The sequence below is a fragment of the Streptomyces sp. NBC_00620 genome, assembly GCF_026341825.1.
Taxonomy (GTDB): domain Bacteria; phylum Actinomycetota; class Actinomycetes; order Streptomycetales; family Streptomycetaceae; genus Streptomyces.
This window is the reverse complement of the sequence record NZ_JAPENY010000001.1, coordinates 57,066-287,751: the sequence shown is the minus strand read 5'-3', so window position 1 is coordinate 287,751 and position 230,686 is coordinate 57,066. Positions and strand designations below refer to the sequence as shown.

At 69.4% G+C, this 230,686-nt stretch carries 197 protein-coding genes, 1 tRNA gene, 4 pseudogenes and 1 riboswitch (2 of these 203 only partly in view); of the genes and pseudogenes, 111 read left to right on the top strand and 91 right to left on the bottom strand.

Annotation, left to right across the window (positions count from 1 at the left end; all coding sequences use genetic code 11):
* Together cyc1 and OG246_RS01260 are read left to right on the top strand one after the other, a co-directional pair.
* On the top strand, window positions 1-206 hold the 3' end of the coding sequence (gene cyc1 / locus OG246_RS01265; RefSeq protein WP_266454519.1) for an epi-isozizaene synthase. 880 nt of this gene lie to the left of the window's left edge; 206 of the gene's 1,086 nt are visible here — the last part of the coding sequence; its start codon lies off the left edge, out of view; the stop codon is at window positions 204-206.
* Window positions 203-1,573: a cytochrome P450 gene (locus OG246_RS01260; RefSeq protein WP_266454516.1), complete on the top strand. Its 1,371-nt coding sequence runs from the start codon at window positions 203-205 to the stop codon at window positions 1,571-1,573. Before cyc1 ends, OG246_RS01260 begins: the two co-directional genes overlap by 4 nt.
* 24 nt (window positions 1,574-1,597) lie before the next feature.
* Here OG246_RS01260 and OG246_RS01255 read toward each other — a convergent pair whose 3' ends face one another.
* Window positions 1,598-2,563: a GlxA family transcriptional regulator gene (locus OG246_RS01255; protein WP_266454513.1), complete on the bottom strand. Its 966-nt coding sequence runs from the start codon at window positions 2,561-2,563 to the stop codon at window positions 1,598-1,600.
* A 93-nt stretch (window positions 2,564-2,656) separates the two neighbouring features.
* Here OG246_RS01255 and OG246_RS01250 point away from each other — a divergent pair, with 93 nt between their 5' ends.
* Window positions 2,657-2,848: a hypothetical protein gene (locus OG246_RS01250; protein WP_266454512.1), complete on the top strand. Its 192-nt coding sequence runs from the start codon at window positions 2,657-2,659 to the stop codon at window positions 2,846-2,848.
* 52 nt (window positions 2,849-2,900) lie between these two features.
* Here the strand turns inward: OG246_RS01250 and OG246_RS01245 are convergent, their stop codons facing one another.
* The 8 genes from OG246_RS01245 to OG246_RS01210 all read right to left on the bottom strand — a co-directional run bounded on the left by OG246_RS01245 (window position 2,901) and on the right by OG246_RS01210 (window position 12,758).
* Entirely contained in the window at window positions 2,901-3,914 is a 1,014-nt protein-coding gene (locus tag OG246_RS01245; protein ID WP_266454510.1) for a ribonucleotide-diphosphate reductase subunit beta, read from the bottom strand.
* On the bottom strand, window positions 3,911-6,316 hold the full coding sequence (locus OG246_RS01240; RefSeq protein WP_266454508.1) for a ribonucleoside-diphosphate reductase subunit alpha: 2,406 nt from the start codon (window positions 6,314-6,316) through the stop codon (window positions 3,911-3,913). Before OG246_RS01240 ends, OG246_RS01245 begins: the two co-directional genes overlap by 4 nt.
* A 150-nt stretch (window positions 6,317-6,466) precedes the next feature.
* Window positions 6,467-6,559: riboswitch (cobalamin riboswitch) on the bottom strand.
* Window positions 6,560-6,646: 87 nt separating this feature from the next.
* Window positions 6,647-7,150 (bottom strand): GNAT family N-acetyltransferase, encoded by a 504-nt coding sequence (locus OG246_RS01235; RefSeq protein ID WP_266454506.1) that lies wholly within the window; start codon window positions 7,148-7,150, stop codon window positions 6,647-6,649.
* A gap of 427 nt (window positions 7,151-7,577) precedes the next feature.
* Window positions 7,578-9,188, bottom strand: coding sequence for a monocarboxylate uptake permease MctP (mctP, locus tag OG246_RS01230; RefSeq protein ID WP_266454505.1), 1,611 nt, complete (start codon window positions 9,186-9,188; stop codon window positions 7,578-7,580).
* Complete coding sequence (locus OG246_RS01225; protein ID WP_266454503.1) at window positions 9,185-9,439, bottom strand: DUF3311 domain-containing protein; 255 nt, start codon at window positions 9,437-9,439, stop codon at window positions 9,185-9,187. The genes mctP and OG246_RS01225 overlap by 4 nt, the downstream gene beginning before the upstream one ends.
* A 129-nt stretch (window positions 9,440-9,568) precedes the next feature.
* Window positions 9,569-9,769, bottom strand: a complete 201-nt coding sequence (locus OG246_RS01220; protein WP_266454501.1) for a YbdD/YjiX family protein — start codon at window positions 9,767-9,769, stop codon at window positions 9,569-9,571.
* On the bottom strand, window positions 9,741-11,879 hold the full coding sequence (locus tag OG246_RS01215) for a carbon starvation CstA family protein (protein WP_266454500.1): 2,139 nt from the start codon (window positions 11,877-11,879) through the stop codon (window positions 9,741-9,743). Before OG246_RS01215 ends, OG246_RS01220 begins: the two co-directional genes overlap by 29 nt.
* Window positions 11,880-11,993: 114 nt before the next feature.
* The gene (locus tag OG246_RS01210) at window positions 11,994-12,758 is read right to left on the bottom strand and encodes a GntR family transcriptional regulator (RefSeq protein WP_266454498.1); all 765 of its coding nucleotides are present in this window, start codon (window positions 12,756-12,758) and stop codon (window positions 11,994-11,996) included.
* Between the two features lie 405 nt (window positions 12,759-13,163).
* Between OG246_RS01210 and OG246_RS01205 the strand changes: the two genes are divergently transcribed.
* From OG246_RS01205 to OG246_RS01190, 4 genes are all read left to right on the top strand, one after another.
* Complete coding sequence (locus OG246_RS01205; RefSeq protein ID WP_266454496.1) at window positions 13,164-14,441, top strand: extracellular solute-binding protein; 1,278 nt, start codon at window positions 13,164-13,166, stop codon at window positions 14,439-14,441.
* Window positions 14,442-14,525: 84 nt separating this feature from the next.
* Window positions 14,526-15,515 carry a carbohydrate ABC transporter permease gene (locus OG246_RS01200; RefSeq protein WP_266454495.1) on the top strand — a complete coding sequence of 330 codons (990 nt, stop codon included), beginning with the start codon at window positions 14,526-14,528 and terminating at the stop codon, window positions 15,513-15,515.
* On the top strand, window positions 15,512-16,342 hold the full coding sequence (locus OG246_RS01195) for a carbohydrate ABC transporter permease (RefSeq protein ID WP_266454493.1): 831 nt from the start codon (window positions 15,512-15,514) through the stop codon (window positions 16,340-16,342). Before OG246_RS01200 ends, OG246_RS01195 begins: the two co-directional genes overlap by 4 nt.
* Before the next feature lie 9 nt (window positions 16,343-16,351).
* Window positions 16,352-17,887 (top strand): glycoside hydrolase family 3 protein, encoded by a 1,536-nt coding sequence (locus tag OG246_RS01190; protein ID WP_266454491.1) that lies wholly within the window; start codon window positions 16,352-16,354, stop codon window positions 17,885-17,887.
* A gap of 190 nt (window positions 17,888-18,077) precedes the next feature.
* Here OG246_RS01190 and nagB read toward each other — a convergent pair whose 3' ends face one another.
* Entirely contained in the window at window positions 18,078-18,863 is a 786-nt protein-coding gene (gene nagB / locus OG246_RS01185) for a glucosamine-6-phosphate deaminase (protein WP_266454489.1), read from the bottom strand.
* A gap of 137 nt (window positions 18,864-19,000) precedes the next feature.
* The gene (locus OG246_RS01180) at window positions 19,001-19,753 is read right to left on the bottom strand and encodes an SDR family oxidoreductase (protein WP_266454488.1); all 753 of its coding nucleotides are present in this window, start codon (window positions 19,751-19,753) and stop codon (window positions 19,001-19,003) included.
* A 98-nt stretch (window positions 19,754-19,851) separates the two neighbouring features.
* On the opposite strand from OG246_RS01180, the gene OG246_RS01175 reads away from it, so the two are divergent.
* Together OG246_RS01175 and OG246_RS01170 are read left to right on the top strand one after the other, a co-directional pair.
* Window positions 19,852-20,505 carry a TetR/AcrR family transcriptional regulator gene (locus OG246_RS01175; protein WP_266454485.1) on the top strand — a complete coding sequence of 218 codons (654 nt, stop codon included), beginning with the start codon at window positions 19,852-19,854 and terminating at the stop codon, window positions 20,503-20,505.
* Between the two features lie 480 nt (window positions 20,506-20,985).
* A complete protein-coding gene (locus tag OG246_RS01170; RefSeq protein WP_266463751.1) occupies window positions 20,986-22,452 on the top strand; it encodes a PAS domain-containing sensor histidine kinase in 1,467 nt (488 codons plus the stop codon).
* Between the two features lie 228 nt (window positions 22,453-22,680).
* Here OG246_RS01170 and OG246_RS01165 read toward each other — a convergent pair whose 3' ends face one another.
* Together OG246_RS01165 and OG246_RS01160 are read right to left on the bottom strand one after the other, a co-directional pair.
* On the bottom strand, window positions 22,681-22,938 hold the full coding sequence (locus OG246_RS01165; protein ID WP_006380970.1) for a WhiB family transcriptional regulator: 258 nt from the start codon (window positions 22,936-22,938) through the stop codon (window positions 22,681-22,683).
* Window positions 22,939-23,256: 318 nt separating this feature from the next.
* On the bottom strand, window positions 23,257-24,225 hold the full coding sequence (locus tag OG246_RS01160) for a diacylglycerol kinase family protein (RefSeq protein WP_266454483.1): 969 nt from the start codon (window positions 24,223-24,225) through the stop codon (window positions 23,257-23,259).
* 148 nt (window positions 24,226-24,373) lie between these two features.
* Here OG246_RS01160 and OG246_RS01155 point away from each other — a divergent pair, with 148 nt between their 5' ends.
* Window positions 24,374-24,823, top strand: a complete 450-nt coding sequence (locus OG246_RS01155) for a hypothetical protein (RefSeq protein WP_266454480.1) — start codon at window positions 24,374-24,376, stop codon at window positions 24,821-24,823.
* A gap of 44 nt (window positions 24,824-24,867) precedes the next feature.
* Here the strand turns inward: OG246_RS01155 and OG246_RS01150 are convergent, their stop codons facing one another.
* From OG246_RS01150 to OG246_RS01140, 3 genes are all read right to left on the bottom strand, one after another.
* A complete protein-coding gene (locus OG246_RS01150; RefSeq protein ID WP_266454477.1) occupies window positions 24,868-26,031 on the bottom strand; it encodes a SigB/SigF/SigG family RNA polymerase sigma factor in 1,164 nt (387 codons plus the stop codon).
* Window positions 26,028-26,441 carry an anti-sigma regulatory factor gene (locus tag OG246_RS01145; RefSeq protein WP_266454474.1) on the bottom strand — a complete coding sequence of 138 codons (414 nt, stop codon included), beginning with the start codon at window positions 26,439-26,441 and terminating at the stop codon, window positions 26,028-26,030. Before OG246_RS01145 ends, OG246_RS01150 begins: the two co-directional genes overlap by 4 nt.
* Window positions 26,442-26,752: 311 nt before the next feature.
* Window positions 26,753-27,013 (bottom strand): UBP-type zinc finger domain-containing protein, encoded by a 261-nt coding sequence (locus tag OG246_RS01140; protein WP_266454473.1) that lies wholly within the window; start codon window positions 27,011-27,013, stop codon window positions 26,753-26,755.
* A 62-nt stretch (window positions 27,014-27,075) separates the two neighbouring features.
* Here OG246_RS01140 and OG246_RS01135 point away from each other — a divergent pair, with 62 nt between their 5' ends.
* Window positions 27,076-28,671, top strand: coding sequence for a Na+/H+ antiporter (locus OG246_RS01135; RefSeq protein WP_266454471.1), 1,596 nt, complete (start codon window positions 27,076-27,078; stop codon window positions 28,669-28,671).
* A 48-nt stretch (window positions 28,672-28,719) separates the two neighbouring features.
* Here OG246_RS01135 and OG246_RS01130 read toward each other — a convergent pair whose 3' ends face one another.
* On the bottom strand, window positions 28,720-30,513 hold the full coding sequence (locus OG246_RS01130; RefSeq protein ID WP_266454468.1) for a cell wall metabolism sensor histidine kinase WalK: 1,794 nt from the start codon (window positions 30,511-30,513) through the stop codon (window positions 28,720-28,722).
* Complete coding sequence (locus OG246_RS01125) at window positions 30,510-31,199, bottom strand: response regulator transcription factor (protein WP_266454465.1); 690 nt, start codon at window positions 31,197-31,199, stop codon at window positions 30,510-30,512. The genes OG246_RS01130 and OG246_RS01125 overlap by 4 nt, the downstream gene beginning before the upstream one ends.
* A 204-nt stretch (window positions 31,200-31,403) precedes the next feature.
* Between OG246_RS01125 and OG246_RS01120 the strand changes: the two genes are divergently transcribed.
* Window positions 31,404-32,276 (top strand): L,D-transpeptidase family protein, encoded by an 873-nt coding sequence (locus OG246_RS01120; RefSeq protein WP_266454462.1) that lies wholly within the window; start codon window positions 31,404-31,406, stop codon window positions 32,274-32,276.
* A gap of 29 nt (window positions 32,277-32,305) precedes the next feature.
* Here the strand turns inward: OG246_RS01120 and OG246_RS01115 are convergent, their stop codons facing one another.
* The 3 genes from OG246_RS01115 to OG246_RS01105 form a co-directional block, all read right to left on the bottom strand.
* Window positions 32,306-33,268 (bottom strand): 1-aminocyclopropane-1-carboxylate deaminase/D-cysteine desulfhydrase, encoded by a 963-nt coding sequence (locus OG246_RS01115; protein WP_266454460.1) that lies wholly within the window; start codon window positions 33,266-33,268, stop codon window positions 32,306-32,308.
* 97 nt (window positions 33,269-33,365) lie between these two features.
* The gene (locus OG246_RS01110) at window positions 33,366-33,956 is read right to left on the bottom strand and encodes an N-acetylmuramoyl-L-alanine amidase (protein ID WP_266454458.1); all 591 of its coding nucleotides are present in this window, start codon (window positions 33,954-33,956) and stop codon (window positions 33,366-33,368) included.
* Window positions 33,957-34,118: 162 nt separating this feature from the next.
* Window positions 34,119-34,352 (bottom strand): hypothetical protein, encoded by a 234-nt coding sequence (locus OG246_RS01105; RefSeq protein ID WP_266454455.1) that lies wholly within the window; start codon window positions 34,350-34,352, stop codon window positions 34,119-34,121.
* Between the two features lie 255 nt (window positions 34,353-34,607).
* On the opposite strand from OG246_RS01105, the gene OG246_RS01100 reads away from it, so the two are divergent.
* The 3 genes from OG246_RS01100 (at window position 34,608) to OG246_RS01090 (ending at window position 38,171) form a co-directional block, all read left to right on the top strand.
* Window positions 34,608-36,014 carry a family 2B encapsulin nanocompartment shell protein gene (locus tag OG246_RS01100; RefSeq protein WP_266454453.1) on the top strand — a complete coding sequence of 469 codons (1,407 nt, stop codon included), beginning with the start codon at window positions 34,608-34,610 and terminating at the stop codon, window positions 36,012-36,014.
* Window positions 36,015-36,130: 116 nt separating this feature from the next.
* Complete coding sequence (locus OG246_RS01095) at window positions 36,131-37,213, top strand: family 2 encapsulin nanocompartment cargo protein polyprenyl transferase (RefSeq protein WP_266454451.1); 1,083 nt, start codon at window positions 36,131-36,133, stop codon at window positions 37,211-37,213.
* Between the two features lie 367 nt (window positions 37,214-37,580).
* Window positions 37,581-38,171, top strand: coding sequence for a GNAT family N-acetyltransferase (locus tag OG246_RS01090; protein WP_266454448.1), 591 nt, complete (start codon window positions 37,581-37,583; stop codon window positions 38,169-38,171).
* A gap of 7 nt (window positions 38,172-38,178) precedes the next feature.
* Here OG246_RS01090 and OG246_RS01085 read toward each other — a convergent pair whose 3' ends face one another.
* Complete coding sequence (locus tag OG246_RS01085) at window positions 38,179-38,784, bottom strand: TetR/AcrR family transcriptional regulator (RefSeq protein WP_266454446.1); 606 nt, start codon at window positions 38,782-38,784, stop codon at window positions 38,179-38,181.
* Between the two features lie 133 nt (window positions 38,785-38,917).
* On the opposite strand from OG246_RS01085, the gene OG246_RS01080 reads away from it, so the two are divergent.
* From OG246_RS01080 to OG246_RS01060, 5 genes are all read left to right on the top strand, one after another.
* Complete coding sequence (locus OG246_RS01080; RefSeq protein WP_266454444.1) at window positions 38,918-39,505, top strand: dihydrofolate reductase family protein; 588 nt, start codon at window positions 38,918-38,920, stop codon at window positions 39,503-39,505.
* Between the two features lie 26 nt (window positions 39,506-39,531).
* Entirely contained in the window at window positions 39,532-39,735 is a 204-nt protein-coding gene (locus OG246_RS01075) for a hypothetical protein (protein ID WP_266454443.1), read from the top strand.
* A 105-nt stretch (window positions 39,736-39,840) separates the two neighbouring features.
* Window positions 39,841-40,254, top strand: coding sequence for a YciI family protein (locus tag OG246_RS01070; protein ID WP_266454442.1), 414 nt, complete (start codon window positions 39,841-39,843; stop codon window positions 40,252-40,254).
* A gap of 5 nt (window positions 40,255-40,259) precedes the next feature.
* Complete coding sequence (locus OG246_RS01065; protein WP_266454440.1) at window positions 40,260-41,501, top strand: RNA polymerase sigma factor; 1,242 nt, start codon at window positions 40,260-40,262, stop codon at window positions 41,499-41,501.
* Window positions 41,502-41,709: 208 nt separating this feature from the next.
* Window positions 41,710-42,057: a DUF952 domain-containing protein gene (locus OG246_RS01060; protein WP_266454439.1), complete on the top strand. Its 348-nt coding sequence runs from the start codon at window positions 41,710-41,712 to the stop codon at window positions 42,055-42,057.
* Here the strand turns inward: OG246_RS01060 and OG246_RS01055 are convergent.
* From OG246_RS01055 to OG246_RS01040, 4 genes are all read right to left on the bottom strand, one after another.
* Window positions 42,054-42,824: a VOC family protein gene (locus OG246_RS01055; RefSeq protein WP_266454438.1), complete on the bottom strand. Its 771-nt coding sequence runs from the start codon at window positions 42,822-42,824 to the stop codon at window positions 42,054-42,056. The genes OG246_RS01060 and OG246_RS01055 overlap by 4 nt on opposite strands.
* Before the next feature lie 8 nt (window positions 42,825-42,832).
* Window positions 42,833-43,672, bottom strand: coding sequence for a hypothetical protein (locus OG246_RS01050; protein ID WP_266454436.1), 840 nt, complete (start codon window positions 43,670-43,672; stop codon window positions 42,833-42,835).
* Between the two features lie 79 nt (window positions 43,673-43,751).
* A complete protein-coding gene (locus OG246_RS01045) occupies window positions 43,752-44,174 on the bottom strand; it encodes a VOC family protein (RefSeq protein WP_266454434.1) in 423 nt (140 codons plus the stop codon).
* Window positions 44,175-44,230: 56 nt separating this feature from the next.
* Window positions 44,231-44,611 carry a helix-turn-helix transcriptional regulator gene (locus tag OG246_RS01040; protein WP_266463749.1) on the bottom strand — a complete coding sequence of 127 codons (381 nt, stop codon included), beginning with the start codon at window positions 44,609-44,611 and terminating at the stop codon, window positions 44,231-44,233.
* Window positions 44,612-44,721: 110 nt separating this feature from the next.
* On the opposite strand from OG246_RS01040, the gene OG246_RS01035 reads away from it, so the two are divergent.
* Window positions 44,722-47,907, top strand: a complete 3,186-nt coding sequence (locus OG246_RS01035) for a BTAD domain-containing putative transcriptional regulator (RefSeq protein ID WP_266454433.1) — start codon at window positions 44,722-44,724, stop codon at window positions 47,905-47,907.
* A gap of 5 nt (window positions 47,908-47,912) precedes the next feature.
* Here the strand turns inward: OG246_RS01035 and OG246_RS01030 are convergent, their stop codons facing one another.
* The 5 genes from OG246_RS01030 to sodN all read right to left on the bottom strand — a co-directional run bounded on the left by OG246_RS01030 (window position 47,913) and on the right by sodN (window position 53,103).
* Window positions 47,913-48,701 (bottom strand): ABC transporter permease, encoded by a 789-nt coding sequence (locus tag OG246_RS01030; protein ID WP_266454432.1) that lies wholly within the window; start codon window positions 48,699-48,701, stop codon window positions 47,913-47,915.
* On the bottom strand, window positions 48,698-49,702 hold the full coding sequence (locus OG246_RS01025; protein WP_266454431.1) for an ATP-binding cassette domain-containing protein: 1,005 nt from the start codon (window positions 49,700-49,702) through the stop codon (window positions 48,698-48,700). Before OG246_RS01025 ends, OG246_RS01030 begins: the two co-directional genes overlap by 4 nt.
* A 59-nt stretch (window positions 49,703-49,761) precedes the next feature.
* Window positions 49,762-50,190 carry a hypothetical protein gene (locus tag OG246_RS01020; RefSeq protein ID WP_266454430.1) on the bottom strand — a complete coding sequence of 143 codons (429 nt, stop codon included), beginning with the start codon at window positions 50,188-50,190 and terminating at the stop codon, window positions 49,762-49,764.
* Between the two features lie 13 nt (window positions 50,191-50,203).
* Window positions 50,204-52,474 (bottom strand): N-acetylmuramoyl-L-alanine amidase, encoded by a 2,271-nt coding sequence (locus OG246_RS01015; protein WP_266454429.1) that lies wholly within the window; start codon window positions 52,472-52,474, stop codon window positions 50,204-50,206.
* Window positions 52,475-52,707: 233 nt separating this feature from the next.
* Window positions 52,708-53,103, bottom strand: coding sequence for a superoxide dismutase, Ni (gene sodN / locus OG246_RS01010; protein WP_266454427.1), 396 nt, complete (start codon window positions 53,101-53,103; stop codon window positions 52,708-52,710).
* A 145-nt stretch (window positions 53,104-53,248) separates the two neighbouring features.
* On the opposite strand from sodN, the gene sodX reads away from it, so the two are divergent.
* Window positions 53,249-53,683: a nickel-type superoxide dismutase maturation protease gene (sodX, locus tag OG246_RS01005; protein ID WP_266463747.1), complete on the top strand. Its 435-nt coding sequence runs from the start codon at window positions 53,249-53,251 to the stop codon at window positions 53,681-53,683.
* Here the strand turns inward: sodX and OG246_RS01000 are convergent.
* On the bottom strand, window positions 53,587-54,216 hold the full coding sequence (locus tag OG246_RS01000; protein WP_266454424.1) for a CGNR zinc finger domain-containing protein: 630 nt from the start codon (window positions 54,214-54,216) through the stop codon (window positions 53,587-53,589). The genes sodX and OG246_RS01000 overlap by 97 nt on opposite strands.
* Window positions 54,217-54,331: 115 nt before the next feature.
* Between OG246_RS01000 and OG246_RS00995 the strand changes: the two genes are divergently transcribed.
* Entirely contained in the window at window positions 54,332-55,090 is a 759-nt protein-coding gene (locus OG246_RS00995) for a trans-aconitate 2-methyltransferase (protein ID WP_266454422.1), read from the top strand.
* A gap of 1,412 nt (window positions 55,091-56,502) precedes the next feature.
* Here the strand turns inward: OG246_RS00995 and OG246_RS00990 are convergent.
* From OG246_RS00990 to OG246_RS00975, 4 genes are all read right to left on the bottom strand, one after another.
* Window positions 56,503-56,898: a hypothetical protein gene (locus OG246_RS00990; protein WP_266454419.1), complete on the bottom strand. Its 396-nt coding sequence runs from the start codon at window positions 56,896-56,898 to the stop codon at window positions 56,503-56,505.
* A gap of 415 nt (window positions 56,899-57,313) precedes the next feature.
* Entirely contained in the window at window positions 57,314-58,117 is an 804-nt protein-coding gene (locus OG246_RS00985) for an amino acid ABC transporter ATP-binding protein (RefSeq protein WP_323178270.1), read from the bottom strand.
* Window positions 58,114-59,043 carry an amino acid ABC transporter permease gene (locus OG246_RS00980; protein WP_266454416.1) on the bottom strand — a complete coding sequence of 310 codons (930 nt, stop codon included), beginning with the start codon at window positions 59,041-59,043 and terminating at the stop codon, window positions 58,114-58,116. Before OG246_RS00980 ends, OG246_RS00985 begins: the two co-directional genes overlap by 4 nt.
* A 33-nt stretch (window positions 59,044-59,076) precedes the next feature.
* Window positions 59,077-60,039, bottom strand: a complete 963-nt coding sequence (locus OG246_RS00975; protein ID WP_266454414.1) for an ABC transporter substrate-binding protein — start codon at window positions 60,037-60,039, stop codon at window positions 59,077-59,079.
* Window positions 60,040-60,579: 540 nt separating this feature from the next.
* Here OG246_RS00975 and OG246_RS00970 point away from each other — a divergent pair.
* The 3 genes from OG246_RS00970 (at window position 60,580) to OG246_RS00960 (ending at window position 65,374) form a co-directional block, all read left to right on the top strand.
* Window positions 60,580-61,830: an NADP-dependent malic enzyme gene (locus tag OG246_RS00970; RefSeq protein WP_266454412.1), complete on the top strand. Its 1,251-nt coding sequence runs from the start codon at window positions 60,580-60,582 to the stop codon at window positions 61,828-61,830.
* A 287-nt stretch (window positions 61,831-62,117) separates the two neighbouring features.
* Window positions 62,118-63,083 (top strand): zinc-binding dehydrogenase, encoded by a 966-nt coding sequence (locus OG246_RS00965; RefSeq protein ID WP_266454409.1) that lies wholly within the window; start codon window positions 62,118-62,120, stop codon window positions 63,081-63,083.
* Between the two features lie 338 nt (window positions 63,084-63,421).
* Window positions 63,422-65,374, top strand: coding sequence for a zinc ribbon domain-containing protein (locus tag OG246_RS00960; RefSeq protein ID WP_266454406.1), 1,953 nt, complete (start codon window positions 63,422-63,424; stop codon window positions 65,372-65,374).
* 231 nt (window positions 65,375-65,605) lie between these two features.
* Here OG246_RS00960 and OG246_RS00955 read toward each other — a convergent pair whose 3' ends face one another.
* Complete coding sequence (locus OG246_RS00955; protein WP_266454403.1) at window positions 65,606-66,727, bottom strand: PadR family transcriptional regulator; 1,122 nt, start codon at window positions 66,725-66,727, stop codon at window positions 65,606-65,608.
* 1 nt (window position 66,728) lies between these two features.
* The gene (locus OG246_RS00950; RefSeq protein WP_266454401.1) at window positions 66,729-67,640 is read right to left on the bottom strand and encodes a DUF4097 family beta strand repeat-containing protein; all 912 of its coding nucleotides are present in this window, start codon (window positions 67,638-67,640) and stop codon (window positions 66,729-66,731) included.
* Between the two features lie 193 nt (window positions 67,641-67,833).
* Between OG246_RS00950 and OG246_RS00945 the strand changes: the two genes are divergently transcribed.
* On the top strand, window positions 67,834-68,661 hold the full coding sequence (locus OG246_RS00945; RefSeq protein WP_266454398.1) for a hypothetical protein: 828 nt from the start codon (window positions 67,834-67,836) through the stop codon (window positions 68,659-68,661).
* Window positions 68,662-68,809: 148 nt separating this feature from the next.
* On the opposite strand, the gene OG246_RS00940 is transcribed toward OG246_RS00945, so the two are convergent.
* Window positions 68,810-68,995, bottom strand: coding sequence for a DUF6104 family protein (locus OG246_RS00940; RefSeq protein ID WP_037674049.1), 186 nt, complete (start codon window positions 68,993-68,995; stop codon window positions 68,810-68,812).
* A gap of 184 nt (window positions 68,996-69,179) precedes the next feature.
* On the opposite strand from OG246_RS00940, the gene OG246_RS00935 reads away from it, so the two are divergent.
* From OG246_RS00935 to fxsT (OG246_RS00875), 13 genes are all read left to right on the top strand, one after another.
* A complete protein-coding gene (locus OG246_RS00935) occupies window positions 69,180-69,716 on the top strand; it encodes a CU044_2847 family protein (protein WP_266454392.1) in 537 nt (178 codons plus the stop codon).
* A 68-nt stretch (window positions 69,717-69,784) separates the two neighbouring features.
* Window positions 69,785-71,875 (top strand): trypsin-like peptidase domain-containing protein, encoded by a 2,091-nt coding sequence (locus OG246_RS00930; protein WP_266454389.1) that lies wholly within the window; start codon window positions 69,785-69,787, stop codon window positions 71,873-71,875.
* A gap of 227 nt (window positions 71,876-72,102) precedes the next feature.
* Window positions 72,103-73,137, top strand: coding sequence for a MoxR family ATPase (locus OG246_RS00925; RefSeq protein ID WP_266454386.1), 1,035 nt, complete (start codon window positions 72,103-72,105; stop codon window positions 73,135-73,137).
* 7 nt (window positions 73,138-73,144) lie between these two features.
* Window positions 73,145-76,567 (top strand): SAV_2336 N-terminal domain-related protein, encoded by a 3,423-nt coding sequence (locus OG246_RS00920; protein ID WP_266454383.1) that lies wholly within the window; start codon window positions 73,145-73,147, stop codon window positions 76,565-76,567.
* 27 nt (window positions 76,568-76,594) lie between these two features.
* Entirely contained in the window at window positions 76,595-76,780 is a 186-nt protein-coding gene (gene fxsA / locus OG246_RS00915; protein WP_266454380.1) for an FxSxx-COOH cyclophane-containing RiPP peptide, read from the top strand.
* Between the two features lie 430 nt (window positions 76,781-77,210).
* Window positions 77,211-78,377 carry an FxsB family cyclophane-forming radical SAM/SPASM peptide maturase gene (locus OG246_RS00910; RefSeq protein ID WP_323178269.1) on the top strand — a complete coding sequence of 389 codons (1,167 nt, stop codon included), beginning with the start codon at window positions 77,211-77,213 and terminating at the stop codon, window positions 78,375-78,377.
* Window positions 78,377-79,831 carry an HEXXH motif-containing putative peptide modification protein gene (locus tag OG246_RS00905; RefSeq protein WP_266463741.1) on the top strand — a complete coding sequence of 485 codons (1,455 nt, stop codon included), beginning with the start codon at window positions 78,377-78,379 and terminating at the stop codon, window positions 79,829-79,831. The genes OG246_RS00910 and OG246_RS00905 overlap by 1 nt, the downstream gene beginning before the upstream one ends.
* A gap of 170 nt (window positions 79,832-80,001) precedes the next feature.
* Entirely contained in the window at window positions 80,002-83,013 is a 3,012-nt protein-coding gene (fxsT, locus tag OG246_RS00900) for an FxSxx-COOH system tetratricopeptide repeat protein (protein ID WP_266454375.1), read from the top strand.
* Window positions 83,014-83,131: 118 nt separating this feature from the next.
* Window positions 83,132-83,524 carry a CU044_2847 family protein gene (locus OG246_RS00895; protein WP_266454374.1) on the top strand — a complete coding sequence of 131 codons (393 nt, stop codon included), beginning with the start codon at window positions 83,132-83,134 and terminating at the stop codon, window positions 83,522-83,524.
* Window positions 83,521-84,465: an AAA family ATPase gene (locus OG246_RS00890; RefSeq protein ID WP_266454370.1), complete on the top strand. Its 945-nt coding sequence runs from the start codon at window positions 83,521-83,523 to the stop codon at window positions 84,463-84,465. Before OG246_RS00895 ends, OG246_RS00890 begins: the two co-directional genes overlap by 4 nt.
* A gap of 9 nt (window positions 84,466-84,474) precedes the next feature.
* A complete protein-coding gene (locus OG246_RS00885; RefSeq protein ID WP_266454367.1) occupies window positions 84,475-86,253 on the top strand; it encodes a magnesium chelatase in 1,779 nt (592 codons plus the stop codon).
* On the top strand, window positions 86,243-87,541 hold the full coding sequence (locus OG246_RS00880; protein WP_266454364.1) for a CHAT domain-containing protein: 1,299 nt from the start codon (window positions 86,243-86,245) through the stop codon (window positions 87,539-87,541). The genes OG246_RS00885 and OG246_RS00880 overlap by 11 nt, the downstream gene beginning before the upstream one ends.
* 533 nt (window positions 87,542-88,074) lie before the next feature.
* Entirely contained in the window at window positions 88,075-90,984 is a 2,910-nt protein-coding gene (gene fxsT / locus OG246_RS00875) for an FxSxx-COOH system tetratricopeptide repeat protein (RefSeq protein WP_266463738.1), read from the top strand.
* A 75-nt stretch (window positions 90,985-91,059) separates the two neighbouring features.
* On the opposite strand, the gene OG246_RS00870 is transcribed toward fxsT (OG246_RS00875), so the two are convergent.
* From OG246_RS00870 to OG246_RS00845, 6 genes are all read right to left on the bottom strand, one after another.
* On the bottom strand, window positions 91,060-94,866 hold the full coding sequence (locus tag OG246_RS00870; RefSeq protein WP_266454361.1) for a multifunctional oxoglutarate decarboxylase/oxoglutarate dehydrogenase thiamine pyrophosphate-binding subunit/dihydrolipoyllysine-residue succinyltransferase subunit: 3,807 nt from the start codon (window positions 94,864-94,866) through the stop codon (window positions 91,060-91,062).
* A 294-nt stretch (window positions 94,867-95,160) separates the two neighbouring features.
* Window positions 95,161-96,321, bottom strand: a complete 1,161-nt coding sequence (locus tag OG246_RS00865; protein ID WP_266454358.1) for a HAMP domain-containing sensor histidine kinase — start codon at window positions 96,319-96,321, stop codon at window positions 95,161-95,163.
* Between the two features lie 40 nt (window positions 96,322-96,361).
* Complete coding sequence (locus OG246_RS00860; RefSeq protein ID WP_266454356.1) at window positions 96,362-97,099, bottom strand: response regulator transcription factor; 738 nt, start codon at window positions 97,097-97,099, stop codon at window positions 96,362-96,364.
* Window positions 97,100-97,212: 113 nt separating this feature from the next.
* Entirely contained in the window at window positions 97,213-97,890 is a 678-nt protein-coding gene (locus OG246_RS00855) for a spermidine synthase (protein WP_266454354.1), read from the bottom strand.
* A gap of 120 nt (window positions 97,891-98,010) precedes the next feature.
* Window positions 98,011-99,765 carry a glycoside hydrolase family 3 protein gene (locus OG246_RS00850; RefSeq protein ID WP_266454352.1) on the bottom strand — a complete coding sequence of 585 codons (1,755 nt, stop codon included), beginning with the start codon at window positions 99,763-99,765 and terminating at the stop codon, window positions 98,011-98,013.
* 44 nt (window positions 99,766-99,809) lie between these two features.
* Entirely contained in the window at window positions 99,810-101,114 is a 1,305-nt protein-coding gene (locus OG246_RS00845) for an MFS transporter (RefSeq protein ID WP_266454349.1), read from the bottom strand.
* A 260-nt stretch (window positions 101,115-101,374) separates the two neighbouring features.
* On the opposite strand from OG246_RS00845, the gene OG246_RS00840 reads away from it, so the two are divergent.
* On the top strand, window positions 101,375-102,118 hold the full coding sequence (locus OG246_RS00840) for a TetR/AcrR family transcriptional regulator (RefSeq protein ID WP_266454346.1): 744 nt from the start codon (window positions 101,375-101,377) through the stop codon (window positions 102,116-102,118).
* A 117-nt stretch (window positions 102,119-102,235) separates the two neighbouring features.
* A complete protein-coding gene (locus OG246_RS00835; protein WP_323178268.1) occupies window positions 102,236-103,111 on the top strand; it encodes a rhomboid-like protein in 876 nt (291 codons plus the stop codon).
* On the opposite strand, the gene OG246_RS00830 is transcribed toward OG246_RS00835, so the two are convergent.
* The 6 genes from OG246_RS00830 to OG246_RS00805 all read right to left on the bottom strand — a co-directional run bounded on the left by OG246_RS00830 (window position 103,078) and on the right by OG246_RS00805 (window position 107,720).
* The gene (locus OG246_RS00830; RefSeq protein WP_266454343.1) at window positions 103,078-103,782 is read right to left on the bottom strand and encodes an ATP-binding cassette domain-containing protein; all 705 of its coding nucleotides are present in this window, start codon (window positions 103,780-103,782) and stop codon (window positions 103,078-103,080) included. The genes OG246_RS00835 and OG246_RS00830 overlap by 34 nt on opposite strands.
* On the bottom strand, window positions 103,779-104,381 hold the full coding sequence (locus tag OG246_RS00825) for a hypothetical protein (RefSeq protein ID WP_266454341.1): 603 nt from the start codon (window positions 104,379-104,381) through the stop codon (window positions 103,779-103,781). Before OG246_RS00825 ends, OG246_RS00830 begins: the two co-directional genes overlap by 4 nt.
* Window positions 104,375-105,310, bottom strand: coding sequence for a zf-HC2 domain-containing protein (locus tag OG246_RS00820; protein ID WP_266454339.1), 936 nt, complete (start codon window positions 105,308-105,310; stop codon window positions 104,375-104,377). Before OG246_RS00820 ends, OG246_RS00825 begins: the two co-directional genes overlap by 7 nt.
* Entirely contained in the window at window positions 105,307-105,933 is a 627-nt protein-coding gene (locus OG246_RS00815; protein WP_266454337.1) for an RNA polymerase sigma factor, read from the bottom strand. The genes OG246_RS00820 and OG246_RS00815 overlap by 4 nt, the downstream gene beginning before the upstream one ends.
* Window positions 105,934-106,230: 297 nt before the next feature.
* Window positions 106,231-106,908 (bottom strand): GNAT family N-acetyltransferase, encoded by a 678-nt coding sequence (locus tag OG246_RS00810; protein WP_266454335.1) that lies wholly within the window; start codon window positions 106,906-106,908, stop codon window positions 106,231-106,233.
* A gap of 38 nt (window positions 106,909-106,946) precedes the next feature.
* Window positions 106,947-107,720, bottom strand: coding sequence for a GNAT family N-acetyltransferase (locus OG246_RS00805; RefSeq protein ID WP_266463732.1), 774 nt, complete (start codon window positions 107,718-107,720; stop codon window positions 106,947-106,949).
* 265 nt (window positions 107,721-107,985) lie between these two features.
* Here OG246_RS00805 and lon point away from each other — a divergent pair, with 265 nt between their 5' ends.
* Complete coding sequence (lon, locus tag OG246_RS00800; RefSeq protein ID WP_266454332.1) at window positions 107,986-110,406, top strand: endopeptidase La; 2,421 nt, start codon at window positions 107,986-107,988, stop codon at window positions 110,404-110,406.
* Window positions 110,407-110,498: 92 nt separating this feature from the next.
* On the opposite strand, the gene OG246_RS00795 is transcribed toward lon, so the two are convergent.
* Window positions 110,499-111,341, bottom strand: coding sequence for a lysozyme (locus OG246_RS00795; protein ID WP_266454329.1), 843 nt, complete (start codon window positions 111,339-111,341; stop codon window positions 110,499-110,501).
* A gap of 327 nt (window positions 111,342-111,668) precedes the next feature.
* Between OG246_RS00795 and OG246_RS00790 the strand changes: the two genes are divergently transcribed.
* Window positions 111,669-112,160: a MarR family winged helix-turn-helix transcriptional regulator gene (locus tag OG246_RS00790; protein WP_266454326.1), complete on the top strand. Its 492-nt coding sequence runs from the start codon at window positions 111,669-111,671 to the stop codon at window positions 112,158-112,160.
* A gap of 163 nt (window positions 112,161-112,323) precedes the next feature.
* On the opposite strand, the gene OG246_RS00785 is transcribed toward OG246_RS00790, so the two are convergent.
* Window positions 112,324-113,112 (bottom strand): protein phosphatase 2C domain-containing protein, encoded by a 789-nt coding sequence (locus OG246_RS00785; RefSeq protein ID WP_266454324.1) that lies wholly within the window; start codon window positions 113,110-113,112, stop codon window positions 112,324-112,326.
* A gap of 368 nt (window positions 113,113-113,480) precedes the next feature.
* Here OG246_RS00785 and OG246_RS00780 point away from each other — a divergent pair, with 368 nt between their 5' ends.
* Genes OG246_RS00780 through OG246_RS00760 form a run of 5 tightly spaced genes read left to right on the top strand, consistent with a single transcriptional unit; the run spans window position 113,481 to window position 119,514 of the window.
* Window positions 113,481-116,693 (top strand): nitrate- and nitrite sensing domain-containing protein, encoded by a 3,213-nt coding sequence (locus OG246_RS00780; protein WP_266454322.1) that lies wholly within the window; start codon window positions 113,481-113,483, stop codon window positions 116,691-116,693.
* Window positions 116,690-117,193, top strand: coding sequence for a roadblock/LC7 domain-containing protein (locus OG246_RS00775; protein ID WP_266454319.1), 504 nt, complete (start codon window positions 116,690-116,692; stop codon window positions 117,191-117,193). The genes OG246_RS00780 and OG246_RS00775 overlap by 4 nt, the downstream gene beginning before the upstream one ends.
* Entirely contained in the window at window positions 117,190-117,594 is a 405-nt protein-coding gene (locus tag OG246_RS00770; protein ID WP_266454316.1) for a DUF742 domain-containing protein, read from the top strand. Before OG246_RS00775 ends, OG246_RS00770 begins: the two co-directional genes overlap by 4 nt.
* Window positions 117,575-118,246 (top strand): ATP/GTP-binding protein, encoded by a 672-nt coding sequence (locus OG246_RS00765; protein WP_266454313.1) that lies wholly within the window; start codon window positions 117,575-117,577, stop codon window positions 118,244-118,246. The genes OG246_RS00770 and OG246_RS00765 overlap by 20 nt, the downstream gene beginning before the upstream one ends.
* Before the next feature lie 14 nt (window positions 118,247-118,260).
* The gene (locus OG246_RS00760) at window positions 118,261-119,514 is read left to right on the top strand and encodes a styrene monooxygenase/indole monooxygenase family protein (protein WP_266454310.1); all 1,254 of its coding nucleotides are present in this window, start codon (window positions 118,261-118,263) and stop codon (window positions 119,512-119,514) included.
* A 121-nt stretch (window positions 119,515-119,635) separates the two neighbouring features.
* On the opposite strand, the gene OG246_RS00755 is transcribed toward OG246_RS00760, so the two are convergent.
* From OG246_RS00755 to OG246_RS00735, 5 genes are all read right to left on the bottom strand, one after another.
* On the bottom strand, window positions 119,636-120,031 hold the full coding sequence (locus OG246_RS00755) for a hypothetical protein (RefSeq protein ID WP_266454307.1): 396 nt from the start codon (window positions 120,029-120,031) through the stop codon (window positions 119,636-119,638).
* A 282-nt stretch (window positions 120,032-120,313) separates the two neighbouring features.
* Entirely contained in the window at window positions 120,314-121,462 is a 1,149-nt protein-coding gene (locus OG246_RS00750) for an NlpC/P60 family protein (RefSeq protein WP_266454305.1), read from the bottom strand.
* A 102-nt stretch (window positions 121,463-121,564) separates the two neighbouring features.
* Window positions 121,565-121,870: a hypothetical protein gene (locus tag OG246_RS00745; protein WP_266454303.1), complete on the bottom strand. Its 306-nt coding sequence runs from the start codon at window positions 121,868-121,870 to the stop codon at window positions 121,565-121,567.
* Window positions 121,871-122,003: 133 nt separating this feature from the next.
* Window positions 122,004-122,729 carry a TetR/AcrR family transcriptional regulator gene (locus tag OG246_RS00740; protein WP_266454300.1) on the bottom strand — a complete coding sequence of 242 codons (726 nt, stop codon included), beginning with the start codon at window positions 122,727-122,729 and terminating at the stop codon, window positions 122,004-122,006.
* Window positions 122,730-122,960: 231 nt separating this feature from the next.
* Complete coding sequence (locus OG246_RS00735; protein ID WP_266454298.1) at window positions 122,961-123,881, bottom strand: diiron oxygenase; 921 nt, start codon at window positions 123,879-123,881, stop codon at window positions 122,961-122,963.
* A gap of 158 nt (window positions 123,882-124,039) precedes the next feature.
* Here OG246_RS00735 and OG246_RS00730 point away from each other — a divergent pair, with 158 nt between their 5' ends.
* A complete protein-coding gene (locus tag OG246_RS00730; RefSeq protein ID WP_266454296.1) occupies window positions 124,040-124,957 on the top strand; it encodes an ADP-ribosylglycohydrolase family protein in 918 nt (305 codons plus the stop codon).
* Here the strand turns inward: OG246_RS00730 and OG246_RS00725 are convergent.
* From OG246_RS00725 to OG246_RS00695, 7 genes are all read right to left on the bottom strand, one after another.
* Window positions 124,954-125,412: a DUF3291 domain-containing protein gene (locus tag OG246_RS00725; RefSeq protein WP_266454295.1), complete on the bottom strand. Its 459-nt coding sequence runs from the start codon at window positions 125,410-125,412 to the stop codon at window positions 124,954-124,956. The genes OG246_RS00730 and OG246_RS00725 overlap by 4 nt on opposite strands.
* A gap of 74 nt (window positions 125,413-125,486) precedes the next feature.
* Entirely contained in the window at window positions 125,487-126,944 is a 1,458-nt protein-coding gene (locus tag OG246_RS00720; RefSeq protein ID WP_266454294.1) for a penicillin-binding transpeptidase domain-containing protein, read from the bottom strand.
* A 22-nt stretch (window positions 126,945-126,966) separates the two neighbouring features.
* The gene (locus tag OG246_RS00715; protein WP_266454293.1) at window positions 126,967-128,343 is read right to left on the bottom strand and encodes an FtsW/RodA/SpoVE family cell cycle protein; all 1,377 of its coding nucleotides are present in this window, start codon (window positions 128,341-128,343) and stop codon (window positions 126,967-126,969) included.
* An 89-nt stretch (window positions 128,344-128,432) separates the two neighbouring features.
* Complete coding sequence (locus OG246_RS00710) at window positions 128,433-128,966, bottom strand: SH3 domain-containing protein (protein ID WP_266454291.1); 534 nt, start codon at window positions 128,964-128,966, stop codon at window positions 128,433-128,435.
* Between the two features lie 112 nt (window positions 128,967-129,078).
* Window positions 129,079-130,401 carry an ATP-binding protein gene (locus OG246_RS00705; protein WP_266454289.1) on the bottom strand — a complete coding sequence of 441 codons (1,323 nt, stop codon included), beginning with the start codon at window positions 130,399-130,401 and terminating at the stop codon, window positions 129,079-129,081.
* Complete coding sequence (locus OG246_RS00700) at window positions 130,398-131,141, bottom strand: hypothetical protein (RefSeq protein ID WP_266454287.1); 744 nt, start codon at window positions 131,139-131,141, stop codon at window positions 130,398-130,400. The genes OG246_RS00705 and OG246_RS00700 overlap by 4 nt, the downstream gene beginning before the upstream one ends.
* Before the next feature lie 118 nt (window positions 131,142-131,259).
* Window positions 131,260-131,769 carry a dual specificity protein phosphatase family protein gene (locus OG246_RS00695; protein WP_266454285.1) on the bottom strand — a complete coding sequence of 170 codons (510 nt, stop codon included), beginning with the start codon at window positions 131,767-131,769 and terminating at the stop codon, window positions 131,260-131,262.
* 98 nt (window positions 131,770-131,867) lie between these two features.
* Here OG246_RS00695 and OG246_RS00690 point away from each other — a divergent pair, with 98 nt between their 5' ends.
* A complete protein-coding gene (locus OG246_RS00690; RefSeq protein ID WP_266454283.1) occupies window positions 131,868-132,671 on the top strand; it encodes a nuclease-related domain-containing protein in 804 nt (267 codons plus the stop codon).
* 35 nt (window positions 132,672-132,706) lie between these two features.
* Here the strand turns inward: OG246_RS00690 and OG246_RS00685 are convergent, their stop codons facing one another.
* Complete coding sequence (locus OG246_RS00685) at window positions 132,707-134,005, bottom strand: vanadium-dependent haloperoxidase (protein WP_266454282.1); 1,299 nt, start codon at window positions 134,003-134,005, stop codon at window positions 132,707-132,709.
* Window positions 134,006-134,281: 276 nt separating this feature from the next.
* Window positions 134,282-135,169, bottom strand: a complete 888-nt coding sequence (gene ligD, locus OG246_RS00680) for a non-homologous end-joining DNA ligase (RefSeq protein ID WP_266454280.1) — start codon at window positions 135,167-135,169, stop codon at window positions 134,282-134,284.
* Between the two features lie 61 nt (window positions 135,170-135,230).
* Between ligD and OG246_RS00675 the strand changes: the two genes are divergently transcribed.
* Window positions 135,231-136,298, top strand: coding sequence for a Ku protein (locus OG246_RS00675; protein ID WP_266454278.1), 1,068 nt, complete (start codon window positions 135,231-135,233; stop codon window positions 136,296-136,298).
* A gap of 26 nt (window positions 136,299-136,324) precedes the next feature.
* Here OG246_RS00675 and OG246_RS00670 read toward each other — a convergent pair whose 3' ends face one another.
* Window positions 136,325-138,088, bottom strand: coding sequence for a beta-ketoacyl synthase (locus tag OG246_RS00670; RefSeq protein WP_266454276.1), 1,764 nt, complete (start codon window positions 138,086-138,088; stop codon window positions 136,325-136,327).
* Window positions 138,089-138,724: 636 nt separating this feature from the next.
* Here OG246_RS00670 and OG246_RS00665 point away from each other — a divergent pair.
* From OG246_RS00665 to OG246_RS00640, 6 genes and pseudogenes are all read left to right on the top strand, one after another.
* Window positions 138,725-139,441, top strand: coding sequence for an NPP1 family protein (locus OG246_RS00665; RefSeq protein ID WP_266463729.1), 717 nt, complete (start codon window positions 138,725-138,727; stop codon window positions 139,439-139,441).
* Window positions 139,442-139,774: 333 nt separating this feature from the next.
* Window positions 139,775-140,413: a TMEM175 family protein gene (locus OG246_RS00660; protein WP_266454275.1), complete on the top strand. Its 639-nt coding sequence runs from the start codon at window positions 139,775-139,777 to the stop codon at window positions 140,411-140,413.
* Window positions 140,414-140,710: 297 nt separating this feature from the next.
* On the top strand, window positions 140,711-141,889 hold the full coding sequence (locus tag OG246_RS00655) for an NAD(P)/FAD-dependent oxidoreductase (RefSeq protein WP_266454274.1): 1,179 nt from the start codon (window positions 140,711-140,713) through the stop codon (window positions 141,887-141,889).
* Window positions 141,890-141,961: 72 nt separating this feature from the next.
* Window positions 141,962-142,855, top strand: coding sequence for an RNA polymerase sigma-70 factor (locus OG246_RS00650; protein ID WP_266454273.1), 894 nt, complete (start codon window positions 141,962-141,964; stop codon window positions 142,853-142,855).
* A gap of 17 nt (window positions 142,856-142,872) precedes the next feature.
* Window positions 142,873-143,355, top strand: a pseudogene (locus tag OG246_RS00645) (tyrosine-type recombinase/integrase); the annotation flags it as partial.
* A 720-nt stretch (window positions 143,356-144,075) separates the two neighbouring features.
* Window positions 144,076-144,387, top strand: a complete 312-nt coding sequence (locus tag OG246_RS00640) for a hypothetical protein (protein WP_266454272.1) — start codon at window positions 144,076-144,078, stop codon at window positions 144,385-144,387.
* Window positions 144,388-144,508: 121 nt separating this feature from the next.
* On the opposite strand, the gene OG246_RS00635 is transcribed toward OG246_RS00640, so the two are convergent.
* A complete protein-coding gene (locus OG246_RS00635; protein WP_266454267.1) occupies window positions 144,509-144,697 on the bottom strand; it encodes a hypothetical protein in 189 nt (62 codons plus the stop codon).
* A 253-nt stretch (window positions 144,698-144,950) separates the two neighbouring features.
* Between OG246_RS00635 and OG246_RS00630 the strand changes: the two genes are divergently transcribed.
* The 4 genes from OG246_RS00630 (at window position 144,951) to OG246_RS00615 (ending at window position 149,491) form a co-directional block, all read left to right on the top strand.
* Entirely contained in the window at window positions 144,951-146,324 is a 1,374-nt protein-coding gene (locus OG246_RS00630; RefSeq protein ID WP_266454265.1) for a hypothetical protein, read from the top strand.
* Between the two features lie 33 nt (window positions 146,325-146,357).
* Window positions 146,358-147,314: a hypothetical protein gene (locus OG246_RS00625; RefSeq protein WP_266454264.1), complete on the top strand. Its 957-nt coding sequence runs from the start codon at window positions 146,358-146,360 to the stop codon at window positions 147,312-147,314.
* A 713-nt stretch (window positions 147,315-148,027) separates the two neighbouring features.
* Complete coding sequence (locus tag OG246_RS00620) at window positions 148,028-148,204, top strand: hypothetical protein (protein WP_266454263.1); 177 nt, start codon at window positions 148,028-148,030, stop codon at window positions 148,202-148,204.
* A 237-nt stretch (window positions 148,205-148,441) separates the two neighbouring features.
* Window positions 148,442-149,491: a hypothetical protein gene (locus OG246_RS00615; protein WP_266454262.1), complete on the top strand. Its 1,050-nt coding sequence runs from the start codon at window positions 148,442-148,444 to the stop codon at window positions 149,489-149,491.
* 493 nt (window positions 149,492-149,984) lie between these two features.
* On the opposite strand, the gene fxsT (OG246_RS00610) is transcribed toward OG246_RS00615, so the two are convergent.
* Complete coding sequence (gene fxsT, locus OG246_RS00610) at window positions 149,985-152,882, bottom strand: FxSxx-COOH system tetratricopeptide repeat protein (RefSeq protein ID WP_266454261.1); 2,898 nt, start codon at window positions 152,880-152,882, stop codon at window positions 149,985-149,987.
* A gap of 146 nt (window positions 152,883-153,028) precedes the next feature.
* Here fxsT (OG246_RS00610) and OG246_RS00605 point away from each other — a divergent pair, with 146 nt between their 5' ends.
* From OG246_RS00605 to OG246_RS00595, 3 genes and pseudogenes are all read left to right on the top strand, one after another.
* Window positions 153,029-153,535 carry a hypothetical protein gene (locus OG246_RS00605; RefSeq protein WP_266454259.1) on the top strand — a complete coding sequence of 169 codons (507 nt, stop codon included), beginning with the start codon at window positions 153,029-153,031 and terminating at the stop codon, window positions 153,533-153,535.
* Window positions 153,536-153,575: 40 nt separating this feature from the next.
* Window positions 153,576-153,833 (top strand): annotated as a pseudogene (locus tag OG246_RS00600) (site-specific integrase); the annotation flags it as partial.
* A 313-nt stretch (window positions 153,834-154,146) separates the two neighbouring features.
* The gene (locus OG246_RS00595; protein ID WP_266454257.1) at window positions 154,147-154,716 is read left to right on the top strand and encodes a dihydrofolate reductase family protein; all 570 of its coding nucleotides are present in this window, start codon (window positions 154,147-154,149) and stop codon (window positions 154,714-154,716) included.
* 166 nt (window positions 154,717-154,882) lie between these two features.
* Here OG246_RS00595 and OG246_RS00590 read toward each other — a convergent pair whose 3' ends face one another.
* Complete coding sequence (locus OG246_RS00590; RefSeq protein ID WP_266454255.1) at window positions 154,883-155,308, bottom strand: hypothetical protein; 426 nt, start codon at window positions 155,306-155,308, stop codon at window positions 154,883-154,885.
* 285 nt (window positions 155,309-155,593) lie between these two features.
* A tRNA-Arg gene (locus tag OG246_RS00585) sits at window positions 155,594-155,665 on the bottom strand.
* 199 nt (window positions 155,666-155,864) lie between these two features.
* Between OG246_RS00585 and OG246_RS00580 the strand changes: the two genes are divergently transcribed.
* The 25 genes from OG246_RS00580 to OG246_RS00460 all read left to right on the top strand — a co-directional run bounded on the left by OG246_RS00580 (window position 155,865) and on the right by OG246_RS00460 (window position 182,310).
* Entirely contained in the window at window positions 155,865-156,392 is a 528-nt protein-coding gene (locus OG246_RS00580) for a response regulator (protein ID WP_266454253.1), read from the top strand.
* Window positions 156,393-156,617: 225 nt separating this feature from the next.
* Complete coding sequence (nrtL, locus tag OG246_RS00575) at window positions 156,618-157,610, top strand: ArgS-related anticodon-binding protein NrtL (protein ID WP_266454251.1); 993 nt, start codon at window positions 156,618-156,620, stop codon at window positions 157,608-157,610.
* A 57-nt stretch (window positions 157,611-157,667) separates the two neighbouring features.
* Window positions 157,668-159,059, top strand: coding sequence for a diaminopimelate decarboxylase (lysA, locus tag OG246_RS00570; RefSeq protein WP_266454249.1), 1,392 nt, complete (start codon window positions 157,668-157,670; stop codon window positions 159,057-159,059).
* Between the two features lie 141 nt (window positions 159,060-159,200).
* Window positions 159,201-160,499 (top strand): homoserine dehydrogenase, encoded by a 1,299-nt coding sequence (locus OG246_RS00565; RefSeq protein ID WP_266463723.1) that lies wholly within the window; start codon window positions 159,201-159,203, stop codon window positions 160,497-160,499.
* A gap of 6 nt (window positions 160,500-160,505) precedes the next feature.
* Window positions 160,506-161,564, top strand: a complete 1,059-nt coding sequence (gene thrC, locus OG246_RS00560) for a threonine synthase (protein ID WP_266454247.1) — start codon at window positions 160,506-160,508, stop codon at window positions 161,562-161,564.
* A 325-nt stretch (window positions 161,565-161,889) separates the two neighbouring features.
* Window positions 161,890-162,819, top strand: a complete 930-nt coding sequence (thrB, locus tag OG246_RS00555; protein WP_266454245.1) for a homoserine kinase — start codon at window positions 161,890-161,892, stop codon at window positions 162,817-162,819.
* A gap of 388 nt (window positions 162,820-163,207) precedes the next feature.
* Entirely contained in the window at window positions 163,208-165,238 is a 2,031-nt protein-coding gene (gene rho / locus OG246_RS00550) for a transcription termination factor Rho (RefSeq protein ID WP_266454243.1), read from the top strand.
* A gap of 359 nt (window positions 165,239-165,597) precedes the next feature.
* Complete coding sequence (locus OG246_RS00545) at window positions 165,598-166,737, top strand: LCP family protein (protein ID WP_266454241.1); 1,140 nt, start codon at window positions 165,598-165,600, stop codon at window positions 166,735-166,737.
* A 148-nt stretch (window positions 166,738-166,885) separates the two neighbouring features.
* The gene (gene rpmE / locus OG246_RS00540) at window positions 166,886-167,107 is read left to right on the top strand and encodes a 50S ribosomal protein L31 (RefSeq protein ID WP_010984345.1); all 222 of its coding nucleotides are present in this window, start codon (window positions 166,886-166,888) and stop codon (window positions 167,105-167,107) included.
* Between the two features lie 175 nt (window positions 167,108-167,282).
* Window positions 167,283-168,359, top strand: coding sequence for a peptide chain release factor 1 (gene prfA, locus OG246_RS00535; RefSeq protein ID WP_266454239.1), 1,077 nt, complete (start codon window positions 167,283-167,285; stop codon window positions 168,357-168,359).
* Window positions 168,360-168,422: 63 nt separating this feature from the next.
* On the top strand, window positions 168,423-169,268 hold the full coding sequence (gene prmC / locus OG246_RS00530; protein WP_266454238.1) for a peptide chain release factor N(5)-glutamine methyltransferase: 846 nt from the start codon (window positions 168,423-168,425) through the stop codon (window positions 169,266-169,268).
* A 53-nt stretch (window positions 169,269-169,321) separates the two neighbouring features.
* Window positions 169,322-169,969 (top strand): L-threonylcarbamoyladenylate synthase, encoded by a 648-nt coding sequence (locus tag OG246_RS00525; protein WP_266454236.1) that lies wholly within the window; start codon window positions 169,322-169,324, stop codon window positions 169,967-169,969.
* Window positions 169,966-170,631, top strand: a complete 666-nt coding sequence (locus tag OG246_RS00520) for a protein-tyrosine-phosphatase (RefSeq protein WP_266454234.1) — start codon at window positions 169,966-169,968, stop codon at window positions 170,629-170,631. Before OG246_RS00525 ends, OG246_RS00520 begins: the two co-directional genes overlap by 4 nt.
* 234 nt (window positions 170,632-170,865) lie before the next feature.
* The gene (glyA, locus tag OG246_RS00515; RefSeq protein WP_266454232.1) at window positions 170,866-172,104 is read left to right on the top strand and encodes a serine hydroxymethyltransferase; all 1,239 of its coding nucleotides are present in this window, start codon (window positions 170,866-170,868) and stop codon (window positions 172,102-172,104) included.
* A gap of 129 nt (window positions 172,105-172,233) precedes the next feature.
* Complete coding sequence (locus OG246_RS00510; protein WP_266454229.1) at window positions 172,234-173,613, top strand: MraY family glycosyltransferase; 1,380 nt, start codon at window positions 172,234-172,236, stop codon at window positions 173,611-173,613.
* A 297-nt stretch (window positions 173,614-173,910) separates the two neighbouring features.
* Complete coding sequence (locus tag OG246_RS00505) at window positions 173,911-174,348, top strand: hypothetical protein (RefSeq protein WP_266454222.1); 438 nt, start codon at window positions 173,911-173,913, stop codon at window positions 174,346-174,348.
* A gap of 225 nt (window positions 174,349-174,573) precedes the next feature.
* Entirely contained in the window at window positions 174,574-175,395 is an 822-nt protein-coding gene (gene atpB / locus OG246_RS00500) for a F0F1 ATP synthase subunit A (protein WP_266454218.1), read from the top strand.
* 76 nt (window positions 175,396-175,471) lie between these two features.
* On the top strand, window positions 175,472-175,708 hold the full coding sequence (locus tag OG246_RS00495) for a F0F1 ATP synthase subunit C (RefSeq protein ID WP_067273352.1): 237 nt from the start codon (window positions 175,472-175,474) through the stop codon (window positions 175,706-175,708).
* A gap of 41 nt (window positions 175,709-175,749) precedes the next feature.
* Window positions 175,750-176,295, top strand: coding sequence for a F0F1 ATP synthase subunit B (locus OG246_RS00490; RefSeq protein ID WP_266454213.1), 546 nt, complete (start codon window positions 175,750-175,752; stop codon window positions 176,293-176,295).
* Window positions 176,292-177,113 carry a F0F1 ATP synthase subunit delta gene (locus OG246_RS00485; RefSeq protein WP_266454211.1) on the top strand — a complete coding sequence of 274 codons (822 nt, stop codon included), beginning with the start codon at window positions 176,292-176,294 and terminating at the stop codon, window positions 177,111-177,113. Before OG246_RS00490 ends, OG246_RS00485 begins: the two co-directional genes overlap by 4 nt.
* Window positions 177,114-177,243: 130 nt before the next feature.
* Window positions 177,244-178,836, top strand: a complete 1,593-nt coding sequence (atpA, locus tag OG246_RS00480; RefSeq protein WP_266454209.1) for a F0F1 ATP synthase subunit alpha — start codon at window positions 177,244-177,246, stop codon at window positions 178,834-178,836.
* 20 nt (window positions 178,837-178,856) lie between these two features.
* Window positions 178,857-179,771 carry a F0F1 ATP synthase subunit gamma gene (locus OG246_RS00475; RefSeq protein WP_266454207.1) on the top strand — a complete coding sequence of 305 codons (915 nt, stop codon included), beginning with the start codon at window positions 178,857-178,859 and terminating at the stop codon, window positions 179,769-179,771.
* Window positions 179,771-181,207, top strand: coding sequence for a F0F1 ATP synthase subunit beta (gene atpD / locus OG246_RS00470; protein WP_266454206.1), 1,437 nt, complete (start codon window positions 179,771-179,773; stop codon window positions 181,205-181,207). Before OG246_RS00475 ends, atpD begins: the two co-directional genes overlap by 1 nt.
* A 143-nt stretch (window positions 181,208-181,350) precedes the next feature.
* Window positions 181,351-181,725 carry a F0F1 ATP synthase subunit epsilon gene (locus tag OG246_RS00465; protein WP_266454205.1) on the top strand — a complete coding sequence of 125 codons (375 nt, stop codon included), beginning with the start codon at window positions 181,351-181,353 and terminating at the stop codon, window positions 181,723-181,725.
* Between the two features lie 138 nt (window positions 181,726-181,863).
* A complete protein-coding gene (locus OG246_RS00460; protein WP_266454203.1) occupies window positions 181,864-182,310 on the top strand; it encodes a DUF2550 domain-containing protein in 447 nt (148 codons plus the stop codon).
* An 18-nt stretch (window positions 182,311-182,328) separates the two neighbouring features.
* On the opposite strand, the gene OG246_RS00455 is transcribed toward OG246_RS00460, so the two are convergent.
* From OG246_RS00455 to OG246_RS00445, 3 genes and pseudogenes are all read right to left on the bottom strand, one after another.
* Entirely contained in the window at window positions 182,329-184,173 is a 1,845-nt protein-coding gene (locus OG246_RS00455) for a glycoside hydrolase family 18 chitinase (protein ID WP_266454201.1), read from the bottom strand.
* A gap of 104 nt (window positions 184,174-184,277) precedes the next feature.
* Window positions 184,278-184,675, bottom strand: a pseudogene (locus tag OG246_RS00450) (LuxR C-terminal-related transcriptional regulator); the annotation flags it as partial.
* A gap of 147 nt (window positions 184,676-184,822) precedes the next feature.
* Window positions 184,823-184,921 (bottom strand): annotated as a pseudogene (locus tag OG246_RS00445) (hypothetical protein); the annotation flags it as partial.
* A 728-nt stretch (window positions 184,922-185,649) separates the two neighbouring features.
* Here OG246_RS00445 and OG246_RS00440 point away from each other — a divergent pair.
* A complete protein-coding gene (locus OG246_RS00440) occupies window positions 185,650-185,925 on the top strand; it encodes a type II toxin-antitoxin system Phd/YefM family antitoxin (protein ID WP_266454199.1) in 276 nt (91 codons plus the stop codon).
* Window positions 185,922-186,191, top strand: a complete 270-nt coding sequence (locus tag OG246_RS00435; RefSeq protein WP_266454197.1) for a type II toxin-antitoxin system RelE/ParE family toxin — start codon at window positions 185,922-185,924, stop codon at window positions 186,189-186,191. Before OG246_RS00440 ends, OG246_RS00435 begins: the two co-directional genes overlap by 4 nt.
* 7 nt (window positions 186,192-186,198) lie before the next feature.
* Here OG246_RS00435 and OG246_RS00430 read toward each other — a convergent pair whose 3' ends face one another.
* Window positions 186,199-186,771: a cob(I)yrinic acid a,c-diamide adenosyltransferase gene (locus OG246_RS00430; protein ID WP_266454196.1), complete on the bottom strand. Its 573-nt coding sequence runs from the start codon at window positions 186,769-186,771 to the stop codon at window positions 186,199-186,201.
* A gap of 289 nt (window positions 186,772-187,060) precedes the next feature.
* Here OG246_RS00430 and OG246_RS00425 point away from each other — a divergent pair, with 289 nt between their 5' ends.
* The 3 genes from OG246_RS00425 (at window position 187,061) to OG246_RS00415 (ending at window position 191,183) form a co-directional block, all read left to right on the top strand.
* A complete protein-coding gene (locus OG246_RS00425; RefSeq protein WP_266454195.1) occupies window positions 187,061-187,909 on the top strand; it encodes a 3-hydroxyacyl-CoA dehydrogenase family protein in 849 nt (282 codons plus the stop codon).
* Window positions 187,910-188,085: 176 nt separating this feature from the next.
* The gene (locus OG246_RS00420; RefSeq protein ID WP_261707178.1) at window positions 188,086-188,409 is read left to right on the top strand and encodes an STAS domain-containing protein; all 324 of its coding nucleotides are present in this window, start codon (window positions 188,086-188,088) and stop codon (window positions 188,407-188,409) included.
* Window positions 188,410-188,678: 269 nt separating this feature from the next.
* Window positions 188,679-191,183, top strand: a complete 2,505-nt coding sequence (locus OG246_RS00415) for an ATP-binding protein (RefSeq protein WP_266454193.1) — start codon at window positions 188,679-188,681, stop codon at window positions 191,181-191,183.
* A gap of 63 nt (window positions 191,184-191,246) precedes the next feature.
* Here the strand turns inward: OG246_RS00415 and nucS are convergent, their stop codons facing one another.
* On the bottom strand, window positions 191,247-191,918 hold the full coding sequence (gene nucS, locus OG246_RS00410) for an endonuclease NucS (RefSeq protein ID WP_266454192.1): 672 nt from the start codon (window positions 191,916-191,918) through the stop codon (window positions 191,247-191,249).
* A 243-nt stretch (window positions 191,919-192,161) separates the two neighbouring features.
* Here nucS and OG246_RS00405 point away from each other — a divergent pair, with 243 nt between their 5' ends.
* A complete protein-coding gene (locus OG246_RS00405; protein ID WP_266454190.1) occupies window positions 192,162-192,554 on the top strand; it encodes an SCO5389 family protein in 393 nt (130 codons plus the stop codon).
* Between the two features lie 105 nt (window positions 192,555-192,659).
* Here the strand turns inward: OG246_RS00405 and OG246_RS00400 are convergent, their stop codons facing one another.
* Window positions 192,660-193,688: an LLM class flavin-dependent oxidoreductase gene (locus OG246_RS00400; RefSeq protein WP_266454188.1), complete on the bottom strand. Its 1,029-nt coding sequence runs from the start codon at window positions 193,686-193,688 to the stop codon at window positions 192,660-192,662.
* A 220-nt stretch (window positions 193,689-193,908) separates the two neighbouring features.
* Between OG246_RS00400 and OG246_RS00395 the strand changes: the two genes are divergently transcribed.
* Window positions 193,909-194,241, top strand: coding sequence for an ATP/GTP-binding protein (locus tag OG246_RS00395; protein WP_266454186.1), 333 nt, complete (start codon window positions 193,909-193,911; stop codon window positions 194,239-194,241).
* A 32-nt stretch (window positions 194,242-194,273) separates the two neighbouring features.
* Here the strand turns inward: OG246_RS00395 and OG246_RS00390 are convergent, their stop codons facing one another.
* From OG246_RS00390 to OG246_RS00380, 3 genes are all read right to left on the bottom strand, one after another.
* A complete protein-coding gene (locus OG246_RS00390; protein WP_266454184.1) occupies window positions 194,274-195,113 on the bottom strand; it encodes an ABC transporter permease in 840 nt (279 codons plus the stop codon).
* Window positions 195,110-196,339, bottom strand: a complete 1,230-nt coding sequence (locus OG246_RS00385; RefSeq protein WP_266454182.1) for an ATP-binding cassette domain-containing protein — start codon at window positions 196,337-196,339, stop codon at window positions 195,110-195,112. The genes OG246_RS00390 and OG246_RS00385 overlap by 4 nt, the downstream gene beginning before the upstream one ends.
* A gap of 198 nt (window positions 196,340-196,537) precedes the next feature.
* Window positions 196,538-197,428, bottom strand: a complete 891-nt coding sequence (locus OG246_RS00380; RefSeq protein ID WP_266454180.1) for a hypothetical protein — start codon at window positions 197,426-197,428, stop codon at window positions 196,538-196,540.
* Window positions 197,429-197,599: 171 nt separating this feature from the next.
* Between OG246_RS00380 and OG246_RS00375 the strand changes: the two genes are divergently transcribed.
* Window positions 197,600-198,637, top strand: a complete 1,038-nt coding sequence (locus OG246_RS00375) for a hypothetical protein (protein ID WP_266454178.1) — start codon at window positions 197,600-197,602, stop codon at window positions 198,635-198,637.
* Here the strand turns inward: OG246_RS00375 and OG246_RS00370 are convergent.
* The 5 genes from OG246_RS00370 to mce form a co-directional block, all read right to left on the bottom strand.
* Window positions 198,618-199,388, bottom strand: a complete 771-nt coding sequence (locus tag OG246_RS00370) for an ABC transporter permease (RefSeq protein ID WP_266454176.1) — start codon at window positions 199,386-199,388, stop codon at window positions 198,618-198,620. The two genes, OG246_RS00375 and OG246_RS00370, sit on opposite strands and share 20 nt — an antisense overlap.
* Window positions 199,389-199,390: 2 nt before the next feature.
* Window positions 199,391-200,377 carry an ABC transporter ATP-binding protein gene (locus OG246_RS00365; protein WP_266454174.1) on the bottom strand — a complete coding sequence of 329 codons (987 nt, stop codon included), beginning with the start codon at window positions 200,375-200,377 and terminating at the stop codon, window positions 199,391-199,393.
* Window positions 200,378-200,451: 74 nt separating this feature from the next.
* A complete protein-coding gene (locus OG246_RS00360) occupies window positions 200,452-201,387 on the bottom strand; it encodes a cellulose-binding protein (protein ID WP_266454173.1) in 936 nt (311 codons plus the stop codon).
* 183 nt (window positions 201,388-201,570) lie between these two features.
* The gene (gene scy, locus OG246_RS00355) at window positions 201,571-205,419 is read right to left on the bottom strand and encodes a polarized growth protein Scy (protein WP_266454171.1); all 3,849 of its coding nucleotides are present in this window, start codon (window positions 205,417-205,419) and stop codon (window positions 201,571-201,573) included.
* Window positions 205,420-205,660: 241 nt separating this feature from the next.
* Window positions 205,661-206,101 (bottom strand): methylmalonyl-CoA epimerase, encoded by a 441-nt coding sequence (mce, locus tag OG246_RS00350; protein WP_266454169.1) that lies wholly within the window; start codon window positions 206,099-206,101, stop codon window positions 205,661-205,663.
* A gap of 147 nt (window positions 206,102-206,248) precedes the next feature.
* Here mce and OG246_RS00345 point away from each other — a divergent pair, with 147 nt between their 5' ends.
* The 3 genes from OG246_RS00345 to OG246_RS00335 all read left to right on the top strand — a co-directional run bounded on the left by OG246_RS00345 (window position 206,249) and on the right by OG246_RS00335 (window position 210,008).
* Window positions 206,249-207,451, top strand: coding sequence for an acetyl-CoA C-acetyltransferase (locus OG246_RS00345; protein WP_266454167.1), 1,203 nt, complete (start codon window positions 206,249-206,251; stop codon window positions 207,449-207,451).
* Between the two features lie 50 nt (window positions 207,452-207,501).
* The gene (gene meaB / locus OG246_RS00340; RefSeq protein WP_266454166.1) at window positions 207,502-208,458 is read left to right on the top strand and encodes a methylmalonyl Co-A mutase-associated GTPase MeaB; all 957 of its coding nucleotides are present in this window, start codon (window positions 207,502-207,504) and stop codon (window positions 208,456-208,458) included.
* Between the two features lie 299 nt (window positions 208,459-208,757).
* Window positions 208,758-210,008 carry an MFS transporter gene (locus tag OG246_RS00335; RefSeq protein ID WP_266454165.1) on the top strand — a complete coding sequence of 417 codons (1,251 nt, stop codon included), beginning with the start codon at window positions 208,758-208,760 and terminating at the stop codon, window positions 210,006-210,008.
* 109 nt (window positions 210,009-210,117) lie between these two features.
* On the opposite strand, the gene OG246_RS00330 is transcribed toward OG246_RS00335, so the two are convergent.
* The 4 genes from OG246_RS00330 to OG246_RS00315 all read right to left on the bottom strand — a co-directional run bounded on the left by OG246_RS00330 (window position 210,118) and on the right by OG246_RS00315 (window position 212,765).
* Entirely contained in the window at window positions 210,118-210,594 is a 477-nt protein-coding gene (locus OG246_RS00330) for a MarR family winged helix-turn-helix transcriptional regulator (protein ID WP_266454163.1), read from the bottom strand.
* Between the two features lie 92 nt (window positions 210,595-210,686).
* On the bottom strand, window positions 210,687-211,484 hold the full coding sequence (locus OG246_RS00325; protein WP_266454161.1) for an AIM24 family protein: 798 nt from the start codon (window positions 211,482-211,484) through the stop codon (window positions 210,687-210,689).
* Window positions 211,481-212,131 (bottom strand): AIM24 family protein, encoded by a 651-nt coding sequence (locus OG246_RS00320; protein ID WP_266454160.1) that lies wholly within the window; start codon window positions 212,129-212,131, stop codon window positions 211,481-211,483. Before OG246_RS00320 ends, OG246_RS00325 begins: the two co-directional genes overlap by 4 nt.
* 1 nt (window position 212,132) lies before the next feature.
* A complete protein-coding gene (locus tag OG246_RS00315) occupies window positions 212,133-212,765 on the bottom strand; it encodes an AIM24 family protein (protein ID WP_266463721.1) in 633 nt (210 codons plus the stop codon).
* A gap of 196 nt (window positions 212,766-212,961) precedes the next feature.
* Here OG246_RS00315 and OG246_RS00310 point away from each other — a divergent pair, with 196 nt between their 5' ends.
* From OG246_RS00310 to OG246_RS00295, 4 genes are all read left to right on the top strand, one after another.
* The gene (locus OG246_RS00310) at window positions 212,962-213,315 is read left to right on the top strand and encodes a DUF3817 domain-containing protein (protein WP_266454159.1); all 354 of its coding nucleotides are present in this window, start codon (window positions 212,962-212,964) and stop codon (window positions 213,313-213,315) included.
* Window positions 213,312-213,605: an MTH1187 family thiamine-binding protein gene (locus OG246_RS00305; RefSeq protein ID WP_261707197.1), complete on the top strand. Its 294-nt coding sequence runs from the start codon at window positions 213,312-213,314 to the stop codon at window positions 213,603-213,605. Before OG246_RS00310 ends, OG246_RS00305 begins: the two co-directional genes overlap by 4 nt.
* A 171-nt stretch (window positions 213,606-213,776) precedes the next feature.
* The gene (locus tag OG246_RS00300) at window positions 213,777-215,564 is read left to right on the top strand and encodes a cellulose synthase catalytic subunit (protein ID WP_266454157.1); all 1,788 of its coding nucleotides are present in this window, start codon (window positions 213,777-213,779) and stop codon (window positions 215,562-215,564) included.
* 3 nt (window positions 215,565-215,567) lie between these two features.
* Window positions 215,568-217,523 (top strand): galactose oxidase-like domain-containing protein, encoded by a 1,956-nt coding sequence (locus tag OG246_RS00295; RefSeq protein WP_266454156.1) that lies wholly within the window; start codon window positions 215,568-215,570, stop codon window positions 217,521-217,523.
* 68 nt (window positions 217,524-217,591) lie between these two features.
* On the opposite strand, the gene OG246_RS00290 is transcribed toward OG246_RS00295, so the two are convergent.
* A complete protein-coding gene (locus tag OG246_RS00290; RefSeq protein ID WP_266454155.1) occupies window positions 217,592-218,605 on the bottom strand; it encodes a glycoside hydrolase family 6 protein in 1,014 nt (337 codons plus the stop codon).
* A gap of 190 nt (window positions 218,606-218,795) precedes the next feature.
* On the opposite strand from OG246_RS00290, the gene OG246_RS00285 reads away from it, so the two are divergent.
* The 6 genes from OG246_RS00285 to OG246_RS00260 form a co-directional block, all read left to right on the top strand.
* The gene (locus OG246_RS00285; RefSeq protein ID WP_266454154.1) at window positions 218,796-219,305 is read left to right on the top strand and encodes a MarR family winged helix-turn-helix transcriptional regulator; all 510 of its coding nucleotides are present in this window, start codon (window positions 218,796-218,798) and stop codon (window positions 219,303-219,305) included.
* A gap of 64 nt (window positions 219,306-219,369) precedes the next feature.
* Complete coding sequence (locus OG246_RS00280) at window positions 219,370-219,702, top strand: DUF3817 domain-containing protein (protein ID WP_266454153.1); 333 nt, start codon at window positions 219,370-219,372, stop codon at window positions 219,700-219,702.
* An 83-nt stretch (window positions 219,703-219,785) separates the two neighbouring features.
* Window positions 219,786-221,486 (top strand): methylmalonyl-CoA mutase, encoded by a 1,701-nt coding sequence (locus OG246_RS00275; RefSeq protein WP_266454151.1) that lies wholly within the window; start codon window positions 219,786-219,788, stop codon window positions 221,484-221,486.
* Between the two features lie 174 nt (window positions 221,487-221,660).
* Entirely contained in the window at window positions 221,661-222,434 is a 774-nt protein-coding gene (locus OG246_RS00270; protein ID WP_266454149.1) for a hypothetical protein, read from the top strand.
* 475 nt (window positions 222,435-222,909) lie between these two features.
* A complete protein-coding gene (locus tag OG246_RS00265; RefSeq protein WP_266454147.1) occupies window positions 222,910-230,598 on the top strand; it encodes a polymorphic toxin-type HINT domain-containing protein in 7,689 nt (2,562 codons plus the stop codon).
* A 25-nt stretch (window positions 230,599-230,623) separates the two neighbouring features.
* Window positions 230,624-230,686, top strand: the beginning of a protein-coding gene (locus OG246_RS00260) for a hypothetical protein (RefSeq protein ID WP_266454145.1). It continues 540 nt past the right edge of the window; the window shows 63 of its 603 coding nt (coding positions 1-63); it begins with the start codon at window positions 230,624-230,626; its stop codon lies off the right edge, out of view.

The following is a 230,686-nucleotide window of genomic DNA, read 5'->3' as shown; positions in this document are numbered from 1 at the left end:
CATTCCGGCTCGCGGACACTCTCGCGGACGGGACGGTGCAGGGAAAGGAAACGAGCGTCGCCCTGAAGGCGTGTCTGGGCAATATGCGGAACTGGTTCAGTTCCGTGTACTGGTTCCACCACGAGTCCGGCCGGTACATGGTCGACAGCTGGGACGACCGCTCCACACCCCCGTACGTCAACAACGAAGCGGCAGGTGAGAAATGACCGTCGAGTCCGTACGATCTGACGTTCCTCAGACGCTGGAGCTGCCCACCCCGCCCCTCGCGGGAGGCGGTGTGCCCGGCCTCGGACACGGCTGGAAACTGGTCCGCGACCCGCTGGGCTTCCTGGCCCAACTGCGCGACCACGGCGACGTCGTCCGCCTGAAGATGGGCCCCAAGACGGTGTACGCGGTCACCACCCCCGATCTCAGCGGGGCTGTGGCGCTGAGCCCCGACTTCGAGATCGGCGGCCCGTTGTGGGAGTCCCTCGAGGGGCTCCTCGGCAAGAAGGGGGTCGCGACCGCCACCGGGCCGCTGCACAGGCGCCAACGGCGGACGATCCAGCCCGCGTTCCGGCTCGACATCATCCCCGAGTACGGGCCGATCATGGAGGAGGAGGCGCGTGCGTTCGCGGCTCGCTGGGAGTCCGGAGGGGCGGTCGACTGCACATCGGAGTCGTTCCGCGTCGCCGTCCGGATCGCGGCCCGCTGCCTGCTGCGCGGCCAGTTCATGGACGAGCGGGCCGAGCGGCTGAGCACCGCGCTCGCCACCGTCTTCCGCGGCATGTACCGGCGCATGGTCATTCCGGCGGGGCCGCTCTATCGGCTGCCGCTTCCGGCCCACCGCAAATTCGATCGTGCATTGGCCGATTTGCATGCACTCGTCGACGAGATCATCGACGAGCGTCGCACATCTGGTCAAAAGCCGGACGATTTGCTGACGGCATTGCTGGAGGCGAAGGACGGCAACGGCGACCCCATCGACGAACAGGAGATCCACGACCAAGTCGTCGCGATACTCACCCCCGGCAGCGAAACCATCGCGTCAACGCTCATGTGGCTGCTGCAGGTGCTCGCCGCGTATCCGGATCAGGCACGGCGCATCAGTGAGGAGGTCGAATCCGTCACGGGCGGCCGACCGGTCGCATTCGGCGATGTCCGGAAGCTGTCGCACACGAACAATGTCGTCGTCGAGGCACTGCGCTTGCGCCCCGCCGTATGGATATTGACGCGGCGGGCGGTGACCGAAACCGAGCTGGGCGGCTATCGCATTCCGGCCGGGGCCGACATCGTCTACAGCCCGTACGCGATCCAGCGCGACCCGCGGTCGTACGAGCGGCACCTCGATTTCGACCCCGACCGCTGGCTTCCGGAAAGGTCCAAGGACCTGCCGAAGTACGCGATGCGCCCGTTCAGCGTGGGCAACCGGAAGTGTCCCAGTGACCACTTCTCGATGGCCCAGCTGACCCTCGTCACGGCCACGATCGCGTCCAGGTGGCGCTTCGAGCAGGTGTCCGGATCCAATGACGCGCCGCATGTCGGCATCACGCTGCGGCCGCACCGGCTGCGGCTGAAAGCTGTGCCGCGCTGACCCCGCGTCCGTACTGGTGCGCGTTCAGGCAGCCTGCGGGCCCCTGAACGTGCGCCGGTACGCCTGCGGGGTCGTGCCCAGACTCCGTACGAACTGATGGCGCAGCGCCGCCGCGTTCCCGAAGCCGGTGCGGCCCGCGATCGCGTCCATCGTCTCGTCCGAGGCCTCCAGCAACTCCTGCGCCAACAGCACCCGTTGGCGCAGGATCCAGCGGTACGGGGTGGTGCCCGTCTCCTGCTGGAAGCGGCGGGCGAAGGTGCGCGGGGACATGTGGGCGCGGGCCGCGAGCTGCTCGACGGTCACCTCCTCGTCGAGGTTGCGCTCCATCCAGACGAGCACCTCACCGACCGTGTCGCAGGGCGTGTTCGGCAGCGGCCGCTCTATGTACTGGGCCTGGCCGCCGTCGCGGTGCGGTGGCACCACCATGCGCCGCGCGATGGCGTTGGCGACCTCGGGACCCTGCTCCTTGCGGACGATGTGCAGGCAGGCGTCGATTCCGGAGGCGGTGCCGGCCGAGGTGATGACGGGGTCCTCGTCGACGTACAGCACATCCGGTTCGACGATCGCCCGCGGATGGCGCCGGGCGAGCTCGTCCACCTGCTTCCAGTGCGCCGCGCAGCGCCGTCCGTCCAGCAGCCCCGCCGCGCCGAGCACGAAGACCCCGGAGCAGACGCTGAGTACGCGGGCGCCGCGCTCGGTGGCCCGGCGCAGGGCGGCGAGCAGTTCGGGCGGGTAGTTGCGCCCGATGTAGTCGTTCCCGGCCGGTACGACGACCAGGTCGGCCTCGTCGAGCCGGTCCAGGCCGTAGGGGGTGGAGACCGTGAACCCGGGGACATGGGTGGTGAGCGTCGGGCCCTCCGCCGAGACGACCGCGAAGTCGTACACGGGCAGGCCCTCGTCGCTCCGGTCGAGGCCGAACACCTCGCAGACGACGCCGAGTTCGAAAGGATGTACGCCGTCGAGCAGGGCGACGGCCACGTTCTTCAGCATGTTTACCAGTGTGCCTCAGAAGTGGCAGTAATTCGAGGGTCTACGGCAGTCCTGCCACTGACCCCGGCGGCCGATCGGCGCGAAAGTGGGGACATGAACGCAATCACCGACACACTCGTCGTCCTCGGAATCCTCCTGATCCTGGCCCTCCCCGCGCTGGTCGGATACGCCCACGAGCTGCGCGTCGACCGGCAGCTCCGGGCGGCCGGCCACCGGTCCGGCCGGGCCTCGGCCGGCCGGAGCCGGCGCGGCCTCACCACGCACGATGTCGTGCGTGCGGCGTGAGAACCGTCGAGTTGACCGTCCCCGCCCTTGCGGCCGGGGACGGTCACTGCGACTAGAAGTCCTCGTCCAGGTCGACGGTGCCCTCCACCGCGACCTGGTAGGCGGACGGGCGGCGCTCGAAGAAGTTGGTCAGCTCCTGGACACCCTGCAACTCCATGAAGGAGAAGGGGTTCTCCGAGCCGTACACCGGAGCGAAGCCCAGGCGCTGGAGGCGCTGGTCGGCCACGCACTCCAGGTACTGGCGCATCGACTCGGTGTTCATGCCCGGCAGGCCCTCACCGCACAGATCGCGCCCGAACTGCAGCTCGGCCTCGACAGCCTCCCGCAGCATGTCCGTGACCTCCTGCTGAAGCAGGTCGTCGAAGAGCTCCGGCTCCTCCTTGCGGACGGTGTCGACCACCTCGAACGCGAAGGACATGTGCATCGTCTCGTCGCGGAACACCCAGTTGGTGCCGGTCGCCAGGCCGTGCAGCAGGCCCCGGCTGCGGAACCAGTAGACGTACGCGAAGGCGCCGTAGAAGAAGAGCCCCTCGATGCACGCGGCGAAGCAGATGAGGTTCAGCAGGAAACGGCGGCGGTCGGCCTTGGTCTCCAGGCGGTCCAGCTTCTCGACCTCGTTGATCCACTTGAAGCAGAACTCTGCCTTCTCGCGGATGGAGGGGATGTTCTCCACGGCATCGAAGGCGGCCGTACGGTCCTCCGGGTCGGGGAGATAGGTGTCGAGCAGCGTCAAGTAGAACTGGACGTGGACCGCTTCCTCGAAGAGCTGACGGCTCAAGTACAGCCGCGCCTCCGGGGAGTTGATGTGCTTGTACAGCGTCAGCACCAGGTTGTTCGCCACGATCGAGTCACCCGTCGCGAAGAACGCGACCAGGCGGCCGATCATGTGCTGCTCGCCCGCCGACAGCTTCGCGAGGTCGGCGACGTCCGAGTGGAGGTCGACCTCCTCGACGGTCCAGGTGTTCTTGATGGCGTCCCGGTAGCGCTCGTAGAAGTCGGGGTAGCGCATGGGGCGGAGAGTCAGCTCGAAGCCCGGGTCGAGGAGATTCTTCTGGGGGGTACTCACTGGCAGGCCTCGCAGGACTCGGGGTTCTCAAGGGAGCAGGCGACGGCGTCTTCGTCGGCGGTCGCCTGTACGGGGATGGTCTTTTCGGGCTGTGCCTGCGCCTGTGCCGCGCGGGCGATGCGGGTCGCCGGGCGGGAGCGCAGGTAGTACGTCGTCTTCAGGCCCGACTTCCAGGCGTAGGAGTACATCGAGGAGAGCTTGCCGATGGTCGGCGTCTCCAGGAAGAGGTTCAGGGACTGGGCCTGGTCGAGGAACGGGGTGCGGGCGGCTGCCATGTCGATCAGGCCGCGCTGCGGGATCTCCCATGCCGTGCGGTACAGGTCGCGGACATCCTGGGGAACCCAAGTGAAGCCCTGCACCGAGCCGTTGGACTCGCGCAGCGCCTCCCTCGTCTGCGCGTCCCACACACCGAGCGCCTTCAGCTCGGCCACCAGGTAGGAGTTGACCTGGAGGAACTCGCCCGAAAGCGTCTCGCGCTTGAAGAGGTTCGACACCTGCGGCTCGATGCACTCGTAGACGCCCGCGATCGACGCGATCGTGGCGGTGGGCGCGATGGCGAGGAGGAGCGAGTTGCGCATGCCGGTCGAGGCGATACGTTCCCGCAGGGCCGCCCAGCGCTCCGGCCAGGTGAGCTCGGTGTCGTAGTGGTCCGGGTGCAGTACACCGCGGGCCGTACGGGTCTTCTCCCAGGCGGGGAGCGGGCCGTTGCGCTCGGCGAGGTCCGCGGAGGCCTCGTACGCGGCGAGCATGACGCGCTCGGCGATGCGGGTCGAGAGCGCCTTCGCCTCCGGCGAGTCGAAGGGGACGCGCAGCTTGAAGAAGACGTCCTGGAGGCCCATCGCGCCCAGGCCCACCGGGCGCCACTTCGCGTTCGAGCGGCCCGCCTGCTCGGTCGGGTAGAAGTTGATGTCGACCACACGGTCCAGGAAAGTGACGGCGGTGCGGACGGTCTCGTCGAGGCGCTCCCAGTCGATGTCGCCGGCCGCCGTGTCGACGAACGCGCCGAGGTTCACCGAGCCCAGGTTGCAGACCGCCGTCTCGCCGTCGTCCGTGACCTCCAGGATCTCCGTGCAGAGGTTGGAGGAGTGGACGGTGTGGCCCGGCTCCGCCGTCTGGTTGGCGGTGCGGTTGGCGGCGTCCTTGAAGGTCATCCAGCCGTTGCCGGTCTGCGCGAGGGTGCGCATCATGCGGCCGTACAGGTCGCGGGCCGGGATGGTCTTCTTGGCGAGGCCCGCCTCCTCCGCCTTGCGGTACGCCGCGTCGAACTCGTCGCCCCACAGGTCGACCAGGTCGGGCACGTCCGACGGGGAGAACAGGGACCAGATGGCGTCCTCGTTCACCCGGCGCATGAACTCGTCCGGGATCCAGTGCGCGAGGTTCAGGTTGTGCGTACGGCGGGCGTCCTCACCGGTGTTGTCGCGCAGCTCCAGGAACTCCTCGATGTCGGAGTGCCAGGTCTCCAGGTAGACCGCGGCCGCGCCCTTGCGCCGGCCGCCCTGGTTCACCGCGGCGACCGAGGCGTCGAGGGTCTTCAGGAACGGGACGATGCCGTTGGAGTGCCCGTTCGTACCGCGGATCAGTGAACCGCGGGAGCGGATACGGGAGTACGACAGGCCGATGCCGCCCGCGTGCTTCGAGAGGCGCGCGACCTGGTGGTACCGGTCGTAGATGGAGTCCAGCTCGTCCAGCGGGGAGTCGAGGAGGTAGCAGGACGACATCTGGGGGTGGCGCGTACCGGAGTTGAAGAGGGTGGGGGAGGAGGGGAGGTAGTCGAGGCGGCTCATGAGCCGGTAGAGCGCCTCGACTTCGGTGAGGGCGCGCGTGGTGTCGTCCTCCGCCAGGCCGGACGCCACTCGGAGCATGAAGTGCTGGGGGGTCTCGATGACCCTGCGGGTGATCGGGTGGCGGAGGAGGTAGCGGCTGTGCAGGGTGCGCAGGCCGAAGTAGCCGAAGCGGTCGTCGTTCCCCTCGGCGGCCGAGGTTGCGATCAGTGCGTCCAGGCGGGGCGTGTGCAGGCGTACGAACTCCGCGGTGCGGTCCGCGATCAGGCCCTCGCGGTGGCCGACCGTGACCGACTCGGAGAAGGACCGCACGCCCTGTGAGGCCGCCTCCTCCGCGATGCTGATCGTCAGCAGGCGGGCGGCCAGCTTCGAGTAGGCCGGGTCCTCGGAGATCAGGCCCGCCGCGGCCTCGGTGGCCAGCTCGCGCAACTCCGCGTCGTCCGCGCGGGCGGAGCGGCCGCGGAGCGCGGCGGCGGCCACTCGGCCGGGGTCGGCGTCGGGGAGGTCGGCGGTGAGGTCGGTCAGGGTCCGCAGCAGCGCGGCACCGGCACCGGGGCCGGCCGTCGTGACCGGGTCCTGCTGCGTAAGGGCTGCGGCCGGATCGGCTGGCGCGATGGTCACGTGGGGGCTCTCCCTCGCTCGGCACGGGGCCTGTGGGAACGGGGGAGCGGGCGCACGCTTTTGGCAGCGGTGCGCCGCGTCCACCGGCCCATTCCGCGAGGCCCGGACGTCGTCGGCACCCGGGCCGGACGGCCGGGCGCGCTGTCGGCAGGTCCTCGGACTGGCCACGTGCGCGGTCGTGCGGGGCACGGGTGCGCATGAGTACACCGTTGCGGGACAGTTCCGGATTCGCACCGGATTCCCCTGCGGCGACAGCGAGCACGAGCATACATCTAGTGCCGGGTTGCGGTGGCACCCCCACATGTTGTGTCGTGTCGGCTTCTCAGGGTGTCAGAGGGGCAACTCGTAGGTGAGCAGCGTGATGTCGAGGTGGGGGATCGGGTTCCAGTCGCGGTGGGGGGTGCGGGTGAAGCCGAGACGTTCGTAGATGCGGTGGGCGGCGTGCATGGTTCGCTGGGTGGAGAGCACGATGCGGGCGCAGTTGTCGGTGGTGCGGGCGCGGTCCGTGCAGGCGCGGACGAGTGTCTCGCCGGCTCCTCGGCCGCGGGCGTCGGGGGCGACCGCGAGCATGCGGATCTCTGCCTCGCCGGGGCGGGCGATGTCGGCCATGGGGCCGCTGGCCGGTACGAAGGTGACACCGCCGAGTATCTGGTCGCCTTCTACGGCGACCAGAACTTCGGCCGCGGCGGCCCGCTTGGCGACGTCTCGCAGCTCGGTGAGGTATTCGTCGCTCTCCCCGAAGTCGAGCAGGCCGTCGCCGAGGTAGGCCTGTGCGGTGAGTTCGCCGACGGTCTCGTATTCGTGGGGCTGCGCCCGTCTGATGACGATGTCCATGGGAGCAGTGTGCCGCCGCCGGATATTCGTCGTGGGTCGGGGCCGTACCGGAGCATCCGTCCTCGGTCTGGCGCGGAATCGGTTGCTCACCAACGTGCCGGTGTTGACGCGCCAGCCGCTGCGGGCGGACGTTCCGGCACGTCCCCTTCGGTGATCTGGCGGGTGGGGGTGCGTGGGGGCTTGCGTCATCCTGTCGGGTCTTGGCCCGTCTGGCGTTTGAGGGTGGCGGTGGTGCCGTCCCGATCCCCCACCCACCCGTGGGGGCTGCGCTTTTCAGTCCGGGTCAGGTATCTCCAGCCCGTCCGGCGTTTGAGGACGAGCGCGTTAGCGCGATGCGGGGGTCTGGGGGCGGCAGCCCCCAGGAAGCAAGGGACGGGTAGGGGCGGAGGGGGCGAAAAAACCGCCTCCCCCCAGCCCCCACCGGTACCTAGTGAGTCGCCCCCGCCGTCGCCGGCGGGAGTTCTACCTGTACGCCCTTGTCGCCGGCGTCTGCCGTGTAGTCCTCGGGGGACGTTTCGTCGATGCCGTCGGGGGCGTTGACGGCTCGGAAGGCGAAGGTGAGGACGATGGTTACTACTGCGTTCAGGATGAACGCTGTGAGGCCGATGTAGCCGATCTCGCCGATGCCGGGGATTTCCTTGGCGCTGCCGCCGAAGTGTTTCTGGGTGGGGGAGGCTACGCCGTACGCGGCGAGGGTGCCGTAGAGCATGCCCACGGCCCAGCCGGTGAGGAGAGCCCAGCGGTGGAACCAGCGGGTGAAGAGGCCGCCGACCAGGGCCGGGAAGGTCTGGAGGATCCAGATGCCGCCCAGGAGCTGGAAGTTGATGGCGACCGTCTTGTCCATGGTGAGGACGAAGGCGAGGGCGCCGACCTTCACGAGGAGGGAGACCAGTTTGGAGATCTTCGTCTCCTGGGCGGGGGTCGCGTCCGGGTTGATGAAGTCCTTGTAGATGTTGCGGGTGAAGAGGTTCGCGGCCGCGATGGACATGATGGCGGCCGGGACCAGTGCGCCGATACCGATCGCCGCGAAGGCCACGCCGGCGAACCAGTCCGGGAACATGTTCTCGAAGAGCTGGGGGATGGCCAGTTGGCCGTTCTCCACCTTGACGCCGGCCGCGATCGCCATGAAGCCGAGCAGGGCCAGGAGGCCCAGCATGAGCGAGTACAGGGGGAGGATCGTGGTGTTGCGGCGGATCACCTCGCGGCTGCGGGAGGAGAGCGTCGCCGTGATCGAGTGCGGGTACATGAACAGGGCCAGGGCTGAGCCCAGGGCGAGGGTGGCGTACGTCCATTGGCCGGCTTCGGCCGGGACGATCCCGCCGGCGCCCGCCGCGGTGTACTTGTCGTTCGCCGCCTTGAAGATCTCGTCGAAACCGCCCAGCTTGATCGGGATGTAGATGATGGCCACCGCGATCACGATGTAGATCAGGGTGTCCTTCACGAACGCGATCAGGGCGGGCGCTCGCAGGCCCGAGGAGTAGGTGTACGCCGCCAGTACGCCGAAGGCGATGAGGAGGGGGAGGTCCTTGATGAACCAGTTGGTGTTCTCGCCGCCGCCTACGCCCATGACATCCAGGACCGCCTGAATGCCTACCAGTTGGAGTGCGATATAGGGCATCGTCGCGAGGATGCCGGTGACTGCTACTGCGAGGGAGAGGCCCTTCGAGCCGAAGCGGCCTCGTACGAAGTCCGAGGTCGTCACGTAGCCGTGCTTGTGCGAGACCGACCAGAGGCGGGGGAGGAACGTGAAGATCAGCGGGTAGACGAGGATCGTGTACGGCACGGCGAAGAAGCCGGCCGCGCCCGCCGCGTAGATCGCGGCCGGTACGGCTACGAAGGTGTACGCCGTGTACAGGTCGCCGCCCAGCAGGAACCAGGTGACCCAGGTGCCGAACGAACGGCCGCCCAGGCCCCATTCGTCGAGGCTCTGCTCGTCCGCCGCCCTGCGCCAGCGCGCGGCCAGGAAGCCCATGACCGTGACGGCCAGGAAGAAGAAGATGAAGACGGCGAGTGCCACGCCGTTCACGCCGTCGTTCATGCTCCGGCACCCCCCTTGCGGGCGCGCTGGTCACGCTGCCACAGCTTGTACGCGGTCATCGTGAGGGCGGTCGAGATGAGCACCCACAGCATCTGGTACCAGTAGAAGAACGGGATGCCGATGAAGGTCGGGTCCGTCTTCGCATACGAACCGACCCACAGCATCGTCACGAACGGCGCCAGCAGGCAGAGAGCGATCACCGCTCGGACCGGTGTGACCACCGGTGGCTTCACTTCAGGCACATCTGACATATGGCGACTCCGTCCCCTCACTGATCACCTGTGTAACGCGCAGGCAATCTAGGCGACGGAGTCACACAAGCGGAACCCCTGTCCGTATATCGGTCTGCAAACGGCTGCCGAATGTGTGTATTCGAGTCCTCAGCAGCAGCGGAAGCCTTGCCGGGGGTCCTTCTCCTGGCGGTTCGTTCGCATCCGCTCGAACTCGCGCCGGGAGGGTGTGGGGGTGTGGGGGTGGTTCGCTCCGGCGTGCGCGACATAGCGGTCGTACGCGGATTCGTCCGTCAACTCCCTTACGTACCAGCGCACTCCGTCAATGGCTTTGCGTAGCGCCGACCGCATCGAGTTCCTCTGCTTTCTCTTCCTTGGTCGGGATCAGTCCGGCCGGGGCGATGATCTTCGATTCCACGTACGGCGTCTCGGTCAAGGTGGAGAGCGCGGGACGGCGAATGTGACGGATGCAGACCCGGGTCGCGTCCGCGATCACTACGACGACGAGGATGGCGAGGACCGCTGTGAGGACGCCGTCCACCGTGGAGTTGGTGACGACCGTGTGCATGTCGTCCATGGTCTTGGCGGGCGCGAGGACCTCGCCCCTGTCGATGCCGTCCTGGTACACCGAGCGCTGCTTGAAGAAGCCCACTCGCGGGTTGCTGGAGAAGACCTTCTGCCAGCTGGCGGTGAGGGTGACGACCGCGTCCCAGATCAGCGGAATCCCGGTTACCCAGGCCCACTTGAGGCGTCCGGATTTCACCAGGAGTGTCGTGCAGACCGCCAGGGCCACCGCGGCCAGCAGCTGGTTGGAGATGCCGAAGATCGGGAACAGCTGGTTGATGCCGCCGAGTGGTTCGTGGACGCCGACCCAGAGGAAGTAGCCCCACAGGGCGCACACGATGGCGCTGGTGATGAGGAGCCCGGGCTTCCAACTCACCGTCTTGAAGGGCCGGTAGACATTGCCCAGCATGTCCTGGAGCATGAACCGGCCCACGCGCGTGCCGGCGTCCAGGGCGGTCAGGATGAACAGCGCCTCGAACATGATCGCGAAGTGGTACCAGAAGGCGCGCAGGCTCCCCCCGGTGACCTGGGAGAAGATCTCCGAGACGCCCAGGGCGAGGGTGGGTGCACCGCCGGTGCGGGAGAGGAGGGTTGCTTCTTCTACCTGTTCGGCCGCCTTCGCCAGGTCCGCGGGCGAGATGGTGTAGCCGAAGCTCGCGACTGCTTGGGACGCGGATTCGACTGTGGTGCCGATGACCCCGGACGGCGCGTTCATCGCGAAGTACAGGCCCGGGTCGATGATGCAGGCCGCGACCATCGCCATCACGGCGACCGACGACTCCATGAGCATGGAGCCGTAGCCGATCATCCGGATCTGGGTTTCCTTCTGGATCATTTTCGGCGTCGTGCCGCTCGAGATGAGCGAGTGGAAGCCGGAGAGGGCGCCGCAGGCAATCGTGATGAAGACGAACGGGAAGAGTGAGCCCGCGAAGACCGGGCCGTTGCCCTGGGAGGCGAAGTCCGTGACCGGGTCCATTTTGAGTGTCGGCAGCGCGATGACCACGCCCAGGGCGAGCAGCGCGATCGTGCCGATCTTCATGAAGGTGGAGAGGTAGTCGCGGGGTGCCAGGAGCATCCACACGGGCAGGATCGAGGCGATGAAGCCGTACGCCACCATCCAGATGACCAGGGTGGAGGGGGCGAGGGTGAAGGTGTCGGCCCAGGAGGATTCGGCGACCCAGCGGCCCGCGATCAGCGCGAGCAGCAGCAACGCGACGCCGATCAGCGACACTTCGGAGACCCGGCCCGGCCTCAGGACTCGCAGGTAGAAGCCCATCAGCAGCGCGATCGGGATGGTCATCGCGATGGAGAAGGTGCCCCACGGCGACTGCGCGAGCGCGTTGACGATGACCAGGGCGAGTACGCCGAGCAGGATGATCATGATGGCGAAGGTGGCGACCAGCGCGGCGGCCCCGCCGAACGGGCCGATCTCCTCGCGGGCCATCTGTCCGAGCGAACGGCCGTCGCGGCGCGTGGAGAAGAACAGGACGACCATGTCCTGGACCGCGCCCGCGAAGATCACGCCGACGATGATCCAGATGGTGCCGGGCAAGTAGCCCATCTGCGCGGCCAGTACGGGTCCGACGAGCGGGCCCGCGCCCGCGATCGCCGCGAAGTGGTGGCCGAGCAGCACGCGCCGGTCGGTCGGATGGAAGTCGATGCCGTCGTTCAGCCGCTCCGCCGGGGTCGCCCGGGTCTTGTCGAGCTTGAGCACCTTGTAGGCGATGAACTTCGAGTAGAAGCGATAGGCGATGGCGTACGAGCCGAGCGCGGCGGCGACCATCCAGGCGGCCGACACCTCCTCGCCCCGCGACAGCGCGAGTACGGACCAGCCCGCGGCGCTCACCAGCGCGACGAGGGTCCAGATGACGATGGATCGAGTGTTCGCGGTGCGCACCGGGTCGTCCTCCCGTCCATGCGATGACGGGAGGACCGTAGAACAGGAAGAGGAGCAGCGCTACACCTCTTGCACCACGCCAATTGGTTTATTTCCGGGGGTGGTTGATATCGGTTACTCCTGCGGGCGCTTCAGTCGCGCGACGAACTTGTACCGGTCTCCCCGGTACACCGACCGCACCCACTCGACGGGCTCGCCCTGCCGGTCGATCGAGTGGCGGGAGAGCATCAGCATGGGCAGGCCGACGTCGGTGCCGAGCAGGCCGGCCTCGCGCGGGGTGGCCAGCGAGGTCTCGATGGTCTCCTCGGCCTCGGCGAGGTGGACGTCGTACACCTCGGCGAGCGCGGTGTAGAGCGAGGTGTACTTGACGAGTGACCTGCGCAGGGCGGGGAACCTCTTCGCCGACAGGTGGGTCGTCTCGATCGCCATCGGTTCGCCGCTCGCGAGGCGCAGTCGCTCGATGCGCAGGATCCGGCCGCCGGCGGTGATGTCGAGCAGGCCGGCGAGGGTCTCATCGGCGGTGATGTAGCCGATGTCCAGGAGCTGCGAGGTGGGTTCGAGGCCCTGGGCCCGCATGTCCTCGGTGTACGAGGTTAGTTGGAGCGCCTGGGAGACCTTCGGCTTGGCGACGAAGGTGCCCTTGCCCTGGATGCGTTCGAGGCGGCCCTCGACGACCAGCTCCTGAAGGGCCTGGCGCACGGTCGTGCGGGAGGTGTCGAACTCGGCGGCCAGCGTGCGCTCGGGCGGCACCGGGGTGCCCGGCGGGAGCGTCTCCGTCATGTCGAGCAGGTGTTTCTTCAGGCGGTAGTACTTGGGCACGCGCGCGGTACGGATGGGGGCGCCACCCTCGTTCTCCGCACTGCTGACGTCGGTGCTCATGCTCTGCCTTCCCGGCTCCGGGTGCCGAAGCGACCGACATACCCGATCGGCCACGGCTCACATCGTGGCACGGCTTGCCGTGCGAGTGTCCCCCCGCACGCTCCGTGATCCCCTCTATATACCGTCGGCGTTCATGGTTGGTCTAGTCCACCGCGCGGGTACCGGCCGCGTGCGTACGCGAACGGGGCTGCCTGTTATGCCGCTTACCTACTTAAAGGTCTCTGCATATGTCGGTCCCATAACGTCCGACTGGGCGGGCTTACACACCCTTGACACCCCTCTAGGTCTAGGCCAAGCTCCCCGTACTGGTCTACACCATTGGTCCAGGTCCCAGCCCCACGGGCAGTACTCGGCGTGTGTCACGCGGTGGGCAGGGGGGATTGTGGCATCCCTGAGGAGGATGGCGTGAAGCGCAAGCTGATAGCCGCGATCGGTATCGCGGGCATGATGGTTTCCATCGTGGCGTGTGGGGGAGACGACGGCGACAGTGGCGACAAGGCCGCTGCCGACGGTTTCAAGGGCGAGACCCTGACTGTCTGGGCGATGGACGGCTCGACGCCTCCCGGCTGGACCAAGGACCTGACGGCGGCCTTCGAGAAGCAGACCGGCGCCACGCTGAAGTTCGAGACGCAGCAGTGGAACGGCATCCAGCAGAAGATCACCACGGCGCTCTCCGAGGAGAACCCGCCGGACGTCCTTGAGGTCGGCAACACCCAGACCCCCGCCTACGCGGCCACCGGCGGTCTCGCCGACCTGAGTGACCTCAAGTCGGAGATCGGCACCGACTGGACCGAGGCCCTCAACGCCTCCTCCGTCTTCGACGGCAAGCAGTACGCGGCCCCGTGGTACTTCGCCAACCGCGTCGTCATCTACAACAAGAAGGTCTGGGCCGACGCCGGCATCACGGACACCCCGAAGACCCGCGACGAGTTCTTCAAGGACCTCGAGGCGATCGAGAGCAAGACCGACGCCGAGCCGATCTACCTGCCCGGCCAGAACTGGTACTTCTTCGACGGCCTGACCATCGGTCAGGGTGCCGACCTGGTCAAGAAGGACGGCGACAAGTACGTCTCCAACCTTGCGGACCCGAAGGTCACCGCGGCCATGGAGCTCTACAAGAAGTACCAGGCCTTCTCCAAGGCCCCCAAGGACAAGGACGAGGCGACCCCGCAGCAGGCCGAGGTCTTCGCCAAGGGCAACGTCGGCGCCTTCATCGGCATGGGCTGGGAGGCCGGCACGGCCATCACCGCCAACAAGGCCATCGAGAAGGACATCGGCTACTTCACCATCCCGGGTGAGACGGCCGACAAGCCCGAGGGTGTTTTTCTCGGTGGCTCCAACTTCGCGGTCGCCGCGGGCAGCAAGAAGCAGGAGCTCGCCCAGGAGTTCCTGAAGCTGGCCCTGTCCGACAAGTTCGAGGGCGCGCTCGCCAAGGAGAACGGCGTCATCCCGAACAAGGAGTCGCTGCAGTCCAACCTCTCGGCCAACCCCGCCGCCGTGGCCGCCGCCCCGGCCGCGGCCTTCGGTGGCACCACGCCGCTGATCCCCGCGTGGGCCGCCGTGGAGAACGACCCGAACCCGATCAAGTCCTACATGACCGCCGTGCTGAACGGTAAGTCGCCCGCCGAGGCGGCCGCACAGGTCGAGGACGAGATCAACAAGCGTCTCTCGCAGACGAGCTGATCGCCCGCGCACCGGGGCGCCTCCCATCGGGGGCGCCCCGGCGCCGTGGTGCATGACCAGTAGGGCCACAGAGAGATGGCGAGCATGTCAGTGCAGACCGAACGCACGGACGCGGTCCCGGCGGCCGGGATCAGCAAGACCGATGCACCCCCTCCGGGAGAGGGACAGAACCGGACGGGTAAGCGAGGCGGCGCGTCCGCCCCCTATCTGCTCCTGCTGCCCGCGTTGGCGGCCACCGTGGTCTTCCTCGGCTGGCCCCTGGTGAAGAACGGCCTGCTGTCGTTCCAGAACCTCAACCCGCGGCAGTTGATCCTCCACCTGACCGAGTGGAACGGGATCGACAACTACCAAGAGGTCCTGTCCGGCTCCGAATTCTGGAAGGTCGTCGCACGGACGGTCGTCTTCACCGCCGTCAACGTCGTCCTCATCATGGTGCTCGGCACCCTCATCGGCCTGCTCCTGGCCCGGCTCGGCAAGCGCATGAGGCTGACGCTGCTGCTCGGTCTGGTCCTTGCCTGGGCGATGCCCATGCTCGCGGCCACCACCGTCTACCAGTGGCTCTTCGCCCAGCGCTTCGGCGTCGTCAACTGGATCCTGGACAAGCTCGGCTGGCACTCCATGGCCGACTACAACTGGTTCGGCACCCAGTTCTCCACCTTCTCCGTGGTCACCCTGCTGATCGTCTGGCAGTCCATCCCCTTCGTGGCGATCAACCTCTACGCCGCGACGACCACGATCCCCAAGGAGCTGTACGAGGCCGCCTCGCTGGACGGCGCCGGCGCCTGGACGTCCTTCACCTCGGTGACCTTCCCGTTCCTGCGGCCGTTCCTGTGGGCGACGACGTTCCTCGAGATCATCTGGGTCTTCAAGTCGTTCGCGCAGCTCTTCGCGATCAACAGGGGCGGCCCCGACCGGCTCACCGAGACCCTGCCGGTCTACGCCTTCGTCGAAGGCGTCGGCAACCAGCACTTCGGCATGGGTGCGGCGATCTCGTTCCTCACCATCCTGACCCTGCTGGCCCTGACCGCGTACTACCTGCGCACCGTCATCAAGCAGGAGGAGGACGAACTGTGAAGCGTTCCCTGATCAGTCGTGTGTGGCCCAACGCGACGGCGCTCGTCCTCTTCGCGATCTGCGCGTTCCCCGTGTACTGGATGTTCGCCACGGCCTTCAAGCCGACCGGCGACATCATCTCCGAGGACCCCGTCTTCTTCCCGACCGACGCGACCCTCGAGCACTTCAAGACGGCCATGGACGCGGACCACTTCTGGACCCTGGTCGGCAACTCCCTGACGGTCACGGTGCTTTCGGTGCTGATGTCGCTCGTCATCGCGCTGCTCGCGTCCTTCGCGCTCGCACGCATGCGGTTCAAGGGGCGGCGCGGCTTCATCCTCACCTTCATGATCGCGCAGATGGCGCCCTGGGAGGTCATGGTCATCGCGATCTACATGATCGTGCGCGACGCCGACCTGCTGAACAGCCTGGTCTCGCTGACCTTCTTCTACATGATCATGGTGCTGCCCTTCACCATCCTGACGCTGCGCGGGTACGTCGCCGCCGTGCCGAAGGAACTCGAGGAGTCGGCCATGGTCGACGGCTGCACCCGCACCCAGGCCTTCATAAAGGTGATCTTCCCGCTGCTCGCGCCCGGCCTGATGGCCACCTCGCTCTTCGGGTTCATCACCGCCTGGAACGAGTTCCCGCTGGTCCTCATTCTCAACAAGGACATCGAGTCCCAGACCCTCCCGCTGTGGCTGTCCAGCTTCCGGACGGTCTTCGGGGACGACTGGGGGGCCACGATGGCGGCGTCCTCGCTCTTCGCCATACCGATCCTGATCCTCTTCGTCTTCCTTCAGCGCAAGGCCGTCAGTGGTCTCACCTCAGGCGCTGTGAAGGGATAACGCCGCACGATGACGACAATCGCCAGTGGTACGGACACACTCACGCGCGACGCGCTGACCGTCCTCCAGCCCGGCTTCACAGGGACCACGGCCCCCGACTGGCTGCTCCGCCGCCTGGGGGAGGGCCTGGCCTCGGTCGGCCTGTTCGGCCGCAACATCGCCTCACCCGACCAACTCGCCGCCCTGACCGCCCAGTTGCGTGCCGAACGGGACGACGTGCTCGTCGCCATCGACGAGGAGGGCGGCGACGTCACCCGACTCGAGGTGCGCACCGGCTCCTCCTTCCCCGGCAATCACGCGCTGGGGGCGGTGGACGATGTCGTGTTGACACGTGACGTCGCCTTCGAGCTCGGCCGCCGCCTGGCCGCGTGCGGGGTGAACCTCAACTGGGCACCGTCGGCGGACGTGAACTCGAACCCGGACAACCCCGTGATCGGCGTACGCTCCTTCGGCGCCGACACCGACCTGGTGGCCCGGCACACGGCCGCCTACGTCACCGGCCTCCAGGCGGCGGGCGTCGCGGCCTGCACCAAGCACTTCCCCGGGCACGGCGACACCGCGGTCGACTCGCACCACGCGCTGCCGCGCATCGATGCCGACCTGTCGGTGCTCGACGCCCGCGAACTCGCCCCGTTCCGGGCCGCGATCGCCGCGGGCACACGTGCGGTGATGAGTGCGCACATCCTGGTCCCGGCGCTGGATCCCGACCTCCCTGCCACCCTTTCCCGGCGCATCCTCACCGGTCTGCTCCGCGAGGAACTCGGCTACGACGGGCTCATCGTCACCGACGGCATGGAGATGCAGGCCATCGCCGCGGTCTACGGCATCGAACGCGGTAGCGTCCTCGCCATCGCCGCCGGAGCCGACGCGATCTGCGTCGGCGGGGGCCTGGCGGACGACGACACCGTACGTCTCCTGCGCGACGCCCTCGTCTCGGCGGTCCGCACCGGCGAACTCCCCGAGGAACGCCTCGCGGACGCGGCGGCACGCGTACGGGCGCTTGCCCAATGGACCGCCTCCGCGGCTCGCGCGGCCTCGTCGGGTTCCGCCGAGTCGGGGGCGGCCGGTGACTCGGAGGTACAGCGCGAGGTCGGACTCGTCGCCGCCCGCCGCGCGTTGACGGTGACGTACGCCGAGGCGTACGTCCCGATCACCGACGCGCCGTACGTCGCCGCCCTCACCCCCGTTGCGAACATCGCCGTCGGCGAAGAAACCCCCTGGGGTGTGGCCGCGGAACTCACCCGCCTGCTCCCCGGCACGGAGACCGGCAGCTTCACGGGCGAGGACGCCGGCACGGTGGCCCTCTCCGTCGCGGGCGCCCGCCGCATCGTCGCCGTCGTCCGCGACGAACACCGCCACCCCTGGATGGCGACGGCCCTCGACGCTCTCCTCGCCGCCCGCCCCGACACGATCGTGGTCGAAATGGGCGTACCTCAGGCCCCGTCGCGAGGCGCCCTCCACATCGCCACGCACGGAGCCGCAAGCGTGTGCGGCCGGGCGGCGGCCGAGGTCATCGCGGGGGAGCAGCGGGAGCAGCAGGAGTAGCTGGAGCAGGCTGAGCAACTGGAGTCAGGGGACCAGCGGGGGGACGGGGTAGGGGAGTGACCTCCTACCCCGTATGCACGAAGAATGCCGGGCCGACCACAGGGGGGCGGCCCGGCATTCTTCGTGCAACTGCGTCCGTGCAACTGCGTTCGTGCGGCATGCGTTCGTGCGGCCTGCGGCCAGGCAGGTGCTAAATGCCCTGCCAGTCCGGCTTGTTGGCGAACGTGTGCCGGAAGTAGTCCGCGAGCTTCAGCTTGGACGCGGCCGCCTCGTCCACGACGACGGTGGCGTGCCGGTGGAGCTGGAGCGCCGAGGCCGGGCACACCGCGGCCACCGGCCCCTCCACGGTCGCCGCGACCGCGTCCGCCTTGCCCTCGCCCGTCGCGAGCAGCACCAGGTGCCGCGCCTCGAGAATCGTGCCGATGCCCTGCGTGATGACATGGTGCGGCACCTGCTCGATGTCGCCCTCGAAGAACCGCGCGTTGTCGACCCGGGTCTGCTCGGTCAGTGTCTTGATCCGGGTCCGTGAGGCGAGCGAGGAGCACGGCTCGTTGAACCCGATGTGCCCGTCGGTCCCGATCCCCAGCAGCTGGAGATCGACCCCGCCGGCCGAGGCCAGCGCCGCGTCGTACGCCTCGCACGCGGCCCGCACGTCCTTGGCGGTGCCGTCCGGTCCCAGGAACGCGTCCAGGCCCAGCCCGAGCGGTTCGAGCACCTCCCGGCGCAGCACCGACCGGTACGACTCGGGATGTTCGGCGGGCAGCCCCACGTACTCGTCGAGTTGTGCGATCCGCGCCCGCGAGACGTCCACCGCATTGGCGCCCGCCTTGGCCGCCAGCGCCTGGTAAATGGGCAGCGGGGTCGAGCCGGTCGCCACGCCGAGCAGGGCGTCGGGCTTGCGTCGGAGCAGCTCCGCCATGGCCTCGGCGATCAGCTCGCCGCCCGCCTTGGCGTCCGGGACGATGACAACTTCCACGCTGGGCCTGCCGATCTGGAGAGAAGAGAAGGGGACTCAACTGGGACCCGGAGGGGGCACGTATGGTTTAGACCAATCTAACAGAGTTGCCTCCGAGGAGCCCGTGGGGCCGCCTTCCTTCAGGGCGACGCGCAACCCTAGGTGAGCGAACCCCCGGTCGCGTCCACCCAGCTCCCCGTCACCCACCGCCCCGCGTCCGAGGCCAGGAACGCCACCACGTCCGCCACCGCCGCCGGTGTCCCCACCTGGCCCAGTGCCGATATCGCCGCGGCCTGCGCCCATGCCTCGTCGCTCGCGCGCAGGAACCCGGCGTTGCTTTCGGTGTCGATGATGCCCGGCGCCACCGAGTTCACCGTGATGCCCCGGGGGCCGAGGACCTTGGACAGGTCCCGGGTGAAGACATCCAGGGCGCCCTTCGTCATCGCGTACGCCATCTTGTCCGGCATCACCGCGGTCCGCGCGAGCCCCGAGGAGATGTTGATGACCCGCCCGCCGTCGCGCAGCCGGCCGAGGCCGTGCTTGACGATGAAGTGGGGCGCCTTCACGTTCACCGCGAAGACCCTGTCGTACTCCTGCTCGTCGATCTCGCCGAGCGCCCGTGACGTGCCTATCCCGGCGTTGTTCACCAGGATGTCCACCTCGTCCGCGTGCCGGTCGAAGGCCTCCCAGAGGGCCTCGGCGTCGCCCGGCCGCCCGAGCTCCACCCCGATCGTGAACGCCGATCCGCCGGCCGCCTCGATCGCGGCGACCGTCTGCTTCGCGGCCGTCTCATCGCTGCCGTAGTGCACGGCCACCCGCGCTCCGTCGCCGCCCAGCCGCTCGGCGATGGCCCGCCCGATGCCCCTGCTCCCGCCCGTGACCAGTGCCGTCCTGCCCGTGCGCACACTCATGCCGACGCCCCCTTCGCATTTCACTAGTGGTCGCTACAGAAAAAAACCGTACAACAGCCCGCCGACATTTCTCTAGTACCCGCTATAAAATCCATCCCATGGTGAGCAGGCAGGTGGACGCGCAGCAGACCGAGCGCGACGGCGGCACGGCCAAGGCGGCGATCAAGCAACGCGGCCGCCCCCGTTCCTTCGACCGCGAAACCGCGCTGGAGAAGGCGATCCTCGCCTTCTGGGAGCACGGGTACGAGGCGACCTCCGTCTCCGACCTCACCCGCGTCATGGGCATCGGAGCACCGAGTCTGTACGCGGCGTTCGGCGACAAGCGGTCGCTCTTCGACGAGGTCGTCCGTGTGTACGGCACGAGGTACGGCTCGTTCGGCGACCGCGCGCTCGCCGAGGAACCCACGGCGCGCGCCGCGGTGGAGCGGATGCTGCGCGAGGCCGCCGCCGAGTACACCGACCCGGACCACCCGCACGGCTGCCTGGTCGTCCACGCGGCCACCAACTGCACGTCGCCCGAGGTCGAGGCCTCCCTGCGTGAGCTGCGCAACGCCAACATCGCCGCGTTCGAGACTCGTGTGAAAGCGGGGATCGCCGCAGGCGAGCTGCCCCCGGAGACCGATGCGTCCGCCCTCGCCCGGCACACCGGCGCGATGATCCAGGGGATGTCCCAGCAGGCCCGGGACGGAGCCACCAGGGAGGACCTGGAAGCCCTCGCCGAACTCGCCATGGCGGTGTGGCCCCCGTCATGAACCTGGATGGCGCCAATCCGGCCCGTTCATGAACCGATGCGGGTTAGTCTGCGTGAGGGGCGATGTTGGATGTTGGACAGAAATACAACAAACATCGTCGACCCATGGACAGACGGCACCTGCACGCAGGACCATGGTCTAGTCCACAGTGCTCGGCCGTGGGTATCGTAGGCAGAGCATCGAACTGAACAAGCCTCCGTCTTCCCCGCACAGGAAGACGGACCGAGGAACCGGGCTCTCTGCCCTGACTGCTCCGGCTCCTCTCTTCGGCCGATCGGGACCGCACACCCCGTGGCCGTTGTTGCTCCGGGCTGCGGTGCCGGGAGGGCTGAGGGTCCCTCTCAGGCGCCGCGGCCCGCGGGTGTTTCCGGGCCCGGGCCGGCTCCCGGTGGTGCGTACTGGAGACGCTGGTCGCCCCCTGCGGGTGGCTGATTTCGGAGGCTGTCGTATACGCCGGGTACGCTCGCACATGTGCCCTCCATGAACGACCTCGTACGCCAGCACACCGCCCTCGGTGACTCCGACCTCGAGTGGCTGCATCTGCTGGTCTCGGAGTGGCAGTTGCTCTCCGACCTCTCCTTCGCCGACCTCGTCCTGTGGGTCCCCACGCGCGACGGCACCCGCTATGTCTCCGTGGCCCAGATGCGCCCCAACACCGGCCCGACCTCGTACCAGGACGACATGGTCGGCCACCTCGTCCCCCGTGGCCGCCGCCCCCTGCTGGACGTCGCGCTCGACGAGGGCCGGATCGTGCGCGAGGGCGACCCGGAGTGGCGTGAGGAGGTTCCCGTACGGGTCGAGTCCATTCCCGTACGACGGGAGGGGCGCGTCCTCGGTGTCATCGCCCGCAACACCAACCTCCTCACCGTGCGCACCCCGAGCCGACTGGAGCTGACGTACCTCCAGAGTGCCTCCGATCTCGCCCAGATGATCGCGGCGGGCTCCTTCCCCTTCCCCGACCAGCAGGTCGACATGGACGCCTCGCCGCGTGTCGGCGACGGACTGATCCGCCTCGACGCGGACGGGATCGTCCAGTACGCGTCCCCGAACGCGCTGTCGGCGTACCACCGCCTCGGCCTGGCCTCCGACCTGGTGGGGCACAACCTCGGCTCGACCACGGCCGAACTCGCCCCGTCCAGGGGGCCGGTGGACGAGGCGCTGGCCAAGGTCGCCAGTGGCTGGGCGCCCCGCGAGTTCGAGATCGAGAGCGAGGACGGGGTGATCCAGCTGCGGGCTATCCCGCTCAAGCCCAAGGGCACGCGCGTCGGTTCCCTGGTGCTGCTGCGTGATGTGACCGAACTGCGGCGCCGCGAGCGCGAGTTGATCACCAAGGACGCGACCATCCGGGAGATTCACCACCGGGTGAAGAACAACCTCCAGACGGTGGCGGCCCTGCTGCGGCTCCAGGCCAGGCGGATCGAGTCGGACCGGGGCCGGGAAGCCCTGGAGGAAGCCGTACGCCGGGTCGGATCGATCGCGATCGTGCACGAGACGCTGTCCCAGAACCTGGACGAGCGGGTGGAGTTCGACGAGATCGCCGACCGGGTGCTCGCCATGGTCGCCGAGATCTCGCCCGGCAAGGTGATCGGCCGGCGCACCGGCCGCTTCGGGATCCTGGACGCCGAGGTCGCGACCCCGCTCTCCATGGTCCTCACCGAAATCCTGCAGAACGCCCTGGAGCACGGCTTCCGCGAGGGCGACCGAGGCACGGTCGAGGTCTCGGCGGTCCGCGGCGGCTCCACCAAGGACGCCCGGCTCCTGGTCACCGTCCAGGACGACGGGGTCGGACTCCCCGAGGGCTTCGACCCGCACCGCTCGGGAAACCTGGGGCTTCAGATCGTACGGACACTGGTGGAGGGCGAGTTGGGCGGAACCTTCGACATGGTCGCGGCACCGGAACGCGGTACGCAGGTGATCCTGGACATCCCGGTACGGGCGAACAAGTAGCCGACAGCGACACACAACCGACCCACACCTGCACGCAATCCACGCACACGCAAACAGGTGCAACGGCCCAGCGGCGCAAGGGCACATGACAGTGGCCCCGGACCGAAGTCCGGGGCCACTGCTTACGCTGCTATGCGCATTGGGGGTCCTGCGCGCTGCGGCTCGGGGGCGGGAGATGCGTACTCGCTGTACGCGCCGCCAAGCTCAGGCTCGTTGCGGGGTGGAACGTCAGGCGGTGGCCTGACGGGCTCGGTTGCGGGCGGCGCGGCGCTTCATCGCGCGACGCTCGTCCTCGCTGAGGCCACCCCAGACGCCGGAGTCCTGGCCGGACTCGAGCGCCCACTGCAGGCACTGCTCCATGACGGGGCAGCGGCGGCAGACGGCCTTGGCTTCCTCGATCTGCAGCAGCGCAGGACCGGTGTTGCCGATGGGGAAGAAGAGCTCGGGGTCTTCCTCGCGGCAAACGGCGTTGTGACGCCAGTCCATGGCTGCTACCTCTCCTTGGTATTACATGCACGTTGCTTGTGAATGTGAACGCTTTCACGAATCCCTCAACAAGTGAAGGGCCGACTGTCAGATGACCTGACGTGGTCCTGAGTTTTGAGGAGGGGTTCTGGCTCTCTGTGGGGCCGATGTTGCGGGCCGTCCCGAGCGCCACGTAGAGACTCGCAAACCTCAGCGGCGGATACAACCCCTTCAGGAAAGTTTTTTTTGATTCCTCGGTGTCGACTAGGTCACAGCCGTACTTCCATGGGGTGGACCCTGGTCTAAACGTTCGAGTGAAAGGACTTTGGGCCCTTCCGCTCACACAATCACACGCAGTGCACGGCGTACGCCTGTGAACGTCACGCTCGTACGCAGTCCGAGGTGGTCGCCGTCCATCTGGAGGGGGAGCGGCACCTTCGAATGCAAGGTGAAGTCCGTCAGATCGTGCAGGGACACCGCATGCCTGCCATGGGGTCCGCGCTCGGGGGACGAAGTGAGCAACTGGGTGGCATACCGGGCAACCGCGGCGGTCGACATGCGGCTGAGGCCGAGTACGTCGAGCCCGGTATCGAACGAGGCCTTAGGTGAGGCGTACACCGGACGATTGCCGAGAAACGTCCACGGTGAGGTGTTGCAGATTATGGACAGGATCAGATCGGTGACCGGGTCCTGGCCGGGACGCTCCAGGGTGATCGTGCCGTGCCTGCGGTGAGGATCGTCCAAAAACTGCCGTAGTACTTGGCGCAAATAGAGGGCGTGCGTGGAGCGCTTGCCGCGCTCACGCTGCTGCTCGACCCTGCCGATCACACCCGCGTCGAACCCGAGCCCCGCGCAGAAGGTGAACCAGCGGGACGGCACGGACTCGTCCTCGGTGCCCGGGGTGCCGGCGGCGAGGCCCAGGCCGATCGTGCGCTCGCGCTCCTCGCGCAGCGCGTCCAGCAGGGCGCCGGTGGCTTCCACGGCGTCGTTGGGCAGGCCGAGGGCGCGGGCGAAGACGTTGGTGGAGCCGCCGGGGACCACCGCGAGACGGGGCAGGCTCTCCGGATCGGGGCCGTTGTGCAGCAGGCCGTTCACGACCTCGTTGACCGTTCCGTCGCCGCCGAGCGCGACGACCAGGTCTATGTCCTCGCTGTCGGCTGCCTGCCTGCCGAGGTCCCTGGCATGCCCGCGGTACTCGGTGGTGACCGCCTCCAGCTTCATCTCACTGGCCAGCGCGTGGATCAAGACGTCACGCGTGCGCGCGCTTGTGGTGGTTGCTGCCGGATTGACCACGAGAAGTGCACGCATGAGTTGCAGCGTACCTACTGGGGGGTACTCGGCCCAGCCCGAGGTAGGGATCAAGTAAGAGTCCAGGCCGTGAGGCCTGCCACGTGGAGCGGGGGCGGGTCCGGGACGGGGGCTGGGGTGCGCGGAGGCCGACGGCTACTCTTCAGGGGTGAGCCGTGAGCAGAATCCGACCCCCGACGTCCCCACCGCAGACCCCCGTCCCGGGCGGCTGACCGCAGCGGCGGCGCTGGCCGCGATCGAGGGGCTCGCCCTGGCCGCGGGCGGTCTCTATGTGCTCGTACTGGGCCTCACCGGCGAATCCGAAGACCGGCAGCAGGCCGTCACCGGCGGCGTGACACTGCTCGTACTCGCGCTGCTGCCCCTGCTGGCCGCGCGCGGACTGCTGCTGCGCCGCAGCTGGAGCCGGGGCCCCGCGGTGGTCACCCAGATCATGGCGCTGCCCGTCGCCTACAACCTGCTCCAGGCCGACAGCGTCGCGATCCCCGCCGGCATCGCCCTGGCGGTCGTCGCGATCGCGGCACTGGTGCTGCTGGTGAACCCCGCGACGACCCGGGCACTGGGCATCCAGGGCCCCGGCCGCGTCGAGGAACCGAAGTAACGGACCCGCAGAACCCCGTGCCGCGGCCATGGCCGCGGCCGCTCCTACTCCTCGACGAGCAGCTTCTCGCGGAGCTGGGCCAGGGTCCTGGCCAGCAGCCGGGAGACGTGCATCTGGGAGATGCCGACTTCCTGGGCGATCTGTGACTGGGTCATGTTTCCGAAGAAGCGCAGCAGCAGGATTCGCTTCTCGCGAGGCGGGAGGTCCTCGAGGAGGGGCTTGAGGGACTCGCGGTACTCGACGCCCTCCAGTGCCTCGTCCTCGGATCCCAGGGTGTCCGCGACCGCCGGGGACTCGTCGTCCGTGTCGGGGACGTCCAGGGACAGCGTGGAGTAGGCGTTGGCCGACTCCAGACCCTCCAGGACCTCCTCCTCGGAGATGCCCAGCTTCTCGGCCAGCTCGTGGACCGTGGGGGAGCGGCCGTGCAGCTGCGAGAGCTCCGCGGTCGCCGTGGTCAGCGCGAGCCGCAGCTCCTGGAGCCTGCGCGGGACGCGCACCGCCCAGCCCTTGTCACGGAAGTGCCGCTTGATCTCACCGACCACCGTCGGCGTCGCGTACGTCGAGAACTCGACGCCGCGCTCCGGGTCGAAGCGGTCCACCGACTTGATCAGGCCGATGGTGGCGACCTGGGTGAGGTCGTCCAGCGGCTCGCCGCGGTTGCGGAAGCGGCGTGCGAGGTGCTCGACGAGCGGGAGGTGCATGCGGACCAGCTGGTTGCGCAGCTCCGCGTACTCGGCGCTGCCGTCCTTCAGCTTGCGCAGCTCGATGAACATCGTCCGCGCCCCGCTGCGGTCCTGGGGGTCGTGCCGGATCTGCTGGGCACTCGGCCCGTGCTGCGCGCCCTGCACGCTCTGCGCCTCCGGCTTGTCGTGCCGCTCGTGCTCGTTCATAGTCCCGCCCGTCACCATTCCCCGAGCTCCCGGCTCCGATCGGGCAGGGGAGGCCCCAAGCCGTCCGTCCGAGGACGTGCTCGGCGCGGCACCCTCCGGATCCCGTTGCCCGTCGCCCTGGCCGGAGAGCTTCTCCCGTTCGTCCTCGTCGGCCGGCGCCGCCTCCGCGGACGCCGGGCCGTCCTCCGGGTGCGGCCGGGCCTGCTCGGGGATGCCGTCGACGGCGTCCGCGGCGCGCCGCGGCCCGCCGACACGCTCGGCGGGAAGCTCCCGTGTGCCGCGCTCTTCGTCCCGCACCGGCCCGTCCCCGTTCCTCACGCCGGCCCGGGTCCCGCGCCGCGCTGTTTGTAGAGGCTGATCGTCACGGTCTTGTCCTCGGCGACAGTGGATTCGACCTTGCCCGCGAGGGCGGAGAGGACGGTCCACGCGAAGGTGTCCCGCGCCGGGGCGTGACCGTCCGTAGTCGGCGCCGAGACAGTGACCTCCAGAGAGTCGTCGATGAGCCGGAAGACACAACTGAGCACCGAACCGGGGACGGCCTGTTGCAGCAGGATCGCGCAGGCCTCGTCCACCGCGATGCGCAAGTCCTCGATCTCGTCGAGGGTGAAGTCCAAACGGGCCGCGAGTCCGGCCGTGGCCGTACGCAGCACCGACAGGTAGGCGCCCGCGGCGGGCAGCCGGACTTCCACGAAGTCCTTGGTCGCGGGCTCGCCTGCGATCTGGGACACCCTCACCTCCATGGTGGTACAAGCTCTTTCAGGGGGCCGAGGGTCGCCCCCCGGGGTAACGCGCGATGTGGTTCAGCGGTGACGCTACCGCGCTCCCAAGTTTCCTGTCCCGGGGACCCCGCCCCTTGCTGTCACTCATAGTAAGCCTATGAGTACGGACAGTGGCTAGGGGTCTGCGGCCCCAATTAGGAAGAGCGCGCGCCGGGTTGACGTACCCAGGCGTCAGACGGTCGAACCGTCCGGATCGCGGGTCACACACGTATGTGATCCGCGAGCCCTGTCAGTATGCCGTCGACGCCGCAGTCGAGGGGTCATACGAGTACGTGGTCGACGAAGCACCAACGCCAGCTCTCACCGGGCTCGAACGTGCGCATGATCGGGTGCCCGGTGTCCTTGTAGTGCTCCGTCGCGTGCCGCAGTGGAGAGGAGTCGCAGCAGCCGAGGTGCCCGCACTCCAGACACAGGCGGAGCTGCACCGGGTGCGTGCCGGCGGCCAGGCACTCCACGCAGGTCTCGCTCAGGGGCTCGGGCTCGGGGTCCGGCAGCGCGTCGGCGTGCGTGCACTGTTTCATGATTGCCAGATTACGTCGGGTGTGCGGTAAGCCGCGCGGAAACGAGAGCGGGCGGAAAGACGATGCACATTTTGCCACTGCTTCTGCTGGTCGCCGGGAGCGCCGCGTGCGCCGCGGCAGCCCGCCGCACGCCGATCCCGGCACCACTGCTGCTCGTCACGGTGGGCCTGGTGATCTCGTACGTCCCCGGAGTGCCCGCGTACGAACTCGACCCCGACATCGTGCTCCCGCTGCTGCTGCCCCCGCTGCTGTACACGGCGGCCACCGACAGCTCGTACCTCGATCTGCGGGCGCAACTGCGCCCCGTCGCACTGCTGTCGGTCGGCTATGTCCTCTTCGCGACGCTGGCCGTCGGCTGGGCCATCTATCTGATCGTGCCGAGTCTGCCGCTGACCGCGGCGCTGGTCCTTGGAGCGGTGGTGGCGCCGCCGGACGCGGTCGCGGCCACGGCGGTGGCGCGCCGGGTGGGGCTGCCCTCGCGGATCACCACGATCCTGCAGGGTGAGTCCCTGGTGAACGACGCGACCGCGATCACCGCCTTCAAGGTGGCGCTCGCCGCGGCGGTCGGCGAGGGCGCGACCTGGGCAGAGGGAATCGGCGAGTTCCTGCTCGCGGCGGTCGGCGGCGTCGCCGTCGGGCTGCTCCTGATGGTGCCGCTCCACTGGCTGCGCACCCACCTGAAGGAAGCGCTTCTCCAGAACACCCTCTCCTTGTTGATCCCCTTCGTCGCGTACGGGGTCGCCGAGCAGGTGCACGCCTCCGGGGTGCTCGCCGTGGTCGTCGTCGCCCTCTACCTCGGACACCGTGCCTGGGAGGTCGATTTCGCCACCCGGCTCCAGGAGGAGGCGGTGTGGAAGATGGTCGCCTTCGTCCTGGAGTCGGCGGTGTTCGCGTTGATCGGCCTGCAACTCCCCGTCGTCCTCACGGGGCTTGGGGCGTACGAGGGTGTCGACGCCGCCTGGTACGCGGTGGCCCTCTTCCTCGTCGTGGTCGTGACCCGGTTCGTGTGGGTGTATCCCGCGACCTTCCTGCCACGTATTTTTTCAGCGCGAATCCGCAAGCGCGAGGACAACCCGACCTGGAAGGGCCCGTTCGTGATCGCCTGGGCCGGGATGCGGGGGGTGGTCTCGCTTGCCATCGCCTTCTCGATCCCGCTGACCATTGATGGCGGCGAAGACTTTCCCGATCGCAATCTGATCCTCTTCCTGACCTTCACGACGGTCATCGGGACCCTCGTCGTGCAGGGTCTGACGCTGCCCCCGCTGATCCGCCTCCTGAAGCTGCCGGGGCGCGACGTGCAGACCGAGACGCTCGCCGAGGCCAACGCCCAGGCGCAGGCCTCCAGGGCCGCAGAAAAGCGCCTCGACGAGCTCCTGGAAGACGAACGCAACGCCCTGCCCCCACCACTCGCCGACCGCCTCCGCACGGTCCTGGAACGCCGCCGAAACGCCGTCTGGGAGCGCCTCGGCGCGGTGAACCCGGTGACCGGCGAAACCGCCGACGACACCTACCGCCGGCTGTCCGGCGAGATGATCGACGCCGAGCGCGCTGTCTTCGTACGGCTGCGCGACCTCCGCTTCATCGACGACGAGATGCTGCGGACGCTGCTGCGCAGGCTGGACCTGGAGGAGGCGGCGGCGTACCGGGAGACGACGTGAGGGGCCCTCACGCCACCGTGAGCACGCGCCCCGCACATCCCGCGCATGTCATGGGGTCGGGTCGTCCGGTCGTCTGTCGCGGGGGAGCCGGATGGTGAAGACCGCCCCGTTGCCGGGCTTGCTGTCGGCGGTGATGGTTCCCCCGTGTGCCTCCACGAAGTGGCGGACGATGGACAGGCCGAGGCCGCTGCCGCCGGTGTGCCTGCTGCGGGACTTCTCGGCCCGCCAGAAGCGCTCGAAGACATGGGGCAGTTCTTCGGGTGCGATGCCGTTGCCCGTGTCCTCCACGGTGAGGACGGCCAGGTCGCCGCTCTGTCGGGCGGTGAGCGTGACCGTGCCGCCCGCGGGGGTGTGCCGGAGCGCGTTGGAGATGAGGTTGCCCAGGGCCTGGCGCATCCTCACCGGGTCGGCGTTCAGCCAGAGGCCGGGGTCGGTGTGCGTGCGCAGGTGGATGCCGGAGGTTTCGGCGCGGGTGCTGTGGGCCGAGACCGCCTGGGTGAGGAGTTCGTCCGCGGGCATGGGCCGGCGGTGCAGTTTCAGGGTGCCGGCGTCGGCCGCGGCGAGGTCGCTCAGGTCGTCGATGATGTGCTGCAGGAGCAGTGCCTCGTCGTGCAGGGAGGCGATGATCTCCGGGTCCGGGGCGAGCAGCCCGTCGCGGGTGACCTCCAGCCAGCCGCGGATGTTGGTCAGCGGGGTCCGCAACTCGTGGGCGATGTCGCTGACCATGGCCTTGCGCTCGGCTTCCAGCTGTTCGCGGCGCGCGGTGAGGTCGTTGAAGGCGGCGGCCAGATAGCCGGTCTCGTCCTTGGTGGTGACGGCGACGCGGGTGTGCTGGTGCGGCGGCTGCTGGGCCGCGGCCGTCAGGGCTCGCAGGGGACGGACGAGACGGGTCGCGACCACGGCGGTCATGGCGACGGTGACGGCCAGGACCAGCCCCGTGACCCCGATGATCTTGGTTTTGTTGGCGGGGGAGAGGTCGAAACCCGCGGGCTGCCCGCCCAGGTTGCCCAGGTAGAGCCTGGCCCTCGGGGCGACGTAGGGGTCGAGCTGGGTGCGGCGCGCGTTCTCGACACAGGTCGGCGCCTGCTGTCTGCCGCTGGAACGGCGGACCGCGTCACCCGCCGGCGAGCCGGGAACGAAGTCCATCCACGGTTGGAGGGCCTCGTCCCGCCCCTGGGCGAAGCAGGGCCCGGCCAGAGCGTTGAGTTCGCTCAGCGCCTTCTGCTCCGTGGGCGTGGGCGCGTCGAGCATGTCCCCGGGGCAGTCCCGCGTCGGGGATCCGTCGCCGGCGTCGGCGACGACCACCGTACGGCCGCTGGGAAGCTGTCGGAGGCTGCCTTGGAGCCCGTACATCCGCATGCATTTCTCGGCGACCGTTCTCACCTTCGCCCGTTCGATCGGGGAGAGCAGGTACGGTCCCACCACCCGCGGGTCGAGTCCGGCGAGTTGGGCCCCCGGCTCGGTGTACGTGTCGGTGGTCAGCGGGTCGATGGTGGCCGAGGCGCGGGCGGGCAGGGCGGTCTTGGGGGCGGCGGAGTCGGCGATGGTGCGGCCGGTCTCGGTCGTCAGGGCGATACGCCGTCCCGTGGTGCGGGAGAGCGAGCGCACCGAGGTCTGTACGCCCTTCCAGTCGGCGTGCGTCGCGGCGAAGCCGCTGAGCCGGCGGAGGATGTCGGTGTCGTCGGAGAGCACCTGGCCGCGTTCCTCCTGGATGGCCCGTGTGGTGGTCTGTACGGCCAGCCAGGCGGTGGCGCCCACGGAGAGTACGGCGATGGTCATGGAGGTGAGGAGGAGCCGTACCAACAGGCTTTTGCGCCAGGGGATGCGGGGACCGGGCGTCATGACGGCGGTCCGGTGAGTTTGTAGCCGACGCCGAAGACGGTCAGCAGCCGGACGGGTGTGCGGGGATCGGGCTCGATCTTCTTGCGCAGGTTCATGATGTGTACGTCGATGGCGCGCTCGGTGGACGCGCGGTCGTGGCCCCGCGTGTGCTGCAGCAGTTGACGGCGTGAGAAGACCCGGTCGGGTTCCGCGGTCATGGCGTGGAGGATGGCGAATTCGCCGGGAGTGCACAGGACGGGGCTGCCGTCGCAGGTCACCTCGTGGCGTTCGGGATCGACGGTGATGCCGCCTGCGCGGAGCACGGGGGAGAGGTCCGTGGGGCGCAGGGTGCGGCGCAGCACGGTGCGGATGCGGGCCAGCAGTTCCCGTGGGCTGTACGGCTTGGTCATGTAGTCGTCCGCGCCGAGTCCCAGGCCGAGCAGCACATCGTCCTCGGTGGAGCGGGCGGTGAGCATGAGAACGGGTATGTCCCCGTTCTCCCGCAGCACCCGGCACACGCCGAGACCGTCGATCTTGGGCAGCATCAGGTCCAGGACGACCAGGTCGGGTCTGCGCCGGGCGGCTTCGTCTATCGCGGCCCGCCCGTCGTGGACGACGACGGGGGTGTGACCCTCCTGAAGCAGCAGCCGTCGTATGAGCTCGGCCTGCATTTCGTCGTCTTCCGCGACCAGGATATGTGCGCACACGCGGCCGACTCTAAGCGCGGGCAAGCGGCATTCAGGACCTTGTGCGGGCTATCCCACACCCTGACAACTTCCTGATATCCGCGAGCCAGGCTGGGCTGATGCCCTTGGGCGTGTTCGGCCCCGGCGGCGTCACGCCGGGTGACGGCCCGACCTCGTGAGTCGGCGCTGACCAGTTCCTCATATGTCCCTTCCAGGCTGAGGAACATGACTTCATCAATGCGCCGCCTGCCTCGACGGCGGTTTCTCCGTGCCCCGTTCGGGGACCGCCAGGCGGCCACCTTCGGCATCCCGGGCCGGAACCGGCTGGGGATACCGGCCGCTGTGCTGGCCCTGTCCGTCACCGTCGCCGGATGCGCGGGCGCGGGGGCGGTGACGGGCGGCGAGGTGGCCGCCGCAGCGCCCGGTGCGTCGGCCGCCGCCCCCGGCACGACACAGGCCATGCCCGGGCGGACATCCGCGGACAGTGAAGCGTCGTCCGCCCCGGCCGCCCCCGCGGTGCTGCCGGGCCTCGGTGCGCGGACGCGGGCCGAGATCCCTGCGAACGCGCGCCAGGTCCTGCTGGTCACCGGGCAGGGCAAGGACTCCTCGACCTCGCGGGTGGTGCTGTACCGGCGCACCGGCGCGGGCTGGGAGCCGGGAGCCACCTGGCCCGCTCACAACGCCCGCCGGGGCTGGACGGACGACCACCATGCCGGTGATCTCCGGTCGCCCATCGGCGTGTTCTCCCTCACCGACGCCGGCGGACTGCTCGCCGATCCCGGCAGCAGGCTGCCGTACAACCACTCGCGGGGCTTCACCATCGGCGGCACGGGCTTCGAGGGTGAGCCGCTCGAGGGCTCCTTCGACTACGTCGTCGCGATCAACTACAACCGCGAGGCCGGGACCTCACCCCTCGACTGGACCCGCCCTCTCGGCGCGGACAAGGGCGGCGGCATCTGGCTGCACGTCGACCACGGAGGGCCCACACACGGCTGCGTGAGCCTGAAGAAGGAGCACATGAAGGAACTCCTGCGCACGCTCGACCCCGGCCGGCACCCGGTGATCGTCATGGGGGACGCCGAATCCCTCGAACGGTGAGGGTGGGCTTCCCAGGTGATCAGGGGTGATCAGGCGAGCGGTGCTCCTGTGATCACGGCCGCCACCGTCGCTCCGCGGGGAAACGCGCCCTCCTCGGCCAGGGTGACAAGTCCGTACAGCATCTTGGCGACATAGAGACGTTCGACGGGCAGGCCGTGGCGGTGTTCGAAGTCCTCGGCGAATGTGCCGAGTTCGGGGGTGGTGCGGGCGTAACCGCCGAAGTGGAAGCGTTCGTCGAGGGACCAGTGGCCTTGGCGGGCGCCGAAGGCGGTGACCTGGAGGGCCTGTATGTCGGCGCTCAGGAAGGCGCCCTTCAGGACGGGTACGCCCAGGGCGCGCTGATCGGGAGCGAGCCCGGCGGCCAGGCCCGCGAGTGTGCCGCCGGTGCCGCAGGCCAGGGCGACGACGTCGGCTTGGCCGCGCAGCTCCTCGCCGAGTGCCTGGCAGCCGCGTACGGCAAGGGAGTTGCTGCCTCCCTCGGGCACGACGTACGCGTCCTCGGCGTCCAGCGTGCGCAGGATCGCGGCGAGTGTCTCCGGCTCGGTCTTGTGCCGGTACGTCGATCTGTCGACGAAGTGCAGCCGCATGCCGTCCGCCGCACACCGGGCGAGCGAGGGGTTGAGGGGGCGCCCGGACAGCTCCTGGCCGCGGACCACGCCGATGGTGGGCAGCCCGAGGAGACGGCCCGCGGCGGCCGTGGCCCGCAGGTGGTTGGAGTACGCCCCGCCGAAGGTGAGCACCGCACGGCCCGCTGCCGCCGCCAGGTTCGGGGCCAGCTTGCGCCACTTGTTGCCGACCAGCTCGGGGTGGATCAGATCGTCCCGCTTGAGCACCAGCCGGACGCCGTGACGCCCGAAGCGCTCGTCCGCGACGTCCTGCAACGGCGACGGCAGCCGGGGCCGCAGGCCTGCGAGGTCGAGCGCTTCGGGGGCGCCGGTGATGCCGGTTCCCTCGGGGTCGTCTGTGCTGGTCACTCGGCCATTGTCGGACATACGTCCGGGACCCGGCCTCCGGAGGAGATGTCCGGAGTGGGGTGCCGCCGACCCCCGGGCGGGGCGGTCGCGGGCGTGGCTCTGCGGGGCACGCGTGTCACTTCAGCCGGTCGCGGACGCGCTCCCTCATGGAGTCCATCGTGAAGCCGCGGGGGTCGATCTTGCCCGGCTGCCATTCCAGGTGGCCGATCACCGAGCGCTCCGTCCAGCCGTGGTGGCGGCAGATCGCGGCGGCGACCTTCTCGATGGTGCTCAGCTGGACTTCGGGCCAGGGGTCCTCGCCGTTGCCGAGGTTCTCGCATTCGAAGCCGTAGAAGTGGCGGTTGCCGTCGGTGTTCGCCTCGTTGTCCGGAGGGAGTCTCTTCGCCGCGATCACGGCGCGCAGTACGTCGTCGTCACCGAGGCCCGCGTGGTTGACGCGGCCGTAGCCGACGAGATGGACGACACCGTCCTTGGTGATGACGCCGTGGCACAGCGGCCCGGGCAGCTCCGCGTAACCGTCCCGGCAGAGCTCGACGGTGGCCTTGCTGCCCGAGGTCACCGTGTGATGGATCATCACGCCGTACACCGGACCCCACGGGCCCTTGTGATTGCGGTTGTGACGTTCCCAGTCGCCGACCTCGACGACCGTGACGCCCGCCTCCCTGAGCCGGTCCAGGAAACCGCCCGCGGACATGGGTGGGGCCACGACCGCCTCCTTCACGCTGCACGCCGGCCGCCTGTCGCGGCCGTCTCGTACCGCCGCTTGTACCCGGAACCCGGTGGCAGGGCCCAGTCGTTCGCACGGTGTGCGAGCCGATTCGGTCAGTGGCTCGCGGCGGTGCGCCGTGGCGCGAGGAGGAGCCCGGGATCAGCTGTGGAGGAAGCTGTCTCCGTGCGTCGCGATGTGGTTCTCCAGCGCCTGCAAGGCCTGTTGCGTCGCCTGCGGAGAGCCGCTGCCGCGCCGCTCCGCCAAGTACGCGGCGCCCAGTTTCTTCAACAGGTCGCCGCCCGCGCGCTGTGCCTGCACGTCGTCGATCTTCTGCTTGCCCTGCGTGAGCCCTCGCTGCGCCTGTTCTTTGGCGCGGTCCAGAAAGCCTGCCATGACCGTCTCCCGTCCTCGTATGTCGAAGCATCAGCCGAAGCGTCGATCGAAGCATCGGTCACAGCGTCAAACGGTTGGCCGGATCTTGGAGTTCCCGACCGCAACAACCGCGCGCTGTTCGACGAATCGGCGATTTTCGGCTGTGTGCCCACTCCTTGGTGATCCATTCCCCCTCATTCGTGTAATAGCACTGGCACGCTCCGTGATGAAAGGCTTCCTCTCGCAGATCAGTGCACGAATGGGAGGGCAATTTTCATGTCGGTAGGCGAAGAGGTCCGCGCGGGTCAGGGCAAGCCGCAGCAGAGTCTCGGCACATCCGCCGCGCGGAACCTGGCCACCACCACCAAGTCCGCACCGCAGATGCAGGAGATCAGCTCGCGCTGGCTGCTGCGGATGCTTCCGTGGGTGAATGTGCAGGGTGGTACGTACCGCGTGAACCGGCGGCTCAGCTACTCCGTGGGCGACGGCCGTGTGACATTCGTGAAGACCGGTGACCGCGTCCAGGTCATTCCGGCGGAGCTCGGCGAGCTGTCGGTGCTGCGGTCGTACGAGGATCAGGAGGTGCTCGGCGAGCTCGCGCAGCGTTGCCAGCAGCGGGAGTTCGCACCGGGGGAGGTGCTCGTCTCCTTCGGCAGCCCGTCCGAGGAGGTGTTCCTCCTCGCCCACGGCAAGGTGGAGAAGATCGGCACGGGTCCCTACGGGGACGACGCGGTCCTCGGCGTCCTCGCCGACGGCGCGTACTTCGGTGAGCAGGCACTCATCGACCCGGACGCCATCTGGGAGTACACGGCCCGCGCCGTCACCGCGTGCACCGTGCTCACCCTGCCCCGCAACGACCTCGAACAGGTCGCGGAGCGCGCCGAGTCCCTGCGCGACCACCTCCAGGAGCTGCGCGCGATTCCGGAGCAGCGCGCCAACAAGTACGGCGAGAAGGAGATCGACCTCGCGGCCGGCCACACGGGAGAGCCGGACATCCCCGGCACCTTCGTGGACTACGAGGCCGCGCCGCGCGAGTACGAACTGAGCATCGCCCAGACCGTGCTGCGCCTCCACTCGCGCGTGGCCGATCTCTACAACCAGCCCATGAACCAGACCGAGCAGCAACTGCGGCTCACGGTCGAGGCGTTGAAGGAGCGCCAGGAGCACGAACTCATCAACAACCGGGAGTTCGGGCTGCTCAACAACTGCGAGTACGAACAGCGGCTGCAGCCGCACGACGGTGTGCCCGGACCCGACGACCTCGACGAACTGCTCAGCCGCAGGCGCGGCACCAAGCTGCTCCTCGCCCACCCGCGCGCGATCTCCGCGATCGGCCGCGAGCTGAACAAGCGCGGACTCGTCCCGGAGACCATCGAGATGGCCGGCAACCGCATCCCGACCTGGCGCGGGGTGCCGATCTACCCGTGCAACAAGATCCCGGTCAGTGACACCCGTACGACCTCGATCATCGCCCTGCGTACGGGCGAGGCCGAACAGGGCGTCATCGGGCTTCAGCAGGCGGGCATCCCGGACGAGATCGAGCCGAGCCTGTCGGTGCGCTTCATGGGCATCAACGAACAGGCGATCATCTCCTACCTGGTGACGGCGTACTACTCGGCCGCGGTGCTCGTGCCCGACGCCCTCGGCATCCTGGAGAACGTCGAGATCGGCCGCTGGCGGTGACGACCGGTACGCCGGAGGTTGTGTCCTCGCCCGACCGGGCGGGTAGACCCGGTAGACCGGTGTCGCCGCAGAGGCCGGCCGAGAGCCTCGAAAGGCGGAGCCCCATCGGGAGGGCCATGGATGAGCAGGTCCCGCCGAGCCCGCGGTGGGGGTCTCCCCGTTCGAGCGAGACCGAGAGTGGGGGAGGGCAGGAGGCGGCGGGGATCCTGGAGGGTGCCCGGGCGTCCGTCGACCCCGAGCTGCGCAGGGCCATCGATTCGCTGCCGGGCTCGATACGCCGGATCGCGCTCTACCACTTCGGCTGGGAGCACGCGGACGGTACGCCCGCGGCGGGCAACTCCGGCAAGGCGATCCGGCCCGCGCTCGTGCTCGCAGCGGTCCGCGCACTCGGCGGACAGCATGCGAACGCCGTACGGGCGGCCGCCGCCGTGGAGTTGATACACAACTTCACGCTGCTGCACGACGACGTGATGGACCGGGACACCACCCGCAGGCACCGGCCCACCGCGTGGACCGTGTTCGGCGACGCCGACGCGATCCTCGCCGGGGACGCCTTGCAGGCGCTGGCTCAGCGGCTGCTCGCCGAGGATCCGCATCCGGCGTCCTCGGCGGCCGCCGCACGGCTCGCGTCCTGTGTCGTCGAGCTGTGTGCGGGGCAGCATGCGGACACCGACATGGAGAAGCGCGGTCCCGACGAGGTCACCCTCGACGAGTGCCTTGCCATGGCGGAGGCCAAGACCGGTGCGTTGCTCGGGTGTGCCTGTGCGCTGGGTGCGTTGTACGCGGGGGCGGGGGATGAGGACGTCGAGGCGCTTGACGCGTTCGGTCGTGAGGCCGGGCTCGCCTTTCAGCTGATCGACGATGTGATCGGGATCTGGGGGGATCCGAGCCGTACCGGCAAGGCTGCCGGGGCGGACCTCATCGCCCGTAAGAAGTCGCTGCCCGTGGTGGCCGCGCTCGCCTCGGGTACGCCTGCGGCGGTCGAGCTGGCCTCGTTGTACGGGGTTCCTTATGAGGAGGGGGAGTTGGAGCGGACGGTGCTGGCCGTCGAGCGGGCGGGCGGTCGGGACTGGGCGCAGGTCCAGGCGGCCGACCGGATGGCTCGGGCGATGCATGAGCTGTCTCGGGCGGTGCCCGATCCGGAGGCGGCGGGTGGGCTGCTGGCGCTGGCGGAGTTCGTGACGCGGCGCAGTAACTGACTCCGTCGGTGGGGTGGTTGATGCCCCCGGTGTCTCCGGGGTCCTTGGTTCTGTACGGCACCTGACCTCCGTACGGTTACTGGGCTCCGGTTGGTCCCGCACATCCCCACGGTGTGCGGGGCCTGTTTTTTCGCCCCCTCCGCCCCTACCCGTCCCTTGTTCCTGGGGGCTCCGCCCCCAGACCCCCGTTCGCCCGAAGGGCTCGTCCTCAAACGCCGGACGGGCTGGAAGATCTCCCCCGGCCGGGCTGAAAGATCACCCCCGGCTGGGTTGAAAGATCTCCGGGCGGGCTGAAATCTCGTGGCCCGTCCGGCAAGATCTCAACCGCCGTACGATCAGCGGCGGTTGAGGCAAAGGGGCTGAGGGCGTGGGCGTGGTGATCCGGACCGCGGGTGATGGGGACCGGGAGTTTGTCATCCGGTTGTTGGACGAGGCGTTTCAGGATGATCCCGTGAGCGGTTGGGTTTTTCCGGACAGGGCGCATCGGCGGGCTACGCATCACAAGCTGATGGGTGCCTTTGCCGACGTCGTGCTTGCCGAGGGGCGCGTCGATGTCACCGAGGACGGGGCGGCGTGTGCGCTGTGGCTGTCCGTGCCTGCCGATGAGCATGGCGACGAGGACGGGCCCGGGCAGTTGCGTGAGGCCGTCGACCCGGAGAATGAGCGGGTGGAGCTCATCGGCCGGTTGACCGCGGGGATCCACCCGGCGGGCCGGGCCCACGAGTACCTGTGGATGATCGCCGTGGCGCCGGGACGCCAGGGTGAGGGGCTCGGCACCGCGCTCATCGAGTCGGTCCTCGACCGTTGCGACCGCGAGGGGACGCCCGCGTACCTGGAAGCGAGCAGTGCCCGCAGCCGCAAGCTGTACGAGCGGCTCGGCTTCGAGCTGACCGGCCGGCCCCTCGACCTGCCCGGCGGCCCGCAGATGTGGCCCATGTGGCGCGAGCCGCAGGCCTAGGGCAGCCCTAGTCCTTCTCGGGAGCGCCGTCCGGCACGATCGTCGCCACGATCCGTTCCACCAGGCCGTCCGGGACGGTGACCTCCGGCAGTACGCCGTCCAGGACGCCCGGGAGTGTCAGGTGTTCCAGGAGCAGGCCGAGCATGGCGAGGTAGAGGACGGTCACGGTCTCGTCGCTGCCGGGCAGGCCGGCGGTGCGGTGGAAGTCCATGCCGTCCACCAGGTCGCCGCGTACCGACTTGGTGTACGAGGCACGCAGGGCAGGGCGGCGGGTGGCCTCCAGGCGCATTTCGAAGAGGGCGAGATAGCCCGTGCGGTCGCGGATGGCGCGGGCCATTACGTCGCGCATGAACTCCAGGACCAGTGAGCGGTCCTTCGGGCCCTTCAGCAGCTCGGCGATCACCGACGGGTCGGGTGCGAGGCGCTGGTGGATGCGGGCGTCGACCTGGGCCAGCAGGTCGTCGCGGTCGGTGAAGTAGTTCGACGAGGTGCCCACCGGCACGCCCGCCCCGGCGTCCACCGCGCGGAACGTCAGTCCCCGCGCGCCCTCCCGTGCCAGCACCTCGACGGCCGCGTCGACGAGAGCCGCCCTGCGCTCCGGGTTCCTTGCCATCCGGGTTTCCTCCCAAAATCTCGCCGGTGCCACCAAAACGCTTGCAACCACTACAGGTGAAGTACTATAACTGCAGTGGTTCAAGGGTGGCCACCGGAGTCGCCATGAACGCTGACCACGAAAAGAGACCCGCTTGCGCAAGCTCACCTACTTCATCGCGTGTTCGATCGACGGCTTCATCGGAGCCCCGGACGGCGACGCGCAGTCGTTCATGCCGTTCGTCGACGCGGAGTACCTCGAGGACTTCCTGAAGGCGGAGTACCCGGAGACCCTGCCGACCCACGCCCGCCGCCCGCTCGGCATCGACGACCTGGAGAACCGCAACTTCGACACGATCATCCAGGGCCGCGCCAGCTACGACCTCGCACTGGACCTCGGCGTCACCAGCCCGTACGCGCATCTGCGTGAGTACGTCGCCTCGCGGAGCCTCAAGGAGTCGCCCGACCCGCACGTCGAGATCGTTGCGGACGACGTCGTCGGGAAGGTCCGTGAACTCAAGGCGGAGGACGGCGAGTTCGGCATCTATCTGTGCGGCGGCTCGCAGCTCGCGGGCGCGTTGATCGACGAAGTGGACGAACTGGTCATCAAGACGTACCCGGTGGTCCTCGGCTCCGGTATGCCGATGTTTGGCTCCGGTTTCGACGTCGCCGAGTTCGCGCTCGACCAAGTACGCGTGTTCAAGAACGGGGTGCTCGTGAGGACGTACAGCAGGAAGCGCTGAACGCCCTTCCGCAATACCCTGAAGGCATGGGCACCGATGAGTATGTTTGTTCCGCTTGCGGGCAGCCGGTCGCCACGGTCGTGAAGCGACACAAGACCTTGGGCGCATGGGTCCCCGTGTGGGTACCCGGACCCTGCCGGAACCCGGAGTGCAAGACGTATGCCGAGGAAGCCGAGGAGGAGCCCCGGGCCGCAGTTCGGCCCGAGGAGCCCGTCACGAAAAAAACCTAAGCGAGAGCGCGCGGCCGTGTAGAGAAACGCGGGCCGGCTCCGACGTCTCCTGCGAGAGCCGCCCGAAGAGGGCGGTCCGAACCGAGGAAACCAAGGAGCGGACTCATGAAGTACCTGGTGATGGTGCAGGGAACACAGGCCGACCACGAGGGCATGCGGGGCAACCCCTCCCCCGGCTCCCCGGTCTGGAGCGAGCAGGAGATTCAGGCCATGTACGCCTTCATGGGCGCGATCAACAATGACCTCTCCGAGTCCGGGGAACTGCTCGACGTGCAGGGGCTGGCCGAGTACGACCGGACCCGGCTGGTCACGGCCGACAAGGACGGCAAGCCCGTCATCACCGACGGGCCGTACGGCGAGACCAAGGAGCAGATGGCCGGCTTCTGGATCCTGGAGTGCGAGAGCCTGGAGCGGGTCACGGAGATCGCCGCGCGCGTCGCCCAGTGCCCCGTTCCCGAGGGATCCACCGAATACCCGGTGGTCATCCGGCCGATTCCGGACGGCTCCGGGGACATCTGAGGCGGATGAGCCGTCCGAGTCGTACGACCGAGGTCGAGGACCTGCTGCGCCTGCACGCGCCTCAGGTCCTCGGCGCGCTCGTACGCCGGTACGGGCACTTCGACGCCGCCGAGGACGCCGTACAGGAGGCGCTGCTCGCGGCTGCCGGGCAGTGGGCCGGCACAGGCGTGCCCGACAATCCGCGCGGCTGGCTGATCAAGGTCGCCTCGCGGCGGCTGACCGATGCCCTGCGCAGTGAGGAGGCGCGGCGGCTGCGGGAGGAGAAGGTGGCGGCGCTGACGCCCCGGGACGCGTTCGTGGCCCCGCCACCGGGCGCGGCCCGGGCGCCGAGCGAGGACGACACGCTCTCCCTGCTTTTCCTCTGCTGTCATCCGGAGCTGACCCCGTCCGGCCAGATCGCGCTCACCCTGCGGGCCGTCGGCGGTCTGACGACGGCGGAGATCGCCCGGGCGTATCTCGTGCCCGAGGCGACGATGGCGCAGCGGATCAGCCGGGCGAAGCAGCGGGTACGGGGGACGGCATTCGGGCGCCCGGAGGACTGGGAGGAACGGCTGCCCGCCGTCCTTCATACCCTCTACCTGATCTTCAACGAGGGGTACACGGCGACCTCGGGTGCGGCCCTCCAGCGGGCCGAACTCGCGGGCGAGGCCATCCGGTTGACCCGCTCGGTGCACCATCTCCTCCCCGAGGACCGCGAGGTGGCGGGGCTGCTGGCGCTGATGCTGCTGACCGACGCCCGGCGTCCCGCGCGCACCGGCCCGCACGGCGAACTGGTCCCGCTCGACGAGCAGGACCGCGGCCTGTGGGACAAGGCGGCGGTGGAGGAGGGCGTGGCGCTGGTGACGGAGGCTTTGTCGGTGTCTCGGGGTGGGGCGGGGCCGTATCAGCTGAGGGCGGCCATCGCCGCGGTGCATGACGAGTCGCCGTCGGCGGACGCCACGGACTGGCGCGAGATCCTCGGCCTCTACGACATCCTGGTCCGCCGGGTCCCAGGGCCCGTCGAGCGGCTCAACCGCGCGGTGGCGGTGGCCATGGTGCACGGGCCCCGGGCGGGCCTTGCCGAACTGGACCTGCTGGAGGGCGAGTCGGCGCTCGGGCATCGGCTCGACGCGGTACGCGGTCATCTGCTGGAGCGCGCGGGGGACGCGGCGGGAGCCCGTGCCGCCTACGAGTCGGCGGCCGGCAAGACCCTCAGCCTTCCCGAACAGCGGTATTTGCAGGCGCGCGCCGCCCGCCTCAGGCCTTAGGGCCTGTCCGGCGGATCATGTCGGAGACGCGGGGTGGCCGTAACATCAGCCGCTCCGCGGCGGGCGCCCATCTGCGGCGTTGTCGTCGGTCGCCATGGCTCCCTCCTCCGCCTTGCAGCTGCACGCACCACACCCCGCTCACCTGCGTCAGTGAGGCGCCGCCGATTTCCTCCGACCTGATCCGCCGGACAGGCACTAGCGTTCGGGTATGCCCGAACCTCTCCTTCACATCACCGAGCGCTCCCTGTGGGACGCGGCGCGCGCGTCCGGCGCCTACCAGATGTCCACCCGTGGCCGGACCCTCCAGGAGGAGGGCTTCATCCACTGCTCCCTGCGCCACCAACTCCCCAAGGTGGCCGCCTTCTTGTACGGCTCGTACGTCGGCCCCGACGAGCTGGTGGTCCTGGTGATCGACGCCGAACGGCTGGGCGTCCCCTTGCGGTACGAGGCCGTGGAGGCCGGGGGCGAGGAGTTCCCGCACATCTACGGACCGATTCCGGTGGAAGCTGTCGTGGACGTCGAGGTGTGGGACTCGGGCGAGGCGGCGATCGGCTAGCGCAGGAGGCCGCCAGTTTCGGGGTCGCGGGGCGTCAGGCAGTACGTGCCGCCCGACGGGTCCCGCATCACCGCCCAGCGGGCGCCCCGGCCGATGAGCGTGGCGCCGAGGAGCTCGTGGCGGATGCGGACCGCGTCGATGTCGGAGCAGGCGATGTCGAGGTGGGCGGAGGTGGGGCGCGCGGTACCGAGGCGTTGCAGGAGGATGCGGATCGGGAGCGCGGCCGGCGGCTTGACCACATGGAACTCCTCGAGCGCGCCGGGCTGGGACTCCCATCCGGTGAGGGCGCTCCAGAAGGCGATCTCCGCCTCGTACACGGCGGGCGCCAGGTCGATGCACACCTGGTCGAGGCGGCTGGTGACACCGGACGGCCCCTTGACCACCGGGGGCCGCGTCGACTCCCCGTGCCACGGCACCGCGCAGAACAACTGCCCACCGGGGGAACGCAGCACGGCCCACCCGGCGTGACCCGCGACGAGCTCGGCGCCCAGCAGCAGCGCCGACTCCACCGTTCCCTGTACGTCCTCGACGGCGAGGTCGAGATGCGCGCCCCCGGAGACCGCCCCCACGACGCCCTGAACCTTCACACAGGCGTCGGCGCCCCCGTCGGGCAGCAGGGTGACGAACTCGCCGCGTGCGCCGCGTCGTTCGGACAGCTTGGTGCGCGTGACCGCGGTCCAGAAGTCGCAGGCGGGCCCGAACTTCTTCATCGGCCGGTCGACAAAGGCGTAAGTCCACCGGATCGGCCCCGTCGGTGGGTCGCTCATGGGGGCTGTCATGGGGTCTTTTCTCCGATCAGGGCGTGCAGCGAGGTCTTCACGCGCGCGACGAACGCGTCCCGAGCGGTGGGGGAGAGGACGTCCAGGGACAGATACGGGTTGAGATCCTCCAGCTCGACGAGGAGGAGCTCACCGCCGGGCGCCCGGCAGGCGTCCACGCGCTGGATCCCGTACGCGATGTCGTTCCAGTCGACGAAGCGCTGCGCGAACTCCCGGTCCTGCTCGGTCGGTTCGTAGTGTTCCAGGGCCCACCGCTCGTCGGGGCGCGGCGCGTACAGGGCGTACTGGAAGGTGCGGTCCACGAAGTAGAAGGACACCTCGTAGCGGAAGTCGATGCGCGGCTGGACGAGGACGTCGCCGTACGCCGCCGGGTCGGTGAGCCGCTCACGGGGCACGAACTCGAGGCCTATGGAGTCCGCCCCCAGCTTCGGCTTCACCACGTACGTGTCGACGTCGGGGAGCTTGCCGAGGTCCTCCGCGCGGTCGATGGTGGGGATGACCGGATACCCCGCGGCCGTGAGCTCCAACAGGTACCCCTTCCCTGCCATGTCGCCCCTGCCCGACAGCTGGTTGTAGACGCGTACGCCGTCCGCGACCGCCTGCTCGCGGAAGGCGTCGTACCGCGCCTGGTAGTTCAGGACAGGGCCGCTGTTGCGTACGACCACCGCGTCGAAGGAGTGCATCAGCGCGGCCGCGTCCAGCGGGTGGCACACGGCGAGGTCGAACTCCTCGCGCAGCCGGGAGGTGAGGAAGATGTCCTCGTCGCAGTACCGGCGGCCCTTGGCGGGGTAGGCCAGGTCGCTGACGTACAGGATGCTGCGGCGCGTGGACGTCATGAGGTCTCCCGGTGATCGTGACCAGCCGATGGTAGGCCCGGTGCGTCCGGAGGGGCCGAGGGGCCGTCCGCGGGCGCGGTCAGGCGCGGGGGGACCGTTCGTTGAAGCGGAGGAGGTTGCCCGCCGGGTCGCGGAAGGCGCAGTCGCGGACGCCGTACGGCTGGTCCGTCGGTTCCTGGAGGACTTCGGCGCCGGCGGCCTCGACGCGGGCGAAGAGGGCGTCGCAGTCCGTCGTCGAGAAGATCACGCCGCGGAGCATTCCCTTGGCCAGCAGCTCGGCCATGGCCTGCCGGTCGGCCGGGGACGCGTTCGGGTCCGCCCCCGGGGGTTCCAGGACGATCTCCACATCCGGCTGGAGCGGCGAGCCGACGGTGACCCATCGCATGCCCTCGAAGCCGACGTCATTGCGGACTTCCAGCCCCAGGACGTCACGGTAGAAGGCGAGCGCCTTGTCGTGGTCGTCGACGGCGATGAAGCACTGGGACAGCTTTACGTCATCCATGGGTCCAATCATGGGTCCACGCTAGGGCCTGTCCGGCAGGATCCGCCCGACGGGCGTCAGAGGCGTGTGCCCGGTTCCGCTTCCGGGTTGCGGTGGCGGGACGGGCGGGTGAGGCGTTGGGCCACGCAGGACGGGATGGGGGCGCCGTGGTCGTGCGGCCGGGCGCGGTAGGCGCTGGGGGTCTCGCCGACCAGCTCCGTGAAGCGGGAGCTGAAGGAACCGAGCGATGTGCAGCCCACGGCGAAGCACACCTCCGTGACCGTCAGGTCGCCGCGGCGCAGGAGGGCCTTGGCGCGCTCGATCCTGCGGGTCATGAGATAGGTGTACGGGGTCTCGCCGAAGGCGGCCCGGAAGCTCCGCTGGAAATGGCCGGGCGACATCAGCGCGGTGCGCGCGAGCTCCGCCATCTCCAGCGGCTCGGCGTACTCACGGTCCATCCGGTCGCGGGCCCGGCGCAGCCGGACCAAGTCCTCCACCACAGTCACCCCACCAGGATGGCACGGGGCACTGACAGCCAGGCCGACGAACAGCTCGTTAACCTACTCGGATGACGGCCGAGCTGATCTTCCTCTCGCGGGTGTCCTATCGCGGCCGAGAGGTCGCAGGACCCCGGCTGCGCGGCCTGCTCGCGCTGCTGGCGGACGACCTGCGCACCGGATGCAGCACCGCCCGGCTCGTGGACGGGCTGTGGCCCGACGAGCAGCCGGAGAATCCGACGAAGGCGCTTCAGGTGCTCGTCTCACGGGCCCGTTCCCAGCTCGGCGCCGAGCTGATCGCCAGCACCGCCACCGGGTACCGGCTCACGCTCGGCGAGGACCAGGTCGACAGTTCCGCCGTCGTGCTCGCCGCCGGGGACAGCTCCCGGGCGGTCCAGGACGGCGACCACACCGCCGCCCTCGCACACGCCGAGGCCGGCCTCGCGCTGTGGGACGGCGCTGCCGACGACCTGGCGGCCGACCCGGTCTCCGCGTTACGGGCGGCGCGCGTCCCGGCGTACACGGCCCTGGTGCGCGCCCGCGCGCTGTCCCTGGCCCGCCTCGGACGCCGCGCCGAGGCCACCGAGGCCCTCACCGCCCTCGTACGAGAACACCCCCGCGACGAGGAGGTGCTCGCCGAGCTGCTGCGCTGCGAGGCCGCCACCGTCGGACCGGCCGCCGCCCTCGCCCGCTACGACACCTACCGCCGCACCCTGCGCGAAGACCTCGGCACCGAACCCGGCCCGGCCCTGCGCGCCCTGCACCAGGAGCTGCTGCGCGAAGAGGCCCCCGCCGTCCGGCGCGGTGTCCCGCACGAGCCCAACCCGCTGCTCGGGCGGGCCGAGGACATCGCGGCGGTCACGGACCTGCTCCGCACCTCCCGGGTCACCTCGATCGTCGGCGCGGGCGGCCTCGGCAAGACGCGCCTCGCGCATGTCGTGAGCCGTGCCGCCGAGCAGAAGTCCGTGCACTTCGTGGCGCTCGCCGGTGTCACCACCGACGCCGACGTGGCCGCCGAAGTCGCCTCCGCACTCGGCGTCAGCGAGCCCCGGCTCGCCTCCGCCGGCCACCTCGCCGTCTCCGCGGACGTCCTCGCCGGCATAGCCGGGGCCCTCGGCCCTGCCGCCCTGCTGGTCCTGGACAACTGCGAGCACGTCGTACGCGGCGCCGCCGACCTCGTACAGGCCCTCGTGTCCACCACCCGCGACCTGCGCGTCCTCACCACCAGCCGGGCCCCGCTCGGCCTCAGCTCCGAATCGGTGTACCTGCTCCCGGAGTTGAGCCTCGCGACGACCGTCGAGCTGTTCGGACAGCGGGCCCGGTCCGCGCGGCCCGGCGTCGAACTGCCGACGGCCACCGTCGAGGAACTCTGCCGTCACCTGGACGGGCTGCCGCTCGCGACGGAGCTGGCGGCCGCCCGCGTCCGCGTCATGTCGGTCACCGAGATCGCCCGCCGTCTCGACGACCGTTTCGCCCTGCTCAAGGGCGGTGCGCGCGACGCCCCGGAGCGGCACCGCACCCTGCTCGCCGTCGTCGACTGGAGCTGGAACCTGCTCGACACCGAAGGGCGGGCGGCGCTGCGCGGGTTGTCGGTCTTCCCGGACGGCTTCACGGCGGAGGCGGCGCGGCATCTCGTCGGTGAGGGCGACGTACTCGACGTACTCGACGTCTTGGAGAACCTCGTCGACCAGTCGCTGCTCAAGGTCACGGACACCGCGTCCGGCGTGCGCTTCCGAATGCTGGAGACCGTACGGGAGTTCAGTGCCGCCCGTCGGGAGGAGGCGTGCGGGACGGACCGTGCGACCGGCCAACTCCTGGAGTGGGCCCGCGACTTCGGGCGGACGCGGCACGAGGCGGTCCTCGACGCCGGCTCGGTCGCGGACCTGGACCGGATCCGCGCGGAGCAGGACAACCTCGTCCACGCGCTGCGGCTCGCGCAGGCCCGCGCCGACATGCCCACCGTCGCGGCGGTCACCGCGGTGCTCGCCGGTGCCTGGAACCTGGAGTCCAACTACGCCCGCACGGTCACGCTGTTCGAGGAGATCGGCCCGCTGCTGTCGCGTTTCCGGCCCGGGCCCGACGACGTCGAGGTCACCCGGACGGCGGCCGTGCTGTTCACCGCGAACCAGTTCATGCTGCACGGGCCGCGGACGCCCGCGGTGCGTTCCCTGGTCACCGTGCTCAGACTGCCCCCGGCCCCGCCGGACACCCTGGTCCGGGCCGCGGCGACGGTGCTGGGCGCCCTGCCGCAGGCGCTGCGCGGGGACCGCGTGGCGCTACGGGAGCTGTGCGACAGCCACGAGCCGCTGGTGGCCGGTGTCGCCAACGCCGTCGCGAGCTTCCTGGCGGAGAACGAGAACGACCCGCCGCAGGCCCTGGCGGCGGCCCGGCGGATGCTCGCCGCGCTCGACGGGCACGGCGGTCCCTGGACGCTGACCCAGGCGCACGCCCGGATCAGCGAACTCTGTCTCCAGCTGGAGCGGGGCGAGGAGGCGCTGAGCCATATCCAGGCGGCGGTGCGGCTCCAGGAACAGCTGCTCGGCCCCTCGGTCGACGCGCTGGGCGTCCGCTGGGCCATGGTCCTCGCCCATCTCCTGCTCGGCGCCTTCGACGAGGCGGAGCACTGGCTGGAGCAGACGGCGCTGAACCAGGCGGAGGACCCGTTCGGCATGCTGATGTTCGGCTACGGGGTGCGCGCGGAGATCCTGCTCGCGCGCGGGCGGACCGAGGAGGGGCTGCGGCTGTGGCGGCTGGCCGCCGATCCCGGGCACAGCCCGGAAGGGCCGCTCTTCGAGAAGGACCCGTCCGGCGTGGCCGGCGTGGACGACGTCGAGGCGTGGAACCTGGAGGCCCGGGCCGTCGCCGTGATCGCCCACGCCCAGCACGGCCGCCTCGACCTGGTGGAGCAGCTTGTACGTGAACTCCCGGGCAAACTCGGGGTGTTGCTCACCCACCCGACCGTCACGCAGCCGGCGTACGTGATGGATCTGCCGGTGTGCGGGGCGTTCCTGGTGGCGCTCGCGATGGTCGATCTGGAGCGGGGTTCGACGAAGACGGCGGCGCGGCTGTTCGCCCTGGCCGAGCGTTTCCGCTACCTCCGCGGCTTCCAGCCGACGATGTCCTCCGCCCGCGTACGGGAGGCGGCCGGACACGCCGACCGGGCGGCCTACGACGACGCGGTGTCGGCGTATGCCGCCCTGGGGCGTGTGGAGTTGCGGGGTGCGGCGCTGGAGGTGCTGCGCACCCGGGGTGACTGACCCGGTCACTTGCGGGCGCGGTCGTACGCCGACCGGGCCCAGAAGTAGCCCAGGACGCTGAGGCCGACGCACCAGGCGACCGCGATGAGCGCGCTGTTGCCGATCTCCGTGCCCATCAGCAGCCCTCGCAGCGTCTCGATGACCGGCGTGAAGGGCTGGTACTCGGCGAACCAGCGCACGCCGGTCGGCATCGAGTCGGTCGGCACGATCGCGCTGCCGAGGAAGGGCAGGAAGGTCAGCGGAGTCGGCGCGTTGCTCGCGGACTCGACGGTCCTGCTCACCAGGCCCATGGCCGCCGAGACCCAGGTGAGCGCGAGGACCACCATGGCGAGGACGCCGATGGTCGCGACCCACTCGACGGGCGTGGCGTTCGGCCGGAACCCGGTCAGCAGCGCGACACCGATGACCAGGACGACGCTCACCATCGTCTGGATCACGCCGCCGACGACATGGCCGTTCAGCACGGCGGCCCGGGAGATGGACATCGTGCGGAACCGGTTGACGATGCCCTCGGTCATGTCGACACAGACGGACACCGCGACGGCGATGGCTCCGGAGGTCGCGGCCATCAGGATGATGCCGGGGGCCACGTAGTCGACGTACTCGCCGCCGCCCTCCGAAGCCGGGCCGATGCCCGCACCGAGGGCGTTGCCGAAGACGTACACGAACAGCAGCAGCATGATGATGGGGATCGCGGCGCTGGTGAGCGTCATGGACGGGTAGCGCAGCGCGTGCCTCAGGTTGCGGCGGAGCATGGTCGCCGAGTCGGCGAGGGCGTAGGAGAGGGTGCTCATCGGACGGTCTCCTTGCGGGAGTCGGGGAGTTCGGCGGAGGCGCTCGTCGGGTTCGTGAGAGCGAAGAAGACGTCGTCGAGGTCGGGGGTGTGCACGGTGAGGCTCTCGGCCTCGATGGACTCGGCGTCCAACCAGTCGAGCAGGGCGCGCAGTTCGCGGCTGCTGCCGTCGCTGGGCACGTGGAGGGTGAGCGCGGTGTCGTCGCGGGACATCTCGCGCAGGGCGGCGGTGGCCCGCTGGTAGGCGGCCGGGTCGGCGAACCTGAGCCGTACGTGCCCGCCGGGGACGAGCCGCTTCAGCTCGTCGGGGGTTCCCTCGGCGACGACCTTCCCGCCGTTCAGTACGGCGATCCGGTCGGCCAACTGGTCGGCCTCTTCCAGGTATTGGGTCGTCAGGAACACCGTGACCCCGTCCGCGACGAGGTCCCGCACGATCTGCCACATGGAGTGCCGGCTGCGCGGGTCGAGACCGGTCGTCGGTTCGTCGAGGAAGAGGATGCGGGGGTCGCCGACCAGCGTCATCGCGATGTCGAGGCGCCGCCGCATCCCGCCGGAGTAGGCGGCGGGCAGCTTCTTCGCCGCGCCGGTCAGCTCGAACCGCTCGAGCAGCTCGGCGGCCCGCCGCCTGCCCTCCCGCCGGCCCAGATGGTGCAGGTCAGCCATCAGGACCAGGTTCTCCTCGCCGGTGAGCATGGCGTCCACGGCGGCGAACTGCCCGGTCACACCGATCTGTCCGCGCACCGCCTCCGCATCGCGTGACAGGTCGTGCCCGCCGACCCGCACCTCCCCGGCGTCCGCCTCGATGAGCGTCGAGAGAATCTGCACGGCCGTGGTCTTGCCCGCGCCGTTCGGCCCGAGCAGCGAGAAGACGGTCCCCGCGGGCACGGCCAGGTCGATCCCGTCGAGGACGACGTGATCGCCGTACGCCTTGCGCAGGCCGCTCGCGGTGATGGCCTGCCCCGCCTGCCCCGCTGTGGTTGTGGTGGTGCGTGTCGTGGTCATGGGAGGAGCGTGCGGGGCGGCGGCTTTACGGCGGTTTCACCGCGGTTTCACGGGTGGCTTCAGGCGAACCTCCGCCTCGCTTCCCAATGTTCCGTAAGGATCCCCACCTTCCGGTCGAACCGGCCGTCGATGAAGGACGTCGGGGCGCGCAGCACCGTGCGTCGGCCGTCCCTGGTGTGCACGACGACCTGACGTACGCCGAGGACGCGTCGGACCTCCAACCGGATGATGTCGGTCCAGGGGATCCGCCGACGCCGGTTGCCGCGCACGACGAGAGCCTCCTCGGTGAGGCTCACGCCGTGGTGCCTGTTCAGGAGGGCGATGCCGGCGGCGGCCACCACCGCCACCGACACGCATACTTTGACCTCGCTGAGCGGCATCGGATCGGCGGTGAACGCAAGGCCCGCGTAGACGAGCGCCGTGCCCCCGAGAATGCCGAGGAAGGCAGGAAGGGCCAGCTGGAGAGGCCCTTGCCTGAACGTGATCACCGCGTCCTCCGCCCTACTTGAGGTAGACCAGGCCGTCCGTGGTCACCGTCGGTCGGCCGCTGGTGCCGACGACCACGATCTTGACGGTGTGCTTCGCGCTGGAGGTCCAGGTCTTGGTCCAGATCGCGTCGCGGTACTTGGTGGTGGCCGACTTCAGGTCGACGGTGGTGACCTTGGTGCCGTCGACGTAGATGTTGGCCTGGCCGGAGGTGGCGGCGCGCGAGACCGTCCAGGCGACCGAGCGGCCGGTGAAGGTCCAGGTCAGGGAGGCGTTCTTGGCGGAGCTGGTGTACGACTTGCCGCCGAGGTAACTGGCGGAGGACTTGGCCGTCCAGGTGCCGGACTTGGTGGCGGACGTCTCCTGGAGGATCACCGGAGTGCCGGTGACCGCGGCCGTGCCGGTGTTGCCCGCCCGGTCGTAGGCGGTCAGCGACCAGGCAGTGGCGGCGCCGGACTTGGCGGTGTGGGCGGCGCTGGTGACGGTGGGGCCGTACGTCGCGGCGACCGGAGCGGTGAGCCGGACCTCCTTCAGCGCGGTCGTGTCCGTGGCCTTCCAGTTCAGCGTCAGCGGGACGGCGGTGGTGTTCACCGTGCCGGTGCGCAGGGCCAGGCCGGGCTTGGTGGAGAAGGTGGGCGGCGTGGTTTCGGCGACGACCGTGGCCGCTGCCGTGGTCGTCGTCCTCCCGGACTGATGGCGGGCCCGCACGGTCACCTTGTGCGTGCCCGCGCCCAGGGTGGCCTTCGCGGAGGTTGCCGTACCGGCCGTCGTGGCGACGACCTTGCCGTCCACCAGCACCTCGTACGTCGAGATCAGCGCGGCAGGCGTCGTGGCCGACCAGTTCACCGTGATGCCGGCCTTGGTGTAGTACGTCGAACCGGAGAGGCCGGCGCCGCCGATGGACTTCAGCGTGAGCCCGGCGACCGGACCGCCCGCCCAGCTGCGGATCGTGGCGAGCTGGTTGTAGAGGGCGTCCCCGGGACACTGGGTGTTGTAGCCGTCACGGTGTCCGTGGATGACCGGAAGGCTCAACTGCGCGCCCTTCACCCAGGACTTGTGGAAGTAGTTGGTGCCGTCCGCGCCCGCGGTCAGGGTGGTGGTGCCGGTCGGGTCGACGCCGTACTGGCCGAGCTTCCAGGCCGCGATCCGGGCGACCGAGGTCATCGCCGCCGTCGAAGGGGCGGTGTCGGTGTAGGTGCCCAGGACGGAGATGCCGGTGGTCTCGGAGTTGAAGCCGTAGGCGTGCGCGCCCATGACCGGCAGGTCCACGCCGCCCTTGCGGCCCTCATAGACGGTGCCGCACTTGTCGACCAGGAAGTTGTAGCCGATGTCCTTCCAGCCCAGTTCCTTCACGTGGTAGGCGTAGATGCCGCGCACGACCGCCGGGGCCTGCTCGCAGGTGTAGTCGTTGGACTCGGCGGTGTGGTGGACCACCACTGCCTTGATCTTCCCGTCGGGCAGATAGCCCGGCTCCTCCGGGCTGATCGACTCGTCCGCGCCCCAGCCGGCACGCGAGGTGATCGCGGGCTTGGGCGCGGTGGACGGCGGAGCCGAGGGGACGCTCGTGGAGGGGCTCGGCGAGACCGAGCCGGAGGCCGTCGGTGACCCGCTCGGTGTGGAACTGGAACTCTCCGATGCCGACGCCGACTCCGAGTCGGAGGGCTCGGACGTCACCGTCTCGGAGGTGGTCGCCTCCGGCGAGGTCGTCGCGGTGGCCGATTCCGTGGCGGTCTCGGTGGTGGACTCCCCGGGGGAGGGTGTGCCGCTCTCCTCCACCACGTACGCGGCCGGTTCCAGCCCCGAGACCGTCCCGCTCCCGGGGTCGACCATGTCGAGGCGCAGTCCCTCGGGCAGCCGCGCCGACCCCTTGCCGTCCACCCGGACTTCCACCCCGTCGGAGGGCCCCACCCAGGCCGGCTCGGTGCCGCCGCGGGCCGCGCCCGACTCGCCCTGGCCGCTGTTCCCGTCCAGCGCCAGCCAGTTCGACCACGTGCCGGTCTCCGTGCTCCGGGTCCGGATCTCGACAGCCCCCGCCACCGCCGCGGACGGATCCGTCCAGGTGACGCCCAGCATGCTGAACGGTTCGGTGTCCCGCTTGCCCAACTGGGCTGACGCACCGTCGTCGGCCACCGCCAGGCGGGCCGATCGTGTCTTGCTCTGGACGGGCCCGGACTTCCCGTCGTCCGCCGAGTCGTCACTCGACCCGCCTGTGAGCCCCTGTACGGCCAGAGCCCCGGAAACCGTCGCGGCCACCAAAGTGGCGGCACCCCACCAACGACGCCTCATGTCGACGCGCACTTCCTTCTCCCGCGAGCGGGCGGTCAAAAAAGATCGAAGAAGAGCCAGACCCTATGCCCTGTGGGGAGGCTGTGGATCAGTGTTGATCGGCTCAGGACAAGCGGAAGGGACCCGGCCGGTTTTCCGGCCGGGTCCCTTCCACATATGAAGGCCCGCTGACCTGCGAGGGTGCACCGCTCGCCGGTCTTGGCGAACTTGTACTACTGGTAATCGGCCCTGGATCAGGCCTTCTTGGTCTCCCAGAAGATCTTGTCGATCTGGGCGATGTAGTCCAGCGCCTTCTGGCCCGTCGCCGGGTCGGTGGACGCCTTGGCGGCCGAGAGGGCCTTCAGGGTGTCGTTGACCAGCTGGTGCAGCTCCGGGTACTTCTCGAAGTGCGGGGGCTTGAAGTAGTCGCTCCAGAGCACCGAGACGTGGTGCTTGGCGAGCTCGGCGCGCTGCTCCTTGATAACGGTGCCGCGGGCCTGGAAGTGCGGGTCGTCGTTGGCGGCCAGCTTTTCCTGGACGGCCTTTACCGACTCCGCCTCGATGCGGGCCTGGGCAGGGTCGTACACACCGCAGGGCAGGTCGCAGTGCGCGCTGACCTTGACCGTGGGGGCAAACAGGCGGGAAAGCATGCTGCTGTCCTTCCTCGTGATCGTCTTCTCAGGTGGGACATTACTCCGTAGGAGACGGGTTTTCGCGAGTGCCCCCATGGGCTTAGGACAAAAGTCCAGGGTGAGACTGGGACTCGTGGAGGATAGGACCGGGGAGGTGCCGGTGATGCCGGAGCTGTCGCAGGAGACCGAGCGTGGGAGGAACGCCCTGCCGTTTGGGGCGGCGGAGGTGACGGGGCCGTCGATGGTGCCCACGCTCGAGCACGGGGACCGGCTCGTCGTGCAGTACGGGACGCGGTTCAGGCCCGGTGACGTGGTCGTTCTGCGTCATCCGTTCCAACAGGACCTGCTGGTCGTGAAGCGGGTCGCGGAGCGGCGTGAGGGCGGGTGGTGGGTGCTCGGCGACAATGCGTTCGCCGGTGGGGACAGCACCGACTACGGCACCGTGCCCGAGGAGCTCGTCCTCGGGAAGGTGCGGTTCCGGTACCGCCCGCTGAAGAGCGGTCAGCGGTCGCCGTTCGCGCTGGTGCGCTGGGTGCTCGGTGCCGCCAGGCCCGTGCTGTCCGACCGGTCCGCCTCCAGGCGCTTGCGGGCGCGGTAGGCGGCCACGTTGGCGCGGGTCGCGCAGCGGTCCGAGCAGTAGCGCCGGGAGCGGTTGGTCGAGGTGTCCAGGAAGGCGTTGCGGCAGGGGGTCGCCTCGCACTGGCCGAGGCGGTCGACGCCGTACTCCGTCAGGTGGAACGCCAGCCCCATCGCGGCGATCGCGGCGTAGCCCGCCGTCGCGTTCGACGGGTGGTCCGCCAGGTGCATGTGCCACAGCGGGCGCCCGTTGTCGTCCCGGTAGTCGTGGCCGGAGATCTGCGGGCTGACCGGGAACTCAAGGAGGAGTGAGTTCAGCAGGTCAACGGCCAGGGTCTCGTTGCCGCCGTCGGCCGCCTCGAAGACCGCGCGCAGACGGGCCCGTACCGAGCGGAAGCGGGTGACGTCCGCATCCGTGGCCCGGCGGGCCGCCGAGGAGTTGCCCCCGAAGAGGTCACGGACGGCGTCCACCGAGGTGAGCGAGTCCTTGCCCCGGAGTGGTTCCTCGCTGTTCACGAGGCGTACCGCGTAATCCGAGTAATAGGCCAGTTCCACTTGTAGTCCTTACGGTGGCGCTCTATCGTCGTGGCTGCGGAGAAGTAACGGATGACTCTGCTTCAAGGGTATTACGGGCTGTGCCGGTATCACGCGGCCGAGTGAAGGGGCTTTCATGACCACCACCACCGGAACCGACTGGGGCGCCTGGCAGGAGAGCTGGGACCGGCAGCAGGAGTGGTACATGCCGGACCGCGAGGAGCGCTTCCGGGTGATGCTCGACATGGTCGAGGCCCTCGTCGGGCCCGAGCCGCGCGTCCTCGACCTCGCCTGCGGCACGGGCACCATCACGGCCCGGCTGCTCGACCGCTTCCCCGGGGCCACCAGCACCGGCGTCGACCTCGACCCCGCGCTGCTCACCATCGCCCGGGGCACCTTCGAGGGCGACGACCGGGTCTCCTTCGTCACGGCCGACCTCAAGGACCCCCAGTGGCCCTCGCTGCTGCCGTACGACTCGTACGACGCCGTACTGACCGCCACGGCCCTGCACTGGCTGCACAGCGAACCCCTCGCGGCTCTCTACGGCTCGATCGCGGAACTCGTCCGCGACGGCGGTGTCTTCATGAACGCCGACCACATGATCGACGAGACGACGCCCCGGATCAACGCGGCCGACCGCGCCCAGCGCCACGCCCGTATGGATCAGGCCAAGGCGAGCGGCGTCCTCGACTGGGCCGAATGGTGGCAGCTGGCCGCCCAGGACCCCGTCCTCGCCGCGCCGACCGCCCGCCGGTTCGAGATCTACGGCGAGCACGCGGAGGGCGACACCCCGTCCGCCGACTGGCACGCGCGCGTACTGCGCGAGCAGGGGTTCGGCGAGGCCAGGACCGTGTGGCGCTCGCCGTCCGACGCGCTGGTGCTCGCGGTCAGGTAGGCGCTCCGGTACGGAGATTCAGAGGTGGTACAGGAAAATTCGTACCGCCTCTTCCGTGTCCTGCGGTCCCCGCCGCACTGGAAGGGTGAGACCGCCCATGAACGCGGGCAGGGGAAGGGACGGGATGACGCGCGGTGAGAGAGCTGCTCTGTTTGCCTTCGTGGAGGGCAGGCGTGCGGCACTGTCCGTATCGACTACCTGGTGTGCGGCAACCGTGAAGAGGCGGAGGACCGAGACGGGTACGGCGAAGTGCCGGACGCGGCGGAGCGACCGTGGGCAGTGACACGTGGCTCATGGTGCGGGCTGCTCTCGTGGGGCTCCCGCTCAAGCAGCAGGCGGTGCTGGTGCCGTGTTTCCGGGCCGCGGCCGCCGCCGAACTGCTCGGGATGCGAGCGAGCAGGGTCAAGAGCCAGGCGGCCAGGGGACTCGCGGTGCTCAGGGCCGCAGCGCGGGAGGGACGCGTATGGACCACAAAGAGGTTGAGACCAGCCGGGTCAGGGATCTGCTCGGGCGCGCCCTTGCTGACGTCCGGGCGCCCGTCGGCCGCGGCAGCGAGGCCCTCTTCGCGCAGCCTCCCTGCTGCGGGCGGCGCGCGGGGCGGCAATCAGCGTCGCGCCGGTGGTGGTTGCCGCCGGGCTGGTTCTCGGCCCCGGCCTTCTGAACGGTGGTGAGAGCCGGGAGAGCGTCGCTGGTGAACTCGCCTCCGGCGCGTCCGGGTTCGGGAAACCGCTTCCCGCCGGAACCGGTGAGATCCGCGAGGTGTCCTTGACGCGCCTGATCATGCAGGTGCCCAAGGCGCCGCCGCCGAAGCCGGTCGGGCCCTACGGCGGGGACTGCGCGGTGAGCCGCGACGGCGGTACCGGAGGCATCACCGTGCGGGTGGGCCAACCCGAAGACCGACCCCACGGCCAGGACATGATCGGGGAGGGTCCCTGCGAGGCCTGTCCTCAGGAGGGCCAGCTGGCCTGCACGTCCGAGAAGCTCTCGGACGTGCAGGGAACTCCCCAGGGGCGAGGAGTGCGAAGTCGTCCTCAAGCATAAGAACGACACCATCCTCCACATCCGCGACAGGTTCCGGCTTCCTTGGTGCGGATGTCACCACTGCGCGAAGAAAGGGCGCCACGGAGTTCCCGAACTAATTGCTGGACGGAGCTCCACTGCCGGTCCGGGAGCGGAAAATCGAATCGGAGGTCGGCTGCAGTTGAAAGACGGCATGTTGCTGAAAGTAAATGACTCGACGGATTTCAGCGAGACGGGTGAAAAGGGCCCGATGCTAAATGAATTCTCGTTGACGCTGGAGCAATTGTGCGAGCCGGTGCTCAAGCCGGACCTGTTGCCGTAGCTTCCCGACACGAAGAGGGGGCGGTGTGGAAGCCCCGCGCCGCCCCCTCGGCGCGCTGTGTAAAACGACCTTATCGACCGGATATCCATGCCGTCATCAGATCGGATTCAAACTCATCTGCGCCATTGGCGCCGTTCCGTACCACCGTGGTGAACATCAGAGTGTGCCCTTCCGTAAAGTCGTAATCACACTTCGTGGGAGGGTTGTTGGCGCCATTTGCGTCATGGCACTCGCCACTGCGCCCGTAGTCCGTCGTCCATTTGAGGACGGCACGCTTTCCGTCGACGCGCATGTCCTGGACAGTGAAGTAGTCGCCTGTTGAGTAGAAACACCCAAGGGCAAAGGCGTAAGGGGGGCCACAGAATTTTGTGGTTGCGGCGTGAGCCGGTGTACCGATGGCAAGCAACGCCGCCACCGAAGCGGCCGCTGTTGTTGAAGCCGTAATGATCCTTCGTGTGGCTCGCATATAGGGTCCTTAGCCTTGAGGGATGGGGATGGCGGAGCCCCTAAGTGCTCCAACTCTCTTTGACCCTAAGTTGCTTGATGTATAAGTTGCAAGAGGATTCCGTTCCCTTCGCGTTTCACCGTGTTCGCGGAAGGCTGGCGTGGGGTAGATTGCGCCACTTTTCTGTCTGAATCAGGGGGAGCCCGCCTTGGTCTGTGATTTCCACCACCTCTCATCAGAGGGTGTGTCCGCTGCGGTGACAATTGCGGCCGGATACGCGACAGCAGTCCAAGGGCACCGTCGGGCTTCGAGCACCGCGAAAGTGCTTCCTTGTTCTCGTGAAGCTGCTGCGGTAACAGAGGCGTAGACGGCACCAGGGCGCGAAGGAGGGGCGGTACGGATTTCCCGTACCGCCCCTGCTCAGTTGCTCAGTCGGTCACAGCACCTTGGACAGGAACGACTGCGTCCGCTCGTGCTGCGGATTCGTCAGTACGTCGCGGGGGTTGCCGGACTCGACCACCACACCGTCGTCCATGAAGACCAGCGAGTCGCCGACCTCGCGGGCGAAGCCCATCTCGTGGGTGACGACGATCATCGTCATGCCGTCCGCCGCGAGGTCCCGCATGACGTCGAGGACTTCGCCGACCAACTCGGGGTCGAGGGCCGAGGTCGGCTCGTCGAAGAGCATCAGCTTGGGCTCCATCGCCAGCGCCCGCGCGATGGCCACGCGCTGCTGCTGGCCGCCGGAGAGCTGGGCCGGGTAGTGGCCCTTGCGGTCGCCGAGGCCCACCCGGTCCAGGAGCCGCTGCGCGCGCTCCCGGGCGACGGCCTTGGTCTCACCCTTGACCTGGAGCGGCGCCTCCATCACGTTCTCCAGCGCCGTCATGTGGGGGAAGAGGTTGAAGCGCTGGAACACCATGCCGATGTCCCGCCGCTGCGCGGCCACTTCCCTTTCCTTGAGCTCGTAGAGCTTGTCGCCCTTCTGCCGGTAGCCGACCAGCTGGCCGTCGACCGACAGCCGGCCCGCGCTGATCTTCTCCAGGTGGTTGATGCACCGCAGGAAGGTCGACTTGCCGGAGCCGGACGGGCCGATCAGGCAGAACACCTCGCGGGCGTTCACCTCCAGGTCGATGCCCTTGAGGATGTGCGAGAGCCCGAAGGACTTGTGCACGCCCTCGGCTTTGACCATGGGGTGGCCGCTGCTCGTGCTCGGGGCGATGTCCTTGCTGAGACCGCTCATCGGGTCACCTCCGGGCGGCGGAACGAACCGAACAGACGGAGGTTCTTGCGCAGGCGCTGCAGTGGCGTCGGTGGCAGGCTGCGCGACGAACCACGGGCGTAGCGGCGCTCCAGGTAGTACTGGAAGACGCTGAACACGCTGGTCAGGATCAGGTACCAGATCGATGCCACGAAGTACATCTCGACGACCGCGAGTGAGGTACTGGAGACGTCCTGCGCCCGTTTGATGAGTTCGTTGAACTGGACCGCGTAGGCGAGCGACGAGGTCTTGAGCATGTTGATGAACTCGTTGCCGGTCGGCGGCACGATCACGCGCATGGCCTGCGGGAGGACCACGCGCCGCAGCGTCTTGCCCTGGGTCATGCCCAGCGCGTGCGAGGCCTCCGTCTGCCCCTCGTCGACCGACTGGATGCCGGCCCGGACGATCTCGGACATGTACGCGGCCTCGTTGAGACCGAGACCGAGCAGCGCCGCCAGGAACGGCGTCATCACGTCGTTCATCTCGTCCTTGTAGAACCCCAGATTGAGGATGGGGAACACGAGGGCGATGTTGTACCAGAGAAGCAGCTGCACCAGCACCGGAGTGCCGCGGAAGAACCAGATGTAGAACCAGGCCACGGTGCTGGTGACCGGGTTCGAGGACATCCGCATCACCGCGAGGATGACGCCCAGGACCAGTCCGAGCGCCATGGCGAGTACGGAGATGTACAGCGTGTGCCAGACCCCGGACAGGATCGTGCCGTCCGTGAGGTAGTCCGGGATGATGTCGTAGTTGATGTTCGCGTTGGAGAACGCGATCCCGATCAGCACCAACACGGCGATGACCGCCGCGCCGGCCACCCAGCGGCCGTAGTGGCGCACCGGGATGGCCTTGATCTGCTCCGGCGGCACGGACGGCGCCGGAGCCTTGTCGACAGTGTCAGCCACAGTGACTGCCCTTCAGTGTTGCGTCAGGCAGGGTCAGGAGCCGCCGTTGATCTTGGCCTCGGTCACCGCGCCGTCCGTGACGTTCCACTTCTCCAGGATCTTCGAGTACTCACCGTTCTCGATGATCGCGCTCAGCGCCGCCTGAAGGGCGTCCCGCAGCTCGGTGTTCTCCTTGCTCACACCGATGCCGTACGGGCCCGCCTCGATCTGGTCGCCGACGACCTCGAAGTCGTTGCCGCCACCCGACGTCTTCGCGTTGTAGGCCGCGACCGGGAAGTCGTTGAGGTCCGCGACGGAAGCGCCCTGCTTGAGGCGGAGCAGAGCCTCGGGGTCGGTGTCGAAGGTCTGCAGCGTGATGGCCTTCTTGCCGTCGTCCTTGCACTTCGTGCTCTGCGCCTTGGCGATGCCCTCGGACGTGGTGCCCTTCTGCAGGGCCACCACCTGGCCGCACAGGTCGTCCAGGGACTTGATGCCCTTGGGGTTGTCCTTCTGGACGAGGATCGAGGTGCCGGCGGTGAAGTAGTCGACGAAGTCGAGGCCGTTGCCGGCCTTCTTGCCGGTGTCCGAGTCGATGCCTTCCTGGCGGTCCTTCGTGTCGTTCATCGCCGACATGATCACGTTGAACCGCTTGGACTGCAGGCCCACGATCAGCTGGTCGAACTTGCCGTTCTGGAACTCGAACTTCACGCCCAGCTGCTTGCCGAGGGCGTCCGCGATGTCCGGGTCGATACCGACGGCCTTGCCGCCCTCCATGTACTCGACCGGCGGGTAGGCGATGTCCGATCCGACCTTCAGGGTGCTTCCCGGCTTGATGTCCGCGGGGAGCTTGTCGGCGAGCGGTGCCGCTGAGGTCGACGCCGTGTCCGAGCTGCTGCTGCTGTCGTCCGTCTGGTCACCACAGCCGGCGAGCAGCAGGGCACCCGCGACCGCGATCGCGCCGACCGCGGCTGTCCGGGAGCGCGTGACGGTCGTACGACGGGTGGAGCTTGCGGTCATGTTGGGTCCTCCGGCGGATGAAGTGAGATGCCGATGGGTCGACGAGAACACACACCTTCGGGTGTCGCGACCTTGTGTGATTACGGCATCTTGCCATTCGGACCTCGTCATTCAGACGACCAGCTATGTCAAAATCGGATAACGGGTGACCCCCGGAGCGCTGCGGGCCTGTACAGCAAGGCCGGATCTTGTGCGGGAACTGATCCTTCCGGCCGGAGGATCTTCGGTGTACCTCAGGATGCAAGCGGCCGCTACTCGGCATTTGCGGAGCCATGCGGGCAAGTCAGGGACTTGTCCACATATTCCGCCATGAGTCATCTCACCGGCGTGTGACCTTCGCGCTATGGACTCGCCGTCGGCACGGTCCGTCGGGTAGGAAGGTTCTTTACACCCCTCATCCGGGGCTCAGGGCGCGTGTGCGGCGCGCCCGTCGCGTTTCGCCCGTACGCAACCACGGCGGCAGGGCTTACGCGGTGCCCGCCCACCCCTCAACCAGGAGTGGTCACCCTCAAACCATGAAGACTTAAGGGGTAAAACAAAGTGGCAGCGGAGATTGTCAATCCTCGCACCGCGAGCAGTGGTGACAGCAGCGGCGACAGCGGCAGTACCGATCAGGATCGCCTGGGCGAGCCCCTCGATTCCTTCGATCCCGCGTTCGCCCTGCACCGTGGCGGCAAGATGGCCGTGCAGGCCACCGTGCCGATCCGCGACAAGGACGACCTTTCCCTGGCGTACACGCCCGGCGTCGCGAAGGTGTGCAGCGCGATCGCCGAGCAGCCGGAGCTCGTCCACGACTACACGTGGAAGTCGTCCGTCGTCGCAGTGGTGACGGACGGTACGGCGGTGCTCGGACTCGGGGACATCGGTCCCGAGGCCTCCCTTCCGGTGATGGAGGGGAAGGCGATCCTCTTCAAGCAGTTCGGCGGGGTCGACGCCGTGCCGATCGCGCTCGCCTGCACCGGCGTCGACGAGATCGTCGAGACGGTGGTCCGGCTCGCGCCCTCCTTCGGTGGAGTGAACCTCGAGGACATCTCGGCACCCCGGTGCTTCGAGATCGAGCACAAGCTCCAGGAGCGGCTGGACATCCCGGTCTTCCACGACGACCAGCACGGGACCGCGGTCGTGACACTGGCGGCCCTGCGGAACGCCGCGAAGCTGACCGGGCGGGAGCTGGGTGACCTGCGCGCGGTGATCTCCGGTGCGGGTGCGGCCGGTGTCGCCATCGCCAAGTTCCTGCTCGAGGCCGGGCTCGGCGACGTCGCCGTCACGGACCGCAAGGGTGTCGTCTCGAAGGACCGGGACGACCTGACGGACGTCAAGCGCGAGCTGGCCGAGATCACCAACAAGGCGGGTATCTCCGGGTCACTGGAGTCCGCCCTGGCCGGCGCCGACGTCTTCATCGGCGTCTCCGGCGGTACGGTGCCGGAGCCGGCGGTGGCCTCCATGGCCGAGGGCGCGTTCGTGTTCGCCATGGCCAACCCGAACCCCGAGGTGCACCCGGACATCGCCCACAAGTACGCGGCTGTCGTCGCGACCGGGCGGTCCGACTTCCCGAACCAGATCAACAACGTGCTGGCGTTCCCCGGGATCTTCGCCGGGGCGCTGCAGGTGCGGGCCTCTCGCATCACCGAGGGAATGAAGATCGCGGCGGCCGACGCGCTGGCCGCGGTCGTCGGGGACGACCTTGCCGCGGACTACGTGATTCCCTCGCCGTTCGACGAGCGGGTGGCTCCGGCGGTCACGGCCGCGGTGGCCGCGGCTGCTCGGGCGGAGGGTGTGGCCCGGCGCTGAGGTGCGGTGTTCGGCCCCGCCGGGACTTTCCGGCGGGGCCGTTTTTTCGCCCCCTCCGCCCCTGCCCGTCCCTTGCTTCCGGGCTACGCCCGGTTTCAGCCCGTCCGGCGTTTGAGGACGAGGCCGTTCAGGCCGAAAGCGGGGGTCTGGGGGCGCAGCCCCCAGGTACGGGACGGGCAGGGGCGGAGGGGGCGAAAACCCTGTGACGTGAGCCCCGTACACGGCGGGACGCGTGTCACAGAGGGGCGTGGTTCCGCCAGGCGGCGGCGGAGCCTATCGTCAAGGTCATGTTCGCTGCCTACGCTTCCCGAATCGACCGTGACCAGCCGCTCAACGGCCTGGAGTTGGGGGAGCGCCCGGCCCCCGAGCAGAGGCCGGGATGGACGACCGTGAACGTCAGGGCCGCCTCCCTCAACCACCACGACCTGTGGTCGCTGCGCGGAGTCGGCCTCGCCGAGGACAAGCTCCCGATGATCCTCGGATGCGACGCCGCCGGCATCGACGAGGACGGCAACGAGGTCGTGCTGCACTCCGTCATCGGGCAGACCGGCCACGGGGTCGGCCCCAAGGAACCCCGTTCCATCCTCACCGAGCGCTACCAGGGCACCTTCGCCGAACAGGTCTCCGTGCCCGCGTGGAACGTACTGCCGAAGCCCAAGGAACTGTCGTTCGCGGAGGCCGCCTGTCTGCCCACCGCCTGGCTGACGGCGTACCGCATGCTCTTCACCAATGCCGGGGTGCGCCCCGGTGACTCCGTCCTCGTCCAGGGCGCCGGCGGAGGTGTGGCGACGGCCGCGATCGTGCTCGGCAAGGCCGCGGGGCTGCGGGTGTTCGCCACCAGCCGCGACGAGGCCAAGCGGAAGAGGGCCGTCGAGCTGGGAGCGGTGGAGGCGCTGGAATCCGGGGCTCGGCTGCCGCAGCGGGTCGACGCCGTCATCGAGACGGTGGGCGCCGCCACCTGGTCGCATTCCGTCAAGTCGCTGAAGCCCGGCGGCACTCTGGTCATCTCGGGCGCCACCAGCGGCGACCGGCCCTCGCACGCCGAACTGACCCGCGTCTTCTTCCTCGAGCTCAAGATCGTCGGCTCGACCATGGGCACCAAGGACGAACTGGAGGACCTGCTGTCCTTCTGCGCCGCCACCGGCGTGCGGCCCGTCATCGATGAGGTGCATCCGCTCGACCGGGCCCGCGAGGGGTTCGAACGGCTGGAGTCGGGCGATCAGTTCGGGAAGATCGTTCTGACGGTGAGCTGACCGCATTTGGCTGCTCCCTGCGGCGGGCTCGGGTTCCGCGAGCCCGCTGTTGCGTGTCAACCGTGGTTGACAGCGTGACCGAATGGACGGATCTAGCCGAGCGTGCATGTGGCGTGATCCGCACATCGGACTGCGGGCGGTCGCCATGCTGCGGAGGCTCACGAACTTCCTTGGATATCCGCAGCGTTTCGTCAACTCTGGGCGTCACGCCGTCCGTCCGGTGTTGATGTCGCACTTGAGTTCGATGGTCGAGTGTGTGACCTTTCCGCGGAGCTGTCGTTGATCGGATGTCAGCATTAAGGGTGGGGACGGGGGCGGTGGTGGGACGGAAGCTGCAGATGGCCGACGGGGAGACTGCTCGTACGGCCTGCGCCCGTGGCCTGCTGCGCGCCGCAGTCGACGAGAAGTCGGGTGAGGTCCTGTCGGCTGTCGTGTTGGTGGAGCGGGTGGGCTGGGCTGCTGATCTGGTGTCCGGGATGGTCGCCGCCCTGCTGACCGAGCACTGGAATGCCGCTGATGTGGATGTGCTGGCGTGCGGTGAGGATGCCGGGGGCCGCGCGCTGCCGTCGAATGCCTGGATGGCCTTGCGCCGCCTGGGCTGGACTGTTGGCCCGGCCGAGGGCATCCGCGCAAATGACCGCATAGTGCGGATGGCCCAGGAGACGGCTGGGCGGACGCTGCGCTCGGTGAAGTGGCGCGCAGACCTCACCGGCGCAGTCATCGAGACCTGGCCTGCCGACCCTGCCAAGCGCACCTCTGAGGAATGGGACGCGGTGCGTGAGGCGGTGCTTGGCGGTCGGGTTCTGCCGTCCACTGCCATCAAGTCGCGTACCCGGCAGATCGCCGCCTTCGTCAAGAGGCACGGCCGGATGCCGGGCGATGTGTTTGAGCTAGAGGCCGCGCCCCGCGTGGCGCGGATGCTGTTGCTGTCTGCCTGCGACGGGCAGCAGGCCACCATCGAGCGCACCGACGATCCGATCCGGGCGCTGCTGCGCCTGCAACTGCCCACCCGCCCCGACCCGCGGTCCTACGCGGACTGGACGTGGGTGGCCTGCCGCATTGCGCTGCCGCCGACGATCCCCGCCAGTGCAGTGCTGCACCTGCCCACCCTGCGCCTTCATCAGGGCAAGGTGCGGGCCGATCTCGCCTACACCCACGCCGTCCCGAAGCCGCAACGGAGCGGGCATGTGATCGCGCTGGGCGTGGACTGGGGCCTAAACACACTGCTGTCCGCCGGAGCTGCCCGACTCCACAACGACGGCACCATCACCGCCCTCGGGGCCGGGGCCATGTTCCGCGCCGCAGGGGTCCTCGCGAAGCAGCACCGTCTGCGCCGTCTGTCCGAGCACCTGCATGCTAAGGCCGACCACTACCAGCAACTCATTGGCAGAGCCGAACATCACCATCTGACCAGCAGGTATGCGGTCCTGGCCGAGGAGATCCGGCGCGTCTGCGACAGGCGGTCGAACCTCAATGACGCTCTGGCCTTGGCTGCCGCCCGCTGGGCCGTGGACCAGGCCATCGCTGCCGGGGCGAGTGTCATCTACGTCGAAGACCTCCGCTCGATGGAAGCGCGCGGCATGGGCCGCACCCACAACACTCGCATGTCCCAGCAGGTGCGCGGCCAGATCGTGGACCGGATGCGGCACCTGGCCGCCGAGACCGGTATCGCCGTCGTCACCGTCCCGGCCCGGAACACCTCGAAGCACTGCCCGCAGTGCCTGGTCCCGCTGCGGCACCGCAAGGCCCCCGACCGGCCCACCACACCCGGCTGGAAATGGGCTCGGTGCGGCGCCTGCGGCTGGCAAGGCGACCGCGATCAAGGGGCCTGGCAGCGCATCGCTGCACGCGGCCTCACTCACCAGACCAAAACCGCGACCGACCGCACCAGCGGGGCCATGGTCATCCGCGCGGTGGTGGACAGACTCGAAGCGCGTGCGGTGATCACAACGCCCGCGCCGAAGACCCGCCGGACAGACCGGTCCAAGACCGGATCCACCCGGCGACGCGCAGCAGGTCCGACGCCCAGGCGACGCCGGACACCCTCCCCCACCAGACCTCCGGGTCCGGCGGGCCAGCGTCCGGAGGGACACGCTCACACGGACCGGACCCGGCTGCCCCGTGCAGCCCACCGGCACCAGGGCGTGACGACGATCAGCACACCCACCAACCGGCACCGGCCGCGAGGAGCAGCACTGGGCGCAGGCTTCCACCTGCACGCCCACGCCACCCCTCCACAGTGGGCAGAACCCGTCCCAGACACCACGTCCGGCATGGGATCGCTTAGCTAGTCAGAGACGCTGCTGGAGCAGTTGGGCAAGCTCGGTAGGAGTGATGTTCGAGCGGTGTACGTAAGGATGCGCGCGGTGGTCGAGGGTGCGGTCGGGCATAGCGAACGGGTGAGGGAGAGAGCGAAGAGGCACATGGGGTAGGCGCGTTGGAGTCGGGGATGGGGGCGGGGCGGCGGGCCGAAGGACTCGTCCTCAATTACCGGACCGAGAGGCTCGGACGGAGCTGAAACGTCAGCCCTTCGTTTTCCTCAGCGCCGCTCCGATGTGCGCCGCCGCCGTCGACAAGTGGCGGCGGGTCTCGCGGAGTTGGTCCTCCGTCACGCCGTGGTCGCGGGCCGCGTCGCGGATGTCGTCGCGGAAGCGGTCCAGGAGGCGGTCCAGGTCGCGGGCCGGGTTGCCGGTGGAGTCCTCGTGGGCCCAGGAGGGTTCGTAGCCGGCGGGGAAGTCGTCCGGGGTGACCGTGTACTCCGGCTCCTTGTCCGTCCGGGTTTCCTTGGCCGTCCTGGTCTCGCCGGCCGGTCCGGCTGCCGTTTCCGGGCGACCGAAGCCGAAGTCCTTCCCGAAGTCCTTGCTCAGGTCCTTGCCGAAGTTCTTCCCGAACTCGCCGAACTCCTTGGCCAGTTCGGTCAGACCCTCGCGGACCCCCGTCGGCCAGTCGCCCCGTGCGAAGTGGTCCTGGACCTGATCCTGGACATGCTTGGCCATGCGCTGCATCTCCTCCTGGGCCTGGGCGCGGACCCTTTCCTGGGCCTCCTTGGCCTGGCGGCGGGCGCGCTGCGCCTCGTCGCGGGCGCGGCGGCTCTCGTCCTTCGCGCGGCGGGCCTGCTCCTTCCACTCCTGCTTGACGCGCCGCATCTCCTCCTTCGCCACCCGCCACGACTCCTTGTCGCGGTAGTCGCCGAAGTCCCCGAACTCGCCCTGCGCGCCGTCGTGTTCCTTGGCTCCGGCGCCGCCCGAGCCGCCGCGCCGGGCCTCCGTGGCCGCCGCTCGCATCTCGCGTCGCAGATCGCCTGCCGCGCCCCGTACATCGGCACGGATCTCCGCCGCGAGCTCCGCCACCGACTCGCGGATCTCCAGCTCCAGGTCGGCCAGCTCGCCACCGCGGTCGGCCAGTTCGGCGCGGCCCGCGTCCGTGATCGCGTACACCTTGCGACCGCCCTCGGTGGTGTGCGTGACGAGTCCCTCGGCCTCCAGCTTGGCGAGCCGCGGGTAGACGGTGCCCGCCGAGGGGGCGTACAGGCCCTGGAAGCGCTCCTCCAGGAGCCTGATCACTTCGTACCCGTGGCGCGGCGCCTCGTCCAGCAGCTTCAGGAGGTAGAGCCGGAGACGGCCATGGGCGAAGACGGGGGCCATCTCAGAGCACCTTCTTGTCGGTCGGGCCGTCGGTCGGGGCGGCGGAGGGAGCTTCGGCCGAGGCCTTGGGTGCGGCGTCCTGCGGGTCCTCGGGCGGCTCGTCCTCCGTCGGTGGCCTGCGCAGCAGGGCGATGGAACCGGAGACGGTGATCGCCTTCAGCTTGCCGTTTCCGGCGCCAAGCCGGCCGGTGATCTTCTTGGCGCCCCACTGTCCGTTGACCCGGAGATCCTCGAAGGCGTTGGAGACTTTGCCGCTCGTGGTGTTCGCCTCCACCACCGCGTCCGCCGGGTGCGGGAGCCGGATGGCGATCTCGCCCGAGACGTTCGACAGCTGGACGTCGGTCGGGAAGCCCGTGGTGTCCAGGTCCACGATCATCGAGCCGCTCACCGATTCGGCCCGCACGGAGGAGCCCGAGCCCTCGACGACCGTCAGGTCGCCGGAGACGGAGTTGAAGCGGAGGTCGCCGGTGACGGCCTGGGCCTCCAGGTTCCCGGACACCGTGTCCACGCGTACCTGACCGGCGATGCGGACCAGCGTCGTGTCGCCCGTGACGCCCTTCACCTCCACCCGTCCGTCCGTCCCGGACACCACGGCGTTGGCGCCGACGACGCCCACCTCGACCCGCGTGCTCGCGGGGACGGCCAGGGAGACCACCACGCTGCGGCGCCAGCCCTTGCGGTCGAGCCACTTGAGGAAGCCCTTCCAGGGAAGGTCCTCGTACGCCACAGTGAGCGTGCCGTCCTTCTGGGTCACCACGAGTGGCGGGCCCTCCAGCTCGGACACCTCGAGCCGGGCGGAACCCTCGTCGGTGCCCACGACGTTCACTGTTCCGTTGACCACGCGCACATGCAGTGCCGTCACGGGGGCGTCGAAGGTGAGCTTGCTGGGCTCGGCTACGGACCACTCGGACATGGTGCGACCTCCTCGACCGGATCGGGATGTGACGCGCCATATCGCGTCTATCACTGAACACGATATATCGCGGATACGGAAAGTCAAGACACCTTTTCCGGTGATCTCGCCCGACGGCTCTGTGGTGGTCTTCTGATGCCCTCCGGGTGGACAAAAGGGGCAAGTTGCTCCTGGGTGGGCCTACCGTATGACCATGTCCACGACGTCCGGCGAGCCCTCGGGCCAAGCCCCCGGTGCCCTGCTCCTCTGCCGGGCGCAACCCTCGTCCGTCGGGCCCGCCGCCCAGTTGCTGCGTGAGCGGATGCTGCTCACCGGGGCCGGAGACGAGTGGAGCGTGCTGGTTCCCGAGGGCAGGCCATGGCTGCACGGTGCCGAACCCGTCGACCGGGTGCTCACCGGCTGGGCCACGGCTCTCGGCGTCGGCGCCCCCTGGCCCGTACTCGCCCTCTGGTGGGACGCCGACCACAGCGGCTACACCCTCGCGTCCGGGTTCCGGCGCACCGTCGGCTACGAGTGGCTGGCGAACGGCACCCCGGTCGGCGAGGACGAGGCGATGCGTACCTTCGCGGCCCGCCTCGGGCTCGATCCCGTGCTCGACATGCAGTCCCTGGAGCAGTTGGCCAAGCCCGACGCGGCCGCCGACGCCGGCGCGCGTATGCGCGGGCTGCTCGCCGTCCTCACGCGCGCGGGGGTGGTACTTCCGGCCGGGCTCACCCCTGGCGAGTCCGTCGGGCGGCTCCGTGAAGTGGCCCGTCTCCAGCCCGGTGCCGAGCAGATCGAGTGGACCGGGTGGCGTGCCGCGGTCCGTGCGGAGCTCGACGTCGTGGAGGGCGGCAGCCTGGGACCGTGGCTGCGCGGCCCGAAGGCCCGTGCCCTCGCGGTGGCCCAGCTGGCCGCCGGTGTACCGCTCGCCGCCTGGGGCGTACGGCGACGCAGTGGCGGCTGGATCGCGGCGGGGGCCCTGCTGGTGATCCACGGTGCCCTGGGGCTCGCGTACGACCGGCTGCGGGCCTTCGACTGACGTCTACGGAAGCGTGCGCCAGCGACTCACGACGTCTACGGAAGCGTGCGCCAGCGACTCACGACGTCTACGAAAGCGCGCGCCGGCGACTGACGTCTACGGAAGCAAGCTCCAGCGACTGACGGCACGACACGGAACCGCCCCGCCTCTACTCCTCGTCGTCGTCCTCATCGTCCAGCCGCGCCAGCCACGTCGCCAGCCGCTCCACCGGGACCTCGAAGTCCGGGTTGAGGTCGACAAACGTACGCAGCTGCTCGGCGAGCCACTCGAAGGTGACCTCCTCCTCGCCGCGCCGCTTCTCCAGTTCCTCGATGCCGCGGTCGGTGAAGTACATGGATGGTGCTCCGTGAGGTAAGTGGTGGGCGGGAGTCTTCCCGTAAGGGAAGGCTGGGAAAAGGATAGGCGGGGGCGGGTGCCGCCCCTGAGGTCCTCTCGCGCGGCCGTGGGCCTGCCACTAGCCTGCGCAACGGGCAGGTGGGACCACGGGGGCGTGGGGGGAACGGGGGAACGGGGATGTCATGGGTGATGGAGTGACCCGGATCGCACGGATCGAGATGCCCGACGGGACACCGGTGTGGGCCCGGATCTCGGGGGCCGAGGAGCTGGAGGCGCCGGCCGGCGGGCTGTCGTACACGGACACGGGGTTCGGTGAGCGGATCGAGGCACAGGTCGAGAGCCTGCAGTCGGTGATCACCAGCGTCGCGCGCTCACTGGCCGCACCGCTGCGCGCCGTCCGTCCCGACGAGGTCAGCGTCGAGTTCGGCATCGAGCTGACGGCGAAGGCCGGCAAGGTGATCGGCCTCCTCGCGGACGGCGAGGCCAAGGCCGGTCTCACGGTGACCCTCACCTGGAACGGCGGCCCACCGGACCTCGACTCGGTCGACGGGGGCGGAGGCGGACCGGTCATCGACCCGGTCGACGGAGCCGACGACGGACCGGACCTCGCCCCGACGGACGGGAGTGCCGGTTCGCCGCGCGCCGTCCCAGGGGGCGCGCCCCCCGGCGCCCCGGCGCACGGTGTCGGTGGGGACGCGGCGCTTGGGGGCCGGGGATGACGGACGGGCACGCCCCAGGCGCATCGGGCGGGCTCGGGAACGCTCACCGTGCGCTGCGTGATCTCGTCATGGCGGCGACGGTCCGCATCCATCGGGCGGGGGCCGGGTATGACCTGGACGAACCCGGCACGTTCCTCGGGAGCGGGTTCTTTGTCGCTCCCAACTGGGTTCTCACCTGCGCGCATGTGGCACGGAGCGGGGAGGGGGGCGAGGTCACCGTGGTGTACGAGACCGGGCCGGGACGCGGTACGTCCGCTGTCGCCGGTGAGGTGGCGACGTCTCTCCCGGAGCACGTCGAGCGTGCCGTACGGGGCAGTTGGCCGGCCCCGGACCTGGCGCTCGTGCGGCTGCGCGAGCCCGTCGACCACGACTGCTCCTATGTCACCGAGCGTCCGGCCGCGTACTACGGGGAGGCGAGAGTCTTCTACTCGGGATGGTCCGTGGTGGGCGGGGAGCTGACCCGTCTGAACGGCACCTGCACGGTGCAGGGCACCCTCGGTGGCTGGTCCGCGGACGAGCAGATACGGCTGGGCGGCGATGTGCTGCCGCCGGGCGTCTCGGGCGGGCCGGTGGTCGATCCCGTGAGCGGTGCGGTCGTCGGCGTACTGAAGTCGCAGGCGGACCGCGGGCTCGGCGGCACCTCCACGGGCGTGGAGCAGCTGCGTTCCCTGGCCGTGCCCGCTGAAGAGGTGCGGGCCGAGCACGACGACCTCTACCAGGCCGTCTTCCACGCCCATGACAGATACCACCGGGACCGGCAGCGCCACCCCGACAACGACCGCAGCACCTGGGCCGACGTGCAGAACCAGCTGGGTGCACGACCGGGCCGCGCCCTCGACCCCGACGAGCGGACCCAGTTGCTCGGCCGGCTCGCCGATCTGCCGCCGCCGGTCAGCACCCGCGCCCTGCTGGACATCCTCGAATCCCTCCTCGGCGGCCGGGCCGCGATCCCGCACCCGGCGCCGCGCGGCTGGCGCGACGGACTGGGCGCGCTGTACGAGAGCCCCCGCCAGGACGGCGCGCTGGAACTCGTCCTGGACTACGCGATGCGGGTGCTGTCCGCGGAGCGCCCCTTCGTCACGCCCGGCACCCAGAGCGCGGAGCGGTCGCTGTGGGAGTGGGTGCGGCAGACCGCGGAGGGCCGCGCGGGTCCCGAGTACCGCCGCCGCCTCGGCCGGCAGCGGATCGAGCGGCTCCAGGCGCCGCAGCGTGAGCCGTTCCCTTCGGAAGCACAGCCGGCGCACGACTCGGCGCACGCGACGGCACACGCCGCCCACGGTGCGCCCCACCCCTTCGCCCTCGTCGAACTGGTGCAGCTGGGCTGGGAACCGGACCGCTGCGACTGGCGGGTCTCCGTGAGCCGGCCGACCGGCGAGGTGGTGCGCTTCGGCGACGGCGAGCGCACCCCGCTGACCGGCCTGCCGGGTGCCCTCGCGGCGCCCCTCGCCGAGGCGTTCCGCGAGTGCGACGAACCCGGACGGCCCGCCGTCCTCCAGGTCGCGCTGCCGCATCCGCTGCTCGGACTGGACGTCGACGCCTGGAAGTTCGGGCCGGACGAGCCACCGCTCGGCGCCCGCAGGCCCGTCGTCGTGCGCTGCGCCGACCGGGACCAGTTGCCCGACGCGGACCGGCTCTCCGACGGTGACGATCGCCCTTCACCCGGCGGGGGGCAGGTTCCCGTGGAGGAGGAGCACGACGCGCACGACGGACGCGAGGCCCGCTGGCACTTCATCCACGCGTACGGCGCGAGGGCCGAAGTCCTGGACTGCGAGGACGGGTTGCGGGTACCCGTGCCACCCGCGGGGTCACTGCGCGACCTGTCGCACAGAACGGTTCCGGTGCTCTGCCGCTACGGCGACCAGCGTTTCGAGGACGATCCGGTGGCGCTCGTACGGATCGTGCACGGAGGCTTCGGCGTCGCGCTCTGGCGGCGCTGGCGGGGCCAGACGGACGCCGTCTGCGGCGAGTTCCACCGGCGGGCGGGTGACACCGTCGCGGGCGCGGGCAGCGCGGAGCGGCTCCCCGAGCTCGTCCACGCGTTGCGGGCGGGCCTGCGCGCGGGAAAGCCAGAGACCTTCTGGGCCAAGGGAATTGCCCTGTTCTACGACGATCCACGCCAGCCCTTGCCGGGGACCGGAGACCTGTTGGAGGCGCCATGACCGGAGGATCCGGCACCCCGCCGTACAGAGCCCGTACGAGGTGGCCCCGCCGGGCCCGTACGGCATGGCCGAGCAGGGCCGGGACCACGTGGCCGAACACGGCCGTACGGCGCCCAACTGGGCTGCCATGACCTCGCACTTGGCTCTATCGAGGCCCCCCGAGGGTCGATACCGTGATGCACGTTCGACGGCTGCCGTGGTGGACGAGTGACGACGAGGACTGGGCAATGACCGAATCCAGCGAGTGGCTCATCTACCGGGGCGCCGGTGAACCCCACGACGGCATAGACCGCCTCCCGGACCCGCCTCCGTGGCGCGATTTCGCGAGCCGGGCCGAGGCCGCGGCCGGGACGAACGGTGACGGTTCCGAGGACCGCAGGCTGGGCGCGCACCGGCACCTGGCCGAACTGCACCGGCCGGGCGCCGAGGAACTCGAGATGATCAACGCGGCGCTCTATCTGCGCCGGCCCCTCCTCGTCACCGGCAGTCCGGGCGCGGGCAAGAGCACGCTCGCGCATTCCGTGGCGTACGAACTGGGTCTGGGCAATGTGCTGCGGTGGCCGATCGTCAGCCGGTCCACACTCCAGGACGGGCTGTACCACTACGACGCGATCGCCCGGCTCCAGGACGTGCAGATCGCCGCGCCGCAGGGCGCCGACCCGGCCACCCCCGGGGCCCCCGGCTCCGTCGAGGGCATCGGCAGCTACATCCGCCTCGGCCCCCTCGGAACCGCGCTGCTGGCGTCCGACACCCCGCGTGTGCTGCTCATCGACGAGCTGGACAAGAGTGACATCGACCTGCCGAACGACCTTCTCAACGTGCTGGAGGAGGGCGAGTTCGCGATCCCCGAGCTGGAGCGCGTCGCCGACCGGCTGCCGGACGGCGAGGCCGAGGTGCTCACCGCCGACGGCACCAAGGCGCGGGTGCGGGACGGCCGGGTGCGCTGCCGCGCCTTCCCGTTCGTGGTGCTCACCAGCAACGGCGAGCGCGACTTTCCCGCCCCCCTCATGCGCCGCTGCATCCACCTGGAACTCGGCCGCCCGGATCACAAACGTCTCGCCACCTTCGTACGCGCCCACCTCGGCGACGAGGCCGCGCGGGCCGGAGACGATCTCATCACCCACTTCCTGGAACGCTCCCGCAGCGAACTAGTGGCCGCCGACCAGCTGTTGAACGCCATCTACCTCACCGACGCGGCAGCCCCGCCAAGTCGCGACCGTCTCGCGGACCTGCTCATCCAGCGACTCGACCGCCCGAGGTGAACCGCTGATGCCTGACGCAGCGGCGCGCCACGGGCCCGTCCCTCCGATACCGACCGGAAGCGGGTCGACACCTTCCGGACCTTCCGGGCCCTCCGGATCCTCCGGGCCTTCCGGCGGCGACCCGATCGCCGAACTCGTCGTCCGGCTGCGGCGGATCGGGCTCGACCCCGACGCCGAGCAGCTGTGCGACACCCTCTGGCTGGCCCGCTGGACCCGTCCGCCGGACGCCGGTGACGTGCAGGAGGGAGCCGTCCCGTCGCCCGGCGCGCTGCCCGCCGGTCGCGACCCGGTCGCCGATCGGCCGGACACCCAGGACACGGTTGCCGTCCCGCCCGGCGACCGGCCGGAGCCCGAGCAGGGTGCGGGCGCGGACCGCCGTGTCGCGCTGTACCCCGTACCGCTGGACGGCGGGGCGCGCACGCGTGGGTACGGCCGGGCCACGGCGCTGCCGATCGGGGTGCCCGCCGCGCCCGCGTTCCCCGCGCCGCTCGAACTCCAGCGCGCCTTACGGCCGTTGCAGGGCTACCGGACCGCCGCCCCGCCCCTGCGGACGGTCCTCGACGAGACGGCGACCGCGGAGCTGAGCGCCCGGGCGGGCGGTCTCGTGCTGCCGGTGTTCCGCGGGGTGACCCGGGCCGACGCCGCGCTCCAGCTGGTGATGGACGCCTCCTCGTCGATGCGGGTGTGGGACCGGATGTTCGCCGAACTGGAGCAGGTCTTCGGCCAGTTGGGTGCCTTCTGGGACATCCAGGTCAGCCATCTGCACCCCGGCCCGGACGGCGCGCCGGCCGTCAGCCGCAGTCCGGAGCCGCACGCGGCCCCGCTGCACTCCGCGGACCGGCTGAGCGACCCCACGGGCCGCCGGATCACCGTTCTGGTCAGCGACTGCGCGGGCCCGCTGTGGCACAGCGGCCACGCCCACCGGCTGCTCCACCACCTGTCCCGGCAGGGCCCCGCCGCCGTACTCCAGCCGCTGCCGCAGCGCATGTGGAACCGCACCCGACTCCCCGTCTCGTACGGCGAGTTGACGCGCGGCGAGGCGCTCGCGGGCGCCGCCACGCTGAAGGTCCGGCTGCCGGCGGGCGCCCCGCCGGAGGCCCGCGAAGGCGCGCTCCCGGTGCCCGTACTGCCTCCGGAGCCCGCCGCGCTCGGCGCCTGGGCGCGGCTGCTGTCCGGTGCCGGCGCCGGTCCCGTCGCCGGAGCGGTCGGCTGGGTGCGCGCGAACCACGCGCCCGCCCGGGCGGCCCGCCCCGGACGCACACTGTCCGCGCTCGAACTGGTCAGCCGGTTCCGCTCCAACGCCTCCCAGACCGCCGGACGACTCGCCGGCTATGTCGCGGCGGCGCCGCTCAGCCTGCCCGTGATGCAGCTGGTGCAGCGGACCATGCTGCCCGACTCCGGACCCTCCGAACTGGCCGAGGTGCTGCTCAGCGGCCTGGTCTCGCGGGCCAAGGAAGAGGAGTACGGGGCGGACGGCGCCCAGTGGTACGAGTTCGCGCCCGGCGTGCAGGAGGCGCTGCTGTCGCCGCTGGGACGGGACGAGGCCATGCTCGTCCTCAAGCACTGTTCCGAGTACATCGAGAACCGCTTCGGCAAGGGCGGCCCCAACTTCCCGGCCCTGGCGCTCGCGCAGCTCGGCGAGGGCGGTTCCGGGCGGCCGTACGCGCCCGGTGACGGATACCAGAGCGGGCACGGAGACAACGGGGACAACGGCGGCGGCACCCTCGTGCCGCAGCCCTTCGCCGAGGTCGCCGCACGGGTATTGGAGCGCTTCATGCCATTGCCGGAACAGTTCGCGCTGTACGGCGGCCGGGGTCGGACGGACCTCGTCGACGACCGCCCGACCCACACCGCGGTGATCCGGGCCCGCTCCCTGGTCGGCCAGTTCGACACCGACGGCATGGTGCAGGACCTCATCGACGCCGTACAGCTGCTGCGCGGCGCCACCGAACACGAACGACCCGCCGGGGCCGACCCCGAACTCTGGGCCGAGTACGCCACCAGCCTGCTGCGGCTGTGGGAGGTACAGGGCGGCCCGGAGCTGCTGCGGGAGGCGGAGGCGGCCGCCGAGCGAGCCGTCGCGCACCCCAGGGCGCTGCGTGAACGGGCCGCGCTGGCAAGGGTGTTGCACTCCGCCGCCATCGACCGCAGGCGCCGCGGCGACAAGCGCGGCGCGCTCGACCTCCTGCAGCGCGCCGACCGCGAGTACGCGGTGGCCTGCGCGGCGACCGAACTGGAGACCGAGGAAGCACTCGGGCTCACCCTGGAGCGGGTGCGCGCGCTGGAGACACAGTGGCGGCTCGGCGGCGACAGCGCGCTGCTCCAGAGCGCGGTCGGCATGCTGGAGGCATTCGCCGACGCCTGGCCCGAACGGAGCCAGCGCCCGCCCGAACTCCCGCTGGCCCACGGCCGCGTACTGCTGCACCTGTCGGGAGACACCGCCGACGACGAACAGGCCCGGCTGTACGCGGAGCAGGGCGCGCACTCCCTGCGCGACGCCCTCGACCCGGGCCCCGGCCATGTGCTCCCCCTCGCGGGCGAACCCTCCCGCGCCCGCGTCCGCATCCTCCTCGACCTCATCGACGCGCTCCTGAAGTCCGGCGGCGCCCTCGACGACGCCCAGGCACGCGTCGACGAGGCACTGGGCCTGACCCGTGAACAGGGCCTGCGTGCCTCGCTGTTGGTGCGCGCGGGCCGCATCAGGGTGGCGCGGTACGCCGAGTCGGGCGACCCGGGTGAACTGCGGGCCGCCGCCGAGCACTTCGAGCACGCCGCCCGAGGTGTGCCCAGGGACGCCCCCGCGCACGCGGACGTCCTCGCCGAGTGGGGCGAAGTGCTGCTGCGCCGCGCCGTGCTCGACACCGGACCCGGTGCACGCGACTCGCTCTCCCGGGCCATCCGGGTGCTGCGCGACTGCCGTACGGAGACTCCTGCGGGCAGCGCCCACCTCGCCCGCCGCCTGCTGCTGCTCGGCCGGGCCCTGATGCTGCGCCACCGCGACCGGGGCGACCGCGTCGATCTGCGCGAGGCCGAACACCTCCTCGGCCTCGCGGCCCAGGAGGCCGGTGAACCGCTGATGGCCGCGCGCTGCTGGCTGGAGCTCGGGCAGGCCCATTTCGAGGCGTACCAGAGCCTGGGCCGCCCCGCGCGCCTCGACGAGGCCGTCGACGCCTTCCGCGCCGCGGCGGAGTCGGCCCGCGATGCCGAGGAGGTCGCCGAGACCGACCGGCGGCGCCAGGAGGCCATGGAGTTGGGCGCGCAGGCGCACCACTGGCGGGGTATGTCCTACGAGGCGGCCGCGCGCCCGCGCGCCGCACGCGAGGCGTACCGGGCTGCCCGGGCCGAGTGGTCGAGGCTGCCCGACGGCGCGGTGGCCACGGGTGAGCCGACCGCCCGGCAGACCGCCCAGCGGCTGGCCGAGCTGGAGTGACCGGAGTGAGCGAAGGAGGGGGAAAGCATGGGCGTACAGAGTGATCTGCCGGGTTCCGGGGAGGAGCTGCCGGAGTTGCCCGATCTGCTGTCGCTGGATCTGGCGGACCTGAGGACGGTTCAACACCCGGTGCTGGCCGAGGTGTTGGCCGAGCTGACGGAGCGGGCCGGGCAACCGAGCGAGATGCTCTGGGGGTTCAACAACGCGTTCTGAGGCGCCTCTCGGTGAGGAACAAACGTACTCAAACGGAGCCCGCGGGGCGGTGGTTCCGGTCTGCCTTGTGGTTGAACCGGACAAGTTCGATTGGGCGGCGTTTGCGTCCGGTCCCCTTCAGGGAATGCGGCCCCGTACGGGTCAGGGGGTCGTGGCGCGGGCCGTACCGTGGGATCACGGGCCGTACATCATGGGGGTGGCCTGAGTGTCTGAAGAGGTGACCTCCGGGGCTTCGGGTTCGACTTCGGTGGGTTCGGCGGGTTTTCCGGGTTCTGTGAGGGCGGCGGCAGCTTTCAATTCGGTGGTTTCCGCGATGCCGACGACGGCTCCGGTGATGCCGACGGCTTCAGGGGTGTCTGCGGCGTCCGTGGCGTCTGCGACATCTCCGGTGTCTGCGGATTCCGCCCCCTCCGTCCCTTCCATATCGGCGGTGCGCGAACTCCCGTTCCCCTTCCGGCAGTTCATCGTCAAGATGCACGGCCGCTGCAACCTCGCCTGCACCTACTGCTACCTGTACGAGGGCCCCGACCACACCTGGCGCGCGCGCCCCGCCGCCGCCCCGCCGGCCGTCCTGGCCCGCACCGCGTCCCGTATCGGCGAGCACGCGCGCGCCCACGGGCTCACGGCGATCTCCCTGGTCCTGCACGGCGGCGAGCCCCTGCTCGCGGGCGCGGACACGCTCGCGAGCTTCACCGATCTCGTCCGCGACGAGGTCCCCGCCTCCTGCACGGTCCACGCCACCGTCCAGACCAACGCCACCCTCCTCACCGAGGAGCGGCTCGCCGTCCTGGCCAGGCACGGCATCCGCGTCGGCATCAGCCTCGACGGCGGCCTGTCCGCGCACAACACGCGGCGCGCCGACCACGCAGGACGCCCGTCCTGGCCCGCCGCCTCACGCGGCACGCGCCTGATCGCCGACCGATTTCCGGGGACGTACGCCGGAATCCTCACGGTCGTGGACCCCGGGACCGACCCCGTCGAGCTGTACGAGTCCCTGCTCGACCTGCGGCCACCGGCCATCGACCTGCTGCTGCCGCACGGCAACTGGTCGGCGCCGCCGCCGGGTTGGGATTCCTCGGGTGCCCCGTACGGGGACTGGCTGTGCGCCGTCTTCGACCGCTGGTGGGACGCCGGGCGACGGGAGACCCGCGTGCGGCTCTTCGAGGAGTGTGTCGCCCTGCTGCTCGGGCTGCCCGCCGCGACCGAGTCGCTGGGCCTCGCGCCCTTCGACGCTGTGGTGGTGGAGACCGACGGGTCGATCGAGCAGGTCGACTCGCTCAAGTCCGCCTACGAGGGCGCCGCGCGGACCGGCCTCGACGTCTTCCGCCACACCTTCGACGCGGCGCTGCGCCACCCGGGCGTGGCCGCACGACAGGCGGGCGCCGCCGCGCTGGCCGCGGGCTGCCGGGCCTGCCCTCTGCTCTCCGTCTGCGGCGGCGGCAACTACGCGCACCGCTACCGCGCCGGACAGGGCTTCACCAACCCCTCGGTCTACTGCGCCGACCTCGAGCGCTTCATCCGCCATGTGGCGCGGCGGCTCGCCGGGCTTGTGCCCGTCTCCGCATCTTCCGAAGGACCCGAAGGAGACACCCCGTGATCCTGCCGGTGGTCCCGGAGAGGGCCCTGCTGGAACTCGGCCGCACCGAAGGCGGCCCCGACACCCTGCGGCTCCTCGTACGCGATCAGCACACCCGACGCCTGCTCCTGCTCCGCGCGGTACTCGACGCCGCCGAGGTGGCCGACGCGGGGGTGTGTTCCGCGGGCGCGCGGGGGCGGCTGCTGGAGGACTGGGCCCTGCTGGAGGAGGCGGAGCGGACGGTCGCGCCTTCGGCTTCGGCGAGGGTGGGAGCGGAGGCGGGGACGTACGGGCCCGTACGCGCCGGCCTCCTCCACCCGTTCATCGGTCCCTGGGCCCGCCACTGCCTGCGTGGGCTCGGCGCGGCAGGCGGGCCGCGTGCCGAGCGGGACACGCGTGAACTGAACCGTGACCTCGGCTACTTCGGAGCGCTCGCCGCAGTGGCCGCCGCCCGGTCCGGCGTGCCCTTCGAGGTACGGCTGACCGCCCGTGACGGAGTGCTCACGCTGCCCTCGCTCGGGTCGCTGCGCACGAACGTGCCCGGGGACACCCAGGTCCGAGTGGTCCACCGCCGCCAACGCCTGACACTCGGTCAAGTGGGCGAGGCGGACATCGTCGTACACCTCCAGAGCGGTATCGGCGCGTGGTCCTGCGCCGCCGCCTGGACCCCCGCGTACGCGTTGCCCGGTCTGCTGTCCGACTCCGATCCCGTACCGCTGGACGACCTCGACCCGTACCGCACCGTGCGCGGCGGCCCCCGCCACCACGCGCTGAGCGGTCCCGTCACCCTCGACGACGCCGAACGCAAACGGTGGCTGCACGCCTGGTCGGGCACGGCGTCCGCCCTCGGGCCCGGTGGCGAGCACCGACTCGCGGAGACACTGAGCCTGCTGCGCTGTCTGGTCCCGCTTTCCGCGCCGCCCGGCTCGGAACCCGGCGGCCGCCCCGGTGGCAGCTGCAGCGGCACCCGGCGTGAGGCCTTCGGCGCCGTCCTCAGCACCACCCCGCCCACACCCACCACCTTCGCGGCCACCCTCGTGCACGAACTGCAGCACACCAAACTCTCTGCCCTCTGCGACATGCTGACGCTTCATCGCGCCGGTCCGCAGGCACGCTACTTCGCTCCCTGGCGCCCCGACCCACGCCCGTACGACGGTCTCCTCCAGGGCGCCTACTCCCACCTCGCGCTGGCCGACTTCTTCCAGCGCCACGCCCTCGCCACCGCCCACCCGGCCCACCGGGACTCCGCGTGGGCCCAGCACGCCCGCTATCAGGAGCAGGTCAGAGCCGTACTGCCGATCCTCGTCGGATCGGCCGATCTCACCGCACAGGGACGCCAGTTCGTCGATCAAATGGTCGCGGTGCACGAACGGCTCGCCGGGCGTCCGGCGCCCCGCGGCCAGGCCGCCAGGGCAGCCGCGTACGTCAAAGCGGCGCGCGCCCTGTGGACACAACGGCATGCGCCCGCCGAATGAAGCGCCATTCACCCGCCGAATGTCCCGCTTCCCGGACGCAGGCCGATCTTTGCGCCAAGATCGGCACTTGGAAGGGACCGCGGTGCGAGTGAAAGTCCGTCAGCGCCTATCGCCGGGCCGCCCCGACGTTCTAAAATCGCGCGGGAAGGCCCGTGCGGGGAGGCCACTGCATGTCTGGAGCGCGTACGCCGGTCGGGCCAACCGAGAGGGAGGCCGCGAAGCAGACCATCACCATCAGCTTCGCCGGTTTCAACCGGGCCTGGGCGGCCTGGATCGGGGACCGTCTGGAGCGGCGTGGTCATCGCGTCGTGTACCAGCGCTGGGACTCACCGGCCGAAGTACCTCTTGTGGATCTGCTGCGCGACCTCACACTCGCCAAGGGCCGGATCCTGATCGTCGTCAGTGAGTGGTATTTCCAGCTCGGCCCGCGCACCCACGACGAGTGGAACACGGCACTGCGGGAGATCGTCGCGCCCGACCCGACTCGATTCGCGGCCGTCTCGGTCACCACGAGCCAGCTGCCGTCCGCCACCACCGTGCTCGGCGCGGTAGAGCTGAACAACATGGGCGCAGAAGAGGCCGAGCGCCGTGTCATGGACCGCCTCGACCTGCCCGCCGACCCCGTCCCGGAGTCCGCGGAGGGCGCCCGCCAGGGCCCGCGCTTCCCTGCGGCCATGCCCGAGGTATGGGGTGGCGTACCGCGCCGCAACACCCGCTTCACCGGCCGCGAGCCGCTCCTGAACGACGCCTACCACCTCCTCCAAGGCGCCGAGCCGGGCGCGGGCGTCGTCACCTTGCACGGCATGTCGGGCGTGGGCAAGACCCAGCTCGCGGCCGAGTACGTGTACCGCTTCGGTTCCGAGTACGACGTGGTCTGGTGGGTCAACGCGGAGAAGCGGGTCACCTACCGGCGCCGACTCGCCGAACTGGCACCGCAGTTGGGTCTGTCCACGGGCGCCGAGTACGGCGAACGGTTGCGTGCCGTACGTGACTCGCTGCGCCGGGGCGACCCGTACGGGCGCTGGCTGCTGATCCTGGACGGCGCGGACGAGCCGGACCAGATCTGGGACCTGCTGCCGAACGGCCCCGGCCACGTCCTCATCACCTCCCGGAACCCGGAGTGGACCGAGCACAACAGCAAACTGCTGGAGGTGCCCGTCTACGAGCGGTACGAATCCGTGGCGTTCATCCGCCGCCGCGCGCCCCGGCTGACCGAGCCCGAGGCCGACCTGCTGGCGCACGCTCTGGAAGACCTGCCTCTTCTCCTTGACCAGACGGCCGGCTGGCTCAACGACTCGGACCTGTCCGTACGGGAGTACATCGCTCTGCTGGAGGGCGGCATCGACCAGGACGTCGTGAAGGTCTCCGCGGACTTCCCCCTCGCTTTCCAGACCGCCTGGTCGATACTGCTGAACAAGCTGAAGGACACCGTCCCGGAGTCCGTCGACCTGCTCCGCTTGTGCACCTTCTTCGCGCCCGGCTTCATTCCTGTACGTCTCCTGAAGGAGATGCCGCACGACGACCTGCCCGAACAGATCGCAGGCCTCGTCAACGACCCGCTCCTGTGGAACAAGGCGATCAACCAGCTGCGCCAGTACTCGGTGGTCCGTTTGGAGTCCCACGAGGCGACCCTCGACGAGGCCGTCTCCTCCGGCGAGTCCCTCTACCTGCACCGCATGGTCCACCAGATCGTCCACAAGGACATGCCGGACCAGGACCGCAAGGAGTTCACCGACGTCGTACGGCGCGCCCTGGCGGCGGCGGATCCACGGCGGCCGACGGACCCCGACCTGTGGAGTGGATACGCGGAGATCGTCCCGCACCTGAAATACGCGGACGTACTGCAGACCGACGATCCGAACGTCCAGCGTTTGGTCTTCAACTGCCTGCGCTACATGTACTTCTCCGGCGAGTACGCGGCGGGCATCAAGCTCGGTGAACGGGCAATGGACGCCTGGCGCCAGCTCCTCGGCGAGACGCATCCCCGGGTGTGGGAACTCACCTACCACTACACCAACTTGCTGCGAGCGGTGGGCGACTACGGTCGTACCGAAGCCATCGCCCGCGCCGCCGTGGAACATCTGCGGGAGGAGCGGGGGGCGCAGGATCTGGAGTACCTGCGCGCGGTTGGCGGGCTGGCCGCCGACCTGAGGGGGCTCGCGCGCTATGACGAAGCGCTGGAGGTCGGTGAATGGAGCCTCACGGCCTACCGGGAGCTTCTCGGCGAGCAGGACTCCCGCACCCTGAACGCGCAGAACAACCTGGGTGTTTCGCTGAGGCTGCTCGGCCGCTACGACGCGGCCCTGGACATGGATCGGCGGACGCTGGAAGCGCGTCGGCAGTTGTTGCGTGCGCGGCATCCCTGGACCATGTATTCCGAGCTCTCCTACGCGATTGACCTGCGACTTCTCGGCAGATATGCCGAGGCCGAATCGATTCAGGTGAAGAACGTGCGCGAGCACCGGCTCGTGATGGGTCACGACAATCCACAGACGCTGCTCGCCGAGCACAATCTCGCGCTGTGCCTCTATCGCAGCGGGGAGCGGGACACGGCGAGGCAGCTCTTCGCCCGGGTGCTGGAACGCGGTGAACGCGTACTGGGCGAGATGAACCCGTGGTTCCTGGTGTTCGCCGTCAGTCAGAGCTGTTTCGCGCGGGAGCACGGTGACATCGACCAGGCCCGGGAGGTCAGTGAGTCCGTCGTGGCCCGGTACGAGGTGATGCTCACCGACGGGCACCCCTTCCTCGCCGGAGCCCGCGCCAACCAGGCGCTGATCCTGCGCAATGTGGGCGAGCGGGACCACGCACACGCGCTGCTCGAACAGGCGCTGGCCGAAATGACCGAGGCCGTCGGCGAGAACCACCCCTGGAGTCTCGGCTGCGCCATCAACGCCGCCTCGCTGCGCAACCTCGTCGGCGACACCGAGTCGGCGGCTTCGCTCACCCGGGACACGGCCACCCGGGCCATCGAGGTCCTGGGCCGCACCCACCCCCTGACCCTGTCGGCCCGCATCGCTCACGCCGCGGACCTACGCGGACTGAGGGAACGCCGCCAGGCCGAGAAGGTCGAGCAAGAGGCCCTCACCGACCTCGAACAGACCTTGGGCGCCCAGCACATCCACACCATCTCGGCCCGTTCCCGCAACCGCCCCTTCTGGGACTTCGAACCCCAGACGACCTGACGCGCGGTGGTAAGACCCCGGTGCGCATAACCCACTGTGTGCCGGGGAATGACCCAGTTCTCTCTCAACAGCCGCACAGGACATGAGAGTTGAACCAGGGGGACGTGTGGTGATCTTAGTGGGGCCTGTCCCGGAGGGCGCGGACGGGCCGATCCCCGTCGAAGTCGACTCGGACCTCGGCCCGGCCGCTCTCGACGGTCTCGATCTCGTCTACGGCGACGAGGAGACCAGGGGCAACCCCGCCCAGCGCGTCGTCGAGGTCGCCCGCGACGCCTACACCGACGGTCTCGACCTGGCACGCCGCTGTGCGGCACAGGCCGTACGGAGGTTCGGCGAACTCGGCGACGATCTGCGCCCCGACGAGATCGAGCTGCAGCTTTCCATCAAGGTCGACGCGGGTGTCGCGGCGCTGGTCAAGAGCGGCGCCGAAGCGCAGCTCCAGATCACCTTCCGATGGCAGACCTCCGGCGCTCCGGACGCGGCGGGGAGCGCGCCCGGAGCCGCCTCGTGAGCGGCACACCACCAGGGGTGTGGATCCTCCCGTACAGCCGCATCGTGGGCCAGGACGACCTGAAACTGGCCCTGGAGCTCAACCATGTGCAGCCGCGCATCGGGGGTGTTCTCATCGCCGGGCAGCGCGGCACCGCCAAGTCCACGATCGTCCGGGCCTTCGCCCTGATGGCGGAGGGGGAACTGCCCGTCACCCTGCCCATCAACGCGACCGAGGACCGAGTCGTCGGAGGCTGGTGGCTCGATGCCCTGATGCGCGGCGAGACCCGTGAGCAGCCCGGGCTGCTGGAGGAGGCGCACGACAAGGGACTGCTCTACGTCGACGAGGTGAACCTCCTGGAGGACCACGTCGTCAACATCATCCTCGACGTCGTCTCCACGGGGGTGCTGTCCGTGCAGCGCGAGGGGCTGGCCACGGCCAAGCAGCTCGCCTTCGGTCTCGTCGGAACCATGAACCCCGAAGAGGGCGGGCTTCGGCCGCAGTTGCTCGACAGGTTCGGGCTCATGGTCAGCGCCGCGGACCTGGACACGGGAGCCCGGCGTCGAATGCTCCGTACCGTCCTCGACTTCGAGGCGGAGCGGACCCGGGGCCCCTCCGAGTGGCTGGCCGAGGCCCTGCGGGACAACACCGCCGTCCTCGACCGTCTTGTAGCCGCGCGGCAGCGGCTCCCGCGCGTCGAGGTGCCGGACGGCGTGCTGAGTCTGTGCGCCGAGGCGGCGGGGCGGCTCGACGCCGTCGGGCAGCGGGGCGAGATCGTCGCCATACAGGCCGCCCGCGCCCTCGCCGCCCTGGACGGTGTCGCAGAGGTCGAGCCGCGACACCTGCTGAGGGCCATCCCGCTAGCCCTGCGCCACCGAAGGCCCGAGTCGGCACACGGCGGGACCTTCGACTGGCGGCTCGACGACCATGCCCTGATCAAGGACCTCTTCGAGTCCGGCTGAGCCCGCCACATGACTACCGAGACTCCGTCACCCGAACCGCCCGACGACGCACGGCGGCTGGAGCTTGCGTTCCGCTGTGCCGCTCTCGATCCGGGCCTCGGCGGCGTGCTCCTCTTCGACCTGGAACCCCGTCTGGTCGAACCCGTCTCCCGCCTCTTCGCAGCGATCCTCGGCAGCCCGGCCGACACGCCCGTCCCCCGGATCCCGCTCGGCGCCGCCACCCGCGACGAAGACCTCTGGAGCCGTTCGCGGCTCGAACGGTACCTGGACGGCGTCGCGTTCACCGTAGGCCCCGGACCTCTGCTCGACAGTGCGGGGCCGCCGCCGCTGGCCGTGGTTCCGGACCTGACGACGCTCAGCGTCGCCGGAATGCGGGCGGCCGTGCAGCTCATCGGCTCCGACGTCGTCTCCGTCGAACAGCCGGGACTGCGCCTGGCGATCAGGCCACAGGCCCGATGGCTCGCGGTGTGCCGTTCCGAGGATGCCGGGCGGGTGACACCCCACCTGCTGGACCGGTTCGCGGTACGGCTCTCCGTGCCAGGACTGCACGCCGTCCCCGACGAGTGGCCGCCCGAGGCGGCGCGCCCCACCGTCCTCGCGGCCACCACGGACGAGGCCGTCGACCGGGTACAGGAGATCCTCGGGCCGGGAGCGGGACCGCGCAGAAGCCTGGCGCTCGCACGGCTCGCACGGGCGCTCGCGCCCCTCGACGGACAACCGGAGGTCACCGCCCGGCACTGCGAGGAGGCGGCGCGGCTCATCGGGCTCCCCGTCACGGACTCGGCGGCGGTCGATGACAGCGCGGACAGCGAAGCCCCGGCCCCGCTGCCCCCTCCACCGCTGCCACGTCCCCATGGCAGCCATCGCGGTGGGCGGCGGGAGCAGCGGCGCACTCCGGGCGAGGAGCAGCCGCTGCTCGCGCCCGGGGACCCCGTAGGCGTTGGCCCCACGCCGGCTGTCACGCTGGGCATGCCGTACCCGGAGGACGAGGCCGCGGTCCTGCGCGAGTTCATGCCGCTGCGCAACCCCTGGCAGCGCCGCTCGGGTCCGGCCTCGACGCGCGGCCCCGTCGTGGGCACCCGGCGTGCGCGCGACCTCCGGGATCTCGCGCTCGTGCGCACCGTGCGGGAAGCAGCCGTGCACCAGCGGATCCGGGGCAACACACGGTTCACGGTCGCGCCCGTCGACCTGCACAGCCGCCTCCGCGCCCCCGCCCCCGAGCGACTGCTGACCCTTCTCCTCGACCACACCTGCCGCGGTGACTGGGACTGGCAGGACGCGCTCACCCCGTTCCTTCAGTGGGCCTACACCGCACGAGCCGCCGCCCACGTCATCGAGGTCGGCGGCGCCGACGCGGCGGACGAACTTCGCGCCGAGTCGTTCGCGGCGCGCGGTGTACTCGACCCGCGTGTCCTCGCCGCCCTGTACCGGCCGAAGGGGCGGGCCACACCCCTTGCCCACGGGATCGAACAGGCCGCGCAGGTGCTGCGCGCGGCGTTTCGCCGACAGGGCAGTGCCCTCGCGGAGGCCTGGCTGGTCGTGGTGACCGACGGCCGCGGCAATGTTCCGCTGCTGGCCAGTCACACCGGCCGCCTGCACGGGCCCGTTGCCACTGCGGGAGTGGAGGACAGCCTCACCGCCGCGGCTCCCATCTCCGCCATGGACCGCAGCAGACTGCGGGTGGCGGTCGTCGATGCGGCACGAAGTCCTTACGGGGACCTGCCGTTCGCGCTGGCGGAGACGCTCGGCGCTACCGTCGTGGAGGGGCGGGTCCGCGATGGAGGCTGACGACCAGCGCGGCCCCCGGTGGCTGTCCGGGACCGGGGCGATGGTGCGGCGGGCGTCGTTGCCGGGCCTGAAGGAGGCGGCCCGCCGCGCTCCCGCTTCCGTACGCGGTCTCCGGCAGCCGCACCGGGCCGCGGCGGGCGTCGGAGGAGGCGTGTCCCACCCGTACCAGCGCCTCCAGGACGGGGACGCCGTGCTGTACGTCGTCCGTACCCACGACAGCGACGGGCGGGACGCCTACCGGGTGACCGGCTGGTGCGGCGACCTCGGCGTCCGCAGCGCGTCCCGGTCCCCGCGCCTGAGCGCCCCCGGAGTCGGACTCGGCAACGTCCGCGGTGACGGCGAGTACCCCGCGGACATCCTGCGCGGCATTCATCTCTGGTCGCACAATCAGCCGGAACTGGGCCAGTGGTTCAACCGGATCCGCGCCCGGCACGGCGCCGCACTTCGCCTCCTCGTGTGGGACGACACGGGATACGAACTCCCCTGGGAACTCTTCCTGCTGCCTGCCGACCCCGGTCGAGACCAGCGGGAAGCCTGGCTGGGCGCGCAGGTCGTGCTGTCCCGCTGGACGACCGTTCACGACACCCGCTACGACCTGCCGCGCGAGCGGACGGACTGCCGTGGCCGCGTGCTCGGTTACCTCCACCACGAGATGGCCGACGACGGACGGGTGTTCAGGCCCTACGCACACCAACTGCACGTCAGGATGACCCCCTTCCTGCAGACCCTCGACACACCCGGCGAGCCCACCGGTCTCGTGTACATGGGCTGCCACGGCACCTACGGCGACAGCGTCCCGCGCCTCACCCTCGGCAACCGCACCTGGGCGGAACTGGAAGGCCAGACCATGGGCGCCCTGGGCGTCGACCGCTCCCTGGTGTGCCTGAACGCCTGCCACTCAGGGCGGGCCGTGCTCAACAGCGCCCAAGGAGAGCACGCGCTGCGCGGCTTCGCCGAACTCTTCCTGCGCAAAGGGGCCGGAGGCTGCATCGTCACGGCGGGCCAGGTCGGGGACAAGGATGCCCGCGCCCTGGTACGCGGCCTGGTCGAAGAGGTCGCCCGCCACCCGCATCGCCCCGTCACTCGGACGCTGCTCTCCTACCGGGCCCGCGCGGCCGAGGCGTTCGGCCCCCCGTCCGCCATCCCGCCGATCCGCGACGACGACGGCAAGGTGGACGAGACGGGCCAGAAACGGATCCTGCGGCTGCTCTACGCCTTCATGTTCCACTACTACGGCCACCCCCTGACCACACTGCGACTCACGGCACGGGAAGGGGAAGCGCGGTGACCACCCCCGACGAGCAGCATCCCCTCCTCATCGAACCCGTCGTCGCCTGGCCGCACGAGGCCGAGACGGACTGCGACTACCTCGTCACCGTCGACCTGCGCGGGCCACTCTCAGCGCACGGCCCCGACCCCGAATGGCCTTACCCGGACGAGGAGTTCACCTTCACCGTTGCCCTCGACGGTTCCCCGCACTTCGTCTGCACGGCACTCGACGAACCCAGCGTCGTCCTGCACCGGTTCGGCGGCACCTACGGACCGGCCGACTTCCGGGTCTCGACAGGCTCCATCCCGGGGCCCGCCTCGCTGTGGCTGACAGTGAGCAACCAGTGGGGAGTGCCGGTCCGCAAGGCCGAACTCCGGTCGGTGATACGGGAGCGGGAACCGGGCCGGGCTCCGGCGGCACAACTGGCGGAGGTCGTACGGGCGCGGGCGTCCCGGCCCGCCGCGCCCAGGCCGACTCCGCGCGAGCCGCGCCCCGACGTCACCACCCGGCCGGAGCCCGTCCCCGAGCGGGACGACGGGCGGACCGTCACCATCAGCTATGCCGGCTTCAACAGGGCCTGGGCCGTGTGGATCGCGGACCTGCTGGAGCGGCGCGGCCTGCGCGTCACCCAGCGGCGCTGGGACCTGCCCGAGGGGGTGCCGGTGGCGGACGCGCTGCACGACCTTCTCGCAACTTCGGGGCAGGTACTCCTGGTCCTCAGCGAGTGGTACTTCCAGCTGGGTCCGCGCAGCCACGCCGAATGGAACGCGGCCCTGCGCGAGGTCGTCGCCCCGAACGCCGACCGGTTCGCGGCTGTCAGCATCACCTCGACTCCCGTTCCGTCCGCTGCCGCGGTCCTCGCACCGGCCGACCTGCGCGACATGGACGCCCGCGAGGCCGAACGGCGGCTGCTGGACCGGCTCGGCCTCCCGACAGAGCCGCTGCCGGACGACTCCGGCCGTGTCCGCCCACGGTTCCCCTTGGAGCAGCCCGAGGTATGGGGCGGAGTGCCACGCCGCAACGTCCGCTTCACCGGCCGGGAAGCGCTGCTCACCGAGGTACGCCGGCTGTTCCAGGACACGGATTTCGGTGCTGTCGCGCTGCACGGCATGTCGGGTGTCGGCAAGACCCAACTGGCCATGGAGTACGTGTACCGGTTCAGCTCCGAGTACGACGTCGTGTGGTGGGTGCCCGCCGAGCGGCGTGTCACCTACCGGGAGCGCCTTGCGCAACTCGCCCCGGCACTCGGCCTGGTGACCGGCCAGGAGTACGGGGAACGCATCCGAGCCGTGCGCCAGGCGCTCCACAGAGGTGAACCGTACGGCCGCTGGCTGCTCGTCGCGGACGGCGCGGACGAGCCGGACCTGCTCTGGGACATGCTGCCTACCGGCCCCGGCGACGTGCTGCTGACGACCCGCAATTCCGAGTGGGCACAACACGGCGCCGCCCTGCTGGAAGTCCCGTTCTACGATCGCCGCGAATCCGTCGCCTTCATCCGTCGCCGTGCCCCCCGCCTCACCGAGGCCGAGGCCGACCAACTCGCCGAGGCTCTGGAGGACTTGCCGCTCCTGCTCGATCAGACCGCCGGCTGGCTGCGCGACTCGGACATGTCCGTCCAGGAGTACATCGCCCTGCTGGGGGGCGGCGCAGACCAGGACGTCGTCTCGGTCTCCGCGGACTTCCCGCTCGCCTTCAGGACCGCCTGGGCGATCCTGCTGAACAGGTTGTGGGAAACCGCCCCCGAATCCCTCGACCTCCTTCGCCTCTGCGCGTTCTTCTCCCCGGGCTCCATCCCCGTACGACTGCTCAAGGGCATACCGGCGGGTGAACGCCCCGAATCCCTGGCCGGGTTGATGCGCGACCCAGTGTTGTGGGACAGGACCCTGGAGCGGTTGTCCCAGTACTCGGTGATCCGACTGGAGTCACAGGGGGCGGCGCTTTACATGCACCGCATGGTTCACCAGGTCGTCCGCCAGGACATTCCCTGGGAAGACGCCGAGGAGTTCGCGGCCGCGGTACGCCGCGCACTCGTCGCCGCGGTCCCCGGTAGGCCAGGCGATCCGGAGGCGTGGCCCGCGTACGCCGAGATCGTCCCGCACCTCGAGTACGCCGACGCCATGCACGACATCGACCCGGCCGTGCAGAAACTGGTCGTCGACTGTCTGCGTTACCTCTACCTCTCCGGCGAGTACGGCACCGGCCTCCACCTCGCCGAACTGGCCATCTCCGCCTGGCAGTCACTCCTCGACCCCGACCATCCGCTGCTGTGGGACCTCGGCCACCACTACGCCAACCTGCTGCGCGCGGTCGGCGACTACCGGCACAGCGAGGCCGTCAGCCGCGCCGCGGCCGAGCGGCACGGGGCGGTCGGCGGCCACCGTGACGGCGAGTATCTGCGCGCCGCGGGCAGCCTCGCCGCGGACCTGCGGGCACTGGGACGCTACGAGGAGGCGTACGGCCTGTCGCAGGAGGTCTGTGACGCGTACGAGGAACTCGCGGGCGACGAGAACCACCCGGACGTCCTCACGGCACGGAACAACCTCGCGGTGTCGCTGCGCCTGCTCGGTGACTATCGGCGCGCAGGTGACACCGATCGAAGCACCCTGGCAGCTCGCCGCAGGGTCCTGGGCCCGCATCATCCATGGACTCTGTTCTCCGAAATCCACTACGCGACGGATCTGCGCCTCCTCGGCCGCACCGGGGAGGCCGTCTCGGTCCAGCTGCACAGCGCGGACCTTCATCGGGCGGAGTTGGGTCCGGACCACCCGCAGACCCTGCGGGCAGAGCACAACCTGGCCCTGTGCCATTACCAGGCCGGGGACTTCACGCAGGCCGAGTCCTTGTTCTTCTCGATCCTGGTGCGCGGCGAGAGGGCGGTCGGCGAGGACGATCCCCTGAGCCTGATGTTCGCCGCAGCCCACAGCTGTTTCGTACGGGAGCACGGAGACATCGAGCAGGCACGGAAGATGGGCGAGTCCGTGGCTGCTCACTACGAGCGGATGCTCGGCCCTGCGCATCCGTTCGTCGCCGGAGCCCACGCCAACCAGGCTCTGATCCTGCGTGCCGTCGGTGCACAGGACGAGTTCCGCGCTCTCGCGGATCAGGCCTTCGACGACATGGCGCGGGCCGTGGGGCCCAGCCACCCCTGGACACTCGGCTGTGCCCTCAACGCCTCGTCCGCGGCCGCGTTCGCCGGAGACCACGAAGCGGCGCTCGCGATCAGCCGGGACACAGCTCCCAAGTCCCGCGACGTCCTCGGCCCCCGGCACCCCCTGAGCCTGTCCGCCCGCATCGCCCTCGCCGCCGATCTGCGGGCCTGGGGCGACCGGCCAGGGGCCGACAAGACGGAGGACGCCGCCCTCCGCGACCTCGTGGCGACCCGGGGCCCCGACCATCCCGGCACCCGCGCCGCCCGCAACCGTCAGCGCCCCCACTGGGACTTCGAACCCCTGACCACCTGATCCGCACACGCCGAAGGCCCGGCCCCTCGAAAGGGAACCGAGCCTCCGTCGTCGTACGAACCCGTGTCGCGAGACCTAGGCCTCGAACACCTCCCGAACCAACTGCTCCTGCTCCGCCTGGTGCCGCTTAGCCGACCCCACGGCCGGCGACGAGCCGGCCGGGCGTGAGATGCGGCGCAGGCGCTCGCCGTGCGGGATGTCCGCGCCGACTGCGAGGTCGAGGTGGTCGATCAGGTTGAGGGCGATGAAGGGCCAGGCGCCCTGGTTCGCCGGCTCTTCCTGGGCCCACAGGTACTTCTCGGCGTTCGGGTACTTGGCGATCTCCGCCTGGAGCTCGGCACCCGGGAGGGGGTACAGGCGCTCGATGCGGAGGATGGCCGTGTCCGTGCTGCCGCGCTTCTTACGTTCGGCCTCAAGGTCGTAGTAGAGCTTGCCGGCGCAGAAGACGACCCGACGGACGGCGGCCGGGTCGACCGACGCGTCGCCGATGACGGGGCGGAAGCCGCCCGTCGTGAACTCCTCCGTGCTCGACGCGGCGGCCTTGAGGCGCAGCATCGACTTCGGGGTGAAGACCACAAGCGGCTTGTGGTGCGGGTTGTGCACCTGCCACCGCAGGAGGTGGAAGTAGTTCGACGGGAGCGTCGGCTGGGCGACCGTCATGTTGTTCTGGGCGCACAGCTGGAGGAAGCGCTCGATGCGGGCCGAGGAGTGGTCCGGGCCCTGGCCCTCGTAGCCGTGGGGCAGGAGGAGGGTGACGCCGGACGTTTGGCCCCACTTCTGCTCCGCCGCCGAGATGTACTCGTCGACGACCGTCTGCGCGCCGTTGACGAAGTCGCCGAACTGCGCCTCCCACATCACCAGGGACTCGGGACGGGCCAGCGAGTAGCCGTACTCGAAGCCCATGACCGCGTACTCGGAGAGCAGGGAGTCGTAGACGTTGTAGCGCGCCTGGTCGTCCGCGAGGTACTGGAGCGGGGTGAAGTCCTCGCCCGTGCGGCGGTCGATGAGGACCGCGTGGCGCTGGCCGAAGGTGCCGCGGCGTGAGTCCTGGCCCGACAGGCGGACCGGGGTGCCCTCGAGCAGCAGCGAGCCGATGGCGAGGGTCTCGCCCATGCCCCAGTCGATCGTGTCGTCCTCGATCATCGCCGCCCGGCGCTGCAGCTGCGGAAGCAGCCGCGGGTGCACGGTGACGTGATCGGGGATGTTGACCTGGGACTCGGCGATGCGCTTGACGACCTCCTGGGAGATCGCGGTCGCCACGGCCACCGGGAACTCGGGCTGCACCTCCGGGACATGAGCCTCGGGCGCCTGCGAGATGGCCTCGCGGACCTCGGTGAAGACCTTCTCCAGCTGGCCCTGGAAGTCCTGCAGGGCCTGCTCGGCCTCTTCCAGGGTGATGTCGCCGCGACCGATGAGGGACTCGGTGTACAGCTTGCGCACCGAGCGCTTCTTGTCGATCAGGTCGTACATCAGCGGCTGCGTGAACGCCGGGTTGTCGGACTCGTTGTGGCCCCGACGGCGGTAGCAGATCAGGTCGATGACGACGTCCTTGTTGAACGCCTGGCGGAACTCGAAGGCGAGGCGCGCGACGCGGACGACGGCCTCGGGGTCGTCACCGTTCACGTGGAAGATCGGCGCCTCGATCATGCGGGCCACGTCCGTGGCGTACATGGAGGAGCGCGACGACTCCGGGGCGGCGGTGAAGCCGACCTGGTTGTTGATGACGATGTGGACCGTGCCGCCCGTGCGGTAGCCGCGCAGCTGCGACATGTTGAGCGTCTCGGCGACCACACCCTGGCCCGCGAAGGCCGCGTCACCGTGCAGGGCGACGGGCAGGACCGTGAAGTCCGTGCCGCCCTTGTTGATGATGTCCTGCTTGGCGCGGGCGATGCCCTCAATGATCGGGTCGACCGTCTCCAGGTGGGACGGGTTCGCGGCAAGGGAGACCTTGATCTGCTCGCCGTCCAGGCCCGTGAAGGTGCCGTTGGCGCCCAGGTGGTACTTCACGTCGCCGGAGCCGTGCATCGACTTCGGGTCGAGGTTGCCCTCGAACTCGCGGAAGATCTGCGCGTACGACTTGCCGACGATGTTCGCCAGGACGTTCAGCCGGCCGCGGTGGGCCATGCCGATGACGACCTCGTCGAGACGCGACTCGGCGGCGCTGTCGAGGACGGCGTCGAGCAGCGGGATGACCGACTCGCCGCCCTCCAGGGAGAAGCGCTTCTGGCCGACGTACTTCGTCTGCAGGAAGGTCTCGAAGGCCTCCGCAGCGTTCAGCCGGCGCAGGATGCGCAGCTGCTCCTCGCGCTCCGGCTTGGAGTGCGAGCGCTCGATGCGGTCCTGGATCCACTTGCGCTGCTTCGGGTCCTGGATGTGCATGAACTCGACGCCGGTGGTGCGGCAGTACGAGTCGCGCAGCACGCCGAGGATGTCGCGCAGCTTCATCAGGGACTTGCCCGCGAAGCCGCCGACCGCGAACTCGCGCTCCAGGTCCCACAGGGTGAGCCCGTGCTCGGTGATGTCCAGGTCGGGGTGCTTGCGCTGGCGGTACTCCAGCGGGTCGGTGTCGGCCATGACGTGGCCGCGGACCCGGTAGGAGTGGATCAGCTCGAAGACGCGGGCGGCCTTCGTGACGTCGTCGTCGTGCGAGGCGTCGATGTCCTTGAGCCAGCGGACCGGCTCGTAGGGGATGCGCAGGGCCTCGAAGACCTCGTCGAAGAAGCCGCTCTCGCCGAGCAGGAGGTTCGCGACGATCCGCAGGAACTCGCCGGAGGCGGCGCCCTGGATGACCCGGTGGTCGTAGGTCGACGTGAGCGTCATGACCTTCGAGATGCCGAGCTTGTTCAGGGTGTCCTGGGAGGTGCCCTGGAACTCCGCCGGGTAGTCCATCGAACCGACGCCCATGATGACCGACTGTCCGGGCATCAGACGCGGGACCGAGTGGACGGTGCCGAGGCCGCCGGGGTTGGTCAGCGAGACCGTGACACCGGTGAAGTCGTCCATCGTCAGCTTGCCGTCACGGGCGCGGCGGACGATGTCCTCGTAGGCCTGCCAGAACTCGAAGAAGTTCAGCGTCTCGGCCTTCTTGATGCCCGCGACGACCAGCTGGCGGTCGCCGTTGGGCTTCACCAGGTCGATGGCGAGACCGAAGTTGACGTGCTCCGGCTTGACCAGGGTCGGCTTGCCGTCCTTCTCCGTGAAGGAGTAGTTCATCGACGGCATGGCCTTGATGGCCTGCACCATCGCGTACCCGATGAGGTGGGTGAAGGAGATCTTCCCGCCCCGGGCGCGCTTCAGGTGGTTGTTGATGACGATGCGGTTGTCGAAGAGCAGCTTCACCGGGACCGCGCGCACGGACGTGGCCGTGGGCACCTCGACCGAGGCGTTCATGTTCTTCACGACCGCGGCGGCGGGGCCGCGCAGCGTCACGTACTCGGGACCGGCCGGAGCCTCGGTCGCGGGCGCGGCCTTCGCTTCGGCCGGCTTGGCGGCGGCCGGAGCGGCCTTCACCGGAGCCGGAGCAGCGGCGGCGGGCTTCACGGGAGCCGGAGCCGGAGCGGGCGCCGGAACGGCCTGGGCCGGCGGAGCCGCCTGGGCGGGAGCCGCAGGCGCTGCGGGAGCGGCCGGAGGCACCGCTGACGGGACGGCCGCTGCGGCCCCCGCGGCCGCAGTACCCGCCGGAGCCGAGGCGACAGCGGCGCCCGGCTTGTAGTCGGCGAAGAAGTCCCACCAGGCTCGGTCTACGGAATTCGGGTCCTGGAGGTACTGCTGATAGATCTCGTCGACGAGCCACTCATTGGGGCCGAACGCGGCAGCCGGGTTCTTCCCGGAAGCCTGCTCTTCGGTCGAGACGCTCGAGTTACTGGGGGACTGTGGCGACACGGCGGTAACCGCCCTCTTCCGCTTCTCACAAGGTGATGGACAGCGGGAATTAAGGCTACGCCCCCCTGGCCGGGAAGGTCAGGCCGGGCCGGTCCATCGTCGTGTAAGTCACATCGGAAAGTGTGTTTCGGGGGTGGAAATGGCGGGAAACAAGCGTGGTTCCGGTCTGGAACGGGCACGCCGGGATACGCCGATCCGAGGGCGCGGCACGACTCACGCGGCCCTCTGCCTGATCACACGTGTCCGCCAGTGACGGGCGCCGGTGGATCTTGTGGCTCCGGTTCGAACTTTACGTCAACTTGGCAAATATGGAAGACCCGGAAGGACGACCTGGATCCGGCAGCCCCGCTGGGATTCGGCCACTCCGATGCGGCCGCCGTGCAGGTCGACCGCCCAGCGGGCGATGGCCAGGCCAAGACCCGTACCGCCGTCGCTGCCCGGGCCGTGCGGTGAGGGGACCCCGCCGCGGTTGAACCGCTCGAAGACGCGGTGCCACTCCGACTTCGGAATGCCGGGCCCCTCGTCCAGGATCTCCAGGGCGAGGGACTCCGGGTGGTCGCCCCGTCTGGCCTTGACGGTCACACGGCCGTGCGGCGGGCTGTGCTTGACCGCGTTGTCGATGAGGTTGGCGACGACCTGGTGGATCCGCTCGGGGTCCGCGTGCGCGGTCAGCTCGGGCGGGGACACGTCGAGGTGCAGATGGACGTCCGTGCGCGTGTGGCTGCCGGAGCCCGAGGCGATGCCCGCGCGCGCGGAGGAGACCATGTTGGCCTCCTTCAGGACGCCGGACAGGTACGGCCACACCTCGAAGCGGCGCTGGCGCAGTGGTACGACGCCGTTGTCCAGCCTGGACAGGTCGAGCAGCGTCTCCACGAGCCGTCCCAGACGCTCCGTCTGCTTGAGCGCGGTCCGCATGGTCTCGGGGTCGGCGGCGGAGACGCCGTCCACGACGTTCTCCAGGACCGCGCGGAGCCCCGCGATGGGGGTACGGAGCTCGTGGGAGACGTTCGCCACGAGCTCCTTGCGCTGGCGGTCCTGGGCCTCCAGCTCGTCGGCCATCAGGTTGATCGTCTGGGCCAGGTCGCCCAGCTCGTCCCGGCGGTCGTCGCGCACGCGGCGCGTGTAGTCGCCGTGCGAGATGGACCGCGCGACCGCGTTCATCTCGTCGAGCGGGGCCGTGAGTGAATGCGCCACGAACTGCGTTATCAAAAGTGTGGCGATCATCGAGAAGACCGTGATGAAGCGCAGCTCGGTCTGCGTGCGCGCCGCGATGATCGACAGACCGGTGGTGATGAAGACCGAGACGACGACGAGCACGCCGAGCTTGGTCTTGATCGAGAAGGGGCGCACACCGCTCCAGGGGCTCTCGCTCCTGCGCTCCCCGAACCCGGAGTCCGCGCCGTGGCGCCCTCCGAACCCGGGGTCCGGGCCCTCGCGCTCCCCGAACCCGCTCATCACATCAGCCCCCTCACAAAGGTCCGGGCAGAGGCCCGGCTCAGGGAGTCGGGGTCTCCAGGGCGTAGCCCACGCCGTGGACCGTACGGATCCGTTCGGCGCCGATCTTCCGGCGCAGCGCCTTGATGTGGCTGTCCACGGTCCGCGTGCCGGAGGCGTCCGCCCAGTCCCAGACCTCGGCGAGCAGTTGCTCACGCGAGAGTACGGCCCGCGGGGTGTTCGCGAGACATACGAGGAGGTCGAACTCGGTGGGCGTGAGGTGCACGTCCTCCGAGCGCACCCGTACCCGGCGCTGCGCGTGGTCGATCTCCAGCTCGCCGAGCCTGAGGATCCCGCTGCGCGGCGTCGAGGCGGCCACTACGGCGCGCTCCACCCGGCGCAGCAGGACATGCACGCGGGCGGCCAGCTCGCGCATGGAGAACGGTTTCGTCATGTAGTCGTCGGCGCCGACGCCCAGACCGACCAGCATGTCGGTCTCGTCGTCGCGCGCCGTGAGCATCAGCACCGGCACCGGGCGCTGGGCCTGCACGCGGCGGCAGACCTCCAGCCCGTCGAAGCCGGGCAGCATGATGTCGAGGATCAGCAGATCGGGCTGCCAGGCCTCGGCGGTGTCGACGGCGGCAGGGCCGTCGCCCGCGGTTTGCACCAGGAATCCCTCGGCGCGCAGACGTGCCGCGATGGCGTCGACGATCGTCGGGTCGTCCTCGACGACCAGGACCCGTCGTTGAGCGCCGGGCGTTGCCGCCGCGCCGTTTTGGGAGGTGTGTGTCTGCTCCATCGCCCGCCCCTGAGGTGTGCTTTCCGGAATCCGTGGGGTGATCCCATGACTGCGCTTGACGCTTGAATGATCTGCGTCAGGGAAGCAGAGTACGGGCAGTCACCACGCCTCGGCTATCCAGGTCTGACCGCGAGGTGCACGACGTCCGGAACGCCCCGGGCAACCGGGATCTCTTCGGTACGCACCCACTTGAACCCGGCATTCCGGAGGGTTCCTTCAAATTCCGGAGAGGGTTGCGCCGACCATACCGCGAGTACCCCTCCGGGCCTCAACGCCCTTGCACAGCTTGCGATTCCGGCCTTCGAGTAGAGGCTTTCGTTGCCCTCAGTGACCGTCCAGGCGGGCCCGTTGTCGATGTCGAGACACAGCGCGTCATATGTGTCGCAGATCTCATTGACGTAGGCGAGCAGATCCGCTGCGACGATCTCCGTACGGGGGTCGTCGAGCGCCTCGGCGGACAGTGCGGCCAGCGGTCCGCCCAGGTGCCAGTCGATGACGGCAGGTTCGCGCTCCACGACGGTGATGCGCCCCCAGCGCGGATCCGAGGCCGCGTGCGCGAGCGAGAACCCGACACCGAGGCCGCCGATCAGCACACTCGGTTCCGCCCGTCCGTCCAGCGCGCCGTACGCGGCGTCGACGAGCAGCCGCTCGGAGCGGCCGTCGGAAGTGTCCATCAGGAAGCACCCGTTGGAGATGATCTGCAACAGCGCACCGTGGCGCCGCAGCACGACCTCGCCGTACGGGCCCTCGCGACGGTCGATGACCACAGGGATGTCGTACGAGGCAGTCATGGCTCCCATCCTGGCAGTTCAGCAAGGACGGGAGGCCGAATTACCCGGGGCCCGGCCCCCCACGGTCCGGGCCCCGGGTATCGCGGGGCGGTCAGGCACCCCGCGGTCCTACGGCGGGTCCTAGAGCTCCAGCCCGTGCCCGTACGCGAACACCGGGTCCTCGGTGTCGTTGGGCACGTCCGGGTGGGAGGCCTCGACCGCCGCCATCGAGCGCGGCAGTTCGAAGGGGAGCCGGCCCTCGGCGCGGGCGCGTCCGAAGGCGACGTCGAGCAGCGCGGTGTCGCTCGCGCCGAAGTCGGCGACCAGCGCGGCCGCCTTCTCGGCGATCTCGGGCAGTACGGCGGGCCGTTCGAGGTTGACGCACACCAACGTGGGCGTCGCGTCCAGGAGTCGCAGGATGTCCTTGAGCTCCTCTTCGGGGAAGGCGAGTGAGCCGGAGTGGAAGAAGGACTCGAAGACGCCGGGCCGTTGTTCGTGCGGGGTGCGCAGGCGCAGGATCGCGAGGTCCGCGTGGACGGGGTCGGCGACGATATTGCCGTACGCGGAGGCGACCTGCTCGGAGACGCCCCGCACGTACAGGTTGGGGCGGTCGGTCAGCGGCAGCAGGGACCGGTTGGTCAGGACGGTGAGCGAGCGTCGCTGGGCGGCCTCGCCGAGTGCGGTGAACTCACGTGCCCCGACGACCTCCTCGGCCCGGTCGGGGTCGACGTACGGGTTCTCGAAGAGGCCGAGCACGAACTTCTCGCGCAGAAGTCGACGTACCGATTCGTCTACGCGTGCCTCGGTGATCCGGCCCGAGCGGACCAGCTCCACGATCACCTCGGGGCACTGCTCGCCGCCGAACTGGTCGGAACCCGCGTCCAGCGCCTTCGCCGCGCGCTCGGCGACGGTCAGGTGCTCTACGCCCCAGGCGCGGGCCGGGAACATCTCGCCGAGGATCGACGCATCGCTGAGCAGCCCCCAGTCGGTGCAGATGACGCCCTGGAAGCCGAGCCGCTCGCGCAACAGGCCGGTCAGGACGTCACGGTTGAAGCCGAAGCCGACCTCCTCCCAGTCCGTGCCGACGGGCTGGCCGTAGTACGGCATCATCTGCGAGCACCCGGCCTCGACGGCCGCCTTGAAGGGCGCCAGGTGGTAGTCGCGCAGACCGCCCGGGTAGACCTGCTCCTTGCCGTGCGCGAAGTGCGGGTCCTCGCCGTCCTTCTGCGGGCCGCCGCCGGGGAAGTGCTTGACCATGGCGGCGACGGACTCGGGGCCGAGCACCGGGCCCTGCAGACCGCGCACGTACGCCCGTACGAGCTCGCTGGTGGTGTCGGCGGACGAGCCGAAGGTGCCGGACTGGCGGGACCAGCGCGGCTCGGTGGCCAGGTCGATCTGCGGGTGCAACGCGACCCGGAAGCCCACCGCCAGGTACTCGCGGCGGACGGTGTCGCCGAACTTCTCCACCAGCTCCGGGTCGCCGATCGCGGCGAGGCCCAGCGGCTCGGGCCAGGCCGAGAAGGCACCGGAGTTGAAGGAGGCGCCCGGGTTGTCGGTGAAGGCGTGGCGCGGGTCGGTGGACAGGGTGACGGGGATGCCCAGACGGGTGCTCGCCGCCAGCTCCTGGAGCCGGTTGACCCACTCGGCCGTCTCCCGCACGCCGTGCTGGCCGAGCAGGTTGAAGTGGCTCAGGCGCAGGCCCTCGACCAGGTCGGTGGTGCTGTGGCTGACGAAGGGGTTGGCCGTCGTGTCGGTGACGAGGGTTCCGTCGGGGTTCATCGTCAGCATCGCGTGGAAGAGCTGGCCCGCCTTCTCCTCCAGGGTCATGCGGGTCAGGAGGTCCTCGACACGCTCGTCGACGGGCCGGTTCGGATCGCGGTACTTGGGGGTCGTCATCCTCAGCTGCCTTGCGTACGTAGGGATTTCTCGGAGGGACTGACTTACTTGACCGAGCGGATGAACTGGACGGCGAAGGCGCCCAGCATGGCGGCGACCGCACCGAAGAGGAACAGCGCCCCGTAGTTGCCGCTGCCGCCGCCGATCGCGAGGAGGCCGGGGGCGACGATGGGGACGAGGGACTGGGGGAGGGCGTTGCCGATGTTGAGGACGCCCATGTCCTTGGCGGACTCGTCGGGATTCGGGAGGACCGCGGCGGCGAGCGCCATGTCGACAGAGAGATAGAGACCGTTGCCGACACCGAAGACGACCAGGGCGGCGACGTACATCCCGAAGGACTCGGCGGAGGCGATCATCGCCAGGCTGACCGCCATGACGAGCGAGGCGCCGAGCACGTACGGCTTGCGGCGGCCGGACCTGTCGGAGAGCTGGCCGCCGAGGAGTGAGCCCGCCGCGGTGGCGGTGACCATGACGAGGGTGCCGACGAGGACCTTGCCGGTGACCTGGTCGTCGTCGTAGCCGAGGCGGTCCATCAGGAAGTAGACCTGGTAGCTGGTGACGCAGGCGGCGCCGGTGTAGACGAGGAAGCGGCCGGCGAAGTTCCAGGCGAAGTCCGGGTGCCTGCGCGGGTTGACCCAGAAGCTGCGCAGGAACTCCTTGACGCTGTACGGCTCGAAGGCGCCGGCGCGGGCCGGGCGGTCCTTCATCACGGCGGCCAGGGTGGCGACGGCGGCGAGGCCGATGACGCCGGGGACCAGGAAGGCGAGGGCCATCGAGCCGCTGAACACCTGGGCGAGGGCCGAGCCCCCGATCATCGACAGCGAGGTGCAGATGCCGCAGATCGCGGAGACCCGGGCCTGCTGGTGCGGCGGGATCAGGTCGGGGACGCAGGAGGTCAGCGCGGCCAGGGCGGCGTTGATACCGAGCTGCGCGAGCGCCCAGCCGAGCATCAGGGTCGGCACGCTGCTGCCGAGCGCCACCACCAGGAGGCCGGCGACCCCGGCGGCCATCCCGCCGATCAGCCAGGGGCGGCGGCGGCCGAAACGGCTGGTGGTGCGGTCGGAGAGGGCTCCGAAGACCGGGTTGCCGAGCATCGCGAGCAGCGCGCCGACGGACAGCACCTGGCCGAGGGCGGCGCCGCGGTCCGCCTCCGGCACGATCTGGCTGACCCGCAGGGCGAGGGTCACCATCACGGGGGTGAGGACGGCGAGGTAGGCGCCGAACTGGGCGAAGGCGAGGCCGGCGACCAGCTTGGCGGGGGCGTTCGCGGGGGCCTCGGGGGAAGGCGCGTCCTGCGAGGGGAACTCGGGCGAGCGGGCACCGAGCGAGGCGTCGGGAGTGACGGCCATGGCGGCTCTCCATGGGGACGAGGGCGGCTTCTTTGCCGCACCGGCGCCCTTAGGGAAACATCAAAACCGAGTGGGTAGTAGGTTTTTCTCCTGTGGCCAGAATCACCGTGCACGTGGCTTGAATTGGGAGGGCTGATGACTCGTGTAACCGGCGGTTGGGGGCGGGTCAGGGGAGGGGGTATGGACCGGGTCGGGCGGGGTCAGGGCCGGGGTCGGGGACGGCCGGAGCGGCAGTCTGTGCGGCGGCTATGGTGACGGGCATGGTGCAGAACCAGAGCCCGAGCCAGAGGCCGAAGGGGCGTGCGGTGCCGGAGCCGGAGGGGCATGCGGTGCCTGAGCCGAAGGGGCGTGCGGTGCCGGAGGGGAAGACCCCGGCCACCGCCCGGGGCACGTACGCCGTGGGCGACGAACGCCGGCTGCGCATCCTCGACGCCGCCGTCGAGCACTTCGCGCAATGGGGCTTCCACGCCTCCTCGCTGGCCCGGATCGCCAAGGACGTCGGCATCACCCAGGGCGGGCTGCTGCACCACTTCCGCAGCAAGGAGGACCTGCTCGTCTCGGTGCTGCGGCGCAGCGAGGAGCATGACGCCGAGAAGTACTTCGCCGTCGAGGCCCACTCGGCCACCGAGTTCTTCGCGGCGCTGGTGGAACTCGCCGAGTACAACAGCAGGCGCCCCGGCCGCACCAAGATGTTCAACGTGCTGCTCGCCGAGGCCGGCGATCCGGGGCACCCCGCCCACGCGTTCTTCGCGAAGCGGTACGCCGAGCTCGTCGAGCTCACTTCCGACGCGATCCACCAGGCCGTCGAGACCGGCGAACTGAAGCCCGGAACCGACGGGGTGGCGCTGGCCCAGGAGTTCGCCGCGGTCATGGACGGCATCCAGCTCCAGTGGGCCCTCGACCCCCAGGGCGTCGACATGGGCGCCCGCCTGCGGACGTATCTGGACCGGCTGCTGCGCTCGATCACCTCCTCGGGCGCGGGGCTGCCCGCCGAACCGGCGTGAACGCGACGCCGTCCGCGCCTCTCAGGTTGCTGTGAATCCCCGCCCGCGTGGCGTCGGTCATAGACGGCGACGCGCGGGACGCGAAGGGTGGGGCGGGACGGAAGGGAGCGCTTCGCCGTGGACCGGAGTGGGAGTGAGCGGGCCGAGGCCGCGGCTTCCGGGGTGCCCGTCACCGGGGCCCCGGTCCTTGAGGCGCCGGCCGTCGTGGACGGCGTCGATGCGCCGCTGCTGGACGGAGTGCCGCGGCAGCGACGCGGCTCCTTCGCGGAGGGCGTGCGCGAGTGCGAGCGCGTCGCCTCACCGCGGGCTACCCGCCCTATGCCGATACGCCCCTGGCGGCTGCTCCCCACCCCCACCGCCACACCCTTCACCTTCGGATACGCCGCCGTCCTCGTCGTCACCTCGCTGGTCGCGGAGTACGCGAGCCCCTCGCTCGTACACGCGCTGCACCAGGCGTCCAGCACGGACGTCGCACACCTCGTGCAGACCCCGGTGCTGGTGCTGATCGCCAGCGCCCTGTGGATCGCGGGCGGGATGTTCTCCCCGTACGCGATCGGGTTCCTGCTCGTCCTCACCGCGCTGGAACGGCGCATCGGCGGTGCCCGGACCGCCGGTGTCTTCCTGCTCGGGCATGTGATCGCCACACTCGCCACCGAAGTCCCCGTCGGGCTCGCGGTGTTGGCCGGACAACTGCCCGACAGCTCCCTGCACCGCCTCGACTACGGCGTCAGCTTCGGCGTCGCCGCGAGCGTCGGGGCGCTCGCCGGGCTGCTGACCCCCTGGCTGCGCTGGCCGCTGCTGATCACCTTCGGTGCGACGCTCGTCGCCGACCTGATCGCGTTCACCGACCCGATGACGAACTGGGGGCATGTGATGTCCCTGGCGATCGGGGTCGCGGCTTGGCCGTTGGTACGGCGCCGACGGCGAGACCGCGGCCGGTCCTCGGGATGGGCCCGGCCTCAGTCGCCGCCGTCCCCCACCACGGCCGAGTAGCCGCCGGCCGCCGCGAGGGCGGCGACCGGTCCGTGGAAGCGGATCCTGCCGGACGCCAGTACGGTCACGTCGTCGCAGGCACCGGTGACGTCCTCCATGAGGTGGGTCGACACGACCACGGTCGCCTCCCGGCCGATCTCGCGCAGGAGGGCGTGGAACCGCTCGCGCTGACGGGGGTCGAGGCCGGTCGTCGGCTCGTCGAGCAGGAGCAGCGCGGGGTCGTTCACCACGGCCTGGGCGATGCCGACGCGCTGCTTCATGCCTCCGCTGAGCGTGCGCAGCCTCGTGTCGAGGCGGTCGGTGAGGTCGGTGCGGTGCGCGGCGCGTTCCACGGCCATCGGGACTTCGCGGCCCGGTACGTCCTTCAGCCACGCCGCGTAACCGAGGAACTCCCGCACCGTGAAGTGCCGGTACACCCCGAACTCCTGTGGTAGATAGCCGAGTTGGCGTCTTACCGCCTGGATTCCCGCGTAGTGCGTGGGGTCCTCGCCCAGGAGGCCGAGGCGTCCCGCGGAGGGGGACGCGGCGGTGGCCAGGACCCGCATCAGCGACGTCTTTCCGGCGCCGTTCGGGCCCAGGAGGCCGTGGACCCCGGTGGAGAGGTGGAGGGTGATGCCGTCGACGGCGGTCCTGCGGCGGTGTCGAATGGTCAGGTCGTCCGCGGTGATCACGGTGTTTCCTCCGGGCGGGGTACGGGGGCGGGCTGGTCCGTTTCGGTGGCGGCGGGCTTCGGTTCCGGTGTGCTCACCGGGTCCGCGGTGAGCGAGCCGACGTACAGGAGCGCGAGGAGGTAGTAGGCGCCGACGGCGAGCACGGGGGCCAGTAGTCGGAACGGCACCAGGCGGCCCAGCGCGAACGCTGCCAGCGTCCCTATTGCGGTGGCCTGGGCGATGGCGGCGCCGAAGTAGAGGAGGCCGAGCGGATCGCCGCTGAAGCCCGGCTGCAGCAACGGCAGGGCGGCGGCGAGTGGCCAGAACACGGCCGGTACCGCCGCCAGCAGGAAGCGGTGCAAGGCCGAGCGGACCGCGACCTGCACCAACCACTGGGTACGACACCGCCGTTCACGCGCGCCGTGCCACCCCGCGCACACCGCGAACGCCGACATCGCGAGCAGCAGGGTCGGCAGGGACGACTGGTCGAAAAGCGTCCTCGTTGCCTTCAGCACCACCTGCACCGCCACCACGGCGCAGAACACCTTGAACGCCGGACCCCGGCGGAGCTCGGTCAGCAGCGGGCTGACCCGAGCCCTGCCCCGCGCAGATCTCAGCACGCCCCCACCGCCCCGCCGAACGCGCGACGACGGGCGAACAGCACCACACAGCAGACCCCGGCACCCAGCGCCCAGCCTCCCTGCGCCGTAGGGCTCATGAGCGGCGACAGGGCATCGAGCAGCAACGCCACTTCGATCCGGGGACGTACCGCAGGGTCCACCGTCAGCCGTGCCGCCACCGGTACCCCCACCGCCGCCAGCCAGCCGCCGCCTGTCAGCACCGCGGCCGGCCCGCAGCCCAGCCACGAGCCGAGCGCCAGCGTGGCCAGGGTCAGACCGAGGGAGGGCAGCAGCCAGGCCGCGGCGGACAGCGGCACCTGGCCGCGCGGGAGCAGGAAGCCCGTCAGCGTCAGCACCGGCAGACAGACTGCGAGGATCTGGCCGGTACGCCACAGCAGCAGTTTGATCCCGCCGGACGGCGAGACCGCGGCCACCTCGTGGAAGGGGTCGGCCTGCGGTCCGTAGCTCATGGCCACGCCCAGCAGCGGCAGCAGGGGAGCGCACATCAGCAGCCACGGAAGCAGCCACCCGGTGCTCAGATCCCGCGCCCCGGCCAGCTGCGCCAGTACGACCCCGGTGGCGCAGACGCCGAGGAGCGCCGCCGCCCACGACCAGCGCAGGGCGGGGGCGGCGCTCAGTCCGGGCAGCGAGTGGCGGGACGGTGAGCCGGGGGGCAGCGGGCGGCGGGGCGGTGAATCCACGGCCGTCATGACCCGGACGTGCAAGGCGTCGAGATGCGCCGCGTACGGGCCGCGGCGCACCTGCCGGACGATGATCCGCGTGCAGTCGTCGCAGGCGTCCAGATGCGCCTCTGCCGCGGCGAGCCCCGGATCCGGACCTGTGCCCGGTCCCTGACGCCGGTCCGGCCCGATCGGCTCGCCGAGCGCGTAACGAACGAGCCACTCGTGCGGTGGGCATCCGGCGGTCATCGTCCGTCACCCCCCTGGCGGCGCAACGCGCCGAGCCGGCCCCGGAGTTCTTCGCAGGCGCGGCTGGCCCGGCTCTTCACCGTGCCCTGGCTGATGCCGAGCCGCTCCGCCGTCTCGCGCACGCTGAAGCCGTCGACATAGCGGAGCGTCAGGATCTCCCGCGCGTCGTCGGGCAGGGTCGTCAGCGCGTCGCCGACGGAGGTGCCGGTGAGCTGCGTGCCCAGGGCGGCGTCCTCGGCGGAGGGCGCGACCAGAGTGGTGGCCGAGCGGGCCAGCGCCCCCTCACGCTCGACGGCCGCGTCAAGTCGGCCGCGTTTACGCAACTGGTCGACGAGCTTGCGCTGGGCGATGGTCCACAGCCAGCCGCGCGCGTTGCCGTCGCGGTAGGTCCCCGCGCTGTAGTTCACCGCGATGAACGTTTCCTGCAGTACGTCGTCGACGACGTCCAGCGCGATACGGCGCTGGAGCAGTCTCGCCTGCAGCCAGGGGCTGTTGCGGACCATCAGCCGGTGCAGGGCGTACGGGTCGCCCGCCGCGACGGCCTGGATCAGTTCTGCGTCGTACGTGGAGGCCGGTGGGCCGGGCGGGTCGTCCGCCGTCCCCTGGGCCGGAGTTGACGTCATGGTGCCCCGGTCGGATCGTTCGCGAGCCGGGGCCTCCCCAGCCACGGCAGCAAGTGCAGTCACGCTTCGCTATCGTCCGCATGCTCTGCGTTGGTTCCATGGCGAGGGAAGGTGCGCTCGGGGGGCGCGCGAAGTACGGCTACCGCGTGGGGGGAGCCCGGCGTCAGGAGCGCCGGGCTCCGGCCGGCCGACGTGCCGGGTCGGCCCTCCCCTTGCCGGGCAGTGGGTGTCCGTCGCGCGGGGGGAGGGGCTTGCGAAGCCGTGGCGGTACCGGCCTGAAGGAGGGAGGCTCCGGCGTCAGGCGCCGCCCGTGAACTTCGCGCTCGTCAGCGTCGCCTCCACGCGCCACCCGAGGGATTCGTACAGCGCCCGCCCATCCGGCGTTCCGCCCAGTACGCCGGTCACGGCGCCCTGCGCGACCGCCGCGTGCGTCAGCGTGCGCATCACCAGGCGGCCGAACCCTCGCCTGCGGTGCCGCGCGGACGTCTCTATCTGGTCGACCACCGCGGTCTCGCCCGTGGGGGCGATCTGGCCGCGCGCGGCCCAGGAGCCGTCGGGCGCGGCGAGCAGGACGCGGGTGACGCCGCCGCGAGACCAGGTGCGCAGGCGGTAGCCGTCGGGGACGGATACACCGAGGACGTGGCTGCCCGGGGCGGCTCGCTCGGAGGCGTCGGCGAGCGGCACCGACATCAGATAGCCGGGCTCGGGGTCGACCCACCAGCCCTCGCCGAGCCAGGGCCCGACGGTGGACGGCTCGGCGAACACCTTGAGCCACACCCCGGCCCCGGTCACCCCGTCGGCGACCTTCCGGACCGTCGCCTCCTCGACCGCTTCGTTCGTCATCCCGAGAACGTGCCGCGAGACGTGCTCCGCCTGCCCCACATCGACCGTGTATCCCCACGGCTCGACCACCGGCGGAGCCGCCCCGCGTGAGACGACCCAGCCGTCGACCCAGGCCCGTACGATCTTGTCCACCAGGACCCCCTGTAATGGTTGCAATCCGCTATCAGGGATTACTTTAGCGGCGGCGCCGGGGAGTCCGCCGGGGGCGTCCACACATACGGCGTGGTCGTGGTCACGGCATGGAAGCCCAGCCGCCGCAGGATCGGGGCGCTGTCGTCGGAGGCGTCCACGTGGAGGTAGCGGACGCCGCGGGCGGTGGCGAGGGCGGCACGGGTGGCGACCAGGGCGCGGTAGATGCCCCGGCCCCGCCACTCGGACAGTGTCGAGCCGCCCCACAGGCTCGCGAACTCCGTGCCCGCACGGAAGACCAGCCAGGCCGCGGAGACCACCTCACCGTCGGCTTCCGCGACGTACACGGCGATCTCGTCGGGGGCGGCGTCGATCCGGCCGATCAGGTCATCGGCGAGCCAGCTCCAGTCGTCCCCCCACACGGCCGACTCCATCGCGGCGATCCGGTGCATGTCCAGGTCCGCTATGACCCGCCGCACGACGACACCCTCCGGCGCGACCGGCTGCCGTACGGCCATCTCCTCCGCGAGCCCGACGACCACCGTCTCCCGCTCCTCGGGCACGAAACCCGCGGCGCGCAGCCGTTCGGTGAGGTCGGCGGGGTGATCGTGCTCCCGCGTCTTCCACTCCACCGCCTCACCGCGCCCGGCGAAGTAGTCCCGCTGCCGGGCGATCAGGCGGTCGAGTTCCGCCCCGCCCACTCCGAGGTCGCGCGGCCCGCTGACGAGCCCGCGGAACTGCCCGACGATCCGGAGCAGCGGCCCGTCCTGCTCGTACGTGACTCCCGTGGGAGGGATGGGAGGGGCGCCGCGCATCTGGTCGTCGTAGGCGGCGAGAAGGGTGTCGGTGTTCGTGTCTGTCACCGGGAAGACGCTACGGACCGTGCGGGTTGAGGCAACTGAATATCGGGGTGTGCAGCCGGAGCTTCTCGGGGTGCGCGGCCGGAGCGCGGAGCCTCCTCCGCCCCGGTCCTCCGGCCCTCAGGGCAGCGATCGCTGACAGCGAACACCCCCGGGGAACACCAGAGCGCTCACAAGCATTGAGTCCATGTAGCTCAACTTGCTTGTCGAGAGGAAGATCATGGCTGCCGATACGACGTCCACACCGCTCACCCTGCCCGTGCTGCCGCTCGACGACGAGGTCGTGCTGCCCGGAATGGTGGTTCCGCTGGATCTGAACGACACCGATGTGCGTGCCGCGGTGGAGGCTGCTCAGGCCGCCGCCCGTTCGACGCCGGGGAAGCCGCAGGTGCTGCTGGTGCCGCGGATCGACGGGACGTACGCGCGCACGGGTGTGCTCGGTACCGTCGAGCAGGTCGGCCGGCTTGCCGACGGCGACCCGGGCGCGCTGATCCGCGGACGTGGGCGCGTGCAGATCGGCGCCGGGACCACAGGTCCGGGAGCCGCTCTCTGGGTGGAGGGGACACGCGTCGCCGAGACCGTGCCCGAGCCGCTGCCCGGCCACGTCACCGAACTCGTCAAGGAGTACAAGGCCCTCGCCACCAGCTGGCTGCGCAAGCGCGGCGCCTGGCAGGTCGTGGACCGCGTGACGGCCATTGACGACGTCTCCGCCCTTGCCGACAACTCCGGTTACTCACCGTTCCTCTCCACCGAACAGAAGGTGGAGCTGCTGGAGACCGCCGACCCGGTCGCCCGTCTCAAGCTCGCCACCGAGCAGCTCCGCGAGCACCTCGCCGAGCAGGATGTCGCCGAGTCCATCGCCAAGGACGTACAGGAAGGCGTCGACAAGCAGCAGCGCGAGTTCCTGCTGCGGCGCCAGCTCGATGCCGTACGCAAGGAGCTCCGTGACCTCAACGGGGAGGCCGGGGAGGACGAGAGCGACGACTACCGCTCCCGTGTCGAGGCCGCCGATCTTCCGGAGAACGTCCGCGAGGCCGCCCTCAAGGAGGTCGAGAAGCTGGAGCGCGCGAGCGACCAGTCGCCCGAGGGCTCCTGGATCCGGACCTGGCTCGACACCGTGCTCGAACTGCCGTGGAACGAGCGGACCGAGGACGCGTACGACATCCAGGGCGCCAAGGCGATCCTGGACGCCGAGCACGCGGGTCTCGAGGACGTGAAGGAGCGCATCACCGAGTACCTCGCCGTGCGCAAGCGCCGCTCCGAGCGCGGTCTCGGCGTGGTCGGTGGCCGCCGCGGCGGTGCCGTGCTCGCGCTCGTCGGACCTCCCGGCGTCGGCAAGACCTCGCTCGGCGAGTCCGTCGCGCACGCCATGGGACGCAAGTTCGTACGGGTCGCCCTGGGCGGCGTACGCGACGAGGCCGAGATCCGCGGACACCGGCGTACGTACGTCGGCGCGCTGCCCGGCCGTGTCGTCCGCGCCATCAAGGAGGCCGGGTCCATGAACCCGGTCGTGCTCCTGGACGAGATCGACAAGGTCGGCTCCGACTACCGCGGTGACCCCGCGGCGGCCCTCCTCGAAGTGCTCGACCCCGCCCAGAACCACACCTTCCGCGACCACTACCTGGAGGTCGAACTCGACCTCAGCGACGTCGTCTTCCTGGCCACCGCCAACGTCCTGGAAGCCATCCCGGAGGCCCTGCTCGACCGTATGGAGCTGGTCCGCCTCGACGGCTACACCGAGGACGAGAAGGTCGTCATCGCACGCGACCACCTGCTGCCGCGCCAGCTGGAGCGGGCCGGTCTGGAGAAGGACGAGGTCACGCTCGATGAGAGCGCGCTGCGCAGGCTCGCCGGGGAGTACACCCGGGAAGCGGGCGTACGAAACCTGGAGCGCGGCATCGCCCGGCTGCTCCGCAAGGTCGCGGCGCAGCACGAACTCGGCGAGCGGAAGCTGCCGTTCACGGTGACCGAGGACGATCTGCGCGGCCTCATCGGGCGTCCGCACCACGTGCCCGAGTCCGCCCAGGACCCGGCCGAGCGCCGCACGGCGGTGCCCGGTGTCGCGACCGGTCTTGCCGTCACGGGTGCGGGAGGTGACGTCCTCTTCGTGGAGGCGTCGCTCGCTGACCCCGAGACGGGCGCGGCCGGTCTGACCCTCACCGGTCAGCTCGGTGATGTGATGAAGGAGTCGGCGCAGATCGCGCTGAGCTTCCTGCGGTCGCACGGAGCCGAACTGGAACTGCCGGTCGGCGACCTCAAGGACCGGGGCGTGCACATCCACTTCCCGGCCGGGGCCGTCCCCAAGGACGGTCCGAGTGCGGGCGTCACCATGACGACCGCCCTCGCCTCGCTGCTCAGCGGCCGGCTGGTCCGCACCGACGTGGCCATGACCGGCGAGGTCTCCCTCACCGGCCGTGTCCTGCCCATCGGCGGCGTCAAGCAGAAGCTGCTCGCCGCGCACCGGGCCGGCGTCACGACGGTGATCATCCCGAAGCGCAACGAACCCGACCTGGACGACGTCCCGGCCGAGGTCCTGGACAAGCTCGACGTCCACGCGGTGACGGACGTCCGCCAGGTGCTGGAGCTGGCGCTCGCTCCGGCGACGAACGGCGCGACCGCGGAGGTTCCGGTGGCGGCGTGACGGACGCCATCGGATGAGGAAGGCCCGGGTCCCGGAAAGGGGATCCGGGCCTTCCCATGTCCGGGGTCCCGGAAAAGGGGGGGTCCGGGCCGTCAGCCGTTGGCGAGCGCCACCACCCGGTCCAGCGCCCCGTTGAACTTGTCGTGGTCACCGACCGTCGGCCCCGACGACGTGTACTGCCACATCGTGTAGAAGCTCCAGCCCGCCGGCAGCGTGCCCACGGCGGTGGCGTAGCGGGCGACCCACAGCGGGTTGGCGGTCGCGAAACCGGCGTAGTTGCCGGTGCACTCCGTCCACCAGCTGGTCGCCGTGTAGATCACGGCGTCGCGTCCCGTACGCGCCTTGTACTGGGTGAGGAAGCTGCTGATCCAGCTGACCATGGCGCTCTGCGTCTTCCCGTAGCAGGACGCCCCGTACGGGTTCCACTCGATGTCGAGCACGCCGGGCAGCGTCCTACCGTCCTTCGACCAGCCGCCGCCGTGGTCGACGAAGTAGTTGGCCTGGGTGGCGCCTGTCGTCGTGTCGGGGGTCGCGAAGTGGTACGCGCCGCGGATCATGCCGACGTTGTACGAGCCGTTGTACTGCTGGGCGAAGTACGGGTTCGTGTAATACGTCCCCTCCGTCGCCTTGGTGTAGGCCCACTTGACGCCGCTGCCCCACAGGGTCGCCCAGGCGACGTTGCCCTGATGGCTGCTGACGTCCACGCCTTCCGTCTGCGTGGCGTCGCCGGTCGCCGGGGTGCCGCCCTGGCCGTCGTGGGCGACGACGCCCATGCCCAGATGGGCGGAGCCGCGGGCGGGGATGTCGGCGGCCTGGGCCGGAAGGGCGAGGAGGAGGGAGAAGGCGGCGAGCAGGATCCCCAGGGCGGAGAAGCGCTTCGGCGAGTGTGAGCGGCCGGTCGTTCCGGATCTGTGTCTGCGTCTGTGCGCGGGCATGTCGTGCCTCCGAGGAGATCGGTGGTGCACGGTGGTGCTCGGTGGGGGAACGCCTGCGGCATGCGCCCGCTCTGTATGTGGGGGGCAAGTCCTCATCGACTTGCCGGTGGCGTGGCCGGCCATGCCGGGAAATTCCTGCTGTGGCATCTTCTGCTGTGGTCATGCCAGAAACTGCCTGCCATTGAAGCTACGCAGGTGGCGGACCACGCGGGAAGAGGGCCCGGACGCTGCCGTTGGTCTACGCCTGCGAAATACTGGCGGAGCTGCGGCGATAGCGCCTCTTGGCAGAAACTTTCAGGATCCGGAAACCGAGTCAGGGGTGCTGACGTGCACGAGGACCCGAACGGCGACGGACGTCGTGTCGAACCCACGGCGTCCGGAAGTGGTGTGGACCAGGAATTCCCCGCACTGGAACGCGAGTTGACGGTGTTCCTGCGGCGCGCCCGGGCCTCCTCCGGCGAGATGGCCCGTGAGGTCCATCCCGACCTGGAGTCCTCCGCGTACGGCCTCCTCTTCCGCCTGGAGGAGTGCGGCCGCCAGCGCGCCACGGAACTCGCCGCCTACATCGGCGTCGGCAAGGCCACCATGTCCCGCCAGCTCCGGGCCCTGGAGGACCTCGGCCTCGTCGCCCGCGAGCCCGACCCCGCCGACGGCCGCGCCTGGCTCGTCCACCTCACGGAGGAGGGCCGGACGCGTTTCAGCACGGTGCGGGAGGCGCGTCGGGCGCGTTATGTGCGGCAACTGGGGGGCTGGGACCCGCGGGAGGTCGCGGAACTGGCGCGGTTGCTGCATCAGCTGAACAGCGGGATGGAGAAGTAGCGGACCGCGCGGAGGGGCGAACGCTTGTCGGGTCACCTTCCATCCGACTGGAAACGGGTGGCGGAGCGGGCGGGCGAACACCGCCGCGAAACGGCGGGCTGCCCCTCACGCGGAGGAGCGGCCGACCACTCGGAGAAGCGCGCTCGCACGAAGCGGCGCCGGCTCACCACTCCACGAACACCACCGTCGCGTCGTCATGCGTCTTGCTCCGCCCCAGACGCACCCGCCGCTCCGCGTCCGCCGCCTCCAGCGCCCGTACGCGATCCACCAGCGCCTGAGCCCCTTCCTTCCGTACGACGGTGAACAGGCCCGCCCAGTCCCCCTCCTGGAACTTCTCCACCCACCGGGTGGCACCGTCGGTCAGGGCGGCCAGCGCCCGGACGGACGATCGCGGCACCGTCCCCGTCACCGCGCGCGACGCCACCGAGGGATCCGCGGCGGCCGTGAAGAAGCCGCCCTCCTGGTTGCGGAGGGTCGAGTCGGTGAGGGCGGCGGAGGTGAGGGTCGCGCGGGGGACGTGGGAGAGGCGGTCGTCGAGGAGCGGGGTGACGGAACCGTCGGGGGACTCGAGGAGCAGTGCCGAATCCGACAGGACCAGATATTCGACCTCGGCGGCGGACCAGCGGGCGAGGACGACGGTTGCCTGAGGTGTGCGCGGGTGAGAAAGGTCACAGGTTTCGGCGTGGGCCTCGGCGGTGCGCGAAATCGAGCGGGAGAGGACCTCCCGCAGCGTCAGATCCCGGTGGGAAAGGGACAGTTCGGTCAGTGCTCCGCCGAGACGGGCGGAGAACCAGGCGACGGAATGCACGCATCCGTCGCCCCCCTCGGGGGGTGTCACCCCGTCCAGGACGACCAGTGCGCCCCCCTGTCCTGAGGCGGGAAGTCCGACCGATGCGAAGTCCTCATTGGGGCGGGCCGGGCCGCCGGGTTCCGAGACGAGTTCGGTACGCATCCGGCCAGTCTGCACGAGCCCTTCACAAGGTCCACGAGAGGCTGGCATCGACCGCCGGATGGGCGCGGACCGGCAGCTCAGCCGCCGGGTTTGGCATGGAATGATCGACTCCGGCGAAGCGTGGCGGCGAATACTGCCAAAGCCCGTCGCTCACGTCCAACCGGCCCGCCGTGCGGACGAACCGCACAGGCCAGAGGGACTTGCCCGCCAACTCCCGTCCGATGTTCACTCCTTCGGGTGGCGGGCCAGATGATGCGGGACCACTGCCCACCGGCACTGGGAGGGTCGGGAGCCGTACTGGGCGAACGCCCTAGTTGACGGAACGTCACCCGGGCCCATGGGTACACGAGTCAGGAATGCGAGCACCGGTGCAGAAGACGCGGCCGAGGCGCACAGGCAAGCAGACGGCCTCCAGCTCGACCGGGGGTGGCGCCACCGGCGACACCGCCGACTCGGCGGGCAGGGGCCGGACCGCCCACGTACGTAACCGGCTGATCGTCGCCGTTGCGGTCGTCGCGGCAGCCATCGCCGGCGCGGGCGCCCCCACGATCCTGACCGCCTCGGGTCAGCTGAACGACTCCCAGAACCTGGTGACGCTCGCGCAGCGCACCCAGCAGGCGCTGACCCTCGCGCACTCGCTGGCCGACGAGCGCGACGAGGTCACCTCGTACATCGCCGCGGGCCGCCCGAAGGACAAGGCGCCCTCGGAGCAGCGCGGCGCCCGGGTCGACCGCCAGGTCGAGGAGTTGCGGGCGGACGAGGACGCCCCCGCCGCCCTCCTCACGGACCTCGACACGATCGCCTCGCTACGGAGAGCAGCGCTCACAGGCAAGAGCACCGCTCTCGAAGCGCACCGGTCGTACTCCGACGCAATCACCGAACTGCACGCCCTCGCCGAGGACCTGGCCGAGAAACTGCCGCCCCGAGCGGGCTCCGGCGCGCACTCCCTCGCCGAACTGGACACCGCAGTCCAGCAGTCCGCCGCCGCCCGCGGACTGCTCCTCGCGGCGCTCAGCATCCCGCGCACCACGCAGACCACCGTCGACCCGTACACCGGCCTGTCGACCACCACCAGCGTCTCCTCGGAGGCCGAAACCAAGCAGCGCGACGCCCTCAGTGCCGCCGCCCAGCAGGCCCGCCTCCGCTCGGACGCGGCCCTCGCCGAGTTCCGCGAGCGGGCGCCCAAGGCCGACAAGAGCTCGTACGACTCCACGGTCACGGGGCCCGACGTCACCAACGCCGACAAGTACCTCTCGGGCCTCACCGACCAGCCGACGATCTCCGACGCCGAACTCGACACCAGTACCAAGAAGCTGGACGCGGCGCTCTCCGCCCGCGTCGACCTGATGCGCGGCGCCGAGGCCTCCCTCAACAGCCATCGCATCAAGGACCTCGAAGCGCTGCGGGACGAGGACGTCACCGCGCTGGAGATCCGCATCGCGATCATCGGCACCCTGCTGCTCGTCGCGGTCGGCGTCTCGATGGCCATGGCCCGCAGCCTCACCCGTCCGCTGGCCGTCCTGCGGCTCGGCTCGGCCCGCCTCGCCGCCGACCCGGGTGCGCAGGAGCCGGTCAAGTTCACCGGCCGCAACGACGAGTTCGCCCAGGTCGTCCGCTCCGTGAACGCGCTGCACGCGCACGCCGCCGCCCTGCACGAGCGGCTCACCACCCTCGAAGGCGATCGCAAGCACCTCATCGGCCAGCGCCAGCTGATGGCCGACGAGCGCGACAAGCTCCGCGTCGAACTGGCTGCGGCCGCCGCCCACTTGGAGCAGGTGCGCGGCAGCATCCACGGCACCTTCGTCAACCTCGCGCTGCGCACCCTCGGCCTCGTCGAGCGTCAACTCGGCGTCATCGAGGGCCTGGAGGAGCGCGAGCAGGACCCCGACCGCCTCGCCACCCTCTTCAAGCTCGACCACTTCGCGACCGTCATGCGGCGCCACAGCGAGAACCTGCTCGTCCTCGCGGGCGCCGAGCACGGCCAGCAGCACGCCGGGCCGGTCCCGCTCGTCGACGTCGTACGCGCCGCGGTCAGCGAGATCGAGCGGTACGAACGTGTCCGCATCGCCACGCTGCCGCCGCACGCGCACCTTGCCGGGTTCGCCGCGGACGACATCTCGCACCTCGTGGCCGAACTCCTGGAGAACGCCTCGTCGTTCTCGCCGCCCGACATGTCCGTGGAGGTCTCCGGCTGGCTCCTGGAGAACGGTGAGGTGATGCTCTCCGTGCAGGACGAGGGCATCGGCATGACCACGGAGCGGATGAAGGAGCTCAACTCCCGGCTCGCGGAGTTCGAACCGGAGGACGCCTACGACCAGGAGAGCGGCGAGGGCCTCGGGCTCGGCCTGTACGTGGTGGCCCGGCTCGCCCACCGGCACGGCGTACGCGTGACGTTGCGCGAACAGAAGCAGGGCGGCATCGCGGCCGTCGCCGTCCTCCCGGGGACCCTCCTGACCCCCGCCCCCTCCACCGCCGTACCCTCCGCCACCCCGGCCGCCGCGGCCACCCCCGCACTCACCCTCCCCGGCGCGGACGCCGAGGCCAACTCCAACGTCCTGTACGGCCGTTCGAGGCTCCCGGTGCGGCCCCCGGCCGGGGACGAGGACCCGTTCATCGCGGCGGCGCAGGAAGCGGTACGGGGGGCTGCCGCCGGGGACACGGTGAGCGAGGCCGAGGCGGGCGAGGACGCCCAGGCGCCGGAGGAGTCCGCCCCGACGCCCAGCGCGCCGGATCCGACGCCCGAGCCGACGCCCGAGACCACGATGGAGCTCCTGGCCCCGGTACCCCCGATGGACGAGCCGGTCGAGACCGGGGGAGTGCCCTGGGCTGGAGCGCCCGCCGAGACGGCCTCGGATCCTGGGCCGGCCGCCCCGACCGGAACAGCCGCTGAGGCAGGGCCCGATGGGGCACCCGAGGCCGGACCCGCAGTACCCACCGAGTCGGTGGCGCCCACCGCACCCGAGCCGGTCTTCGAGTCGTCGGCGATCTCCGAGTCGCCGGAAGCCTCCCGCCCCCGCTCGGTCTCCGAGCCGGAGGAGTCCCCCCGAGCCAGGCCTGTCGCCGGGTCGGGCGATGCCCCCTGGGCCCGTACGACGTCCTCCCAGTCACCGGAGACCATCCAGCGAGGGTCGGTCCCCGGACCGGAGGACACCCCCCGGCCAGAGGCACCCCACGCCCCGTACCCCACCCCCCACGTAACCCTCCCCACCCAGACCACCACGGCCGCTTCCAAGACCACCCCCACCCCCGACCCCTACGCCATCGGCCCCGACACCCACGATCGTGTCCCTGACGCGGACGTGGACGAGCCCGAGCGGGTCACCGACAAGGGGCTGCCCAAGCGGACGCCGAAGATCTCCGCGCCCGCGCCGGCCCCGAGGCCACGCACGGGCGGTGTGGACGCCGAGGCACTGCGCCGCAGGCTCGGCGGGTTCCACCGGGGTGCGCAGGAGGGCCGCCGCGAGGTGGAGGCGGAGATCGCCGACCAGACCGCGGAGCTGAACGTGCCCGCGCATGGCGCGGGGCCGCACGCACAGGACGTAGAACCATCGGGGGGCACAGTCGAGGAGGCAAGCAGTTGACCGCGCCCAGTACCTTCGGCCTGAGCAGTGAAGCCCGAAACCTGCACTGGCTGTTGACGAACCTCGTCGAGGAGGTGCCCGGCATCCTCTCGGTCGCGGTCGTCTCCTCCGACGGGCTGCTGCTGCTCTCCTCCGACCCCGGGAGGAACGCGGAGGCCCGGGAGGCGAGGGAGGAACGCCCCACGGGCCCCAAGGGGTCCGCCGCCGACCTGGCCACCATCGTCTCCGGCATCGGCAGCCTCACGATCGGCGCCGCCAAGCTGATGGACGGCGGTGCCGTCAAGCAGACGATGGTGGCGATGGACGAGGGCAGCCTGTTCGTGATGTCGATCAGCGACGGCTCGCTGCTCGGTGTGCACGGTTCCCCGGACTGCGACATGAGCGTGGTGGCGTACCACATGGCGCTCTTCGTCGGCAGGGCCGGACACGTCCTGACCCCCGAACTCCGCGTCGAGTTGCGGAAATCGCTGGAGACAGAGTCGACGGGGAGCGCCCGATGAGCGGTGGTACACCCAAGCTCCCGGTCCGCGGCGGCGACCGCAAAGCCGCCCGCGTGCGCCCCTACTCGCTCACCGGCGGCCGTACCCGCTTCGGACACGTGCTGCTCGTGGAGACGTTCGTCGCGGCGCTCGAAGCCCCGGAGGAACGTCGGGAGTTGACCAACGGATCGCTCGGAACCCGGGTGATGCCGGAGATGCGGGCGATCGTCGAACTCTGCCGCCGGATGCGTACGGTGGCGGAGGTCGCCGCCCTCCTCAGGATGCCGCTCGGCGTGGTCCGCGTGCTCCTGAGCGACCTGGCGGACCAGGGAAAGATCCGTGTGTACGGAACCGGTCACGGCCCGGGACAGCCGGACCGCGCTCTGCTGGAAAGGGTGCTGAGTGGACTCCGTCGTCTCTGAGGGCGCGCCAAGAACCGCCTTCCCCAACGCAGTTCAGGTACCGGCGCCGCCATCGCTCCCCGAGGCGGACGAGAACCTCCAGGCCTGGCAGACGGACCGCACCCGCGCCCCGATCGCGACGAAGATCGTGGTGGCGGGCGGCTTCGGAGCAGGCAAGACCACACTCGTCACCGCGGTCTCCGAGATCACGCCCCTCCAGACGGAGGCGCTGATGACACAGGCCGGCGCGGACACCGACGACCTGACCGGGACGCCGGAGAAGCTGACCACGACCGTGGCCATGGACTTCGGCCGCATCACGCTCGACGACGACCTGGTCCTGTACCTCTTCGGGACGCCGGGCCAGCAGCGGTTCTGGTTCATGTGGGACGACCTGGTGCGCGGCGCGATCGGCGCGGTCGTCCTCGCCGACACCCGCCGCCTCAAGGACTGCTTCCCGGCGCTCGACTACTTCGAGAGCTGCGGACTGCCGTACGTCGTCGCGGTCAACCACTTCGACGGCAGCGAGCGGTACGAGCCCGAGGACGTGCGCGAGGCCCTCACGGTGCCTCCGCACATACCTGTCATGATCATGGACGCGCGCCGCCGGATCTCGGTCGTCGAGACCCTCCTCGCCCTGGTCGGCCACGCGCTCGAAGTCAGCCCCGAGTAGGAGACAGCACCCGCATGCGGAAGATACTCGTCGTCGGAGCCGGCCAGTCCGGACTCCAACTCGCCCTCGGCCTCCAGTCGCAGGGGTACGAGGTCACCCTGATGTCGAACCGGACGGCGGACGAGATCCGCTCCGGCCGTGTCATGTCGACGCAGTGCATGTTCGACACGGCACTGCAGCACGAGCGCGATCTCCAGCTGAACTTCTGGGAGTCCCAGGCCCCGAAGATCGAAGGACTCGGCGTCTCGGTGGCTGTGCCGGGCTCCTTCGATCCGGGCCCCTCGCAGCGTGCGATCGACTGGGTGGGCAAGCTCGACGGGTACGCGCAGTCGGTGGACCAGCGGGTGAAGATGGCCGGCTGGATGGAGACGTTCGCGCAGCGCGGCGGCCAGCTGGTGATCCACGGCGCGGCGGTCTCCGACCTCGACTACTTCGCCCGTACGTACGACCTGGTCCTGGTGTCGGCGGGCAAGGGCGAGCTGGTGTCCATGTTCGGCCGGGACGCCTCCCGTTCCCCGTACACGGAGCCGCAGCGCGCGCTCGCGGTGGCGTACGTCCACGGCCTGGGCCCGCGCCCGGAGCACCCGGACTACGACGCGGTCCGCTGCAACCTGGTCCCGGGCGTCGGTGAACTCTTCGTCATGCCGACCCTCACCACCTCAGGGCGTGCCGACATCCTCTTCTGGGAGGGCATACCCGGCGGCCCGCTGGACGCCTTCCAGGGCGTCAAGGACCCGGCCGAACACCTCTCCCTGACCCTGGAACTCATGGAGCGGTTCACGCCGTGGGAGCACGCGCGAGCGACTAAGGCCGAACTGACCGACGCGCAGGGCACGTTGTCCGGCCGTTACGCCCCCACCGTCCGCAATCCGGTCGGCCGGCTCCCCGGCGGCGGCCTGGTCCTGGGCGTCGCCGACGTGGTCGTGGCGAACGACCCGATCACCGGCCAGGGCTCCAACTCGGCCTCCAAGTGCGCCGCCGCGTACCTCGCCTCGATCGTCGAGCACGGTGAGAAGGAGTTCGACGAGACCTGGATGCGGGCGACGTTCGACCGGTACTGGGACACGGCGCAGCACGTGACGAAGTGGACGAACGCGATGCTCGGCGTTCCGCCGGAGCACGTCCTGAACCTCATCGGCGCGGCAGGCCAACTCCCGCCGGTGGCCGATCGCTTCGCGAACGGCTTCAACGACCCCGCGGATTTCGAGAACTTCTTCTATGAGCCGGAGAAGACAGGCGCTTACCTGGCGTCGGTCGCCGGAGCCTGACAGCCCCCAGTACGAGATCAGGGCCCCTGGACACTGTGTCCGGGGGCCCTTTGCCGGTTTGTCACCGCTTGGACGAGCATGCTCGTGAAAGCTGGATGAGCATGCTCGTGAAAGCGCGGGATTACGCGAGGTTGACGGTCTGGGGGCCGGTCGCGGGCTTCTTGATCGGGACATTCTTGACCTTGTACGTATTCACGTCGCCCTCATCGTCTATGCAGACAACCTTGGCGGTGCCGGTCGTGCCGTTCTTCGGAATGCCTGGGAGAGTGACGGTGTACTTTTCGACCGGATCCTCGCCAAGGAGTTCGTCCGAGTCGGCGGTCCCCTTCTTGGGGGTTATCGTCACTATCTGCGGTACTGAATCAGCGAATTTGGCGCAGCTCACGGTCCCAGTGACAGTTACTTTCACGGCGGCGTCAGCTGTGCCGATGGTTGCCACAGATGCAGCGAGCGTCAGCGAGGCCACGACCGCGGCGGGGCCGAGTGCCTTCCTTTTGGTGCTGCTGAAATTCGGCATTTCGGACTCCCGTACTGATTTTCAGACGGCTTTGTCGAGAGTGCCGGATTGCGTGACTGTGCAAGACGCAGACCGCAGCGCTGAATGGCGCAGTCAGACGTACGCCGTCATATGGGTCCGCATGGGTGAGCCGATCGAATCCGGCTTTCGACGCCAACTTCCTTACGTGTGGAGAGCACTTCTTCAGGTGTGGCGTTCGTTAATCGAGCCTAGCGAGAGGTGGGAGGCGTGTCCACTTTTGGCCCAACGTGCGTGATTGACGCCTAAAACACCGCGGCGCCCCTAAAGGGGAGCCGGTGCGCCGAAGCCCTCATCCTCACCCTCCATGGCCCCCTCGGGAAGCTTCGGCGGCGTGTAGTGGCCCTTGGGCAGGGCAGATCCCGGATCCGGCCGCACAGCCCCCAGCACCGGATTGGCGGCAATGGGCGAGACCTTGATCTTCGTCCCGGGCCGGGGCGCCTGCACCACAACCCCGTCCCCCAGATACAGGGCGACGTGCGTGGCCTCGGGGAAGTAGACGACCAGATCCCCCGGCCGCAGCTCGCTCAGCGGAATGCGCGGCAGCTGGGCCCACTGCTCCTGACTGGTCCGGGGGATGGGTCGCCCGGCATGCTCCCAGGCCTGTGACGTGAGCCCCGAGCAGTCGTACGTGGCCGGCCCCTCCGCCCCCCACTCATAAGGCTTCCCGACCTGCTCGACGGCGTACCGGAGCGCCTCCTCACCCTCCTGCGAGGGCCGCCGCTCCCCGCTCAGCGCACCCGAGGCCATGAACTTCTTCTGGGCCGCGGCCTCCCCCGACTTCTCGAACTCGGCCAGCTCCGCGAGCTGATCGACGGTCAGTGAGGCAAGCAGCTCCTCGACCTCCTTCAGCCGCCCGCGCACCTCGTCCCGCTCCTTCTTCTGCCGTGCGGCGAGGGTGAGTTGACTGTCCAGGGCCTTGCGCGCGTCCCGGGCCAGCGTGTCCGTCCGCTTCTCGTTGCCGACCAGCCGGTCCACGGTCTTGGCCCGCTCGCGCGACAGCTGCATGACCACATGCCCCTGGTCGAGGGCGTGCTGCGGATCGCGGGCGAGCAGCAGCCGCACGTACGGGGAGATCTCACTCCGGCCTTGGTACTGCTGCCGGGCGAGCCGCCCCGCGGCGCCGCGGCTGTCATGCAGGGAGAGGCGCGCCTTGGCCAGCCGACCGTCCACCACCGCCACCTCGGCCCGCTTCTTCTTCAGCTGCTCCTCGGTGGCGTTGTACGTCTCGGTGGCCTGCTCGGCCTCCCGGTACAGCCGCTGAAGATCCGTCAGCAACTCGGCGACAGAACGCGAGCCGGGCTCGGAAGGCGCGGGAACGGCCGAAGCACCGGGCGAGAACACCAACACCACCCCGGCGGTCACCGTAGCCACGGTCGCCGTACAGACCAGACGCAGGAGCCTTCCTGACACGTCATCACCTCCGGTGCGGGGGTGGTCGGTCCACCTCTCACCGGCAGGATCGGGCGCGCGCATCCCGGGCGCGCGCCGGCTGGTCGGTTCGGCCGAAGAAGGTCACTCGTCGGCGTTGGCCTCCGGCGTGGCGTCCGGCTTGCGCCCGGTTTTAGACCAGGGCCACTTCAGCCCGCGCCCCGCAGCCCCCGAGGGGTCGTATTCATACTTCCACCCCTGATGCAGCCCGAGCCGTTTGCTCTGCCCGGCCTGCACCCGCCGGTAGACGAGCACGGTGGGTGGCCCGCCACCCGAGTCCGGAACAGGAACCCGATAAGTCTTCGGCGGATGCCCGGTGGCCCCGAGGAGCACAGGCAGCACCCGCCCATCCAGAGGCCCACCAACAAAGGGAGTGTCTTCGCTCTTCACAGCCCCAGTGTCACAAACGCCACCACGATGCGAGCGGGTACGCCACCCTCACAGGTGCGCCACTCTCACGGGTGCGCCACTCTCACGGGTGCGCCACTCTCGCGGGCGCGCCACTTCCACCGGCGCGCCCCCCTCACAGCAGCCGCGCCGCGTCCCCGATCACCGGAAGCACCCGCCGCCCCAGCGATCCCACAACCCCGTCCGCACTCTCCACCACGAGCGCGGCCTTCACCACACCGGCGGTCTGCGGATCCCGCCCGGCGGTGGCCACGACCGCCACCACGAACTGCTCGACGAGCCAGTCCCGCAACTCGTCCAGCGGCGGTTCCTTGCCCTCGTCGAGCCAGATGAGCGAGGCGGCCTCCACGGCGGTGATCCACATCCGTACGGTCATCCGCAGCTTCAGCCCCGGCTCCCGCACACCCAGATGATCAAGAATGTGCTCGGCGGCAGCCCGCCGCACCCCGTCCACGATGGCCGTGGTCCGAGACGTCTCGACGACACTCCCGCCCTGCAGCAAAGCACTGAACCCGGCGTCGTGCTGATCCACGAACGCCAGATACCGGTCAAGAGCCCGCGACAGCCGCTGCGTCAGCGCCCCCTCCGGAGGCTCGGCGAAACACTGCTCCAACTCCTCCGCCGCAGACCGAAGCGCAGCCTCGTACAACTGCTGCTTCCCGCCCGGAAAGTACCGGTAAACGAGCGGCCGCGAGACCCCCGCCGCCTCGGCCACATCATCGAGCGAGACCTCCTCGGGCGCCCGCTGGGCAAAGAGCGACAGAGCCGCCTCAAGCAGCTGACTGCGCCGCTCCTCAACACTCAGCCGACGGTAGGCGGGGGTAGGAGCCGCAGAGGTCATGCCCGGCAGCGTAACGGCGGACCACCGCACAAGCCCCCACGCCCCCGCAGCCGCCGAAGCACGCGAGGGGCCGTGTCGGTACATCAAATGCCCGCATCCGGACGGATCCAAAGCAGACGGCACCTTCCATCCTCACAGTCGATCCGTCCGGATGCGGGCGGATGTACCGGCGCGGCCCCGCCCCACGACGGCGCCCGGGCGCCACCGGCACGCACCCGAAGGCCGCACCCGTCAGGCCAGCAGCCCCGACGCCTTCCACAACCGCCGCCCGGCCCCCCGAAGCACCCCGATGTCATCCAGGAACTCGGTCAACCGCTTGGCCCCGGTCTGCATCACATCCCGCCGATGCCCACTGGCCTTCACCTGGGCAAGAGCTTCCCGCTTGTCGAGCCCGACGTTCGTATAGACCGAGGGATTGACGAACGCGACGGAGAACACCCGGGCGAACTCACCCGAGGTCACCCGAGTGAACTCCTGGGACCACCGGGGCGCCGTCACCATCTGCCGCCGCAGCTCCTCTCGCGCGTACCGCACATGCCGCGCCTCCTCCACGACGTGGATCCGAGTAACCCCCCGGACAAGCGTCTGCACCCGCTCGTCCGGAAAGGTCAGCCGCTGCATCCAGTCAAGAATCTCCTCACCGAGGAGCGTCGCGGTAAAGGACCCCGGAGTCGTGGAGATGGTCTTGAACAGCCGCCCCAGATTCAAATGCGCCCGGCTCACCGGGTAGTAAGGCGTCTCACTCCGGACAATCAGCCGGGCGAACATCTTCGAGTGCCGGCACTCGTCCTCGATCTCGGTCAGCGCATACCGCACATGCGCACTGGTCGCGGCTTTGTCGTAGATGTGCCGCACCAGAAGCTGCATCAGAATGATCTCGAACCAGATCCCCAACGAGGCAAGCGCCGCAGCCTCATGCCGCGACAGAGCGATCCGCTGCTCCTCGCTCATGGTCCGCCACAGCGGAGTGCCGTACAGCGACACCAACTCCGGCGGCCAGAACCACTTGCCGTCCTCGAACGGCGCGTCCCAGTCCAACTCCTCGTCCGGGTCGAAGGAGTGCTTGGCGGAGGATTCGAGCAGCCGCGAGGCCACCTGCTCCCGGTCCTTGAGCAGACCGAGCGCGTCGCGCAGCACATCGGCTTCGATCATCGCTGTCCCCATCCCAAGTCGTACCGGACACCTGCGAGTTACCGGCGGTCACATTTTATGAGACAACGTGTCAGCAAGCCCGTCAATCCCTCCCACACGACTTGTCGACGCCGAATAAAACCCACCCCCGCCAAGCCGCACCCGGCATCATCAACCCCATGACCGAGCCCTACGAGCCCGCCAACCCCGCCCAAGCGAACCGCCCCGCGGCCCGCCGCAGCCTGGAGGGCCTGGCCCTAGGCGACGCCTTCGGCGAGCGCTGGTTCCCCCTCTTCCGCGACCGCTTCCAGGCGTACGAGGAGATCCGCGCCCGGCGCACACCCCAGGAACCGGAGTGGCACTGGACGGACGACACGGCGATGGCGCTCGGCGTGCTCAGGGTCCTGGACGAGCACGGCGAGATCCGCCGGACGGAGCTGGCCCAGGCCTTCGCCCTCGGCTACGACGCGGACCAGGCCCGAGGCTACGGGTACGGGATGCACGAACTGCTCCCGCGACTCCTCCAAGAACCAGAGCGCTGGCGGGAGTTGGCAAGGGATCTCTTCGACGGCGAAGGCAGCCTGGGCAACGGCGCGGCGATGCGCGTCGCCCCGCTGGGGGCGTGGTTCCAGGACAGCCTGCCGCGCGTGGTCGAGCAGGCGAGACTCTCCGCCGAGGTGACGCACGCCCACCCGGAGGGCATAGCGGGCGCGATAGCCGTGGCGGTAGCGGCCGCACTCTCCGCCCGGGGCGAACTGGACCTGGCCGCCGTCGCGTCCAAGACCCCCGACAGCGCGGTCCGCGACGGCCTGACCAGGGCGGCGGACCTCCCCTTCACCACCGAACCCTGGAAGGCGTCCGACATCCTCGGCAACGGCCATCGAATCCGAGCCGACGACACGGTCCCCTTCGCGGCCTGGTGCGCCGCCCGCCACCCGACCGACCTGACCGCCGCCCTCTGGAGCACGGCCGAGGGCTTCGGCGACGTCGACACGACCTGCGCGATCACGGGCGGAATAGTGGCCGCGCGCACAGGGACGGACGGCGTCCCGGAGGAGTGGCTGCAACGCAGGGAAAAGGTACCCGGAGCTTCCTAGACGGCCCCGGCAGGGAACGACTTCCGCAGGGTGAACGCGTACGCGGTGGGCCCATGCTCACGCAGGTGAAGGATGCGCTCCTCGGCCTCCGCCACCGTGGGGCGGTGGCCGGCCGGAACCCACCACATGGCGACCATCGCCTCCTCCACCCGCTCGAACCAGTCGCGCCGGCGGGCCAGCAGCTCACGGTGCTGCCCCTGGTACATGAAGGCGGTCAGGGCGTTCGTGTCCCGCCAGGTCGACATGTTGATGATCAGCCATTCGTCGTCGAAGACGGCCAGGTCCGTCGCATCGCCGGAGTCGCTCTGCAACCGCCAGACGAACCCGTCCGCCGCGTCGGCGACGGCGTTCACGGGGTCGAGTGCCTCGACGAAGTCCTTCAACTGAGGGGAATCCAAAGGCGCTTTGAGCCGGCCAATGTTCACCTGGGCGAGTTCGTACCCGAGTTCAGTCATGAACCGAACGATAGGTCGGCCCGCAAGCCCACCACACCCCCCTTCTCACCAACCGGACATCACCATCAGCCCGCTCACAGCCCGAGCGCCGCCTCCATCACCGCCTTCGCGATGGGCGCCGCATCCCCACCTCCGCTGATGTCCCCCCGCTCGGCCGACGCGTCCTCGACGACGACGGCGACGGCCACCGCGGACCCGATGGAGTCGTCGGCCTCGGCCCAGGAGATGAACCAGGCGTACGGCGTACCGGAGTTGCCGATGCCGTGCTGGGCGGTGCCGGTCTTGCCCCCGACGGTGGCGCCGGGGATGGCGGCGTTCGAACCGGTGCCCTCTGTCACCACATCCCTCATCAGCTCACGCAGCCGCAGCGCGGTGGAGGGGTTCATCGCCTGATGCAGCGTCCTGGGCCCGGTGCTGGACACCGTGGCGCCACCCCGGGTCGTCGTCTTCTCCACCAGATAGGGCGACTTGACGGACCCGCCACCCGCCACGGCCGCCGAGATCATCGCCATCTGAAGGGGCGTGGCCCGGGTGTCGAACTGCCCGATGGAGGACAACGCCAGCTGAGCACGGTCCAGCCGCATATCGAAGTTGCTGGGCGCGACAGCGAACGGAATCCTCAACTTCCGGTCGTTGAAGCCGAAGTTCGCCGCACTCCGCGTCATGTTCTCCAGCCCCACATCCACACCGAGCTTCGCGAACACGGTGTTGCAGGACCACTCGAAGGCATACCGCAGCGAAGCGTTCTCGCAGCCCTCGATCTCGTTCGTGAGGTGGGTCGTCGTACCGGGCAGCGTGTACGGGTTCGGAGAGTCGGTCGGCATGTCGACATCCGTCACCACGCCCGCGTCAAGGGCCGCCGCGGCCGTCACCACCTTGAACGTCGACCCCGGCGGATACGTCTGCCGGATCGCCCGGTTGAGCATCGGCTTGCTCTCGTCCCCGTTGAGCCGCGCCCAGGCCTCCGCCACCGCGGGGCCCGTCCCGGACAGCACCTCCGGGTCGTACGACGGTGTCGAGACCAGCGCGAGGATCTTCCCGGTGGACGGCTCGATCGCGGCCACCGCACCCCGCCGCGAGCCGAGCCCCTCGTACGCCGCCTGCTGCGCGGCCGGGTCGAGGGTGGTGACGACCTTGCCGCCGGGGTTCTGGGCGCGCGTGAGGTCGTTCCACAGGGGGAGCGGGGCGAGCATCGGGTCGCTGCCGGAGAGGATGCCGTCCTCGGCGTTCTCCAGGAACGCGGTCCCGTACACCTGCGAGGCGAAGCCGGTGACGGGCGCGTACAACGGCCCGTTCTTGTACGTCCGTTCGTAGCGGAGCTGCTCGCCGCTGTCCTTGGAGCCGGTGACCGCCCTGCCGCCGACGAGGACGTCGCCGCGGGGCTGGCCGTAACGGGCGATCGGCTGGCGGCGGTTGGCGGGATTCTCGTCGTACGACCGGGCCTGGAAGACCTGGACACGGGTGGCGTTGACAAGCAGAGCGACCAGCAGCACCGCGCACAGGGCGGCAGCTCTACGGATGTAGCGCGTCACAACGCAACGACCTCCCGATGGCTCACGGCGCCCCCGCCCCGTCGTACTGACTCCGCGCCGAGTCGCTGATCCGGATCAGCAGCGCCACGATGATCCAGTTGGTGACGACCGAGGACCCGCCCTGTGCGAGGAACGGCATCGCCATTCCGGTGAGCGGGATCAGCCCGGTCACCCCGCCCGCGATGACGAAGACCTGGAGCGCCACGATCGACGCGAGCCCGATGGCGAGGAGCCGCCCGAAGGGGTCGCGCAGGGAGAGGCCGGCCCGGTAGCCGCGCTCGACGAGAAGGGCGTACAGCAGGAAGATCGCGGACAGGCCGATCAGGCCGAGTTCCTCGCCCGCCGTCGCCAGGATGAAGTCCGACTTGGCGGCGAAGCCGATGAGGATGGAGTGGCCGAGTCCGAGGCCGGTGCCGAGCATCCCGCCGGCGGCGAACGCGAAGAGGGACTGGGCGATCTGGTTGGGCCCTTCGCCCGCCTCGATCGATGCGAAGGGGTGCAGCCACTCCTGCACCCGGCTGTGGACGTGCGGTTCGAGCCGGCCGACGGCGACCGCGCCCACACCGGCGAGCAGCAGGCCCACCGCGATCCAGCCGGTGCGGCCGGTGGCGACGTACAGCAGGATCACGAACAGGCCGAAGAACAGCAGCGAGGTCCCCAGGTCCCGTTCGAGGACCAGTACGCCCACGCTCAGCAGCCAGATCGCGACGATCGGGCCGAGTACCCGGCCGGTGGGGAGCTGGAGTCGTTTGAACCGCCAGATCTGGCGGCCGGTGTACGCGAGCGCGTTGCGGTTGGCGGCGAGATAGCCGGCGAAGAAGAGCGCGAGCAGCACCTTCGCGAACTCGCCCGGCTGGATGGAGAATCCGGCGATCCGGATCCAGATGCGGGCGCCGTTCACGGCAGGGAAGAAGATCGGCAGCGTCAGCAGGACGAGTGCGGTGACGACGGAGACGTAGGTGTAGCGCTGCAGGACGCGGTGGTCGCGCAGGAAGAGCACGACCGCGATGAAGAGCGCGACGCCGAGCGTCGACCAGATGAGCTGGGTGGGGGCGGCCTGGTCGCGCGGGGTCTCCAGGTCGAGTCGGTAGATCAGCACCAGGCCCAGGCCGTTGAGGAGTACGGCGATGGGCAGCAGCAGCGGATCGGCGTACGGCGCCCTCAAGCGCACCGCGAAGTGGGCAAGGAGTGCGAGCACGCCGAGCCCGGCGCCGTAACCGGCGGCGCCGGGCGGGACGGTGCCGTTCTTCGCGAGACCGACAGCGCAGTAGCCGTACACGCAGAGCAGAACGGCGAGGACGATGAGGGTGAACTCGATGCCACGGCGCCGGGGCAGGCGTACAGCGGGGGTGGGCGGCTCCGCTGCCACGGTCGTTCCGGACATTCCGGCCTTGATCATGTCCGGAACGTAGCAAGCGGAGATCCTGATGTCCCGTTATGTAGTGATAAACGGGCTGTTCCGGTGCACCTTGCGCACCACCTGCTGGCTCAGCACCAGCGGGGAGCCGGGCCGATGTTGTCGATGTAGCGCGCCGCACCCCAGGCCCAGGTGCCGTCGGTGAGCTGGTACCAGAGGCGGTTGCCGTCGACGGACTGGCCCGAGGTCTTGCAGAAGATGTGCACGATCTCGCCGTACCTCGCGACGCGGAGCACCCGGCTGCCACGGTTCGGGGCGGTGCGCAGGGCGAGTCCGCCGCGGGCGCTGATCCGGCCCTTGTAGCGGCGCGGGTCGTTGTCGCGGCTGTCGCCGCGACCGTTCTCCGAGTCGCGGCCGTCGTCGTCCCTGCCGTCGAACCTGCCGTCGTCCCTTCCGTCTTCCCTCCCGTCGTCCCTGCCGTCCTCTTCCCAGTCAGGGCCGTCGCCGTCGTCCCGCCCGTTGTCCCACTCGCGGCTGTCGCCGCTCCCGGGGTCCCAGTCGTCGTCGGCGAGGGCGGGGGTGGCGCCGGCGAGTGCGATGAGGCTGCCGGCGGCGAGAGTTATGGCGAGACGTGTGTACGTGGACCGCAGGGGCTTGGGGGACATGGGGGGCTCCTCCAGAAAAGGGGGCGAACCTGACTAATCGCCACATTAGGAGCGGGCCGGGGTGCGCGCAGGTCACACTGCGCCATCGGGGATCCAGAGGAGCTCGGAGCCTTCAGGGAGCTGCGGGGCCATCGGGGTGAGGAGCCCCCGGGGGCCCGGGTTGCTGCGCGGACTGAGGGAGCGTCAAGGTCGCCACCGCCCCGCCGTCGGGAGCGTTGGCGAACGCCAGCCGCGCGCCAAGGACCTCCGCCTGGCCGAGGGCGATCGTCAGCCCGAGCCCGTGCCCCTTCGAACCGCCCTCGGTCCGGAACCGCTGCGGCCCGTGCTCCACGAGGTAGTCCGGGTAGCCGTCGCCGTGGTCCCGCACGGTGACGACCGGACCGTCGACCGCCAGCACCACCGGCCCACGCCCGTGCTTGTGCGCGTTGGCCACCAGATTCCCGAGCACCCGCTCGAGCCGGCGCCGGTCGGTCTCCACGCGCGTGTCCCGTACGACCCGGACCTCGGTCTCGGTCCCCGACGCCCGCACCACCCGCTCGGCCAGCGGAACCAGCGGCTCCGAGTCCAGGTCGAGCCGCTCACTCCGGGCGTCGAGGCGGGAGATCTCCAGCAGGTCCTCGGTGAGCGTGCGCAGCGCGGCGACCCGGTCGCGCACCAGCTCGGTCGGGCGCCCCGGCGGCAGCAGTTCGGCCGCCGCGTGCAACCCGGTCAGCGGGGTCCGCAGCTCGTGCGCCACGTCCGCGGTGAACCGCTGCTCGCTCAGCAGCTTGCCCTGCAACGAGGAGGCCATGGTGTCGAGGGCGGCGGCCACGGCGGCCACCTCGTCCTGGCGGCCCGAGCCGGAGGCGAGGGGGGCGACGACGGTACGCGGGTCGTTGACGCGCGCGTCCAGGTCGCCCGCGCTGATCCGCCGCGCGACCCGCGCCGTCGCGTGCAGCCGCCGGGTCACCCGGGTCACCGCGAACGCCCCCACAAGGAGAGTCGCCCCGATCGCGAGCGCCGAGGACCACACGATCGCCCGGTCCAGCGCCTCGATGGCGTGCGCGCCCTGCGAGTAGTCGAACTTGACGGCGAGCGCGCGCCCGCCGTCGGCCGGCCCGGCCGCCCACATCGTGGGGTGCCGGTCCTGGTCGCTGCTGACCATCGTGCCGCGCTGCCCGTCCGCCGCCAGCTCGCGCAACTGCTCCGGCAGCCCGGGGAGATCGACGCCCGCGCCCGGCGGAAGCCGGTCTCCCGCCTCGTACGCCGTCGTCACCTCGGTGAGCCGGGCGAGTGCGCGGCCGCGCGCCTCACCGACGGTCTGGTTGGTCACCGAGACGTGCACGAGGACGCCGAGGAGGGCGGCGAGGCCGCAGCACATCACCGTGATGAAGGCGGCGGCCTTCCAGGTGAGGGTGGCGGTCCACTGGGGGAGGCGCCGGAGGGGGAGTCTCATGAGGCGCTCGGGGAGGCGCTCGGCGTGGCGGCCGGGGACCTGGACGGCGTGGGTGCCCCGGTGGAGGTGCCGACCCGCAGGATCTCGTCGCGCGTCGCCAGCATCGCGTGCTGGTGCGTGTCCCAGGACCAGACCGTGCGGTACTCGTAGCCGGGCAGGGTGGACGCGGCCCGGACGACCAGCTCGCGGCCCGCGAACTCGACGCCGATCACGGCGTCCGTGGTGTTCATGACCTGGACAAGACGGTGCTTCTCGAAGGTGTAGACACGCACGGTCAGCTGGTCCTCTGGCACCGTGAAGCCGAGCACCAGGTCGTCCTTGCCGTCGCCGGTGAGGTCGCGGTAGTACGCCTGGAGGACCGGGCAGCCCTTGCCCCGCGCGCCTGACGGGCCCCCGCAGTCACCGAGCCGCTCCGCGGTCTCCGGGTACAGCGCCGTCCGGCCGGTGTACTCGTCCGGGTGGGCGGCGACCTGCGCCTCGATCACCGAGACCGGGTCCAGCTCGTGGATGTCGTCGTTCTCCACCGCGATGCCCTTGACGACCTCGGTGTCCGCCTCGCCGTAGTCGAGCGCGGGCGTCGTGGCGGGTGCCAGTGTGGGCCACAGCTGGGAAGGGCCCACGGCGGTGGGTGTCTCGCCGGCGCCGCGCAGATCGCCCGGGTCGCCGCAGCCCGCGAGCGCGAGCAGCGGGACTGCGGCGAGCAGGGCGATCGCCCTGGGCACACGGCGGCTGTGGGTCACTGCACTCCAGCGAGGGAAACGGGAGGCGAGCGGCTCGCCCCGCACACCATATTCGTAGGGAAGTCCTTTTTGTTCGCCGGCTGGACCCCGGTGCGGTCGGTGAACGGCCGCGCGAGCCTCACGGCTCCGCCAGCTCCTCCAGGAGCCTGGCCGTGGTGAGCCCGGCCCGCAGGTACTCCACGAACAGCTCATTGTGCAGCGCCCACGGCGAGCGCCGGGTCCGGATCAGCCGTATCGCCTCGTCTGCGGTGTGTCCCGCGCGCATCAGCGCGTGCGCGACCACGAGACCGGAGCGGTTGTAGCCGTGAAAGCAGCGGACCAGGACGCGGCGCCCGTCCTCCAGCGCGTCGTCGGCGGCCTGCGCGAGACGGATGACGCCCGCCAGCTGCGTACCGTCGAGGGGCCCGTCGGGGACCGGCCACACATGGTGCTCGACGCCCGGGTCCGGCCCGTGCCCCGGCAGCCGCAACAAGGTCAGGACCAGGTCGAACTCATCGTGTACGACGGCGAACTCCGGCTCTCCGGAGCGTCCCGTGAACGCGTGCCCGCCCATCCACAGGCCGGGCACGATCTCGCTCCACGGGCTGTCCGGAGCCGGCACATCCGACGGCCTTCTGCGGGTCCGCAACGACGCCTCCCACCAACTCCCCCAACTGCTCACAAAGGTAACCGGCTTCTTGCCCCTGGAGCACCCCGCCTGTTCCCATGGTCGTGGGGTGATGGTGCATGAACGGACTGCGCGTCATACCGACCTGGCGACATGGCCAGGAGCGGTTGTACGTCTGCTTCACGGACGGGAGGAACGTCGCCTGGTACGACCGTGAGTCGGCCCGGGTCAATCTGCTCAGCGAGGAACGCAGAGAGGACGTGCTCGACGCGCTCGGCCCGTTCCTGACCGGCCCGGTGACGGTGGGACCACCTCCCGTCCCCACCCCGGCTGAGCTGGCCCGCCTCACCCTGCACCCGGACGACGACCTGGCGCCGAACCGCCCAGGCGAGGCGCTGCTGATCGCCCTCGACCGCGACCCGGGCCCGGCCCACCGCCTGCGCCCCGATCCCCGCCGCCGAGCGCTCGCGGCGGAGCAGGCCGCGGGCGACGCCCTCGACCACCTGGAGGGCGCGGGCTGGCACACCCTGCACTCCCTCCCACTCCCGGGCGGCGACCGCCTCCACCACCTGGTCATCGGCCCCGGCGGCCTCTTCTCCGTACGCGCCCTGTACGCCCGTAAACAGCGCGTCCTCGTGGCCGACCCGATGGTCACCGTCGGCCGCCGCGAACCGCACCCCCTGCTCCGCCGAGTCCGCGCCGACGCCGACCGCGCCTCGTACGCACTGACGGCCGAGGTGCGCCCCGTCCTGGCCGTGGCGGGCCCCGCCGACCTCGACGTCGCGGCGCCGCTCCGCGGGGTCCGAGTCCTCCAGGACACGGACCTCGCGGGCCTGGCCCGCCTCGGCGGGGTCCTCAAACCGGCGGACGTGGAGGCGCTGCACGCGATGGCGCGCGATCGGCATACGTGGACGAGGGTGTGAGCGTTTCCTACCGCTCGCTTCCTACGGCTCGCTTCCTACCGCTTGTGATGCAGCGGCTGGAAGTAGTGGCCGAGTGCGTAGGTCCCGATGTGCCTGCCCACCCGGTTGCCCACGATGTCGGCGGTCCGGAAGTGGATGCCCTCCCAGACCCGGGCGTTGATCACGTCACGGTTGAAGTCGGCCGAGTCGGTGTACGTACGGGTGGTGCCCGTCACCGCCGATGAGACCCGCAAGTCGATGTCACCGCCGGTCAGGCGGTCCAGGACGCTCATGACGGCACCGTCGTTGGCGCAGTGGCCGCCCATGTACTCGGGGTACGGAGGCGTGTTGGCGAGCGGCAGCCAGGACGGGTCGGCCTCGGTGGCGGGGTTGCCGTCGGTGTCGGCCAGTCGGATCGCCGTGATGGGGCGCCAAAGGGCGTGGGTGAACTTGGAGTTCCATGTGGTGATCGTCGCGTCGGCGGAGGCCGTGCCGGCGGCGGCGAACAGCCGGGCCGCCTGGACGATGTCCAGCCCGTGCCGTGCGGTGTAGTCGCGGTAGGCGGCCTGGAGTTGTTGCGGCAGGGGGTCGGTGAAGAAGAGCGCGGTCTCGGTCTGCTTCGCCGTCCGCACAGTGCTGGTCTTCGCGCCCATCGACTTCACCTCGGCGAGGTCCCTGGCGTAGCGCTTGGATGTCAGCTCGGGCGGCGGTCCCGGCATGAACTGGTCCGGCGAGTCGAGGAGCATCGGCCGCACCTTCGCCATCCACGGGTTGATGAAGGGCGTGTGGTTCGGCAGGGTGGGCCGCCAGACGCCGGGGGCGGGCTGCTTGTCGAACGTCACGGTCGCGCCGCGCCCGTCGTTCTCCCGAAGCTCGACGAGCCGAGCCGCCGCCCGCTCCCCGAACGCGACACCTTCGTCCTCCGGTTTCCCGTCGGGAACTTTCTCCAGCGACGCGGTGTAGGCGGCGTCGATCCTGGCCTGCGACCTCGGGAAGTACGTCAGGAGCACGCGACGGGCAGCAGCCGCGGCGGCCGCCGCGGACGACGCGGTACGCGGGCCACGCTCATGCCACTTGTACTGGGCGTACCGGCCCTCGATACCCACCACCGCGTTGTACACGGCAGCCGACACAAAGCCGTACCAGATGAACGGCTCGGCAGTCGGCCGCTGCGCGTCCCCACTGACCACGGCGACAGCGGTCTCACTCCAGTCCCGGATCACATCGGAACTCGCGGCCCGCACCGGGGCGGCAGTGGAGGCCCAGGGCGAGGACGAGACCCCGAGAGCGAGAGCGGTGAACCCGACGACGAGTGCGCGGGGGAGGGCACGGGAGGGGGGCGGTGTCGCTTGCATGCGGCTCCTTTGGCAGTGGGTTTTCGCCCTGGCCGGGCGTAGATCTTTCAGCTCGGCCGGGGAGATCTTTGAGCCCGTCGGGCGTCTGAGGACGAGGTAGTGCCGTCCCGATCCCCCACCCACCCGTCGGGGCTGCACTTTTCAGCCTGGCCGGGGGAGATCTTTCAGCCCGTCCGGCGTTTGAGGACGAGCCCTTCGGGCGACCGGGGGTCTGGGGGCGGAGCCCCCAGGAACAAGGGACGGGTAGGGGCGGAGGGGGCGAAAACCGCCTTCCACTCACGGCGGCGGCAGCCCCCGAGCGACCCCCCGGTCGAACAAGGACGCAAGCAGATCCCCGTACTCCTCCACCCGCGAAGCGACGTCCGGCGCCTGAAAGACCAGTTGGGAGGCGTCCCGGCAAGACGAGACCTCCCCCCAGGTAACCGGCGCCGACACCGTCGGCTCCGCCCGCGCCCGCAGCGTGTAAGGAGCCGCCGTAGTCTTCCGCGCAGCGTTCTGACTCCAGTCGACAAACACCTTCCCCGCCCGAAGATTCCGCGCCATCCGGTGCACAACCAGCCGAGGCATCACCTTCTCCGCCTCCACGGCCAACCCCTTGGCGTACTCCGTCACCCGCCCGGAGGGCGTCGACTCCAGCCCCGCCAGCAGATGCAACCCTTTCGCCCCGGACGTCTTCGCGTACGCCTCGACCCCGTCCGCCGCCAACCGCTCCCGCAGCCACAGCGCGACCTCGCAGCACTCCACGACGGTCGCCGGCGCCCCCGGGTCGAGGTCGAAGACCAGCCGGTCCGCGTCCCCCGGCGCCCCGATGAGCCATTGGGGCGTGTGGAACTCGGTGACGAGGTTCGCCGCCCACATCAGACTCGCCAGGTCCTGGACCAGCACCATCCGAGCCGGCCCCTCCGACCGCGGCACCTCGGCGGTGGTGACCCACTCGGGCGTACCCGGCGGCACGTTCTTGGCGAAGAACACCTGGCCGTCGGGCCCGTCCGGATAGCGCAGGAAGGACACCGGCCGGTCCCTGAGGTGAGGCAGCAGAACCTCGGCGACCGTCGCGTAGTAGTGCAGCACCTCGCCCTTGGTGAAGCCGGTCGCCGGATAGAGGACCTTCTCCAGATTGCTCAGCGCGAGCCTTCGCCCCTCCACCACTGTGATCGGCGTCATACGATGACAATCTCACCAAACGATAAGAAATTGTCTGAAACCAGCTGCAATCGAGTGGAAGGTGCTGCACGTGCGATCCATATGGAACGGCGCCATCTCCTTCGGCCTGGTCAGCATCCCGATCAAGCTCGTGAACGCCACGGAGAGCCACTCGATCTCCTTCCGCCAGGTCCACCTCGACGACGGCGGCCGCATCCGCTACCGCAAGTTCTGCGAGGCGGAGGACCGCGAGGTCACGACAGGGGAGATCGGCAAGGCGTACGAGGACGCGGACGGCACGCTGATCCCGATCACGGACGAGGATCTGGCCCAGCTGCCCATCCCGACCGCCAGGACGATCGAGATCGTGGCCTTCGTACCGGCCGACCGGATCGACCCGCTCCAGATGGACACGGCGTACTACCTGTCCGCGAACGGCGTCCCCGCCGCCAAGCCGTACACGCTCCTGCGCGAGGCCCTCAAACGCAGCCAGAAGGTCGCCATCGCGAAGTTCGCCCTGCGCGGCCGGGAACGCCTGGGCATGCTGCGCGTGGTCGACGACGTCATCGCCATGCACGGCCTGCTCTGGCCGGACGAGATCCGCGCCCCCCAGGACGTCGCCCCGGACACCAGCGTCACCGTCCGCGACAAGGAACTGGACCTGGCGGACGCCCTGATGGACACCCTCGGCGAGGTGGACCTCGCCGACCTGCACGACGACTACCGCGAGGCCCTGGAAGAACTCATCGCCGCCAAGGCCTCCGGTGTGGAGGCCCCCGCCGCCCCCACCGGTGAGAAGACCGGCGGCAAGGTACTCGACCTGATGGCCGCCCTGGAGAAGAGCGTGCGCGAGGCCAAGGAATCGCGGGGCGAGGGCGAGGAAACGGGCGAAGCCGCGGAGGTCACCCGCCTCCCGGCGCGTACGGCCGCTCGCAAGTCGGCCCGTACGGCTCCCAAGGAGGTCGGCGGAAAGAAGTCGACGGCGAAGAAGACGGCGGCCAAGAAGACAACGGCGAAGAAGGCGACGACGGCTACGACGGCGAAGAAGCCGGCCTCCAAGACGACGGCCCGGGCAGCCACGAAGAAGACCGCGGCGAAGAAGGCGGCGGCAGCAAAGAAGACGTCACCCCGAAAGCGCACGTCGGCCTGAGCCGCCCTGTTGTGGGCATTCTTCGGTCAAGCGATCCGCCGCAACGCCAGCACCGCGTTGTGCCCGCCGAACCCGAACGAGTTGCTGAGGGCGAGGTCGCCGAGGGCGGGCAGCGGCCGCGGACTCTTGGTCACCACGTCCAGTTCGATGGCGTCGTCCTGTTCCTCGCAGCCGATGGTGGGCGGAATCAGGCCGTGGTGGAGCGTGAGCACGGTGGCGACGGCTTCGACCCCGCCCGCGGCGCCCTGCAGATGACCGAGGTGACCCTTGAGCGCGGTCACCGGGACCCTCCCGCCGAGTACGGCCCGCAGCGCGCCTGCCTCGGCGAGGTCACCGTCGGGGGTGGCGGTGGCATGGGCGTTGACGTGCACGACGTCCACGACATGGGCACCGGCGTCCCGTACGGCCCGCCGCAGCGCGAGCGCGACGCCGCTGCCCGACGGGTCGGGCGCGGCCATGTGGTGGGCGTCCGCGGACAGTCCCCACCCGGCGGCCTCGCAGTAGATACGAGCCCCACGGGCCCGCGCGTGCTCCTCGGCCTCGAGCAGCAGGAAGCCGGCCCCCTCGCCGTTGACGAAGCCGTCGCGGTCCTTGGCGAAGGGCCGGGAGGGGCTGGTGGATCCGAGACCGTGGGTGGACAGCGCGCGCATCGCGGCGAACGAGGCCATGATCGCCGGGGTGACCACGGCCTCCGCGCCACCGGCCAGGGCGACATCGACATGCCCGTACCGGATGCGGTCGATGGCCTGCCCGATGGCCTCGGTACCGGAGGCGCAGGCGCTGGTCACGGTGCGGGCCTCGCCGGTGATCCGCAGCGCGAGCGACACCTGGGAAGCGGCCTGCGAGGGCACGGTCATCGGCGTGGTCAGCGGTGACACCGCACGCGGCCCCTTGTCCCGCAGCTTCCGGTCACCGCCGACGAGCACGGAGGCATCACCGAGGATGGCCCCGACACTGACCCCGACCCGCTCGGGCTCGAGCCCGCTCTCGACCGTCCCGGCCACGTCGAACCCACCGTCCTGCCAGGCCTCGCGCGCCGCGATCACCGCGAACTGCGCGGCCCGGTTCATCCGCCGAGCCTGCGGCCGAGGCAACAGCCCGACGGGATCGACAGGCACACTGCCGGCGATCCGCACGGGCAGCTCGGCGAACTCCTCGCCCTCCAACTCCCGTATCCCACAACGCCCTTCAACCAGCCCCTCCCAGAGCGGGTCCACCCCCACACCGAGCGGCGTGACGGCCCCGAGCCCGGTGACGACAACCCGCCGAGGCGCGGCGCCGGCGGCGGCTGCCCGACGCGGCCGGGGGAGATGCCGTACGACATGCCCCTCCGCGATCTCCCGTGCGACCCGTTCCCGCAGCCCCGAGTCCGACACGGGCTCCTCGACCCGACTCTCCAGGTCCCGGTACCACTGACCCCACCGGCGGCTGTACGACTCCTCGACGGCCCGGGGGTCGACGGCGCGCAGCGAGGTGACCCGATCCCCGTCCCGGAATTCCACCACCTCAAGATCGGCGGAACCGATCTCCGGGATTCCGGCGACATCCATCCGCCGACACCCCACCGTCACTTGGTGATCCCGCTGAAACACCCGATCGTGATCGCTTCCCCCGAGCGGCGGCCGCAGCGCCAGCCGAATGGTCTGCGGGTTCTCGGGCAAGGTGTGCATCACCACGTACCACCTGTCCGCCGCCACATCCTCTTCCGACAGAGCGAGAAGATCACCGGGAATCACTTCAGCGACGGTGACGGGGTGGGGCTGTACGGGGACATCAGCAGAATTGCGCATGTGGGCGGGATCTTTCTGTGCCAGTTGGAACGGGGAAGGAACGGGGAAATATCCGTCCCAACTGTCAACGACAAAAAACCACTTGTATAGATGCACCTGCCACTAATGTGCGCAATATCACCCAAAGCGCAGCTTCATGGTCAACTCCGGGCGTACGTCATGTTCGGAGGGTGGGGTGGCGCCCTGAGCCCTCGCGGCGATCGCCCGCACGCGGTGGGTGCTGGCTGCGAGTGACCGCGACGCGAAATCGTTTTCTATGCAAAGCCTGTGCGTCTCGCAAAGTGCCCCGAATGCCGTTTAGGGGAAATTCCCTTCTTGGTATTTTCGCTTGCAACTGGCAGTTACCCCAGGTATTTTGATGCCGCGTCACACGGATAAGGATCCACCCCCCACCGAATTTATTCCCCCCAATGAGTCTCCGGTTCACCGGGAATTCCTTTGCCGCACAAGAGGCGTTGATCTCGCCGCAAGGAATGCCGGAAGCCGGACTTTGCCTCCCCCACCCCCCCGCAGTGTTGAGGAGTTGGTGTGCGCAGCACGCTGTCGTCGACGACGAAACCCGAGAGAACCTCACCCCGTCCGAAGCGTCCGTCCAGAAGACTCGGCTGGTCCGCGCTCGCGAGTGCCGTCAGCGCCATGGCGCTGGTCGTGGCGCTCCCGACCAGCGCGAGCGCCAACGTCCTCACGCTGTTGCCGCAGAACGCCGGCGGCACCGAGCAGACGTTCTCACCCGCCTACGACTACGACGGGGACGGCTGCTACGCCACCGCCGCCATCGGCGCCGACGGCACCATCAACCCCGGCCTGGCGCTGGGCGGCGATGTGAACGGCCACTGCCACGACCTGGCCCAACTGAACAACGCCAACACGTACGCACGCGTGAAGACGAACAACGGCTGGTCCGCGGTCATGTACGCCAGCTACTTCGAGAAGGATCAGGCCACCCTCGGCCCCGCGGCCATCGGACACACGCATGACTGGGAACACGTCATCGTGTGGATCAACAACAACCAGGTCCAGTACGTCTCGGTGTCGCAGCACTCCACCTATCAGACCCTTCCGGCCTCGTCGATCCTCTTCAACGGGACCCACCCGAAGATCGTCTACCACAAGGACGGCGTCTCAACTCACGACTTCCGCTTCGCCAACACCAATGACGACCCGCCGGAGAACGCCACCGGCGGCTGGTTCTTCCCGCGCCTCATCGGCTGGGACGGCTACCCGGCCGGCTACCGCGACAAGCTCATGACCGCCAACTTCGGCGACGCCACGATCAAGATCAACGACAGCAACTTCAGCTGGGCTCTCGCGGCCACCTTGCCCGCCGGAATCCCGTTCGATCCCTGGGCCTGAGACCGGGACTCCGGAGCGTTGCGGGTCCCTCCCGGTTTGAGGCCGGTGAGGGGGCGAGCTGGTGAGGGGCTGACTCGGCACGAGTACGGCGACCATGGATCATGGAGTTCCCTGCGCTTCAGATCAGTCAGGCAGGTCGCCGTGCTCGTTGTTGCTCCATCAATTCCCATGTCCTCGCTGCCCGCGTGACCGACGTGCCGGCATGACCCGCGTGACCGGCGTGGAGGCAACCACATCAAGACGCTCAAGCGCCTGACGTTCGACCGCAGACGAAGCCGCCCAAGCCTTGACCGATGCGTTGCAGCCAGGGCATAACGCCCTACTGTCGTCGGCATGACGGAGCCAGTGGCAGAGACGCACCCACATGAGAGCGACCCGGACGCGGCACGCCTGATCGTTCTGTCCGACGGCGTCTACGCCATCGCGATGACACTGCTCGTCATCAACGTGGCGATCCCCGCGCATCTGGACGCCGCCGCATTCCGCAGGGCCCTGAGTGACGCGCTTCCCAACATCGGCGCCTTCGCCCTCAGCTTCACCCTGATCGCCGGATTCTGGCGTGACCACCGCCGCATCCTCACCGCACTGCCCATCGACACGGCCATAGTCACCCGCCTGATCCTCCTCGGCCTCGGCCTGGTCGCCCTGATGCCCTTCCCGACCGCACTCCTGGCCGAGTACGCCTCCCAGCCGGAAGCCGTCGCCCTCTACGCGGGCGCCATGGCCACGATCAATGCGGTGCACGCGACCCTGCTGCTGCTCACGCAACGCCAAGTGCACCCCTCGCCCGAATCATCCGCCGCCACGGCCCGCCGCCGCTTCACCGCCCAACTCGGTTCCAGCGCCCTGATCTTCACCCTCTCCGTCCCCCTGGCCTACATCAACCCAGAAGCAGCCATGTGGTTCTGGCTCACCCTCATCCCCGCCCACTACGTCCTCGGCCACTACTTCAACCGACTCCCGCCACGGTGAACCGTCCGCCCCGAACGCGAGCTGGAACGCCTGGCACGTCTGGCACGTAGCAGTGCTAGCGACGGGTCTGGCTATTCAGGTTGACCTCGCACGGCAGTCGGAGCCCGTCCTCTTCGGCGTCCGACTCTGCCCCGGCCGGGCCTGGCACAGCGAGGCAACCGACGGGTTCGTGCCGGCACACCAACGGTGCGCGTGGAGTGACCTGGTTCACATCGGCGACCTGTCACGTCCGGTGCGGGGCGCTTGTCCCATGGGCGTCACCGGCACCGAAGCCGGTGCCCGACCTTGGGAGATCCAATGAACAACGGCCACCACATCGTCGTCCTCGGCGCCGGCTACACGGGCTTGTTCAGCGCCATCCGGCTGGCCCACTGCACCCGCCGGACCGACGTGAAGATCACCCTGGTCAACCCCTCGGGCCGGTTCGTCGAGCGGCTGCGGATGCACCAGATCGCCGCCGGGCAAGAGCTGGCCGACCATCAGATCCCCGACCTGCTCGCCGGGACCGGCGTCAAGTTCGTCCAGGGCACGGCCACCGCCATCGACCCCGAGGCCCGGCGGATCACCGTCGACGGCACCGAGACCCTCGGGTACGACACGCTCGTCTACGCGCTGGGCAGCTCGACCGACACCGGCAAGGTCCCGGGCGCCGACACCCACGCGTTCACCCTCAACAACCCGGAGATCGCCGGCCGGTTCGCCGCGCGGCTCACCGAAGTCGCCGCGTCCGGCGGCACGGTCACCATCTGTGGCGGCGGCCTGACCGGAATCGAGGCGGCCACCGAGATCGCCGAGAGCCACCCCGGCCTGGACGTCACGCTGATCAGCCTGGACGAGCCGGGCGGCATGATGGGCCCCAAGGCCCGCGCCTACCTCTACGGCGCGCTGGACCGCCTCGGCGTCACTCTCGAGACCGGCACCCGCGTCACCAAGGTGTTGCCCGACGCCGTCGAACTGGCCGACGGCCGGCTCCTCCGCTCCGACGCCTGCCTGTGGACCACGGGCGTCAAGGTGTCGCTGCTGGCCTCCGACGCCGGGATCGCCACCGACGACCGCGGCCTCATCCTGGCCGACGCCACCCTGCGTTCGGTTTCCCACCCGGAGATCCACGCCATCGGCGACGCCGCCGCCATCCGTCTGGCCTGGGGGCAGATCCACGGCACCTGCCAGAGCGGCCTGCCCACCGCCCAGTACACCGCCGACACCATCGCGCGGCTGGTGCGCTGCAAGGCCGTCAAGCCGTTCCGCTTCGGCTACTTCCACCAGCCGGTCAGCCTCGGCCGCCGTGATGCCGTCATCCAGTTCACCAAGGCCGACGAAACCCCCCGCCACATGCACCTCACCGGCCGGAGCGCCGTCGCATACAAGGAGATGGTCAGCAGCAGCCCGCTCACGACCTACCGGTTCAGCAAGCGCATGAACGTCACCACCATCGTCTCCAAGGGCGGCCGCGCCACCCGCAAGCCCGCGGTATGACGGGCGCATCGGCTCCCAGCGCCGTGATCACGGGCCTTGCCGTTCTGGTTACGGCGCTGGCAGCATGAGCCGATGGTCGACGCCAGGGACGAGCAGGACCCGTACATCGAACACCGCAGGCTCCTGTTCGCCACCGCCTACCGCATGCTGGGCAGCGTCACCGACGCCGAGGACGTCCTCCAGGACACCTGGCTGAGCTGGAGCACCGCGCACCGCGACGCGATCAGCCACCCCAAGGCATACCTGGTGCGCACAGTCACCAACCTCTCGTTGAACCGCCTCACTTCCGCACGGGCAACCCGCGAAACCTACGTCGGGCCGTGGCTCCCCGAGCCCCTGCTGACCTCCCCCGACATCGCCGCGGAGACCGAACTGGCCGACAGTGTCTCCACCGCGATGCTGGTCGTCCTGGAAACCCTCAGCCCCGTCGAACGCGCCGTCTTCCTGCTCCGCGAGGTCTTCGGCTACTCGCACGCCGAGATCGCCGAGACCCTCGCACGCCCCGAGCCGACAGTCCGCCAGATCGCCCACCGCGCACGCCAGCACGTACAGACCCGCCGCCCCCGCTTCGACGCCGACCAGACCCAGCGCCGGCAGGTCACCACCCAGTTCATAGACGCCTGCGCAGGCGGCGACCTGAACGCCTTCATGCAACTGCTCGCCCCCGAGGTCACCGCTTGGTCCGACGGCGGCGGCAAGGTCACCGCCGCCCGCCGCCCCCTCCCCGGCACCGAACACGTCGCACGCTGGATCCTGGGCTTCCTGGCCAAGCCCGAACTGGCCGCCCTGACCATGGAGCCGGCCGTCATCAACGGCGAACTCGGCATCCTGGCCACCCTCGACGGACACACAGTCGGCGCCATCTCGTTCGACCTCGCCGACGCCCACATCCAGAACCTGCGCTTCCAGGTCAACCCCGAAAAACTAAGCGGCCTGACCCCCGACAACAGCTTGGCACTGTCCTGAAGCGTTCAGCCCTGAAGCAGACGCGTCCGACGGCAGGCAAGGCATGGACGGACCCCAGCGAGGCGCACGACCGAAGGGGCCTGAAACAGCGGGCGGAAGGTGAGGTACGCATCGTGCCGATACCGCCGCCCCTGGTACGGCTGCTCCGGAAGCACCTGAAGGAGCTCGGCCCGGCGAAGGACGGCGGGCTCTTCGCCAGTGAACGGGGCAACGTCGTAGCCGCGTCGTCGTACTCGCGAGTGTGGAAGCAGACGCGAGAGCTGGCACTCCTGCCGGAACAAGTCTCGTCCGTGCTCGCTTTCCGGCCGTACGACCTCCGGCATGCGGGCGTCTCGCAATGGCTCAACTCCGGGGTTCCGGCACTGGACGTGGCCGCTCGCGCGGGTCACTCGGTCGACGTACTGCTCAAGATCTATGCGAAGTGCATCGACGGCCAAGAGCAGGAGATGAACGACCGCATCTTGAAGGGCCTGGGAGAGGAGGACGACACCGGAAAGTAAACGGTCCGCAGGACCGATGGGCGTGAGCGCTGGAGAGATCCGGGGCTCACGTCATGCGTGCACGCCGATGCTGAACAGGCGCGAAAACGGCCTCTGACGTGCTGCGACCCCCTGCTAGATCAACACGCTATGACAACGTGATCACTGTCATGAGGCTGCTTTCGGCGGCATGTGACTGCACAAACGCCAAGACCCCGTCCTCAGCAAAAGCACTGATGGCGGGGTCTTTGGGCACCTCATACAGGGTGCCCCGGCAGGATTCGAACCTGCGCACACGGCTCCGGAGCACAATCAGAGTTCGGCTTGCGAATGAGGCCTGACCAGCAGGTTCCTTGATCCTCGGAAGCCTGTGGTGCCCTCCTGTATCGCAGATAGTGCGAAGCAGGAAGTCGCCTCCGGCTCCTGTGCCCATTGAGAGGTCGGCTTCGCCGACGGGCTGCAACACCCCGGGGTGTTGCAGCCCGTCGGTAACAGGACAGCCCGGACAGCGCGACGCAAGTGGCAGGGGAAGCTAGGTGCCGCAGGCCAGGCGGCGTGGTACGTACTTGAAGTGATTTGCTGGTCGTACCCTGCAAGTACTCTGACCTGCGGTGGACCCTGAGGAAGGGGCCGGGGGAACCGTGAGTGTGTCGCGAGTGCCTAAGCCCCCTTGCGACGGACGTCTCTTCAGGCGCTTCACTGAGCCCGCGCCGGCTGATGGGCGGGAGCACAATGGCACCTATGAGCAACTCAGGGCTGCCCGCCGACGTCGACGAGATTATGGACCTCATCGGCTCATGGGTCGAGATGTCAGGCTATCTCAAGTGGAATGAGCAGGCCAAGATCAAGGCCGACATGATGAACGTCCGGCACCGCTGGTCTTCGTCCCGCGTCTCCTCCGAGACGCTCCGCGGCAAATGCCAGGCGATTGGCCTGGTAGATGATGAGACGACCAAGGTAGTCGAGTGGCTCCATGCGGCCCAAGAGGGACGCCAGTTGTCCCCTCACGGGTCCTACCGCGATTTCCGTTTCAACCAGGAGCCGACGCCATAGCGCAGCCTCACCGTAGCCGAGCGCCCCGCGACTGCTAGCGGGCGACAGCCTTGGCGGGTAGTCCGTCAGTGCTCGCGGCCCTGAGCTTGCGCGGCGCAGGCTCGTCGGAGTGACGACGTGATCAGTCCGATTCATCGTCTTTGGTGTCGGAGCGAGGGCCGATGTGCAGGTAGGCCTGGTAGAGGCCGGTCAGGGAGATCACGATCACAGCGAGGGACTCAGGCTTGGTGCCCGTCAGGAGGAGCGTGATGCCAGTGCCAAGTACTGCTATGAAGGCGATGAGGTCGATGACACCCTTACCGTGGTTCACGGGTCCTCCGTCGGGGGATCTCTAGGACCCGTCGGCTGTGGTTGGCGCCGCCCGGCGGGTCCGATTCACTTCGGCCATGAGGCTCTGCTCTATTTATGGATCATTTTCCTCTTACTGCCTCATTCGTAGTAAGTCGCTTAATTTCGCAGGCTAACGGGGGGCTGGTCATCAATTGATCAGTGCCTTGAGCTGGGGCTCCCCCCGGCGCAGCCAATAACCCACCGTTATGCTTCGACTACGCTACGGTTGCTGGGTGAGCGATCCGGGGGAACCGGCCCTATCGGCCAAGCAGCGCGTGCTACTCAATGACAACTTCCGTGAGGCGATCAGAGTTGCGGTTCAGGCGCTCTGCGACGGCCAGCCCAAAAGACGATCTCTAGTAGGCCCGTACGTGGGCGGTTACCTTCCCTGGCCTCATCTGGCAGAGTTGATCAGCGAGCAGCTCCGTGACGCGGATACCAGTCACTGGTGGGACCCCGAAGAGGTCCGAAAGATCATCCAAACGGGAGACAGGGCTCTCCCTAAGGATCCACACGACCGGCAGATATTTCTCCAAGTAATCCAGCGTGTGATCAACACGTGCTTCGACATGGCGGAGGAGAAACGGGGTCGGAGTATTCCAGGCAAGCGGTGCCGGTACATCGAATTCCTCGGCACTCCGGCAACACCTGCTTCCTTCCGCCCCTTCAATTTCGATCCCTCGAACGTCGGTCTCTTCCGGATCATTGATTGGAATGCGGGTCGCCGGCTCGATCCGGATCACAACATCGGCGAGGTGGCGAAGGTCGACAAGCGCCAGGAGTTGATGCGGCACCACCAGGAAGAGGACTGGGTGGATCCTGGCCTCTTCCGTACCTACCTCGAAGAGGAGCGCGGCCAGCCAGGCAGCCCGTGTCCCACGTTGGTGGGCTACGACGAGGACACCCGGGAGACGGGGAACGACACGTTGCGTTTGCGGGTGGCGCTGAGCATGTACTACGAGCACGTCGCGGTCCGTCGCTACCTGCGAGACCACCCGGACGCGTACGACGCGATCGTGGCCAGAATCAGCCACGGCGACCAGGATGGCGGCCTGAGCCGCGTGATCAGGGCCTCGCCCAACTCCAACATCGTCATCAACGTGACCGCACAGAGTCGAAACGGCAAGGTCATGATGCTGCGCCGCCCCATCGGGGCCCGCGTATGGCCAGGTTTCTACCAGGTCGGCGCCCACGAGACGATGAACTGGAGCCAGCCCGGCAGCCCCATCGAGAACTGCCACCAACTAGCCGTCCGGGCCCTACGCGAAGAACTCGGACTCACCAACCCCAAGGACTACTACAACAACATCGTCTTCTCCTGGTTCGGTTCCTACGTGGTGGAGGCATCCGGCTACTTCTTCGCCCACGTCAAGACACCGCTGGAAGAAGACGAACTCGTGACTCGAGTGACAACCGCCGAGAACGCATTCGAGGTCGAGGACGTCGACTGGTACGACCTCGACCGGCCGACAGTCACCAGGGTCTTGGGCACCTGGCAGGACGGCCCCTGGACTGCCGGCGTGGATGAGGCAGGCCGACAGTACCTTCCCCATGCCACCATGTCCCTGACACAGCTGTGGCGCGTCACCCGCCAACGCATGTTGTAGGCGCCGATGTCGCTTTCGACGAGGGGAAAGCCTGTGGACACTGCCTCTTTCGGTTTCGATCCCTCGAACGTCGGTCTCTTCCGGATCATTGATTGGAATGCGGGTCGCCGGCTCGATCCGGATCACAACATCGGCGAGGTGGCGAAGGTCGACAAGCGCCAGGAGTTGATGCGGCACCACCAGGAAGAGGACTGGGTGGATCCTGGCCTCTTCCGTACCTACCTCGAAGAGGAGCGCGGCCAGCCAGGCAGCCCGTGTCCCACGTTGGTGGGCTACGACGAGGACACCCGGGAGACGGGGAACGACACGTTGCGTTTGCGGGTGGCGCTGAGCATGTACTACGAGCACGTCGCGGTCCGTCGCTACCTGCGAGACCACCCGGACGCGTACGACGCGATCGTGGCCAGAATCAGCCACGGCGACCAGGATGGCGGCCTGAGCCGCGTGATCAGGGCCTCGCCCAACTCCAACATCGTCATCAACGTGACCGCACAGAGTCGAAACGGCAAGGTCATGATGCTGCGCCGCCCCATCGGGGCCCGCGTATGGCCAGGTTTCTACCAGGTCGGCGCCCACGAGACGATGAACTGGAGCCAGCCCGGCAGCCCCATCGAGAACTGCCACCAACTAGCCGTCCGGGCCCTACGCGAAGAACTCGGACTCACCAACCCCAAGGACTACTACAACAACATCGTCTTCTCCTGGTTCGGGTTCTATGTTCCGGACGTATCCACCTATTTCTTCGCCCACGTCAAGACACGGCTTGAGGAAGACGAACTAGTACAGCGAGCCGCCTCCGCCGAAAGCGCATTCGAGATCGAGGGCGTCGACTGGTACGACCTCGACCGGCCCACCATCACCAAGGTTCTGGGCACTTGGCGGGACGGACCCTGGAATGCCGGGAAAGACGATCAGGGTCGCCACTACCTGCCCCACGCCACTGTCTCCCTCACCCAGCTCTGGCGGGTTACTCAGCAGCGGCTGCTGTAAACGGGAAACACCACGTTGCGCAGCCCGCGGTGCACTGTTCCGGATCGCCGTAGACCATGTGACACATGGCGACCCCTCCTCGGCTCAAGGTGAGTTGATCCGGTGCACTTGGCCGTTCAACCAGTTGTAGATGTCCCCGAGGAGTCCGGACTGGAGCCATCCCGGGTGGAGGGCCAGAACGGAGGATCCGAGCAGGATCACGAATCCCCAGCGGAGGATCGGGAGGCAGGACGAGGGAGCGGAATCCTTCGGTTCCCTCAAGTATTTCGGCACCCGCCAGCTGCAGAGACTGCACCCTGAGTTGCCCTCAGTACTGCCGCACTTCATGCACCGATGCATGAGGCGCCCCCCTCGCCGGTCCAGCTTATCCAGCGCGGGTGCCCGAGTGGCCTGTATGCCCGAAACTGCGGTCGTTGGGCCCGTTTTAGTGCTGTCGGTATTAGCCAGTGGCATCCGGCAGGACCGTTGCAGGCCCCTTCTCGTGGCGGTCCAGGGTTCAACCCGTCCCGGGAGCAAAGTCGGAGCCGCAACGGTGAGCAGGATCGGCAGGTCGCTGTCCTTGCTGTATCGGCTCAGCTTTGCGGCACCGAGGCCGGACTCGCGCAGCGTCCACTCCGCGAAGTCCGGATCACCGAAAGACACTGCTGGGGCTGCCCGACCCGCAACCGCCCACGCCGCCGAAGCTGCCGGATTATCCGGCCTATCAGCAGATCATGGCGGTGTTCACCGCCGCCGACCACCCGCTGTTGACCCGGCAGGTGTGCGAGGCGATGGACCTGCCGGTCGCGCCCAATAACATCAACAACGCCCGCCTCAAGCTCAAACGGCTGGCCGACCGCTGGATCCTGGCCGAGAGCGAGCCAGGCTTGTTCACCCAGCCCCTGCCGTAGCCGACCGACGTCGCCGCTGGCCGAGCCCGGGTGAGGAGCGTCCACTCGCCACTCACTCGGAGCGGCCCCGCGGAGCCCTACCGGCACGGTACGTGGCTCGCGTGACTTCCTTCGGCCCTCAACTTTGAGCCCCGTGGCGAGAACAGCGCTCTACCTGTCACTGATTTGCCCGGTCACTCTGTCAAGAGAGGTGGGCACGACAACTGGCTGAGTGTGGGGAGCGCTTGGGGGTGGCTGGTGGCCTACGTTCCTATTCTGAAGGGCAAGGCGGGGGAGTTTCTGGCTCTTGGACACGTCACAGCGGAGGTGCAGGCTCAGCTCCGCCCAGTGATGGAGATCGTGCCGGACTTTGAGCTTCGGGACTTGCTGGAGACCTTCTGCGAGCACGCGATGGACAACGTGCCGGACGGCATGGTCCTCACGGTTGACTGTGGCGCACTGCCACCCGTCCGCGTGCTCAAGGGAGACGTCGGTGGGCCTGTAAAACGAGTTGGTGAGTCTTTGGGGCTACGTGGTGTTTCTGTGTCCCCAGTTTTCAGGTGTTCCGACCCCCATGACGTGTTGGGAGAGGTGGCAGAGGTAGCTGCCGCCCACCAACAGGGAGCGTGTCTGAGAATCTCTACAGCCGCTGATTTGAACGAATCGCTACCCAGCGAGGATCAGGTGGGCGATTTGCTGCGTGCCGTACAACTGGCCCCCGGAGAGGTCGACTTGCTGATTGACGCCGGGCCAGTGTACTCGGACCGGACTAGGGAGGCTCTGGCAGAAGAGACCACCGAAGCCCTGAGACATCTCTCGCCCTGGCCTTGGAGACGCCTCTGCGTGGCGGCCGGCGCTTTCCCTGTCAACCTGACAGGCTTCAGACGAGGCCAGGCCACGCCGGTCGTGAGGGAAGATGCCCGGCTCTGGGCGAAGGTCGTCGAGAAGTGGCACGGTCTGCAACCTGACTTCGGGGACTTCGGAGTGACGTACCCCCGCATCCTGCCCAAGAGCCGCGGGACCCCGGACCCCAACATGCGCTACACCACGGAGGCCGACTGGCAGGTTTTCGTGTATCCGCGGATTCGGCAAGGCAACGACGACTTCTTCACACTCAGTCAGGACCTCGTCAATTCGCCTTACTGGCCTGTCACAGGAGCTGCTACGTCCTGGGGCGACGCTCGCCTTCAGGAGTGCGCCCAACGTAGGCGCCAGAAGGCGGGGGGAGGTACTGAGTGGCGCGCCTGGGCAACCTCGCACCATCTAGCTGTCGTGGTGTCTCAACTGACGGCCACAGGGCATCCCTAGGACTGAATGGTTTCGGTGTGACGGACACGTGACTTCGGGACTTGCAGGTGCGGACGGGTGCTTAGAAGAGGCATGCACGGTTCGCGCTCGTTTTCCCTCGGACCTGCACGAATGTGGCTCCCTTGACAGCTCAGAGGGCAATCTTCGACACGTATTCGACAGGGACCCCGTGGGGGGCTTGGCACAGATGATCGGAAGTCGCCTCCGGCTCCTCCGTCCTTTGAGGAGGTCGGCGGCGCCGACAGGCTGCAACACCCGGAGTTGCAGCCCCTCTGTAACCGGACAGCGGGATTTTGGTGTCCGGGTCCGTTTGTACAGGTCAGGGCCTTAACTGGATAGTCGGACAGGTGGGTCACAACGAGGAGCAAGCGTGGAGCGACTTTAGGTCCGCGTGCGATGTATGCCACGAGCATGTGCGCCATCCAACGCCGCCTGCTACCAAACGTCTGGCCCTCAGCCCAGACCCGTGACAGGTGTCTGTGAGCTACCGGCGTTACTTCTTTTTGCGATTGACGCCGCGCTTAGCCTTCTTCCGTTGGCTCGCCAACAGGCGCTGAGCTGCGAATCGCTTACCCATGGCGGTCCAAATGGCTGCCAGACTTTCGGTAGCAGCCAAAGTATTGGCGTGATCATCGCCGAGTGTTCGGCGGTGGCGGTTGCGCACTTCTTCAACTAGCTTGGCGGCTTCCGGATAGCGACGGAGTTTATACAGCGTGATGGCGAGGCCGTGGGCGCTTCGAAGGGTGTCGGGGTGGTCGTCGCCGAGGATATTCCGCTGACGCCGGAGGGTGTCCTCGTGTAGGCGGCGGCCCTCGTCACTCTGGCCGAGGTCTCTCAACACGTTAGCGAGCATGCCGGCGGCGCGAAGGGTTGAGGGGTGGTCGTCGCCGAGGACGTTCCGCCGACGCCCGAGAGTGTCCTCGATCATGCGGCGGGCCTCGTCAAATCGGCCGAGATCTCTTGAGAAGACGGCGAGGCTGTGGGCACTCTCAAGGGTGTCGGGGTGGTCGTCGCCGAGGATATTTCGCCGACGCCGGAGAGTGTCCTCGATCATGCGGCGGCTCTCGTCACGTTGATCGAGAGCCCTCAGGATGGTGGCGAGGCCGTGGGCGGATTGAAGGGTTGAGGGGTGGTCGTCGCCGAGGGTGTTCCGCCGGCGCCGGAGGGTGTCCTCGACCATGCGATGGGCCTCATTACGTTCGCCGAGCTCGTACACAGTCATGGCGAGGCCGTGGGCGGTTTCAAGGGTGTCGGGGTGGTCGTCGCCGAGGATATTCCGCCGACGCCAGAGAGTGTCCTCTAGTAGGCGGCGGGCCTCTTCATACTCCTGGGAGTGGTTCAGGGCGATGGCCAGGTTCTGGGCGGATTGAAGGGTGTGTGGGTGGTCGTCGCCGAGAACGTTCCCCCGACGCCGGAGGGTCTCCTCGTACATTTGGCGCACTTCTGCAGTCTTCCCCAACCTCGATTTAGTGGCGGCTAGGTCGTTAGCGGCTTGAAGGGTGTCGGGATGGTCATCACCGAGAATGCGTCGGCGACGAGCAAAAGTGTCTTGTACCAGGGGCAGAGCTCCAGCGATGTCTCCAACGTCGGCCGTGGCGTGACCGAAGTACTGCATGAGGTTGAGGGTGTCGGGGTGGTCCTGTCCCAACTCGCTGGCCCACACATTGCGCACGGATGCGGTAAGGCTGTGTGCGCTGCGTGGCTGACCGCTCCGGATGAAGAAGAGAGCGGCCTTGAGCAGGGTCGGTCGCAGGTCGGGACGCTCGGCGAGGATGACGTGTTCGGCAGTGAGGTGTGAGGCCAGAGAGGCCCAGGCGGGCCACGTGTCTGGGGTTTCAGGAGCGCCTGGGTCAGTGCTGCTGAGGATGGTAGCGACGTCGCTCCGGATTCTTGCAGCCTCCTCGGAATTGGTCTGGTCGCGGAGGACGGCCTGGGTCAGGCGGTGGATCTGGAAGGTCTCGTGGTCAATGCGGGCAAGGCCGAAACGGCTGAGAGGCTGTAGGGCCGCGTGTGGCCACATGAGATCGCCCGGATCACCGGGAATTGTGGCTAGCTGTGGGCGAACACCCTCTAGCCAGCTAGTCGGTATCGGGTCGGGTCCAAAAAAAGCACCGAGACGTAACAGAGCTGCGGCGTCGGAGTGCTTGTTCTCAAGGCCGGTGGTGGCGATACCGACCGTGGCGGCCAACGAGGCCGGGTAACCGGGAGCATCGCCTTCTTTGAGAATCCGTGCAGTGTTGGTCGTGAGGAGCTGGCGGTAGCGGCTGATGGTCATGCCGCTACCGATGACGCCCGCAGCTTGGGCAAGGGCTAGGGGAAGGTCGCCGACATCCCCAGCAAGGAGGTCCGCCTCCTCAGGTGTGATGCTCGGAATTTGGGTTCTTAGATAGGAGACGGAGTCCGAGCGGCCGAAGACGTCCAAGCCTGTCTGGTGGGCGATGCCACGCCAGTCAGGGTTGCGCGACGTGATCAGGATGTGGCCGGATCCCTCCGGTAGCCAGGAGTCGATCTGATCAGGATTCTCCGCATTGTCGAGAATGATGAGCCATCGCTCTTGAGCGCGCAGGTGCTGAAGGAGGGCACGGGCGTTGTGCTCGGAGCCAGCCTCTGGTTTTGCGATGCCGAGACGCTCGGCTAGTTCGATGTAGTGGACGGGTACCTGGTCGGCCTGTTCGGCGTCGATCCACCACACTAGGTCGTACTGGCTGGCGAACCGGTGGGCATACTCCAGAGCGATCTGGGTCTTGCCGATGCCGCCCATCCCGTGCAACGCCCGTATTACAGCTTGCTGCCCGCTTAGCAGGCCGTCGCGGAGCTGGTTTATCTCAGCCTCACGACCGGAGAAGTCCGGGTTACGGCGGCGCACGTTCCATACTTCGGGCTGTCCGGTGCTGCTGGGGAGTCGGGGCTTTGTGTTGTTTGCGACCTCAGCCACGCCAGTCGGCGGCGAGGCGCCCGGGAAAAGCGGTGAAGTGACCGGGCGGATCCCGCCGTTGACTGCCTCACGCAGGGCAGCGACGGCGGCTTGTTCGTCCAAACCATGGAGATCCTTGCGGAGCTTTGCGGCTAGGAGAGGCGGGACGTCAGCAGTGGCGATGGGTTCGAGGGCTAGAGGGATGATTCGTTCCCTGCGAGCGATGGTCGCGGTCCACTCCTCCTGAGTCCAACGCTCGAGGTCGAAGTAGGACCTGGAGAAGAGGGCCACAACGGCGTCTGCCCGGTTGAGGGCCTGGTCCATGTGCTGGACGAAGTCGTCCCCGGTGCGCCAGTCCCACACATCGAGTGTGACCCGGTGCCCAGCCTGTTCCAGGTGCCAACTCACCCATTCTGCCCAGTCTCGGTCCACACCTGCGTAGCTGATGAAGAACTGCTGCATGGCGTAGTCGGTCATCTCGACACCCCCCGCGTCACCACGTGCTGTCGTGCCGTGTCGCCGCAATGATCCCGCGTATAGCGTGGGTGCGACAGGAGAATGGCAAGGTCGCCACAAGGGGCTACAGGGGGATTGTGATGAGGCGAGGCCCGAGGAGCGTCGATGTGACGTTGAAGCTACCGCTGATCGAGATTGCCGGCACTTGGGAACCGAATGACGCGGAACGCAGAGCAGCCTGGGAGCTCTACGTGGAGCTGGTCACCCGCGTCTCCGTGGTGCCCTTGCGGGACGACGAAGGGTCACTAAGAGAGGCACTGACGAGCCTGTACTCGCTCTTCGCTAGCACCCGTGAAATCTTGCGACAGTACGGTCCGGAGATCGCTGAGCCCAAGCGCGACGGCCAGTACAACTTTGGCTACTTGGCAGTAGCAATGCTCAACTACGGCGTCCGCCCATTGCTAGCGCGCTGGCACCCCGCGCTGGAAGACTGGGAAACTCGTCGAACGTCCGATCGCTCCCGACGGGACCATGAACGGGCCTGGTCCGAGGCAAACTCGCTTCGCGCTGCTCTGGACGACACCCGACAGGCGCTCACCGCCTATGCGGACCTCCTCGCCACCGCCTGCGGCGTCCCGAATCTTCTAGGGGCTGTACCCCCCGCACGCCCCTGACCACAAACCGGGGAATGTCGAGAGAGTGTGAGAGGTCGGTATGTGGGAGGAAGCGCGGCTGTTCGCCCTCCCGCCCGAGCGTGTCGAATCGCCACTCGCCGGGCGCCCGTACGACCTGCGACACGCATGCATCACGCGGTGGCTGAATGCCGGGGTCCCGATCGCTGAGGTTGCCCGGCGCGTCGGCAACTCGCCAGAGGTCATCCACCGCCGGTACCACGGCTGTATCGACGGGCACGAGGAAGCCGCCAACGCGAAGATCACAAAGGCCCTGGAGGACGAGGGCGACGGGTCCTAGCGACACGATGCATGTCCGGTCAGGCCCTGCGCGCTAGTGCCGCGTCAGGCAACGTTTGCGATGTTCGTCGTTGACCCTGAGCCGACGGTAGGTGACGTGGCACCGTGTATCGAAGTCGAGCGTTATGGGCGCCGTCCCGTTGCGAACCTGAACGCCCCGAGCGCCGAATCGGTCGCGCGCTCGGTCTGCGGTCTGGTTCGCATCACGACGGTGTTGAGTAGGTGGGATCGGGCGCCGATGAGAAATGGCGCCGACAGTCGTCTAAGTACGGTCCAGTGAAAACGCGCTGCGCGCATCAAGGGAGAGCAACGAGATGAGACCACTTCGATACTCGATCAACGTCACGCTCGATGGCTGCTGCCATCACGAGGCAGGGCTCCCCCCGGACGAGGAGTCGATGCGCTACTGGACCGCTGAGATGGAGCGAGCTGATGCCCTGCTATTCGGCCGGGTGACCTACGAGATGATGGAGTCGGCGTGGCGGAAGCCGGCCACGGACACGTGGCCTGACTGGATGGATGAGTGGCAGATCCCGTTCGCCGAGACCATCGACCGGGCGAAGAAGTACGTCGTGTCGAGCACGCTGAGCGGGGTCGATTGGAATGCCGAGCTGGTGCGAGGCGACTTGGGGCAAGCGGTTCAGCGGCTCAAGCAGGAGTCAGGTGAGGGCCTGTGGGTGGGTGGCGTGACGCTCCCCCTGGCGTTGGCAGATCTGGGACTGATCGACGAGTACGAGTTCCTTGTGCAGCCGGTCCTTGCCGGACACGGGCCGACATTGCTCGCCGGTCTGCGCGAGCGCATCCAGCTCCAGCCCGTGGACCGCCATGAGTTCCGGTCGGGGGCGGTCGCCCTGCGATACCGGCCCACGCGAGTTACGGCTTGACGTGATTTATCCTGGGATGTTGGCCGCTCCCTCGCGACGGAACGACGGCTCGGGGTCGCGTTGGCCGCGCTGGCCGTGCCCCCGAACGCGCGGACATATCGACGGGGGACATCGCCCCGAGGTGCCGGTAGCGGACAGGGCAAACGTTGCCTGACGTGGCACTAGCTCAGGCGGGGAACAGGACTTTTTGTGCGGTCATCCGGAATGCTGTGCCAGCCTCTTTGGCGGTCATTACGTACTGCTCGATGCCTGCTAACAGCTCCTGAGGGGGATCGCCACCTGCCTCGACGATCAGGTGCCACTGTCTTGTGTCGAGTGCTACTCGATCAACTGCACGAGACAGAGCCTCCGCAGGGGCTATCAGAGTGTCTGGTCCAACCAGGGGGATGCGCGCTCGGCAATGGACAACCGAGCCGTTGGCGTCCGTCAATGCATCCAGTAGCTCGGGAGCAGCTTCGCTTTTCGTCAACTTTAGACGCGTTTTGTACCAGACATTCACAAAAGTTGCATGGGCTTCAACTAGTGCAAAGTAGGCGTTCCGGCGCTCCTGCCAGTGTGCTTTGCGGTGCTCGACCCTTTCCTGGTCCTGCACCTGGTGTCTGAGTGACCTTGCTGTGACGAAAGCTCCAACTACGGCGCCTCCCAGGCCTGTCGCTCCGGCGATGGCTCCAGCCCAGACGGCGGCATCTCCCTGATCCATGGCGCGCGTATTCCCACTTCATCCGCGTTGCTGGACGAGCGGGTCATGTGTATCGCAGATAGTGCGAAATCAGTGAGAGACAACGAGAGAGAGCGGGAGTCAGTGAGACTGACTCCCGCTCTCTCATGTCGGCATCCGCACAGGTCAGAGCATGATTCTTGCTGGCTGACTGGCGAGTGCCCCCGGCAGGATTCGAACCTGCGCACACGGCTCCGGAGGCCGTTGCTCTATCCCCTGAGCTACGGGGGCGTGTCGGGCGCTTTGTGCGGCGACGGGTAGAACCCTACCAGCTCTTTTGGGGGTGACGGGCATGGGTTTCGGTGGGGGTGGGGCGGGGTGTTGTCGGGGGAGTGGCGGGTTCCGGGCGGGGTTGGAAGAGGGGCGTCCGCAGGGGGTGGAAGTGGGGAAAACCCGGACGCGGCGGTGGGTGCGGACCTACTCTCAAGTTGTGCCAGGCGCGTCGGGTCGGGTGCTTGTTGTGGACGACAACAAGGTCATCCGGCAGCTGATCAGGGTCAATCTCGAGCTGGAGGGTTTCGAGGTCGTGACCGCGGCCGATGGTGCCGAATGCCTGGACGTCGTGCATCAGGTGCGGCCCGATGTGGTGACACTCGATGTAGTCATGCCTCGGCTGGACGGATTGCGCACCGCCGCTCGGCTTCGGGCCGATCCGCGGACCCGGAATCTTCCCCTCGCCATCGTCAGTGCCTGCACTCAGTACGAGGTCGAGAGCGGACTCGATGTGGGGGTCGACGCATTCCTCGCCAAGCCCTTCGAGCCCGCCGAACTCGTAGGGCTCGTACGGCAGTTGATGGAGCGTCGAGGGAGCGGCGGTGGCGGCAGTGGCAGTGTTGCCAGCGGCGCCAGTGGTGTCGGCGCTGGTGGTGATGGGGGCGACGCCGGGTCGTCGTTCCTCGGCACCTTCGGTGCCGAGGAGGCCGAGAGAGCCGAGCGCGCCGGACGTACCGGTCACTGACGGGCTACCCGCTGACTGGCCTGCCCGTCGCTCACGAACCGCCACTCACACCCCACCGACCGACGCCGGCGCGCACCACCAACGTCGCCGCCCGGTCGCCCACCTCCGCACACCTCACCGACGAGGCGTCCCCGCCACGAATCCGCCTCCCACCCCCGTCCACATCCCGGACCCACCCCCAAACCGACTCGCCTACCCACCCCCCTCCTCCCCTAGGCTTGTCCCGTGACCCCCGTCGAGCTCTCCCGTACCGTGCTGCGCGCGGTGCGTTGTGCCGTGGATGAGGGGGAACTGAGCGTGGCGGTGCCGGAACGGGCCGTGGTGACCTCTCCCGGGCCCGGCGGGTGTGGGGACTACGCCACGAACATCGCGTTGCAGCTGGCGCGTCCGGCCGGGCGGGCGCCGCGGCAGGTTGCCGAGATCCTGCGGACGCACCTCAGGGGCGCGGCCGGTGTCAGCGAGGTCGCGATCACCGGACCCGGATTTCTGAACATCAGCCTCAATCGAGAAGCCACCCAAGAAGTCGCCCGGACGCTCGTGTCCGAGATCCTCAAGCAAAGCAGCCGGTACGGGTACGCACACGAAGGCGGCGACACCCTCGCCGGGCACGTCATCGCACTCCGCGTCCCCCGCGACACCCGTGCCGAGGTCCTCGCCGACACCCTCGTACGGATCATCGCCACCCAGGGCGGCTGCGCCGAGGTCCATCACGACGAACCCGTCGATCTCCGCCCCGTGCCCGCCCCCGAGGACCCCGCCCCCCTCGGCCACGACGCCGCCCGCTGGGCCCTCCTCCACCCCGCGCCCCACGACCGGCCCAGGATCACCGCGGACCATCTCGTCCAGCGTGAGAGCAACCCCCTCTTCCGCGTCCGGTACGCCCACGCCCGTACCCGGGCCCTCAGCCGCAATGCCGCCGCGCTCGGCTTCGACAGTGCCCCCGGCGACGTATCCGAAGCGCAGGACCTCCTCGCCCCCCTTGCCGAATACCCCCGCGTCCTCAGCGCCGCCGCCACCCACCGCGCCCCCGACCGGCTTGCCCGGCATCTCGTCACCACCGCCGACGCCCTTCTCGACTTCCAGCACACGGTGCTGCCGGTCGGTGACGAGAAACCCTCGGCCGCCCACCGTGCCCGGCTCGCGCTCGCCGAAGCCGCCGGGACGGTGCTGGCCGGTGGCCTGTCCCTGCTCGGCATCAGTGCACCCGAACATCTCTGAAACAGCAGACGACACCGCAGACGACACCGCAGATGACACAGCAGAAAGCCCACAGACATGAGCCGTTCCGCACACCCCGCCGGGCCCCGTCACGCCGATGTTCTGACCGAGGGGCACTACACCGCCCCGCCCGCCGACCTCAATGCCCTCGACCCGAAGGTCTGGGCCCACACCGTCAGCCGTAACGAAGACGGGGTCGTCAGCGTCGGTGGCATCGATGTGGCCACGCTCGCCGAGGAGTTCGGCACCCCCGCGTACTTCATGGACGAGGCCGACTTCCGGGCGCGGGCGCGTTCCTGGCGTACCGCCTTCGGTCACGACGCCGACGTCTTCTACGCCGGGAAGGCGTTCCTGTCCCGGGCCGTCGTGCGCTGGCTGTACGAAGAGGGGCTCAACCTGGATGTGTGTTCCGGTGGTGAGCTCACCACTGCCCTCTCCGCCGGTATGCCCGCCGACCGCATCGCCTTCCACGGCAACAACAAGTCCACCGAAGAGATCACCAAGGCTGTCGAGAGCGGTGTCGGACGTATCGTCCTCGACTCCTTCCAGGAGATCGTCCGCGTCGCCCACATCGCGCAGTCCCTCGGCAAGCGGCAGCGCGTGCAGATCCGGGTGACTGTGGGTGTGGAGGCACACACGCACGAGTTCATCGCGACCGCGCACGAGGACCAGAAGTTCGGGATCGCGCTCGCCGACGGGCAGGCCGCGGAGGCCGTACGGCGGGCTCTCGCCCTCGACGGGCTCGAAGTCGTCGGGATCCACAGCCACATCGGGTCGCAGATCTTCGACATGGCCGGCTTCGAGGTCGCCGCCCGTCGCGTGGTGGCGCTGCTCGCCGCCGTCCGCGACGAGCACGGTGTCGAGCTCCCGGAGATCGACCTCGGTGGCGGCCTCGGTATCGCGTACACCAGCGAGGACGACCCGCGCGATCCGCACGAGATCGCCAAGGCGCTGAACGAGATCGTCACCCGTGAGTGCGAGGCCGCCAAGCTGCGGACGCCTCGGATCTCGGTGGAGCCCGGGCGCGCCATCGTGGGCCCGACCGCCTTCACTCTCTACGAGGTCGGCACCATCAAGCCGCTCGACGGGCTCCGGACGTACGTCTCCGTGGACGGAGGCATGTCCGACAACATCCGGACCGCTCTCTACGACGCCGAGTACAGCGTCGCTCTCGTTTCTCGTGCGAGTGACGCCGAGCCCATGCTCGTGCGCGTCGTCGGCAAGCACTGCGAGAGCGGCGACATCGTCGTACGTGATGCCTTCCTGCCCGCCGACCTCGCGCCCGGCGACCTCATCGCCGTGCCCGCCACCGGCGCCTACTGCCGTTCCATGGCCAGCAATTACAACCACGCACTCCGCCCGCCGGTCGTCGCAGTGAACGACGGCGAGGCCCGGGTGATCGTCCGCCGCGAGACGGAGGAAGACCTGCTTCGCCTCGACGTCGGCTGAGTCTCACCGGTGGAAGATCTCCGGTCTTCCACCCCGCTGAAAATGAAATAGCCGTCTCACGATCCGGACGAGGGGCAGAAACTCCCGTCCGGTGAGTGAGACTGGTCCCACCGTGACGGTAAGAGGAAACGAGGTCGGATGATGCGTACGCGTCCGCTGAAGGTGGCGCTGCTGGGCTGTGGGGTTGTCGGCTCAGAGGTGGCGCGCATCATGACGACGCACGCCGACGACCTCGCCGCCAGGATCGGGGCCCCGATCGAGCTGGCCGGCGTCGCCGTCCGCCGCCCCGCCAAGGTCCGTGAGGGCATCGACCCCGACCTGGTCACCACCGACGCCACCGCGCTCGTCAAACGCGGGGACATCGACGTCGTCGTCGAGGTCATCGGCGGCATCGAGCCCGCTCGTACGCTCATCACCACGGCCTTCGAGCACGGAGCCTCCGTGGTCTCCGCCAACAAGGCGCTCCTCGCGCAGGACGGCGCCGCGCTGCACGCCGCCGCCCAGGAGCACAAGCGGGACCTCTACTACGAGGCCGCCGTCGCCGGTGCCATCCCGCTCATCCGGCCGCTGCGCGAGTCCCTCGCCGGCGACAAGATCAACCGCGTGATGGGCATCGTCAACGGAACCACCAACTTCATCCTCGACAAGATGGACTCGACGGGCGCCGGGTATCAGGAAGCCCTCGACGAGGCCACCGCGCTGGGATACGCCGAGGCCGACCCCACCGCCGACGTCGAGGGCTTCGACGCCGCCGCCAAGGCCGCGATCCTCGCCGGAATCTCCTTCCACACGCGCGTGCGCCTCGACGACGTGTACCGCGAGGGCATGACCGAGGTCACCGCCTCCGACTTCGCCTCGGCGAAGGCGATGGGCTGCACCATCAAGCTGCTCGCCATCTGCGAGCGGGCCGCGGACGGCGGGTCCGTCACCGCGCGCGTGCATCCCGCGATGATTCCGCTGAGCCATCCGCTCGCCTCCGTGCGCGGCGCGTACAACGCCGTCTTCGTGGAGTCGGACGCCGCGGGCCAGCTCATGTTCTACGGGCCGGGTGCCGGTGGTGCGCCGACCGCGTCCGCCGTGCTCGGCGACCTCGTGGCCGTCTGTCGCAACAAGCTGAACGGCTCGACGGGGCCCGGCGACTCCGCGTACGCGCAGTTGCCCGTCTCGCCCATGGGCGAGGTCGTCACGCGGTACCACATCAGCCTCGACGTGGCCGACAAACCGGGTGTTCTCGCCCAGGTGGCCACTGTTTTCGCCGAGCACGGGGTGTCCATCGATACCGTGCGTCAGCAAGGCCGACAAGACGGAGGCGGCGATGCCTCCCTCGTCGTCGTCACCCATCGTGCGTCCGACGCGTCCCTCAACGGGACCGTCGAGGCGCTGCGCAGTCTCGACACCGTGCGGGGTGTCGCCAGCATCATGCGGGTTGAAGGAGAGTAACCAGCAATGACCCACCAGTGGCGCGGAATCATCGAGGAGTACCGGGACCGGCTGCCGGTATCCGACAGCACGCCGGTCATTACGCTCCGTGAGGGCGGTACGCCGCTCGTGCCCGCGCAGGTGCTCTCCGAGCGCACCGGGTGCGAGGTCCACCTCAAGGTGGAGGGTGCCAACCCGACCGGATCCTTCAAGGACCGCGGTATGACCATGGCCATCACGAGGGCCAAGGAGGAGGGCGCGAAGGCTGTCATCTGCGCCTCCACCGGCAACACGTCCGCGAGCGCCGCGGCCTATGCCGTACGCGCCGGGATGGTCTGTGCCGTTCTCGTGCCGCAGGGCAAGATCGCGATCGGCAAGATGGGCCAGGCCCTCGTGCACGGCGCGAAGATCCTCCAGGTCGACGGAAACTTCGACGACTGCCTGACGCTGGCGCGCGCGCTGTCCGACAACTACCCGGTGGCGCTGGTCAATTCGGTCAACCCGGTACGCATCGAGGGCCAGAAGACCGCCGCGTTCGAGATCGTGGACATGCTCGGCGACGCGCCCGACATCCACGTCCTGCCGGTGGGCAACGCGGGCAACATCACCGCGTACTGGAAGGGGTACAAGGAGTACGCCGCCGACGGCATCGCCAAGAGGACCCCGCGCATGTGGGGTTTCCAGGCCTCCGGTTCCGCCCCGATCGTGCGCGGCGAGATCGTCAAGGACCCGTCGACCATCGCCACCGCGATCCGCATCGGCAACCCGGCGTCCTGGCAGTACGCGCTGGCCGCCCGGGACGAATCCGGCGGCTTCATCGACGAGGTGACGGACCGTGAGATCCTGCGCGCCTACCGGCTGTTGGCCGCGCAGGAGGGCGTTTTCGTCGAGCCCGCGTCCGCCGCGTCCGTCGCCGGTCTGCTGAAGGCCGCCGAGCAGGGCAAGGTCGACCCGGGCCAGAAGATCGTCTGCACGGTCACCGGAAACGGGCTCAAGGACCCCGACTGGGCCGTCGCGGGAGCCCCGCAGCCGGTGACCGTCCCGGTGGACGCCGTCGCGGCCGCGGAGCGCCTCGGCCTGGCGTAGTCGGCGAACACCCGGCACAGGCACGCCTGTAGAGGTACAACCGACGCGGGTACACCCGACGGGGGGTGCACGGGGGGCTTACGACACGCATCGTGCGCCTCCTGTGCGCCCTATGTCGCCACAGAACCTGTCTTCGATAGGCTGTACTGAACCCGCCCGCCGCATATGCCGCGGTGCCGCCCTCGTTGCGGCCTTCGGGTATTGACGTACCCGTCAGGTTCGTATCGCCAGTCGTCCCAGGTCGCAACGCAACTCGTCCCACGTTCGTATCGCCAAGTCTTCGAGAATCTCGTACATCACGCAGCTCAAGGAGAGTCATCGAGCGATGGCCGGTCCAGCCTTCCGCGCCGCCGCCGTCCGGGTGCGCGTCCCCGCCACCAGCGCCAACCTCGGGCCGGGCTTCGACGCCTTCGGCCTGTCACTGGGGCTGTACGACGACGTGGTCGTCCGGGTGGCCGACGCCGGGCTGCACATCGACATCGCGGGTGAGGGCAGCGAGACGCTGCCGCGCGACGAGAATCATCTCCTCGTACGTTCCCTGCGCACCGCCTTCGATCTGCTGGGCGGACAGCCGCGCGGCCTCGAGATCGTCTGCGCCAACCGCATCCCGCACGGGCGGGGACTCGGCTCCTCGTCGGCCGCCATCTGCGCCGGCATCGTCGCCGCGCGGGCGGTGACCATAGGCGGGGACGCCAAACTCGACGACACCGCCCTTCTGGAGCTCGCCACCGAGATCGAGGGGCACCCCGACAATGTCGCGGCCTGTCTGCTCGGCGGATTCACGCTCTCCTGGATGGAGACCGGTGCTGCGCGGGCGATCAGGATGGACGCCGCCGATTCCATCGTTCCGGTGGTTTTCGTACCGGGAAAGCCGGTTCTCACCGAGACCGCACGCGGACTGCTTCCGCGCACCGTGCCGCATGTCGACGCCGCCGCCAACGCGGGCCGCGCCGCACTGCTCGTCGAGGCCCTCACCCGGCGCCCCGAGCTGCTGCTGCCCGCCACCGAGGACCGGCTGCACCAGGACTACCGCGCCCCGGCCATGCCCGAGAGCATCGCGCTGGTGGAGCGGCTGCGGGGCGACGGTATCCCCGCGGTGATCTCCGGCGCGGGCCCCACGGTGCTGGCCCTCGCCGACGCGGCGACGGCCGACAAAATCGCCGACCTCGCAGGTCAGGGGTGGGCCGCCAATCGACTGGACCTCGATGCCACGGGGGCGAGCGTGCTGCCGCTCGCACCCTCCGGCGTCAATTAGAAGCGTGCGGTTGCCGGATTTCGAGAGGGGGAATGTTTGTTGGATCCGGTAGTGTTAATCTCAAGTCTGCACCCGACCTCACCATGGCGAGGTGCTTCGCGTCCCCGTCCGGGACACCCATTCTTCCGGGAGCCTCCCAAGCTGCTTTGTGCCATGCATTGGGTGCTATGTGCTGAGCAGTGTTGAGCACGCTCCGGAACCGGCGTGACCGTGCCGATGTCACCGCAATTCAGTGCCACGGCTCCGGAATCGTCATCACCAGTTATTTCTTCCGCCGCGTTGGCGGACCACCGCCCCGGCACGGTCCATACAAAAAGGACCAAATCCGGACAGCAAAACCGGTCGCCGTGCCAGACAGGCCGACGTCCGCTCCAGGGAAGGACCCTTCGTGAGCGACACCACCGATCTGATGGGCGCACGTGTCGAGGAGACCGCTGCCGCGCCCGCCACGGACGCCTCTGCCGCGCCTGCCTCCGGTGCAGGCTCCCGGCGGCGCCGCGGTACCGGCCTTGACGGCATGGTGCTGGCCGAGCTTCAGCAGGTCGCGTCCGGCCTCGGTATCAGGGGCACCGCGCGTATGCGCAAGAGCCAGCTGATCGAGGTCATCAAGGAGGCGCAGGCAGGCGGGGGTGCCCCGGCGAAGGCCGACACCGCCACCGAGACCAAGCCGAAGCGCCGCGCCACCTCGAAGGCTCGTACGGGCGATGAGGCCGTCGCGGCCGAGGCCAAGGCCGAGAAGCCCGCCGCCGCCGAAAAGGCCGTGGCCAAGCAGCAGATCGAGATTCCCGGCCAGCCCGCCAGCGATGACGCCCCCGCGGGCGAGCGTCGCCGTCGCCGTGCCGTCGCCGAGGCCGGCAGCCCCGAGACGGTCACCGCCGAGGCGAAGAGTGAGCCGAAGACGGAGACCCTCGTCGAGGTCAAGGCCGACGCCGGTGACGGTGCCGACGGCCGTCAGGGCCGCCGTGACCGCCGTGACCGCGACCGTGGTGGCCGTGACCGCGACCGCCGGGGTGGCAAGGCCGACGAGCAGCAGGGCCAGGGCCAGAGCCAGGGCGGCCAGGGTCAGGGCGGCGGCCAGCAGCAGCGCCAGGACCGTCAGCAGCAGAGCCAGGGCGGCGGCCGTCAGGACCGCCAGGACCGGCAGCAGCGTGACAACGGACCGCAGGACGACGACGAGTTCGGCGATGGCCGTCGTGGCCGTCGTGGCCGTTACCGGGACCGCCGTGGCCGTCGAGGCCGCGAGGACTTCGGCCCGAACGAGCCGCAGGTCGCGGACGACGACGTCCTGATCCCCGTCGCGGGCATCCTGGACATCCTCGACAACTACGCGTTCATCCGTACGTCCGGCTACCTGCCGGGTCCGAACGACGTGTACGTGTCGCTCGCCCAGGTCCGCAAGAACGGTCTGCGCAAGGGTGACCACGTCACCGGCGCGGTCCGTCAGCCCAAGGATGGCGAGCGCCGCGAGAAGTTCAACGCGCTGGTCCGCCTCGACTCCGCGAACGGCATGGCCGCCGAATCCGGCCGCGGCCGCCCGGAGTTCAACAAGCTGACGCCTCTTTACCCGCAGGACCGGCTCCGTCTGGAGACCGACCCGGGCGTGCTGACGACCCGCATCATCGACCTCGTCGCGCCGATCGGTAAGGGCCAGCGCGGTCTGATCGTGGCCCCGCCGAAGACCGGCAAGACCATGATCCTGCAGGCGGTCGCCAACGCGATCACCGTCAACAACCCCGAGTGCCACCTGATGGTCGTCCTGGTCGACGAGCGTCCGGAAGAAGTCACCGACATGCAGCGGTCGGTGAAGGGCGAGGTCATCTCCTCGACCTTCGACCGCCCGGCCGAGGACCACACCACGGTCGCCGAGCTCGCCATCGAGCGCGCCAAGCGTCTGGTGGAGCTGGGTCACGACGTCGTCGTACTGCTCGACTCGATCACGCGTCTGGGCCGTGCGTACAACCTCGCCGCCCCCGCCTCCGGCCGCATCCTGTCCGGTGGTGTCGACTCGACCGCGCTGTACCCGCCGAAGCGCTTCTTCGGTGCCGCGCGCAACATCGAGGACGGCGGCTCGCTGACCATCCTGGCCACCGCGCTCGTCGACACCGGCTCGCGCATGGACGAGGTGATCTTCGAGGAGTTCAAGGGCACCGGCAACATGGAGCTCAAGCTCGACCGGAAGCTCGCCGACAAGCGCATCTTCCCGGCGGTCGACGTCGACCCGTCGGGCACGCGCAAGGAAGAGATCCTCCTCAACGCGGAGGAGCTCGCCATCGTCTGGAAGCTGCGCCGGGTGCTGCACGCGCTCGACTCGCAGCAGGCCATCGAGCTTCTGCTGGACAAGATGAAGCAGACGAAGTCCAACGCCGAGTTCCTGATGCAGATCGCGAAGACGACGCCGGGCAACGGCGGCAACGACTGATCTGGACCCCGCGGAGCCCGAGGGCCGCCCCCGTCACACCGGTGACGGGGGCGGCCCTTTGCGTGGCACGGGCAGGGCGGCCGGCGAGACCTTTCCCACAATGATCAAGACCGGTACCGGTTACGGGCAGTGCGTCCTCGCCGGTTGAAAACGCAGGTGAATGCGGGTTTACCCGGGTTCATCGGTGACTCACCGTGCCCGTCGGGCCACAGACTGAGCACAGTGCGTTGTGCAACCCTTTCCCGAGTTTCCCCGTCTGACCGTACGGAGTGACCATGGAGCGGTACGTACATGGCGCGACGACCGGGCCTGAGCCTGAAAGCAGGGGGTAACCGACCCGAACAAGGACTGAGGAGCACATGCCTGCCGAGAGCACGCCGGAACCCGGCATACCCGGGGAGTCCGGCACCAGCGCCCCGCGCCACCGTGCGAAGGGCCGCCGCCGCAAGGCCCGCAGCAAGCGCCGCAAGGGCCTGCTGATCACGGCCTGGGTCGCGGCGGGGATCGTCGTGCTGGGCGGCACCGGCGCCGGATACCTGTACTTCAAGCTCAACGGCAACATCAAGAGCGTCGACATCAACCAGGCCCTCGGCACCGACCGGCCGACGAAGGTCGACAACGGCTCCGAGAACATCCTGGTCCTGGGCTCCGACACCCGCTCCGGCTCCAACGAGAAGCTGGGCGGCGGCACCGACGACGGCAGCGCCCGCTCCGACACGGCGATGGTCGTGCACGTGTACGAGGGCCACAAGTCGGCGAGTGTGGTCTCCATACCCCGCGACACCCTTGTCGAGCGTCCCTCCTGCACGGACGCCAACGGTGTCACGCACGACGCGGCCTCCGAGGTCATGTTCAACTCCGCGTATTCCACCGGTGGTGCCGCCTGCGCCGTGAAGACCGTCGAGTCCATGAGCGGGATCCGCATGGACCACTACATCGAGGTCGACTTCAGCGGCTTCCAGAAGCTCATCGACGACCTGGGCGGTGTGAAGATCACCACCACCCAGGACATCGACGACCCCGACAGCCACCTGAATCTCACGGCCGGCACCCACACCCTCAACGGCGAGCAGGCGCTCGGCCTGGTCCGCACCCGGCACGGCGTCGGCGACGGCTCCGACCTCGGCCGCATCCAGCTCCAGCAGGCGTTCATCAAGGCCCTGATGAACCAGGTCAAGAGCATCGGCCTGCTGACCAGCCCCACCAAGCTGCTCGAACTCGCCGACACCGCCACCAACGCCATCACCACCGACTCCGACCTGAAGTCCGTCAACGACCTGGTGTCCTTCGCCGGCGGCCTCAAGGGCATCAGCTCCTCGAAGATGACGATGGTGACGATGCCGGTCCAGTACGACAGCGCGAACGCCAACCGGGTGCTCATCGACGAGGCCAAGGACAAGCTGGTCTGGGACGCCCTGAAGAACGACCAGGTGATCCCGAAGTCGGCCACCGAGGGCACGGCCACGGGCACCGCGAAGGACGTCGTCAGCGCCGGCTGAGCGGCATGAGAACCCTGCGGGAATAGATCGCCGCGCCCCCCGGTTTTGGGGGATGCGGCGAGTCCTGGCAGACTGGTACGTCGGCTCCGGTTCACGCACCCGCAATCCGCGGCGGCGACCCGGCGCCCTCCCGAAACTAGGAGACACCTTGAAGCGCGACATCCACCCCGAGTACGTCGAGACGCAGGTCAGCTGCACCTGTGGCGCGTCGTTCACCACCCGTAGCACGATCTCCAGCGGCACCGTCCGTGCCGAGGTCTGCTCCGAGTGCCACCCGTTCTACACGGGCAAGCAGAAGATCCTCGACACCGGTGGCCGCGTGGCCCGCTTCGAGGCCCGCTTCGGCAAGGCTGCCGCTGCCAAGAAGTAGCGACCTCACAGCGCCGGTCTTCGGTGCCCCCTGCACGGGGGCGCCGGGACCGGCGCTTTGCGGTGCAGCCCCCTCCCCCAACTCTCGGCTCCGCTCGAGCCGGGGGGACCCCCATGTCTTACCTACGTCCCCGAGCCCATGATGGAGCTGAGGGGACAGTCCATTGGAGCCGGAGATGTTCGAGGCGGTCGAGGAACTGATCGGCGAGCACGCCGATCTGGAGAAGAAGCTCGCTGACCCGTCGGTTCACGCCGACCAGGCCAACGCGCGCAAGCTCAACAAGCGCTACGCGGAGCTGACCCCGATCGTCGCGACGTACCGCTCCTGGAAGCAGACCGGGGACGACATCGAGACGGCGAAGGAGTTCGCGGTCGACGACCCGGACTTCGCGGCCGAGGTCAAGGACCTGGAGAAGCAGCGCGAGGAGCTGACGGAGAAGCTGCGGCTGCTGCTCGTCCCGCGAGACCCCAACGACGACAAGGACGTCATCCTCGAGGTCAAGGCGGGCGCGGGCGGCGACGAGTCGGCACTCTTCGCCGGTGACCTGCTGCGCATGTACCTGCGCTACGCCGAGCGCGTCGGCTGGAAGACCGAGATCATCGACGCCACCGAGTCCGAGCTGGGCGGCTACAAGGACGTCCAGGTCGCCGTGAAGACCAAGGGCGGCCAGGGTGCCACCGAGCCGGGCCAGGGCGTCTGGGCGCGGCTGAAGTACGAGGGCGGGGTGCACCGCGTACAGCGGGTGCCCTCGACCGAGTCGCAGGGCCGCATCCACACCTCCGCCGCCGGTGTGCTCGTCACGCCCGAGGCCGAGGAGGTCGACGTCGAGATCCACGCCAACGACCTCCGCATCGACGTCTACCGCTCCTCGGGACCCGGCGGCCAGTCCGTCAACACCACCGACTCCGCGGTGCGCATCACGCACATTCCCACCGGAGTCGTCGCTTCCTGCCAGAACGAGAAGAGCCAGCTGCAGAACAAGGAGCAGGCGATGCGTATCCTGCGCTCCAGGCTTCTCGCGGCGGCGCAGGAGGAAGCGGAACGGGAGGCCGCGGACGCCCGCCGCAGCCAGGTCCGCACCGTCGACCGCTCCGAGAAGATCCGTACGTACAACTTCCCGGAGAATCGCATCTCGGACCACCGGGTCGGCTTCAAGGCGTACAACTTGGACCAGGTCCTCGACGGTGACCTGGACGCGATGATCCAGGCCTGCGTCGACGCGGACTCGGCCGCGAAGCTCGCCGCCGCGTAAGTCGAACAAGCTGTGTAGAGCCCCACCGACCTTCACGACAACAGCTCAGCCCGGAGGACCAGCGTGAACCTGCTGCTCGCGGAAGTGGCCCAGGCCACCCAGCGGCTGGCCGACGCCGGCGTGCCCTCGCCGCGCAATGACGCGGAAGAGCTCGCCGCCTTCGTGCACGGCGTGAAGCGGGGCGAGCTGCACACGGTCAAGGACACGGACTTCGACGCCCGCTACTGGGAGGTGACCGCGCGCCGCGAGGCCCGCGAGCCGCTCCAGCACATCACCGGGCGGGCCTACTTCCGGTACCTGGAACTCCAGGTCGGGCCAGGGGTGTTCGTCCCGCGCCCCGAGACGGAGTCCGTCGTCGGCTGGGCCATAGACGCCGTACGCGCCATGGATGTCGTGGAGCCGCTGATCGTCGACCTGTGCACGGGCTCGGGCGCCATCGCGCTCGCCCTCGCGCAGGAGGTCCCGCGCTCCCGTGTGCACGCCGTGGAGCTGTCCGAGGACGCCCTCCAGTGGACGCGCAAGAACGTCGAGGGGTCCAGGGTCGACCTGCGCCAGGGAGACGCCCTGGAGGCCTTCCCGGACCTCGACGGCCATGTCGACCTGGTCGTCTCCAACCCGCCGTACATCCCTCTGACGGAGTGGGAGTACGTACAGCCCGAGGCCCGGGACTACGATCCCGAACTCGCCCTGTTCTCGGGGGAGGACGGACTCGACCTCATCCGGGGCATCGAGCGCACCGCACACCGTCTGCTGCGCCCCGGTGGCGTCGTCGTCGTCGAGCACGCCGACACCCAGGGCGGGCAGGTGCCGTGGATCTTCACCGAGGAGCGGGGCTGGGCCGACGCGGCCGACCACCCGGACCTCAACAACCGGCCGCGGTTCGCGACCGCCCGCAAGGCGATGCCGTGAGCACGCGCATCGAGTTCCCCAGGCAGCAGTACGTGTACGAGGAGGCCCGCTAAATGGCACGGCGATACGACACCAACGACGCGACCGACCGCTCCACCGGTCTGCGTGAAGCCGCGTCCGCCGTCCGCCGTGGCGAGCTGGTCGTCCTCCCGACCGACACGGTGTACGGCGTGGGCGCCGACGCGTTCTCCTCGGAGGCCGTCGCCGATCTCCTCGACGCCAAGGGCCGGGGCCGCAACATGCCCACGCCCGTCCTCATCGGCTCCCCGAACACGCTGCACGGCCTGGTCACGGACTTCTCCGAGATGGCCTGGGAGCTGGTCGACGCGTTCTGGCCGGGGGCGCTCACCCTCGTCGCCAAGCACCAGCCGTCGCTCCAGTGGGACCTGGGGGACACCCGTGGCACCGTCGCCGTGCGCATGCCGCTGCACCCGGTCGCCATCGAACTGCTCACCGAGGTCGGCCCGATGGCCGTCTCCTCCGCCAACCTCACGGGTCACCCCTCTCCGGAGGACTGTGACGCCGCGCAGGAGATGCTCGGCGACGCCATCTCCGTCTACCTGGACGGCGGCCCGACCCCTGGCATCGTCCCCTCCTCGATCGTCGACGTGACCGGCAAGGTGCCGGTGCTGCTGCGCGAGGGGGCACTGTCGGCCGAGGAGCTCCGGAAGGTCGTACCCGACCTCGAGGTGGCGAATTGACAGCCCCTGACGCGGGGCGTGGCATAGGCACGGGGATCACGGGGGCCAACGGTTCTCCCAGGGGGTCCTTCCGCATCCTCCACGTCAGCACCGGCAATGTGTGCCGCTCGCCGATCACCGAGCGGCTGACCCGCCATGCCCTGGCGGACCGGCTCGGCGACCCCCTGTGGGGCGGCCTGATCGTGGAGAGCGCGGGCACCTGGGGGCACGAGGGCGCGCCCATGGAGACCAACGCGGCCACGGTCCTCACCGACTACGGCGCGGACCCCTCCGGCTTCGTGGGCCGCGAACTCCTCGACGACCACGTCATCCGCGCCGACCTGGTCCTCACCGCCACCCGCGACCACCGCGCCCAGGTCATCTCCATGGGCCACTCCGCGGGCCTGCGCACCTTCACCCTGAAGGAGTTCACCCGCCTCGTACGGGCCATAGACCCCGCGACGCTCCCACCCCTGGAAGAGGGAGTGGTCGAGCGCGCACGCGCCCTGGTGCGGGCTGCCGCGGCTCTACGCGGGTGGCTCCTCGCTCCCACCGCGGAGGCGGACGAGGTCTTCGACCCGTACGGGGCTCCGCTGCCGTTCTTCCGTTCGATCGGGGACGAGATCAATGAGGCGCTGGATCCGGTGGTTACCGCGTTGACGGGCGTACCTACGCGGATGTGATCCGGCCGCTGCCGGGACCGACGGACGGAGTCCGGCGCAGCGGCTCGAAGCCTGGGAGGCCCTCCAGGGCCGAGCAGTGCGAGGGGCGCGTCGGGGATTGGGCTCAATGAGGCGCTGGATCCGGTGGTGACGGCGCTGACGGGTGTACCTACACGGACGTAACACCGGGCGACTCATCGGTCCCGGTTCTACATTGGACTTAGCGCACCCCCATGCCGAGGTCCGGAGTCCATCATGCCGGTCACACAAACGTTGGAAGCGGATGTTCTGCGTCGGCAGGACCCGGAGCTCGCCGAGATTCTGCTCGGGGAGCTGGAGCGACAGTCGACGACGTTGCAGTTGATCGCGGCCGAGAACTTCACCTCGCCGGCGGTGCTGGCCGCGCTCGGGTCGCCGCTGGCGAACAAGTACGCCGAGGGATATCCCGGTGCCCGCCATCACGGCGGGTGCGAGATCGTGGATGTCGCCGAGCGGGTCGCGGTGGACCGGGCGAAGGCGCTCTTCGGTGCCGAGCACGCCAACGTGCAGTCGCACTCGGGGAGTTCGGCGGTCCTCGCCGCGTACGCCGCGCTGCTGCGACCCGGTGACACCGTGCTGGCCATGGGGCTGCCGTTCGGCGGTCACCTCACGCACGGATCGCCCGCGAACTTCTCGGGAAGGTGGTTCGACTTCGTCGGATACGGGGTCGAGGCCGAGACCGGGCTCATCGACTACGAGCAGGTGCGCGCGCTGGCCCGTACGCACCGCCCGAAGGCCATCGTCTGCGGCTCCATCTCCTACCCCCGGCACATCGACTACGCCCTCTTCAGGGACATCGCCGACGAGGTCGGCGCCTATCTCATCGCCGACGCCGCCCACCCCATCGGGCTCGTCGCCGGGGGAGCGGCGCCCAATCCGGTGCCGTACGCGGATGTGGTCTGCGCCACCACGCACAAGGTGCTGCGCGGTCCGCGCGGCGGAATGATCCTGTGCGGCGCCGAGCTGGCCGAGCGTGTCGACCGTGCGGTCTTCCCGTTCACCCAGGGCGGCGCCCAGATGCACACGATCGCCGCCAAGGCCGTCGCGTTCGGCGAGGCGGCGACCCCGGCCTTCACGGCGTACGCCCATCGGGTGGTCGCCAACGCCCGGGTGCTCGCCGAGGGGCTGGACGCGGAAGGGCTCGCGATCACCACCGGCGGCACCGACACCCACCTGCTCACCGCCGACACCGCACCCCTCGGCGTCGACGGCCGCACCGCCCGTGGACGTCTCGCCGCCGCCGGAATGGTCCTCGACACCTGCGCGCTGCCGCACGGGGACGCACGGGGACTGCGCCTGGGTACGGCGGCGCTGACCACGCAGGGGATGGGCGACGCGGAGATGGCGCGGGTCGCCGTACTCTTCGCGGGTGTGCTGCGGGACGAGGTCGACGGCAGGAAGGCGCGTGAAGAAGTCAGGGAGCTGACCAGTAGATTTCCGCCGTATCCCGGCTGATGAGGGGTACGCGGGAACTGGTGCACAGCCACTCGTGCAACCATCGTCGCTACCCGGAAGTCCCCATCCATATGCGTGCATCGCTAAGGTGTGGGGCTCAGATGGCCAGCGAGACCTGTGGGGAAGCCCGTGCGTGAATACCTGCTGACGCTCTGTGTGACGGCCGCGGTGACGTATCTGCTGACAGGGCCGGTGCGGAAGTTCGCGATCGTGGCCGGAGCCATGCCGGAAATCCGTGCGCGCGATGTGCACCGAGAACCCACTCCGCGCCTCGGCGGCATCGCGATGTTCATCGGCCTGTGCGCCGGCCTGCTGGTCGCCGACCACCTGGAGAACCTCAGCGACGTCTTCGCGAACTCCAACGAGCCGCGGGCCCTGCTCTCCGGGGCCGCGCTGATCTGGCTGATCGGTGTCCTGGACGACAAGTTCGAGATCGACGCCCTGATCAAGCTGGGCGGCCAGATGATCGCGGCCGGCGTGATGGTCATGCAGGGTCTGACGATCCTGTGGCTGCCCATCCCGGGTGTCGGTCTGGTCGCGCTCACCCAGTGGCAGGGCACCCTGCTCACCGTCGCGCTCGTCGTCATCACCATCAACGCGGTGAACTTCGTGGACGGCCTCGACGGTCTCGCCGCCGGTGTGGTGTGCATCGCGTCCGCCGCGTTCTTCCTGTACGCGTACCGCATCTGGTACAGCTACGGCATCGAGGCCGCCGCCCCCGCGACGCTCTTCGCGGCGATCCTGATGGGCATGTGCCTGGGCTTCCTGCCGCACAACATGCACCCCGCCCGGATCTTCATGGGCGACTCCGGCTCGATGCTCATCGGGCTTGTGCTGGCCGGCGGCGCCATCTCCATCACGGGGCAGATCGACCCCGACGTGATGAACCTGTTCTCCGGTTCCGAGCGGAACACCGTGCACCAGACGGTGCCCGTCTTCATCCCGCTGCTGCTGCCGCTGACGATCATCGCGATCCCAGCCGCCGACCTGGTGCTCGCCATCGTGCGGCGTACCTGGCGTGGACAGTCCCCGTTCGCGGCCGACCGCGGGCACCTGCACCACCGCCTCCTGGAGGTCGGGCACTCGCACAGCCGCGCGGTCATGATCATGTACTTCTGGTCGGCGCTGATCTCCTTCGGCGCCCTCGCGTACTCGGTCAACTCGGGGGCCATGTGGAGCGTGCTCGGCATCATGGGGCTCAGCGCGGTCGGTCTGGTCCTGCTCCTGCTGCCGCGCTTCACTCCGCGTGCCCCGCGCTGGGCCGAGAGCTTCGTGCCGCCGCGCTACCGCCGCAGGAAGGTCACCGCCGCCCTGCTCGAAGCGGAGGAGGCCGTGCCGGCCGCCGTCGCGTACGGGACGGGGGCTCCGGCCGCCGAGGAGGACGGTGCCCACGAGCACCGCACCCCGGTTGTGGCAGGAGTCTCAGGTGTGTCAGGAGTCAACGGGGCGACGGCAATTGGCGCCCGTTCGCGCTTCCTGGATCGGGGTAAAGCCGGGTCGTCGCGCTGACGGCAAAGTAAGAATCTTGCAAGAGGCATGCGCCCTCGCGCGTCGGCAAACCGCCCCAATACCAGACAACTTGGCTCTCTGAATGCACAGACGCGCACCTTCACTCTCATGTGTGACAGCGAGCACACCAACCAGGTAAAGACCTCATCAAATAGTTTGTGATACGGTTCACGAGAACCCGGGACGGAGCCGAAGGACCTGAGAGAGACGGTCCCTTGGCGTGAGGTTCTCTCTCAGCCCGGGATTACGCTCGTCCATGACGACACCCTGCCCCCCTTAGCAAGCGGAGTTGCCGCCATGCCGTCCAATGACGTCCGGATTCTCCTTCAAGCCGCTGTGCCCACAGCTGCCGTCGGCGCGATTGCCGCCGTTGTCAGTGGTGTGGTTGCCGGTGGCAAGGGAGCGATCGGGGCGATCGTCGCGACGCTGGTCGTGATCCTCTTCATGGGCATCGGGCTCTACGTTCTGCAGCGCACTGCCAAATCGCTTCCGCACTTGTTCCAGGCGATGGGTCTGATGCTCTACACGGCACAGATTCTTCTGCTGTTCATCTTTGTCGCCGCGTTCAAGAACACGACGCTGTTCAACCCCAAGGCCTTCGCCATCTCGCTCGTCGCCGCCACCCTCGCGTGGATCGGTGCACAGGCGCGTGCCCAGATGAAGGCCAAGATTCTCTACGTCGAACCCGAGTCTTCGAAGGGCGACAAGCCCGAAAAGACAGGGCACTCGTCGTGAGGGGTAGGGCCGGGATAAGCGAGCGTAGGAACCCCTGCTATCGTCCGGTGCCAACTGCGGCATCGCGGGCGCGGGCATCTGAGCTGACGCCTGCTCAAACGCGAGGCTTGATGCCCCACAGCCGCCCCCACATCCGTAACACCAGTCCAGTGCCGAACCGCGGCTGCGCGCCGCGCCGACACAACGAGGTTGCCGTACCTATGCGCCACGCTGAAGGAGCCCGCGGTGAGTGCTGACCCGACGCAGGTGCTCGCCTTTGAGACCGACTGCCACATCTTCGACGGCTGTGGCTTCCCCGCTCCCGGGCTGCACTCGTTCCTGTTCGAGCCCCTCGTGGGCGATGCGGACAGCAGCGTCTATTTCAACAAGACGATGCTCCTGGCGCTGCTCGGCTCCGTCATCATCATCGGTTTCTTCTGGGCCGCCTTCCGTAAGCCGAAGGTCGTCCCGGGCAAGCTGCAGATGGTTGCCGAGGCCGGATATGACTTCGTCCGCCGCGGTGTCGTCTACGAGACGATCGGCAAGAAGGAAGGCGAGAAGTACGTACCGCTGGTCGTCTCGCTGTTCTTCTTCGTCTGGATGATGAACCTCTGGTCGATCATTCCGGTCGCCCAGTTCCCGGTGACGGCGATCATCTCGTATCCCGCGGTTCTCGCGGGGATCGTCTACATCGTGTGGGTCTCGCTGACCTTCAAGCGGCACGGATTCGTCGGGGCGTTCAAGAACTTCTCCGGCTACGACAAGTCGCTGGGCCCGGTTCTCCCGCTGGCCATGGGCATCGAGTTGCTCTCGAACCTGATCGTCCGGCCGTTCACGCACGCGGTGCGACTCTTCGCGAACATGTTCGCGGGCCACACCCTGCTGCTGCTGTTCACGATCGCCAGCTGGTACCTGCTCAACGGCCTCGGGATCGCCTACGCGGGCGTCTCGTTCGTCATGGTGCTTGTCATGACGGCGTTCGAGCTGTTCATCCAGGCCCTGCAGGCTTACGTCTTCGTGCTTCTGACCTGCACCTTCATCCAGGGCGCGCTCGCCGAGCACCACTGAGCAAACCCCCCTGTAAAACCCCCTAAGCGTCCGGTGGCCAACCTCCGCCGGTCCGTACAGAGAAGGAAGAATCAGCATGGCTGCCACTGAGACCCTCGCCGCCGTCTCCGGCTCCCTCGGCTCGATCGGCTACGGCCTCGCCGCCATCGGTCCTGGCGTCGGCGTCGGCATCATCTTCGGTAACGGCACCCAGGCCCTCGCTCGTCAGCCCGAGGCTGCCGGCCTGATCCGCGCCAACCAGATCCTCGGCTTCGCCTTCTGTGAGGCGCTCGCGCTCATCGGTCTGGTCATGCCGTTCGTCTATGGCGTGTGATCGTCGGATCCACGACAGCCCACTAGACGAAAGGCACTGATATGAGCCAGCTGCTCATTGTCGCGGCTGAGGAGATGGAAAGTCCCCTCATCCCGCCGATCCCCGAGCTCGTCATCGGCCTGATCGCCTTCGTCATCGTCTTCGGCTTCCTCGCCAAGAAGCTTCTCCCGAACATCAACAAGGTTCTGGAGCAGCGTCGCGAGGCCATCGAGGGCGGTATCGAAAAGGCCGAGGCCGCTCAGACCGAGGCCCAGAGCGTCCTCGAGCAGTACAAGTCCCAGCTCGACGAGGCCCGTCACGAAGCCGCGCGGCTGCGCCAGGAGGCGCAGGAGCAGGGCGCCACGCTCATCGCCGAGATGCGCGCGGAAGGCCAGCGGCAGCGTGAGGAAATCATCGCCGCCGGTCACACGCAGATCGAGGCGGACCGCAAGGCCGCGGCTCAGGCGCTGCGTCAGGACGTCGGCCAGCTGGCCACCGCCCTGGCCGGCAAGCTCGTCGGCGAGTCCCTCGAGGACAACGCCCGGCAGAGCCGCACCATCGACCGCTTCCTCGACGAGCTCGAGGAGAAGGCCGAGGCGGCTCGATGACAGCGCACGGAGCGAGCCGCGAGGCAACCGCAGCCGCACGTGAGCGTCTCGACGCGCTGACGGACAACACGTCTGTCGACGCGGCGCAGCTCGGCGACGAGCTGGCCGCGGTCACCGCGCTGCTGCACCGCGAGGTGTCGCTGCGCCGGGTCCTCACCGACCCGTCGCAGACCGGCGAGGCCAAGGCCGAACTGGCCGAGCGCCTGCTCGGCAGCCAGGTCAGCGGGACGACCGCCGATCTGGTGGCCGGACTGGTGCGCTCGCGCTGGTCGCAGTCGCGCGATCTCGTGGACGCCCTCGAAGAGCTGGCCGACATCGCCGACCTCACGGCGGCGCAGCAGGCCGGCAAGCTCGACGACGTCGAGGACGAGCTGTTCCGGTTCGGCCGGATCGTCTCTTCCAGCACCGAGCTGCGCGCCGCGCTGACCGACCGCGCCGCGACGACCGCGGCCAAGAGCGAGCTGCTGCGCAGCCTGCTCGGCGGCCGGGCCGACGCGACGACCGAGCGTCTGGTGACGCGCCTTGTGACCGCGCCTCGTGGACGTAGCCTGGAAGCGGGACTCGAGTCCCTGTCCAAGCTCGCCGCCGAGCGTCGTGACCGCATGGTCGCCGTCGTCACCTCCGCGGTTCCGCTGAGTGACGGACAGAAGCAGCGCCTCGGCGCCGCTCTGGCGAAGCTCTACGGCCGTCAGATGCACCTCAACCTCGACGTGGACCCCGAGGTCCTCGGCGGAATCCAGGTGCAGGTCGGCGACGAGCTCATCAACGGCTCCATCGCGGACCGTCTCGCGGACGCCAGCCGCCGCATGGCCGGCTGACCCCAACTTCATACGTAGTACGCACCTACGGCCCTCGTTGGGCCGTGCAGAGGATTCACCTCTTTACAGGGGGGAGTCCCCATCCCCCCAAGTGAAACTTCGGGCCCAACAAGGAGAGCAGGGAACCCAGATGGCGGAGCTCACGATCCGGCCGGAGGAGATCCGGGATGCGCTGGAGAACTTTGTCCAGTCGTACAAGCCGGACGCGGCCTCGCGCGAGGAGGTCGGTACGGTCACCGTCGCCGGCGACGGTATTGCCAAGATCGAGGGTCTCCCCTCGGCGATGGCGAACGAACTGCTGAGGTTCGAGGACGGAACCCTCGGTCTCGCGCTGAACCTGGAAGAGCGCGAGATCGGTGCGGTCGTCCTCGGCGAGTTCAGCGGTATCGAGGAGGGCCAGCCGGTGCAGCGCACCGGTGAGGTGCTCTCCGTCGCCGTGGGCGAGGGTTACCTCGGCCGCGTCGTCGACCCGCTCGGCAACCCGATCGACGGCCTCGGCGAGATCGAGACCACCGGACGCCGCGCCCTCGAGCTGCAGGCTCCGGGCGTCATGGTCCGCAAGTCGGTGCACGAGCCGATGGAGACGGGCTACAAGGCCGTCGACGCGATGACCCCGGTCGGCCGCGGCCAGCGTCAGCTGATCATCGGCGACCGTCAGACCGGCAAGACCGCGCTGGCCGTCGACACGATCATCAACCAGCGCGACAACTGGCGCTCGGGCGACACCAAGAAGCAGGTCCGCTGCATCTACGTCGCCATCGGTCAGAAGGGTTCGACCATCGCCTCCGTGCGTGGCGCCCTCGAAGAGGCCGGCGCGCTGGAGTACACGACCATCGTCGCCGCCCCGGCGTCCGACCCGGCCGGCTTCAAGTACCTTGCGCCGTACACCGGTTCGGCCATCGGCCAGCAGTGGATGTACGAGGGCAAGCACGTCCTCATCATCTTCGACGACCTCTCGAAGCAGGCCGACGCCTACCGCGCCGTGTCCCTGCTGCTCCGCCGTCCGCCGGGGCGCGAGGCCTACCCCGGTGACGTCTTCTACCTGCACTCCCGTCTCCTTGAGCGCTGCGCGAAGCTCTCCGACGACATGGGCGCCGGTTCGATGACGGGTCTGCCGATCGTCGAGACCAAGGCGAACGACGTGTCGGCGTTCATCCCGACCAACGTCATCTCCATCACCGACGGTCAGTGCTTCCTGGAGTCCGACCTGTTCAACGCCGGTCAGCGTCCGGCCCTGAACGTCGGTATCTCGGTCTCCCGCGTCGGTGGCTCCGCCCAGCACAAGGCGATGAAGCAGGTTTCCGGCCGACTCCGTCTGGACCTCGCCCAGTACCGTGAGCTGGAGGCGTTCGCCGCCTTCGGTTCCGACCTGGACGCGGCGTCGAAGTCGCAGCTGGAGCGCGGTCAGCGCCTGGTCGAGCTGCTCAAGCAGCCTCAGTACCAGCCGATGGCCACCGAGGACCAGGTCGTCTCCGTGTGGGCTGCCACCACCGGCAAGATGGACGAGGTCCCGGTCGCCGACATCCGTCGCTTCGAGACGGAGCTGCTCGAGTACCTGCACCGCAAGGAGCAGGGCCTCATGACCTCCATCAAGGAGGGCGGCAAGATGTCGGACGACACCCTCACCGCCATCGCGGACGGCATCGCGGACTTCAAGAAGCAGTTCGAGACCTCGGACGGCAAGCTTCTCGGCGAAGACGCTCCGGCCGCCGCGGCCAAGTGACGACGGAAGGGACCTGACTCATGGGAGCCCAGCTCCGGGTCTACAAGCGTCGTATCAAGTCCGTCACCGCGACCAAGAAGATCACCAAGGCGATGGAGATGATCGCCGCCTCGCGTGTCGTCAAGGCGCAGCGCAAGGTGGCGGCCTCCGCGCCGTACGCGACCGAGCTCACCCGCGCGGTCACGGCGGTCGGCACCGGCTCGAACACCAAGCACCCGCTGACCACGGAGGCGGAGACGGCGACCCGTTCCGCGGTGCTGCTCCTCTCGAGCGACCGCGGACTGGCCGGCGCCTTCAACTCCAACGCCATCAAGGCTGCCGAGAGGCTGACGGCACGCCTTGAGGCGGAGGGCAAGGAGGTCGACACGTACATCGTCGGCCGCCGCGGTCTGGCCCACTACAACTTCCGCGAGCGCAAGGTCGTGGAATCGTGGTCGGGCTTCACCGACGAGCCCACCTACGCGGACGCGAAGAAGGTCGCGGGTCCGCTGATCGAGGCCATCGAGAAGGACACGGCCGAGGGCGGCGTGGATGAACTCCACATCGTCTACACCGAGTTCGTCTCGATGATGACGCAGAACGCGGTGGACGGCCGTCTGCTGCCGCTGCGCCTCGAAGAGGTTGCGGAGGAGGCGCCCAAGGGCGAGATCCTTCCGCTGTACGAGTTCGAGCCGTCGGCTGAGGACGTCCTTGACGCCCTGCTGCCGCGGTACGTCGAGAGCCGTATCTACAACGCGCTGCTCCAGTCGGCTGCCTCCAAGCACGCCGCCACGCGCCGCGCGATGAAGTCGGCGACCGACAACGCGGGAGACCTGATCACCATGCTCTCCCGTCTTGCCAACGCGGCCCGCCAGGCCGAAATCACCCAGGAAATCAGCGAGATCGTCGGTGGCTCCGCAGCCCTGGCCGACGCGACCGCGGGGAGTGACAAGTAATGACGACGACAGTTGAGACGGCCGTTGCCACGGGCCGCGTCGCCCGGGTCATCGGCCCGGTCGTCGACGTGGAGTTCCCCGTCGACGCGATGCCGGACATCTACAACGCCCTTCACGTCGAGGTGGCCGACCCGGCCAAGGACGGCGAGAAGAAGACGCTGACCCTGGAGGTCGCCCAGCACCTGGGTGACGGCCTGGTCCGCACGATCTCCATGCAGCCCACCGACGGTCTGGTCCGCCAGGCCGCGGTCACCGACACCGGCGCGGGCATCTCCGTCCCGGTCGGTGACTTCACCAAGGGCAAGGTGTTCAACACCCTCGGTGAGGTGCTGAACTCCGACGAGAAGTACACGGGCGAGCGCTGGACCATCCACCGCAAGGCCCCGCGCTTCGACGAGCTCGAGTCGAAGACCGAGATGTTCGAGACCGGCGTCAAGGTCATCGACCTTCTCACCCCGTACGTCAAGGGTGGAAAGATCGGCCTGTTCGGCGGTGCCGGCGTCGGCAAGACGGTGCTCATCCAGGAGATGATCTACCGCGTCGCCAACAACCACGACGGTGTCTCCGTGTTCGCCGGTGTCGGCGAGCGCACTCGTGAGGGCAACGACCTCATCGAGGAGATGTCCGAGTCGGGCGTCATCGACAAGACGGCGCTTGTCTTCGGTCAGATGGACGAGCCCCCGGGCACCCGTCTCCGTGTGGCCCTTGCCGGTCTGACCATGGCGGAGTACTTCCGCGATGTGCAGAAGCAGGACGTGCTGTTCTTCATCGACAACATCTTCCGCTTCACGCAGGCCGGTTCCGAGGTCTCGACCCTGCTCGGCCGTATGCCCTCCGCGGTGGGCTACCAGCCGAACCTGGCCGACGAGATGGGTCTCCTCCAGGAGCGCATCACCTCGACCCGTGGTCACTCGATCACCTCGATGCAGGCGATCTACGTCCCCGCGGACGACCTGACCGACCCGGCCCCGGCCACCACGTTCGCCCACCTCGACGCGACGACGGTTCTCTCCCGTCCGATCTCTGAGAAGGGCATCTACCCGGCCGTGGACCCGCTGGACTCCACGTCCCGCATCCTGGACCCCCGCTACATCGCGGCGGACCACTACGCGGCCGCGATGCGCGTCAAGTCGGTCCTTCAGAAGTACAAGGACCTTCAGGACATCATCGCGATCCTCGGTATCGACGAGCTGGGCGAGGAGGACAAGCTCACCGTCCACCGCGCCCGTCGCGTGGAGCGCTTCCTGTCCCAGAACACCCACGTCGCCAAGCAGTTCACCGGCGTCGACGGTTCGGACGTTCCGCTGGACGAGTCGATCGTGGCCTTCAACGCGATCATCGACGGCGAGTACGACCACTTCCCGGAGCAGGCGTTCTTCCTCTGCGGTGGCATTGAGGACCTCAAGAAGAACGCCAAGGAGCTCGGCGTCTCCTGAACGGTCTCCTGACCGAGTACTGCTTCTTGGTGAGGGGGCGGGGTCGCACCTCGCGGGGTGCGTCCCGTCCCCTCCCGTACGCCTACTAGACTTTGACCCAACACCCGGCGGCAACGACCGGGTGGTGACCCGAGGAGCCCACCTTGGCTGCTGAGCTGCATGTCGAGCTCGTCGCCGCGGACCGCAGTGTCTGGTCCGGCGAGGCCACCCTGGTCGTCGCGCGTACCACGTCCGGCGACATCGGCGTCATGCCCGGTCACCAGCCGCTGCTCGGTGTGCTGGAGTCGGGCCCGGTGACCATCCGTACGAGTGATGGTGGAACGGTCGTCGCCGCGGTGCACGGCGGTTTCATCTCGTTCGCGGACAACAAGCTGTCGCTGCTGGCCGAGATCGCCGAGCTGTCGGACGAGATCGACGTCCAGCGTGCGGAGCGGGAGCTCGAGCGCGCGAAGGCGGAGGGCGATGCCTCCGCCGAGCGTCGCGCGGACGTCCGTCTGCGAGCGGTGTCGACGCACTGAAACCAGCGCGCGACAGGAAGTGACTCAGCCGCGGCCAGGACCGGAGCTTGCTCCGGACCGGGTCGCGGCTGAGGCGATGCCGGTGCTTTTTTCCGTTTCATTACCTGCTTTACCTAGGAGACGAGGAGGTCGGTGTCGATGGTCCTCGCTCTGACTGTGTGCGGTTTGGTAGTGGCGCTCGTGGTGGTCGGCCTGTTCGTCTTCGGCCTCCGCCGCCGGCTGATCCAGCGCTCCGGCGGCACCTTCGACTGCAGCCTGCGCTGGGACGTGCCCGAGAAGACCGACACCAACGGCAAAGGCTGGGGCTACGGCGTCGCCCGTTACAACAGCGACCGCATCGAGTGGTACCGCGTCTTCTCCTACGCCCCCCGCCCGCGCCGCGTCCTGGAACGCTCGGCGATCGAGGTGGCGGGCCGCCGTGCCCCGGAGGGCGAGGAGGAGCTGGCGCTGCTCTCCGACGCGATCATCCTCGCCTGTCTGCACAGGGGTACGCGTCTCGAGCTGGCGATGAGCGAAGACGCGCTGACCGGATTTCTCGCGTGGCTTGAAGCAGCCCCGCCCGGTCAGCGCGTCAATGTGGCTTGATCTTCTTACTTAACTTGCTTAGCCGAGACCGTTCTTGATGGCGCTCACGAGTTCACCGTTCGAGGTGTCACCGCTGAACTCCCAGAAGAACGCGCCGCCCAGGCCCTGGGCGTTGGCCCAGGCCATCTTCGTGCCGATGGTGGCCGGGGTGTCGTAGCTCCACCAGTTGTTGCCGCAGTACGCGTACGCCGTGCCGGCGATGGTGCCGGTGGACGGGCAGGACGTCTTGAGGACCTTGTAGTCCTCGATGCCCGCCTCGTACGTGCCCGGTGCCGCGCCGGTCGCCGTGCCGCCAGGGGTTGCCTGGGTGACGCCTGTCCAGCCGCGGCCGTAGAAGCCGATGCCGAGCAGCAGCTTGTTGGAGGGCACGCCCTTCGACTTGAGCTTGGCGATCGCGTCGGCCGAGTTGAAGCCTGCCGTCGGGATGCCGGTGTACGAGGTCAGCGGGGAGTGCGGGGCGGTCGGGCCGGTGGGGTTGAAGGCGCCGAAGTAGTCGTACGTCATCACGTTGTACCAGTTGAGGTACTGGGCGGCGCCGCCGTAGTCGGCCGCGTCGATCTTGCCGCCGGAGGAGCCGTCGGCGGTGATGGCCGCGGTCACCAGGTAGTTGCTGCCGAACTCCGTGCGCAGCGCCGAGGTCAGCGTCTTGAAGGAGCTGAAGCCGGAGGTGTCACAGGTCAGGCCGCAGGCGTTCGGGTACTCCCAGTCGATGTCGATGCCGTCGAAGACATCGGCCCAGCGCGGGTCCTCGACCAGGGCCTTGCAGGACTGGGCGAAGGCGGTGGGGTTGGCCGCGGCCTGGGCGAAGCCGCCCGAGTAGGTCCAGCCGCCGAACGACCAGAGCACCTTGATGTTCGGGTACTTGGCCTTCAGCTGGCGCAGCTGGTTGAAGTTGCCGCGCAGCGCCTGGTCCCACGTGTCGGCCACGCCGCTGACGGAATCGGCGGCGGTGAACGCCTTGTCGGTGGCGGCGTAGGAGTCGCTCATCACGCACTGCCCGTTCGTCACGTTCCCGAACGAGTAGTTGATGTGCGTGATCTTCGACGCGGAGCCGGACGTGTCCAGGTTCTTGACCTGGTAGTTGCGGCCGTAGATGCCCCACTCGGTGAAGTAACCGAGGTTGACCTTGCCGCCGGTCGGCGGGGTCGTGGTTCCGCCGGTGGTGGTCACGGAGACCGCGCCGCTCGCCGGACCGGTCTGGTCGGCGGTGTCACGGGCCTTGACCGTGTACGAGTAGGTGGTGCCGGCGGTCAGGCCGGTGTTCGAGTACGAGGTGCCCGTCACCGTGGCGACCGTGGCGCCGTCGCGCAGGACGTCGTAGTTCTTGATGCCCTTGTCGTCGGTGGCCGCGGACCAGGACAGGTTCACCGAGGTGTTGGTGATGGCGGACGCGGTCGGGGTGCCGGGCGCGGAGGGCAGCGCGTCGCCCGGGACCGGCGGGGTGGTGGTGCCGCCGTCACAGGAGCCGCCGTTGAGAAGGCAGTTGGAGGGGGCGCCGGTGCCCGCGCCGTTGAAGCCGAAGGAGACGGAGGCGCCTGCTGCGAGGGTGCCGTTCCAGGACTTGTTCTTGGCGGTCCAGTGGGTGCCGGAGGACGTGACGTCCGCGTCCCAGGCCGAGGTCACGGACGTACCCGAGGGGAAGTCCCACTCGATCGTCCATGAACTGATGCTCGTGGTCCCGGTGTTCTTGACCGTCCACTTGCCTTCGAAGCCGGTGCCCCAGTCCTGGGTCTTGGCGTACGTGGCGGTGGCGCTGGTGGCTGCCTGGGCGGGGCTCGCGAGGCCGACCATGGCGGCGAACGGGAGTAGCAGGGTGGTGAGACCTGCCACGGCTCTCTGTCTGGCTCGGTTTCTGAAGCGCATCCGCGGTCCTCCGGGGGATTTAGTGAGGTGCGCAGGACAATAGAAAGGTCTGGACCATAGGTCAATAGGTCCAGACCACTGAGGCGGATGCGTGCGGTTACTTGTTACACGCCCAACTCCTGGGCCAGCACCGCCGCTTGGACCCGGCTGCGTAGCTCGAGCTTCCCCAGGAGGCGGCTGACGTGGGTCTTCACCGTCGCCTCCGCCATCTCGAGACGGCTCGCGATCTCCGCGTTGGACATCCCCTCGCCGAGGCAGGAGAGCACCTCGCGTTCGCGCCGGGTGAGGGCTTCGAGGACCTCCGGGCCGGGCCCTGGATCCCGTACGGGCCTTGCGGCGAACTCGGCGATCAGCCGGCGGGTGACCGCGGGCGCGATCAGCCCCTCGCCGCCTGCGACCGTGCGGACGGCTTCCAGGAGTTGGCGCGCCTCGGTGTTCTTCAGCAGGAACCCGGAGGCGCCCGCGCGCAGCGCCCCGAAGACTCGTGGTCGGCGTCGAACGTGACGTCGAGCCCGTTGGTGCGGGCGCTCACCACCAGGGACTCCAGACCGTCGAGGGTGGGCGCCGCGGTGGGCTCCAGGTCGCCGCTCTCGTCGCGCAGGATCCCGATCAGCCGGCGCATCTCGGCGAGCCCCTCCACGCTGTTCTCGCGAATGACGGCGAGGGCGTCCTTCGAGGTCTTCGGGTCGTCGAGCGAGAGGGCGGCCGTGGAGTGGATGGCGATCGCGGACAGGTGGTTGGCGACCATGTCGTGCAACTCCCGTGCCATGCGTGCCCGTTCGGCGGTCACTGCCTGCGTGCGGTCGATCTCCGCGAGCAGGGCGGTCTGTTCGGCCCGCAGGCGTTCCGCGGCTGCCGTGTCGCGGTGGTTGCGGACGATCCAGCCGGTGGCCGCGGGCGTCAGCGCCACCAGGCCCACGCCCACCCCGACCAGCAGCGCCTCCGGCACGCGCCAGACCGCGACGGGTACGACCGTGCCGGCCACGGTGATCAGCCCGGTGATCCAGAGGATGCGCCGGGCGGTGGCCGCTTTGCCGTACAGCACCGCCGCGTACATGAGGTCGGTGAACATCAGGACGGTGGCCAGGCTGCCGCGCGTGAAGAGATCGGCGGTCACCGCGGCCGTGCCGATCAGGAGGGCCGTACGCGGCATGGCCCGGCGCAGCAGCTCGCAGCCCGCCATCACGACGAGCGGCAGGAGCAGCGCGCGGCTGTCGGGCCACAGCACGATCGGCTCGTCCGCCGGCCGGACGCCGAGGCCGACGGCGTACAGAAGGAGCCCGCCGAGCAGGCCGCCGAGCGCGATCCGCACGTCGTCTCGATGGGGGCGGGGGAGTCGTACGGCCATGACTCCATCCAACACGGCGTACGTGCTCGTCGCCTGATGCCCGGGGACGGTCCGCGGCTACATCGAAGGATGCAGTGCGACTTCGTCACCGCCGACGCTGTGTACACAAGAGGCGGTACACTCGCAGCATGGATGAGTCCGTATCCGTGCGCGAAGCCCGCGCCAGTCTCGCGAAGCTCCTGGACCAGGCCCAGGAGGGGGAGCCCACCGTCATCACCCGCGGTGGTACGCCGGTCGCTGCGATCGTGCCCATAGAGGAGTACGAGGCACTGGAGGAAGCCGCCGACGAACTCCTTGCCCGCAAGGCCCTGCGGACCCTGGCCGAGGAGGGCGGCGAGCCGCGCGCGACCATGGCTGACGTGCTCGCCGACATCTTTGGCACCACCGGCCAGGGCGTGGCGTGAAGTACGCCTTCGAGTTCACCGCTGCCGCGCGCCGCCAACTCCGCACCGTCGACCAGACGACCGCCCTGCTCATCCTCCATGCGCTCAGTCGCCTCGGTGACGATCCCTATCGCGATGACGCGGACGTGAAGAAGCTGTCCGGGCACGACGATCTGTACCGCCTGCGCGTCGGCACGTACCGGATCGCCTACACCATCGATGACGGAAAGCTGATCATCCTCGTTGTCGAGGTCGGGCACCGCAGGGACATCTACCGGCGGCTCTAGCGCTCCGTCAGCGCTCCCCGCCCGGGACCCAGAGCACGTCCCCGACGTCCTTGTTCGCCGTCCGGGCAAGGATGAAGAGCAGGTCCGACAGCCGGTTGAGGTAGGTCGCGGTGAGCGGGTTCATCTCCTCGCCGTGTACCTCAAGCGCGGCCCAGGTGGAGCGCTCCGCCCGGCGTACGACGGTGCAGGCCTGGTGGAGCAGGGCCGCCCCCGGGGTTCCTCCCGGGAGGATGAAGGAGCGGAGCTTCTCCAGCCGCTCGTTGAAGCGGTCGCAGTCCGCCTCCAGCTTGTCGACGTAGAACTGCTCGACCCGCAGGGGCGGGAAATTCGGGTCCTCGACCACGGGCGTCGACAGGTCCGCGCCCACGTCGAACAGGTCGTTCTGCACGCGGGTGAGGACCGTGCCGACCTCCTCGTCGAGCCCGCCGAGCGCGATCGCCGTCCCGATCACCGCGTTCGCCTCGTTGGCGTCCGCGTACGCGGAGATCCGCAGGTCGGTCTTGGCGACCCGGCTCATGTCGCCGAGGGCGGTGGTGCCCTGGTCGCCGGTCCTGGTGTAGATGCGCGTCAGATTGACCATGTGCCCAGCGTAGTTACGCTCCGGCCTCCTGGCCGACACGTGTGCCCACCGTCACGGCGGGCACAATCCGGACGAAGTGTCACGCGAAGTACTCGGGCTCCCCGACGACATGAGGGACCTACCGCGTCAGAAGGTACTCAACTGCGCGCCGGGGGACGCTGGGTGAGCCATCCGGTGTGATGTCCGTCTGTTGAGACGTGACGCGCATTACTAAGCAGTCACACAGGCCCTCACGAGCGCTAGGGTCCGCCGGAGAAGCAACTTGAACAGCGTGTTAAGGGGAGTCGGAGTGGCACGGAAGCTCGCCGTCATCGGAGCCGGACTCATGGGGTCCGGAATCGCCCAGGTCTCCGCGCAGGCGGGCTGGGACGTCGTCCTGCGCGATGTCACCGACGAGGCGCTGAAGCGTGGCATCGACGGCATCAGGACCTCGTACGACAAGTTCGTGAGCAAGGGCAAGCTGGAAGCCGCCGACGCGGACGCGGCCCTCGCGCGCATCACGACCACCACCGATCTGGACGCCGCCGCCGACGCCGACATCGTCGTCGAGGCCGTCTTCGAGAAGCTGGAGGTCAAGCACGAGATCTTCCGGACGCTCGACAGCATCGTCCGCGACAGCGCCGTGCTCGCCTCCAACACCTCCGCGATCCCGATCACGAAGATCGCGGCGGCCACCGCCCGCCCGGAGCGGGTCGTCGGCGTCCACTTCTTCTCGCCGGTGCCGATGATGCAGCTCGTCGAGCTGGTCCGCGGCTACAAGACGAGCGACGAAACCCTCGCCACCGCGCGGGAGTTCGCCGAGTCCGTCGGCAAGACCTGCATCGTCGTCAACCGTGACGTGGCCGGCTTCGTGACGACCCGTCTCATCTCGGCCCTCGTCGTCGAGGCGACGAAGCTGTACGAGTCGGGCGTGGCCAGCGCCGAGGATATCGACCTCGCCTGCAAGCTGGGCTTCGGTCACGCCATGGGACCCCTGGCGACCGCCGACCTCACGGGCGTCGACATCCTGCTGCACGCCGCGAGCAACATCTACACCGAGACCCAGGACGAGAAGTTCGCGCCGCCCGAGCTGATGCGCCGGATGGTTGACGCCGGTGACATCGGGCGCAAGAGCGGGCAGGGCTTCTACAAGCACTGAAGATCAAGTACCACCCGTCTGCGTTCACCACTGAAACCGCACGTGCCTCTGGGGCATCACCCCTTGAGGTGAATTCGGTATCGGTTCGCTTACAAGCAGCAACCACACTGCCCCTCGGGCAGTCAGACGGGGCACAGACAGACGCGGAGTACGAGAAGCACTCTCGGGGAGCGCATATGTACATCAGGGGCGACCACGCCGAGCTGGTCGTCGGGGGCCGCCTCGACGTACGCAGCGCGGCGGACGCCCGCACGGTCCTGCACTCGGCCGTCGACGACGGAGCCGGCGACCTGGTGCTCGACCTGTCCGAGCTGGACTCCTGGGACGCCACCGGACTCGGTGTCATCATGGGGGCCCACCGACGCGCCGGGCGGTGCGGCCGACGGCTTGTGCTGCGCGGCGTACCTCCTCAGATGCAGCGCCTCCTGGTGGCCACCAGGCTGCACCGGATCCTCGCGATCGAGGGCGGTATCGGTGTGGAGTCGCTGCCCCGGGTCTGACCGCGCAAGGGTCTGATCGGGGCGGGTGACGGGGCAACGGGGAGGACCGCGCAACGGCGTACGAAACGCCCCCCGCGCACAATCCTCACGAAGCTGTGACGTCTCGGGCGGCGCGGTACCCCGGCTGTTCGTAGATACTGTGCGAAGGTTTAGGGTTCGGCTGCCCGCCGACTGAAACCCTGGAGCGGGCACCGGACCAGAAGCGACAGCGCGGTGTGCAGCAAGGCCGGGAGGGGCTCGGCACACGACGCTTTTGGGGGGCTTGGAACATGGACCCGAACAACCGGGGATCCGAAGAGTACGGCCATGACGACGACGGCCAGGCGCCTCGCTCGCGTCCGCCGCGCGATCCGCTCACGACCGACTTCGGACAGCACGCACCGGCGCTCGCCCGCACGGTCCAGCTCGTCTCGGGCGACTTCCTGCTCACGGTCAACCCCGTCGACGGCAGCGAGATAGAAGCCCTCCCGCCGGGGGAGCGGCCACAGCGGCCCACGAAGCACGGCGCGGCGGAACGCGCCGAGCTGGGCCGCGCCGCCCAGCCGCCCGTCCCACCCGGCCCGGCGCAGCCACGGCTGCCACTCCTGGAGCGCCAGGAGGAGCGCGAGCGGCTCGTACGCCTCCTCGCACGCGGGCGCTCGGTACGGCTCACCGGCCCCTCCGGCTCGGGCCGCACCAGCCTGCTCGACGCCGTCGCCGACGACTGCGCGGACCTCGCACCCGACGGTGTCGTACGCCTCTCCGGGTACCGGCGCACGGCGAGCGACCTGCTGCACGAGCTCTTCGCCGCCGTCTACGAAGCGCCCCTTTACCGGCCGGAACGGGACGAACTGCTCCGGCTCGTCAACGAGATCGGCGCGGTCGTCGTCCTGGACGACGTGGAGTTCGGCGGCGCGGCGCTCGACGAGCTGCTCGACGCCACCCCCGAGTGTGCCTTCGTGATCGCCGCGACGCCCGACGTCCCCGCGCCGACCACCGACTCCCTCCTTGAGGAGGTGTTCCTCGGCGGACTCGACCGCAGTGGCGGCCTCGAACTCCTGGAGCGGGCCGTCGGACGCATCCTGACGGAGGAGGAGTCGAACTGGGCGGGCGACCTCTGGTTCGAGTCCGAAGGCCTCCCGCTGCGCTTCATGCAGGCCGGGGCGCTGCTCCGGCAGCGCGACCAGCTGCGCGCCGACCCGAACGCCTTCGACGAGTTCGGGTACTACGAGGACGCCCCGGTGGACGCGCCCTTCGAGGCCGGCGACGAACACGACGTACCGCTGCCCTCGCTCGCCGAGGGCGCCGCACCCGCCTCGCTGCTCGCCTCCCGGCTCAGTGAATCGGCGCGCGCCACCCTGCGGTTCGCGATCGCGCTGGGTGGCGAGGTGCCGCACCAGGCGCATCTGCCCGCGCTCGTCGGCGACACCCACGCGGACGCCGCCCTCGCCGAACTGGCGGGCTGCGCGCTGGTCTCCCCGGTCGGCTCCCGCTACCGGCTCGCGGCGGGTGTGCAGGCCCAGCTGGAGGCCGCCGGATACGCGGACGGAGCCGACGAGCGGGCGTTCGCCGCGGCCCGGCACTACACCTGGTGGGCCGGGCATCCCTCGGTGACCCCGGAGCGGGTCTGCGCCGAGGCCGACGCCCTGCTCGCCGCGCTCACCGTCCTGGTCCCGCTCACCACGGTCCCGCTCGACGAGCAGGACGAGAGCGCCGCCGTACAGCTGGCCCGTACGGCCGGGCCCGCGTTCGCGGCAGGCATGCACTGGAGCGCCTGGGAGCGTGCGCTGCGTTCCGGCGCCGAGGCCTCCCGGCTCTCCGGCGAGGTGGGCGAACAGGCCTACTTCCACCACGAGTTGGGCATCCTCGCGCTCTGCGGCGGCCAGCTGGACCGGGCCCGCTCCGAGCTCGAGGCCTCCATCGGGCTGCGTGGCGCCCTCGCCGACAAGCGCGGCTCGACCGCGGGGCGGCGCGCCCTCGCACTGGTCTCCGACCGCTCCGGAACCGTCCCGGCGGGCGCCAGCACGGCGGGCGGCGAGGAGGTGTCCGAATCCCGGTACGAGGAGTCGGCGTCGCCTCCGGGCGGCGTACCGGCCGCCTTCCTGGCCGAACAGTCCGGCGAACCCTCGACGTTGGTCACCCACCGCTCCGAGCCCGGCCCCGCGGCGAAGCGCGCCGGGGTCGCGAGCCGTGTGGTGAGCGGTGCCCGGCGCAACCTGGTGGCGGCGGGCGCGGGCGCGCTCCTCGTCGCCGTGCTCGGCACCGTGGTGACGCTCGGTGCGACCTCGGACGGCAGCAACGACCCGCCGTCCGAGAAGGTCGGCGTCAACCCGTCGGCCAGCCAGGGCGCCGACGACGACAGCCTGGGCGCGGACAAGGCGAAGAAGGGCGACGGGGACTCCGGCACGGGAGCGGTGAGTACGCCGACGGATCCGGGTCCTGACGGGACGTACGGGACTTCGGACGATCCGACGCCTACGGATGTGGCTCGGCCTTCGGATGATCCGAGTGGGACGGGCGGTTCTGGTACGCCGTCGAAGTCGCCTTCGAAGAGTCCGTCGAAGTCGCCGACGGCCACGTCGTCGTCCCCGAGGCCGTCGACCAGTTCGACGCCCGCGTCGCCGACGCCTACGGGCAGCACCTCGCCATCGCCGTCGGAATCGCCCACCACGCCGTCGGAGCCGCCCACCTCGGACTCCGCCAGCGGCACCGTTTCCAGCGCCCCGGAGAGCAGCGTCAGCAGCGCTCCGGTCAGCAGCAGCGAAGCCGGGTCGCCCAGCGGTGACGTGATCTGAGACGCAGAGCAAGCGAAAGGGCCGGGTCCGAAGGCGGACCCGGCCCTTTCGCGCGCGTAGTGGTCAGAACAGCCGCAGCTTGTCGTCCTCGATGCCGCGCAGCGCGTTGTAGTCCAGGACCGTGCAGCCGATGCCGCGGTCGGTGGCGAGGACGCGGGCCTGCGGCTTGATCTCCTGGGCGGCGAAGATGCCGCGGACCGGCGCGAGGTGCGGGTCGCGGTTCAACAGCTCGAGATAGCGCGTGAGTTGCTCCACGCCGTCGATCTCGCCGCGCCTCTTGATCTCGATGGCGACGGTCTTGCCCTCGGCGTCCCGGCACAGGATGTCGACGGGCCCGATGGCCGTCATGTACTCGCGGCGGATCAGCGAGTAGCCCTCGCCGAGCGTTTCGATGCGGTCCGCCAGGAGTTCCTGAAGGTGTGCTTCCACGCCGTCCTTGATCAGGCCCGGGTCCACGCCGAGTTCGTGCGAGGAATCGTGGAGGATCTCCTCCATCGTGATGATGAGCTTCTCGCCCGCCTTGTTGATGACGGTCCAGACGCCCTCCTCGTCCCCCGAACCCTCCTTCAGGGTGCAGGGCGGCGACATCCAGTTGAGGGGCTTGTAGGCCCGGTCGTCCGCGTGGATCGAGACGCTGCCGTCCGCCTTCACGAGGATGAGGCGAGGGGCGGACGGGAGATGGGCGGTGAGCCGGCCCGCGTAGTCGACGGAGCAACGGGCAATGACGAGACGCATGGTCCGCAACGCTACTCGACGGGCAGTGGTCCACGCGATTCGCCCTGGAAGACGCCTGTTCGGCAGTGGCTGATTGTGTGCCTAGTGGGAGTTCGCTATGTGCGCATTCTCCTGGTGCCGTCACCGTCCGTTGCTTACCGTATAAACAGGAGGTCGCGGTGCGTGTACTCAGCGTGTTCGATATCGCGAACTCCCTTCCCTGTCCGGCAACCCCCGAGGTCTGGGGGTGCGAGAGGAGAACTCATGTCGCTCGACGTCTCACCGGCCCTACTCGAACAGGCCGAGCGAGGCGAGGTCGACGAAGCTGAATTCGTCGACTGCGTCCGGACCTCCCTGCCCTACGCGTGGGAGATGATCAGTTCGCTGGTGGCCCAGCTGAAGGTGGACGGCGGCAACTTCGCCGACAACCAGACGCCTCCGCCGGACGAGCAGGCGCGTGGCCAGCTGCTGCGTGCGCTCGCGAGTGACGCGATCCGCGGTGCGCTGCAGCGGCACTTCGGAGTGCGACTGGCCTTCCAGAACTGCCACCGGGTGGCGGTGTTCCCGCTGGACACCTCAGTGGACGACACGCTGGCACGCTTCACCTCGGTCCGCAGTCAGCTGCTGAACCAGTCCCCGGAGTTCCGGGACTGCTGAGGCGGTGACGCCGCACTGCTTGCCGCTCCGTACGCGGGAGGTGTTTTGTACTGGGGCGGCAAGCTCCCCGCGGAACCGGCCCGTTGGCCTCCGGGCCCGGGCCGGTCACCGGAGCTGGGGGAGTACCTCGGTGCCAAGGCGTCGTACGTTCTCCTCGGTGGCCGCCAGATCCCCCGAGCCCTCCACGAGCAGGGCGAAGCGAGAGATGCCGGTGCGCTCCGAGGTCGCCGCGAGCCGGTCGGCGCACAGCTGCGGAGTCCCCACCGGGTGCAGCCCGCAGAGCAGTTCGGTGTACGCCATCGGGTCCCGCATCGTGCGGGCGCGGCCGTCGACCGTCACATGGGCGTCAAGTCCCTGCTTCAGCCAGCCCGGCATCGCTTTGAGTAGCGATTCGACGGCGTCGGTGCGGCGGTCCGCGATCTGGCAGACCCCTGCCGACACATGGGCCGCCGCGAAGATCTCGTCCGCGGGGCGCCCCGCCACACGCGCGTACTGCCGCCACAGGGCTACCATTTCGGCCTTCTCTTCGTCCCCCACATGCATCCCGAGGAGCATCGGCAGTCCGCGCTCGGCCGCGAGCCGCACACTCGCCGGTGAGGTGCAGGCGACGACCACCTCGGGGCCCGGCGCACAGCTCAGCGCCTCCGACGGCCTCGGCACCACGGCGACTTCACGGAAGCCGAACCGCTCCCCGGCACCGGCGACGGACGGTTCGCGCAGCCAGCGCATCAGCAGATCGAGCGATTCCGGGAACCCCTTCTCGTACGCCTCGAGACCCGAGCCGAAGACCTCCAGGTCGACCCAGGGGCCGCCGCGCCCGACGCCCAGCGAGAACCGTCCGCCGGACGTCACATGCAGTAGCGCCGCCTGTTCGCCGAGTGCCACGGGGTGCACGGTGGGCAGCACGCTCACCGCGGTGCCGACCCGGATCCGTCGCGTACGGCCGAGCAGCAGGGCCGCGAGGGTGACCGCCGACGGGCAGGTGCCGTACGGAACGAAGTGGTGCTCGGCCAGCCAGACCGAGTCGAGTCCGGCCTCCTCGGCGACCTCGGCCGACCGCACCGCCCGGTGCAGGGCCTCCCCCTGGCCCTGGCCCGGGAACTGGGCGGCCAGTACAAAACTTCCAACGTGCATTGCACTTCCTGCTTCCTTGGCTCCGTCTCGGAGCTCCCCCACCGGCATAACCGCCCGACACGTGCCGAGGACACGGCCTCTCGGAGAGATTTGCGGATTGTCTGCAAAATGAGCCGATGGGAGGGCGGTCTGTGGGGGTTGGTGGAGTACGCCTACCCCCGTGTGTGCCGCGTAGGCTGGAGTTGGCCCCTGCTCCCTGTATAGCTCCGTGAGGTGTCCTGTGTCCCCGCGTCGCAACCGTCCGAAGGACGCCGGCTCGTCCGGCCCGAGCGCGTCCTCGGAGGACGGCGGCCGCTACGGCGGCTTTCAGTCCACGGAGAACTGGCAGGGCGAGGAGTGGAGCGTGCGCCATGTGGCGGGCGCGAGCTCCGAGGGCAAGACCTATCGCTGCCCCGGCTGCGACCAGATGATCCCCTCCGGCATCCCGCACGTGGTGGCCTGGCCGGAGCACTCGGGCGTCGACGACCGCCGCCACTGGCACAAGTCCTGCTGGAACGCGAAGGACCGCCGCACCTCAAGGGTGCAGCGGTCCCGTAACGCGCCCAGGTTCTAGGCGACTTCACACATCCAGGTCACCGATCCCGGTCAGACGTCCCGGCGCTCGAGCAGCACGAAGGCGCCGGCGATCGCCGCCGCCGTCACCACGGCGAGCAGGCCGAGCTGCGCTCCGCCCGTGCCGTTCTCGTTGTCCAGGTGGAAGATCTTGGCGAGGGAGTTGGGAGCGTTGTACTCCAGCATCTTGTCGCCGATCGTCTGCAGGCTCTCGGACATCAGCAGGAACGCGGGCATGATCGCGGGCACAAGCACGAGGCCGAGCATCGCGGTGATCGCGCCCGCCGAGTGACGCAGCATCGAGCCCACCGCGAGGGCGAGCGTGCCGAGCAGCGAGACGTACAGCGCGCCCATCACCACCGTGCCGCCCCAGGAGACCTCCGAGCCGCCGCTGTGCATCCCCGAGGTGAACAGGCCGACCAGGCCGATCGCGAAGGCCGACACGACGAACGCCACCGCGAAGAAGATGATCAGCTTCGCGGTGAGCACCCGGTGCCGCTGCGGCGAGGCGGTGAACGTCGTGCGGATCATGCCCGTGCCGTACTCGGACGAGACCACGAGCACGCCCAGCGTGATCAGGCAGATCTGCCCGAGGATCAGCCCGAAGAAGGCCGGGATCGTGTACGGGACGTCGCCGAAGTCCTCGTCGGTGGTCTGCACGGCGACCAGGAAGCCGATGCCGACGACCAGGACGAGGAAGACACCGAGCGTCCACATCGTGGAGCGCACCGACTTGATCTTCGTCCACTCGGAGGCGAGCGCGTGGCCCAGGTGAGTGGGCGTGACCGGGATCGGCGAGGTGTACGAAGAGCCGGGCGCCGCCTGCCAGTTGGGCGCGGCCTGCTGCGGCATCGGGGGCTGGGGCGTGCTCATCGGGCGTCCTCGGGCTTGTTCAGGTCGGGGGCGGCGGCCGGTGCCGCGGGGGCCTGGGGCGCGGCCTGGGCGTACGGGTTGGCGGCCGGAGCACCGGGGGCGCCCGGAGCGCCGTACGGGCCGGGCTGAGCCGCGCCGGGCGGACCGTACGGTCCCGGCTGGCCCTGCGGCATCGCGAACGGCTGCCCGCCCTGCTGGGGCGGCGGCGGCGCGTACCAGCCCGGCTGGCCCTGACCCGCCACCGGCATCTGCATCTGCGGGGGCATTGCGCCCGGCGGCAGCTGCTGCTGGAGCCCGGCCTTCTGGTCGATGGTCGAGCGGTAGTCGACGGCGCCCTGTGTCATCCGCATGTACGCCTCCTCCAGCGAGGCCTGGTGCGGCGACAGCTCCCACAGGCGTACGTCGGCGGAGTGCGCGAGGTCGCTGATCTGCGGCAGCCGCAGGCCCATCACACGCAGCGCGCCGTCCTGCTCGGGCAGCACCTGGCCGCCCGCCTCGGTCAGTGCGGACGTCAGCTTCTCGCGCTGCTGCGGCTCGGTGTCCGGGGTGCGGACCCGGGCGAAGTCGGCCGAGTTGTGCGAGATGAAGTCCTTGATGTTGCTGTCCGCGAGCAGCTGGCCGCGGCCGATCACGATCAGGTGGTCGGCTGTCAGCGCCATCTCGCTCATCAGGTGCGAGGAGACGAAGACGGTCCGGCCCTCCGCCGCGAGCGACTTCATCAGGTTGCGGACCCAGAGGATGCCCTCGGGGTCGAGGCCGTTGACCGGCTCGTCGAAGAGCAGCACCTGCGGGTCGCCGAGCAGCGCGGCCGCGATGCCGAGCCGCTGGCCCATGCCGAGCGAGAAGCCCTTGGAGCGCTTTCGGGCCACGTCCTGGAGGCCCACCACGCCCAGTACCTCGTCCACGCGGCGGGCCGGGATGCCGGACAGCTGGGCGAGGCAGAGGAGGTGGTTGCGGGCGTGCCGGCCGCCGTGCACGGCCTTGGCGTCGAGGAGCGCGCCGACCTGGCGGGGTGCGTTCGGCAGCTTGCGGTAGGGGAAGCCGCCGATCGTCACCTGCCCGGCGCTGGGGTTGTCGAGGCCGAGGATCATCCGCATCGTCGTCGACTTGCCCGAGCCGTTGGGCCCGAGGAAGCCGGTGACGGCACCTGGCCTCACCTGGAAGGAAAGGTTGTACACGGCTGTCTTGGCGCCATAGCGCTTCGTCAGGCCGACTGCCTCGATCATGCTCCGCACCCATCGAAAGGTTCAGGACGTTCAGGACGTCGGGGCACACGCCCCCGTAAGGGTTAGGAGGATATCGCTGTGCTGACGGTTCCACTCAAAAGAAAGTAAAACAGTGCAGGTCAAGACGCCCCCTTGGCAGGTACGCGTCTTGCCTGGTCAGCGTGGAAACGGAACCGTCGGGGGCCGGAAACCGATTCCTCAGCCGCGATACGGAAGTGAGTCGTCCAGTGGCGGCAGGTCGTCGTACAGCCGCAGCTCGTCCGATTCGTCGGCGTAGGGCAGGAAGTCGGTCTGCGGCAGCACCCAGCCCTCCTTGCCGAAGAGCAGCGTGCCCTGCTCGCGCAGGGAGCGCTCGGCTCCTGCGCGGCGCACCCAGGTGGCCGGGTCGGGTCCGAGCAGCTCGCGCAGTGCGGCGGAGTCGGCGAGCAGCGCGGCGAGCAGCGCGGACTGGTCACCGCCGCCGGGGCGCGGCTCACCGGTCGCCGGGTCGGCGAGCACGCCGTGCGCGCTGAAGTAGATGTACGCGGCGCCGAGCCGCTCGCCGGAGGGCATCGTCATCCCGAAGGCGTCGCCCGGGAGTATCGCCCGCCGGTAGTCCGGGAACTCGGTGTCGTCGACGGCCTTCAGCTGCGTGGAGTCCAGCCAGGTGACGACGAGCGTCGTCTCCGCGTCCGGGTCGACGTACGGCGTTCCGGCCACGTACCCCGCGGGGCTGATGTGCCCGGAGCAGCCGACGCCGATACCGCGCACCCGTACCGGCACCATCGGCACGGTCGCCGGGATGCCGAGCCGGGTGAGCTTGTGGGCGACCTGGCCGGGGGAGGCGTTCGAGCCGACGGCGATGACCGGGTGGCGGCGCCCGGTGCCGACCTGGCCGAGACCGGCGAGGGCCTCGTCGAGGCGCTGTGATTCCTCCCGCTCCTCCACGTACCACTCGCCGAGCCGCAGCGGGCGTACGCCGAGATGGAGCAGCTCGCTCCCGGTCAGCAGGGACGGCTCGGTGGTGGGGCGGCCCGGATAGGTGAGCGGCTGCTTGGCGGGCACGTCGTCCAGGCCCAGCGCTCTGAGGCTTCGGTCCTTCGTCGTCAAGGTGACGCCCTTCGGGGGTGGTCGCGCGGTACGGGCACAGCGTTCCACCCGAGGTCTACCCGGGGCTGACCCAGGACTTGCCCACCGGAGTGGGGTTGGCTGGAACGGACACCGGGAATCATGGCGTCCCATTGTACGAGTGGGTCCGATGTCGGTTACAGGGGACGTGAGTTGAGCTTACTGAGAAGTGGTGAGCGCCGCTGGGGGCAGCCGCGGCGGGACCGGGCGCATCCGCGCTTCCGTACGTCTGTTCGCTGGTGGATCGCCGCACGCACCGTCCACGCCCTGCTCCTGATGACGCTCGGCGCGCTGGCGGTGCTCTCCGTGGTCGTCGCGGCGCTGTGGACGGTGACCGAGCAGTCGGGGCGGTCGATGGGGGAGCGCTTCTCGAACAAGGAGCGGCTCTTCGACCTCAGCCTCACCGTGCTGCGCGCCTGCGTCGGGACCGACAACCTCGAACCGGAGCCGGACAGCACCGCCCACCAGCTGCTCGCCACACTCTCCTCGGTCACCGGCGCCATGGTGCCCGCGGTGCTCCTCGGGATCGTGCTCATCAAGCTGTTCGCGCTGCGGCCGTTCGTCTGGCGGCAGCGGGCCAGCGTCTCGCACGCCTGGACCGCGGACTTTCCCGGCTACTCGCGGGAACACGCCGACAGCGAGGACGCGATCATCGCCGTCCGCTTCTACAACCGCTTCGACAACCTCTCGGTCGTGGATCTGCGGGCCCGGGTCCATCTGCGCTATCTGGAGCGGTCGCCGCACGACGGCAGCCTGGTCATCTACAAGCAGTGGCTGAAGGTGCTGGACGCGAACGGGGAGCTCGCCGAGGAACGGTCCTGGCTCGCGGTCGAGCGGGGGGCGCCCTTCACCGTGTGGATACCGGTGCAGGCGCCGGTCGCCGAGCTGCCGTTCCAGCTCATCCAGGGCAAGGACCTGTCCGGGTCGTACGGCGTGAAGCTGCTCGTGCGGCTGACTGCGCGGACCGTGGGCCTGGGCACCGAGGTCGCCGACGAGCGCTGGTTCGACCTGGAGGGCGGCGACTTCGAACTCGGCCGCTTCGTGCCGCTCCAGCCGGACCTGGACAAGGACGTGTGGCGCTGGGAGGGGTGGGCGGACTTCGACGGGGTGCTGGAGTCCCGGCCGGACGGCGGGGAACCCGCGATTCCCTCCCGCCCGGACTCCGAGGACCTTACGCGTCCCGCTTCTTGAGCAGCACATACCCCCCGACGACCGCCACCGCCACCCAAGCCACCATGATCGCGAGTCCGCCCCAGGGACCGTACGGAGTGTCGTCGTCGATCGGGGTCACCACCTGCATGATCTTGCTGCCGGCCTGGTCGGGGAGGTAGCGGCCGACCTTCTTGGTCGCGGAGACGGCGCCCAGGATGTTGGAGATCAGGAAGAAGAAGGGCATCAGGATGCCGAGGGAGAGCATCGGGCTGCGCAGCATCGTCGCGACGCCCATCGAGAAGACGGCGATCAGGGTCATGTAGAGGCCGCCGCCGATGACCGCGCGCAGCACGCCGGGGTCGCCGATCGACGCCTTGTGCGAGCCGAGCATCGCCTGCCCCAGGAAGAAGGCGACGAAGCTGGTGATGATCCCGACGACGAAGGCTAGGACCGTCGCCACCGCGATCTTGCTGAAGAGGAAGGTGCCGCGCTGCGGGACCGCGGAGAGCGAGGTGCGGATCATGCCGGTGCTGTACTCGTTCGAGACGACGAGCACCCCGAACACGATCATCGCGAGCTGACCGAGGCTCATGCCCGCGAAGCTGATGAACGTCGGGTCGAAGGAGAGCTGGTCCTTCGCGCTCATGTTGTCGAACTCGTTCTTGGACAGGAGCGAGATCAGGATGCCGAGGGCGACCGTGACGACCGCGGCGAGACTCAGCGTCCAGATGGTGGACGCGACGGAGCGGATCTTGGTCCACTCGGACTTGATGACCTGCGTCGCCGCCATGCTCAGTCCCTCTTCCAGTCGCCGCCCCATTGCCCCTGCGGTGGTGGCGGGGTCCCCGGAGGGGGTGCCTCCATGAGGGCGGCGTCCGTGTGCGCGTGGTACTCCACCGACTCCGCCGTCAGCTGCATGAACGCCTCCTCCAGGGAGGCCTGTTGGGGACTGAGCTCGTGCAGCACGACCTGGTGCCGCGCGGCGAGTTCCCCGAGGTGCTCCGGCTGGGAGCCGTCCACCTCCAGCGTGCCGCCGCCCGTCTCGACGACGGTGATCCCGGCGCCGTGCAGCACGTCGAGGAAACGCTCGCGCTGAGGGGTGCGGATACGGACGTACGACCGCGAGTTCTGCTGGATGAAGTCGGCCATGGAGGTGTCGGCGAGCAGCCTGCCCTGGCCGATGACGACGAGGTGGTCGGCGGTCAGCGCCATCTCGCTCATCAGGTGCGAGGAGACGAAGACCGTACGGCCCTGCGTCGCGAGCGACTTCATGAGGTTGCGGATCCAGTGGATGCCCTCGGGGTCGAGCCCGTTGACCGGCTCGTCGAACATCAGGATCCGCGGGTCGCCGAGCAGCGCGCCCGCGATGCCGAGCCGCTGGCCCATGCCGAGCGAGAACCCCTTGGCCTTCTTACGGGCGACGGCGGTCAGACCGACCGTGTCGAGGACCTCGTGCACCCGCGCCTTGGAGATGCCGTTGCTCTGCGCGAGGCAGAGGAGGTGGTTGAAGGCGCTGCGCCCGCCGTGCATGGCCTTGGCGTCGAGGAGGGCACCGATGTACTTCAGCGGGTCCTTGAGGTGGTTGTAGTGCTGCCCGTCGATCCGCACGTCGCCCGCGGTGGGCCGGTCGAGCCCGAGCAGCATCCGCATCGTCGTGGACTTGCCGGCGCCGTTCGGCCCCAGGAACCCCGTCACGATGCCGGGTCTGACGGCGAAGGTCAGATTGTTGACCGCCACCTTCTCGCCGTACCGCTTGGTCAGCCCCTCGAGCTCGATCATGCGGCCACGCTAAAACGGGACGAAGCCCCCTGCCACCGGAGTGGCAGGGGGCTTCGTGCGCCAACGATCAGGCGTTACCGGGACTGCTGAGCCGGTACCCCACGCGAGATCGGCTCGTCCTCGGCCGGCGTGGTGGCGGCGGCCACCGCGGCGCCCGTGAGCGTCGCGAGCATCTCGCGGACGTTCGTGAGCTGGGCGTTGATCGAGTCGCGACGGTTCGTCAGAGCCGCCAGCTCGCGCTCGGATTCCGAGCGGATACGGTCGGCCTTGGCGTTCGCGTCGGCCACGATGTCCTCGGCCTGGCGCTGAGCCGTCTCCACCGTCTGGCGGGCGCGGCGCTCGGCGTCCGTGCGCAGCTTCTCGGCCTCCAGGCGGAGCTGCTCCGCGCGGTGCTCGATCTCCGCGAGACGCTTCTCGGCCTTGGCCTGACGGGAAGCCAGGTCACGCTCGGACTGCTCACGCCGCTTGGCGAGGTTCGTCTCGAAGTCCGCGGCGGCCTGCGCGGCCTTGGCGCGGGTCTCCTCGAAGAGGGCGTCGGCCTCCTCGCGCTTCTGCTGCGCGTCCTTCTGCGCCTCGCCGCGCAGCTGGGAAGAGTCGGCCTTGGCCTTCTCGACGATCCGGACGCCCTCGTCCTCCGCCTTGGCCTTGCGGTCCGCAGCGAACGATTCTGCGTCGTTGCGGACCTGCTGGGCCGCCGACTCGGCGAGCTCGCGGTGCTGCTCCGAAGCGCGACGGGCCTCCTCGCGCAGGTCCTTCGCCTCCTCCTCGGCGAGGCGGAGGATCTTCTCGACGCGTGCGCCGAGGCCGGCGTACGACGGCTCAGCGTCGCTTACCTGGGCCTGGGCGCTCTGCGTCTCGAGGTGGAGTTCCTCAATGCGCTTTTCCAGAGCAGTGATACGGGCCAGAGCGCTGTCACGGTCGGAGACGAGCTTCGAAATGCGTTCGTCCACCTGAGCGCGGTCGTACCCACGCCGCACAAGCTCGAAGCCGTAGGGGGAAGTGTCGCTCATGGGGTTCCTGTCGAATGAGACCGGTGAGGTGATAGGGGGAATCCTAGGGGTCAAAGCGGTGTGTCATCGAGCGGATACGTGTTTGATCTGGAGAATGACACTCCTTTTGGGTGGCTACCTGTCGGAGCGCTTGCCAGAGCCTGTGTCAAAGGTCCCTACAAAGCATGGAATCGGTGCTTCTGACTAGCCCTCTGACGCCTTGCCACCCGAACGAGTCGCACCCGCGGCAGCGCCGGCCTTGACTCCACCGTCCTTGTTCCCGGACGGGGCCTCAAAGGATTCCAACGCTTCCAGCACGTCCTGGACACGGGAGATCTCGGCATTGATGTCCTCACGGCGTCGGACCAGGACTTCGAGCTCGCGCTTGCCCTCTTCAACCGTGCGCCGCGCTTCCTGCTCGGCATCGGCCTTGATCTTTTGAGCCTCGGCAACGAGCGAGTTCTTCTTCTGCTCGGCCTCCTTGAGGAGCCCCTCCGCCTTTCGGACGGCGGCGATCCGCACCTTGCTCGCCTCGGAATTGGCCTCCGAGACCAGGTCCTTGGCCTTCGCCTCGGCCTTCACCAGCGACTCCTCGGCCGCCTTGATGAGCGCGTCGCACCGGTCGCCGGCCGCCCTCATCGTCTCGGCGGACTCGCGGCGGGCCCGCGTGTGCAGCTCTTCGATCTCGTTGGTGATCCGGTCGCGCAGCTCCTCCGCGCGCTCCCTTATCGCCGTCGCGTCCCGGCGCGCGCCGACCAGCAGCTCGTCGGCGTCCGTACGGGACCGCTCCACCAGCGAGTTGCCCTCGACCGTCGCCTCGGACACCAGGCGCTCCGCCTCGTTGCGGGCCGCACCCACCATGGTGTCGGCCTGCTCCTCGGCGTCCGCCGTGGTCTTCTGCGCGCTCTGCTGGGACTCCGAGAGCAGCTTGTCGGCCTCGGCGGTCGTCTCCGAGATGAGCGTGTCGACCTGCTCGGCGGCCTCGGAGCGCCGTTTGTTGGCCGCCCGGCGCGCCTCGTCCGTCGTCCGCTCCGCCTCTTCGCGCGCGGCCGACGTGAGCCGCTCCGCCTCCGCGGCCGCCTGGGCCTTGACCCGCTCCGCCTCGGAGCGGATCCGCTCGGCGTGCTGCTGCGCGGATCCGACCGTCGAGGCGGCCTCGGCACGCAGCCGCTCCGCGTCCCCGGTCGCGTCCGAGATCAGCTGCTCGGCCTTGGCCACGGATTCCGTCCGGACCCGATCGGCCTCGGAGTTCGTCTCCGCCGTGAGCCGCTCCGCCTCGGACCGCGACTCGGTGATGAGCGTGTCCGCCTGCGTGGCCGCGTCCGAACGGATCCGGTTCGCGTCCTCCCGGGCCTCGGCACGCGTACGTGAAGCGTCCTGCTCGGCGTTGGCGATGGCGTCGGACGCCTCGGTGCGGACCCGCTGGGCGTGCTCGGCGGCGTCCGAACGCAGCCGCTCGGACTCCGCGATCGCCTCCGAAACCGTGCGCTCCGCAAGGGACTTGGCGGCCTCCGACTCCTCGGACGCCTCCCGCCGGATCCGGCCCGCGTCCTCGCCGGCCCGCTCCCGCTCCTGGTACGCGTCGGCGCGCACCCGGTCGGCCTCGGCCTGCGCCTCGTTCCGCATCCGGTCCACCACATGCTCGGCGGCGGACCTGAGACCGGTGATCTCCTCCTGCGACTGCTCGTACAGCCCGGCCACCGAGTCACGCACCTGCTGTGCGGTCTGCTCGGCGTTCGAGACCATCTCGGTCGCGCGCCGGTCGGCCTCCTCGACCAGCCGTACGGCCTCGGCCTGGGCCTCATCCACCCGGTTGCGCGCGGAAGCCAGCAGCTCCTCGCTCTGCTCCCGGGCCCGCTCACGCTCCTGGTCGGCCTCCTGGCGCGCCGAACCGAGCAGCTCCTCGGCCTCACGGCGGCGCCGCAGGGCCTCCTCCTGAGCGGCGGCCAGCGCCTCGGCACCCTCGGTCGCAAGACGCTCGGCCGCGGCCTGCGCCTCCGCCCGTACCCGGTCCGCGCTGTCCTGCGCCTCCGACTTCAGCCGCTCGGCCTCCGCCGCGGCATCCGAACGCAGCCGTACGGCGATGTTCTCGCCCTCGGCCCGCGAAGTCGACGCGTCCGCCGCGGCCTCGTTGCGCAGCCGCTCGGCCTCCGCCTCGGCCTGCGCCCGGAGCGTACGGATCCGCTCCGCGGACTCCGAACGCAGCCGGTCCGTCTCCTCGGCGGCCTCGCGGCGGATCCGCTCGGCCTCCGCACGCGCGTCGCCCAGCGCCTGCTCGGCCGAGGCGACCCGCTGCTCGGCCTCGGTGTGCAGCCGGGTCAGCTCCTCGGCGCCCTCCGCCCGACGGGCCGCTATGGCCCGCTCGGTCTCCTCACGCATCGCCTCCGCGGCCCGCTCGGCCTCCGCCTTGACGGCCTCGGACCGCTCCTCGGCCTCGGCACGGTGCCGCTCGGCCTCCGTGCGGGTCCGCTCCAGGGTCTCCTCGGCCTGCCGGCGCAGCGTCGTGGCGCGCTCGATGGCCTCGGTGCGCACCCGCTGGCTGTCGGTCGTGGCGACCGACCGCTGCTCGTCGGCGTCCGCCTTGGCCTTGGCGAGCAGCTCCTCGGCGGTCTTGGCCGCCTCCTCGATCTGCTGGACGGCCTCGCGCCGGGCCTCGCTGCGGATCCGCTCGCCCTCGGCGTTCGCGTCGCCGCGCAGCTGCTCGGCCTCGCCGCGCAGCCGGCGCGCCTCCTCCTGCAGCTCGACCGTCTTGGCGCGGTACTCCTTGGTGTCGTCCTTCGCCGTGCCCTTGAGCTGCTCGGCGATGTCGTGCGCCTCGGCACGCAGCCGGTCCGCCTCGGACTCGGCCTCCGCGCGGATCCGCTCGGCCTCCTCGACCGCCGCCTTGGTGGTCGACTTGGCTTCCTCGGACGCCTTGTTGAGTACGTCCTCAGCCGTACGCGCGGCCTTGGCGAGCTGGGACGCGGTCTCCTCGGCGGTGAGGCTCCGCGCGCTCTCCTCGGCCTCCGCGACGATCTTCTCGGCCTTGGCCTTGGCTTCCGCGACGACCTGTTCGGCGTCGGTCTTGGTGGTCTCGGCGGCCTCGTTGGCCTCGTTGACCAGCCGGGCGACCTGCTCCTTCGCCGTACGCGTGCGCTGCTCGTTCGTCGACTCGGCGGTGGCCAGGGCCTTGGCCGCGGCCTCCTTCGCCTCGGTGACGGTCTTCTCCGCCTCGGCCCGCGCCTCGCGCAGCGCCGCCTCGGCCTCGGCCGCGCGCTGCTCGGCGGTCCGGCTCAGCTCGGTGGCCTGCCGGCGGGCGGAGTCCGACTCGGTCGCCGTGGAGCTGCGCAGCTGCTCGGCGTGGTCGGTGGCCTCCTGGGCCTGGTTGGAAGCCGCGTTCAGCAGCCGCTCGGCGTCCGTGCGGGCCCGGCGCAGCAGCGCCTCGGCCTCCGAGCGCGCCGACTCGGCGTCGGCGTTCAGCCGCTGGCGGGCCTCGGCGGCGACCCGCTCGGCCTCCGCACGGGCGGCGGCAAGGGACTGGTCGGCCTCGGTGCGCGACTCCTCCAGGAGCCGCCGGGCCTGCTGCTCGGTGCGGGCGCGCAACTGCTCCGCCCACGCCACGTTCTCGTTGACATGCGACTCGACGGTCTGCCGGCGCTCGCCCAGCTCCTGGTCGAGCTGCTGGCGGCGGGTGACCGCCTCCTGGTGCAGCTCTGCCTGGAGGCGGGCGGCCTGCTCGGCGTGCTCCTGGAGGATGCGCTGCGTCTGCGCGCGGGCCTGGCTCATCTCGCGCTCGGCGTCGGCGCGCAACTGGTCGGCCTGGATCTGCGCATTACGAAGGAGCTGCTCGGCCTGGTAGCCCAGGTCCCCGCCCTCGTAGGCAGGCCGGGTCGCCAGACTGCGGCGCGCCTCGTGCAGCTTGGCGCGCAGCACCTCGACTTGATAGCCGAGGTCCTCGGCGTGCTGGACGGCCTTCTCCCGCTCGGTCTTCAGCCGCTCCATCTCGGCCTCGAACCGAGAGAGGTGGTCGACGTCAGCCGCCGGCTCTCGCTCCTGGCGTTCGTAGCCCCGCACTGCGCGGTCCCATCCGTCCCCTGGTCGCAAGTCTCTCCAAACGAGCACCGTCCATCCGCCGAACGGGGCCCCCGGGGAATGGTGTCAGATCACCGGCGGAGCACGGGCCGATGCCCCGACGCTCGTCCCGCCCGTCCCCCGAAAACCTGGACCCCGGCCCTCGAATCCCAATGAAAGGAACCCGGGCCGCCCCGAAGAGGCGGCGGCCGTGCCCAACCCTACCGGCCCATATGTACGAGGGTCAGTGCTCAGGTGACTCAACAGGCGCCGAAGTGACCAGTTCTGTCAGGACGCCATGGCAATCCTTTGGATGCAGGAAGGTGATCCGGGAGCCCATCGACCCGATCCGGGGCTCGTCGTACAGCACTCGTACGCCCTTGTCCTTGATGTCCGCGGCATCGGCGTCCACGTCCGCGGTGCCGAAAGCGATGTGATGGACGCCCTCGCCGTTCTTGGCCAGCCACTTCGCGACGGTGGAGTCCTCGCGGGTGGGTTCGAGCAGCTGGAGGTAGGAGGCGCCGCCGTCGGACGTCTCGTTGATCTTGAGCATGGCCTCGCGTACGCCCTGCTCCTCATTGACCTCGGAGTGGTAGACCTCGAAGCCGTACGTGGCCCGGTAGAACTCGACTGTCTTGTCGAGGTCGAAACAGGCGATCCCAATGTGGTCGATTCGCGTCAGCATGGAGTCAGTGCAGCGCTCCTGAGGTGGTTACGCAACGTGCGCGCGATCACACTCCACGCCGGATGACGGGTGGCCTACCGCTCAGTACATTCAAGTAAACCCTCGTTCACACTCCTCAGCTGTGCAGCTGAAAGGGGATCGCACCTCATGTCTGGAACGAACAGCACGACCTCGGTGATCGTCGCGGGCGCCCGTACGCCCATGGGACGGTTGCTGGGCTCGCTGAAGTCCTTCTCCGGAGCCGACCTCGGCGGCTTCGCGATCAAGGCCGCCCTCGACCGTGCGGGCATCGGCGGCGACCAGGTGCAGTACGTGATCATGGGCCAGGTGCTCCAGGCCGGGGCAGGGCAGATCCCGGCACGCCAGGCCGCGGTCAAGGCGGGCATCCCGATGAGCGTCCCCGCCCTCACCATCAACAAGGTCTGCCTCTCGGGCCTCGACGCCATCGCGCTCGCCGACCAGCTCATCCGTGCAGGTGAGTTCGAGATCGTCGTCGCCGGCGGCCAGGAGTCCATGACCAACGCGCCCCACCTCCTCCCGAAGTCCCGCGAGGGCTTCAAGTACGGCGCGATCGAGATGCTCGACGCCATGGCGTACGACGGCCTGACCGACGCCTTCGAGAACATCGCCATGGGCGAGTCGACGGAGAAGCACAACACCCGCCTGGGCATCGCCCGCCCCGAGCAGGACGAAGTTGCGGCCCTCTCGCACCAGCGCGCGGCCGCCGCTCAGAAGAACGGCATCTTCGAGGCGGAGATCACCCCCATCGAGATCCCGCAGCGCAAGGGTGAGGCCGTCGTCTTCAGCAAGGACGAGGGCATCCGGGCCGAGACGACGGTGGAGTCGCTGGGCAAGCTGCGCCCGGCCTTCACCAGGGACGGCACGATCACGGCCGGCACCTCGTCCCAGATCTCGGACGGCGCCGCGGCCGTCGTGGTCATGAGCAAGGCGAAGGCGCTGGAGCTGGGCCTCGACTGGATCGCCGAGATCGGCGCCCACGGGAACGTCGCCGGACCGGACAACTCGCTCCAGTCGCAGCCGTCCAACGCCATCCTGCACGCCCTGAAGAAGGAGGGCCTGGACGTCTCGGCTCTCGACCTGATCGAGATCAACGAGGCCTTCGCGGCGGTCGCCGTGCAGTCAATGAAGGACCTCGGGGTGTCCACCGACAAGGTGAACGTCAACGGCGGAGCCATCGCCCTGGGTCACCCGATCGGGATGTCCGGCGCGCGGCTCGTACTGCACCTCGCCCTCGAACTGAAGCGGCGGGGCGGCGGTGTGGGCGCCGCCGCGCTGTGCGGTGGCGGCGGTCAGGGTGACGCGCTGATCGTGCGGGTACCCAAGGGCTGAGTATTTCTGCTCGTACGTCTCTACTCGGATCTACTCGGAACGGAGCTGTGATGGAGGACGTCGCCTCACTGGTGGCCCAGGCCAGGGAAGGCCGGCCGCGGGCCGTGGCCCGGCTGATCTCCCTGGTGGAGGGGGCGTCCGAGCAACTCCGCGAGGTCATGGCCGCGCTCGCCCCGCTCGCCGGGAACGCGTACGTCGTCGGACTCACCGGCTCGCCCGGCGTGGGCAAGTCGACGTCCACGTCGGCGCTGGTGACCGCGTACCGGCGGCAGGGCAAGCGGGTCGGCGTCCTCGCGGTCGACCCGTCCTCGCCGTTCTCCGGAGGCGCGCTGCTCGGCGACCGCGTGCGGATGTCCGAGCACGCCTCCGACCCCGGTGTGTACATCCGTTCCATGGCGACCCGGGGCCACCTCGGCGGGCTCGCCTGGGCGGCCCCCCAGGCGATCCGCGTCCTGGACGCGGCGGGCTGTGACGTGGTGCTCGTCGAGACGGTCGGTGTCGGGCAGTCCGAGGTCGAGATCGCCTCGCAGGCCGACACGTCCGTGGTGCTCCTCGCCCCCGGCATGGGCGACGGCATCCAGGCGGCCAAGGCCGGCATCCTCGAGATCGGCGACGTGTACGTCGTCAACAAGGCGGACCGGGACGGGGCGGACGCCACGGCCCGTGAGCTGAACCACATGCTCGGCCTCGGCGAGTCCCGCGGCCCCGGTGCCTGGCGTCCCCCGATCGTCAAGACGGTCGCTTCGCGGGGCGAGGGCATCGACGAGGTCGTCGAAGCGCTGGAGAAGCACCGGGCGTGGATGGAGGAGCACGGGGTGCTCACCGAGCGCCGTCTCTCCCGGGCCTCCCACGAGATCGAGACGATCGCGGTCACCGCGCTGCGGCAACGGATCGGCGACCTCCACGGGGACCGACGCCTCGGCGCACTCGCGGAGCGGATCGTGGCGGGGGAGCTGGACCCCTACCGGGCGGCGGATTCGCTGGTGGAGGGGTTGAGGGAGGGCTGAGGTATTGGGTTTTTCGCCCCCTCCGCCCCTACCCCGTCCCTTGCTTCCGGGCTACGCCCGGTGTCAGCCCGTCCGGCGTTTGAGGACGAGCGCGTCAGCGCGATACGGGGGTTTGGGGGCGGAGCCCCCAAGTGACGGGAACGGGTAGGGGCGGAGGGGGCGAAAAAACCCTCCTCAACCCCCGGCCCCCGCTGTTAAGTTGATCCCCATGTTCCTCCTCATGGCATAGGGCCCGCCCAGGCCGCGACCACCGCGGCACTCAGGCGCCCCCTTCCGCCCTCTCGCCGAGGAACACACCCATGCCCGCGTCACCTCCGCGGCGGCCTTCGTACGCCGCCGTCCTCCGCATCCCCCACGCCCGCCGCACCTTCACCACCGCCCTGGTCGGCAGACTGTCATACGGCATGGTCTCCCTGGCCATGATGCTGACAGTGACCCGCGCGACCGGGTCGTACGCCGTGGCCGGCACGGTCCTGGCGCTGTTCGGCGCCATGAGCGTGTTCCTGTCGCCCGCGAGGGCGGCCCTGATCGACCGCTACGGCCCGCGCCGCGCCCTCATCCCCATGGCCTCGCTCTACGCCACCCTGCTGGGAACCTTCGCCGCGACCGCCTGGCGCCCAGGAGCACCGACGGTGGTACTCGGCGCGCTGGCCGTAGCGGCGGGCGCCTGCACGCCCCCGCTCGGCCCCACGCTGCGCGCCGTGTGGAGCGAAGTCGTCGAGGACCGGCTGCTGTTGCAGCGCGCGTACAGCCTGGACGGCGTGGCGGAGGAACTCCTGTTCGTCTCCGGGCCACTGCTGGTGGGCGGGGTCGTGCAGTTCGCACCCCCGGCCGCCGGAGTCGCGCTCAGCGCCGTGCTGGTGTGGACGGGAACCCTCGGGTTCGTCCTGTCGCCGGCGGTGGCGGGCGTAAGGCCCGCCGCGGCGAAGGCAGGGCGCCCGCGTGCGCGGTTGCGCGGCGGCCGGGCCCTCGCACAGCCCGTCGTCGTCGCGGCGGGCGTCGGCCTGGCGCTGGGCGCACTCGACCTGCTGGTCATGGCCTTCGCCGAGCAGCGCCATCACGGGGACGACGTGGTGGCCTGGGTGCTCGCCGCACTGTCCGCGGGCAGCGCGCTGGGCGGGCTGCTGAACGGTGCCGTCGACTGGCGTACGTCCGCCCGGGTACGGCTGCCGCTGATGGCCGGGGGAGTGGGGCTAGCCCTGCTGGCCGCCGGGCTCGCGCCGGGCCTCGGCACGCTGACCCTGGCTGTGGCCTGCGCCGGCTTCTTCGTGGCCCCGGCACTGACCACGTCCTACCTGATCGCGGACGAGGCGGCACCACCGGGCTTCCGCACCCAGGCGGGCGCCTGGGTCAACACCGCGGTGAACGCCGGGAGTTCGGCCGGTGCCGCGGGGGTGGGCCTGCTGGTCGGCAGGCTGTCGCTGGGCTGGTGCTTCGCGGTGGCGGGCGGTGTGGCCCTGGTGGCGGGTCTGGTCTCCGTACGGGGTGCACGCGCCGCGTCCGCCCCGCAGGGGGCGCCCATGGATCCGGCGAAGACCAGTCCCGTCTGACCCCCGCGCCCCTTAAGGGGCGCGGGGCTGTGACATTTGCGGCTCCGCCGCGTGGGCGCGACCAGCCACAGCGGACCCGCAGCCAAAGACAGCCCCTCTACGCGGAGCGCTACGGCTTGCCCCGCTGCCCCCGCAAATGCTCTGCGATCGGCGTCAGCGTCTTGTGGAGTTCCTCAAGCGCCTCCGGTGACAGCAGGTCCATGAAATGCCGTCGCACCGACGCCACATGGTGCGGCGCGACCTTCCGCATCGTCTCCATGCCGTGCTCGGTGAGGACCGCGTACAGCCCCCGCCGGTCGGACTCGCAGTTCTCGCGGCGCACCAGGTCCGCGTTCTCCATGCGCGTGATCTGGTGCGAGAGGCGGCTCTTGGACTGGAGGGTGGCGGATGCGAGGTCGCTCATCCGCATCCGTACGCCCTCCGACTCGGAGAGGTTCACGAGGATCTCGTAGTCGTTCATGGTCAGGCCGAACGGTTGCAGGTCCCTTTCGAGCTGGTAGGTCAACAGCCTGTTGACCTCCAGCTGGGTGCGCCAGGCACACTGCTCCGCATTGGTCAGCCAGCGCGTGGCCGTCTCGGTCTCCATAAGTGAAGTCTACCTAAAATGTTGAAAGGCGAACTAGTGAGGGTTGTGTGACTACGCGCACGCGTTCGACGTCACACTCCGCAGACTACCGTTCACAGCCCGAAGCGACGCTGGAGGTCCCCCAGCTGTCCGGGAAGGCGCGGTGCGCCGGCTTGCTGTCCGTGCTGACCCGGCACCCCGCCCCCGCCGGGCACTCCGGCCTGCTGCGGGACCGCGCCCGTGGCCTGCTCGGCCATGAGGGTTTCGGTGGACTGGAGCAGCACCGTGCCCGCCCCCACGAACTCGAACTGGTGCTCCTCCCCGGAGGCCCCGCCGACGCCCGTCATCGCACGTAGACCCCCCATCAGGCCTGTCATGTACCCGTGGTCGTAGTGGTGGCACGGAGAGGGGCAGTCCGCCCAGCCGACCAGGGCCTGCGGGTCCACCCGGATCGGGGGTTCCATGAACACCACCGGACCGTTGGAGGCGGCCACAAACTTGCCCGTTCCGATAAGGGTCAGGAAACCCGGCACGATCGACTGCTTCAGCGCGAGACTTGGCTGAAAAGCGAGCAGGTTGCCCGAGCGAATGGTCAGGTTGCCGTTCTCCAGGTCGTACGAATTGACGTCGAAGGCCCGGTCGGCGAGGAGCATCTTGCCCGAGCCCTCCGCCACCACCCAGTCGCTTGCGTGCAGAGGCGAATGAAAGGACGTACGGACAAGTCGGTCGAGCCGGCCGTGTCCGATGCCGTTGAAGGAGATCGACCCGTAGTAGGCGATCATCTTGCCCTTCTGCAGGAACCACTGGCTCCCCTTGAGTTCCACGCAGAAGGTGTAGTTGTTCACGTTGTCGTCGACGGGCAGTGTCATCGGGTCGTGGACGACCGGCCCCGAAGCCCCGTATCCGCTCACAGCTTCTCCTCCGAGGCCTGGACGTACACCGCGCCGTTGCCGCTCAGCTCCAGCTGGAACGCCTCGCCCGAGCCGCGGCCCACCATGTCGCGCCAGCCGAGCGCCGTGGACAGCTTGTTGCGTACGTCGCCGTGGTGGGCGACATACGCCTGCGGGTCCACGTGCACCGGGCGCTGCGGGGTGATCGGGATCTCGAAGACGCCTCCGTGCGCCATGACGGCGACCGCGCCGTGCCCCTTCAGGGTCGTTGTGAAGAGCCCCTGGCCCGTCACCTGACCGCGCACCATGCCCATCACCCCGCCCTGCGAGCCCATGAACATCGTGCCCTGCTGGAGCGTGCCGTCGAAGGCGAGCAGCCGGTCCGCCTCCACGTACAAGGTGTCGCCGGTGAGGCCGATCACCTGGATGTGATGGCCGCCGTGCCCGAAGAGCACCGTGCCGGAGCCCTCGACCGTCATCAGCGGTGTCGCCTCGTTCGCCAGGCGGCGGCCGAGCATCGACATCACACCGCCCTGGCCGCCCTGGATGTTGGGCGTGAAGGACACCTCACCCTTGTACGCGAGCATCGCCCCGCGCTGGCTGAACATCCGCTGCCCCGGCATGACCGTGGCCTCGACCATCTTCGAGTTCACTTCGCGGAAGGGCATGTCACACATCCCCCGCGATCGTGTTCCGCTCACTGGGCTGCACATAGACCAGTCCGTCGCCCTCGAAGCGGATCTGGAAGGCCTCGCCGCCACCCTCACCCATGAACGTGCGGAAGGTCACACCGGACTGGAAGGACTGCCGCACATTGCCCTGATGCGCGATGTACGCACCCGGATCGACCGTCAGCGGATACTGCGAACTCACCCGCAGCACCACCGCCGGGCCGTCGGACATGATCGCCGCCTGCCCGTGCCCCTCGACGGTCGTCGTGAACAGCCCGTTGCCCTGGGTGGCACCGCGCATGCCGGTGAACGAGGTGCCGGTCCGCAAGCCGGCGTCCGTCACCAGCAGATTGCTCGACTCGACGTACAGCTTGTCCCCCTGGAGATTCACGAGGTTGATCTCGGAGGCCCGGTCCGCGAACCAGCAGGTCCCGTGCCCCTTCACCTCCATCACCGTCATCTGCTCACCGGTGAGACGCCGGGTCACCATCCCCCGTACGCCCTCACCGCCGCCGCTCATCTTCTTGAAGGCCATCTGGCCGTCGTACGCCACCATCGAGCCGTTCTTCGCCTTCACGGCGTCCCCGGTCATGTCGACGGCCAGCACCTTGCTGCCTTGAAGTCGGAACATCGCCACGCTGCGAAGGTAGCGGCCGGGTGCGGTCCGACAAAAGGGTCTACGGGTGGATCTCATCCCTGATCGGACCCCTAGGGGTGCCGGGAGCGGACCCCGTGGCCCGGTACCGTCCAGCCGTTTGCCACAATGGACGCAAGTTTGTGCTTGTGTTCACAAACTGTCGGCCGACGTCTCCCACCGAAGGTGACCCGTGGATCTCAAGACAGCTTCCGCCCTCCGCCGCCTCCGTCTGGTCTCCGTGCCGGAGGGCATCTCCTGGATCCTGCTCGCCGCGTGCACGGTCATCAAGTACACGGTCGCCAAGGGCTTCGACGTCGCCCCGGTGCTCGGGCCGATCCACGGCGTGCTGTTCATCCTGTACGTGATCTTCTGCCTGGACGCCTGGAACCGCACCAAGTGGAACGCCGGGACCGGCTGGCTCTACCTCGCGTACTCGATCATCCCCGGCGGCGGCTTCATCGCCGAGCGCAGGCTGCGGCGCGAGGCCGAGAACGCGGTCATCGCCTCCCGCGCCCGGCGCGAGGGAGTGGTGGAGACGTCATGATCGTCGCCTTCTCCGTGACACCGCTGGGTGTCGGCGAGGACGTGGGGGAGTACGTCGCCGACGCCGTCCGGGTCGTACGCGAGTCGGGGCTGCCCAACCGCACCGACGCGATGTTCACCTCGATCGAGGGCGAGTGGGACGAGGTGATGGCCGTGGTCAAGCGAGCCGTCGCCGTCGTCGAGGAGCGCGCCCCGCGCGTCTCGGTCGTCCTGAAGGCGGACATCCGCCCCGGTGTGACGGACGGTCTGACGTCCAAGGTCGAAACGGTGGAACGCCACTTGTCCGCGTAGGACTCATGCGCTGAGACCCCGGTCCTTCTGGGCCGGGGTTTTGTTGTGTCCGGTCCAGCGGGCCGAATTACCCCTTCGGACGCGCCCAGTTCGACACGCCGCCAAATGTCCACTTGTGTATGGGTATCGGCTCGTTCGATCACCGGACAAGTTCAATCACTGGAGGGCGCTGTGCGGCCCGAGGGCTACGAATACGACACCTACAGCCGTCTCGCCGGACCGCTGACGCAGCCGTCCGGCCCGGCGTACCAGGTGCAGTACACCAAGCTCCTCTCGCGAGAGCCGCACCGAATACGCGCCATCCTGCTGATGACCTTCGCGCCGATCCTCACCGGCGTGCTCCTCGTCTACCTGGTGTGGCCGAGCCACTGGGTGGAGCGCGAAGGCGGCGCACGCTGGCTGGTCGGCCTCGACATCACGATGCTCATAGCCATCGGGCTGATCGAGCTCTTCATGGTCGTCAACGTGATCAGCATCGCGCACGCCACGATGGTGGCCCGGGACCCGATACCGGTCATGGCCCAGGAAGGGACACGGGTCGCCTTCCTCACCACGTACGTCCCCGGCAAGGAACCCCTCTCCATGGTCCGCGCCACCCTCGAAGGCGCCGTCCGGGTCACCCACACAGGACCCGTGGACGTCTGGCTCCTGGACGAGGGCAACGACGAACAGGCCAAGGCGCTCTGCGCGGAACTCGGCGTCCAACACTTCACCCGGTTCGGCGTCCCGGACTGGAACCGCGACAAGGGCGCCCACAAGGCCCGTACCAAACACGGCAACTACAACGCGTGGATCGCGATGCACGGCGCCGAGTACGAGTTCTTCGCCTCCGTGGACACCGACCACGTCCCGCTCCCCAACTTCCTTGAACGGATGATGGGTTACTTCCGGGACCCCAACGTGGCCTTCGTCGTCGGACCGCAGGTCTACGGCAACTACGAGAGCCCCGTCACCAAGGCGGCCGAGTCCCAGCAGTTCCTCTTCCACGCGCTGATCCAGCGCGCCGGCAACTGCTACCGCGCCCCCATGTTCGTCGGCACCAACAACGTCGTACGCATCGCGGCCGTCCGCCAGATCGGCGGCCTGTACGACTCCATCACCGAGGACATGGCCACCGGGTTCGAGCTGCACCGGCACAAGAACCCGCGGAGCGGGAAGCACTGGCGATCCGTCTACACCCCGGACGTGCTCGCCGTCGGTGAGGGGCCCGCCTCCTGGACGGACTTCTTCACCCAGCAGATGCGCTGGTCGCGAGGGACGTACGAGACGCTGTTCAAGCAGTACTGGAAGGCGCCGTTCACGATGCCTCCGGGCCGCCTCTTCTCGTACACGATGATGCTCGTCTACTACCCGATGACGGCCGTCAACTGGCTGCTGGGCATCATGAGTTGCTTCCTCTTCCTGTGGTTCGGGGCGTCCGGCACACAGGTCACCGCGTCCGTCTGGCTGATGCTCTACAGCGACGCGGCCGCCCTCCAGATCGGCCTCTACCTCTGGAACCGGCGGCACAACGTCTCACCGCACGAACCCGAAGGCTCGGGCGGACTCGCGGGGATGGCGATGTCGGCCCTCTCCGCACCGATCTACCTGAAGTCGCTGGGCGAAGCCCTGATCCGCCGCCCCAGCCGCTTCGTGGTCACCCCCAAGGGCGGCGAGGCCAACCCCGACCGGCTGCTGACCTTCCGGATCCACCTCACCTGGGCGGCGCTCCTCGGCGTCTCACTCGCCGCGTCGGTCGCCCTCGACCACACCCACGCGGCCATGCGCACCTGGGCGCTCCTTGCCATGGGCATCTCACTCGCCCCCGTCGGAGTGTGGATCTCCACCCTGCTCAAGGAACGCAGGGTCCGGCCGGTGCCCCACGCGACGACCGCACGGATCCCCGAGTCCGCCGAGCCCGCCCTCGCGACCAGCGGCAGCACCGCCAAGGTCACCAGCTCCACGACAGGAGGTAACTAGGCCATGGCCTACCAGCCCTCGCAGAAGACGAAGAAGACCGTGCTGGGCATCGGCGGCATAGTCGTACTCGCCGGACTCAACGCCCCCGCGGCACTCGACTTCGCCGGCGAGAAGTACTACGAGTACAAGATCGCGCAGCCCGGCTACAAGGCCAAGTACGGCTCCTGGAGCCACCTCGACATCCCCGACGACTACCGCACCAACGCCATCCACGCCGCCCTGCTGCACACCGGCAAGGTGCTGATCGTCGCGGGCTCGGGGAACGAGAAGCGGAAGTTCGACAAGGGGTCCTTCGACACCGTCCTGTGGGACCCGACGACCGACACCTTCAAGAAGATCGCCACTCCTGACGACTTCTTCTGCTCCGGGCACGCCCAACTCCCCAGCGGCAGAATGCTGGTGGCCGGCGGCACCGCCCGCTACGAGCTGCTCGAGGGCGAGGTCGAACGGGCCGGCGGCGGTATGCGGGTGAAGAACGAGAACCCCGACAAGGCGGTCCTCCTGAAGAAGGGCACCCGCTTCCGCTCACCCGCCGGCGTCGAGTACGTCAGCAAGGTCGACGTCACGGTCCCCAAGGCCAAGCGCACACAGAAGATCACGTACAACCGTGCGGGCGTCATGCAGCCCTGGAAGACCAAGGTCCTCGCGAGCGAGTCCCGCGTCTTCGTGGAGGCCACCGAGGACGGCCCGACCTCGGCCACCGACAAGCAGGCCCAGTACGAGATCGTCGGTCTGAAGGGCAAGGACGCCGACAACACGTACGGCCTCTCCGAGAAGATCACCCTGGAGAAGCAGGACTTCCAGGGGATCAGAGCCGCCTACGAGTTCGACCCGAAGGCCGAGAAGTACTTCCCCGTCGACCCGATGCAGAAGGCCCGCTGGTACCCGACGCTCGTCGGCCTGGAGGACGGGCGCGTCCTCGCGGTCTCCGGCCTCGACGACGTCGGCGTGATCGACCCCGGTGACAACGAGATCTACGACCCGAAGACCAAGAAGTGGACGCCGGGCCCGAAGCGGTACTTCCCGACGTACCCCGCGCTCTTCCTCACCAAGGGCGGCAAGCTCTTCTACCCGGCGTCCAACGCCGGTTACGGGCCCGCCGAGAAGGGCCGCGAGCCCGGCATCTGGGACCTGAAGACCAACAAGTTCGAGAAGGTCCACGGCCTGCGGGACCCGGAGGAGACGGAGACCTCCGCCTCCCTCCTGCTGCCGCCCGCGCAGGACCAGAAGGTGATGATCCTCGGTGGCGGAGGCGTCGGCGAGTCCAAGAAGTCGACCCCGCGCACGGCCGTCGTCGACCTCAAGAAGGGCAGCCCCTCCTTCGAGGACGGCCCCAACCTCCCCCAGGGCACCCGGTACCTGAACAGCGTGATCATGCCGGACGACTCCGTCTTCACCACCAACGGCTCCGAGGACTACCGCGGCCGCAGCGCCAGCAACATCCTCAAGGCGCAGTTCTACGACCCCAAGGCCAACTCCTTCTACGAGGCCGCCTCCCCGAAGGTCGGCCGCAACTACCACTCCGAGGCACTGCTGCTGCCCGACGGCCGCGTCGCCACCTTCGGCTCCGACCCGCTCTTCGACGACCAGCAGAACACCAAGCTCGGCCACTTCGAGCAGCGCATGGAGATCTTCACCCCGCCCGCCCTGCACAAGAACGGCAAGAACCGCCCCGTGCTGGGCGACGGCCCGCAGACACTCGACAGCAAGCGGCGCGCGACTTACCCGACCGAGTATCCGGAGCGTGTGGTCAAGGCCCGGCTGATGCGGCCGAGCGCGGTCACGCACACGACGGACGTCGAGCAGCGGTCCATCGAACTCGGGCTCACCAAGACCAAGAACTCGGTCACCGTGGACGTACCGAGTGACCGGGCGTTGGTGCCGCCGGGTTGGTACATGCTGTTCGTGACGGACGGGGAGGGGACGCCGTCGGAGGCGAAGTGGATCCAGGTCAAGTAACAGATGACAAGTGACAGATGACGGATATCAGATTCTGAAATCTGTTATCCGTCATCTGCTGCCGACCGTTAAGCCTTGGAGTTGCGCGCCAGCCCCAACGCGTAGTCCGGCCACCACTGCCCCGCCGCCGGCCCGCCTCGGCACTGCCCGTCCGACTCTCCGGGCCGCTTGATCCACAGATAGGCGTCGAGGGCGGACTCCCCGGTCTCTGTGGTGGGCCGGGTGCCCAGCGCCCGGCCGGGCGGATTGCACCAGGCCTCGCTGCGGTCGCCGCTCAGCGGCCCGTTGCCGTTGCGGCTGGTGTCGACCACGAAGTGCTTGCCGCCGAGGTCCTGCGACAGGTGGACGCCGTACTCCTTCGTCACCGCGTCCGTCTGGAAGTTGGAGACGTTCAGCGAGAAGCCGTCGGCCTGGGCGACCCCTGCGCGTTGCAGCGGCTCGACGAGTTTCCAGGGCTCCTCGATCCAGGCGGGGTTGCCGGCGTCGAGGTACACCTTGGTGTTGGGTTGCTGCTTCAGCCGCACGATCGCCTCGGAGAGCAGCTGCTCGCGCTCCGCGTGGTACTCACCCGGGGTGCAGCCGTCCACGATGTGCGCGACGGCGTCGGGTTCGAGGACCACGAGAGCCTTGCTGTCGCCCAGCGCGTCCGCGAAATTCCCGATCCACTCCCGGTAGGCGCTCGCGTCGTAGGCCCCGCCCGCGGAGTGCTGCCCGCAGTCGCGGTGCGGGATGTTGTACGCCACGAACACCGCCGTCCGCCCCTCCTGCGTGGCTGCCGAGGCCGCCGCCCTGATCGTCGCCCCCGGGTCCTCGCCCGCGGGCCACAGCGCGGCCGGCTGGTCCGCGATCCGCTTCAGCGACTCGGCGTCCTGCGCGCGCCCCTGTCTGTTCCACATCTCCATCTGCTGGGCGGCGGGACTGGCGGGATCGACCCAGAAAGGGGACCGGGACTGCGTGGTGGGCGTCGCGTCCTGGGGCGCGCGCCGCACGACGGAGGCCTCGTCGACGCCTGTCATGGACGAGCAGCCCGCCGCGAGCCCGAGCGCCGCGAGTGCCGCGAAGGTACGGATCAGCCGGGACATCCTGCCCCCTTGAGCGAAGGTGACTATCAGTGACGATTCATCAGTAATCGTTACATAGGGCGCTTAATCGACATGGATACGACACTGGGGCGGCGAGGTCCGGACGGTGTTCTGCCAGGCGTTCCGGGGCCGGGGACCGAAACGCGAGACGGGGCTGACCACGATGTGACCGGCCGGTAAGGTCTTTGGCGTGTCGAAGCCGCTCAGCCTTGCCTTTGATCCCATCGCCCGTGCCGACGAGCACTGGAAGCAGCGGTGGGGCTCTGTGCCGTCCATGGCGGCGATCACCTCGATCATGCGCGCGCACCAGATCCTGCTCGCGGAGGTGGACGCGGTGGTGAAGCCGTACGGGCTGACGTTCGCGCGGTACGAGGCGCTGGTGCTGCTCACGTTCTCCAAGGCGGGCGAGCTGCCGATGTCCAAGATCGGTGAGCGGCTCATGGTGCATCCGACGTCCGTGACGAACACCGTGGACCGGCTGGTGAGGTCCGGGCTCGTCGACAAGCGCCCCAACCCCAACGACGGGCGCGGCACGCTCGCCTCCATCACCGAGAAGGGCCGCGAGGTCTGCGACGCGGCCACCCAGGACCTGATGTCGATGGACTTCGGGCTCGGGGCGTACGACGCCGAGGAGTGCGGGGAGATCTTCGCGATGCTGCGGCCGCTGCGGGTCGCCGCGCGGGACTTCGACGAGGAATAGCCTCCTCCGGTACGGGTCGGGGGTGCCCGAAGATCGCCCGGAGTGCCTGGTTACGCTCATTGGCATGAAGAAGAGCGTGCTGACCCGCTACCGGGTGATGGCCTACGTCACCGCCGTGATGCTGCTGGTGCTGTGCACCTGCATGATCTTCAAGTACGGCTTCGACAAGGGAGAGGACCTCACGCTCGTGGTCTCGCAGATCCACGGCGTGCTCTACATCGTCTACCTCGTCTTCGCCTTCGATCTGGGCTCCAAGGCGAAGTGGTCGTTCGGCAAGCTGGCGTGGGTGCTGATCTCGGGCACCATCCCGACCGCGGCCTTCTTCGTCGAGCGCAAGATCACCCGCGAGCTCGAGGGCAGCCTTGTGGACGGCGCTCCCGCGGTCGCCAAGGCGTAATCGCACAACCTCTGCCGCCGTATGGGCAACCTACGGCGGTCAGCCATCGACATTTACTAGGACGTCCTAGTAAATTCGAAGGTATGGACGCTGACGCCATCGAAGAGGGCCGCCGACGCTGGCAGGCCCGGTACGACGCCGCGCGTAAGCGCGACGCGGATTTCACCACGCTCTCCGGCGATCCCGTGGAGCCGGTGTACGGGCCGCGGCCCGGAGACACGTACGAGGGCTTCGAGCGGATCGGCTGGCCGGGGGAGTACCCCTTCACCCGCGGCCTCTACCCGACCGGCTACCGAGGGCGCACGTGGACCATCCGGCAGTTCGCCGGGTTCGGGAACGCCGAGCAGACCAACGAGCGCTACAAGATGATCCTCGCCAACGGCGGCGGGGGCCTGTCCGTGGCCTTCGACATGCCGACGCTCATGGGGCGGGACTCCGACGACCGGCGTTCGCTCGGCGAGGTCGGGCACTGCGGGGTCGCGATCGACTCGGCGGCCGACATGGAGGTCCTCTTCCAGGACATCCCGCTCGGCGACGTCACGACATCGATGACGATCAGCGGGCCCGCCGTGCCCGTCTTCTGCATGTACCTGGTGGCAGCCGAGCGGCAGGGCGTGGACCCCGCCGTCCTCAACGGCACGCTCCAGACCGACATCTTCAAGGAGTACATCGCGCAGAAGGAGTGGCTCTTCCAGCCCGAGCCGCACCTGCGCCTCATCGGCGACCTGATGGAGCACTGCGCCGAGCGGATCCCCGCCTACAAGCCGCTCTCCGTCTCCGGCTACCACATCCGCGAGGCCGGCTCGACGGCCGCGCAGGAGCTCGCGTACACCCTCGCCGACGGGTTCGGATACGTCGAACTGGGACTCTCGCGCGGTCTCGACGTGGACGTCTTCGCGCCCGGACTGAGCTTCTTCTTCGACGCGCACCTCGACTTCTTCGAGGAGATCGCCAAGTTCCGGGCGGCGCGGCGGATCTGGGCGCGCTGGATGCGGGACGTGTACGGGGCGAAGTCGGAGAAGGCGCAGTGGCTGCGCTTCCACACGCAGACGGCGGGGGTCTCGCTGACCGCTCAGCAGCCGTACAACAACGTGGTGCGTACGGCGGTGGAGGCACTGGCGGCGGTCCTCGGCGGCACGAACTCGCTGCACACCAACGCCCTGGACGAGACGCTCGCGCTGCCCTCGCAGCAGGCCGCGGAGATCGCCCTGCGTACGCAGCAGGTGCTGATGGAGGAGACGGGCGTGGCCAATGTGGCCGACCCGCTGGGCGGTTCCTGGTTCGTCGAACAGCTGACGGACCGGATCGAGGCGGACGCCGAGAAGATCTTCGAGCAGATCAGGGAGCGGGGGCTGCGCGCGCACCCGGACGGACAGCACCCGATCGGTCCGATGACCTCCGGCATCCTGCGGGGCATCGAGGACGGATGGTTCACCGGGGAGATCGCCGAGTCCGCGTTCCAGTACCAGCGGTCCTTGGAGAAGGGCGACAAGCGGGTCGTGGGCGTGAACGTCCACCACGGCTCCGTCACCGGCGACCTGGAGATCCTCCGGGTCAGCCATGAGGTGGAGCGGGAGCAGGTACGGGCGCTCGGCGGCCGCAAGGCCGCGCGGGACGGCGCGGCGGTACGGTCCGCACTGGACGCCATGCTGGCCGCCGCCCGCGACGGCTCCAACATGATCGGTCCGATGCTGGACGCGGTCCGGGCGGAGGCCACGCTCGGGGAGATCTGCGACGTCCTCCGGGACGAGTGGGGGACGTACACGGAGCCGCCGGGCTTCTGACCCCGGCGCCGCGCACGACGCGACCAGGAACACCCCACGGCCGCTCTCGGCGCCGATCACCGGCGCGGGGAGCGGCCGTAGGTAGTCGTACTCATGACCGGCTGCCGCCGGGCCGGGACGATGGGCCGTGATGGCGGACCCGGCCGGTGCCGGGCGGGGCAACTGGGGGACGGTATGGGGAAGTTCCTGATCGGTGTGTGCGCTGTGTTCGCGACGGTCGGAGCGCTCGTGCTCGCGTACGCGGTGGGTGCGCCGCTGTCCGTGGTGCTGGGGGCCGCGGCGGGGGTGGTGAGCCTGCTCTGGCTGCTCGTTCTGCTGACGGTGCCGTGGAATCTCTATTTCCGGGCCCATTCGGTGCTCGCCGAGATCGCGGTGAGCCGGGAGAAGGGGCTGGTGGTCTCGAAGGAGCGGGACGCCGAGGCCGCGAGGATCGCGCGCGTGATGCTTCGGGCCGCCATCGCCGGGCACCTGGTGACGGCGGGCCTCGTCGTCGCGGTCACCGCCGCCACGGGCAACGCCACCGGCTACTGGTTCGCCGGCTTCTTCCTGCTGAGCACGGTCTTCCGCCCCGCGGGCGCCTACTTCGCCCAACTGCGGCGACGCCTCGGCACGCTGCTGAAGGACGTGACGTATCCGCGCGACGACGTGGTCGAGCTGCGGGGGAATGTCACGCGCCTGGTGACGGGCGTGCGGGTCCTGGAGGAGAAGACCGAGGAGCAGTACCGCTCCCTCGCCGAACTGCGGCGCACTGTCGATGCCTTGGGCGTCTCGGTGTACGAGCGCGCCGATGACGCCGACCGGAAGATCGCCGCGCTGGGGCGGGAGTTCGAGGCCACGGTGAATCGCCTGACCAACAACGAGGAGATCATCGCGGGGTTGAAGGCGTTTCTGCGGTTGCTGCGGGCGGGGGACGGGGTGGAGGGGGGTCGGTCGGTGCGGGGGTTCTAGGACTTGGCGCTGGCGCTGGGGTGCGGTGGCTGCCGGGAATGTTCAGCGGACCGCTCAGGGAGGGCGCGATTCCGTTCAACAGCCGCCCGGCGCGCACCCTTTCCACCAGCCCATCGGGCTCGAGTCGCCTTGGACGGTCTCGTATGCGATTGGGTTCCATCCCCAAGGTAAAGAGACGGTCAAGCCGTAGTTTGTTTTGTCAGTTTGTGTCGCTCCCTGGGGTCTTGATGGAGAGTTCTTGACCTTCCCGTGAAGATCACGGCGTGAGACCGTTCGCGGGTAAGCGGCGGCGCCAGTTCGTGGGAGGGGCGAGTGCTGGCGCATGCCGCACGGGGGGTCGTCGTGGTGTTGGGCTGCCGCTGTGTCTGTCATGCCCATGGTGTGGATGCTGCCGACCATCGAAGAGATTGTTGGGCAGACCTACATGCCATCGTTCAGAGACGTCGGCAGACGCCGACGACGCTTGCGCCATGCGGTGACGAGAGGCGTCAGCGGGACGGCTTTCCTCACCGCGGCAGCCGTGTTGATGGGCCTGGTGCAGGCCGCACCGGCGACGGCTGACGTCACACCCGAGGAAGACCTCGGCTTCTACCGCAACAGTGTTGGCGAGGACCAGCGGCTCGACCGTTGCCTCGTCGGTGTGGCGCTGCACTACGGCGGCGCGAACATGAAGGCCAAGGCCATCGAGGGCCTGAAGGGCAGCAGCGAGGAGCTGTACGCGGTCATCGGGGACCGTGGCTGGATCGGGCTCGGGCCGTTGGGCCAGGCGTCGGACGCGGACAAGGAGGCCGGGCTCGACTACCGGGACGCCTCCAACGCTCGCACCGAAGCTCTCGATGCCGCCAACACGCCGTACGTCCAATCCGCGTACGCCAGCGACGACATGATGTGGGACCCGCCCGCGTTCGACGCGGACGTACGGCAGTTCACTCTGTTCACGCAGGAGGAGCTGGCCGGTCGGCTCGGCTGGGAGGGGCACAGCAACGCCAGTGCCGAGGCGATCGCCCGGGCCAAGGAGATCACCGAGGCGAACCAGGACCAGAACGAGTGGGCGGAGAACCTGGCCGCCGATGACCTGCTCCGGGATTCCGCTGTCAATCAGAAGCAGTACTCCGGCGGTACCACAGCCAGCGACATCGCCCTCTATCTCAAGTACGGCGGCTTCCCGAAGGAGGCGCCTGCCGAGGGCTCCGCCCAGTATCGGATCCTCGTCGAGGACCTCAAGCAGGCCTGGGCCGGCTGCGACTACCAGAACCCGGTCGACGTCCGGCGTGTGCTCAACGGTCCCCTGATGGCCGCGATGACGGAGTGGGAACTGGAGTACGCCTCTCAGGCGGCCCCGCGCGCCACGATCATCCAGGCCGAGGCGGACGCCGCCATCGCCACCCGTGAAGCCACGGACGACATGATCGAGGCCATCGGACAGGCCTGGCTGGCCGAACAGATCCTGACCTGGCGCAAGTACTGGCAAGACAGACTCGCCAGCGACCCCGACGCGCTCAGCCAGCCCGACCAGGCGCTCTACGACCAGGCCGACACCGACCTCGCCGCCGCCCGGGACAAGGCAGCCGTGCTGATCGCCTCGGCCGAGCAGCAGGCCGCCGCTGCCGCCACCGCGGCCCAGAAGGCGTCCACCGCGCAGCAGGAGGCGTGGGGCATCGCCGATGCCGACAACGTGCCGCGCGGCCGGGGCCTGATGTACGCCCAGCAGTCGGTCCAGGTTGCCCGAGCCTCCAGCGCGGCCGCCGAAGCCGCTGCCAAGGCGACGCGCACCGCCCTGGAAGCCGCCAAGGCGACCGTCGCCGACAGCGAGACCCTGCTGGCCAAGGCGCAGACCCAGTCGCACGCGGTGAACACCGAGTTCCGCCGCATCGCCGCCGAGGAGGCGGCCGCGCAAGCCAAGGCCGCCGCCGACACCGCCGACGCCGAGGCGAAGGCCGCCGCGGACAGCGCCGACACAGCAAAGGCCGCGCAGGCCACCGCCGAGCAGGCGGGCGAGGAGGCCCACGACGCCGCGGCGACCGCGCAGACCCAGCGTGCCACCGCCGAGCTGGAGAAGGCCACCGCCGTCGCCTCCCGCGTCAGCGCCGCCGCAGAGCGTGCCAAGGCGCAGGAGGCCGAGGTACAGGCGGCGACCCAGCAGACCGCCGCCGAGGAGGCCAAGTCGGCCGCCACGACGGCCGCCGGGACCGCCAAGGACAAGCGGACTGCGGCCGACGTCAAGGCCAAGGCCGCGGCCACCGCGCGTACGGCCGCCACGGTTGCGCTGCAGAAGAAGCAGGCCACGGCCGCGCGCGCCGCCGCGCTCCAGGCAGCCGCAACGGCCGCCGAGGGCACGGAGGCCGCCGCCGAGACCCGCGCGGCCGCCGACAAGGCCCGTACGGCTGCGACGGATGCCGCGACCGCCGCCACTGCCGCGCAGACCGCCGCCGATGAGGCCAAGGCGGCCGCGGTCAGCGCCCGTTCCGCCGCCACCAAGGCGGAAGCGGCTGCCGAACGCGCCCAGGCGAGCGCCGACGAGGCATGGTCGTCCTACCTGAAGGCGACCGGTGCTGCCGCCGACGCGCACGCCGCGGCCGCCACCGCGCTGGACGCCGCCCAGGACGCAGCCCTGCGCGCCGACAACGCTGCCACCGCTTCGGAGAACGCCACCGAGCTGGCGAAGAAGGCGGCCGAGGAGTCCTCCGCCGCGGGCATCGAGGCCGCGTCCGCGGTCACCACGGCCGCCACCGCGACCGGTCGCGCCTACGCAGCCGGACAGGCCGCGCTGGCCGCCCGCGACAGCGCGGGCCAGGCCATCGCCGCCGCCAACGACGCCGTGGCCATCGGCACTCCGTACCAGGAGAAGGACGCCTCGGCCGCGTTCGCCGTACTCGTCGGGCAAACGTCCAAGACCCTGGCGGAGCAGCAGGCCGCAGCCGCGGAGGCTAAGGCGGCAGAGGCCGCGGAAGCCGCCGAGGCTGCTCAGCTGGCGGCCGATCAGGCACTCGGGGACGCCAAGCTCGCCGCCGAGGCCGCCGCGCAGGCGGCGACCGACTCGGTGCGAGCGACCCAGGCCGTCGCCCGAGCCCAGGCGTCCGCGGCCGAGGCCCAGGACGCACAGCAGGCCGCGAAGAAGGCGTCCGAGTCCGCCTCTGGCTACGCCCAGCAGGCCGGTTCGGACGCCCTCAGCGCCCGTAACACCGCTGGTGAGGCGGGGACCGAGTCCACCCAGGCCGACAGGGAGGCCACCGAGGCCGAGCGCAGCGCCGCCCAGGCTGAGGAACTCGCCTCGCGGGCAGCCGGTGCCGCGAGCGACGCCGTGAACGAGGCGACCAAGGCCGAGCAGGACGCCAAGGACGCCGAGGCGAAGGCGGCCGACGCCGACGCCGACAGCAACGCGGCCGAGGACGCCGCAGCCCAGGCTGAACAGGAACAGCGCGAGCAGAACGAGGCCGAGCGGGAGGACGCCCTCCAGGACGGCAACACGCCGATCGAGGGGGGTTCCGCCAACTGGGCCGTCCTCGGCGAGCAGGAGAAGCAGATCCTCCTCGACGCGTGCGGCCAGACCTGTGTTGACGCGTACGAGGACGCGCTGACCGCCGTATCGGTCGATGTGGTGGACTGGACCGCCGCCAACGGCGGGCAGATCCTCCTCGACGAGTTCGGCACCGCCAAGGTCAAGCAGTGCCTGGCCCTGGACGGCACCGAGGACTGCCTGTGGTCCCTCGTCGACATCCCGTCCTCCGCGGTCATCGTCGGCCGGATCCCCGCCCTCGCCGAGGCCATCGAGAAGGTCAGCACCGGTATCCGGCAGATCTTCCTGGACGCCTACGGCGGACGGGCCAAGCTGGTCGAGCTGACCCAGCTCATCAGTGAGACCCGCAGCACGCCCCGCCGGGACCAGTGCATCGCCGGGGTCGCCCTGCACGTGGGTGGCGCCAGCATGAAGGCCAAGGCCATCGAGGGCCTGACCGGTACCGCCGCCGAACTGCACGCCATCGTCGGCGACAGTGGCCTGATCGGGCTCGAACCGCTCGGCCAGGCCAGCAGCGAGGACCGTACCGCGGCCTTCGTCTACCGGGACGCCTCGGCAGCTCGAACGTCCGGCCTCGAGGACGCCAACCGTCCGTATGCGCGCAGCTCGTTCAGTGACGAGATCTCGCTGCACGCACCCGAGTTCGACGCGGCCGTCCTGCAGTTCACCCTGTTCACACAGGAGGAGCTGGCCGGCCGCCTCGGTTGGGACGGGCACAGCAACGCCGGTGCCGAGGCCGTCGCGCAGGCCAAGAAGATCACCGAGGAGAACCGCGGCAAGGACATCTGGAACGACTGGGCCGCGGACGAGATGCTCCGCGACACGGCCGTCAACCAGACGAGATTCGCCGGCGGTACGACCGCCTCGGACATCGCTTCGTATTTGAGCCACGGCGGCTTCCTGAGCGAGGCCCCCGCCGCGGACTCGGCCGAGTTCCGCTACGAGGTGGAGAACCTCAAGCAGGCCTGGTCGTCCTGCGACCACCAGGACCCGGTCGACCCGAACAACGCCCTCGGCCTGGTCGTCTCCACGGCGACTGCCGAGTGGAACGCGGAGTACGCCTCCCAGGCAGCCCCGCGCGCCGCGATCCTGCAGGCGGAGGCGGACGCCGCGGCGGCCACCCGCGAGGCCACGGACGACATGGTCGAGGCCATCGGCCAGGCCTGGCTCGCCGAGCAGATCCTGCTCTGGCAGAAGTACTGGCACGACGAGCTGAAGACCAACCCGGACAGCCTCTTCAAGCCCAAGCAGGCGCTGTTCGACCAGGCCAACGCCGACCTCGCTCGCGCCCGCGGCAAGGTGCAGGCGCTGGCCACCTCGGCGAAGCAGCAGGCTACGGCCGCTTCGGCCGCCGCCACCCGCGTGGTGACCGCGCAGCAGCAGGCGTACGACATCGCGGACGCGAGCGACGTGCCGCGTGGCCGGGGCCTGAGCTACGCCCAGCAGTCGGTCCAGGTCGCCCGAGCCTCCGGGGCCGCCGCGACCGCCGCCGCCAAGGCGACCGAGACGGCCCTGAACGCGGCCAACGCCACGGTCTCCACCTCGCAGGCGCTGCTGGCGCTGGCGCAGACCGAGGCGCACGCGGTCAACACCGAGTTCCGCCGTATCGCCGCCCAGGAGGCCGCCGCCCAGGCGAAGGCCGCCGCGGACAGCGCCGAGGCGTACGCCACCTCCGCCGCCAACAACGCGGCCATCGCGAAGAAGGCCAAGGAGGACGCGGCCCGCGAGGAGGAGGAGGCCCGCCAGGCCGCCGCCGACGCGCAGCGGACCCGTGCCGTCGCCGAGCTGGAGCGCGCCAACGCGGCGGCCTACCGGGCCACCGCCGAGCACGAGCGGGACATCGCCGCCGGCCACGAGGCCGACGCCGTCGCCCAAGGCCGGATCGCGAGCGATGCCCGCGCCTCGGCCGAGGCGTCCGGCACGGTCGCCTCCGACAAGCGGGCGGTGGCCGAACAGGCCGAGAGGGGCGCCGTCGCCGCCCGCGACGACGCCCTGGAGGCGGAGCAGCGGCGCGACTCGCTGCTCGCGAAGGCCGCAGCCCTGGAGGCGAAGGCCGACGCCGACGAGGGGACGGACGCGGCCGAGGCGTCCCGTGCCGCCGCCACCGACGCCCGCTCGGCCGCGGACACCGCCACCACGGCGGCCACCAACGCCCGCGCGTCGGCGAACGCGGCCACGGCCGCCGCCGTCAACGCGCGTGAGGCAGCGACCCAGGCACAGGGCGCCGCGTCCCGGGCCCGGGCAGCGGCCGACGCCACCTGGGCGTCGTACCTGGTCGCCGCCGGTTCTGCCGCCAACGCGCACGTGAAGGCGGCCGAAGCCATCGACGCCTCGGAGGCGGCCGCGGCCGACGCGAAGGGAGCCAAGGAGGAGTCCGACAAGGCGAACACGGCGGCCAAGACCGCCAAGACCGAGGCCGCGGGCGCCCGTTCCGAGGCGCAGCAGACCGCGAACTGGGCGGCGGTGACCGTCGGCAAGGCCCAGGCGGCCGTGGCGTCCGCGCTCGCGGCCCGCGACTCCGCCGCCGCCGTGACCCGGCCGGCGCAGGAGGCGATCGCCCTCGGCACGCCTTACCAGCAGGAGGACAGCTCCGCCGCGTTCGCGGTCCTGACGGGGCAGTCGTCTCTGACGGTGGCCCAGCAGCAGGTGGCCGCCGCAACTGCCACGGCCGGTCTCGCCGAGGAGTTCTCGGCCGAGGCGAAGGCCCTGGCGGCACAGGCCGCGGCCGACATGAAGCTGGCCCTGGAGGCGTCGGCCGCCGCCGCCGCCGACGCGCTGCGCGCCGCCAAGGCGTACCAGCGGGCGCAGGCCTCGGCCAACCAGGCTGCGGCCGACGCCAAGGCCGCGCAGGGCTCGGCCGAACGCGCCGACGGCTACGCGATGTCGGCCGGTGAGGACGCGCTGGCGGCGAACTGGGCGGCGAACGAAGCCGAGCAGGACGCCGCCGCCGCCGACAACGCGGCGACGGAGGCGGAGCACGACGCCGCCCACGCCCGCGAGGTCGCCACCCAGGCGGAGGCCGACGCTGCCGCCGCCCGTACCACCGCCGACGAGGCGGAGATCGACGCGACCGCCGCCGAGAAGGCCGCCGAGGGGGCGCGCGACGCCGCCCAGGAGGCCCAGGACGCGGCGGACCGCACCGAGAAGGCGGAGAACGCCCAGCAGATCAGCGATGGCACCGTCCCCGACGGCGCCGACGGTTCGATCGGCGGCGTGTTCTACATCGTCGACCACATCGAAAAGGTCGGCGACCCGCAGGTCGTCAGCAAGACGGACGGATGCGACGGCTGGATCGACAATCTCTTCTACAACGGCGACTGCACCATCACCTCCAAGATCCGGTACGTGGCGGTCCTCGATCTGTACCTGTGCACCGCGCAGGACCTGGACCCGCAGAAGTACACCTGCCCGTCAGCGGAAACCACCTACATCGGCCAGATACGGACCGACGAACTGTCCCAGACGGTCACGCACACCATCACGATCGCGGAGTACCAGGAGGGCGTCGACCCGATCGACATCCTCTTCGGCAGCTGGATCAAGTGCGCCCAGAAGCTCACCCCGGGTGGGCAGAACGGAAGCGTGGGCGGTTGCGCCTGGGCTGCGGTGGATGTGGTGTCACTCTTCGCCGGCAAGATCATCCGTCCCATCGCGGATGCGCTGCGCGCCGTGGACGCCGCCTTCATCACCGGAGTCGGAGTCCGGGAGGCCTTCGCGGCGCTCAAGGCGCTCGACGGCGTCGACACGGCGGCCGTGGCGGCGATCGAGCGGGAGGTGGCCATCTACGAGGATCTGAAGACCGGCTGCCTGACCAACAGTTTCCCCGCCACCACTGAGGTGGTCCTGGCCGACGGCCGCCGCAAGGCGATCGGCGACGTACGGACCGGTGATCTGCTGCTGGCCTCCGACCCCGCGACCGGGGCGACCCGGGGCGAGGCCGTCACCCGTACCTTCCAGCACGGCGCCGCCGAGCTGGTCGACGTGACACTGGCCGAGGGCGGCCGTCTCACCAGCACCCCCGGGCACAAGGTCTTCGTATCCGGTCAGGGTTGGATCCTGGCCTCCGACCTGCGCCCCGGGGACACCCTGTCCACCCCGGACGGCACGCGCACCGTGCTGACCGTGAAGGACCGGCACGAGGCGGCTCCCCGGACCGTGTACGACGTGACCGTGTCCGGTCTGCACACCTTCTACGCGGTGGCAGGGGACAGCCCGGTCCTGGTCCACAACTGCAACGACCTCGTGTTCGACGGGCAGAAGTTCCCCGGTCTGGCCCACACTCTTGACGAGCACACGGCCGGGGCAGCCGCGGACGGGCTGGTCGATGCCGCCGAGGCCGCGCGGTTGGCCAACGCGAAGGGAGTGAACAGCGTGTTCGTCGACCAGGAGACCGCTCAGGCGGTCGTCGACTACGCGCTGGCCAAGAACGCCACCCGGATCAAGAACTGGCTCTCGAAGACCCGTGATCCGTGGTTGGAGTTCGAAGGCACCTTCAGCGGGAAGACCTCGCTCGGAACGGAGTACCGTGCCGGTGGAGCCACGGCGGCCACGGGCAACCGCTTCTACATCAAGCTCGTGCGCGTCGACAAGAACGTCAGTGGAAAGCACCCCATGGGTTTCTACGTCATGACGTGCTACCCGAAATGACGTGCTACCCGAAGGGAGTGCTCTGATGCCACGCTTCACGCCGTTCGACTTCGGGGTCACGCGGGTGATGTCCCTCTTCCATCAGGAC

Coding starts and splice junctions, on each gene's coding strand:
- nucS (WP_266454192.1), bottom strand. CDS start 191,918: ATGCGTCTCGTCATTGCCCGTTGCTCCGTCGACTACGCGGGCCGGCTC.
- OG246_RS01225 (WP_266454503.1), bottom strand. CDS start 9,439: ATGTCAGATGTGCCTGAAGTGAAGCCACCGGTGGTCACACCGGTCCGA.
- OG246_RS00940 (WP_037674049.1), bottom strand. CDS start 68,995: ATGTACTTCACCGACCGCGGCATCGAGGAACTGGAGAAGCGGCGCGGC.
- glyA (WP_266454232.1), top strand. CDS start 170,866: ATGCCGGTCACACAAACGTTGGAAGCGGATGTTCTGCGTCGGCAGGAC.
- OG246_RS01170 (WP_266463751.1), top strand. CDS start 20,986: ATGAACGACCTCGTACGCCAGCACACCGCCCTCGGTGACTCCGACCTC.
- OG246_RS00855 (WP_266454354.1), bottom strand. CDS start 97,890: ATGACTGCCTCGTACGACATCCCTGTGGTCATCGACCGTCGCGAGGGC.
- atpD (WP_266454206.1), top strand. CDS start 179,771: ATGACGACGACAGTTGAGACGGCCGTTGCCACGGGCCGCGTCGCCCGG.
- OG246_RS01175 (WP_266454485.1), top strand. CDS start 19,852: ATGGTGAGCAGGCAGGTGGACGCGCAGCAGACCGAGCGCGACGGCGGC.
- OG246_RS00985 (WP_323178270.1), bottom strand. CDS start 58,117: ATGAGCGGTCTCAGCAAGGACATCGCCCCGAGCACGAGCAGCGGCCAC.
- OG246_RS00795 (WP_266454329.1), bottom strand. CDS start 111,341: ATGCCCGCGCACAGACGCAGACACAGATCCGGAACGACCGGCCGCTCA.
- OG246_RS00345 (WP_266454167.1), top strand. CDS start 206,249: ATGTCTGGAACGAACAGCACGACCTCGGTGATCGTCGCGGGCGCCCGT.
- OG246_RS01065 (WP_266454440.1), top strand. CDS start 40,260: ATGAGCCGTCCGAGTCGTACGACCGAGGTCGAGGACCTGCTGCGCCTG.
- OG246_RS01190 (WP_266454491.1), top strand. CDS start 16,352: ATGACGACAATCGCCAGTGGTACGGACACACTCACGCGCGACGCGCTG.
- OG246_RS01130 (WP_266454468.1), bottom strand. CDS start 30,513: ATGACGCCCGGTCCCCGCATCCCCTGGCGCAAAAGCCTGTTGGTACGG.
- OG246_RS01160 (WP_266454483.1), bottom strand. CDS start 24,225: ATGCGTGCACTTCTCGTGGTCAATCCGGCAGCAACCACCACAAGCGCG.
- OG246_RS00315 (WP_266463721.1), bottom strand. CDS start 212,765: ATGTTCCGACTTCAAGGCAGCAAGGTGCTGGCCGTCGACATGACCGGG.
- OG246_RS00880 (WP_266454364.1), top strand. CDS start 86,243: ATGGAGGCTGACGACCAGCGCGGCCCCCGGTGGCTGTCCGGGACCGGG.
- mctP (WP_266454505.1), bottom strand. CDS start 9,188: ATGAACGACGGCGTGAACGGCGTGGCACTCGCCGTCTTCATCTTCTTC.
- OG246_RS00280 (WP_266454153.1), top strand. CDS start 219,370: ATGAAGAAGAGCGTGCTGACCCGCTACCGGGTGATGGCCTACGTCACC.
- OG246_RS00545 (WP_266454241.1), top strand. CDS start 165,598: ATGCCTGCCGAGAGCACGCCGGAACCCGGCATACCCGGGGAGTCCGGC.
- OG246_RS00420 (WP_261707178.1), top strand. CDS start 188,086: ATGTACATCAGGGGCGACCACGCCGAGCTGGTCGTCGGGGGCCGCCTC.
- OG246_RS00760 (WP_266454310.1), top strand. CDS start 118,261: ATGCGGAAGATACTCGTCGTCGGAGCCGGCCAGTCCGGACTCCAACTC.
- OG246_RS01070 (WP_266454442.1), top strand. CDS start 39,841: ATGAAGTACCTGGTGATGGTGCAGGGAACACAGGCCGACCACGAGGGC.
- lon (WP_266454332.1), top strand. CDS start 107,986: ATGGCTGCCGATACGACGTCCACACCGCTCACCCTGCCCGTGCTGCCG.
- OG246_RS01135 (WP_266454471.1), top strand. CDS start 27,076: ATGCACATTTTGCCACTGCTTCTGCTGGTCGCCGGGAGCGCCGCGTGC.
- OG246_RS01085 (WP_266454446.1), bottom strand. CDS start 38,784: ATGGCAAGGAACCCGGAGCGCAGGGCGGCTCTCGTCGACGCGGCCGTC.
- OG246_RS00710 (WP_266454291.1), bottom strand. CDS start 128,966: ATGTCCCCCAAGCCCCTGCGGTCCACGTACACACGTCTCGCCATAACT.
- OG246_RS01165 (WP_006380970.1), bottom strand. CDS start 22,938: ATGGACTGGCGTCACAACGCCGTTTGCCGCGAGGAAGACCCCGAGCTC.
- OG246_RS00660 (WP_266454275.1), top strand. CDS start 139,775: ATGACGGAGCCAGTGGCAGAGACGCACCCACATGAGAGCGACCCGGAC.
- OG246_RS00305 (WP_261707197.1), top strand. CDS start 213,312: ATGATCGTCGCCTTCTCCGTGACACCGCTGGGTGTCGGCGAGGACGTG.
- OG246_RS01025 (WP_266454431.1), bottom strand. CDS start 49,702: ATGACCACGACACGCACCACCACAACCACAGCGGGGCAGGCGGGGCAG.
- OG246_RS01030 (WP_266454432.1), bottom strand. CDS start 48,701: ATGAGCACCCTCTCCTACGCCCTCGCCGACTCGGCGACCATGCTCCGC.
- OG246_RS01220 (WP_266454501.1), bottom strand. CDS start 9,769: ATGCGGTCGGCGCTACGCAAAGCCATTGACGGAGTGCGCTGGTACGTA.
- OG246_RS00415 (WP_266454193.1), top strand. CDS start 188,679: ATGGACCCGAACAACCGGGGATCCGAAGAGTACGGCCATGACGACGAC.
- OG246_RS01120 (WP_266454462.1), top strand. CDS start 31,404: ATGACTTCATCAATGCGCCGCCTGCCTCGACGGCGGTTTCTCCGTGCC.
- OG246_RS00405 (WP_266454190.1), top strand. CDS start 192,162: ATGTCGCTCGACGTCTCACCGGCCCTACTCGAACAGGCCGAGCGAGGC.
- OG246_RS00920 (WP_266454383.1), top strand. CDS start 73,145: ATGCCTGACGCAGCGGCGCGCCACGGGCCCGTCCCTCCGATACCGACC.
- prfA (WP_266454239.1), top strand. CDS start 167,283: ATGTTCGAGGCGGTCGAGGAACTGATCGGCGAGCACGCCGATCTGGAG.
- OG246_RS01060 (WP_266454439.1), top strand. CDS start 41,710: ATGCCCGAACCTCTCCTTCACATCACCGAGCGCTCCCTGTGGGACGCG.
- OG246_RS01235 (WP_266454506.1), bottom strand. CDS start 7,150: ATGGACATCGTCATCAGACGGGCGCAGCCCCACGAATACGAGACCGTC.
- OG246_RS00290 (WP_266454155.1), bottom strand. CDS start 218,605: ATGTCCCGGCTGATCCGTACCTTCGCGGCACTCGCGGCGCTCGGGCTC.
- OG246_RS00485 (WP_266454211.1), top strand. CDS start 176,292: ATGACAGCGCACGGAGCGAGCCGCGAGGCAACCGCAGCCGCACGTGAG.
- OG246_RS00360 (WP_266454173.1), bottom strand. CDS start 201,387: ATGAGCGACACTTCCCCCTACGGCTTCGAGCTTGTGCGGCGTGGGTAC.
- OG246_RS00805 (WP_266463732.1), bottom strand. CDS start 107,720: ATGCGCGGCGCCCCTCCCATCCCTCCCACGGGAGTCACGTACGAGCAG.
- fxsT (WP_266454375.1), top strand. CDS start 80,002: ATGTCTGGAGCGCGTACGCCGGTCGGGCCAACCGAGAGGGAGGCCGCG.
- ligD (WP_266454280.1), bottom strand. CDS start 135,169: ATGACGCCGATCACAGTGGTGGAGGGGCGAAGGCTCGCGCTGAGCAAT.
- OG246_RS00685 (WP_266454282.1), bottom strand. CDS start 134,005: ATGCAAGCGACACCGCCCCCCTCCCGTGCCCTCCCCCGCGCACTCGTC.
- OG246_RS00885 (WP_266454367.1), top strand. CDS start 84,475: ATGACTACCGAGACTCCGTCACCCGAACCGCCCGACGACGCACGGCGG.
- meaB (WP_266454166.1), top strand. CDS start 207,502: ATGGAGGACGTCGCCTCACTGGTGGCCCAGGCCAGGGAAGGCCGGCCG.
- mce (WP_266454169.1), bottom strand. CDS start 206,101: ATGCTGACGCGAATCGACCACATTGGGATCGCCTGTTTCGACCTCGAC.
- OG246_RS00840 (WP_266454346.1), top strand. CDS start 101,375: ATGGTGCAGAACCAGAGCCCGAGCCAGAGGCCGAAGGGGCGTGCGGTG.
- OG246_RS00440 (WP_266454199.1), top strand. CDS start 185,650: ATGGATGAGTCCGTATCCGTGCGCGAAGCCCGCGCCAGTCTCGCGAAG.
- OG246_RS00705 (WP_266454289.1), bottom strand. CDS start 130,401: ATGAGACTCCCCCTCCGGCGCCTCCCCCAGTGGACCGCCACCCTCACC.
- OG246_RS00390 (WP_266454184.1), bottom strand. CDS start 195,113: ATGAGCACGCCCCAGCCCCCGATGCCGCAGCAGGCCGCGCCCAACTGG.
- OG246_RS00945 (WP_266454398.1), top strand. CDS start 67,834: ATGTCCACGACGTCCGGCGAGCCCTCGGGCCAAGCCCCCGGTGCCCTG.
- OG246_RS01105 (WP_266454455.1), bottom strand. CDS start 34,352: ATGGCAGGCTTTCTGGACCGCGCCAAAGAACAGGCGCAGCGAGGGCTC.
- OG246_RS00930 (WP_266454389.1), top strand. CDS start 69,785: ATGGCGGCGACGGTCCGCATCCATCGGGCGGGGGCCGGGTATGACCTG.
- OG246_RS00935 (WP_266454392.1), top strand. CDS start 69,180: ATGGGTGATGGAGTGACCCGGATCGCACGGATCGAGATGCCCGACGGG.
- OG246_RS00335 (WP_266454165.1), top strand. CDS start 208,758: ATGCCCGCGTCACCTCCGCGGCGGCCTTCGTACGCCGCCGTCCTCCGC.
- OG246_RS00975 (WP_266454414.1), bottom strand. CDS start 60,039: ATGACCGCAAGCTCCACCCGTCGTACGACCGTCACGCGCTCCCGGACA.
- OG246_RS00490 (WP_266454213.1), top strand. CDS start 175,750: ATGAGCCAGCTGCTCATTGTCGCGGCTGAGGAGATGGAAAGTCCCCTC.
- OG246_RS01200 (WP_266454495.1), top strand. CDS start 14,526: ATGTCAGTGCAGACCGAACGCACGGACGCGGTCCCGGCGGCCGGGATC.
- OG246_RS00665 (WP_266463729.1), top strand. CDS start 138,725: ATGGCGCTGGTCGTGGCGCTCCCGACCAGCGCGAGCGCCAACGTCCTC.
- OG246_RS00650 (WP_266454273.1), top strand. CDS start 141,962: ATGGTCGACGCCAGGGACGAGCAGGACCCGTACATCGAACACCGCAGG.
- OG246_RS00690 (WP_266454283.1), top strand. CDS start 131,868: ATGAACGGACTGCGCGTCATACCGACCTGGCGACATGGCCAGGAGCGG.
- OG246_RS00430 (WP_266454196.1), bottom strand. CDS start 186,771: ATGGTCAATCTGACGCGCATCTACACCAGGACCGGCGACCAGGGCACC.
- OG246_RS00925 (WP_266454386.1), top strand. CDS start 72,103: ATGACCGAATCCAGCGAGTGGCTCATCTACCGGGGCGCCGGTGAACCC.
- OG246_RS00475 (WP_266454207.1), top strand. CDS start 178,857: ATGGGAGCCCAGCTCCGGGTCTACAAGCGTCGTATCAAGTCCGTCACC.
- lysA (WP_266454249.1), top strand. CDS start 157,668: ATGAGCCGTTCCGCACACCCCGCCGGGCCCCGTCACGCCGATGTTCTG.
- OG246_RS00785 (WP_266454324.1), bottom strand. CDS start 113,112: ATGCGTACCGAACTCGTCTCGGAACCCGGCGGCCCGGCCCGCCCCAAT.
- OG246_RS00565 (WP_266463723.1), top strand. CDS start 159,201: ATGCGTACGCGTCCGCTGAAGGTGGCGCTGCTGGGCTGTGGGGTTGTC.
- OG246_RS00755 (WP_266454307.1), bottom strand. CDS start 120,031: ATGCCGAATTTCAGCAGCACCAAAAGGAAGGCACTCGGCCCCGCCGCG.
- OG246_RS00460 (WP_266454203.1), top strand. CDS start 181,864: ATGGTCCTCGCTCTGACTGTGTGCGGTTTGGTAGTGGCGCTCGTGGTG.
- OG246_RS00735 (WP_266454298.1), bottom strand. CDS start 123,881: ATGATCGAAGCCGATGTGCTGCGCGACGCGCTCGGTCTGCTCAAGGAC.
- OG246_RS00820 (WP_266454339.1), bottom strand. CDS start 105,310: ATGACCGCCGGATGCCCACCGCACGAGTGGCTCGTTCGTTACGCGCTC.
- OG246_RS00495 (WP_067273352.1), top strand. CDS start 175,472: ATGGCTGCCACTGAGACCCTCGCCGCCGTCTCCGGCTCCCTCGGCTCG.
- fxsA (WP_266454380.1), top strand. CDS start 76,595: ATGGGCGTACAGAGTGATCTGCCGGGTTCCGGGGAGGAGCTGCCGGAG.
- OG246_RS00715 (WP_266454293.1), bottom strand. CDS start 128,343: ATGATCAAGGCCGGAATGTCCGGAACGACCGTGGCAGCGGAGCCGCCC.
- OG246_RS01250 (WP_266454512.1), top strand. CDS start 2,657: ATGAACGCAATCACCGACACACTCGTCGTCCTCGGAATCCTCCTGATC.
- OG246_RS01260 (WP_266454516.1), top strand. CDS start 203: ATGACCGTCGAGTCCGTACGATCTGACGTTCCTCAGACGCTGGAGCTG.
- OG246_RS00960 (WP_266454406.1), top strand. CDS start 63,422: ATGGCCGACGGGGAGACTGCTCGTACGGCCTGCGCCCGTGGCCTGCTG.
- OG246_RS00385 (WP_266454182.1), bottom strand. CDS start 196,339: ATGATCGAGGCAGTCGGCCTGACGAAGCGCTATGGCGCCAAGACAGCC.
- OG246_RS00275 (WP_266454151.1), top strand. CDS start 219,786: ATGGACGCTGACGCCATCGAAGAGGGCCGCCGACGCTGGCAGGCCCGG.
- OG246_RS01055 (WP_266454438.1), bottom strand. CDS start 42,824: ATGAGCGACCCACCGACGGGGCCGATCCGGTGGACTTACGCCTTTGTC.
- OG246_RS01255 (WP_266454513.1), bottom strand. CDS start 2,563: ATGCTGAAGAACGTGGCCGTCGCCCTGCTCGACGGCGTACATCCTTTC.
- OG246_RS00730 (WP_266454296.1), top strand. CDS start 124,040: ATGACCGAGCCCTACGAGCCCGCCAACCCCGCCCAAGCGAACCGCCCC.
- OG246_RS00295 (WP_266454156.1), top strand. CDS start 215,568: ATGGCCTACCAGCCCTCGCAGAAGACGAAGAAGACCGTGCTGGGCATC.
- OG246_RS00505 (WP_266454222.1), top strand. CDS start 173,911: ATGCCGTCCAATGACGTCCGGATTCTCCTTCAAGCCGCTGTGCCCACA.
- OG246_RS01015 (WP_266454429.1), bottom strand. CDS start 52,474: ATGAGGCGTCGTTGGTGGGGTGCCGCCACTTTGGTGGCCGCGACGGTT.
- OG246_RS00400 (WP_266454188.1), bottom strand. CDS start 193,688: ATGCACGTTGGAAGTTTTGTACTGGCCGCCCAGTTCCCGGGCCAGGGC.
- OG246_RS00725 (WP_266454295.1), bottom strand. CDS start 125,412: ATGACTGAACTCGGGTACGAACTCGCCCAGGTGAACATTGGCCGGCTC.
- OG246_RS00845 (WP_266454349.1), bottom strand. CDS start 101,114: ATGGCCGTCACTCCCGACGCCTCGCTCGGTGCCCGCTCGCCCGAGTTC.
- OG246_RS00320 (WP_266454160.1), bottom strand. CDS start 212,131: ATGCCCTTCCGCGAAGTGAACTCGAAGATGGTCGAGGCCACGGTCATG.
- OG246_RS01100 (WP_266454453.1), top strand. CDS start 34,608: ATGTCGGTAGGCGAAGAGGTCCGCGCGGGTCAGGGCAAGCCGCAGCAG.
- OG246_RS00620 (WP_266454263.1), top strand. CDS start 148,028: ATGGCGGTGTTCACCGCCGCCGACCACCCGCTGTTGACCCGGCAGGTG.
- sodN (WP_266454427.1), bottom strand. CDS start 53,103: ATGCTTTCCCGCCTGTTTGCCCCCACGGTCAAGGTCAGCGCGCACTGC.
- OG246_RS00955 (WP_266454403.1), bottom strand. CDS start 66,727: ATGGCCCCCGTCTTCGCCCATGGCCGTCTCCGGCTCTACCTCCTGAAG.
- OG246_RS00270 (WP_266454149.1), top strand. CDS start 221,661: ATGGGGAAGTTCCTGATCGGTGTGTGCGCTGTGTTCGCGACGGTCGGA.
- OG246_RS00595 (WP_266454257.1), top strand. CDS start 154,147: ATGAGACCACTTCGATACTCGATCAACGTCACGCTCGATGGCTGCTGC.
- OG246_RS01210 (WP_266454498.1), bottom strand. CDS start 12,758: ATGAGCACCGACGTCAGCAGTGCGGAGAACGAGGGTGGCGCCCCCATC.
- OG246_RS00670 (WP_266454276.1), bottom strand. CDS start 138,088: ATGCGCAATTCTGCTGATGTCCCCGTACAGCCCCACCCCGTCACCGTC.
- OG246_RS00640 (WP_266454272.1), top strand. CDS start 144,076: ATGAGCAACTCAGGGCTGCCCGCCGACGTCGACGAGATTATGGACCTC.
- OG246_RS01050 (WP_266454436.1), bottom strand. CDS start 43,672: ATGACGTCCACGCGCCGCAGCATCCTGTACGTCAGCGACCTGGCCTAC.
- thrB (WP_266454245.1), top strand. CDS start 161,890: ATGGCCGGTCCAGCCTTCCGCGCCGCCGCCGTCCGGGTGCGCGTCCCC.
- sodX (WP_266463747.1), top strand. CDS start 53,249: ATGCCGGAGCTGTCGCAGGAGACCGAGCGTGGGAGGAACGCCCTGCCG.
- OG246_RS01045 (WP_266454434.1), bottom strand. CDS start 44,174: ATGGATGACGTAAAGCTGTCCCAGTGCTTCATCGCCGTCGACGACCAC.
- OG246_RS00850 (WP_266454352.1), bottom strand. CDS start 99,765: ATGACGACCCCCAAGTACCGCGATCCGAACCGGCCCGTCGACGAGCGT.
- OG246_RS00865 (WP_266454358.1), bottom strand. CDS start 96,321: ATGAGCGGGTTCGGGGAGCGCGAGGGCCCGGACCCCGGGTTCGGAGGG.
- OG246_RS01180 (WP_266454488.1), bottom strand. CDS start 19,753: ATGAGTGTGCGCACGGGCAGGACGGCACTGGTCACGGGCGGGAGCAGG.
- OG246_RS00455 (WP_266454201.1), bottom strand. CDS start 184,173: ATGCGCTTCAGAAACCGAGCCAGACAGAGAGCCGTGGCAGGTCTCACC.
- OG246_RS01075 (WP_266454443.1), top strand. CDS start 39,532: ATGGGCACCGATGAGTATGTTTGTTCCGCTTGCGGGCAGCCGGTCGCC.
- OG246_RS00950 (WP_266454401.1), bottom strand. CDS start 67,640: ATGTCCGAGTGGTCCGTAGCCGAGCCCAGCAAGCTCACCTTCGACGCC.
- atpA (WP_266454209.1), top strand. CDS start 177,244: ATGGCGGAGCTCACGATCCGGCCGGAGGAGATCCGGGATGCGCTGGAG.
- thrC (WP_266454247.1), top strand. CDS start 160,506: ATGACCCACCAGTGGCGCGGAATCATCGAGGAGTACCGGGACCGGCTG.
- OG246_RS00990 (WP_266454419.1), bottom strand. CDS start 56,898: ATGCGAGCCACACGAAGGATCATTACGGCTTCAACAACAGCGGCCGCT.
- OG246_RS00525 (WP_266454236.1), top strand. CDS start 169,322: ATGGCACGGCGATACGACACCAACGACGCGACCGACCGCTCCACCGGT.
- OG246_RS00995 (WP_266454422.1), top strand. CDS start 54,332: ATGACCACCACCACCGGAACCGACTGGGGCGCCTGGCAGGAGAGCTGG.
- OG246_RS00815 (WP_266454337.1), bottom strand. CDS start 105,933: ATGACGTCAACTCCGGCCCAGGGGACGGCGGACGACCCGCCCGGCCCA.
- OG246_RS01040 (WP_266463749.1), bottom strand. CDS start 44,611: ATGGACCGTGAGTACGCCGAGCCGCTGGAGATGGCGGAGCTCGCGCGC.
- OG246_RS01115 (WP_266454460.1), bottom strand. CDS start 33,268: ATGTCCGACAATGGCCGAGTGACCAGCACAGACGACCCCGAGGGAACC.
- OG246_RS00740 (WP_266454300.1), bottom strand. CDS start 122,729: ATGACCTCTGCGGCTCCTACCCCCGCCTACCGTCGGCTGAGTGTTGAG.
- OG246_RS01035 (WP_266454433.1), top strand. CDS start 44,722: ATGACGGCCGAGCTGATCTTCCTCTCGCGGGTGTCCTATCGCGGCCGA.
- OG246_RS01140 (WP_266454473.1), bottom strand. CDS start 27,013: ATGAAACAGTGCACGCACGCCGACGCGCTGCCGGACCCCGAGCCCGAG.
- OG246_RS00860 (WP_266454356.1), bottom strand. CDS start 97,099: ATGGAGCAGACACACACCTCCCAAAACGGCGCGGCGGCAACGCCCGGC.
- OG246_RS00365 (WP_266454174.1), bottom strand. CDS start 200,377: ATGATCGAGCTCGAGGGGCTGACCAAGCGGTACGGCGAGAAGGTGGCG.
- fxsT (WP_266454261.1), bottom strand. CDS start 152,882: ATGACCGACTACGCCATGCAGCAGTTCTTCATCAGCTACGCAGGTGTG.
- OG246_RS00770 (WP_266454316.1), top strand. CDS start 117,190: ATGAGCGGTGGTACACCCAAGCTCCCGGTCCGCGGCGGCGACCGCAAA.
- OG246_RS00330 (WP_266454163.1), bottom strand. CDS start 210,594: ATGGAGACCGAGACGGCCACGCGCTGGCTGACCAATGCGGAGCAGTGT.
- OG246_RS00370 (WP_266454176.1), bottom strand. CDS start 199,388: ATGGCGGCGACGCAGGTCATCAAGTCCGAGTGGACCAAGATCCGCTCC.
- OG246_RS00655 (WP_266454274.1), top strand. CDS start 140,711: ATGAACAACGGCCACCACATCGTCGTCCTCGGCGCCGGCTACACGGGC.
- OG246_RS00965 (WP_266454409.1), top strand. CDS start 62,118: ATGTTCGCTGCCTACGCTTCCCGAATCGACCGTGACCAGCCGCTCAAC.
- OG246_RS01095 (WP_266454451.1), top strand. CDS start 36,131: ATGGATGAGCAGGTCCCGCCGAGCCCGCGGTGGGGGTCTCCCCGTTCG.